Here is a 230,686-nt window from a genome sequence, read left to right as displayed (position 1 = left end):
CACGCACGATGATCATCAGGCTGTAGAGCAGCAGGCTCCAGTGGGTCTCTTCCCCCTCCCCGAGCAACGCGACCGCTTTCTGCAGATCCTGCTCCAGCGCGGCGGCCTGTTCCGTCAGCTTCTCCTGCGGCTGGCCGGCCTTCATCAGGCTGACCATGCGGGTGAAATAGGCTTCAAGGGTGGTTTTGAACGCCGCGTCGCGGGAGCCGATTTTGTTCTCCATGCCGCTGGCTTCGAAGCGATCGAAGTAGCTATCCTGGATATCCTGAATGGCGCCTTCCGCTTCACCGCGCTGATAGCGCGCCAGTGCCGCATCCATGCTGCGGTTAATTCCCGCCGCGACGCTGGCCCAGTCGGCATTCGGCACGGAGGCGTCCGCCGCCGTCGGATTGACCTGCGGCCCGTCGTCGCGGGTGCCCGGCAGGCCGGGTAGAAGGTCTTCCAGATCCTGCAGCAGCGCGGTGACCTGATAAGAGACGTCGTTCAGCTGCCCCGGCTGCGCCGTCAGCGCGATCAGGGCGGTGAACTGCTGGTTAATCGCCGCGGCCTCCTTCGCCGAGCGATTCTTACGCACCGCGATTTCCATTTCCGAGTTTTTGAAACCCTGATAGTGCGCCTGCTGGATCTGCTGGCTGGCGAGATCGTAGCGGCCGGCCTGATACTCGCTCACCGCCTGCGCCAGCCGATCGTCGATAGTGCGGAAGCTCTCCTGCCACTGCGGCGCGATATCGTCCCGCGATAAGGCGGTATGCTGCTCCTCCGCCACCAGCCGATGCCCGCCGTCAAGCACCGGTTCGACTTCGCGCAGCGCCTGCTTCAGGCCATCGATGCGCGCCTGAACCGCGTCCAGCGGTTTCCCCTCGGCAATCATCCGCCGGATGTCGCCGAAGGTACTCTCCATTTCGTAGCTTTTGCGCGCCGAAATATTAATGCGAATCGGCCCTTCGAGGTTTTCAAACACTTCAAAGTAGGCGCTCTGAACTTCCCGGCGCGCCTCGTCGTTCCTGTGCTGCTGGTACAGCTGCGCCGTTTTGTCCAGCCGCTGCTCGATATCCTCGATGTAGGGGGCATAGTGGGTCTGAGCCAGCGCGGCGGCGCTAAACAGGAGGCTAAAAAGCATCGCCAGAAAGAGAAAACGTGGAGCTGCCATTGCGCCTTCCATCGAAATTTAATGATAATAATTATCATTGCCATTTTTACTTTCGCTGTACATGACGCAGATCATGAAAATGTCAAAGCGTGAAAATTTATGTCAAATATTGCAAAGCGCGCGGCGCTAATAGCGCGTAGCGTCCGTAGTTAATCGTGCCGGGTCCTGCTGCAGGCGCTGGAGAAATTTGCCGTAGCCCTGCGACCCCATCCAGTAATTAATACTCTTCTCAACGCCGTTCGAGGTTAAGGTCGCCCCGCTAATACCGTCGACCGTATAATCGTCGTGCTGTCCGGCGTTATTCTGCGTCACCTTCAGCGCCGGCTGGCCGTTATTATCGCGTATTTTTTTGCCCGCCCACTGCCTGAGCCACTGCGGGTCTTCCACCCTCGCGCCGAGCAGCGGCGTCTCATTTTGCCGGTAGTACAGCAGGTCTTTCACCGTGCGGCCGTCGGTGTCGATGGCCACCAGCGCATACATCATCGATTTCGCCCCTTTGCCGGAAACAGGCAGAATAATCTGTTGAATCGTATTGTTATTATCGTGAACGAGGTAGATATCCACCAGGGAGCAGCGCTGCCTGATTTGCGCCGGATCGCCGGCCGCCGGCAGGCTGACGCAGCGTTTTTGCGCCGCGCTACCCTTGCCCGCCGCCAGCAGCTCGCCGCTATCGAGATTAAGCTGACGAACGGTAACCCGGCGCTGAAACAGCGCCCTTTGCGCCTGCGGATCGCGCTGGCCGCTTTCATCAAGCCCGGCAACTTTGAGAACGGCAGCGGCGGTTTCATCACCGTCGGGTTCGGCAAAATTGTCTTTGAGCAGTAAAAAATAGCCGCCCGCCGCGGCAAAAAATAAAATACAAAAAAACATCAAAGATAAAACAATAATTTTACGTTTAGCCATGAGCTTATTATCCCCGTTACCCGATACGTATCGATCGCTACCTGCGATATAGCTTGCAATTATTTTTGTCCCTCTGTCCAGCACCACGTTACCTGGCCCGTAGCGGCTAAATAAATCATTTACCACTGGATAAATTAGCCAACGGCGCGCTTAGTAAATATATTTCACCCCCGTAAAAACATTTATTAATAACGCCAAAATAATATTAAACGCGCTGCCGATCTATTTTTCGGTCAAAAGATGAGGCTTATCATCCAGCCGGAACGAGGCGCCCGGAAGCGGGCGGCTGAAATGAGTAAAAAAACCCTCCCGGCGCTGGTTTTTCTTAGGATTAATCTTATAATCGAAGGATAAAAATTCACCTGCCAGCATCATCTTGAGAAAGGCAACAAACATGCCCAGACCTACTGCGCTGTACGTTCCTCATGTTTTGAGCGCGGCGGATATCGCGCCGGAAGAGCGCTTCCAGCAAATATCGCAAAACCTCGGCTGCTATGGGATAGAAGTGGCGAACAACCGCCGCCCGGCAGAGATTATTGCCACGCATAAGACTATATCCGCTATTTCCGGCGACTATTGTAGTGCGATGGGTTCTAAAAATCAGACCACCTTTGACCCTCATCGGGTCGAAGAGCAATCGATCTATATTTCGCTGCTGGTGCAGGGACATCAGGTTATTAGCGGCAGAAAGAAATCCGTCGCCGCGCAGGTGAATCCGGGAATGCTGATTGTTCATCAGCGCAATGACTATTATCAGTATCAGTGCGACGATGTGAAGCAGCTCTATATCATTCCCCGCAGCGAGAAAATCAAAGAAGTTTTTAACGGCAGGCTCAATAGCCCGATAGTTTCCTTGGAGAATCATCATCTGGCGATGTTCCTGAAATCGCATATGCTGCTGCTCGATACGCATTCAGCCAGCTTGTCGCCGAAAGAGACGGCGACCATTGTGGATGGTCTGCATAATATGGCGCTATTAGTGCTGAGCGATATCGCGAAACAGCAGGGATTAATGTCGTCAGGAAAGCTGGGGCATCTGGTGAATAGCGCGAAGTCGTTTATCGCCCTGCACTATCAACAGCACGATCTCTCCCCGGATCTGCTGTCGAAAGCGCTCCACTGCTCGCGCTCCAGTCTTGACCGCGCTTTCAACGAGCAGGGAACCTCGGTCATGACGGTGCTCAAAGAGCGGCGTTTAGAGGCCGCGCGCGAGCTGCTGGAAAATGCGCCTCAGCTGCGGGTCGAGCAAATTTCGTGGCTCTGCGGGTTTATCAGTCATCCGCTATTCAGCAAAAGCTTTCGCGAAAAATATCACGCATCGCCGAAGGCCTGGCGCGAAAATTATCATAAAGCAGGTTAATACCCTGCGGGCTTATTGGTCAGCGCTGGCGAAACGATTTAAAGCGCATAGCCCGGCGCTCTTTAATATAGCTAAGCAGGCTATAGACGGAAATGCCCAGCAGGGCAATAGCGACGATCGCTAAAATGACTGAGCTGATGTTCATTATGGTTTTCTCCATATCATTTAGAATAAGATTTTTATCATAATGATTCTCACCCCGGCGACCAGTCCCGCCAGCCTCAACTCTGTTCTCTGCCCCTCATGGCGCTGCTCACGACAAGCGCTTGATCTTCTTCGGCATGGGGAGCAGCATGGATCGGCAAACATAACAAAATAACAACACTATCCGCCCACCACAGGAGAAACTCAGTGCCAACCGGACATCGCTTGCAAGCTACGGATCTGCATCAGTTTGTCGTCACCCTCTTCAGCCACCTCGGCAGCACCGCCACCGAAGCGACCCTGGTCGCCGACCATCTGATTGCCGCCAACCTCGCCGGCCACGACTCGCACGGCGTCGGGATGATCCCGAGCTACGTGCGCTCCCTGGCCGGGGGGCACCTACAGCTTAACCGTCATGCCAGCATTATGAAGGACGCCGGTGCCGTCGTGACCCTCGACGGCAACGCCGGGTTTGGTCAGGTGGTCGCCCATGAGGCGATGCAGATCGGTATCGAAAAGGCAAAACAGCACGGCATGGCCGCCGTTGCCCTGCGCAACGCCCACCATATTGGCCGCATCGGCTACTGGGCCGAGCAGTGCGCCGCGGCGGGCATGATCTCCATCCACTTCGTCAGCGTCGTCGGCGACCCGATGGTTGCGCCGTTTCGCGGGAAGGACAGCCGCTTCGGCACCAACCCGCTGTGCGTGGTGTTTCCGCGCAAAGGCCAGCCGCCGCTGCTGCTGGACTACGCCACCAGCGCCATCGCCTTCGGCAAGACCCGGGTTGCCTGGCATAAGGGTGAAGCGGTGCCGGCAGGCTCGCTGATCGATGCCCAGGGCGAGCCGACCAATGACCCGGCGGTGATGCAGACCTTGCCCCTCGGCGCGCTGCTGACCTTTGCCCAGCATAAAGGCTACGCGCTGGCGACGCTGTGCGAAATCCTCGGCGGCGCGGTATCCGGCGGCCAGACAACCCACCAGGAGAGCCTGCAAACCTGCGTCGACGCTATTTTTAACTGCATGACGACCATTATTCTGGACCCGGAAACCTTCGATGCCCCGGAGATGCAGAGCCAGACCGAGGCCTTTATCGACTGGTGTAAGCAATCGCCGCACGATCCGGACGCACCGATTCTGGTCCCTGGCGAGTGGGAACAGGCCAACCGTCAGGAGCGGCTGGCGCTGGGTATTCCGCTGGACGAGGGCAGCTGGCAGGCCATCTGCAGCGCGGCGCAGGAAGCCGGTTTAGCGCCGCAGACTCTGGCCCACTTCCGGCAAAAAATGGCCTGATCCCCCGCCCTGCATCCCTTCCTTCGCGCCGCCAGCCGGCGCGAGCCCGCAATAGCCGGTGCGTCGGGCCCGGCGATTCGTCATCGTCATTAGTGACGACATCGCGACGACCCGGCGCACCGTGATTTAATTTATCAGCAAAATCAATATTTTATTTTTTGGCACGGTTCCTGCTTAACAGCCTCACCTGACGTCAGCATCGTGACGAAGGGACTCAATGACGATGGCAGGCCGGGCCCGGCCTGACCGCCGATCTTCATTCACTGTTAACAGGTCTGTTACTGATGAAAAAAATCACGAGCGTTTGCCCTTACTGTGGGGCGGGTTGCAAACTCAAGCTGGTTGTCGAGAACGATAAAATTATCCGCGCGGAAGCCGCTGACGGGGTAACTAACCAAAACCAGCTGTGCCTCAAAGGCTACTACGGATGGGATTTCCTCAACGATACCCAGCTGCTCACCCCGCGCCTGAAGCAGCCGATGATTCGCTACCAAAAAGGCGGCAAGCTCACCCCGGTCAGCTGGGATGAGGCGATCCGCTACACGGCGAAAAAGCTGCAGGCCATTAAACAGCAGTACGGCCCGCGCGCCATTATGACTACCGGATCATCCCGCGGTACGGGGAATGAAACCAACTATGTGATGCAGAAATTTGCGCGCGCGGTACTCAACACCAACAACGTCGACTGCTGCGCCCGCGTGTGTCACGGGCCGTCGGTGGCAGGCCTTCAGCAGGCGCTGGGCAACGGCGCGATGAGCAACTCGATAAGCGATATTGAAAACTCAAAATGCCTGCTGGTATTTGGCTACAACTGCGCGGATTCCCACCCTATCGTGGCCCGCAGGGTGATCAAAGCCCGCGAGAACGGGGCGAAGATCATCGTCTGCGACCCGCGCCGCATTGAGACCGCGCGCATTGCCGATCGTCACCTGCAGCTTAATAACGGCAGCAATATGGCGCTGGTCAACGCCTTCGCGCACGTCCTGCTCGAAGAAGACCTCTACAACCATGATTACGTCGATCGCTTTACCGAAGGTCTTGAGGCCTACCGGGAAGCGGTGCGGGACTACTCTCCCGAGGCGGTCGAACCGCTGACCGGGGTTCCGGCGCAGGAAGTGCGCCAGGCGATGAGAATGTTTGCCGCCGCGCCTTCGGCCACCATTATGTGGGGAATGGGCGTAACCCAGTTCGGCCAGGCGGTGGACGTGGTCAAAGGGCTGGCCAGCCTCGCGCTGCTCACCGGCAACCTCGGGCGGGAGCACGTCGGCGTGGGCCCGGTACGCGGACAAAACAACGTGCAGGGCGCCTGCGATATGGGAGTCCTGCCGAACCTCTTCCCCGGCTATCAGGAGGTCACCGACCCGCAGGTACGGGCTAAGTTTGCCGCGGCCTGGGGCATCGATCCGGCGCTGATGGATGACAAGGTCGGCACCCGTATCACCGAAGTGCCTCATAAGGCGCTGACCGGGGAGATCAAAGCCTACTACATTATGGGGGAAGATCCGCTGCAGACGGAAGCCGACCTCGGACTGGTGCGCAAGGGCATCGAAGCGCTGGATTTTGTGGTGGTGCAGGATATCTTTATGACCAAAACCGCCGAGATAGCCGACGTGCTGCTCCCGGCGACCTCCTGGGGCGAACACGGCGGCGTGTTCACCTGCGCCGATCGCGGTTTCCAGCGCTTTGAGAAGGCGATCCCGACGGCGGGCAACGTCAAGCGCGACTGGGAGATCATCAGCCTGCTGGCCAGCGAAATGGGCTATCCGATGCGCTACGCGGATAACCAGCAAATCTGGGACGAAATGCGCGAGCTGTGCCCGCTGTTCTACGGCGTAACCTATGAAAAAATGGGCGAGATGAACCACGTGCAGTGGCCCTGCCCGACGCTGGATCACCCGGGCACGCCGTGGCTTTATAAGGACAATCAGTTTGATACCCCGACGGGTAAAGGTCAGCTGTTCGCCGCGCCGTGGCGAGCTCCGGCCGAAACGCCGGATGCCGACTTTCCGCTGGTGCTCTGCACGGTGCGCGAAGTCGGCCACTATTCCTGCCGCTCGATGACCGGCAACTGTGCGGCGCTGCAGTCGCTGGCCGACGAACCGGGCCGGGTGCAGATTAGCCGCGCCGATGCGCAGCAGATGGGGATCGTCGACCGACAGCTGGTGTGGGTCAGCTCGCGGCGCGGAAAGGTTATCACCCGCGCCGATATCAGCGATCGCATCAACAGCGGCGCCGTCTATATGACCTATCAGTGGTGGGTGGGGGCCTGCAATGAGTTGACCCAGGATAACCTCGACCCGATCTCCAAAACGCCGGAAACCAAATACTGCGCGGTGAAGGTTGAAGCCATTGCCGATCAGCGCTGGGCGGAGCAGTTTGCGCTCACCTCCTACAACGAGATGAAAGCGCGTCTCAAAGAGGCGGCTAACGCCTAAAAAACTCAGGGGAGGCGCGCCTCCCCTTGCGTGACGTTGTCACTCACCTCCATCAGGCGTCGCCGGCAGCAGTTTTTCCACCAGCGCCGTCCACATCAGCACTCCGGGTCCGATCAGGTCGTCATTAAAATCATAGCCGGCGTTATGCAGCGGTTTCGACGGCGTCTCGCCATCGGTACCGATCCAGAAATAGGCGCCAGGACACGCTTCCAGCATGCAGGCAAAATCTTCCGAGGCCATAGACGGGCTGACCTGGGCATTCACCGCCGACTCGCCCAGCGCGGCAATCGCCGCGTCGCGGACGCTCAGCGCCTGCGCCGGGTGGTTGCGGGTGACCGGATAGCCGGGATACCAGAATATCTCCCCCTTGACGTCAGATACCTGCGGCTGCGTCGCCACGTAGCTCTCAATTAGCCCTTTGACCCGCTCGCGAACCGGGTTGCTCAGGCAGCGGAAGGTACCGCGCAGCACCACTTTGTCCGGCAGGACGTTGATCGCCTCGCCGCCGTTAATCTGCGTAATGCTGACCACCGCCGACTCCTGCGGCGACAGGCGGCGCGACGGAATCGTCTGCAGCGCCATGATAAGCTGCGCGGCGGCGACGATCGGATCGGCCCCGCTCTCCGGCATCGCCGCATGGCAGCTTTTGCCGGTCAGGGTGATTTCGAACGCATCGAGGGAGGCCATCATCGCGCCGCTGTTGATCGCCACCTGCCCCAGCGGAAGCCCCGGCCAGTTGTGCAGCGCGTAGATTGCGTCCATCGGAAACAGGGTAAACAGCCCCTCTTCGACCATTTTTCGCGCGCCGCCGAGGTTCTCTTCCGCCGGCTGAAAAACGAAATGCACCGTGCCGCGAAAACGGCGGGTCCGCGCCAGATGCGACGCCGCCGCCAGCAGCATCGCGGTATGACCATCGTGGCCGCAGGCGTGCATCACGCCGGGATTGCGGGATTTGTAGCTGACCTCGCCGAGTTCGGTAATCGGCAGGGCGTCCATATCGGCGCGCAGGCCAATAACCGGGCCAGGGCCATTCTCCAGGGTCGCCACCACCCCCGTTCCCGCCAGCCCCGTATGCACCTGCAGGCCAAACGAGGCCAGCAGTTCGGCGACGCGACGGGAGGTTTTCTGTTCCTGGTAGCCCAGCTCAGGGTAAGCATGAAAATCGCGTCGCCAGCGAATAGCTTCTGCGATGGATGAAGGCGATACTGCCATGTCGTACTCCTTTCCTGCACAGCATCAACGCTGAACGAGTGTTGTTATCGGTATGCATTTTATCCATGCGCCCCGCGAGCGCCGGGCTGCTCTATGAGTTATATCCTTTCGCCAGCGCGCTGACAACTCTCGCTAACCGTCCCCCGGCGGGCTTTGGCGAGCGCTCGCGGCGCCCTTCTCATTAATGGTAGCCATTTCAACGGTGACAGACGGCATATGATTAACTAATATGCAGGGCTGTTGGCGATTCGCCAGATTATCCACCTGTTGACTTCCGTTATCGGGAATAAAATGTTTAACCCAGACCACAATCGCTTAGCGCCCACGCTGGCGATGATCATGGCCGCCTCGCTGGTAGGCTTTATCACCGGCTACACGGTGCCGCTTATCAGTCTTGAGCTTGCGCAGCAGCAAATTGACACCGTCTACGTTGGCCTGCTGGCCGCGCTGCCGCCGGCGGGAATGATGCTCTCTTCCTTCCTTTCTCCCGCGCTGTGCCGCCGTTTTGAGATGGGCGTACTGCTCAGCGCGAGCCTGATCCTGCTGGCCCTGGCGACGGTAGCCTCCTGCCTGACCGTCGATCTGACGCAGCTCCTGCTGCCGCGCTTTCTCACCGGCCTCGCCTCGGGGGTGATTATCGTGCTGGGGGAAAGCTGGATCACCGGCGGGGCGGCGGGGAAAAATCGCGCCACGCTGACCGGGATTTACGCCTCGGCGTTTACCGGCTGCCAGCTGGCCGGGCCGCTGCTGATTTCCGCCGGCCCCGACTATCAGTCATGGGCGCTGCTGGCGATCTGCGGCCTGACCGCCGTGTGCCTGTTTATGCTGCGCCACCTGCCGGGCGGCAGCCGCGAGAGCCTCGCCGGACGCGCCAGCTGGCGCAGCCTCGGCGTATTTTTGCCGGTTCTGGCTTCCGGCGTATTCTGCTTCTCCTTCTTTGATGCCAGCATCCTGGCGCTGCTGCCGCTGTACGGCATGGATAAGGGGCTAAACGAGTCGATGGCGGTGCTGCTGGTGACGGTGGTACTCACCGGCGATGCGCTGTTCCAGGCGCCGCTTGGCTGGATTGCCGACAGGTTTGGCATTCGCCGCGTGCACCTCAGCTGCGCGCTGGTGTTCTGCCTCGCCCTGCTGGCGCTGCCCTTCCTGCTCGGCTCGCGCATTCAGCTGATTGCCGGCTGCCTGGTTCTCGGGGCGGCGGCGGGCGCGCTCTATACCCTGTCGCTGGTGCGCGCCGGTAAAACCTTCTCCGGGCAGAAGCTGATCATGATAAACGCGCTGCTAGGGTTCTTCTGGTCGGCGGGGAGCGTTGCCGGGCCGGTGATCAGCAGCCTGGCGATCGGCGTCTCGGGATATGATGGTCTGATCGTCACCCTCTTCGCCAGCGGCCTGCTGTTCCTGCTGATTCAGAGCGTCGGGCAGAGCGAGAAAACGCTGCTGGCTAACGAGCGTGAAGCTTCAGTCGATGAGGTTAGCGAAGCGGCGCAGTAGCGCGCAGCTTCGCCTGCAGCAATATGATAAAGCGGCCCTGGCGGCCGCTTTTGCTTACAGCACCTTGCTGAGAAACGCGGCGGTGCGCGGGTTGCTCGGGGCGCTAAAGATCTGCTCCGGTCGGCCCTGCTCCTGAATGATCCCGCCGTCGATAAAGATAACCCTGTCGGCGACTTCGCGGGCAAAGCCCATTTCATGGGTCACGATCACCATCGTCATCCCTTCGCTGGCGAGATTTTTCATCACCGCCAGCACGTCGCCGACCAGCTCGGGATCGAGCGCCGAAGTCGGTTCATCGAACAGCATGATCGACGGCTTCATCGCCAGCGCGCGGGCAATCGCCACCCGCTGCTGCTGGCCTCCGGAGAGGCTGGAAGGCCAGGCGTCGCGCTTATCGCTCAGCCCCACCTTCGCCAGCAGCTCTTCCGCCAGCGCAATCGCCGCCTGGCGGGCCATGCCGCGCAGGTTCATCGGCGCCATGATCAGGTTTTCCAGCACCGTCATATGCGGGAACAGGTTAAAGCGCTGAAAGACCATGCCGACGCTTTCACGCATCTTATTCAGATCGGTGGCGCGATCGTGGACGGCAAAGCCGTTGACCGCAACTTCGCCTTCGCTGACGGTTTCCAGCGCGTTCATGCAGCGCAGAAAAGTGCTTTTCCCGGAGCCCGACGGGCCGATGATGCACACCACTTCCTGCGGTTGAATATCGCAGCTGATGCCGCGCAGGACGTGGCTGTCACCGAAGCGTTTGTGCAGATTGTTAATGTGAATCACTTTTGCCAAACCTCTTTTCCAGACGGTTAACCAGCTGTGCCAGCAGGAAGGTAATCACCCAGTAGACCAGAGAGATCGTCAGATAGGGTTCCCAGTAGGTGGCGTAGGCGCCGGAGACGGTGCGCGCGGCGTAGGCCAGGTCGGCAAGGCCGATCGCCGACGCCAGCGAGGAGTCCTTAACGATAGCGATGGCGTTGTTGCCCAGCGGCGGCAGAATGCGGCGAAACGCCTGCGGCAGGATCACCTGGCGCATGGTTTTCCACCACGGCATCCCCAGCGCGCGGGAGGCCTCCATCTGCCCTTTGTCGATCGACTGAATGCCGGCGCGGAAAATTTCCGAGACGTAGGCCCCGGCGTTCAGCGTTATCGCCACCACGCAGGAGAGAAACGCGCCGTAGTTAGAGCGCAGCTCGCGAGCAAAGTCGGCGCTCATCATGCCGCCGGTGACCAGCAGGCCGTCGCGCGGGTTGATAAACAGCGGCACCAGCGCGAAGTGAACCACCATGATCTGCACAAACAGCGGCGTGCCGCGAAATGCGCTGACGTAGAAGCGCACCGGGAACTGGACCAGGTAGCGCAGGACGTATTTCCATACCCCGTGCTCGGCCTTCGCCATCCGCCCAAGCCCGAGGGTCAGACCCCACAGGGTGCCGAGGATCACGCAAATAATGGTGCATTTAATGGTCATCAAGGCGCCGTCCATAAACAGCGGGCCGTACTCCTCGATGATCTCCCAACGGAATCCCGTCATAACCCTTCCCTAAAAAATACGGCTATCGTCAGAGCCGATAGCCGTGATTAAGACAAAAAAAACAGATCTTATTGCGCAGGCAGCGTCGGGACGTTGTCGTCGAACCAGGTTTTGTAGATTTTGGCGTAGGTGCCGTCAGCAACAATTTTCTGCAGGCCGGCGTTGATTTTCGCCTGCAGCTCGCTGTTGCCTTTGGCCACCGCAATACCGAAATACTGGCGCTCAAACTTCGCGTCCGGCACCAGCCTGAACTGCTTCTCCGGGTGCTGCTTGATGTAGTATTTCACCACCCCAACGTCCCCTACCGCCGCGCTGACGCCGTCTTCAAACAGCTCCTGCAGCATCAGCGGCGTATTGTCGAAGCGCTTAATGGCGGTGCTGTTTTTACCCAGCACGTCAGAGACCACGATATCGCCGGTGCTGGAGTTCACCACCCCGACCTTCTCGCTTTTCAGCGCCGCCAGCGAGGTCACTTTCGAATCCGCCGGCACCACGATCGACTGCTCGGCCGGGAAATAAGGCGCGGAGAAATCCACCATCTGCTTACGCTTATCGGTAATGGTGATCCCGGAGATGATAATGTCGCGGTCGCCGGTGTTGAGGGTGGCGAAGATCCCCTCCCACGGCGTATTGACCAGCTTGATATCAAAGTTTTCCGCTTTGGCGATCGCTTTGATGATGTCGATATCAAAACCTTCCAGCTGTTTCTGGCTATTTTCATATTCAAACGGGCGATAGGTGCCGCCCGAACCGACAACGTAGGTTTGCTGTGCCGCCTGCGCGGTACCCATCATTGCCGCCATCAGGCAGCACGCTTTCATCCACTTCTTAACCATGATGATTCCTTTTTATGCATTTATTTTGCATAAAAATACACATACTCAGCATGGCATGCAACCACAAACCTTAGCTGCGGTGATTTATCTGGCTCTTAGCTACGCTTACCGCCAGATTTACCGATCGCTTTGTGCAGCTCGTTGATGCGCTTCATCGATTTCATGGTTTTTTGCGGAGCGGTAGAGGCGACCGACAGCACCATCATTTCCAGGCATACCAGCACCGTTCCGTGCAGCGGTACCCGCCCGTTATCGCCGCCGCGCGGCACCTCGATAACCACCTGCGCCTCCTGGCTGAAGCGGGAATCGACCGCCTGGGTCAGCAGAATCGTCGGAATACCGAGCCGCCGGGCCTCCCGCAGGGTGGTCATGCCCTCCCGGTGGGGGGATTTTTGCCCCATCATAATCAGCACGTCGCCGCGCTGCAGGCCGATCAGCTGTTCGGCGAGGCTAAAACCGGTGCGGTTCAGGACGTAGGAAGGCAGGCCGATGCGGCTGAACAGCCTGCCGGTATACTCCGCCAGAATCCCCGACGCCCCGATGCCGAAAATCGCCACCTGGCGCGCGTCGGTCAGCAGGGCCACCGCCTGCGCGACCGCCGCGCGGTTGTCAGGACGGGAGAGCACCTCACAGGCGCGCTGGTGGCCCTCCAGCACGAAATCGATGCTCGAATTGACGTCGGTAGAGAGCGCATTGACGGTCGAGAGCATTTTCTCCGAGGAGGTAATCGACGGGCCAAACCAGCGCTCCATCGTCTGCTTCAGCTCACGCAGCCCGGCGAAGCCCAGCGCCTGGATGGCCCTGACCACCGTGGCGTCGGAGGTGTGGGTGGCGGTGGCAATCTCCATCGCCGTGCGCTCCAGCACCACCTCGCGGTTGTCGTTGATATAGCTGACCACCGCCAGCAGGCGCGGCGACAACTGATGCGCCCGGGCGCGAAAGCGGTCGCCAAACAGGTCAACCCGCCCCTTCTCGCGTTTTAGCGGCGTTTTCATTTCAGCCCCGCCGGCAGCGGACGTCCGGCAATATGCGACTGCACTTCGGCCGCCATCAGGCTCAGGGCGGCGAAGGAGTTGGAGATCACGTCCTCGCGCGGCAGCAGGATATAGCGTCCGCTGCGGCAGGCGCGCATAAAGTCGCACCAGCCCGGCATCACGGCCTCCATCGCCTGCAGCTCGTCCTGCGGTTTACCGCCGGTGTCGGAGCGCCAGGTCGCAAAGACGAAATCGGCATCCAGCTCCGGCAGCTGCTCGGCGCTGACGTCGATGCGCTGGCCGTCGGGAATACCTTCAATCAGCGGCGGGAAGCGGAAGCCGGCATCGCGCAGCACCCGCCCCAGCGCGTGATAGGCGTGATGGACGGTCACTTTACCGCCGTTGGCCTGAATCACCGAGACGGTAATCTTCTGCGTATCTACCGCGGCCTTCAGCTGCTTAATCTGCTCCTGATAGCGTCGTTCAAGCACCGCCAGCCGCGCCTCGGAGCCGGTAAGCTGCGCCAGCTTAGCGTAAATGCGCGGCGCGCTGCCCTGCAGATGGTCGATGCTCACCGTCGGGGCGATCTTCTCCAGCTGTTCAACGGAGACGTGGCGGCTGGGCTCGGTAATGATCAGGTCCGGCCTGGCCGCGGCCACGGCTTCAAGATCGATATCCGCAGTACCGATAAACTGAATATCGCTGTTATCAAAATCGACGCCGGTAAGCTGGGCGCTGGAGCGCAGATAGTGGCTACCGTCCGGGCGCGTACGCCCGTGGCTGGCGACCGGCGGCACGCCGAGCTCAATCAGCGGGATCGTAATATCCAGATCGTGCATCGAGACAATCCGCTGCGGATGCAGCGGCACGTTCACCACCCGACCTAAATCATCGGTAAATTTTTGCGTCTGACTCGCGGCGGCACCTGCGGTGCCGGCCACGCAAAGCAGCAGAGGAACTAACCAACGCATAGCAATCCTTCAGATTTACAGGGCATCACGACGACGCCACAGCAGCAGAATAAAAAACGGACACCCCACCAGGGCGATCACAATCCCGGCCGGGATTTGCAGCGGCGCAAAGGCCACCCGCCCGATGGTGTCGGTCACCAATACCAGCAGAGCGCCAACCAGCGCGCTGCCGCACAGCAGCGCGACCTGGCCGCCGCGCAGCAGAAAGCGCGCCATATGCGGCGCCATCAGGCCAACGAAGCCGAGGCTGCCCACGCAGGAGACGCTGGCTGAGGTCAGCAGAACCGGAGCAAAAAAGCGCAGCAGCGTCAGCTGCTGCAGCCGGACGCCGAGGCCGATCGCCGTTCGGTCGCCGAGCAGCGCCACGTCCGCCGCCCGGGCGGTAAGAAACAGGATCAGCGCCCCGGGCAACGCCCAGCAGAAAGCGACCGCCAGCAGCGGCCAGGTCGCCGCATGCAGGCTTCCCGCCAGCCAGATCATCGCCGTCTGCACGTCGCGGACGTCGGCGGTGGTCATAAAAATGCCGACCGCCGCGGCCAGCGTCCAGGAGACGCCGATACCGATCAAAATGAAGCGCGGCCGCGAACAGTCGCGCGCCAGCGCCAGCACCAGCAGCGCCACCAGCACGCCGCCGACCATTCCTGCCAGCGGTTGCCACGCCAGCGCGATCGCCGGGAAGAACAGAATCAGCGTCAGCACCACCACGCTGGCCCCCTCCTTGACGCCGATAAGCCCCGGATCCGCCAGTCCGTTACGGGTGATGCTCTGCATCGCCGCGCCGGCCATCCCCAGCATCGCTCCGCACAGCAGCGCCATAAACATCCGCGGCAGGCGGATATCGAACAGAATAAAACGCTGCTGCCCGGTGACGCTATCCGCGGCCAGCAGCGCCCGGAGCAAGGTTCCGGAAGGCAGCGGAAAACTGCCGCGCGTCAGGCCAAACGCGCCGAGGATCGCCACCACGACGAACAGCCCGGCGGCCATCTTCAGCGCCGCCGGGCGCAGCAGAATATGACGACTCCCGACAATCAGCGGGCGGAATCCGGCACGACGTGCGGCGCTTTTCATTTAAAGAATCTCGCGGCAATAAAGATAAACAGCGGCGCCCCCACCAGGGCGGTCATCGCCCCGGTCGCCAGCTCCTGAGGCGCCACCAGGGTACGCGCCGCAATATCCGCCAGCACCAGCACCAGGGCGCCCACCGGCGCCGCTAGCGGTAGCGCCAGGCGAATATCCTCGGTAATCAGCCGCCGCACCACGTGCGGGACCACCAGGCCAACAAAGCCGATCGGCCCGGCAACGGCTACCGCCGAACCGCACAGTAGCGCGATCGCGGTCAGCCCCAGCAGCCGGGTTTGGCCGATCTTCACGCCCAGCCCCAGCGCGACTTTATCCCCCAGCGCCAGCACGTTAAGCCGCGGGGCGATGGTGAGCGCAATCAGCAGCCCGCCCAGCGCCGGGATCAGCGCCGCACGCAGCGTCTGCCACTTCAGTCCGGCAAGATCGCCGGCCAGCCACGTACGCATCGCCAGCAGCGTTTGCTCATCCAGAATCAGGATCGCCGCGGTCACCGCCGACGCAAAGGCCGAGAGCGCCACCCCGCACAGGGTGATGCGCAGCGGCGTCATGCCGCCGCGTCCGGAGGAGGCCAGCAGCATCACGGCGCCAAACAGCAGCCCCGCGCCGCAGGCGGCGGTCAGCGGGCGGCCGAACGTCACTTCGCCGAGGCCCAGCGCCGAGGTCGCCACCACCGCCAGCGACGCGCCGGCATTAAGCCCAAGAATGTGCGGTTCGCCGAGCGGATTACGGATCACCGTCTGCAGCAGCATGCCCGCGATACCGAGCGCGGCGCCGGTCAGCAGCGCGGCGGCCAGGCGCACAAGGCGTAAATCGACAATAATCCGTTGGTCAAAATCGCGCGGATCGTAATGGAGCAGCGCCTGCAGTATCGTCTGCGGCGCAATCCAGCGCGCCCCCAGCCCCAGGTGCACCAGCGAGCCGCCGACCAGCAGCAGGGTCAGTAGCGCAAGGGCCAGCCGCGGCCGGGCGCGTCGGCGCTGGAGCATCAGCGCGCTGGCGCTCATTGTCCGGCCGCCTGGCGGGCGCGAAAGGGCATAAAGAACGGTTTACCGGTTTGCGGGTTCAGCGACATCTGCACGTCAACGTCAAACACCGTTTTAATCAGCTCCGGCGTGCAGGTTTCATTTTCGTCAATGACCCCGGCAATGCGCCCCTGCTTGAGAAAGACCAGCGTATCGGCATAGTTCACCGCAAAGTTCAGGTCATGCAGGACGGTGACCACCGTGCGCCCGTGTTCGCGGGTCAGGGTCTGCAGCAGTTCGAGAATATCGACCTGATAGCGCAGATCGAGCCAGGTGGTCGGCTCATCGAGCAAAATGGTGGCGGTTTGCTGGGCCAGCGCCATCGCGATCCAGCAGCGCTGGCGCTGGCCGCCGGAGAGGCTGTCCACCGGCAGATGGGCGAATTCGGCGGTGCCGGTGAGCGCCAGCGCCTCTTCCACCGCCCGCTCGTCGGCGTCCGACCACTGGCGCATCAGCCCTTGCCAGGGATAGCGCCCGCGGGAGACCAGCTCGAAGACCGTCAATCCTTCCGGGGTGAGCGGCGACTGGGGCAATATTCCCAACTGGCGCGATACCGCCCGGGTGGGCAGCTCATGAATAACCTGACCGTCGAGGCGCACGCAGCCGCCGAGCGGTTTGAGCATTCGGGCGATAGTCGATAGCAGCGTGGATTTACCGGAGCCGTTGGCCCCGGCCAGTACCGTCATTTTGCCGTGGGGGATCGTCAGATTAATATCGTTGACGATAAGGGTCTGGCCGTATCCGGCCGACAGGGAATCCAGCACAATTCCCTGCTCTGCAGGTATCACCCGCTGTGGCATAACTCGCTCCCGCACCGCAGCGGCGTGGCATCAGGCCCGCACGTACTGCACTCAAACAAAAATACATCTCATTCTCTTTTGATCATGATGTGAATGAATGTAGTAGTCAATACTCTGTTTCGCCCGTAGCGAAAAGGCGCGCCCTACGGCATGACGCGGCAGCAGCCTCTTAATAAAAATAATAATAAACATAAAGATACATACCATTTCCATCACTAAAACCAGCGCCAGAGCGTTGTTTTCAGCAGCGGCATTTTTTTATCTTACATAACGTTTACTACTACATTGCTACGTGATTGAATGATTCTCAATTACATATCTGGGCGCGAATTATAGCGGATAACAGATAGATAATATTTTTAAGGGCAATGATTTAATTGGCTTTATCTGTCCGCAAAGGACAGATTCGTTCATGAGAAACAGACAAATGACGCAATCAACTGTCCCTTTCACGACATTGAAAGGGCGTGCACTTTTTTCACTGATTTTTTTGGGTTCCTTTACTTCTCCGGGGATTATCGCAGCGGAAACCGCAGCGGAAAAAGATAAAAAGGCGAGCGACGAAACCATTACGGTGGTGGCGGACGGCACGCAGCAAAACGCCACCAGCGGCTATCAGCCCCTCAGCAGCTCGACCGCGACGCTGACCTCAATGCCGATGCTGGATATCCCGCAGGTGGTTAACACCGTCAGCGACCAGGTGCTGCAAGATCAGCACGTCACTACGCTCGACGAGGCGCTGTATAACGTCGCTAACGTCGTGCAGACCAATACCCTCGGCGGCACCCAGGACGCCTTTACCCGCCGCGGTTTCGGCGCCAACCGCGACGGTTCCATTATGACCAACGGGCTGCGCACCGTCCTGCCGCGCAGCTTCAACGCCGCCGCCGAGCGCGTGGAGGTGCTGAAAGGCCCGGCCTCGACGCTGTACGGCATTCTCGACCCCGGCGGGCTGATTAACGTGGTGACAAAACGCCCGGAAAAAACCTTCGGCGGATCGATTTCTGCCACCTCCACCAGCTTTGGCGGCGGCAGCGGCCAGTTTGACGTCACCGGGCCCATCGAAGGGACGCGGCTGGCGTACCGGGTCATCGGCGAATATCAGAATGAAGACTACTGGCGCAACTTTGGCAAAGAGAAGAGCAGCTTTATCGCCCCTTCCCTGACCTGGTTTGGCGACCGCGCCACGGTGAACGTGTCGTACTCGCATCGCGACTACAATACGCCGTTCGATCGCGGGACGATTTTCGATCTCACGACCAAAAAGGCCGTTAACGTCGATCGTAAAACGCGTTTTGACGAACCGTTTAACGTTACCGACGGCTATTCCGACCTGGCGCAGCTTAACGCCGAATACCGGCTCAACGAGGCCTGGACCGCCCGCTTCGACTACAGCTACAGCCAGGATCACTACAACGATAACCAGGCTCGGGTCATGGCCTATGATTCGGCCACCGGCGACCTGACCCGGCGCGTTGACGCCACCCACGGCTCAACCCAGAAGATGCACTCGACCCGCGCCGATCTGCAGGGCGACGTGGTGATTGGCGGCTTCTACAACGAGATCCTCAGCGGTATCGCCTACGAGAACTACGATCTGCTGCGCACCGGCATGATCCGCTGTAAAAACGTGAAGGGATTCAATATCTACAACCCGGTCTACGGTACCGTCGATAAATGCACCAGCGTGTCGGCCTCCGACAGCGATCAGCGCATCCAGCAGGAGAGCTACGCCGCCTACGTGCAGGATGCGCTCTACCTGAACGACCGCTGGATCGCCGTCGCCGGCGTGCGCTACCAGTATTACACCCAGTATGCCGGAAAGGGACGCCCGTTTAACGTCAATACCGACAGCAGCGACCAGAAGTGGACGCCGAAATTTGGCCTGGTCTATAAGCTGACGCCGACCATCTCGCTGTTCGGTAACGTGGCGCAGTCGTTTATGCCGCAATCGTCCATCGCCAGCTATATCGGCAACCTGCCGCCGGAAGAGTCCACCTCCTATGAGCTGGGCGCCAAGTTTGAACTGTTCAACGGCGTGACCGCCAATATCGCCCTGTTCGATATTGATAAGCGTAACGTGCTGTACAGCGAAACGGTCGGGGATGAAACCATTGCCAAAACGGCGGGTAAAGTGCGCTCACGCGGCGTAGAGATGGATGTCGCCGGGTCGTTAACCGACAACCTGAGCATCATCGCCAGCTACGGCTATACCGACGCCAAGGTACTCGACGATCCGGACTACGCCGGCAAGCCGATGCCAAACGTGCCAAAGCATACCGGTTCCCTGTATATGACCTATGACGTGCATAACGTCTATGCCAGCAACACCCTGACGCTCGGCGCCGGGGGGCACGCGGTCAGCAAGCGTTCCGCCACCAACGGCGCGGACTATTATCTGCCGGGGTACGGCGTCGCGGACGTGTTCGCCGCCTATAAGATGAAGCTGCAGTATCCGGTCACCCTGCAGGTTAACGTTAAGAACCTGTTTGATAAGACCTACTACACCTCGTCAATCGGTACCAATAACCTGGGCAACCAGATTGGCGACCCGCGCGAAGTGCAGTTTACGGTGAAGATGGATTTTTAAGCGCCTGACGCTCTCCCGGCGCAGCGCAACGTTGCCGCCGGGAGACGCTCCCCATCGCCAATCTTACCAGTCCTCCGCCTGGCCCAGGATGCGCAAAATGTCCTGCCGATGACCAACCAGCTGCGGATTATCGCGGTGGCGCGGAAAGGGCAGCGGCAGCGTAAATTCGGCAATAATTCGCCCCGGACGCGGCGACATCACCAGCACCCTTTCGCACAGTAGCAGCGCCTCTTCAATATCGTGCGTCACCAGCAGGCTGGTATAGCCCTGCTGCTGCCAGAGCGAGATAAGCTCGCGCTGCATGCTGATGCGCGTCAGGGAATCCAGCTTGCCTAAGGGTTCATCGAGCAGCAGCAGCCGAGGCTCGTTAAGCAGCGCCCGCGCCAGCGCCGCCCGCTGGGCCATTCCGCCGGAGAGCTGACGCGGCCAGGCGGCGCTAAACGCCTCGAGCCCCATCCGCGCAATCAGCGCGTCGGCCTTTGGCTCCAGCCCTTTTCTCCCCTGCGCCTGCGGCCCGAGCAGCACATTTTGCCGCACCGTCAGCCACGGATAGAGGGTCGGGTCCTGAAACACCAGGATCCGCTCCGGCCCCGGAGCCCCCATGCGGCGGTCATCGATCTGCACCTGGCCGCTTTGCAGCGCCTCCAGCCCCGCCAGCAGCCGCAGCAGGGTGGATTTACCGCAGCCCGACGGCCCAAGCAGCGCCACGCTCTCTCCGGGTCGCAGCTGCAGGCTGATATTCTCCAGCACCGGCACCGTCTGCCTGCCCAGCGCGAAGGCGTGGCTCAGATGGGCGATGTCGATGGCCGCACCGGCCGGCGTTGCCGTGGTCGTTACCATGTCATGCCTCCTCGCTGCCAGCTCAGCAGCCGGTCGCGCAAAATAAACAGTCCGCTAATCAGGCCGGAACAGAGAAAGGCCATCACCAGCAGCGCGGCGTACATGTTGGGGTAGGCCGCCCAGCCCTGCGCCCACTGCAGATAAAAGCCGATCCCGGATTTGACGCCCACCATCTCAGCGACGATCAGCACCGAAAACGAGGCGCCTAACCCCATAAACAGCCCGACGAAGACGTTCGGCAGCGCGGCGGGAATGGCCACCCGCAGGATCAGAAAGCGCTGGCTGGCTCCCAGCGTGCGCGCCACGTCGTACCAGGCTTTGTCGATACTCATCACCCCGGACCACGTCAAAACGGTGACCGGAAACCAGGTGCTGAGGGCAATTAAAAAGACGCTGGCCCCGAAGCTGGAAGGGAAGATAAACAGGCACAGCGGCAGCAGCGCCGTTGACGGCACCGGCCCGAGCAGGCGCAGCACCGGATGCAGCCAGTAGCCAATGCGCTGCGACCAGCCAATGGCCAGTCCGCTGATAAAGCCGCTGGATGTCCCGAGCAGCACCCCAAGGCTCAGCAGGCCCAGCGAGTGCAGCAGGCTATCCAGCAGGCGCGGCCAGTCGTCATACAGCACTTCGATCAGCGCCTGCGGCGGGGCAAAAAACGGTACCGGCAGGAGCGCGGATTTCGCCGTCAGCCACTCCCACAGGCCGAACAGCACCGGCAGCAGCGCCAGCCATTTCCCGGCATGCTGCAGACGCCCGCCCCGCTGGCGCCAGTAGCGGTAGCTCAGCGCCAGCAGCAGCAGCCCGCCGGCTATCGCGAACTGCGCCATCGCCCAGCCTTCGCTGTAGGGCCAGCGTCGCCCGGCATCCGGCCACCTGAGGGTAAAAAGCCCGCCCGCCAGCCACAGCGCGGCGGCCAGCAGGCCTTCAGCCCACAGCGGACCGCCCGCCCGCGGCCGCGACAGCGCCTGCTCAGGCGAATACGTTGGCATAAATACTCTCCGCAAACTGATGGGGATCGGTCCCGGGCTTGATCACCTGCACGCGCTGCAGGTCAATAACGTACTGGGTCAGCTCTTTCACGAACGCCTCGCCGACGGCGTGGTGGCCGTGGCCCTGGCCGTGGAGGATCCCCGAGACCTCGGTTTCATTGGTATTTAGCGCGTGGGCCATAAACGCCTGCGCCACGCTTTCCGGATGGGCCGAAGCGTAGCTATGCGCCTCCAGAATGGCCTGGGTCAGCGCGGCGGCCGCCGGCTTGTGGTCCCGCGCCAGCGATCCGCTAACCCCCAGCACGCAGCAGCTGAGGTCGGCATAATCCCCGCTCATATTGCTGGCGATCAGCTGATACTTTCCGGTAGCCAGCAGGCGGTAGCTGAAGGGTTCGCTGCCGCTGATGGCGGCAATCTCGCGTTTATCGAGCGCCACGCTCAGCAAATCGGCGGGATAGACCTTCCACTGCACGTCGCTTAGCGGATCGATCCCGTGACGTTTGAGCAAAATGGCGAAGAAGTTTTTATCCGGGCCGGCCATATCGGTCACCCCGATAGTCTGCCCTTTCAGGCTCTCCAGGCCGCCAAACGGCGAGTTTTTTGCCGTCAGCAGATTCAGGCAGCCGCCGTGCGTCCCGGCGGTGAGCTTGACGTCAAAACCCTGCTCCAGCGCCTTCAGCCAGCGCAGCGCCATCCCGACGCCGGCGTCCGCCTTGCCGGTGGCTATCGCCTCCAGCAGAACGTCGGTCGAATTACCAAAATTGACGAACTCGACGTCGAGGTTGTACTTACTGAAAAACTTCTGCTGCTCGGCCACCGCGACCGGGGCAAGGCACACCGCGCTTTTGTTGATCGCCAGCTTGATTTTGTACGGTTCGGCCAGGCGCAGCGCCAGATTTTCGCCCTCTGCGGGCATCGCCGCCATATCATGCGCCCACAGCGGCCAGGCCGTTGCCGCCAGCGCCGTGCCGGCGCTCAGCTGTAGAAAGCGACGGCGTGAAAAAGCGTGCTGGATCATGGCGTGGTCTCCTGCTGAGCGGCTGGCGCAGGCACGGTAAAGCCGTCATCAAACGTCGGCGTGACGTCCAGCCTGGCGCGAATCAGCCCGTTGGCCTGATAAAAATCGGCGGTGGCCTGCTGCTGGGCGACGATGCGCGAGTCCAGGCGCTGCCACTGCGATTGCCGGTTAGCGAACTGCGCCCGGGCGATATCCGCTGGAAAACGGATAATCTCGCCGAGGGTTTTGCCGTAGCTGTCCAGATTGGCATAGGCCCAGCGCTCCGCTCCCGCCAGGCGATGCAGATAATCCTGCAGCGCCGCCCGTTTAGCCGGGTCCTTGAGGCTGGCGTCGGTGGCAGCAAGGAAGGTATTGCCGGGCAGCAGTCCCTTGCCGCTGACCAGAATTTGCCCCTCGGCGGTTTTCACCAGCTGGGTGGTGTAGGGCTCCCAGGTCGCCCAGGCATCCACCGACCCGTTGAGCAATGCCACTTTGGCATCAACCGGGCCGAGGAAGACCCACTGCACGTCCCTGGGCGATATCCCCGCCTGCTCCAGCGCTTTGAGGGCGACAAAATGGCCGATGGACCCCTTACCGGTAGCGATGCGTTTGCCCTTTAAGTCCGCCGCGCTTTTCAGCGGGCTGTCCGGAGAGACCAGCACCGCGGTGCCGGCGGGGTTGCTCTTATCGACGGCGATCGCTTTTACCGGCGCGCCGTTGGCGAGGGCGAACAGCAGCGGCGCATCGCCGATAATCCCGGCATCAACCGCACCGGCGTTCAGCGCTTCGGCCAGCGGCGCGGCGGCGGGAAACTCCGCCCACTTAATGTCGTAATTCAGGTTCTGCAGCGCATTCGCGGCTTCAAGCTGCGAGCGCATGCCGCCTTTTTGATCGGCAATGCGCAGCGTGACGCGCTCCTGCGCCGCCGCATAGCCGCTCAGCGCCAGCAGCATTAGCGCCGCGGCTAAAGGTGTTCTCTTTCGTTCGCGCATGGTGATTATCCTTATAATTGAAAAGCCTGTTTACCCGCCGCCTGCCAGGCGCTGTCGCTCTGCGGCGTGTGCACCCTTCCGCACAGCACGTTGCGGTAGTGGCGCTCCAGAGGATGCTGGCGGCTGAGCCCGTGATTGCCGGTGAGCTCCAGCGCCAGGCCTACCGCCAGAATGGCGTTGTCGGTGATGGTCACCTTCGCCAGATTGGCTTCAGCGGCGGTAAACCCCAGCGCGGCCGCCCGCTGCAGCAGGCAGCGGTTGGTTAGCAACGCGCTCTCGATCTGCCCTACTTTTTCCTGCACCCGCGGCAGCTGGCTTAGCGGCTGCCCAAGGCTTCCAGGGATACGTGAACGCAGCCAGCCCAGCAGCCAGTCGCGCGCGGCGCGGGCGACGCTGTCGTAAATTGCCGCCAGCAGCGCCGCGTGGCGGTTGGCAAACAGCCGCGTCTGTTCGGCATTCGGCCCCGGCGGCGTCGCCGCAGGCCAGGTCTCCACCGCGCTCTCCGGCGCCAGCAGCACGTTGCTGAAGATCGCTTCATGGCTGCCGGTGGCGCGCATTCCCGCGTGATCCCAGCTCCTGACGATAGTGACGCCGTCACTTTTAGCCGGCACCAGCCAGGTCCCCACCAGCGGGTCGGGGTCATCGCTCCGCGCCCAGACGGCCAGCCAGCTCAGCCCCTCAACGCCGGTGGTATAGAGCTTGTGGCCGTTAAGCCGCCAGCCTTGCGCGGTACGGGTGGCGATCGTTTGCGGCAGGCCGCCGCGCGCCGGGGAACCGAGCTCTGGTTCAACCCGCAGGCTGTTGATGAGGCCGCCGCGCTCGACGGCATCGCGAAAGACCCGTTCGCGCAGCGGCTCCGTCCAGCCATCGCTCTCCGCCAGCCGCAGATGGTGCAGATACTGCATACAGACGATCAGCGCCGTCGCCGGTTCCCCCCACGCGATGGCGGAAATCGCCTCCTGCAGCTGCAGCAGGTCCGCCTGCGCGCCGCCGTAGCGCCGCGGCGTCGCCAGGCTCAGAAAGCCTTCCTGTCGCAGCAGGTCGAGGTTGTGCCGGGGGAATTCGCCGCTGCGGTCAAGTTCTGCCGCCCGTTCCGCCATCTGCCGGCGGATATCCGTCAGCCGCTGCGGCCAGCTGGCCGCCGGCCGAGGCGGAGCCTGGGGAGGATAGCTCACGATACCCGCGCCTTAGCCGCCCGCAGCGCCGCCTTTTCGCGGGCGATCGGCAGCAGCGCTTTGCCATATTCCTGCGCATCGTTGAGCGGATCGAAGCCGCGGATCAGGAAGTTGTGGACCCCGAGGTCGTAGTAATCGAGCAGCGCGTCGGCAACCTGTTCCGGCGTCCCCACCAGCGAGGTAGAGTTATGCCCGCCGCCCACCAGCTTCGCAATGCCGGTCCACAGGCGCTTATCCACCACGTTCCCCTGCTCCGCCGTCGCCCGCAGGCGCTGGGCGCCGACGCTTTCCGGTTTAGCTTTAAATCCACCGTCACTCTGCGCCGCGCGCTCGGAGGCCACGTGTAAAATATGTTCGGCTTTTTCCCAGGCCTGCGCTTCGCTGTCGGCGATAATCGGCCGGAAGGAGACGCTGAAATCAATTTCGCGCTGATGTTTTGCCGCTTCAGCCCGCACCCGCTTAACCGTCTCCTGGGTTTGCCCCAGCGACTCTCCCCACAGGGCAAAGACGTCGGCGTGCTTACCGGCCACCCGAATGGCAGCTTCTGAAGAGCCGCCAAAATAGAGCGGAATATGCGGCTTTTGCAGCGGACGAATGGCCGACCATGCCTGCTCGGCCTGGTAGAACTCATTGGCGATATCGACCGGCTGCTCCGCGGTCCAGATTTTTCGTACCGTTTCAAGGAAGGCGTCGGTGCGCGCATAGCGCTGGTCGTGATTGAGATAGTCGCCGTCGCGGCGCTGTTCGGCATCGTTGCCGCCGCTGATAATATGCACCGCGAGGCGGCCGCCGAGCAGATGCTCAAGGGTGGCGAATTTTCGCGCGGCGAGGGTTGGCGAAACAAAACCCGGGCGGTGGGCGAGCAGGAAGCTGATTTTTTGCGTCGACAGCCCGGCCAGGGCGGTTACCAGAAAGCCATCGGGCTGATCGGACCAATGCCCCACCAGCAGACGGTCAAACCCGGCGGCCTCGTGAGTCTGGGCAAAACGAACGATATAGTCGCGGTCAAAAATCGGCCCTGCCGGGGCGATAGTTTCGGACGCAAGACGGTGGCCGATCATGCCGAGAAACTGAATGCTCATACAAACTCCTTGGGTCAGGGTAACGGGCTGGCCGCGGCGGCGGCGCGATATCGTTACCCTATACACGGGAGCTTAATGAACAAAATGCATTTTTATCATATCTTAATATGCTAAATCAGCATTTAGATAAATTACGCATGTTTTTCAGTCAGATGACGCCAGCTGTTGCACGATTTTTGCGGCAAAAAAAGTGAGCGGCTGCTGAAGATTAGCCAGATTCTGCGCGCTGATTTGCCATAAGCAGACCGCGGGCTGGAAATCGGCCAGCGCCAGGATGCTAATCTCATCGCGCCACGGGCTGGCGGTCAGCGCCGCGCGGGGCACGATGCCCAGCCCCAGCCCCTGCGCCACCAGGCCAATCTGCAGCTGAGCCCCCGCGGTCTCGGTATTAAGCTGTAGCCGCAGCCCCTGGGCCTGCAGCTCGCGAATCAATCCCGCCCGCAGCCCGCAGCCGTCGGGGTTGAGCACCCAGCCGTGCGCCGCGTAGTCCCGGAGCGCCCCGGCGGAGAGGCGCAGGCTCTTGCCGGCAATCACCACGATATCCAGCGGACACAGCAGCCGCCCGCTGTAGCCCTCCGCGAAGGCCTGCTGCGCCGGGCCCATCGCCAGCACGCCGTCAAGCTCGACGCTTTCCAGACGCTTCTGCAGCTGGCCGCTCCAGCCGCAGGTGACCTGCGGCTGGAGGTGCGGGAACTGCTGACGCAGCGCCGTCAGCGCCGGCTGGAGGGCGATTTCAGCCACGCTCTGCGGTAGGCCAAGGCGCAGAACGCCGCGCGGCTCCGCCTCCGGGTCCAGCAGCCCGTAGAGCTTTTTGGTTTCCCGCTTGATGGTCAGGCACTGCTCATATACGCGATGCCCGGCGACGGTCAGGGTCAACGGCCTGGTCTGACGCTCCAGCAGGGTCACGTTCAGCGTCTGTTCCAGCCGCTGCAGCCGGCGGGTGATCGCCGACTGGGTAATGCCCAGATATTCCGCCGCCTGATTCAGCGAGGAGAACTGTACGGTGGCTAACAGGGCGTCGATGTCGTCAATGCGCATAGGTTCCTTAGAGTCAGTCTCGCCAAACTCTTAATGTTTATTTTGCATATTAATATATGCGGAAATTGCATTTAAATAATATTAACGCCTTTGTTAGCGTATTGACCAGCCCCTCTGACAGGAACCGATGATGAGCACTCCACGACTGGAAAAATTACGCCATTTTATTCAAGACGTTGACGTCCTGCATCGCCAGGTCAGCCAGCCGTCGTCGCTGCTGGATGCGGTTGCCCTGCGGCTGGCGGCGCTGGTGAAGCAGGATGACTGGCTGCCGGACGAGTACGCCCTGCCGCATCCCCATCACTATCAGCAGTATCTGCTGCACGCCGACTCCGGGCAGCGTTTTTCGATAGTCAGCTTTGTCTGGGGGCCAGGACAGTCTACGCCGATCCACGACCACCGGGTGTGGGGCGCGATCGGCATGCTGCGCGGGGCGGAAGAGAATCAGCGCTACCGCCTCGACGACGCCGGAACGCCGGTGGCTGACGGTATCGCGCAGCGGCTCTCCCCCGGCGAGGTGGAGAAAGTCTCCGCCCGCGACGGCGATATTCACCGGGTCAGCAACGCGCTGGCGGATCGCGTGTCGATCAGCATCCACATCTACGGCGGCAATATCGGCGCCGTCAAACGTGCCGTGTACACCCCGGAAGGCGTTAGCAAACCGTTTATCTCCGGCTACTCCAACCGCCATTTACCCAATATCTGGGATCTCTCTAAGGATAATTAATATGCCCGTTCACTCCTTACGCCAGGCCGCACAGATCCGCCAGGCGCTGCTCGACGGCGCTGAGCTGGCGCTGATCGACGTACGTGAAGAAGCGCACTTCGCCACCGCGCATCCGCTGTTCGCCGCAAACCTGCCGCTCAGCAAGCTGGAGCTGGAAATAAGCCGCCGGGTGCCGCGCCTGACGACGCCGATAACCGTTTACGATAGCGGTGAAGGCCTTGCAATAGTCGCTCTCGAACGCCTGCGCGGCTGGGGCTACCGCGACGTTGCCCTGCTCGACGGGGGGCTGGCGGGCTGGCAGCGCAGCGGCGGAGAGCTGTTTCAGGACGTCAACTCCCCGAGCAAAGCGTTTGGTGAACTGGTCGAGAGCCAGCGTCATACGCCTTCGCTGAGCGCGCAGGAGGTTCAGGCGCTGATTGACGGCCCGCAGCCGGTGGTGGTGCTGGACGCCCGACGCTTCGATGAGTATCAGACCATGAGTATTCCCGGCAGCATCAGCGTTCCCGGCGGCGAGCTGGCGCTGCGGGTTGACGGCCTCGTGACCTCGGAGCAGACGCCGATCGTGGTTAACTGCGCGGGACGCACCCGCAGCATTATCGGCGCCCAGTCGCTGCTCAACGCTGGAGTGCGTAATCCGGTCTACGCCCTGCGTAACGGAACCATCGGCTGGACGCTGGCCGGATTAGCGCTGGAGCACGGCCAGCAGCGGCGCTATGACCCTGAGCGGCAGGCGTCGACGGCGCGCCTCCAGCAGGTGCGCGCGCTGGCCGAAAGCGCCGGGGTGGCGTTTATTGACGACGCGACTCTGCAGCGCTGGCGGCGCCAGGAGGATCGGACCACCTATCTGTTCGATGTTCGCAGCCCGGAGGAGTATGCCGCCGGCCACCTGCCCGGCAGCCTCAGCGCTCCTGGGGGACAGCTGGTGCAGGAGACGGACCACCATGCCAGCGTGCGCGGGGCGCGGATCGTCGCGCTGGATGATGACGGCGTTCGCGCGGCCATCACCGCCTCCTGGCTGGCGCAGATGGGCTGGGAGGTGGCGGTGCTGCGCGAAGCGAATCCGGCAGGTTTTAGCGAGCGCGGCGTACCGGCAGCCAGCGTACCGCCGGCCCCGGAGGCGGAAGAGATCGCGCCCCGCCAGCTGGCGGAGCTGCTGAATGAACCAGGCACCGCGGTGCTGGATTTCACCACCAGCGCCAACTACGCGGCGCGGCATATTCCCGGCGCCTGGTGGCTGGTGCGCTCCCAGCTCAAGCAGGCGCTGGCGGTTCTCCCGCCCGCCGAGCGCTATGTGCTCACCTGCGGCAGCAGCCTGCTTGCACGTTACGCCGTCACCGAAGTCGCGGCGCTTACCGGTAAGCCGGTGCAGCTGCTGCGCGGCGGCACGCAGGCGTGGATAGCGGCCGATCTGCCGCTGGAGCGGGGCGATACGCACCTGGCGAGCGAACGTAGCGACCGCTATCGTCGCCCGTATGAGGGAACGGATAACTCTCCCCAGGCGATGCAGGCCTATCTTGACTGGGAGTTCGGACTCGTCGAGCAGCTGGCGCGCGACGCCACCCACGGCTTTAGGGTGCGCTAGCCGGCGCCGTCGTTCTCGCGGTCAGGCGCACGCATAATCCACGAGAACTGAAAGGTTTTCGCTGCCGGGAAATGGGTGCGCCGCCGGAACGAGCCCAGCGTCTGCGGCGTGCAGTAGGTGCAGCTTCCCAGCCACTCGACGTTTTCATCCGCCACGCCGGCGCGCTGCAGCAGCAGCCGGGCAAAAGCCCGCAGATCGAACCACAAATTATCCGCCTCCGTCCCCCGGGCCTGCTCCGCTCTGGCAGGCTGCGCGGGGCGCTGATGGAACAGGAGGTCACGATGCCGCCGCGCCAGCTCGCCCGCCGGCATCGTCAGCAGAGAGCGATAAAAGTCGGCGGAGACTTCATAGCAGCAGGCGTGGATATGCGGCCCAATCGCCACTATCACCTCCTCCGGCGCCACCCGATGCTCGCGGAACAGCGCCAGGCTGTTTTCGACGATCCCGCTCGCCGCGCCGCGCCATCCGGCGTGGACGCTGCAGACGTAGCGCCCGTCGCGGGAGGCCATCAGCATCGGCAGGCAGTCCGCAGTCACCACCCCCACCTTTTGCCCGCTTCGGGCGGTGAACACCGCGTCGGCGTGCGGCCGTTCCGCCAAAGGCGGCCTGATAGTGATGGACAACGTTGCCGTGAACCAGCTTAACCGGCGCCATTTCGCCGTAGGGAAAGGCGGCGGTCTCATGCACGTCAAGGAAGGCATGGCGGATGCCGGGAATATCGCTTAATAACCGGGATTGAAAGGACATGATGGCAGCGAAAATAAATTAATGATGATTTACCGTATGCCAAAGTCGGCGGATGCGCAAGGCGGCCGGACGGCAGGCGAAAGAGTGGAATCACCTTGATCTTAAGGGGTATACGCGACGTTTAGCGTTGCTTCCGACAACGCTATATATTTTAATACACAACGATTCTTTCCCATCTAACCGAGCCGCCTATGTCAACACTACCTCGTTTCCTGCTCAGCCTGACGCTGATCGGCAGCACTCTGTTCGCCGGTAACGCCTTTGCCGATCGCACCATCATCGACCAGACGGGGCGCCAGGTCACCCTGCCGGATCGCGTTAACCGCGTCGTCGTGCTTCAGCATCAGACCCTGAACCTGCTGGTGCAGCTTAACGCCGCCGACGACGTTGTCGGCGTCATGAGCAGCTGGAAAAAGCAGCTCGGCCCGGCCTTTGCGCGCTTTATGCCCGCCATCGAAGGGCTGCCAACGCCGGGGGATTTAACCCAGGTCAACATCGAAAGCCTGCTGGCGCTGCATCCGCAGGTGGTGTTCGTCGCCAACTACGCTCCCCAGGCGATGATTCAGCAGATTCAGAATGCCGGAGTCCCGGTCGTCGCCGTGTCACTGCGCCAGGACGCCGAGGGGGAGCAGAACAAAATGAACCCGTCGATGGCCGACGAAGAGCAGGCCTATAACGAAGGGCTGAAACAGGGTATTCGCCTGATTGGCGAGGTGGTCGATCGTAAGGCCCAGGCGGAAGAGCTGATTCGCTACACCTTTAGCGCCCGGGCGCAGGCCAACGCGCCGGTTGCCGACATTCCCGACGGCCGGCGGGTCCGCGTCTATATGGCTAATCCCGATCTTAATACCTACGGCTCCGGGAAGTATACCGGCCTGATGATGAAGCACGCGGGCGCGCTGAACGTGGCGGCCGCCTCGGTGAAGGGCGCGCGTCAGGTCTCGCTGGAGCAGGTGCTGCAGTGGAACCCGGAGGTGATCTTTGTCCAGGACCGCTATCCGGAAGTGGTGAAACAGATTATCGCCGATCCGCAGTGGCAGAGAATCGACGCGGTCAAAAACCATCGCGTCTGGCTGATGCCGGAATACGCCAAAGCCTGGGGCTACCCGATGCCGGAAGCGCTGGCGATCGGCGAACTGTGGATGGCGAAAAAGCTCTATCCGTCCCGCTATAACGCCGTCGACGTCGACGCCAGGGCGGAGGATTATTACCAGCGCTTTTACCGCGTAAAATGGACGCCCGATGCTCAGTAATCGTCACCCGGCCCTGCTGCAGGGAGGCCTGGCGCTGGCAACGCTGATGATCGCCGTGACTTCACTCTGTTTGGGTCAGTATCCGCTGGGCCTCGGCGAGGTCTTTCGCCAGCTTGGCCATCTGTCGCCCGCCGACGGCGTGGCCGGGCAGATCGTCTGGTCGGTGCGTCTGCCGCGGGTGGTGATGGCGCTGCTGGCCGGCGGCGCGCTGGGCCTGTGCGGGGCCACCCTGCAGGGGGTATTTCAAAACCCGCTGGTTGATCCGCATATCATTGGCGTGACCTCCGGCTCCGCTTTCGGCGGGACGCTGGCGATCCTCTTAGGCCTGGACACGCTGCTGATGATGGCCTCAACGTTCGGTTTTGGCCTGCTGGCGCTGATGCTGGTGTACCTGATTGCGGCGCTGCAGGGGCGGGAAAACACCCTCGTGCTGATCCTCTCGGGCATTATCCTCAGCGGCTTTTTCGCCGCGCTGGTCAGCCTGATGCAGTATCTGGCCGATAGCGAAGAGACGCTGCCGAATATCGTCTTCTGGCTGCTGGGCAGCTTCGCCACCGCTAACTGGCATAAGGTGCTGCTGATGGCGCTGCCGGTTATCGCCGCCGCAACCACTCTCTATCGGCTGCGCTGGCGGATTAACCTGCTGGCGCTGGAGGATAAGGACGCCCGCGGGCTGGGGGTATCGGTCACCGCGCTGCGGCGTTGCGTGCTGGTCTGCTGCGCCGTGCTGGTGGCCGCGCAGGTGGCGGTCAGCGGCAGCATCGCCTGGGTCGGTCTGGTTATTCCGCACCTTGCCCGCCTGCTGGTCGGCGCCGACCATCGACGCCTGCTGCCCACCGCCTTCTGGCTCGGCGGCGGCTTTATGGTGGTGGTGGACAGTCTGGCCCGCACCTTAACCCAGGCGGAGATCCCGATTGGGATTATCACCGCCCTGCTCGGCGCGCCGCTGTTTAGCTGGCTGCTTTTCCATTCCCGTCGTCGAGGAACCGTCTGATGGAGGCCTCCCTTAGCCTGACGCAGCTGCTTTATGGCCACCGTCAGCCGCTGTTTGCTCCCCTTAGCCTGCGCTGTCGCGCCGGCGAGATCTGGGCGATCCTGGGCGCTAACGGGCGCGGAAAAAGCACGCTGCTTGATACGCTGACCGGCGTGCTGCCGCCGCTCGGCGGCCGGTTTGAGTCCGTCGACGGCACCGCCATCGTGCCGCAATCTTTTCGCCCGGCATTCAGCTGGCAGGTGCAGGAGGTGGTGCTGATGGGCCGCGCTCGCCATGTCAATCTGTTCGCCCAGCCCGGAGCTGAAGATAGACGGCAGGTTCAGGAGGCGCTGCGCCAGCTGGGGATTGCGCATCTGGCCGCCGCATCCTTTCGCGCGCTCTCCGGCGGCCAGCAGCAGCTGGTCCTGATTGCCCGCGCGCTGGTGGGCGCCAGCCAGAATATCCTGCTCGACGAGCCCTGCTCGGCGCTGGATCTCGCTAATCAGCAGGTGGTGCTGCAGCTGATTAGCGATCTGGCGCATCGCCAGACGCGCACGGTGCTGTTCACCACCCACGATCCTACCCACGCCCTGCAGATAGCCAGCCATACTTTACTCCTGCTGCCTGACGGCGAGTGGCTGGCGGGACGCTCCGCCGAGGTGCTGAGCGAAGCCAATCTGCAGCGGGCCTACGGTTTGCCGGTCCACAAAATCGATCACCCCGGCTCGGCCGTACCGCTGCTGGCGCCGCAGTTTACGATCCGCCGCTGACCGGCAAAAAGCCCGCCGCGCGCAGGTAGCCCTGCCCCTCGTCGCCAAGAATAAAGCGGCTGAGCCGCTGCGCCCCGGCGCTCTCTTCGGTTTGTGTCAGGTAGTAGTCGGCGCGAACGTTCCACGGCGGCGGAATGGCGACGGTACGCAGCGCGTCGCCGGCCGCCATTTGGCCGGCGTAGTGGGCGTAGCCGATAAACAGATCGGCTAACCCTTCGCCAATCAGCCAGGCCCCTGCCGTGCTGCCCGGCGGGACCTGTAGCGAGCCCCTTCCCCCCACCAGCTGCCGCGCGCGGGCCATCATCCGCCGCCCGGCCCCCGGATAGCCGGCTTCAATCCGTTCGAATAGTTGCCAGGTATAGTCGCCGGAAGGATCGCAGCCCGGCGTTGAGGTCGCCAGGCGTAGCTGCGGGTCGCAGAGCAGCGTCAGCCAGTCGGCCTCATCGCTAGCGGCCGTTCGTCGCACGGTGAGCATCAGCTGGTTAGCGGCAAACGGCCAGCACTCGCCCGCCAGCCCCGCCTGCTGCAGCGCCTGCGGATGCTGGCTATTGGCGGAGGCGAAAACCGAGCAGCGCTCCCCGGCCTCAATCCGCTCGCGCAGCAGGCCCGCGGGAGCAAAATGCGCCTCGACCGCAATGCCGGTAAGCTGATGAAAACGCGCCAGCAGCGGGACAAAGGCGCCCTTCAGGCTCCCCGCCGCCAGCAGAACGATGCAAGGTGTCATAGATCTCTCGCTGAAGCCCGGAAATGCTGGCTATGGTAACCGGACTGAGCGCGTTTCAGTAGCGAATTTCCGCCAGCTCCCGCAGCCGTTCCGGGGTCGCCACCGGCAAATTGAAAAAGCGCAGGTAGGCGGGGATCATTTCAAACAGCATGTCGGTGCCGCGCTGGATCGCGCAGCCCCGCTCCTGCGCCGCCCGCAGCAGCGGCGTCATTTCGTGGGTCATCACCACTTCGCCCACCCAGCAGGCGGGCGACAGCCGCTGCGGGTCCAGCGGCAGCGGGTCGTCGGCCTTCATGCCCAGCGGCGTAGCGTTGACCACCAGGTCATGCCCCTGCGGATCGCGCTGCATCAGGCTGAGATCCAGCACCGGATAGTGCCGCAGCAGACGCCCGGCCAGCGCCTGCACCGCCTGCGGACGGCTATCGTAGAGCGTCAGGGCGCGGACCCCCGCCGCCGCCAGCGAAGCGGCGATCGCCGAGCCAACGCCGCCGCAGCCGATGACCAGCGCCCGCGCGCCCTGGGGCTGAAAACCCTTGCGACGGATGCCAAGGACGAAGCCTTCGCCATCAAACATATCCCCGCTCAGGCTGCCGTCGGCCTCGCGGCGAATGGCGTTACACGCGCCGGCAATTGCCGCCGTGGGGCTGAGATGCTGCACCAGGCCGCAGGTGGCAATCTTGTGCGGCATGGTAACCAGCGCGCCGACGATATTGGTCATCGAGAACAGCGGCGCGATAAAGGCGGCATAGTCCTCAGGTCTGACCCCCATCGGCACCACTTTGACATCCACCTGCTGGTTTACAAACCACGGGTTATAAATCATCGGCGCCTTAAAACTGACGGTAGGATAGCCAAGGTGCGCTATCAGCCGCGTGTTGCCACTAATCACCATCTCCTGCCCCTCTCTCTATTTCGCCAGCTCGATGCGCTTGACGTCGCCAAGAATAAACAGATATGCCACCACGCCGAGCAGCGCCGCGCCGCCGATATAGATCAGCGCATAGAAGAAGCTGCCGAAGGCCGCGACGATAAAGCCGACGATCAGCGGCGTGAGGATCCCGGCAAGGTTGGCGCAGAAGTTGAACAAACCGCCGGTCAGCCCGCCCAGCCCCCGTGGAGCGATATCGGAAATCAGCGTCCAGCCGAGGCCGACCATGCCCTGACCAAAGAAGGCGAACGACATCACGAGGATCACCGCCAGATCGCTGGTCAGCCAGTTGGCGGAGATAATGGTGCTGGCCATCAGCAGGCCGGCAACGATAGGCAGCTTGCGCCCAAGGTTCGCCGAGCCGGTGGCCTTCAGCAGCCTGTCGGATACCCAGCCGCCGAACATCACCCCGCCGGCGGCGGCGAGGAACGGCAGAATGGCGAAGAAGCCCACTTTTAGCCACGGCATGTGGCGCTCGGTCGCCAGGTAGGTCGGAAACCAGGTCAGGAAGAAGACCAGTACCGTATTGCCGGCAAACTGGCCGATGCTGGCGCCGAGGATCTGCCGCTTGCCGAGCAGCTGGCGGACCAGCGGCCAGCTGAAGAGCGTCCGCTGCTGCATCGCGGTAGTCATGCCGCCGCCGCTGGCGATATGGTCACGCTCCTGCGGGCTAAGCTGCTTATCCTCGTGCGGCTCGCGGTAGCAGCGCCACCACACCAGCGCGAACAGCACGCCGACCGCGCCGACGCTGATAAACAGCGTCCGCCAGCCAAAGCTGCCCATGATCCAGAACAGCAGCGGAGAGAAGCAGGCCAGCCCAAGATATTCGCCCACCGTATATACCGCAGTGGCTTTGGCCCGCTCCTGCTGGGGGAACCAGGCGCTGACGACCCGGCTGTTGACCGGAAAGCACGGCGCTTCGCTGACCCCGAGGCCAAATCGGCAAAGCAGCAGCGTTTTGAGGCCAAGCGCCATGCCGTGAAACAGGGTAAACAGCGACCACAGGGTCAACGACAGGAAATAGGTCACCTTGTTGCCGAAACGGTCGAGGAACAGGCCGCCGGGGATCTGCGCCAGCGCGTAGGTCCACGCGAAGGCGGAAAACACGATCCCCATCACCGCGGCATCGATGCCGAGCTCGGAGGTTAAGCTGGGGGCCGCAATGCCTAATACCGTTCGGTCAAGGTAGTTAATCATCGTACCGACGGCCAGCAGCGAAAGGATCCCGATACGCCGCCGGGAGCGGCGCGCGGTGGTCACGGTCGCCGCCGTCGCCGCGTGGTTATGGCTATAAGAACTCATAGTCGTTTCCTGTCATAGACACGTTATCACCCGGGCCGCTGTTGTACGGGCGGCAGGAACGTTGCCGCCTTAACGCAGCGCGAGTGATGTGGTGCGTTGGGTGCAGATGAATGTTGTTATTGTATGGGCGACACGTATCAGATGAACCATTTGATACAAATTAGCCGTACTGCATCGCCGAAAGACGCACCGCCGCGTTCGCCGCGCCGTAGAGCGCGTAGCCGTCACGTCTTTCGGTCAACTCAAAGAAAAAGCGCCCTGCGGAAAAGGGTCGGGTGTAGAGATGCAGGAATTCACCGCCCTGGCCATCGCGGTCGTAGAGGAGCTGCAGACGTTTGAACAGCGCCACGCTCTCACCTGCGCCAAAGCGCGCCGCTAAATCCTCATAGTAGTTTGCCGGGATCGGCAGCGCGTTAAGGGAGACCTCAGGCAGGCAATCGAGGGTGGCCGGCAGATCCCGGCAGGCGAAGGCCGCATGCTGCAGGCCTGCGCCCTGATAGCAGGCAACGGAGCGGGCAATCTGCGTCGCGCGGCTTTGAGAAATATTCAGCGCCAGGCGGATGTTGCCCTGCGGGCTATGTACCGCAAGGCTTCGCACCAGACCGTACGGGTCCGGCAGCGTCTGTTCATGTTCGAGCGTAAAGCCGAACACCGTGCGGAAGAACATAATCCAGTTGTCGCGGCTGTCCGCCTCCATCCCGAGCGCCAGGTGATCGATGCCGCTGTAATCATCGCGCACAGCCGCAGGCGGCTGCAGGTGGAAATCGCGGGCATAGATATCGTCCCCGCGCTCAATCAAATAAATCAGGCTGCCATCCGGGGCGCAAACCGCCGGAATCGGGCTTTCATTCGGCCCGGCGTCGCCCTGCCAGGTGGCGTAACCGTAGGCGCGAGCGCGCGCAATAATCGGCGCGCTGCGGCTGACGCCAAGGGCCATCGCGCACAGCGAGATCCCGTGGCGCTGGTAGAAATGGTCGGCCCAGCTGTGCGGCTGAAAGTTGACGACGGCTCTTGCCGCCCCGTTACGCCACAGCGCCACCTGTTTCGAACGATGCTGGCCCTCCTGCTGAAAACCCAGCTGCGCCAGGCGCTGGCCGAGGGTTTTGGCCTCGGAGGGGCTGGCGGCAAACTCAATAAACTCCAGCCCCGTGTAGGGGGCTAACTCCGGCGCGTCAAACAGCGCCGCATCGCTGCTCGCCAGCTGGCGCCGGGTCTGCTCTTCCAGCCACAGCAGCGAACGGTAGCCGTCTTTCGCCGTCGCGCCGTTCGGCGAGGCGCGAAAACCATCATTAAAGATCTCCAGCGACCACGGGCCGCGATAGCCGCAGCGGGTCAGCTCGCAGGCAAAATCCACCAGCGGCAGCTGCCCCTGGCCGGGGAAGCAGCGGAAATGGCGGCTCCATTCGAGGACATCCATCTTCATCAGCGGCGCGTCGGCAAGCTGCAGGAAGGTGACTTTATCCACCGGCACCTCGTGGAGGCGCGCCAGATCGTCGCCGCGCGCCAGGATATGGAAGCTGTCGAGTACGATGCCCATTGCCGGGCTGTTCACCGCTTTTACCCGCTCCCAGGCCTGATGCCAGAGGTTAACGTGAGTCCCCCAGGCCAGCGCCTCATAGCCCACGATAATGCCCTCCTGCTCCGCCAGATCCGCCAGGGCGCGTAAATCCGCCACCTGCAGGGAGATATCGGCGGAGCAGTCCGGCTGCACGTTGCTGCAAAGCAGCATGGTGTCGCAGCCAAGCTCATGCATCAGCGCGAATTTGCGCCTCGCCCGCGCCAGATTGGCCGCAAACTGCGCGCGGCTGGCGCCTTCAAAATCGCGAAAGGGTTGAAAAAGCGTGATTTTTAGCCCTAAATCAGCCGCCAGATTACGAATATCCGCCGGCGTGCCCGTATAATAGAGCAGATCGTTTTCGAAGATTTCGACGCCCTGATAACCCGCAGCGGCAATGGCGTGAAGCTTTTCAGATAAGGTACCGGAAATCGAGACGGTGGCGATTGAGCGCAGCATAGATCCTCGTGTCATCAGCGGACGTGAGCCCTGAATATGTATCATTTGGTTCATTCGCGCCACACAAGGTTGCTAAATTGTGATCGTTATGTGTATTTTTTGTCTCTCAGAAAAAAGGAGTGGTTATGTCCGTGGTTGCTCATGATGAAGCGCAATCCCTGAAAGAGCGGATCTTCACCGCCGCGATTGCCGTATTTGCCGAACACGGGCTTTCGGGGGCGCGGATGGAACAGATCGCCGTCGAAGCGCAGACGACCAAGCGGATGGTGGTCTACTACTTCAAAAGCAAAGAGCTGCTGTATCAGGCCGTGCTGCAGCACGTCTACGCCCGTATTCGCGAAACGGAACAGCAGCTCGGGCTGGAGCAGCTTCCTCCGGTGGAGGCGTTGGTTCAACTGGTGAGGTGGAGCGTGCGCTATCACGCGACCCACGCGGACTTTATGCGCGTGATCTGTATGGAGAATATGCAGCGCGGGAAGTGGCTGCAGTCATCCGGGCAGCTGAAACCGCTGAACCGAACCGCCCTTTCCATCCTCGAGGATATTCTCCAGCGCGGGCAGCAGCAGGGGATTTTTCAGGCCGGGATTGAGCCGCGGGACGTCCACCGGCTGATCAGCAGCTTCAGCTTTTATCAGGTCTCGAATTTTTACACCTTCAACAGCCTCTATCTCGACGATCCGCTGCCGGAAATCGACGATGAGGCGATGGTCGCCCACCACTGCGATATCGCGGTAAAGGCGGTGGTTCGCTTCGTTATATCCTGAAGCCTGAGGCGCTGCCGTCGGCGTTATTCATGTCCTGATAAGGCGTGAATAACCCGGGTCATCGCTTCATGAGTGAGCTCCGAACGGGCGATTTTGGGATTCGCCAGCGCGGTGCGAACGACGCCGGCAATCACGATATGTTTCGGTTCCTGACCAAGATCGCGCATTTCGAGCACGACTTTCCCCACCACGCGGCACATTTCCTGGTACAACTCATCGTCTTTTGCTCGGTTTCCCATCAAATCACGCTCGCAAATTATCATTATCAATCAATTCATTATTGATATCTTTTCCGCATAAATCAAACCAGCGCACCGTTTCTTCGCTAATGGCGAATTTCCATGACCAAACCGCGGCTAAAACGGCACGCAGCGGCCAGTTTATCTTAGCGACTGGCGAAAATTTGTGTTGCAGATAAGATTGTTATTGGTGTGAGTTTTGTTGCGTTTGTATAACGGAAAATGAAACGTTGTTTTCATTTTCCTTTTTTGTTTCATCGTCGTATAATGCACACCGATTCTTTCTTGAATGGTTTCAGCACATTGGACTGCATGATTAAAAGCATAAAAAATTGCCTCTTTTCATGGGCTGAACCGCCAGCACACATTCTTCTGCACGCTCTATTGTTGTCACCTATCCTTAGAGCGTGGCATAGCAGCTTTCGCAATACAGGTTTGCCTCCACGGCAGTGCGCCCACGGAGCGAGATTCCCCTATCCTTCACAACTTAAAGACTAATACCTTCATGAAAAAGACCAAAATTGTTTGCACCATCGGTCCGAAAACCGAATCCGAAGAGATGTTAACCAAGATGCTGGACGCGGGCATGAACGTCATGCGTCTGAACTTCTCTCACGGCGACTATGCTGAACACGGTCAGCGCATCCAGAACCTGCGCAATGTGGTGAGCAAAACCGGTAAAACCGCCGCTATCCTGCTGGATACCAAAGGTCCGGAAATTCGCACCATCAAACTGGAAGGCGGCAACGACGTCTCCCTGAAAGCGGGTCAGACCTTCACCTTCACAACCGACAAATCCGTAGTCGGCAACAACGAAATCGTAGCCGTCACCTATGAAGGTTTTACCTCTGACCTCTCCGTTGGCAACACCGTACTGGTTGACGATGGTCTGATCGGTATGGAAGTTACCGCCATCGAAGGTAAAAACGTTATCTGTAAAGTGCTGAATAACGGCGACCTCGGCGAGAACAAAGGCGTTAACCTGCCGGGCGTATCTATCGCTCTGCCGGCGCTGGCTGAGAAAGACAAACAGGACCTGATCTTCGGCTGCGAACAGGGCGTTGACTTTGTTGCCGCATCCTTTATCCGTAAGCGTTCTGACGTAGTAGAAATTCGCGAACACCTGAAGGCTAACGGTGGCGACAACATTCAGATCATCTCCAAGATCGAAAACCAGGAAGGCCTGAACAACTTCGACGAAATCCTTGAAGCCTCCGACGGCATCATGGTTGCTCGTGGCGACATGGGCGTTGAAATCCCGGTTGAAGAAGTTATCTTCGCCCAGAAAATGATCATCGAAAAATGTATCCGCGCGCGTAAAGTGGTTATCACCGCTACCCAGATGCTGGACTCAATGATCAAGAACCCGCGTCCGACCCGCGCGGAAGCCGGCGACGTCGCTAACGCCATCCTCGACGGCACCGATGCCGTGATGCTGTCCGGCGAATCGGCAAAAGGTAAATACCCGCTGGAAGCGGTTACCATCATGGCGACCATCTGCGAACGTACCGACCGCGTCATGACCAGCCGTCTGGAGTTCAACAACGACAACCGCAAGCTGCGCATCACCGAAGCCGTTTGCCGTGGTGCTGTAGAAACCGCTGAAAAACTGGAAGCGCCGCTGATCGTCGTCGCCACCCAGGGCGGTAAATCCGCTCGCGCAGTGCGTAAATACTTCCCGGATGCCACTATCCTGGCGCTGACCACCAACGAAACCACCGCCCGCCAGCTGGTGCTGACCAAAGGCGTTGTACCGCAGTTGGTTGAGCAGCTGGCCTCTACCGACGACTTCTACATGCTGGGCAAAGAGCTGGCTCTGCAGAGCGGTCTGGCGCGTAAAGGCGACGTCGTCGTGATGGTGTCCGGAGCGCTGGTTCCAAGCGGAACAACCAATACCGCATCCGTGCACGTGCTGTAATAATTTACAGGCTAATTCGTTTTTTTAAAGGCGCCTCCGTGAGGCGCTTTTTTTTTATTCAATCACTAGCTACTCTTAATAAAAATGCAAATCGGAATTTACTATTTAATAAGAGATTATCTAAGATGAATCCGATGGAAGCGTGCTGTTTTCACACAGCTTTTTAAACTAATCCTCCAAATTCGTTGGTTCTTTGAGCGAACGATCAAAAATAAGCGTATTACCGTAAAAAAATATTCTCATCCCAAAAAAGTTTGTGTAATACTTGTAACGCTACATGGAGATTAACTCAATCTAGAGGGTATTAATAATGAATCGTACTAAACTGGTACTGGGCGCGGTAATCCTGGGTTCTACTCTGCTGGCTGGTTGCTCCAGCAATGCTAAAATCGATCAGCTGTCTTCTGACGTTCAGACTCTGAACGCTAAAGTTGACCAGCTGAGCAACGACGTGAACGCAATCCGTTCCGACGTTCAGGCTGCTAAAGATGACGCAGCACGCGCTAACCAGCGTCTGGACAACCAGGCTACTAAATACCGTAAGTAATAGTGCCTGTGTAATAGAAATGGCGCACATTGTGCGCCATTTTTTTTGTCCTGCTCTCCCCGATTTACTGCACTCTTGTACTCTCATCCACCGGCGCATTCTGCACCGACAAATTCGATACCGCCCCTCCGGCACTGCTCTGCTCACCGCCAGAAACCACCACCGGGTAGCCCGCTCTTCTCGACAGCGCGCGCTTCAGCAGCGCCTCGTCGACGGACTTATCGCCGGAAAACTGATGGAATTCCGCCGGGAGCGTATAGGCAATGGTTCGGGTATCGCCGCTTTCATCCTGCGACAGCGGCCGGTGTACCTCAACGTAGCGCCTGCCGTCGGGCTCAACCGCAAACTTCACCGGCTGATTGATGATGCGCACCGGCGTTCCGGTCTTCACCTGGCTAAAGAGTGCCTGAATGTCGGCGGCGTTCATGCGCATACAGCCGGAGCTGACCCGCAGCCCCACGCTATCCGGCGCGTTGGTGCCATGAATGAGGTATTCGCCGTTACCGTACGCCAGGCGCAGCGCATAGCGTCCCAGAGGGTTGTTCGGCCCCGCCGGAATAACGGGCGGCAGCTTAATCCCTTTCTCCAGCGAGCGGGCGCGGATGCCCGCCGTCGGGGTCCAGGTCGGATTGGGGATCTTCTGCCCGACGCGGGTGGTCATCTCCGGCGTTTCCAGCCCAAGCTGGCCAATGCCGAGAGGATAGACCTGCACCTGATTTTGCCCCGGCGGGAAGTAGTAGAGCCGCAGCTCCGCCAGGTTCACGACAATTCCCTCGCGAGGCGTGTCGGGCAGCAGCATCTGCGAAGGGATCAGCACCTGGGTGCCCGGTTCAGGCTCTACCGGCGCCAGCGTATCGTTAGCTTCGAGGATCAGCATTGCCGCGGTATCAAAATGACGAGCAATCGCCTGCAGGTTGCGATCCCCCTCCTGCACCGTCCAGAATTGATTTTGACCAATGATCCTGCTGTTAGCAGGAGGAAGTGGGTAATCTACCGCCCAGGCGCCATGCTGCACGCTGAGGGCCGCCAGAAGGGATAAAGTGAGGAGAGACGCGCGTTTCATACTGAGATTCCTTCTTTCGCTAATAAAACGCCAGGATCTGTACATCGGCGGGAAACGCGTTCCCACCGAACGTAACAGAATGAAATCTACCTGTTTATTCTAGCTAAGATTTGCGGCTTTCGCGCGAATTGCGCGAATCATGGCTTCCAGCCCCTGCGACCGCGATGGCGTAAGATGCTGAGTCAGCGCCATCTTTTCAAACCACGGGCGAACGTCAAAAGCGGTGATATCCTTGGCCGTCATCTGGTCATAGAGAATAAACACCACGGCGATGAGCCCTTTGACGATAGCCGCGTCGCTATCGCCGCGCAGCACGAGCGCGCCCGTCTCGTTCTGCTCCACGACAATCCATACCTGGCTCTGGCAGCCCTGGATAATGTTTTGCGCCGTATGCTCCTCGGCGCTCAGCGGCGCCAGCCGCTGGCCAAGCTCAATAATATAGAGGTACTTCTCTTCCCAGTTTGCGCAACGGCTGAAGTTGCGCAGCAGTTTATCTTTATCCGGTAACGCCGCCATGATTGCTTCCTTTAGCCTAATAGCTTGTGAATGCGCTGTAGTCCTGCGACCAGCCGATCCACATCTTCCGTGGTATTGTATATCGCCAGCGATGCCCGACACATCGCCGGAACGCTAAAGAAGTCCATCAGCGGCATCGCGCAGTGATGGCCGGTTCGAATCGCGATGCCATAGTTATCGAGGAAGCTGCCGACGTCGTAGGCGTGGTGCGCGCCGAGATTAAAGGCAATCACCCCGAGCCGCTGCGGCGGGCCGTAGATGATCAGGTCCGGCACTTTTGTCAGCTCCTGCAGCGCGTAGCGCATCAGCGTCTGTTCATATTCGCCGATATGCGCCAGCCCCAGCGCGCTGACGTACTCCAGCGCCGCGCCAAGCCCGATAATTCCGCCGGTGTTCGGCGTCCCCGCCTCAAAGCGCCACGGCGCTTTTGCCCAGGTGGTCCCCTGGGTCAGGCTGACGGTGGCGATCATCGATCCGCCCCCTTCCCACGGCGGCATCTCGTCCAGCAGAGCCGCTTTACCATAGAGGATGCCGATCCCGGTCGGGCCATACAGCTTGTGTCCGGAGAAGACGTAGAAGTCGCAGTCCAGCGCCTGGACGTCCACGGCGTGATGCATCACCGCCTGAGCGCCGTCCACCAGCACCCTGGCGCCGTGCTGATGCGCCAGCGCAATCAGCGCCGCTACCGGATTTTCAATGCCCAGCACGTTGGAGACCTGGGTGATGGCCAGCAGGCGGGTGCGCGCGTCGAACAGGCCCGCTATCGCCTCCAGCTGCAGGGTTCCGTCCGGATTGAGCGGGATCACCCGCAGCTCGGCGCCCACCCGGGCGCAGAGCAGCTGCCACGGAACGATATTGGCGTGGTGCTCCATCGCGCTGACGATGATGTTATCCCCGGCCCCCACGTTGGCGTTGCCCCAGCTATTCGCCACCAGGTTAATCCCTTCGGTGGTCCCGCGGACAAACACCAGCTCTTCCGCAGAGCGCGCGTTGAGGAAGGTTGCCGCCCGCTGGCGAACCTGCTCCATTCGCGTCGTCGCTTCCGCGCTCAGGGTGTGAATGCCGCGATGCACGGCGGCATAGCCGTGCCGGTAAAACTCCGCCTCGGCGTGAATGACCGCCTCCGGCTTTTGCGCGCTGGCGGCGCTGTCCAGATAGACCAGCGGCTGGCCGTTGACCTCCCGGCCGAGCAGCGGAAAATCTGCGCGGACTCGTTCAACAGAAAATGTCATGCTGCCTCTCCCGGTAGACGCTGGCCGATGCGCGCGAGGATTTGCTGCCTCAGCGCCACATCGCCGATGGCTTCCGTCAGCTCCGCGGCGAAAGCGTACAGAATCATGTGCTGCGCCGCCTGCTGGGTGATGCCGCGCGAGCGCAGGTAAAACAGCTGTTCATCGTCGATACGCCCGATGGTGGCGCCGTGGCTACATTTGACGTCATCGGCGTAAATCTCCAGCTGCGGTTTGGTATCCACCTCCGACAGCCGGCCTAACAGCAGATTATTATTGGTCATCTGGCCGTCGGTTTTAATCGCGTTCGGCGCAACGTTGATCAGGCCGTTAAATACCGCCCGACCTTTGTCGCTGACGATGGTCTTATGCAGCTGGCGGCTGTTGCAGTAGCCGACGTCATGGTTCAGCCAGGTGCGGCTGTCGCAGACCTCATTTTTTACCGGCATCGCCAGAGAGTTGATCCGCAGGTTGCTGTTCTCACCCCGCAGCCGCACGCTGGTATGCTGGCGCAGCACCACGCCGCCGAGCAGGAAGCTGCTGCTAAAGGCCGATGCATCGCGCCCCAGAGAGAGGTCGTTGTGGGCAAAGTGGAAGCTCTGCGCGTTTTCAAACGCCAGCTTGATATGCTGCAGATGCGCGTTGTCCGCCACCGCGGCGGTCAGCCGTCCGCCGGTAAAATGACGCTGCTCATTAAGGCTGACATAGTGCTCAAGGATCGTCGCCTCCGCGCCGCTCTCCAGCTCCAGATGATGCCGGTAGTGCGCGGTATTCATCTCTTCCCCCTCCAGCCCGCGCGTCACGTGCATAATCAGTAACGGCCTCGCGGGGCGCTGGTTGCGCTTCACGCGAATGCGCGTCACCGTCGGCGCAAGGCTTTCGGTCAGGTGCAGAAACAGCTCCGGCTGCAGCGCGTCGGGCAGCGTCTGCCGCTGGTTATCGATGCTGACTTCGTAGCCGCTGTCGGCCAGCGCATCGCTCAACGCTTCGCTGTAGCGGCCATCGATGAACACCAGCCGCCAGGCATCGACGGAGAGCGCCAGCGCGTCCCGCTGCGCCGTGGTTAACGCCTCGGGCTGCGGTGCGACGAAGGTGCCGCTGAGCAGCGCATCCAGCGGCGTATATTTCCAGTGCTCATGCTTACGCGTCGGCAGCCCCAGGCGCAGCGCCTGCTGCAGGTGCTGGTGCGCTTCTGGGGTTCTCTGCTCCGCCTGCGCTTCAAACAGGTGGTGCCACTGCTGCAGCGCGTTACTGCTGTTCGGTAAGCCAGCCATAGCCCTGCTCCTCCAGTTGTTTGACCAGGGTGAAGTCGCCGGATTTGACGATCCGCCCCTGATACAGCACGTGGACGTAATCAGGCTTGATATAGTCGAGAATACGCTGGTAGTGGGTGACAATAATAAACGCGCGCTTGCCGTCGCGCAGCGCGTTGACGCCGTCAGAAACGATCTTCAGGGCGTCGATATCCAGCCCCGAGTCAGACTCATCGAGAATGCACAGCTCCGGCTCCAGCACCGCCATCTGCAGGATGTCGTTGCGCTTTTTCTCGCCACCGGAGAAGCCGACGTTGACCGAGCGGGTCAGCAGGTCTTCCGGCATCTTCAGCAGCTTAATTTTTTCTTCCATCAGATCCTGAAAATCAAAGCGATCTAACTGCTCCTGCCCGCGATAGCGACGTACCGCATTCAGCGCCGTTTGCAGGAAAAACTGATTGCTGACGCCCGGAATTTCAACCGGATACTGGAAGGCCATAAAGATCCCCTCGCCCGCGCGATCCTCCGGCGCAAGCTCAAGCAGATCCTTGCCCTTAAACTCAACGCTGCCGCCGGTCACTTCATAATCTTCCCGCCCGGCGAGCGTTGCGGAGAGCGTACTTTTCCCGGAGCCGTTGGGCCCCATAATGGCGTGAACTTCGCCAGGTCGGATATCCAGGTTCAATCCGCGCAGGATCTCTTTCTCGTCAACGGAAACCTGCAAATCTTTAATACTTAACATGTATATTCCTTAATTCGGCAGTCTGATTCAGGCGGCGTCAGCGCGCAGCCGGTGTGGGTCAGACTGTTAACCGACGCTGTGTTCAAGGCTTATCGCCAGCAGTTTTTGCGCTTCCACGGCAAATTCCAGCGGCAGCTCTGAGAAAACATCCTTACAGAAACCGTTAACGATCATTGAGATCGCATCATCTTCACTGATCCCGCGCTGCAGGCAGTAGAACAGCTGATCTTCACCGATTCGCGAGGTGGTGGCTTCGTGCTCCAGCTGGGCGCTATTGTTGCGGCACTCGACGTACGGGAAGGTATGCGCCCCGCAGTCTGGCCCAATCAGCATCGAGTCACACTGGGTAAAGTTTCGCGCGTTGGTCGCGGTCGGCATAATTTTTACCAGCCCGCGGTAGCTGTTCTGGCTTTTACCGGCGGAAATCCCTTTGGAGATAATCGTCGAGCGGGTATTTTTACCGATATGAATCATTTTGGTGCCGGTATCCGCCTGCTGGTGACCGCTGGTCAGCGCCACCGAGAAGAACTCGCCGATGGAGTTGTCGCCGCGCAGAATGCAGCTCGGATACTTCCACGTTATCGCCGAGCCGGTCTCCGACTGGGTCCACGACATTTTGCTGTTTTCACCTTCACAGAGCGCCCGTTTGGTGACGAAGTTCAGGATCCCGCCGGTGTTGTTATCGCCGGGGAACCAGTTCTGCACCGTGGAATATTTTACTTCGGCATCTTTGTGGATGATGACCTCAACGACCGCCGCGTGCAGCTGGTAGCTGTCGCGAACCGGCGCCGAGCAGCCTTCGATATAGCTGACGTAGCTGCCCTCATCGGCGACGAGGATCGTGCGTTCAAACTGGCCGGTTTTTTCCGCATTGATGCGAAAATAGGTCGATAGTTCCATCGGGCAGCGCACGCCTTTCGGCACGTAGATAAAGGTGCCGTCGGAGGCAACCGCGGCGTTCAGCGCGGCGAAGAAGTTGTCATTGCCGGGCACCACGGTGCCGAGATATTTTTTCACCAGCTCCGGATGATCGTGAATCGCTTCGCCGAAGGAACAGAATATGATGCCCTGCTCTCCCAGCTTTTCCCGGTAGGTGGTGGCGACCGAAACCGAGTCAAATATGGCGTCTACCGCCACTTCGCGACCTTCACGTACCGGCACGCCCAGCAGATTAAAGGCCTCTTCGACTTCGCTGGTCAGATAGTCGCCGGGGCCGGTTTGCTGCACCGCTCCCGGCTCGGAGGCGCAGGTGTCGTCGCAGTTGCCGCAGGACGGCGCGGAATAGTAGCTGTAGTCCTGATAGTCCAGCTTATCGTAGTGCGCCTTCAGCCAGTGCGGCTCTTCCATCTCCAGCCACGCCTTAAATGCGTTCAACCTGAACTCAAGCATCCACTCCGGCTCGTTGCGACGGGCGGATATTGCCCGCACCACCTCTTCGTTGATGCCCTTGGCCAGCTCATCGGTCTGTAACCGGGTAAAAAAGCCTTCTTTATAATTCAGCGGCCCGCCGGTCCAGGTTTTGACATCGTCAGTTGTTTCAGTATTACGAGACATAATTACTCCGCCTGAACCCCAAAGCTTTCACCGCAGCCGCACTCGTGCTGCGCTTTCGGGTTATGAAACTTAAAGATTTCATTTAATCCTTCCCGAACGTAATCCAGCTCCGTACCATCAATAAACGGCATTGCCTGCAGCGGCGCCCACAGCTTCGCGCCATCAAACTCAAACAGCAGATCGTCCTGCGCGGGCTCAGCGATAAGCTCCATGACGTAGGCAAATCCAGCGCAGCCGCTGGTTTTCACGCCCAGACGCAGCCCCTGCATCGGCGGCTGCTTGCTCACCAGGTCACGGATATGGGCGGCGGCGGCGGGCGTCATTATCAGACCTCGCCAGCTAAAATCGTCGGGATTAAAGGTTCCTGCTTGTAATTCCATAGCTCTACCTCATTGGTTGGCGCCATCAGGGCATCTCACCATGTTAGTGATAACGATTATCACTTCAACCCATCTGGAGAAGGGGTATTCGCCCCTGCGACCCTTTTACGGCCCTTTTTATAAGCATAGACCCTGCTTTACTGCTTATCAGGTCTCATTTTTTCTATTTAATAGATTGAAAAATAATAAGTTATTTGATGCGAATTGGCAGAAGGTGCGGCAATGGAAAAGATGTATCGAAAATACCGATTTTTGAGATAGGAGATGAAAAAATCCTGCTTTCAGCGACTTATCGGATATTCAACAGGTTACACTATTACACCGGCGGACAATCCGGGGCATAAAAGGAGATTCCGCTGTCCCCAAAAGCGCCCTCCATCAGCTCCGCTGTCCCCGTTATGGCCCGCCAAATAGCCGGGCTCAAGCCAGGAGAAGAGATTGTAGCCGACGGTGGCGCTGCTGCCGATCTTTTCACCTGGAATGGATACAGGAACTCACCTGAACGCCGGCGTCACGTATCCAGGATAATTGACCGCTATGCGCTGGAAAAACGCAGCGCGAAATTGATGCACGCCGCCACGTCTGCTGATTATTGATTAGCCCGGCGAAAAAAGGCCTCAAGTTCTGAAAAACCGATGGCCTGTTTTGCATAGGTAAAAGTGCCATCACGGCTGACCTCCCGCGCTGCCTGAACAAACGCGCCATAAGCGAATCGGGCCATTGAGGCTCCCACGCTTATACGCCGGACTCCGGCTTGCGAGAGTTCTTCGACGCTGTAAACATTTCCGGGCAATCCCATGACAACATTCACCGGTTTTGTAACAGAGCTGCAGAGGGTTTGAATCATAGAGAGATCGTCGATCCCCGGGGCATAGAGAACATCTGCGCCCGCCTTTTCGAAAGCCTGAAGCCTCAGGATTGTTTCATCAAGATCCCGATTGCCCCACATGAAATTTTCAGCTCGCGCAGTAATAACAAAATCAGGATCACAAATAGCGCGTGATTCAGCCGCCGCCGCAATTCTCTCAACCGCAAGACTCAAATCGAAGATAGGAACTTCCGGCCGGCCGCTGTAATCCTCAAGGGAACAGCCCGCAAGACCGGCGTCCACTGCGATCTCAATGGTTTCAGCGGCGCTATCCGGACTGTTGCCCGCTCCTTTCTCCAGATCGGCTGACACCGGCAGAGCGGTCGCTGCGGCGAGGTTCCGGCAGTGATGAATGGTCTGTTGCCAGGAGACCTGGCCTTCCGCCAACCCCAGAGAAAAGGCGAGCCCAGCGCTGGTTGTGGCGAGGGCCATAAAGCCCATTTGCTCAAGTATTCTGGCGGTGCCGATGTCCCAGGGATTAGGAATGACAAAGGTATTCCCGGATTCGTGAAGAAGACGAAAAGCTCTGCTTTTGTCGCTCATAGATCTCCCCTGAATGCTATTTTTTCATTCAGCTGTTATAACCTGCGCAGGCAGCGGTATGCCATAAATTCTGCATTCGCGTTGGCGAAGATGTGCCGGGTTTTAGGGGCGAGGTATAGATTATGCCCCTATGACGGCATTCCTACCATTGACTGTCACGCCTTCTAAGCAGAGCAGTTGCAAATAGCTCACTCTGTCGCAGCGTATTGCCTTATCAGATGAGGTAAATCTTAAAACGTTTCCCGGGAGAGGTTTTTAATATTTCGGCCATATTCTGGATGGTAAAATCCGTGCCGGTTGTAGACCCCCTATAGCCAAGGCCCGCCCTCGTGCTTTTGCATAGGGATCCCGGGCGGGCCACCTCATAGCGATAGCGCCGGGAAATATCTTCGCATTAGCCCCGCAGGCGCCGTTTTCCGGCGGCCGCACTCGACAATCTCCGACGTCATAGCAGTCGAGCAGCGGACACGCTCTGCCGCCCTTCGGCCATTTGACCGACAGGTATTAATCAGGTTGAAATTTCGTCTTACCTCGCTCCAGGATGCGCCGACCCAAATATGCCCCACTCCCCATAGCATGGGCCGATCCTACGAATATCACGGCCAATCTATAAGCATTATCTGAAAACCGGGGTTGTTGTGTGGCTATGTGTAGACATTTTGGTTATAAAGTCGACCGTCCTTCGGGGATTAAGTTTTAATCACCATGATCAAGCTGGTGTACAATCTCCGTCTATATTTTCTACAGTTTTCGGCATGATGCCGGAGCCGCTGATAACCTGGAGCTTTTGTCGTAACGGATGATAGATATCAGTATTATGTCGATGTGCATGGTAGTCCTTCTGGTGATGAGCGTACTGCTGGACTGAAAGCGTGTTGTGCCACAAATCTTTGTCGCCGCTGTTTCAATTCTTGCCTTTTATCGGCTGGCCGCAGCCATCTCCTGATGAGACCGGCCCTCGGTTTCACCGTGCCGCACGCTTCCCTGCAGACCCTCCACATTCGTTAATAAATAAGGAGATTTGTAGGATTCGCCCCTGGTGGGATTGTCGGCCAGAAACGTAACCTCTAAGATTTTAGCCACACTCTTAAGAGGTAACAAAGATGAAAAGAACAATCATTGCCCTGTTAGCAACCGTTTCTATTGCCGCCGCCGGCGCCTTCGCCGCGGATAAAAACGAAACGCCAGCCCCAGCGCGGAATAACGCCGGGCAGCCGCCGTTTGAGATGAATCAGGAACGTGGCCCCATGCCAATGCCCATGCCGCCATTGCCGCCGAGAAAGCCGGTGCTCTTCTCCGCGACCGTTGCCAGCGATAATCCGACTGAAACCATTAATAAGCTCACCGCGTTAATCCCGGCCAGCAAAGCCCGGCATTATGAAGTTCATGTCGAAGTTGTCGCCGTACCCGATATGTCAGAGGCCGGTCCCTGGTGATTATGGCGGGTTAATTAAACCCTGCGGGCGTAGGGAAATAGGTTAGCGGCCCCTTCGGCCGGTACGATGTACGGGTTGTCTAATAGATTTGCCCGCCGGTTTGTTGTGGTTTTTATTATCATCCGATCCGCCAGCATCGCTATTATGTGACGAAAAAAAAGCTGCCAATAATAGTGGCAGCTTTTATCGCTTATGACTCAGTTGATACTGAAGGGCTATTAGCTCTTAATTTTTCTGTAGATAAACAGCACGACCAGCGCGCCAATTACCGCAACGACAAAGCTCCCGAAATTAAATCCGTCAACCTTGCCAAAACCAAAGAAGGTGCTGATCCAGCCGCCCACTACCGCACCGATGACCCCCAGAATGATGGTGACGAAAAAGCCGCCGCCGTCTTTGCCCGGCATGATCCACTTAGCTAAAATACCGGCAATAAGACCAAAAATGATCCAGGAAATGATACCCATGGTTAACTCCGTCCTCTTTGTTGCTCTGCAAGTGTATAGTGACTAAATAATAGCATACACAGAACCAATGAATCATGAATTATATATTTATTAGATGATTACTTGCCGCACAAGCCGTCATGGTCTACATATCATGGGGAGCTGTTAACGTGAAAAGGGGTAAAAGATGGGGTATTACGTCATTAAGAAGTCAGAGAAGAGCGTGTCCCAACCTTGGTATTTCTTACTGAAGGCCGATAACCACGAAACCATTGCCACCAGTGAAATGTATTCCTCGAAGGATGCGGCGAAAAAAGGAATTGCCTCGGTGCAGAAGAATGGCCCGAGTGAAATAATTAAGGATGAAACGCTATAAACAATATGGGGGAAAAATTTCCCCCATATATCACTTCAGGCAACGATCGCGGTCTTAAACCACCGCCGTAGTGAGCCGCGATGAGCAGCACAGACGCCCCTGCTCATCGGATATTTCAATCTGCCACACCTGATGGCGCGAGCCGACGTGCAGGGCCCTGCAGACGCCACGAACCCGACCGCCGCGAACCGAGCGGATATGGTTAGCGTTAACCTCAAGCCCCACCACCTTTTGTTCGCCTTCGCTGCATAAGTAGCCGGCAACCGAACCCAGCGTTTCGGCCAGCACCACCGACGCGCCGCCGTGCAGCAGGCCAAACGGCTGATGGGTTCGGCTGTCTACCGGCATCGTGGCTTCAAGGGTGTCATCGGTAAACACATCGAAGCGGATATCCAGCAGACCAACCATATTGCCCTCGCCCATAGCGTTGAGCTGTTCCAGCGTTGTCTGACGTTTCCAAATCATCCAATAATCTCCAGCAGCGCCTGCAGCGGGTGACGTACGCCGCTGCCTTCAATACGCTTAACCTGGCTACGACAGGAATAGCCGGTCACCAGGCAGCGGTTGCGCGGCAAACGCTGCATCGCCTGTTGCCAGGAAAGCGCGTAAATCGCCAACGAGTTGGCATGGTTTTTAACCTCATGGCCGTAGGTTCCGGCCATGCCGCAGCAGCCCACGCTGACGTTTTCCAGCTTCGCGCCAAAGCGCGCAAAGATTTCAGCCCACTGCTTCGGCGCGGCCGGGAGCGCCGTGACCTCAGTGCAGTGACCAAACAGATACCACGCCTCGCCACCGTTATCCTGCACCGCGCTTTCAGGCAGCGCCTGCGGCAGCCATTCATGTACCAGCATCACGCGGAAGTCGCCGCGCTTGTCGCCCAGCGTCTGGTTGTATTCATCGCGGTAGCACAGCACCAGGGCCGGATCGACGCCGACCATCGGGATCCCGAGCTGCGCCATCCGGTTGAGGAAGTCCGCCGTTTTCTGTGCCGTACGGGCGAAACGCGACAGGAAGCCTTTAATATGCTGCGCCTTACCGTTTGGCGAAAACGGCAGCAGCACCGGCTGATAGCCGACCTTTTCCACCAGACGGATGAAATCAGCCACCACCTGCGCATCGTAGTAGCTGGTGAACGGATCCTGCACCACCAGCACCATTTTCGCCTTTTGCTCGGCGCTCAGCGTTTCAAGCTGTTCCAGCGTCATATTCGCCGAACGGTGGCCGACCATTTGCTGCTTCAGCGACGGCGTGGAGAGCAGCGGTAAATCCACCATCCCGATGTGCTTCTCCGACAGCTTGCGCATCCACGGCTGGTTAATAAAGAAGTTAAAGGTTTTCGGCGCCTGCGCCATCAGCGGCGCGTAGGACTCCACCGTCGCCACCAGATGGTCGCGAACCGGGCGCAGATAGCGGCTGTGGTAAAGCTGCAGGAAGCGTGAACGGAACTCCGGAACGTCAATCTTAATCGGACACTGGGTGGAGCAGGCTTTACAGGCCAGACAGCCGGACATCGCCTCTTTGACCTCATGCGAGAAGTCATACTCGCCCTTGCGCGCGTGCCAGCTGTTGCGGGTACGCTCGATCAGTTCGCGCAGGCTGGCGCGTTTTTCCGCCAGCTGGCTCTCCAGCTGATTGGGATCGATACCGCGATCGGCCAGCAGACGCAGCCACTCGCGCACCAGCGTTGCCCGGCCTTTCGGCGAATGGATGCGATGATTGCTCACCTTCATCGACGGGCACATGGGGCTCTTAACATCAAAGTTAAAGCACAGGCCGTTACCGTTACACTCCATCGCCCCGCGCCATGAGCTGCGTACGGCGATAGGGATCTGACGGTCGTAGGTGCCGCGCTTCACCGCGTCCACTTTCATCATCGGCGCATCGACGCCTTCCGGCGGGCAAATTTTCCCGGGGTTAAGGCGGTTATCCGGGTCAAATGCCGCCTTCACTTTCCGCAGCTCGCGGTACAGCTCATCGCCAAAGAACGCCGGGCTGTACTCGGCGCGGAACCCCTTCCCATGCTCCCCCCACAGCAGGCCGCCGTATTTGGCCGTCAGCGCGACCACTTCATCGGAGATCCGCTTCATCAGCACTTCCTGCTGAGGATCGCACATATCCAGCGCCGGGCGCACGTGCAGCACCCCGGCATCGACGTGGCCAAACATGCCGTAGCTCAGGCCGTGGGCGTCCAGCAGCGCGCGAAACTCAACGATGTAATCCGCCAGATGTTCCGGCGGCACGCAGGTATCTTCGGCAAAAGGAATCGGTTTAGCCGCCCCCTTCGCGTTACCCAGCAGCCCTACCGCCTTTTTACGCATCGCGTAGATACGCTCAACGCCGTCCAGCTCGCCGCACACCTGCCAGCCGATGACGCCGGCTTCACCCTGGGCGATCAGCCGATCCAGCCGCTGGCACAGGGAAGCCACCTGGCCGTCAATCAGCTCGACGTCATCGCCGGAAAACTCGACGATGTTCAGCCCGAGCATCTCTTTATCCGGCACGTCGGCGATCAGTTCGCTGACGGAGTGCCAGACGATATCTTCGCGCGCGAGGTTAAGCACCTTCGAGTCGACGGTTTCCACCGACAGCGCATTTGCCGCCACCATAAACGGCGCATTGCGCAGCGCGGAATCAAACGAATCATACTTAACGTTCACCAGCCGACGCACCTTCGGCAGCCGGGTAATATCGAGACGCGCTTCGGTAATAAACGCCAGCGTGCCTTCGGAACCGGTTAATATCCGGGTCAGATCGAATTCGCTCAGATCGTCATTAAAGACGTGGCGCAGATCGTAGCCGGTCAGGAAGCGGTTAAGCTTAGGGAATTTATCGATAATCAGCTGGCGCTGCTCTTTGCAGCGCTGGTAGACGGTGCGGTAAATGCGCCCGATTGCCGACTGCTCGTTTGCCAGAGTTTCTGCCAGGGCCGCGGGAATGGCCTGGGTGTCCAGAATATCGCCCCCCATCAGGACCGAGCGCACGCCCAGCACATGATCGGAGGTTTTACCGTACACCAGCGACCCCTGGCCGGAGGCATCGGTATTGATCATTCCGCCGAGCGTAGCGCGGTTGCTGGTTGACAGCTCCGGCGCGAAAAAGTAGCCGTACGGCTTAAGATATTGGTTGAGCTGATCTTTAATGACCCCGGCTTCGACCCGCACCCAGCCTTCTTCCGGGTTAATTTCGATAATGCGGTTCATATAGCGGGACATATCAACAACAATCCCCGCGTTCAACGACTGGCCGTTGGTGCCGGTGCCGCCGCCGCGTGGCGTAAAGACCAGCGTTTTGAAACGCTCATCCGCCGCCACTCTTGCCAGCAGCGCGACGTCCGCCGTGGAACGGGGGAATAAAATCGCGTCCGGCAATAGCTGATAGATGCTGTTGTCCGTCGCCATCGTTAGCCTGTCGGCATAGCTGGTGGCGGTATCGCCGGTAAAACCTTGTTGCTCCAGTACCTGCAAAAAATTCAATACCAGCTGAACGACGCCTGGTGCTTGAGAAATTTGTGGGATCATAACGCTTGACCCTGCCTGACTATGTTGTGTTGTAAAAACTTCATCCTTCGGAGCGCTTTCCGTCAGCCGCTTCCGCTGCGCCGATCGCTGACTTAGGCAAACGCCGCGAGCTTTCACCTGCCGGTTCGAGGTATCCTGGATGATTTTGTGTATAGGTAACTAAACGATTGCGTAGTGCAGTCAACTTTTTATCACATTTTTTTCATATGCGCCCACCAGATTTATGTGCAGAATCAGGCGGGTTAAATTATTGGTATTATTATCCGTATATGGAATTACGCTGCGTCAGCCTTTTGGCGCCACTGGAAAGGTAAATTTTCTCTATGATTAACGAGCGTCAGCCCCGGGATATACCGCAGGTTCTGCTATCGGTGCTGTTTTTGTCCCTGATTATTGTTTCCTGCCTGTGGATCGTACAGCCCTTTATCCTGTCTTTTGCCTGGGCAGGCACCGTGGTCATTGCAACCTGGCCGGTACTACTGCGCCTGCAGCGGCTGCTGTTTGGCAAACGCGCCCTCGCGGTGCTGGTAATGACCCTGCTGTTATTCTTACTGTTCGTTATCCCGATCGCGCTGCTGGTCAACAGCCTGGTCGATAACAGCGCGCCGCTGATTAAAATGTTCACCACCGGTAGCGTGAGCCTGCCGGATTTCGCCTGGCTCAACAGCATCCCGCTGATTGGCGACAAGCTCTACTCCGCGTGGCATGGCCTGCTGGATATGGGGGGCGCGGCGATCATGGCCAAAATCCGGCCCTATATCGGCACCACCACCACCTGGTTTGTCGGGCAGGCGGCGCACATTGGCAAACTGCTGGTCTACTGCGGGCTGATGCTGCTGTTCAGCGCCCTGCTGTACTGGCAGGGTGAAAAGGTAGCCTATGGTTTCCGCTATTTCGCCACCCGGCTGGCGGCAAAACGCGGCGATGCCGCGGTGCTGCTGGCAGGCCAGGCGATTCGCGCCGTGGCGCTGGGCGTCGTGGTTACCGCGCTGACTCAGGCGGTGCTGGGCGGCATCGGCCTGGCGGTAACCGGCGTGCCTTACGCCGCGCTGCTGACCGTGGTAATGATCTTCACCTGCCTCGTTCAGCTGGGGCCATTGATTGTGCTCATCCCCTCCATTATCTGGCTGTACTACAGCGGCGATACCACCTGGGGTACCGTGCTGCTGGTGTGGAGCTGCGTGGTGGGGACAATGGATAACGTCATCCGTCCGGTGCTCATCCGCATGGGCGCCGATCTGCCGATGATCCTGATCCTCTCCGGCGTTATCGGCGGCCTGATTGCCTTTGGCATGATTGGCCTGTTTATCGGCCCGGTCCTGCTCGCCGTGTCATGGCGACTGTACGACGCCTGGGTGCATGAAGTTCCGCCGCCGCCGAAAGATCCCGATCAGGTGCTGGCCGAGCTCACCGAGCTTAATGCCGGCAATATCAAAAGCGGCGAGTAACGCCGGCAGCACAAAAATTAAGGCGGGGAAACCCGCCTTAATCATAAATAAACCTTATGCATTGGTGCCTGTCAGGCGCTTCAACCACAGCTTTCGCTACATATCCCACGCATATTCTTCACCTCAATTTAACTATTGAGAGGAATCCGATCGACGCAAAAAATCCCTGTGGCTACTATATGAGCACGGTTATAAATCAACACATTGATTTATAAGCATGGAAATCCCCTGAGTGAAACAACGAATTGCTGTGTGTAGTCTTTGCCCATCTCCCACGATGGGCATTTTTTTATCAACTCACCTCGCAGCGGCTCATCATTCGCCACCTCTGCGCCAGCTCACGAACCTCGCCTTTTACCGTCACGGTTGCCGTCCCGCGGATATCAGCAGAAGATGCGCCGACCTGAAGCACAAACTCACCGGGTTCAACGATGCGCTGCCCGTCACGGCGGGTAAAGTTAAGCATATCGACCGGCAGATAGTAGGTCAGCGTCGCCGTTTCTCCCGGATCCAGCGTCACCCGCCGGAAGGCTTTAAGCTCCTGAACCGGACGCACCATCGAGGCGACCTTATCGCGCACGTAGAGCTGCACCACCTCGCTGCCGCGACGCTCGCCGTCGTTGCGGATCGTCACCTGGAGGGCAATCTCCCCCTCCATTGCCACCTGTGACGCCAGCAGCTGCGGTTCGCCATACCTGAAGGTCGTCCAGCTTTGCCCGTAGCCGAACGGGTAGCGGGAGCCAAAGTGGAAGGCGAACGGCGTACCGCCGCTTTTCAGCTTGTGGTTGTAATAATAGGGCATCGCGCCCGCGCTTTTCGGCACGCTGACCACCAGCCGCCCCTGCGGCTCCTCTCGCCCCGTCAGCACGTCGGCGATCGCCCAACCGCCCTCCTGCCCCGGCGCCCATGCCATCAGCAGGGCCGCAACTTTCTCTTCCAGCCCCTGCAGGTTATAGGGCCGCCCACCGGTCATCACCACAATAACCGGCTTCCCGGTTGCCACCAGCGCCTCCAGCAGCCGCTGCTGCACGCCAGGCAGATTCAGGCTGTCGGTATCGGAGCCTTCGCCCACGGTGCCGCTCTGGAACAAGCCGGCAAGATCGCCCACGCAGGCCACCACCACATCGCTCTCCTCGGCCGCTCTTACCGCAGCCGGAATCAGGCTGGTGTCGAACGAGACCGGCGATTGCTGCATCGGCTTACCGCCGCTGTCGCCGGGGAATACCGGCGCGCCCGCCATGCGCTGTTCAATAATGTGGCACCCTTTGGCATAGCTGACGCGCCGGTCTCCAAGATAGTGGCGCAGCGCCGCCAGCGGGGTCGTCACCTGCGAGACCTCTTCCAGCATATCGCTGATAATCAGATGCACCGGGAAGCTGTAGCCGCTGAGCAGCGCCAGCGGATCGTCAGCTGTAGGCCCGACCACCGCGACCTTTGGTTCTCCCTGCAGCGGCAGGCAGGCGCGATTTTCCAGCAGGGTCAGCGAGCGCGTCGCCACCTCGCGCGCGGCCTGGCGGGCGCTGGCCGACTGCAGCGTGATCCCCGCTACGTCGGTATAGGGCCGCTCGAACAGCCCAAGACGGAATTTCTCGGTCAGCGTGCGGGCCACGATCTCGTCAATCTTCTCGACGGCGATCAGCCCGCGATCGAGGGCTTCATCCAGGTGACGCGCGCAGTCATCTTTTGGCAGCTCCACGTCAAGCCCCGCATTAAACGCCAGCGCGGCCGACTCCGCCGCATCGTGCGAGATGCCGTGATGCTGATGCAGCAGGCTAACGCCGCCGTAGTCGGCGACGATAATGCCGTCGAATCCCCAGCGTTGCCGCAGCAGCGTGGTGAGCAGGAAGCCGTCGCTGTGCCCCGGCTGGTTATCGATATCGTGATACGCCGGCATCACCGATCCGGCATTGGACAGCTTCACCGCCATCTCGAACGGCAGCAGGAAGGTGTCGTTAAGTTCGCAAAAGCCGAGATGAACCGGAGCATGGTTGCGCGCGCCTTCGCTAAAAGAGTGGCCGACGTAATGTTTTAGCGTTTCCAGCACGTCGCGCTTTTCGCCCTGCAGCCCGTCAACGTAGGCGCAGGCCATGACGCCGACCAGCCACGGGTCCTCGCCGAAGGTCTCTTCCGTACGCCCCCAGCGCACGTCGCGAGAGACGTCCAGCACCGGGGCAAGCCCCTGCTTGCAGCCGGTCGAACGCGCTTCGGCGCCGATTTCCCGCGCCGCCCGCGCCACCAGCTCAGGATCCCACGTCGAGCCATAGTTTAGCGACGAGGGGAACAGGGTCGCCTCTTTGCACAGTAGCCCCACCAGGCACTCTTCGTGGAACAGCGCCGGGATCCCTAGCCGCGTCTCTTCCATCAGCATCTTCTGCAGCCGGTTGGCGGCGCGCACGCCGCTGTCCGCCGCCACGATGTGGGTGCCCAGCGGACGGGTGATTTGCCCGACGCCCAGCTTCAGCCTCTCCGCGAGGGAGGTCTGCTCGCTGACGCCGGCAAACTCATCGCTCATATCGCTGCGTTCACGGTGCTCGCCGTTTTCGTCAAGCACCAGCCAGTACCCGTGCATCTGGGCAAACTTCTCTTCCAGCGTCATGCGCGACAGTAAATCCGCAACGCGCTCCTCTACCGGGCGGCTGGCATCCTGATAAATTACGGTCATGTTATTACTCCTGTAGGGCTGAATCTGGCGCCGACACGGGGGCTTCGGGGGTCCGCATTTCGCGCTTGCGGGTCAGTTCTCTGGCGATACTGTCCGCCGTACGGCTATTCAGTTTGTAGAGCATCAGCAGCAGCGCCATCGCGATAAACAGCGCGCTGGGGACGATGGAAAACAGCGCATTGATCGTGCCGAGCACCGCCGCCGACTGGGTTGCCGCATTCGGGATATAGTCGACAAATCCAAGCACCCATCCCACCACGGCGCCGCCCAGCGCAAGGCCAAACTTGATGGCGAAGAGCGCGGTGGAGAACACCAGGCCATCGAGGCGGCGTCCGCTGCGGTGCTCTTCATAGTCCACGACGTCGGAAAACATGGTCCACTGCAGCGGGGTTGTCAGGTTCTGAATAAAGCTGAAGACCACGTTCAGGCCAAATATCAGCCAGATCTGATTGGCCGGAATAAAGAAAATGGCGCAGGCGAAGAGTACGAAGGTAATAATTGTCCACTGATACGCCCGCACCCGATCGAATTTCCCGAGCAACCGTTCCGATAATAATGCCCCCAGCAGGGCGGCAATCATTCCGGAAACAATAAACGTAAACACCATTTCGGGGCGCTGCATGACATACTTAACGTAATACATCGTCGCCGACCCGCGGGTAACCACGGCGGTTAATAATAAAATATTAAAGATGAACACAATGCGCCATTGGCTATTTGCGGCCAGCAGCTTGAGGTCTTTTATTAGCGACCCGGAGGCGTCGTTCTGCGGCGTATAGCGTTCGCGGGTCAGGAAAAAGCAGCTGAAAAAAAGCACAATTCCGAGCAGGCCCATCAGACTCATCGCATAGAAGTAGCCTTTCTGCGCGTTACCATCGCCAAGATGAGCCACCAGCGGCAGCGCAATCACGGTGACGATCAGTCCGCCGACAAACGACAGCGCAAAGCGCCATGATTGCAGCGAGTGGCGTTCGTGCGGGTCCATCGTCAGGGCGCCCGGCATCGCACAGTAGGGGACGTTAATCGCCGAGTAGATAAAGCTGAGAAGAGTGTAAGTCAAGCAGGCATAAATGATTTTTGCCGTCTCGCCGACATCAGGAACGTAGAAGGTGATGATGCAGCTCACGCCGAAGGGAATGGCAAACCACAGCAGCCAGGGACGAAACCGGCCGTGTCGGGTTTGGGTGCGATCCACCAGCGCGCCGATGCACGGATCGACCACCGCGTCGACTACCCGCACGACTAAAAACATGGTGCCCATAATGGCGGCAGGCAGGCCAAATACATCGGTATAAAAATAAGCCAGAAACAGCGTTGCGGTTTGCCACACCAGCGCGCTGGCCATATCACCGAGGCCGTAACCTATTTTATCTTTTGTAGTCAGTACAGACGACAAGGTCATTATTATTATCCTTTACGCGAGAACAAACGATTCTCACTTAATAACTAGTATGAGAGCCTGATGACGCGATGTAAGTATTAGAAATGACCGTCTAAACGACAATTGTAGAAATTAACTGATGGCTTACGATATTTTGTTTTTTTTCGCTTTATGTGACTGACCGCAAAATATGTGATCGGGACGCTATAAAAAATAAAAAACTCCGCCATTGCTGACGGAGTTTACCTGTGCACAGAACGCGTTATTTGTTGAGTTCAGCCAGACCAAGCCAGGTTTGCACCACGGTATCCGGGTTCAGGGACAGGCTATCAATCCCCTCGTCCATCAGCCAGGCGGCAAAGTCCTCATGGTCGGACGGGCCCTGCCCGCAAATACCGACATATTTACCCTGTTTCTTCGCCGCGCGAATCGCCATCGACAGCAGCGCTTTCACCGCGTCGTTACGTTCGTCAAACAGCTCAGAGACGACGCCGGAGTCACGGTCAAGGCCCAGCGCCAGCTGCGTCATATCGTTCGAACCGATAGAGAAGCCGTCAAAGTACTCAAGGAACTGCTCCGCCAGCAGGGCATTGGATGGAATTTCACACATCATGATAATTTTGAGGCCATTTTCGCCGCGCTTCAGGCCCTGACGCTCCAGCTCTTCCACCACCGCTTTCGCCTGGGCGACGGTGCGGACGAACGGCACCATGATCTCGACGTTGCTCAGCCCCATGTCGTTACGCACGCGCTTAACCGCATCACACTCCAGCGCAAAGCAGTCGCGGAAGCTGTCGGAAACGTAGCGGCCGGCGCCGCGGAAGCCGAGCATTGGGTTCTCTTCTTCCGGCTCATAACGCTCGCCGCCCACCAGGTTGGCGTATTCGTTAGATTTAAAGTCGGACAGACGCACGATAACGCGTTTTGGATAGAATGCCGCACCCAGCGTGGCGATCCCTTCCGTCAGGCGACCGACGTAGAACTCTTTCGGTGAATCGTAACCCTTCATCAGCTCGCGGATTTCGTTCTGCAGGCCAGGCTCCTGGTCATCAAACTCCAGCAGCGCGCGCGGGTGAACGCCAATCATGCGGTTGATGATGAACTCCAGACGCGCCAGGCCCACGCCCTCATTCGGCAGGCAGGCGAAGTCAAAGGCCCGGTCCGGGTTACCGACGTTCATCATAATTTTCAGCGGCAGGTCGGGCATTTCGCCGACGCTGGAGCTCTTGATGCTGAAATCCAGCAGCTCAGCATAAACGTAGCCGGTATCGCCTTCCGCACAGGAGACAGTCACGTTCTGGTTTTCCTGAATGCGGTCGGTCGCGTCGCCGCAGCCTACCACCGCCGGGATCCCCAGCTCACGGGCGATAATCGCCGCATGGCAGGTACGTCCGCCGCGGTTGGTCACGATGGCCGACGCTTTCTTCATGATCGGTTCCCAGTCCGGGTCGGTCATGTCGGTGACCAGCACGTCGCCCGGCTCGATGCGGTTCATCTCGCTGATATCGTGGATAACCTTCACCGGGCCCGCGCCAATGCGGTGACCGATTGCGCGACCTTCGGCGACAATCTGCCCCTGGGCATGCAGCGTATAGCGCTCCATGACCTGGCCGCGCGAGCGTACGGTTTCCGGGCGCGCCTGAACGATAAACAGCTCGCCGGTATGGCCATCTTTCGCCCACTCGATATCCATCGGACGTCCGTAGTGCTTCTCAATCTGCACCGCCTGCTTCGCCAGCTCCTGCACTTCCTCGTCAGCTAACGAGAAAATATCGCGCTGCGCCTGCGGCACATCCTCGATGCGCACCTGCTTGCCGTGCTCCTGGGTCGGCGCGTAAATCATGCGGATCTTTTTCGATCCCATGGTGCGGCGCACGATAGAGGGGCGACCAGCGGCCAGCGTTGGCTTGTGGACGTAGAACTCATCCGGGTTTACCGCGCCCTGCACCACCATTTCACCCAGGCCCCAGGCAGAGGTGATAAACACCACCTGGTCGAAACCGGATTCGGTATCGATGGAGAACATGACGCCGGACGAGGCGAGGTCGGAGCGGACCATACGCTGCACCCCGGCGGATAGCGCCACGCCGCGGTGATCGTAGCCCTGATGCACGCGATAGGAGATCGCGCGATCGTTAAACAGCGAAGCAAACACGTGCTTCACTGCGACGAGCACGGCATCAAAGCCCTGCACGTTGAGGAATGTCTCTTGCTGCCCGGCGAAGGAGGCATCGGGCATATCCTCTGCCGTTGCGGAGGAGCGCACGGCAAAAGAGGCCTCAGCGTTGTCGGCGGACAGCTGCTTATAAGCATCGCGAATCGCGTCTTCCAGTTCGCTCTGGAACGGGGTATCGATGATCCACTGACGGATCTGTCCCCCCGCTTTCGCTAATGCGGAAACGTCGTCAATGTCGGTTTTATCCAGCAGTTCATAAATGCGCTGGTTTACACCGCTTTGGTCCAGGAACTGATTGAAGGCATCAGCGGTGGTGGCAAATCCGTTCGGTACGCTAACGCCCATACCGGACAGATTAGTGATCATTTCACCAAGGGAGGCATTTTTGCCCCCAACTCTGTCTACATCATTCATGCCGAGTTGGTTATACCAAAGCACCAGCGGTGACGAGCCATTGTTGGACATCGAGACAATCCTTTTGTGATTTAATACCAGTGATAAAAAACTCACGATCAACTACGGGATTTATCCTGACATATTTATGCGGCTGAAAAAAACGGTGAATCGTTCAAGCAAATTATTTTTTCTTTTTTAGGACAGTTCACCTGATATAGCTAACTCAATGATTCTTCTTAAATCTGCTGCAATAAGAGACAAAAAATAACCAGCCGGCAAAAATGAACCTACCTTTTCATTAAAAATAAAAATAGCGTTTCATTTTTAAAGTGAGACAAAACATAAACGGATATGCTTAAATTTAATAACTGCTTTCAGGTAATTAAACTCATTATACCGGATGGTCAAAATGGAAAGTGCTGTAGATCGCCACGTGTTTTATATTTCCGACGGGACGGCCATTACCGCCGAGGTGCTGGGGCACGCGGTGATGTCGCAGTTTCCGGTCGCTATCAGCAGCGTTACCCTGCCGTTCGTGGAAAATATCAGCCGGGCGCGGGCGGTGAAGGAGCAAATTGACGCCATCTATGAGCAAAGCGGCATCCGTCCGCTGGTCTTTTACTCCATCGTGATTCCGGAAATTCGCGACATCATCATGCAAAGTAAAGGATTCTGTCAGGATATCGTGCAGGCGCTGGTGGCACCCCTGCAGCAGGAGCTGCGCCTCGACCCCACGCCGATCGCTCATCGTACCCACGGCCTCACGCCGGGTAACCTGAACAAGTACGATGCGCGTATTGCCGCCATTGATTACACCCTTGCCCACGACGACGGCATCTCGCTGCGCAACCTCGATCAGGCGCAGGTGATTCTGCTGGGCGTCTCGCGCTGCGGCAAAACGCCAACCAGCCTGTATCTGGCCATGCAGTACGGCATTCGCGCCGCCAACTATCCGTTTATCGCCGACGATATGGACAATTTAATCCTGCCCGCTTCGCTCAAGCCTCTACAGCACAAGCTGTTCGGCCTGACCATTAGTCCGGAACGCCTGGCGGCGATCCGCGAAGAGCGCCGGGAAAACAGCCGCTATGCCTCGATGCGTCAGTGTCGAATGGAAGTCACCGAGGTGGAGGCGCTGTACCGCAAGAATAAAATTCCCTGCCTGAATAGTACCAACTATTCAGTGGAGGAGATCGCGACCAAAATCATGGACATCATGGGGCTGAGCCGAAGGATGTACTAACACACTAGTACGTTATTGAAAATTTGTTTATGCTATCACCCGTGGCCTATACAGGATCATCCCCCGCTCTTGCAATAAGCGGGGATTGGTTTATCGTGATGCGCATCACTTCCCGGCATTTTCGTCGCGGAAGAAACAGATTTTTGAGACCCCAATGAATAAAACAGACGAACTGCGTACCGCGCGCATTGAAAGCCTGGTAACGCCTGCGGAACTGGCCCAGCGGCATCCCGTATCTGCCGATGTCGCGGCACACGTCTCCGCTTCCCGCCGCCGAATTGAAAAGATCCTTAACGGCGAAGATCGCCGCCTGCTGGTGATTATTGGCCCCTGCTCCATTCACGATACCCAGGCCGCGCTGGAGTATGCGCACCGCCTTCAGGCTATGCGCGAGCGCTACCAGCCTCAGCTGGAAATCGTGATGCGCACCTATTTTGAAAAACCGCGTACCGTTGTCGGCTGGAAGGGATTGATCTCCGATCCTGACCTTAACGGCAGCTATCGAGTCAATCACGGTATCGAACTGGCGCGGCGCCTGCTGCTGCAGATCAATGAGCTGGGCGTGCCGACCGCCACCGAATTCCTCGATATGGTGACCGGGCAGTTTATCGCCGATCTTATCAGCTGGGGCGCCATTGGCGCGCGCACCACCGAGAGCCAAATCCACCGCGAGATGGCCTCTGCGCTCTCCTGCCCGGTAGGATTCAAAAACGGGACCGACGGCAACACGCGTATCGCCGTTGATGCGATTCGCGCCTCCCGCGCCAGCCATATGTTCCTCTCTCCGGACAAGCAGGGTCAGATGACCATCTATCAGACCAGCGGCAACCCCTACGGGCATATCATTATGCGCGGCGGGAAACGGCCAAATTATCACGCTGCGGATATTAGCGCGGCCTGCGATGCGCTGCGTGAGTTTGATCTGCCGGAGCAGCTGGTTGTCGATTTCAGCCACGGCAACTGCCAGAAACAGCATCGTCGTCAGCTGGAAGTGTGCGAGAACGTTTGCCAGCAGATCCGCAACGGTTCGACGGCCATCGCCGGCATCATGGCGGAAAGCTTCCTGCAGGAAGGGACGCAGAAAGTGGTTGCCGGGCAACCGCTGACCTGGGGTCAATCGATTACCGACCCGTGCCTGAGCTGGGAAGACAGCGAGCGTCTGCTGGCTGAACTGGCTGCGGCAACCGCCGCTCGCCTGTAGCCGCTCTCTCCCACCGCGCATGCGGTGGGAATTCTCCCCCCACGCGGCGGAATATCCCCACCGTCAGCCTGCCAAATATAGTACTTTGATAAAAAACGCTTGCCGTGAAAATTAACATTACTGATAATGATTATCATTGTTGCTTTTATTTTTATTTTGGTGCTATGACGCGAATGGATAACACTGCCACAGCTGAAAAAACAAAAGACAATGCCCCTTACCCTGTCGCCACGGATCGTCAGATTTGCAGCCGGGTGCTGCTAGGTACTGAAGGTCGGGTGGTGATCGAACATGACGGTCAGCGCTATTTGCTGCGTCAGACCCACGCAGGCAAGCTGATCCTGACAAAATAGCTCTCCCCGCCGGTTAGCGCGAGGAGAGTACGGTGCCCGGGCGCACCGGCGTATCAGCTGGAGCAGCTGACTTCCAGCCCTTTTCCCCAGTCCGGCGGACGGCTGATGTAATCATCTTCCCGGTCGATAAACGGCTGGGCCAACGCCTCGTGCAGACGCTCCAGCTCGCCGGTGTTACCCTGCTCTGCCTGCTCAATTGCCCGCTGTGCCAGCCAGTTACGCAGCACCATCGCCGGGTTGACGGCACGCATATGCTGCTGGCGCCGCGCATCATCAATCTGCTCATCGCGCAAGCGCGCGCGATAGCCGTCAAACCAGCTATCAAAGGCGGCGCGATCGATAAACTCATCGCGCAGCGGCGACGCGGCGCTTAGCTGCTCGCTGGCGCTCAGCATCCTGAAGGTGCGGGTGTAATCGCTGCCTTCCCGTATCATCAGCGCAAACAGACCGTCCAGCAGATCGTTATCGCCCTGCTGCTGGGTGAACAGGCCAAGCTTGTCGCGCATGCGGCGGCCGTAGGCGCTCAGCAGGGCGTGCTGATAGCCATCCAGCGCCGCGTTTAGCGCATCGGCGCTGATGAACGGCGACAGCGACTGCGCCAGGCGCTGCAGATTCCACAGGCCTACCGCCGGCTGATTCTCAAAGCTGTAACGCCCCTGGTAATCCGAATGATTGCAGATGAAGTCGGGCTTGAAGTCATCGAGGAATCCGTACGGGCCGTAGTCCATCGTCAGGCCGAGAATGGACATGTTATCGGTATTCATTACCCCATGCGCAAAGCCGACCGTTTGCCAGCTGGCGATAAGCGTCGCGGTTCTGGTGACAACGTCACGGAACCAGAGGATGTACTTATCCGCCTGCCCGTCGAGCTCAGGCCAGTGATGACGAATCACGTAGTCGGCCAGCTGCTGTACCTTTTCCGCTTCCCGACGATAGTAGAAGTGCTCGAAGTGGCCAAAGCGCACGTGGCTTTCGGCGATACGCATCAGCATCGCTCCGTGCTCGGCGGTTTCACGATATACCGGCGTGTCGCTGGTCACTATCGCCAGCGCGCGGGTGGTTGGTATGCCCAGAGCGTGCATCGCTTCCGATGCAAGGCCTTCACGGATCGTCGAGCGCAGCACGGCGCGCCCGTCGCCCATTCGCGAATAAGGCGTGAGTCCGGCGCCCTTCAGATGCCAGTCCATTCGTCGGCCATCGGGCAGCTGCTGCTCGCCCAGCAGGATCCCCCGGCCATCGCCCAACTGCCCGGCCCAGGAGCCAAACTGATGGCCGCTATAGACCTGCGCCAGCGGCGACATACCGGGCAGCAGCGCTTCGCCGCCCCATACGCCGGCGCCCGTTGACGGCTGAAACAGCGCCTCAGGCACGCCCAACGTCTGCGCCAGCGGCGCGTTATGCCAGATCGGCCGCGCGTTGCTCAGCGGTGTCGGCATTAAGGCCGTATAGAAATCTGGCAGTTCATCACGCCAGTGGGTGGTAAAAGACAGGGTCATGAGTTCCTCCGACCTTCAGTGTAGTGCCTTCAACAAGGTATTAACACGGGCGAATGGCAGGGTTATCAACATAAAAGTGGGGAAGCCGAAGGTCCTGCGCTTGCCAGCCAGGCGATTTTTGTCTCATCCATCGCTACGCTCCCGCCGAACACGACCGCAATGATGGGCTCCAGTGACGGAAAGGCGTGCAGCGGGGCCCTGGCTCCCCGCTGAAATCGGCGAACAGAAGGCCGGAAGACAAGGGCTGGCCGCCAGGGATGGCGTCAAGAGGCGAATCGAGACAGGAGCGAGCCCCGGAACGGGCGAGCAGGTCGAGTTGAGCCGACCGCAGGCTGCAGGCCGGGAGGTGAGCGTAGTGCGCAGCAGCGATTTCCGTGCGGGACCGCGGGGATTGTTAAGGGGAAGACGGTTATCTTCCCCTTAACCCGGTCACCTGGCATCAAGGCCGCATGTTCTGCAAAGCGTCCGGTGAACGGAACACCTCACAGCCGACCGACGTGAACCCGGCAAGTCGCGCAGAGCGCTATATTCTTCGTGCCTGCCAGAATTTTTTATTCCAGTACACGTTATTCAGCGATGAGCGCGTAACGCCATTGCTGGTCGAAGCATGGATAAACTGGTTATCGGTATCGTAGATCCCTACGTGCAGACCGCTCTCGCCGGAGCCCGTCTTGAAGAACACCAGATCCCCAGGCAGCAGCTCGCTTTTATCGATGCGGGTGCCGATCTCTGCCTGCTCGCGGGTTTCACGCGGTAGCTGCATGGAAAACTTATCGCGGAAGGTCCTCACCACAAAGCCGGAGCAGTCCACCCCGCGCGGCGTCATCCCACCGTAGCGATACGGCGCGCCCCGCCAGTTCCGCAGCTGATCGTTAAGATTAGCGATGACGGTAATAGAATCCGCAAGCCGAGGATTAGGCGGCGGCGCCCGATGGCTGCTGCAGCCTGCCAGAAATAGTGCCGTCAAAAGAACGAACCACAAACGCATCTCAGACGATTCCTCTGTTCCTTATCTTATTGTCAGAATAATTTAGCTGGTTTATCAATGAACTGGCAAGCGTGCTTCGCGCTACTGTGACGCGATGAGCATAAAATGACCGCCAAACGCCACCCGCTGGAAAGAAATCGCATAGGCCGCGGTTAAATTCTCTTCGGTCAATACCTCCGAGGTATAGCCGCAGGCTATAGTTTTTCCCCGGCAGATGAGCCACGCCCGCTGCGCATGCCGTAGCGTGTGATTGAGATCGTGGCTGCTCATGACCACCGAGATCCCCGCCGCGCACAGTTCGCTCAGAACGCCGTCGAGCGCCGCCTGCTGCGCCACGTCGAGGCTGTTCATCGGCTCATCGAGCAGCAGCAGCTGTCCCGCAGGGTTGGCCAGCGGGTCGATTTGCAGAATGACCGCCGCCAGCCGCACGCGCTGCCACTCGCCGCCAGAAATCTGATTGACCTGGCGGCCAAGCTTATCGCTCAGCCCTAGCCTCTCGGCCACCGCGCCGAGCAGATCGCTCCGCGCGTTATTTTGTAGATGCAGCGACAGATAGTGCCAGACCGGCATCGCGAAGGGCGGCATCTGGTGCTGGTTCAGGTAAGCACGATGCCGCGCCAGCTCGGAAGCCGGCCACATTTTTAGCGGCCGTTCGTTGAGACTGATGCGCCCGGGCCCCGTCGTCAGGCCGGCCATGCGCATGAGCAGCGTGCTCTTCCCGGCACCGTTTGGCCCGACGATATGGATCATTTCTCCCGGTCGAACCTCGGCGCTAAACGGTGCCAGCCGCCCCGGCTCCTCTACATCCTGTAGCTGCATCAAAAACGGCATTATTTCGCTAAAGCTCCTTTAATCGCCGCCACCAGCAGCGGATCGTTCGGCGCCATATCTGGCGAGAAGCGTTGGATAGTCTGGCCGTCGGCGCTCAGCAGGAACTTTTCGAAATTCCATAAAATATCGCTGTCGTTCAGCGGCGCGCGGCCTTTGCTTGCCATCCGCTCGTAAAAACCGCTGCCTTCCGGCGCTACGGCCTGCGGTGCGGCATCCACCAGCTTCTGATATAGCGGATGACGATCTTCGCCGTTGACGTCAATTTTACTGAACAGCGGGAAGGTCACGCCATAGGTGGTGCTGCAGAAGGTTTTGATCTCCTCCTCGCTGCCCGGCTCCTGTCCAAGAAACTGGTTACATGGGAACCCAAGCACCGTGAAGCCGTCATTCTCAAACTCTTGCTGCAGCGCTTCCAGCTGTTCATATTGCGGCGTCAGGCCGCATTTTGACGCCACGTTTACGATTAACAACGCTTTGCCCGCATAGGCGTTGAGCGTGGTTTTCTCGCCATCGATAGTGGTAACTTCGGTATCAAGAATAGTGTGTTGCATAGCCTTCCCTCTGTGAATAAAAGCGATTTCTGGTTCAGGTGATCCCTATCTACTGTAGCGGATTGAGGCGCGGTCATTGTACTTTGAATCCTCTGACGGGCATACCGTACCGTGCCTCTGCAGCGACATGAATTCCTCTCAATAGGGGCATCGTGCAATTCAGTGTACAGTGTTAAACGGATGTAATAGCATTTCGTTACTGATTAATTTAAGAGAGTTTTATAGATGAAGAAGCTGTTGAGTTCGGTGTTAATTGCCTCATCGGTTGTGTTGTTATCGGCCTGCTCCCCTGACGATAGTAATAAGGTCAAAGTCGCAATCAATACGGGTCCGGATGAAGCTATCTGGAAAGTGGTTGAGCAGGTTGCGAAGGACAAATATAACCTCGACGTTGAGGTGATCTCCTTTAATGATTACGTCCTGCCGAATGAAGCGTTAAATAATAAAGACGTTGATGCTAACGCTTTCCAGACGCTGCCCTACCTCGAAGCGCAGTCGAAAGAGCGAGGCTACAAATTTGCCATCGTCGGCAAAACGTTCGTTTTCCCTATCGCCGCCTACTCTCGCAAAATAAAAAATATCAGCGAGTTACCTGATGGAGCAACGGTATCTATTTCCAACGAGACCACGACGCTGGGACGCAGCCTGCTGCTGATGCAGGCGCAGGGCCTCATCAAGCTGAAAGATGGCGTCGGCTACCTGCCAACGGCGCTGGATATTATCGACAATCCTAAGCATTTGAAAATTGTCGAAGTGGACAGCCCGCAGCTGCCTCGTACCCTGGACGATCCTGACGTTAGCCTGTCGATTATTAACACCAACTTCTCGGCGCAGGTTGGCCTGTCCGCCGCGCGGGATGGCCTGTTTATGGAAGGCCAGGACTCGCCGTACGTGAACGCCATTGTTTCTCGCGAAGATAATAAAGACAGCAAAAAGATTCAGGAGCTGAAAGAGGCGTTCCAGACCAAAGAGGTCGCCGATAAAGCGCTGGAAGTTTATAAAGGTGATGCCATCAAAGGGTGGTAATACCGGTTAATCTCCGCATCGGCAGGCGATACACGTCCTGCCGATGCGGTTAAGTTCGGCGCTTACTGCGCGTGCACGGATTTCAGCAGCAGCCAGATAAACACCGGCGCCCCCAGCGTCGCGGTGACCACGCCGATCGGCAGTTCCGCTGCCGACAGCGCCAGACGGGCGATAATATCGGCGCCTAACAGCGCGCTGGCGCCGGCAAGCATACAGGCCGGCAGCAGAACGCGATGATCGCTTAATCCGCATAGCCGCAGGATATGCGGGATCACCAGGCCAATAAAGCCGATAGCCCCGGCCAGCGCCACGCTCACCCCAACCAGCCAACCGGTCGCGACCACCAGCAGCTTACGCCACAGCCAGAGCGGTAAACCCAGCTGGCGAGCCGATACCTCTCCCAGAGCCAGTATATTCAGCGGCTGGGACTGTAGTCCCACCCAGGCCAGCACCGGCAGAAGCGCCAGCATCAGCCACAGCTGCTGCCAGTCTACGCCGCCAAAGCCGCCCATCATCCAGTACATCAGCTGACGTAAATCAAATGAGGTGGAGAAATAGACGGCCCAGGTCATCAGCGCGCTGCAGATAATCCCTAGCGCAACACCCGCCAGCAGCAGACGGCTGGTTGACAGATGCCGGCGGGCAAAACGCAGCAAAATAAAGGTGATGAGCAGCGCTCCGGCAATGGCGCACAGCCCCAGCGCCCAGCCCGGCAGGAATCCTTTACCCAGCAGGACGGCGGCGATGAGCCCAACCCCCGCGCCGTTGGAGACGCCAAGCAGCCCCGGCTCCGCCAGCGGGTTTTCGAACAACGCCTGCATTATCGCCCCGGAGAGCGCTAAAGCGGCGCCCACCAGCAGCACCGCCAGGGTGCGCGGCAGGCGAATTTGCCAGATGAACAGCTGCCCTTTGGCGCTAAGCCACTCCTGCGGCGGGATCCAGAGATCTCCCGCGCAGAGGCTGGCGGCGATCATCGCCAGCAGCAGCAGCAGGAGAGCAACGAGCCAACGCCGGCTGCGGCGCTGTTGAATTTGAGCAAAAGTCTGCATAGATACCGGGATGCAAGAAAGAGATGTATTTGATTTTACGGTGGGTATTGCGGGGAGAAAAGCAAAACATCGGCGCACGGCGCATATCGGCAGGCTATCCAACGGGCGATAGCGGGCTCATTCTTTCTGCGCAGGTATGGCTTAAAAATATGCCCCGGTATTTTGCCGGTTTTAACAAGGCCTGGATCGCCCGGCTGCCGGAAGGCCACAGCCCAGCGCGAGCAGCCGTCCAGGCAGAGATGGCGCGCCCGGATATTCTCGTCGAAGTGATGATCGCCGCCGTAACAGCCTGATCCTGAAAATGAAAAGAAAAAAGGCCGCATAAGCGGCCTTTTTAGTTAGTTCAGATTATTTGTCTCTGGGCGAAGCGTTTTCGACACGGCTTTTAAGTTTCTGGCCGGGTCTGAAGGTCACCACACGCCGGGCTGTAATCGGAATATCTTCCCCCGTTTTCGGGTTACGACCCGGGCGCTGGTTTTTATCACGCAAATCGAAGTTGCCGAACCCGGAGAGTTTTACCTGTTCTCCGTTTTCCAAAGCACGACGAACCTCTTCGAAAAACAACTCTACCAGTTCTTTGGCATCCCGCTTGCTAAGCCCAAGCTTATCAAACAGATATTCTGACATTTCAGCTTTTGTAAGCGCCATAGGTTCAATCCCTCAATGAGGCCTGGAATCGCTCTTTTAATGCCTCTACACATTTGGCGACGGTAGCGGCAATCTCCTCTTCTTCGAGTGTACGGCTGGTATCCTGAAGGATTAGGCTAATTGCAAGACTCTTGCTGCCTTCTGCAACGCCTTTACCGCGGTACACGTCAAATAAGTTTACGCCAACTACCTGATTTACGCCAACTTTCTTACACTCGGTTAAAACATCAGCTGCGGGTACGTTTTCAGCGACGACGACCGCGATGTCGCGACGGTTAGCCGGGAAACGGGAAATCTCGCGCGCCTGAGGCACCACGCGGTCTGCAAGCTTGTTCCACTCCAGCTCAAACGCCAAAGTGCGACCGTTCAGATCCAGTTTACGTTCCAGTTCAGGATGAACAACCCCAATGAAACCAATGCGTTCACCTTTCAGATAAATCGCTGCCGACTGTCCCGGATGCAGCGCGGCGTTCGCTTCTGCGCGGAATTCAATAGCGGATAATTTACCGGTCAGGTCCAGAACGGATTCCAGATCGCCTTTTAAATCATAGAAATCGACGGACTCTTTTGCCAGGTTCCAGTGCTCTTCGTAACGATTGCCGCAAATCACGCCAGCCAGCATCACGTCCTGACGAATCCCCAGCGGAGCCTGGGTATCAGGAACAAAGCGCAAACCGCTCTCGAAGATGCGCACGCGACTCTGCTGACGGTTCTGGTTGTACACCACGGTGCCCAGCAGGCCGGTCAGCAGCGACAGGCGCATCGCCGACATTTCGCTGGAGATTGGGCTTGGCAGGATCAGCGCCTCTTCACCCGGGTGAATCAGCTGCTGTACTTTCGGGTCAACGAAGCTATAGGTGATAACTTCCTGATAGCCTTTATCGATGAGCAGCGTTTTCACGCGCTTAAGCGACAGGTTCGCCTCACGATGGCTGCCCATAATCAGGCCAGCCTGGACCGGCTCGTCAGGGATGTTGTTATAGCCGTATACGCGGGCAACTTCTTCAACCAGGTCTTCTTCGATCGCAATATCAAAACGCCAGCTCGGCGCAACGGCCTGCCACTGGCCTTCGCCTGCGGTCACTTCACAACCCAGGCGGCTAAGAATATCGCTAACCTGGGCATCATCAATGTGATGCCCAATCAGGCGATCCAGCTTGCTGCGGCGCAGGGTAATGGTTGCCGCCTTCGGCAGGGTCGCTTCGTTGGTCACGTCGATCACCGGGCCGGCTTCGCCGCCGCAGATATCGATCAGCAGGCGGGTGGCACGTTCCAGAGCCTTATGCTGCAGCGCCGGATCGACCCCACGCTCGTAGCGATGGGATGCATCGGTGTGCAGGCCGTGACGGCGCGCGCGACCGGTGATAGACAGCGGGCTGAAGAATGCGCACTCCAGCAGCACGTTCTGCGTTTCATCGTTAACGCCGGAGTGCTCGCCGCCAAAGATGCCGCCCATCGCCAGGGCCTTCTGATGGTCTGCGATAACCAAAGTGTCAGCGTCGAGCCTGGCTTCAGAACCATCCAGCAGAACCAGCGTCTCGCCCTCTTTCGCCATGCGCACCACGATGCCGCCTTCGATGCGGTCGCGGTCAAAGGCGTGCATCGGCTGGCCGAGCTCGAGAAGAACGTAGTTGGTGACATCAACTACCGCGTCGATGGAGCGAATGCCGCAGCGGCGCAGCTTTTCTTTCATCCACAGCGGGGTTGGCGCTTTAACATTGATGCCTTTAACAACGCGTCCCAAATAGCGCGGGCACGCGTCCGGCGCCTCGACGGTGATTGGCAGCGTATCGGCAATCGTTGCCGCGACCGGGGTAATTTCCGGCGCGTTCAGCGGCTCTTTATTCAACACCGCTACGTCGCGGGCTACGCCGATAATGCCTAAACAGTCGGCACGGTTCGGCGTCACGCTGATTTCGATGGTGTTGTCGTCAAACTGCAGATATTCACGGATATCGGTACCAATCGGCGCATCTGCCGGCAGTTCGATAATTCCGCTATGATCGTCGGAAACGCCCAGTTCGGAAAACGAACACAGCATCCCTTCAGAAGGCTCGCCGCGCAGTTTTGCCGCTTTAATTTTGAAGTCGCCGGGCAGTACGGCGCCGATAGTGGCGACCGCGACCTTCAGACCCTGGCGGCAGTTCGGAGCGCCGCACACGATATCCAGCAGGCGCTCGCCGCCGACGTTAATTTTGGTCACCCGCAGCTTGTCGGCATTCGGGTGCTGGCCGCATTCGACGACTTCACCAACCACGACGCCGTTGAAGCTGCCGGCAACCGGCTCAACGCCGTCAACTTCGAGGCCGGCCATCGTAATCTGATTCGCCAATGCTTCGCTGTCGATCGCCGGATTAACCCATTCGCGTAACCACAGTTCACTGAATTTCATTGTTCTGTCCTGCCCTTATTTAAACTGTTTGAGGAAACGCAGATCGTTTTCGAAGAACGCGCGTAAGTCGGTAACGCCATAGCGCAGCATGGTCAGACGCTCCATTCCCATACCAAAGGCGAAGCCGGAATAGACTTCCGGGTCGATACCGACATTGCGCAGTACGTTCGGGTGCACCATGCCGCAGCCGAGCACTTCCAGCCACTTGCCGTTTTTACCCATTACGTCAACTTCAGCAGACGGTTCGGTAAACGGGAAGTAGGACGGGCGGAAACGAATTTGCAGATCTTCTTCAAAGAAGTTGCGCAGGAAGTCGTGCAGCGTCCCTTTCAGGTTGGTGAAGTTAATATTCTTATCAACAATCAGGCCTTCCATCTGATGGAACATCGGAGTATGGGTCTGATCGTAATCGTTACGATAAACGCGGCCAGGCGCGATAATACGAATCGGCGGCTGCTGGTGTTCCATAGTACGAATCTGAACGCCGGAAGTCTGGGTACGCAGCAGGCGAGTGGCGTCAAACCAGAAGGTATCGTGGTCAGCGCGTGCCGGGTGATGGCCCGGAATATTCAGCGCATCGAAGTTATGGTAGTCATCTTCAATCTCCGGACCGGTCGCTACCGTAAAGCCGAGTTCACCGAAGAAATTCTCGATGCGGTCGATAGTCCGGGTCACCGGATGCAGACCGCCGTTTTCGACCCGACGCCCCGGCAGCGAGACATCAATCGTCTCAGCGGCCAGACGCGCATTCAGCGCCGCGCCTTCCAGATCGGCTTTACGCGCGTTTAGCGCCTGCTGGACCTGCTCTTTGGCTTCGTTGATAACCGCGCCTGCAGCCGGGCGCTCTTCTGGCGGCAGCTCACGCAGGGTCGTCATCTGAAGGGTCAGATGCCCTTTTTTACCCAGGTATTCCACGCGGACGTTGTCCAGCGCGGCAACATCTGATGCCTCATTAATGGCTGCCTTCGCACTGGCAACCAGCTCTGCGAGATGTGACATGGTTTTCCTCATTATGTCGGTGCAGACACCGGTTATGGTCATTATTTTGCTCTGACTATTTCGAGTCGCAGGCAGCGGGTCAATCCGTCATCCAGCCCGGATGGCTCCGGCGGAGTGACGCGAGTTAAGCAACGCACCTGCAGCTTGAAATAGAACGAGCCAGTTCATATACGAAAAAAGCCTCCACGGTGGGAGGCTTTCTGGCGCTGTTTTTCGTTTCTTTTCTCACGCGCTAGCCTCCTGAGTTCAGGTGCTAAAGTAAAAAAAGAAGCGGAAAATAGCAGCATTCATGCTTGCATTACCTTGTCTGGCACGGAACGTAAGACCTGTATTGAAAAGCTTACGACAATAAAAGTCAATGTATTGATAGTGTTGAAACAAAAAGAGGGAGACAAGCTCCCTCTTTCAACTGGCTTATGCCAGAGCTGCTTTCGCTTTTTCGACCAGAGCGGTGAACGCTAATTTGTCGAATACTGCGATATCAGCCAGGATCTTACGGTCAATTTCAACAGAGGCTTTTTTCAGGCCGTTGATGAATTTGCTGTAAGAAATACCGTTCTGACGTGCTGCTGCGTTGATACGCGCAATCCACAGTTGACGGAACTGACGCTTTTTCTGACGACGGTCACGATAAGCGTACTGACCTGCTTTGATAACAGCCTGGAAGGCAACGCGGTATACGCGAGAACGCGCACCGTAGTAGCCTTTAGCTTGTTTCAAAATTTTCTTGTGACGTGCACGGGCAACTACACCACGTTTTACGCGAGCCATATGTGCTCTCCTGTATCTATTCTAATTAAAAAGTTAAAAGGGTTAACGACTTATGCGTACGGCAGGCACGCGATTACCAGGCCCAGATCGCCTTTGGAAACCATGGCTTTCGGACGCAGGTGACGTTTACGCTTGGTAGCTTTTTTGGTCAGAATGTGACGCAGGTTAGCGTGCTTGTGCTTAAAACCACCTTTACCGGTTTTTTTGAAGCGCTTAGCAGCACCGCGTACGGTCTTAATTTTTGGCATTTTAATAACTTCCACTTCGCATTGTTAATAAACGAAACGTAGGCGAACAGTCCCTGCGAAGCCCAAGGGCTCCACAGGAATTGTTACTTGAAGGCCTTACTGTTTCTTCTTCGGAGCGAGCACCATGATCATCTGGCGGCCTTCGATCTTCGATGGGAAGGATTCGACAACTGCCAGTTCACTCAGATCGTCACGGACGCGGTTAAGCACTTCCATACCGATCTGCTGGTGAGCCATCTCACGACCGCGGAAACGCAGCGTGATCTTAGCTTTATCACCCTCTTCCAGAAAGCGAACCAGGCTGCGGAGTTTTACCTGGTAGTCGCCATCATCGGTGCCAGGTCGGAATTTGATTTCCTTAACCTGGATAACTTTTTGTTTTTTCTTCTGTTCCTTAGAAGACTTGCTCTTTTCATAGAGGAATTTGCCGTAATCCATAATACGACAAACCGGCGGCTCGGCGTTAGGGCTGATTTCGACTAAGTCTACTCCGGCTTCTTCAGCTTTTTCCAGAGCTTCTCTCAGACTCACAATACCAAGCTGCTCGCCTTCCAGACCTGTTAAGCGAACTTCTTGCGCGCGAATTTCGCCATTAATACGATTCGGACGCGCCGTTTGAACTCGTTTTCCGCCTTTAATACCTTATTCCTCCAGTTGTTGAAGACTGCGGCTGCGAATCTCTTGTTGCAGCTTTTCGATCACTTCATTTACGTCCATGCTGCCGAGGTCTTTCCCGCGACGGGTACGCACGGCTACTTTACCGGCTTCGACTTCTTTGTCGCCACAGACCAACATGTACGGGACACGACGTAAAGTGTGCTCGCGGATTTTAAAGCCAATCTTCTCATTTCTCAAGTCCGCTTTTACACGAATTCCCGCATTTTGTAGTTTACGCGTCAATTCGTTAACGTAATCGGCCTGAGAATCAGTAATATTCATGACGACTACCTGCACTGGCGCAAGCCAGGTTGGGAAGAAGCCGGCGAACTCTTCGGTCAGGATGCCGATAAAGCGCTCCAGAGAACCAAGAATAGCGCGGTGAATCATTACCGGTACCTGTCGCTCGTTGCTTTCGCCTACATAAGAGGCGCTTAAACGCTGCGGCAGAGAGAAGTCAAGCTGTACTGTTCCGCACTGCCATGCACGATCGAGGCAGTCATACAAAGTAAATTCAATTTTTGGACCGTAGAACGCGCCTTCACCCAGCTGATATTCAAATGGGATATTGTTTTCTTCCAGCGCGACTGCCAGATCCGCCTCAGCACGATCCCACGCCTCGTCGCTTCCGATACGTTTTTCCGGACGAGTAGAGAGCTTGACGACGATTTTTTCGAAGCCAAAGGTGCTGTACATATCGTAGACCATACGAATACAGGCGTTAACTTCATCACGCACCTGCTCTTCAGTACAGAAAATATGCGCGTCATCCTGGGTAAAGCCACGAACGCGCATCAGACCATGCAGCGCGCCCGACGGCTCGTTACGATGGCAGCTACCGAACTCCGCCATACGCAGCGGCAGATCGCGGTAGGATTTCAGGCCTTGATTAAAGATTTGCACGTGACCTGGGCAGTTCATCGGCTTGATGCAGTATTCACGGTTCTCAGAAGAGGTGGTGAACATCGCATCTTTGTAGTTGTCCCAGTGGCCGGTTTTTTCCCACAGCACGCGGTCCATCATAAACGGACCTTTAACTTCCTGATACTGGTACTCTTTCAGCTTAGAGCGGACGAACGTTTCCAGTTCACGGAAGATAGTCCAACCGTCGTTGTGCCAGAATACCATACCCGGCGCTTCTTCCTGCATGTGATACAGGTCAAGCTGCTTGCCGATCTTACGGTGGTCACGCTTAGACGCTTCTTCCAGACGCAGCAGATGGGCATTGAGCGCCTTTTTATCCGCCCACGCGGTGCCATAAATACGCTGCAGCATCTTATTGTTGCTATCGCCACGCCAGTAGGCGCCAGCGGTTTTCATCAGTTTGAAATGATGACAGAAACGCATGTTCGGCACGTGCGGCCCGCGGCACATGTCGACGTACTCTTCATGATGATACAAGCCAGGCTTGTCATCATGAGCAATATTCTCATCAAGGATCGACACTTTATAGGTCTCACCACGCTGCACGAAGGTTTCACGCGCTTCATGCCAGCTGACTTTTTTCTTGATGACGTCGTAGTTTTTCTCGGCAAGCTCGTGCATACGTTTTTCGAGCGCGTCGATGTCTTCCTGGGTCAGCGTACGATCGATATCAACATCATAATAGAAGCCGTTATCGATAACCGGGCCGATAGCCATTTTGGTGTTCGGCCACAGCTGCTTAATCGCATGACCTAACAGATGCGCGCAGGAGTGACGAATAATCTCCAGGCCGTCTTCATCTTTAGCGGTGATGATAGAGAGCGTTGCATCGTTTTCGATGGGATCGCAGGCATCAACCAGCTCGCCGTTCACACGGCCAGCGATGGTGGCTTTCGCCAGGCCAGGGCCGATGTCGAGAGCAACGTCCAGCGGGCTAACCGCGTGGTCAAAATGGCGTTGGCTGCCATCAGGAAGCGTAATTACAGGCATTTCATGTCCTTATTTGCAGTGGTGCCCCGCACGAAAGAGCACATACAAAACAATATAATCATAATTATCAACAAGTTCAGACCGAGCTCCCGCTTCACTCTGCGAAAATATGAGCACGAGGTTAACCACTCCGTTCCCACCTGCGGCCGCCTGCTGATAACACCGGGCTTTAGTTTACACATCATTAGTGCGTGATAAAAGTCACAACCCACTAAATGGCTGCTATTAATGATAAAACAAGGAGGAAGAGGCCAAAAATCGCGAGGCAAGACTTTTTTAGATAACAAAGGACAAAAATAAACCCCGCGACGTATTGCTTACGTGCGGTAGCCATCAGGGGACAAAATCAAAACGCGGAGCCAAACATATGTCTGTCAAACCGGTACATCGTTACCCGGCTTTATATTTCTCAAAATATAAGAGACAGCCCGACGGACGAATGAAATATCAGGACCATTCACCGGCGACAAGTTTATGAACATTAAAAGCATCGCCCATAGTCTGACCCGTTGACTGCGATCCCGGGGCAATATTAGATCCCGCTTCAACGTCGGTTGCTTTCGCGATGCCTACCTGAGTATGGTCCTTGCTGCCTGACTGCGGGACGGGGCTAGCGGCTAAGGCGCCGAACGAGAGCGCGCACAGCATCACGGCCGCAGTTGCGATTTTGCTATTTTTCATAGTGATGATTCTCTTATTTACTTAAGGATTTCGAGCAAAGACATCATCTCTGCCCGTGACAGACAGTATAGATCCAGATCACATTTATGTCCGACTGAATATTTAGCTTTTCGTGTCAAAAAAGTTAAATATTTATCAAGATAATCAATTGTGAGGAAATTATGGAGGTTATTTTCTTTTTATAAAAAACAAAACAAAAGACCAAAAATAATAATGTCACTTATTGCTAAATTTAAAACAATCAGGCCGGAATATCCGGCCTGAAAATATTACATCTTATAGCCAAGCGACAGCGTGGTACGACGATCGGTATGCTCCGGCGCCGATGACGGCGGCTGGGAGTTCCAGGTCACGTTATAGGCAACACGCAGCGCAAAGTGGGCGTTGATAGCGACGTTGAGCGCGCTTTCTGAGTTCAGCGTGGTATCTTCGGAACCAAACACGGAAACACCTTGCGTGAATTTGGTGTTATCAGTCATCTGCCATGCCCAGGTACCTGAAGCGTAACCCAGCGGCTGGGTCTCATTATCGCCATCGGTATATTCGTCATAGCGCACGCCAGGACCAAATTCAAAACGCAGGCTGTGCACCGGCCCGTTGAGAATCTGACGACCGTAACCGGCGGTCAGCACATCGCGCTGCTGGTAGCCGTTATAGCGGTCAGTAAGCCAGCTGGCCTGGCCGAACAGGTAGTTGCTGTCGGTCATGTTATAACGGCTACGGCCGCCGACCGCGTATTTCTCCGAAGAGCGCTGATCGTTGGACGAGGTGTTGCTGGCATTACCCCACAGCGACCATGCGGTCGTATCGCCATACCAGGTCAGCGTAGAATCCGCGGTCATTGAGGAACTTTTCGTATTTCCGGACTGCGCCAGATAGCCGGCGTTAACAGTACCTTCGAAAGGTTTTTTGGCAGTGGAAGGGTCATCCATAACAGTAAAAACGGAATCGTCGGCCATTGCGCACGCAGACGCAAATAGCCCCCCCGCCAGCATAGCCGCTGCGGGTACTGTCTTCAAAAGCTTCATTTAATTTAGAGTCCGTACAACAAAAAGAGAGACCCAGATGGTCCCGGAAACTTTCGCGAGGATCGCTGCTGCTGGTCCAATGAAAGGCGATAAATTATAAAAAAGCACGATTAACATAGCAATCAATTACTCTTTCATTTTTTGAATAAGACCGCCCTCAGAACTATCTTTATTTTATAATGAACATGTCTTCTTCCCGACAAATCCCCGCCTCGTATGCTTTCCCTTCGCAATAAGAAGTGCCATGCTTAAAAAAAGAACAGCCTGACTCGTATCATGGAGGAAATTTGATGACCAAAATTTATACGCTTACGCTGGCTCCTTCGCTCGACAGCGCCACCCAGACCCCGCAAATCTATCCGGAAGGTAAACTACGCTGCAGCGCGCCGGTTTTCGAGCCCGGGGGCGGCGGCATTAACGTCGCCCGCGCGATCACCTTTCTCGGCGGCGAGGCGACGGCGATTTACCCCGCCGGCGGCGCAACCGGCGAACATCTCACCGCCCTGCTTGCCGATGAACAGGTCCCCGTAGAAACCGTCGAGACCGGCGACTGGACGCGGCAAAATTTGCACGTGCACGTTGATTCCAGCGGCGAACAATACCGCTTCGTGATGCCCGGCGCGGCGTTAACCCAGCAGGAGTTCCGCCGTCTCGAAGAAAAGGTGCTGGCCATTGAGCCCGGCTCTCTGCTGGTGATCAGCGGCAGCCTGCCGCCGGGGATCGACATTGAAAACCTGACCCAGCTGGTAAAAAGCGCGCAGCAGCACCAGCTTCGCTGCATTATCGACAGCTCAGGAGAGGCGCTCGCGGCCGCGCTTGAGGTGGGCAACATTGAGCTTGTTAAACCTAACCAGAAAGAGCTGAGCGCGCTCGTCCAGCGCGACCTGAGCCAGCCGAACGATGTTCGACAAGCGGCGCAGGAGCTGATTCGCTCGGGCAAGGCCCGAAGGGTTGTCGTCTCCCTTGGCCCGCAGGGCGCGCTTGGCGTCGATAGCAGCGGCAGCGTGCAGGTTGTCCCCCCGCCGATGAAGAGCCAAAGCACCGTCGGCGCAGGCGACAGCATGGTAGGCGCGATGACCCTGCGCCTTGCCGAAAATGCCGGTCTTGAAGATATGGTGCGCTTTGGCGTCGCCGCAGGCAGCGCCGCTACCGTCAATCAGGGCACCCGGCTCTGCTCGCAGGAGAACACGCATAAAATCTACTCCTACTTATGCGATCGTTAATCCTTTCCCTCTGCCCAGGCAGAGGGAGTCGCCAAATGTCCAGCATGGTCTATGCTGAAAATTCCATGGATAACAACGGGGTGAAAAATGAGCGCCGAAATTCAAACCTTTGTCGTGACGATCCGTTTTCACGAAGAGACGCTTACCGAGATAAACGAGCTAAGCAATCACCTTACCCGCGCGGGTTTCACCCTGGTACTCAATGACGACGAGGGAAAACCTCACGAGCTGGGAACCAACACCTTTGGTCTGATTTCCCCGCAAAGTGCGCAGGAGGTGCAGGCCCTGAGCGCAGGATTAGCGGAAACGGCGCTGGGGCGGCCTGCCGAAGTCACGATAACCACATTTTCTCAGTGGCTGGAAGCTCAATAAGTGCGATTGGCGCTGCGGAAAGCGTCAGTTGTGCGTCAGTTCGAATTTTACGCCGAGGTTATGCGCTAACCTTATGAAATGGTGGAAAACATGGGGAGAGACGGCATGTGGCAGGCTATCAGCAATTTGTTAAGCGAGTGGCATACTGAAGCAGCTGAAATCGAACTGCGAAACGAACTGCCCGGCGGAGAAATCCACGCGGCATGGCACCTGCGCTTCGGTGGAAAGGATTACTTCGTAAAATGTGACGAACGTGAGCTATTGCCTATCTTTACCGCCGAGGCGGATCAGCTCGAGCTTCTGTCGCGGAGTAAAACCGTTCAGGTACCGCAGGTGTTTGCCGTCGGCAGCGATCGCGATTACAGCTTCATGGTGATGGAGTATTTGCCCCCTCGCCCGCTCGACGCGCACAACGCTTTTCTGCTCGGTCAGCAAATCGCGCATCTGCATCAGTGGAGCGATCAGCCGCAGTTTGGGCTCGATTTTGATAATGACCTTTCCACGACTCCCCAGCCTAATGCCTGGCAACGCCGCTGGTCGACATTCTTTGCCGAACAGCGCATCGGCTGGCAGCTTGAGCTGGCGGCAGAAAAAGGGCTACACTTCGGCGATATCGATACCATTGTTGACTACGTGCAGCAGCGCCTCAGCAACCATCAGCCTCAGGCCTCCTTACTGCACGGCGACCTCTGGTCCGGCAACTGCGCGCTGGGGCCGAACGGACCCTATATTTTCGACCCGGCCTGCTACTGGGGAGACAGGGAATGCGACCTCGCCATGCTGCCGCTGCATCCTGAGCAGCCGCCGCAAATATACGACGGCTATCAGTCGGTCTCGCCTTTGCCGTCCGGGTTCCTCGATCGTCAGCCCATTTATCAACTCTATACGCTATTCAACCGGGCGATCTTGTTCGGTGGCCAGCACCTTGTGACGGCGCAAAAAGCGCTCGACGATGTCTTCGCAGAGCAGGCCCCGTAAGGGGCCTTATTGACGGCGGTTAGTTGATCTCAACGCCTTTAAAACGGAACTTAATGGTCATCGTCACGCCGGTACCCGGTTTGCCGGGCTCGTAGCGCCACTTACGCATGGCGTTTTTCACTTCACGCTCAAACATATTGGCCGGCTGCGCGGAAAGGATCACGACGTTGTCCAGACGGCCGTCCGGGGTGACGTCAAACTTCACGCGCACCACGCCTTCAATACGCAGCGCCTGGGCGCGAGTCGGGTAGACCGGCTGGTTGCGGCTGAGCGCCCGCGGGCCGCTTGACTCGGTAACCGTTGGCTTCGCGGCGGCCGTGGAAGTGGATGGCGGCGTACGCGCTGGCGCAGTGTTGGTATTTTCAAACGGCGATGCCGGACGCGTTTCCGCAGGCTTAACCTCACGCTTCGGCTGCTCGACCTTTTTCTCCGGCTTGGGTTTTGGCTTCGGCTTTGGCTTGGGTTTCGGCTCAGGCTTGTGAATAACAACCGGCGCTTCTTTCGGCGGCTCAGGCACGATTTCTGGTTCTGGCTCCGGTTCAACAACCGGTTCAACCACCGGCTGTGCCGCCTGAGGAGGCTCGAGATCCGCAGGAGCCACCATGGTTATCTCAATCGGTTGAGAAGGAGATGGCCGTTCAATAACCTGATGTACCGAGGTATAAAGCAACCCCGCCACAACGGCACCGTGGATAGTCACGGACAGCAGCGTCGGCCACGGAAAGCGGCGAGGTAAATCAATGGTCATTGCGCTCATAGTCGTTTCAGTTGAAAAATGATGCCCCGATTTTAAATGCAAATAGCAATCATATTCAATAAGCCTTGTTACCTTGTATCAAAATTTGCCTCCTTTCCGTTAAAAAAAAGCCCGGCATCGGGCATTTTAACCCGTTGAGCATCTTTGCATTGCAGTCAACGCCGGATTCACTTAACGTGATTCGCCTATTTATTGATAAGGAGCCTTGCCGTGCTTTACGTAATTTACGCTGAAGACATCGCCGATTCTCTGGAAAAGCGGTCGTCGGTCCGTCCCGCCCACCTGGCGCGTTTACAACTGTTGCATGATGAAGGTCGCCTGCTGACCGCCGGGCCAATGCCTGCCGTCGACAGCAACGAACCTGGCGCTGCGGGCTTCACCGGTTCAACGGTTATCGCCGAGTTTGAATCACTGGAAGCGGCGCAGTCATGGGCGAACGACGACCCTTATATTGCCGCCGGGGTTTACCAGAACGTCGCGGTGAAGCCCTACAAAAAGGTATTTTAGGGCCAGCCGCCGACAAAAACACAGAGGCACCGCATGCGGTGCCTTTTATTTCAGTACTCAGTGAAGACGAACAACAGGGAATGACGCTGTCGTTTCACCAGCTCCTTGCGGATGGCAAGGATGCGCATATTGCGACGCGATTGGGCTTCCAGCCAGCGCGATTTACGGCGACTCACCTGTCTTAGCATGCGCCAGCGCCCTACTTCCGTTCTACTACGCTTCATTGCTACTACTCTACAAGTGAAAAACAGCCTGCATTATAGGCCTATGAATCCGGCTGACCAACGCTTTCGCTGCGTTTTTATTTGCCAGATGGATGTTGATGCGTAAACTCATAAAATAGAGTTATTCAAAAGGATTTTTCATCTATGACAACCTTTTACACGGTGGTGAACTGGCTAGTCATCCTCGGTTACTGGTTACTGATCGCCGGTGTAACATTACGCATATTGATGAAACGGCGCGCCGTCCCTTCAGCAATGGCGTGGTTGCTGGTTATTTATATTCTTCCTCTGGTCGGAATTATCGCCTACCTCTCGTTTGGTGAACTCCATCTCGGCAAGCGCCGGGCCGAACGGGCGCGGGCAATGTGGCCCTCAACCGCGAAGTGGCTCAACGATCTCAAGGCCTGCAAGCATATTTTTGCCAACGAGAATAGTCCGGTCGCCGAATCGCTGTTTCAGCTCTGCGAACGTCGCCAGGGGATCGCCGGCGTCAAGGGCAATCAGCTGCAGCTGCTGACCGAGTCAGACGACGTGATGCAGGCGCTGATTCGCGATATTCAGCTGGCTCGCCACAATATCGAGATGGTGTTTTATATCTGGCAGCCCGGAGGGATGGCCGATAAGGTCGCAGAATCGCTAATGGCCGCCGCCCGGCGCGGCGTGCACTGCCGCTTAATGCTGGACTCCGCCGGCAGCGTCGCCTTCTTCCGCAGCCCGTGGGCAGCGATGATGCGCAACGCCGGCATCGAGGTGGTCGAAGCGCTGAAGGTTAATTTGATGCGCGTGTTTTTACGCCGGATGGATCTGCGCCAGCACCGTAAAATGGTGATGATTGATAACTATATTGCCTACACCGGCAGTATGAATATGGTCGACCCGCGCTTCTTTAAGCAGGATTCCGGCGTCGGCCAGTGGATCGATCTGATGGCGCGTATGGAAGGCCCGGTCGCTACGGCGATGGGCATCGTTTACTCCTGTGACTGGGAAATCGAAACCGGTAAACGGATCCTGCCGCCGCCGCCGGATCTCAATATTATGCCGTTTGAGGAGGCCAGCGGACACACCATCCATACCATCGCCTCTGGCCCAGGCTTCCCGGAAGACTTGATTCACCAGGCGCTGCTGACCGCCGCCTATTCCGCCAAAGAACATCTGATCATGACCACTCCCTACTTCGTGCCAAGCGACGATTTGCTGCACGCAATCTGCACCGCCGCCCAGCGCGGTGTTGACGTCAGCATCATTTTGCCGCGCAAGAATGACTCGCTGCTCGTCGGCTGGGCCAGCCGGGCCTTCTTCACCGAGCTGCTGGCAGCCGGGGTGAAAATTTATCAGTTTGAAGGCGGGCTGCTGCACACCAAAAGCGTGCTGGTCGACGGCGAGCTGAGCCTGGTGGGTACCGTCAATCTCGATATGCGCAGCCTGTGGCTCAATTTCGAAATTACGCTGGTTATTGATGACGCCGGTTTTGGCGGCGATCTGGCGGCGGTACAGGATGATTATATTTCCCGCTCGCGCCTGCTCGACGCCCGCTTATGGTTAAAACGTCCGCTCTGGCAGCGGATAGCGGAGCGACTGTTTTACTTCTTCAGTCCGTTGCTGTAAAACGTGCCAATCAGATGTTAAACGGGTAGCAATCATGGATATGGATTTAAACAATCGCCTGACCGAAGATGAAACGCTTGAGCAGGCTTACGATATCTTTCTCGAGCTGGCGGTCGACAACCTCGACCCGGCGGATGTCATTCTGTTTAACCTGCAGTTTGAAGAGCGCGGCGGTGCCGAACTCTTTGATCCGGCAGAAGACTGGCAAGAGCACGTCGATTACGATCTCAACCCGGACTTCTTCGCCGAGGTGGTGATTGGCCTGGCTGACACCGACGGCGGCGAAATCAACGATATCTTCGCCCGCGTCCTGCTGTGCCGCGAGAAAGATCACAAGCTGTGCCATATTTTGTGGCGTGAATAAGATTTCATTCCGGCGTCTGCCGGAATGAAAAATGCCTGCCCGTTCAACGACCGGCAGGCATTTTTATTTATTCAGCCGCCGGTTCCGCCAGCTCGCTCCCGCAGGAGTGGCAATAACGCGCGTTTTTATCATGAGCTCCCTGCTGGCAATTCGGGCAGATCCGCTGAGTGCGGCGATTCTGAAAGGCCGTGGTCATATGGGTGGTAATCAGGCCGGTTGGGATCGCAATAATTGAATACCCAATTAATATCAGCACCGATGCCAGAATTCTTCCCAGCGGCGTATGCGGCGTAATATCGCCATAGCCAACCGTTGTTATCGTCACGATAGCCCAGTACACCGAAGCATTGAGCGTGGTGAAACCATACTGCGGCCCCTCAATCAGATACATCAGCGAACCAAAGATAACCATCACAATGGCAATAAATGAATAAAACAGTATCAGCTGATGGCGGGCGCTGACGATAGCAGCCCAGAAAATATTCAGCGACGGCATAAACCGCAGCAGCTTGAGAATACGCAAGGCGCGAATTGCGCGCATCGCGCGCCAGGCAAAGACGTAGTTAAGGCTTATTTCCGGCCACAGCCACATCACGTACAGCGGTAAAATCGTCGCTAAATCAATCAGCCCCCAGAAGCTGAAAATATACCTTAGCGGATTGGGCCAGCTGACAATGCGCAGGATATATTCGAGGGTAAAAACGGCGGTAACAAAAAGCTCCAGCCAGACGAAAATATGCCATTCGTCAACGGACAGGTGGTACTGGGTTCCCACGCCCGACTCGATAAAAATAACCACCACGCTGAGGAGCGCAAAAACCCCGCACAGCCCCTCAAAGCGCCGCCCGGATCGCCGATGCTGATCGAAGAGCAAATGAAATAGCCGCTGACGGGCGGCGTGAATATTGACAGCCACGTTAACCTCGCAAAAAAAAGGGCTGACCAACGTCAGCCCCGGAGATTATAACGGGTCTACCTTCAGGCAGGAAACCGCATGTCGGAAACTCCCCTCCAGCACCGGCCGCGTTTTAGCGCATTCCGGCCCGGCAATGGGACAGCGCGTACGGAAAACGCATCCCGACGGCGGGTTTATCGGCGAGGGTAGCTCCCCCTCCAGCAGCTGGATGGTTTTATTCTTTTCCAGATCCGGATCGGGAACCGGCACCGCAGACATCAGCGCTTTGGTATAAGGGTGCAGCGGGTTGTGGTACACCTCATCGTAGGTGCCCAGCTCCACCGCGTGGCCCAGGTACATGACCAGCACACGATCGGATATATGCTTAACCACCGCCAGGTCGTGAGCGATGAAGATCAGCGACAGCCCCATTTCGCGCTGCAGCTGCTGCAGCAGGTTTACCACCTGGGCCTGAATCGACACATCCAGCGCCGACACCGGCTCATCGCAGATAATCAGCTTAGGCTCAAGGATCAGCGCACGGGCAATACCGATACGCTGGCACTGGCCGCCGGAAAACTCGTGCGGATAACGGTTGATCAGATTCGGCAGCAGGCCGACTTTCATCATCATCGCTTTCACCCGATCGCGAGCTTCCTGGCGCGACATTTTCGGATGATAGGTGCGCAGCGGCTCGGCAATAATCTCCCCGATGGTCATACGCGGGTTCAGCGACGCCAGCGGGTCCTGGAAAATCATCTGAATATCGCTGCGCACGTCGCGCCACTCGTCCGGCTTCATGCCCAGCAAATCTTTGCCAAGCCACGCAACCCGACCCTCGGTCGCTTTCACCAGACCAATAATCGCGCGGGCAAAGGTGGATTTACCGCAGCCGGATTCGCCCACCACGCCCAGCGTTTCGCCTTCATACAGACGCAGGGTTACGCCATCAACCGCTTTCAGCGTTTTAGCCGGCTGCCAAAACCACTGCTTACCATCTTTAATATCAAAGTGGACTTTGAGATCGGCGATTTCGAGCAGGACTTTTCTTTGTTCAGTCACGGCGTTCATAGCAGATCTCCCACCGGTTGAAAGCAGGCACGCAGGCGGCCAGGGGCAAACTCCTCCAGAGGCGGAGCGCTAGTACAAATCTCCATCGAATGCGGACAGCGCGGCTGGAACGGACAACCCTTAGGCAGGCGCAGCAGGTTCGGCGGATTGCCAGGGATGGTTAACAGCGCATCGCCTTCAGCATCCAGGCGCGGAACCGCATTCAGCAGACCGATAGAGTACGGATGCGACGGATGATAAAAGACATCCCGCGCGTGGCCGTACTCCATGGTGCGACCGGCATACATCACCAGAACTTTGTCACAGATCCCGGCGACCACGCCCAGATCGTGAGTAATCATAATGATCGCCGTATTGAATTCGCGTTTAAGTTCATTCAGCAGGGTCATAATCTGCGCCTGAACCGTCACGTCCAGCGCCGTCGTCGGTTCATCGGCGATCAGCAGCTTTGGCCGGCACAGCAGCGCCATGGCGATCATCACGCGCTGGCGCATACCGCCAGAAAACTCATGCGGATACATTTTCATCCGCTTGCGCGCTTCGGGCATCTTAACCGCATCCAGCATCTTCACCGATTCTTCAAAGGCTTCGGCTTTCCCCAGCCCTTTGTGCAGCATCAGAACCTCCATCAGCTGCTCGCCGACCCGCATATACGGGTTCAGGGAGGTCATCGGGTCCTGAAAAATCATCGAAATCTGCTCGGCGCGCAGCTTATTCAGCTCGCGCTCCGGCAGGTTAAGGATCTGCCGGCCGTTAAACGTCGCCGAGCCGCCGATATAGCCGTTGGCCGCCAGCAGTCCCATCAGCGCAAAGGCGGTCTGCGACTTGCCGGACCCCGACTCTCCTACGATTCCTAACGTCTCCCCGGCCCGCAGGTTAAAGTTAAGGTCGTTAACCGCGGTGACATCGCCATCCGGCGTCTTAAAGGTCACGCGGAGATCTTTAACATCCAGTAGCAGCCCGGATTGCTGCTGCGCCTGCGGCGCTTTTGCCGTTTCAATTATGCTCATGACGGCGCTCCTTAGCGGTCTTTCGGGTCGAGGGCATCACGCAGGCCATCGCCGATAAAGTTAAAACAGAACAGCGTTACCACCAGGAACCCCGCAGGAAACAGCAGCAGCCACGGCGACACTTCCATTGAGTTCGCGCCATCGCTCAGCAGCGCTCCCCAGCTGCTGAGCGGCTCCTGAGTGCCCAGTCCCAGGAAGCTGAGGAAGGATTCGAACAGGATCATGCTCGGTACCAGCAGCGAGGCATACACCACCACCACGCCCAGTACGTTAGGCACAATGTGACGAACCACGATACTGAACGTCGAGACGCCCCCGACCTGGGCTGCTTCGATAAACTCTTTGCGCTTCAGGCTCAGCGTCTGGCCGCGCACAATACGCGCCATATCCAGCCAGGAAACCATCCCGATGGCGACGAATATCAGCAGTATGTTCTGGCCAAAGAAGGTCACCAGCAGGATAACGAAGAACATGAACGGGAAGGAGTTGAGGATCTCCAGCAGACGCATCATGACCGAGTCGATCTTGCCGCCGAGATAGCCGGAAAGCGAGCCGTAGAGCGTACCGAGGATCACCGCCACCAGCGCGGCGGCGACGCCAACCATCAGCGAGATACGCCCGCCGATAGCGACGCGAACCAGCAGGTCACGACCGGATGAGTCGGTACCAAAGTAGTGGCCGGACGCCGCATCAGGCGCGCTGGACATCATGCCCCAGTCGGTGTCGAAATAGGAAAACTGCGACACCACCGGCGCAATGGTCACGAACAGCGCGATGACGATCAGCACCGCCAGGCTGGCCACGGCCGCGCGGTTATGCATAAAGCGGCGGCGGGCGTCCTGCCATAGGCTACGCCCTTCGACTTCCAGCTTTTCACTGAAGTTCTCCAGCGCCTCGTTGTTTTTCTTACTTAACATCATGGCGAACCCCAGCCTCAATAGCGAATCTTCGGATCGATAACGGCATACAGCACATCAACAATCGCGTTAAACAGAATAGTCAGCGCACCGACCAGAATCGTCAGGCTGAGTACCAGGGAATAGTCGCGGTTAAGCGCGCCGTTGACGAACAGCTGGCCGATCCCCGGGAGACCGTAGATAGTCTCGATAACCATTGAACCGGTGATAATCCCAACGAACGCCGGCCCCATATAGGAGAGGACGGGCAGCAGCGCAGGCTTCAGCGCATGACGCAGGATGATACGATGCATCGGCAGCCCCTTCGCCCGCGCGGTGCGGATAAAGTTAGAGTGCAGAACTTCAATCATCGAACCGCGGGTGATACGCGCGATGCTGGCGATATAGGCGAGTGACAAAGCCACCATCGGCAGGATCATAAACTTCAGCGCCCCACCGTTCCAGCCGCCGCCGGGTAGCCAGTGCAGGGTGATGGCAAAAATCATCACCAGCAGCGGCGCGACCACGAAGCTGGGTATGACGACGCCGGTCATTGCCACCCCCATGACCGCATAATCCCACCTGGTATTTTGCTTGAGGGCCGCAACTACGCCGGCGCTCACGCCGAGAACCACCGCCAGCAGGAAGGCGGCAAAGCCTAATTTGGCGGAAACCGGGAAGCTTGAGGCCACCAGGTCGTTCACCGAATAGTCTTTATATTTAAAAGAAGGACCGAAATCACCGTGCGCCAGCTGCTTCAGATAATTGAAGTACTGGGTCATGATGGGGTCATTTAAATGGTATTTTGCTTCAATATTCGCCAGCACTTCTGGCGGCAGCGTACGTTCGCCGGTAAATGGACTTCCCGGCGCAAGGCGCATCATGAAGAAAGAGATAGTTATAAGAATAAACAGCGTCGGAATCGCTTCCAGACAGCGACGAAAAATAAATTTTAACATTGCCCGTACCTTCTGGCGTGTGCCTATCGTATGCGATGAATTCAGACACGGTGGGGCAAGCGATGCCTGCCCCACGTCTTGCCATTAATGTTTGATAATATACAGGTTTTTAACGTAGATATTATCTAACGGGTCTTTACCGGTATAGCCGCCTACCCACGGTTTAACCAGGCGGGCGTTGACGTAATAGAAGACCGGTACAATTACAGAGTCTTTATCCAGCTGCTGCTCTGACTGTGCATACAGCTCCGCACGTTTGGCGTCATCATTGGTTTGCAGCGTTGCAGAGATAATTTTATCGAACGCCGGGCTCTTATAGTGCGAGGTGTTGTTTGAGCTGTCGCTCAGCATGGTATTCAGGAATGAGGTTGGTTCGTTGTAGTCAGCACACCAACCCGCACGCGCCACGTCGAAGGTGCCCTGATGGCGGTTATCAAGGAAGGTTTTCCATTCCTGATTTTCCAGCTTCACGTTGGCGCCAAGGTTTTTCTTCCAGATGGATGCCACGGCGATGGCCAGCTTTTTATGCAGATCGGACGTGTTGTACAGCAGGTTAAAGGTCAGCGGTTTATCAGCGGTATACCCGGCTTCAGCCAGCAGTTTTTTCGCTTCTTCGTTACGCTTATCCTGAGTCCAGGTAAACCATTCTGGTTTAACAACCTTCATGCCGTCGGTATATGGCGGGGTATAGCTATATGCCGGCAGATCGCCCTGATTCTTCACTTTATTAACGATAATGTCGCGATCCAGCGCCATTTTCAGCGCGGTACGCACGCGAACGTCAGTAAACGGCGCTTTCTGGTTGTTAATTTCGTAGTAATAGGTGCAGAGATACGGATCAACGTGAACTTCTTTCGGGATCTCTTTTTTCAGCTTCTGGAACAGTTCAATCGGCATGTTGTTATAGGTCATGTCGATTTCGCCGCTGCGGTAGCGGTTAACGTCGGTGACTTCTGAAGAAATAGGCAGATAGGTCACCTGATTAATAACGGTTTTAGCGTTATCCCAGTACTGAGTATTACGCTCAAGCACAATACGTTCGTTAACGACCCAGTCCTTCAGTTTATAGGCGCCGTTGGTGACAATATTTGCCGGCTGAGTCCATTTCTCACCATATTTTTCGATCGCCGCTTTTGGCACCGGTGAAACGGACGGGTGAACCAGCAGTTTATAGAAATAAGGAACCGGCTCGCTCAGGGTAACCTGGAAGGTTTTATCATCGAGCGCCTTAACGCCCAGATCGGTAATTGGCTTTTTGCCGGCGATAATTTCATCAACGTTCGCAACGTGGCCATACTGCAGATAGCTCGCGTACGGTGAGGCGGTTTTCGGATCGGACAGACGCTGCCAGCTATAAACGAAATCTTGTGCGGTTACCGGCGTGCCGTCGGACCATTTTGCATCTTTACGCAGATGGAAGGTCCAGACTTTAAAATCTTTATTATCCCAGGATTCGGCAACTCCAGGAATCGGGTGGCCCTGAATATCGCCAATCACTAAACCTTCGAACAGATCGCGGTTAATGTTGGATTCCGGCACACCTTCAATTTTATGCGGATCCAGAGACTGAACCTCTGCTCCGTTATTACGTACCAGCGATTGTGAATCCGCCAGCTGCACCCCTGCAGGCACATCTGCTGCCATAGCAACGTTCGCGGTAAATAGCGCGGAGAAAATTCCCGCTGCTACCAGATTTTTTTTGGTGATGATGGTCATTGTGTTGTTACTCCACTCATTATAATTACTGGCTATTTAACCAGCCTCTTTTTTTCCCTTATTCGGGATTCTGTACAGTGCAGGAGTTTTTGCTGCTGTCAGACTTTACTGCTTGCTATCACCGACTTATTTATTACGACCGCTCAAACGGCAGCCTTGACGTCGATTCTTTCCCCCCCTGTCCAGGGGCGCTTTATGCGCAATGAGTTATTTAATAATAATTCTCATTTACGGGTGTTATTCAGTTAGCGATCACGCCGGAAAGTACCAAAAGGCTTTCTCATCCGCCAATGCAATTTGCAAATATGTTACCGGATTCTCTTTTATTGCTCTTGCCGCGGCAGGCTCCTGCCATTCTTTTCCACGAAAAGAGCATTAAAGTGTTTATTTATCATTCAGATACAAAAAACAGGTCGCTACACATGCTGCGGAACGCTGCAAAGGCGCTTTTTTGTACGAAAATTTAACAATCGGTTATTATTTAGCACATTCATCTGCCGCTGTTATGAAATTACTAATATCATTTCAATTATCTGACGGCAAGCACCAGAGAATGATGTGAAGAAAATAACAGTGGTTGCGGTGAGGAAAAGGGAAACAGAAACGCGGAATTATTAAGTAATTCGTTGATATTAAAAAGAATAAACAGACATCATAGAAAGTTATCTTTCTCGCCTTTATCAGCTTTATTGATATGTTTTGCTAATAATAAAGCAAGCGCGGAGCCTCAAGCCCCGCACAGCGCGGTCGTTCAGACCAGAAGACCCGGGAAAAGCGTCTTCAGGCCGGTAACGATAAACTCAATTCCGAGCGCCATCAGCAGCAGACCCATAATACGCGTGATGACGTTAATGCCGGTTTGCCCAAGCAGGCGAACCAACCACGGCGCCATGCGGAAAATCCCCCAACAGCACAGGGCAAACAGCGCGATCGCCACCGAGAAGCCGAAGAGGTGGGCTACCGTGTGGTAACGCGTTCCCCAGACAATGGTTGAGCTAATCGCCCCTGGCCCGGCCATCAGCGGTAATGCCAGCGGCACCACGCCAATGCTTTCGCGGATAGCCGTCTCTGACTTTTCCTGCTTATTCTGTTTGTCTTCCCCGAGCTTGCCGCTAATCATCGACATCGCGATGGTAACGACGAGGATCCCGCCGGCAATACGGAATGAATCGATGGAAATACCGAAGATTTGCAAAATACCGTCCCCAAGGAACAGCGAGGTCAGCAGGATGATGGCAACGGAAAGGTTCGCCGTCAGATTGGTCTTATTACGGATCGCTGCGCTCTGGTAGCTGGTCATACTAATGAAGACCGGAATGATGCCAACCGGGTTAACCAGCGCAAATAACCCTATGAAAAACTTGAAATAAGCTGAAAAATCAAACAACGATAGAGTCACAGTGCGCTCCGCGGCATCATTAAATATGGCTATTGACAGTAGGTGTCATAAAATATTCGCGCAGAAGATACGCTTTTTAACAGCATAATTCATCTCAAAAATGCATACCGTAATGATAAACTGCGTATGTTGTATATTTGTTTCTTTTACCTGTTTTATTCATTTATTTTGCATACCTTTTCATTACACTTGATCTAAGTGGTCAAAAAATAGCCTGCTGAAAGGTGTCAGCTTGACATAAAATTGATCTAAATCACATAAATCGTACTCAGAAGTGAGTAATCTTGTTTACACCAAAGAGTGGAAGCCGGCAGTACCTGAGGATAGAGAAATAAAGCTTCGTTAGTAAATCAGTGAAGTCAGCAAAGCAAAATTCGATACGTTAACATTTAGATGCAAGCTATTAACCGCCTGTCTATACTGTCGAATCGAGCTACTGATTTACTAAAAAAGTTTAACATTATCAGGAGAGCATTATGGCTGTTACTAATGTCGCTGAACTTAACGCACTTGTAGAGCGCGTAAAAAAAGCCCAGCGTGAATATGCCAGTTTCACTCAAGAACAAGTTGATAAGATCTTCCGTGCAGCCGCTCTGGCCGCCGCAGACGCTCGAATCCCTCTCGCAAAAATGGCCGTTGCCGAATCCGGCATGGGCATTATCGAAGACAAAGTGATCAAAAACCACTTCGCTTCTGAATACATCTATAACGCTTATAAAGATGAAAAGACCTGCGGTATTCTCTCCGAAGACGACACCTTTGGTACTATCACCATCGCAGAACCTATCGGTATTATTTGCGGTATCGTCCCAACGACGAACCCAACTTCTACAGCAATCTTTAAATCACTGATCAGCCTGAAAACCCGTAACGCGATTATCTTCTCCCCGCATCCGCGTGCTAAAGATGCCACCAACAAAGCGGCCGATATCGTACTGCAGGCTGCCATTGCTGCCGGCGCGCCGAAAGACCTGATCGGTTGGATCGACCAGCCTTCCGTTGAGCTGTCCAACGCGCTGATGCACCACCCTGACATTAACCTGATCCTTGCGACCGGCGGTCCAGGTATGGTTAAAGCAGCCTATAGCTCCGGTAAACCCGCTATCGGCGTTGGTGCAGGCAACACGCCGGTTGTTATCGACGAAACCGCTGACATTAAACGTGCCGTTGCATCAGTGCTGATGTCCAAAACCTTCGATAACGGCGTTATCTGTGCGTCTGAACAGTCAGTAGTCGTTGTTGACTCCGTCTACGACGCCGTTCGCGAACGTTTCTCCAGCCACGGCGGCTACCTGCTGCAGGGTAAAGAGCTGAAAGCGGTTCAGGACATCATCCTGAAAAACGGCGCGCTGAACGCCGCTATCGTTGGTCAACCGGCGTATAAAATCGCCGAACTGGCAGGCTTCACCGTCCCGAACACCACCAAAATTCTGATTGGTGAAGTGACCGACGTTGATGAAAGCGAGCCGTTTGCTCACGAAAAACTGTCTCCGACTCTGGCAATGTATCGCGCCAAAAACTTCGAAGACGCCGTTGAGAAAGCTGAAAAACTGGTGGCGATGGGCGGTATCGGTCATACCTCCTGCCTGTACACCGACCAGGATAACCAGCCTGCTCGCGTGGCCTTCTTCGGCCAGATGATGAAAACCGCACGTATTCTGATTAACACCCCGGCTTCTCAGGGTGGTATCGGTGACCTGTATAACTTTAAACTCGCGCCTTCCCTGACTCTGGGTTGTGGTTCCTGGGGTGGTAACTCCATCTCTGAAAACGTTGGTCCGAAACACCTGATCAACAAGAAAACCGTTGCTAAGCGAGCTGAAAACATGTTGTGGCACAAACTTCCGAAATCTATCTACTTCCGTCGTGGCTCTCTGCCAATCGCGCTGGATGAAGTGATTACTGATGGTCACAAACGCGCGCTGATCGTGACCGACCGCTTCCTGTTCAACAACGGCTATGCCGACCAGATCACCTCCGTACTGAAGGCATCCGGCGTTGAAACCGAAGTGTTCTTTGAAGTTGAAGCTGACCCGACGCTGACCGTTGTACGTAAAGGTGCAGAACTGGCCAACTCCTTCAAGCCGGACGTCATCATCGCCCTCGGCGGTGGTTCCCCGATGGACGCCGCGAAAATCATGTGGGTGATGTACGAACATCCGGAAACCCACTTCGAAGACCTGGCGCTGCGCTTTATGGATATCCGTAAACGTATCTACAAGTTCCCGAAAATGGGCGTGAAAGCGAAAATGATCGCCGTCACTACCACTTCCGGTACCGGTTCTGAAGTGACCCCGTTTGCGGTAGTTACCGACGATGCGACCGGTCAGAAATATCCGCTGGCAGACTACGCGCTGACTCCGGATGTGGCGATTGTCGATGCGAACCTCGTCATGGATATGCCGAAGTCCCTGTGTGCTTTCGGTGGTCTGGATGCCGTAACTCACGCCCTGGAAGCCTACGTTTCCGTACTGGCGTCTGAGTTCTCCGACGGCCAGGCTCTGCAGGCGCTGAAGCTGCTGAAAGAGTATCTGCCGGCGTCCTACCATGAAGGTTCTAAGAACCCGGTAGCGCGTGAACGCGTGCACAGTGCAGCGACTATTGCCGGTATCGCGTTTGCTAACGCCTTCCTCGGCGTATGTCACTCGATGGCACACAAACTGGGCTCCCAGTTCCATATCCCGCACGGCCTGGCGAACGCCCTGCTGATTTGTAACGTTATCCGCTACAACGCGAACGATAACCCAACCAAACAGACCGCATTCAGCCAGTACGACCGTCCGCAGGCTCGTCGCCGCTACGCAGAAATTGCTGACCACCTGGGCCTGAGCGCACCTGGTGACCGCACCGCAGCGAAAATCGAGAAACTGCTGGCATGGCTGGAAAGCATCAAGGCTGAACTGGGTATTCCTAAGTCTATCCGTGAAGCTGGCGTGCAGGAAGCTGACTTCCTGGCCCACGTTGACAAGCTGTCTGAAGATGCATTCGATGACCAGTGCACCGGCGCTAACCCGCGCTACCCGCTGATCGCCGAGCTGAAACAGATTCTGCTGGATACCTTCTACGGTAACGAATTCAGCGAAGGCGAAGCTGCCGCGAAGAAAGAGACTGTCGCAGCACCGAAAGCCGATAAAAAAGCGAAAAAATCCGCTTAATTTACGCTGGTAATAAATATGAGGCCTCATCTTTGGATGAGGCCTTTTTTTATCGTCACGATTTTGGCTACAGTCGCAAAACCGACGCAGAGCGACGCTAAAGCGTCGGGCCATCATAGACAGCGGGAATTACAGCAGGAGGTCATCAGGCGCCTGATGTGCGCCTGAGCGAGATCGACGAGGGGAGATTAGCAGGGGCGATGTTTGCTTTGCACAAGCGTTAAAGAGCCCTCTTTTAAGGCTTCTTTATAATGTTTACGGCAGACCGATACATAGCGTTCATTGCCGCCAATAACCACCTGCTCGCCCTCATTGTACGGCCGCCCTTCCCGATCGAGGCGCAGCACCATACTCGCCTTACGGCCACAAAAACAGATTGTTTTTAATTCAACCAGCTTATCTGACCAGGCTAATAAATACTGACTGCCGATAAACAGCTCCCCGCGAAAATCAGTACGCAGGCCGTAGCACAACACCGGGATATCCAGCCCATCAACAACCTCGGATAGCTCATGCACCTGCTCACGCGTCAGGAACTGGCTTTCATCAACTAATACACAATGAACCGGCTGCTTTGCATGCTCAGCGCTAATCTCGGCAAATAATGAAGTCTGCGGGTTAAACAGTCGGGCCGGCGATGAGAGGCCAATTCTTGAGCTGACCTTACCGGAACCAAAGCGGTCATCAATCTCAGCCGTATAAACTAAGGCACGCATGCCTCGTTCCTGATAATTGTATGAGGACTGCAGTAGCGCAGTCGACTTACCTGCATTCATTGCAGAATAGTAAAAATAAAGTTGTGCCATCGGCTGCGTAACCCCAATCAATGTGTTTTATCGCGGCGGGATTGTAGCATATTTTCTGCCGCTGCCAGCCCCTTCAGGGAAGCGCTGGAGGTTTATGTTGCGCGCGCCGACTTCTGAAAGATTAAGCTTTTTAATACAATCAGGCCATCAGCTATTTGCCCAAACCGCGGGGTGCAGCGAGCTGCGGCAGTTGTCCTTTCGTGCGAATCGGTGCATTTTGCAGGCGGTTATAAGGGATTTTGTTCAGCGTTTTATATTAAACATCATCGTAACTAATGCGCTAATACTGAAGGTGGATATTTATCCCTGCAAAGTATAATTTTACTCCCTGGCTGCCGGGAAAAGCATACTATCTCAGGGTTTTAGCTTACGACTCCGGTTAGGCTATAAGCTAGAAAGATGTGAACTCGCGCGAAAAATTTAACTTAAATTAATTAATTACCGGGACAAATAACAAGTAATTTTGAATTCCTTACATTCTACCCTATTGCACATCTGATTATATCGCTCTATTATTAGTTCAACAAACCACCCCACAATATAAGTTTGAGATTACTACAATGAGCGAAGCACTTAAAATTTTGAACAACATCCGTACTCTTCGTGCGCAGGCGAGAGAATGCACCCTTGAAACGCTAGAAGAAATGCTGGAAAAATTAGAAGTTGTCGTTAACGAACGTCGCGAAGAAGAAAGCGCTGCGGCTGCAGAAATTGAAGAGCGTACTCGTAAACTGCAACAATACCGTGAAATGCTGATCGCTGATGGTATTGATCCGAATGAACTGCTGAGCACCATGGCTGCAGTTAAAGCGGGCACCAAAGCCAAACGCGCGGCACGTCCGGCGAAATATAGCTACGTTGATGAAAACGGCGAAACCAAAACCTGGACTGGTCAGGGCCGCACCCCGGCAGTGATCAAAAAAGCGATGGATGAGCAAGGCAAATCTCTGGACGATTTCCTGCTTTAATAAGTCGTCATATTTGAAAAATCCCGCCGCGGCGGGATTTTTTTTATCTTTACTCACTGAGATAAAAAAGCCGGGGAACAATACCTGTGCCCCCGGCTCTCATATCTAAAGATAACGATTACTTAGCGATGGCTTTTTCCAGCCAGTCTTTAAAATCTGCACCCAGCGTTTTATGGCGCACGCCATATTCAACGAAAGCCTGCATGTAACCCAGTTTATTACCACAGTCATGGCTCTTGCCTTTCATATGGTAGGCTTCAACCGTTTCCTTCTCGATCAGCATATCGATGGCATCGGTCAGCTGGATTTCATCGCCTGCGCCCGGAGGCGTTTTAGCCAGCAGCGGCCAAATATCCGCGCTCAGCACGTAGCGTCCCACGACGGCCAGGTTAGAAGGCGCAACGTCTGCTTTCGGCTTTTCTACCACGCCAACCATCGGCACGCTTTCACCCGGCTGCAGGGACTGGCCCTTGCAATCAACGACGCCATATGCGGTCACGTCAGCAACAGGCTCAACCATAATCTGGCTGGATCCGGTTTCGTCGAAACGAGCGATCATTTCTGCCAGGTTATCGCGGGTAAGATCGGATTCAAATTCATCCAGAATAACGTCCGGCAGAATAACAGCTACCGGCTCATCGCCTACTACCGGGTGCGCGCACAGCACGGCATGGCCGAGGCCTTTAGCGAGACCCTGACGGACCTGCATAATGGTGACGTGCGGCGGACAAATAGATTGGACTTCTTCAAGAAGCTGACGTTTTACACGTTTTTCGAGCATCGCTTCCAGTTCAAAACTGGTATCGAAATGGTTTTCGATAGAATTTTTGGAAGAGTGCGTCACCAGAACAATTTCAGTAATCCCGGCCGCAATACATTCGTTAACAACATACTGAATTAAAGGCTTATCTACCAGTGGCAGCATTTCTTTCGGAATAGCCTTGGTAGCGGGCAGCATCCTGGTGCCTAATCCCGCAACCGGGATAACAGCTTTTCTTACTTTAGAATTAAGGGCAGCCATTGAAATCTCCTGGACTGTGTGTTTTTTAAACTAGTCATAATATAACGCACCGAGTATATCAGCCCATCCCGGTAAGCCTGGTCTGAAAGGTGCGGATTTTCTCGAATTAGGACTTATACGTATAAAACCCATCGATAGTATCACCGCCAAAGGCAGCGCGGTAATCCTACCAGCGTGAAAATAAACTTAACTGTTCATTCCGCAGACAACATCAAGCGTAAACGGCCTCCAGCCCCCCAAATTTGGCACTGCCATGAGGAGCAGCGCTGGCTAATTTGGTTGAGATAAGCATTACCTAATGTGCCAAGCGGCACACCATTACTAATCTGTATTTGATGTTCTCCGGTATTCAGCGTGCCGTTTAACCCCGCCGATACCAAAATCAAATTTTTCAACCCGCTGTGGTAATAACCCACCAGCAGAGGAAATTGCCCCGGTAAATTCGCCTGACGAAGTAGCTGGTTGACCTGCTTTAACAACCCGGTCATTTCCGGCAAGCGCTGGCCTTGATGGGCCAGCTGCTCCTGAAGCAAACCGTTAAACAGCGCGCGCAGCAGAAGCGCCGCGAGAACGCCATTATCGCCTGCTCGTGTTACATCCAGACAGTAAAATGCCAAATCTTTTTCCGATAATGGCGCAATATCGAGAACCAGACCGGGCTTATCGGCGGTTACCAGCTGACGATAGTGAATGCGGCAGCGCGATATTTCCTGCTGCACCGGGGGCTGTAACTCCTGCAGCAGCCTGGACGCCGCGTTCGGGTCGCTGACCAGCGCATCCCAGTCCTCAAACAGCCGCTCCTCCTCTTCCACACGCGAACTGAACATGTGGGGATACAGGCAGGCATACACCGTCTCACGCAGGCGGTCAAAATCTTTTACCGGTTTAAGCAGAACATCCTGAACGCCAAGACGCAGCGCCCTGGCAATATCTGCCATATTCTCCGTCGCCGAAATCATCAGAATCGGCAGCTGCTCGCCCTGGTTACGCAGATACTCCACCAGTTCGAGGCCATTCATGCGCGGCATCGAGATATCGCAAATCATCAGGTCGGGCTTCGACTCGGCCATTTTCTGTAGTGCCTCAACGCCATCCTCTGCCTGCGCGGTAGTTGCGCCTAGCGAGGTTAACCAGGAGTGCAAAAGAGTGCGGAAAACGGGCTCGTCTTCAACGATCAGAATTTGTTTTCCCGCCAATGGCTGCGTCATGATCTCTCCTCTGGCTGACGATAATTAAATATTGGCATGCAATTCACACTATCGCCTGTCAGAATTTACTGAAGTCTAAGTCAAGGGCGTCACGCCGAAGCGCGCACCAAAGGTAATAGTTCATCCATCTTTTTTTCCACCGCCAGGTGACCGGCAGCAATCGCTTCGCCGGCGCGATGGAAATCAAGGGTCGATATTTGTGGGCAAAAGGGCTGTAGCAGAATATCCGGTGGGTCACCCGCCATACGGTTACGCTTCAGGCGATTTTCCAGCACCTGAATAGAGGTGGACATAATCTCCATTGCCGTCGGCGTAGCGGTAGTCGTTTGCCGGGAGGTCATTCCCGTCAGCCGCGCGCGCAGACGCGAATGCCAGGAAAATTCTTTCTCATCTTCTACACGCGGTTTCTCGATAGACCATAAATCCTGCTGCATCAGATGCGCATCGTGCTGTAGGTCAACGGCGATGACAATATCTGCCCCCAGCGCTCGGGTCAAAGAGACCGGGACGGGGTTCACGACTGCGCCGTCGACCAACCAGTAGCCATTGTGCATAACGGGCGACATCAGGCCAGGCATGCTGCAGGAAGCGCGGACCGCCAGATGCAAATCGCCTTCGGTAAACCACAGTTCGCGGCCGGTGCTGAGGTTGGTCGCCACCGCCGCAAACCGGCGATCGCAGCGTTCAATTTCGGAGGTAGGCAAGACTTGTCGATATTGATTGAATACGCGCTCCCCGCGCAGCAGGCCTCCGCGACGCCAGGAGAGATCCATCAACCGCAGTACGTCCCAGTTGCTAAAAGAGCAGACCCATTTTTCCAGAACCGGAAGACGGTTGCACGCGTAGGCCGCGCCAACCAGCGATCCGATAGAGCACCCTGCAACAACGTCAATTTCAATACCTGCTCGCTGTAGCGCTTTAATCACACCGATATGCGACCACCCTCGGGCAGCTCCCGCCCCTAAGGCCAGACCAATCTTAAGCTTTCTCATTATTACCGATATACTTCCTTCCACCGCGAACATGGCATCATCGCCACAGCTCAGTTAACATAAAACACTTTGGCGTCGATACGCCGTAATTCTTTTTCCATGGAGGCCGCTTTGTCGCCATTATGTCCCTGTGGCAGCGCTCTGGAGTATAGCTCATGTTGCCAGCGTTATCTGTCCGGCGCGCTGCCAGCGCCAGGCCCGTCACAGCTGATGCGATCCCGCTACAGTGCGTTTGTTATGAAAGATGCCGATTATCTGATTAAAACCTGGCACTCCTCTTGCCAGGCGCAGCGGTTCCGCGCGGATCTGGAGAGCGGTTTTACCAAAACGCACTGGCTGGGGCTGACCGTCTTTGCCGCCGATGAGGGGCGAAATCCCGATGAAGGATTCGTCAGCTTTATTGCACGATTTAACGACGATAGCCGTTCCGGCGTAATTATTGAACGTTCCAGATTCTTAAAAGAAAATGGACAGTGGTACTATATCGACGGCACGCGACCGCTGGTTGGTCGTAATGACCCCTGCCCTTGTGGCTCAGGTAAAAAATTTAAAAAATGCTGCGGCCAATAAACCGGCGTCAGCAATAGCAAACACTACAGGATTTCCCCCGCGATGCATTCATTACAACGTAAAGTACTACGCACTATTTGCCCTGATCAGAAAGGACTCATCGCGCGTATCACCAACATTTGCTACAAGCACGAGCTGAACATCGTGCAGAACAACGAGTTTGTCGATCACCGAACCGGCCGCTTCTTTATGCGTACCGAGCTGGAAGGTATTTTCAATGACGCCATTCTGCTGGCCGATTTGGATAGCGCGCTGCCGGAAGGTTCAATTCGTGAACTGACGCCTGCGGGCCGTCGCCGCGTGGTCATCCTGGTCACCAAAGAAGCGCACTGCCTTGGCGATCTGCTGATGAAAGCTAACTATGGCGGTCTGGATGTGGAGATTGCCGCGGTTATCGGTAATCACGAGACGCTGCGCACGCTGGTTGAGCGTTTTGATATTCCTTTCCAGCTGGTCAGCCATGAAGGCCTGACGCGTGAAGAGCACGATAAGCAGATGGGCGATGCTATCGAAGCGTTGGCACCAGACTATGTGGTGCTGGCGAAATATATGCGCGTGCTGACGCCAGAGTTCGTTTCCCGCTTCCCGAACCAGATTATCAATATTCACCACTCATTCCTGCCAGCCTTTATTGGCGCCCGTCCGTATCATCAGGCTTACGAGCGCGGCGTCAAAATCATCGGCGCCACCGCGCACTATGTGAACGATAATTTAGATGAAGGCCCGATCATTATGCAGGACGTGATTCATGTCGATCACACCTATACGGCAGAAGATATGATGCGCGCCGGCCGTGATGTTGAGAAGAACGTGCTGAGCCGTGCGCTGTATCAGGTGCTGGCGCAGCGCGTGTTCGTCTACGGCAACCGAACGATTATTCTTTAATCGATAGATAAATTAGCTGGTTAGCTTTGCGTCTTTGCGCGCAAAAAGCAGGCAACCAGTTTATTTTTATCAACGGAATGCTTTACAGGGGCGCATCATTTGGTATGATGCGCCCCGCTTCCCCAGAAGGAAGCAGGACAGTATTAGCATTACCCCGTGGTGGGGTTCCCGAGCGGCCAAAGGGAGCAGACTGTAAATCTGCCGTCATCGACTTCGAAGGTTCGAATCCTTCCCCCACCACCATTATTCACTACAGCAATGTGGTAACCCCGGTAGGCCTTAGCGAGGTTTGCACTTATCGGGAAGGGTGAGAATCTTCGACCGAGGTTCGACTCGAGCGCAAGCGAGAGAACGTTGCTACAGGCAACGGCCCGAAGGGTGAGGAGCAAAGCGACGAATAATCCTTCCCCCACCACCATTATTCACTGTGCTGAATAACCTACAATTTGATTTACCCCTGGTGGGGTTCCCGAGCGGCCAAAGGGAGCAGACTGTAAATCTGCCGTCATCGACTTCGAAGGTTCGAATCCTTCCCCCACCACCATCACTGCCAGATATCTCATCACTCTCAAATAAACGCCAGCGTTGCACATTCTGCCCATGCGGGAAGGATGAGAAGCTTCGACCAAGGTTCGACCCGAGCGTCAGCGAGAGAACGTTGCCGCAGGCAACGGCCCGAAGGGTGAGCAGCTTCAGCTGCGAATAATCCTTCCCCCACCACCATCACTGCCAGATATCTCATCACTCCCAAATAAACGCCAGCGTTGCATATCCTACCCATGCGGGAAGGATGGGAAGCTTCGACCAAGGTTCGACCCGAGCGTCAGCGAGAGAACGTTGCCGCAGGCAACGGCCCGAAGGGTGAGCAGCTTCAGCTGCGAATAATCCTTCCCCCACCACCATCACTGCCAGACATCTCATCACTCCCAAATAAACGCCAGCGTTGCACATTCTACCCATGCGGGAAGGATGAGAAGCTTCGACCAAGGTTCGACCCGAGCGCCAGCGAGAGAACGTTGCCGCAGGCAACGGCCCGAAGGGTGAGCAGCTTCAGCTGCGAATAATCCTTCCCCCACCACCATCGCTTCCGGATATCTCGTCGCGCTAAAAGCTACATCGGCGGCAAACGGCGCGTCACCGGCGAGCTTTTTACTATTGAGGTGTTGCACTGGGCATGTTCTGCCAGGCCGTCCAGCAGGGTATCAAGCTGCGCAATATCCCGCACCGTCAGGCGCATGACGAAGCAATCTTCCCCCGTGACCTTGTCACATTCGATACATTCCGGCATCGCCTGAATATATTTATTAACCTTCTGCAGTAGCCCCGGCAAGGGCCTGACGCGGACCAGCGCCTGTAGGCCATATCCCAGCGCTGCCAGATTAATCCGGGCGCCATATCCCTGAATCACCCCGCGCTCTTCCAGGCGCTTTACCCGTTCGGCGGTACCTGGCGAGCTCAGCCCCACCCGGGCGCTCAGCACCTTTAGCGATATGCGCGCATCTTCCGCCAGGCAGGCCAGAATGGCGCGGTCGATATTATCAATTAAGTTTTCCACCGTTTTTACCTTATAAATAAAAGCAATACTCGTTTTTCACCTTATATCATGCATATCAACCTGTCATCTGATGAACGACAATAGCGATATGAAAACGGAGGTAGAAAAATGACACATACAGTGACGGGCGTCTGGCAAATGAGCCTGGCGATGATAATTTCGGGTTCGATTGGCGCATTCGTTTTACTCTCCGGTTTGCCGGTTATCGACGTTGTCTTCTGGCGTTGCCTGATTGGCGCGCTGACCCTGGCGGGCTTTATCTACCTCAGCCATCAGCCGTTCAGCCAGCTCACGCGCCTGACGCTGCTGCTGGCGATCCTCGGAGGCGTAGCCCTGGTCATTAACTGGCTGCTGCTTTTTGCCGCTTACGCCCGAATTTCTATTGGCATGGCCACCGTCGTTTATAACACCCAGCCGTTTATGCTGGTATTAATGGGGATGCTGGCAGGTGAGCGGGTTACGCTGATTAAATGGGGATGGCTGACGCTGGCCTTTTTCGGCGTGGTGATCCTGCTGTCCAGCGAGCTGATGCAGGCGCACGGCGGTCAGTTGGCTGCGGGCGTTGCACTGGCCCTTGGCGCCGCCTTTTTCTATGCGTTAACGGCGATAATCGCCCGTAAGCTGCGCCCGCTCCCGCCCCAGCACATTGCCTTTATTCAGGTCATCGTCGGGACAATTATGCTGCTGCCGCTGGTTCACGCCCCCGCTTTTATCGCGGCGCTCCCCTGGCGACATCTGCTAATTCTGGGCATCGTGCATACCGGCATCATGTACCAGCTGCTCTACAGTGCGATTCAGAAACTGCCGACGCCCGCGATCGGTTCGCTCTCCTTTATCTATCCGATTGTGGCGATCGTGGTCGATTATCTGGTCTTTAATCATGCGCTGGCGCCGGTGCAGCTGGCCGGAGGCGTGCTGATTCTGCTTGCGGCGGCGGGAAATAATCTGGGCTGGGGAGATGGGCTGGCGCTGGGCGACAAAAAACCCCGCCGAAGCGGGGTTTGATACGACCGATAGCGTCATTAGCGACGGGCGCGAACAATCTGATATTTGCGCGTCAGGTACTCTACCGGCGCGCTCCAGATATGCACCAGGCGGGAGAACGGGAACAGCAGGAACATCGTCATCCCCAGCACCAGGTGCAGGCGGAACACAAACGCCACGCCGTCCAGATGCTGTGAAGCGCCGCCGTGGAAGGTCACCACCGACTGCGCCCAGCCGACCAGCTTGAGCATTTCGCTCCCGTCCATATGCTGCGCCGAGAAAGGAATCGTCAGCAGGCCCAGCGCGCACTGAACCAGCAGCAGCGAGAGGATCAGGATATCTGCGCTAGTGGTGGTTGCGCGCACGCGCGGGCTGAACAGACGGCGCTTGAGCAGCAGCACGCCGCCGACCAGACACATCACGCCGCTGGCGCCGCCGGCAATCATCGCCATCTTCTGCTTCACGTCCATCGGCAGGAAGGACTCATACATCCAGTGCGGCGTCAGCATCCCGAGGAAGTGGCCGGCGAAAATACCGAGGATCCCGATATGGAACAGGTTAGACGCCAGGTTCATCCCCTTGCGATCCAGCATCTGGCTGGAAGAGGCCCGCCAGGTGTACTGACCATAGTCGTAACGCAGCCAGCTACCGATCAGAAATACCGAACCGGCAATGTACGGGTAGATGTCAAAGAAGAACATATTCAGGAAGTGCATTATTGCTGTCCTCCGTTAGAGATATCCAAATATTGCGGGGCCACAGCTCCGGCAAAACGACGCTGGTGAGCGGCAATTTCTGATTCGCCGCAGCCTTTATCGGCAAAGAATTTCACCTGCTCTTCTTCCCATACCGCGTCCAGCGCCTGCGGCGTATCGTCGCGGGCTTCATCGGCGATTTTTTCCGCGACTTTCTGGCTATCAACCCGGGTATCCGCCAGCTTCAGCAGCAGTTCGAACAGTACCGCATAACGGCTTTCGCGCTGCTGCAGGCGGGCGCTAAGCAGACCCAGAATCGGCGCCACGTCCTTCAGCCCGGCGATAGCTTCATCTTCCGGCAGCTGCGCCAGATACTCCAGGTACAGCGGCAGGTGGTCAGGAAGCTCACGGCTGTCGAGCTCCAGGCCATGACGCTCATATTGCGCCATCAGATCGACCATCGCCTGACCACGATCGCGGGACTCACCGTGAACATGTTCGAACAGCAGCAGCGACGTCGCCCGTCCGCGGTCAAATAGTTCGCTGTAATCAGACTGGGTATCCAGCACGTCCCGGGCGGTCAAATGGCGCAGGAAGTCGCCCAGCCTGCGGGCATCCTCCGCGGCGAATCTTTCCGATGACGCCAGCGCCTCCAGCATCTCCTGCTGATGCTGCCACAGGGCAGCGTCAGGATACTCAAGCAGGCGCGACACGATCACGAGTTCAATCATGGGTGCGGCTCCGTTTTGCTGGTCACGTCGATAGTGTCGATGCGGCGGCTATTGAACAGATTGAACTGGCTGTCCGAACCGTGGCAACCGTCGCCGAAGGTGAAGCCGCAGCCGCTTTTTTCCGGGAAGGCGTCGCGCGCCTGCTCGCGGTGGCTGCTCGGTACCACGAAACGGTCTTCGTAGTTGGCAATCGCCAGGTAGCGATACATCTCCTGCGCCTGGGCTTCGCTCAGACCCACTTCTTCCAGCGCGCGGGTATCCACTACGCCATCAACGCTTTCAGCGCGTTTAAAGTGACGCATCGCCAGCATGCGCTTCAGCGCCAGCAGCACCGGCTGGGTATCGCCTGCGGTCAGCAGGTTTGCCAGGTACTGAACCGGAATACGCAGGCTTTCCACGTCCGGCAGAATACCGTTGCTCCCCAGCTCGCCGGCATCCGCCGCGGACTGAATCGGTGACAGAGGCGGCACGTACCAGACCATCGGCAGCGTGCGGTATTCCGGATGCAGCGGCAGCGCCAGCTTCCAGTCCATCGCCATCTTGTAGACCGGCGACCTCTGGGCGGCGTCGATAACCCCCTGCGGTACGCCGTCTTTCAGCGCCTGCTCGATGACTTTCGGGTCATTCGGATCGAGGAAGACGTCCAGCTGACGCTGGTACAGATCTTTCTCGTTTTCGGTGCTCGCCGCGGTTTCAATCGCATCCGCGTCATACAGCAGTACGCCAAGGTAGCGGATACGGCCGACGCAGGTTTCTGAACACACGGTCGGCTGGCCCGCTTCGATGCGCGGGTAGCAGAAGATGCATTTCTCAGATTTACCGCTCTTCCAGTTGAAGTAGATCTTCTTGTACGGGCAGCCGGTGATACACATCCGCCAGCCGCGGCACTTGTCCTGGTCGATCAGCACGATGCCGTCTTCTTCACGCTTGTAGATAGCGCCGCTCGGACAGGTCGCCACGCACGCCGGGTTGAGGCAGTGCTCGCACAGACGCGGCAGATACATCATGAAGGTATTTTCGAACTGGCCGTACATCGCCTTCTGCATGTTCTCGAAGTTCTTATCTTTCGCCAGCTTCTCGAACTCACCGCCCAGATCGTCTTCCCAGTTCGGACCCTTGGTGATTTTAGCCATGCGCTGGCCGGTGATCAGCGAACGCGGACGAGCAATCGGCTGCGCTTTGCTATCAGCCGGCGCGTTATGCAGCGTCTGGTAGTCAAAATCAAACGGCTCGTAGTAGTCGTCGATACCCGGCAGATGCGGGTTAGCGAAGATTTTACCCAGCAGCATCGCGCGGTTGCCCATACGCGGCTGCAGTTTGCCGTTGATCTTACGAACCCAACCGCCCTTCCATTTTTCCTGGTTTTCCCAGTCGGTCGGGAAACCGACGCCCGGCTTGGTTTCAACGTTGTTGAACCACGCGTACTCGGTCCCTTCACGGCTGGTCCAGACGTTTTTACAGGTGACTGAGCAGGTATGACAGCCGATGCATTTATCGAGATTCAGCACCATGCCGACTTGTGAACGAATTTTCATTTTACGCTCTCCTGTACCTGGTCATTGCCTTCGCCATCCAGCCAGTTAATGTTCTTCATCTTACGTACAACCACAAACTCATCGCGGTTCGATCCGACGGTGCCATAGTAGTTAAAGCCGTATGCCAGGTGCGCATAGCCGCCGATCATATGCGTCGGTTTTGGCGTAATACGGGTCACCGAGTTGTGGATCCCGCCTCGCTGACCGGTAATTTCAGAACCCGGCAGGTTCATGATTCGTTCCTGCGCGTGGTACATCATGGTCATCCCGGCCGGCACGCGCTGGCTCACTACCGCACGCGCGGTCAGGGCGCCGTTGTTGTTGAAGACTTCAATCCAGTCGTTATCTTCAATGCCCATATCTTTGGCATCCGCTTCGCTCATCCACACGATGGGCCCGCCGCGACCGAGGGTCAGCATCAGCAGGTTGTCGCTGTAGGTCGAGTGAATGCCCCATTTCTGGTGCGGCGTCAGGAAGTTGAGCGCTTTCTCCGGGTTGCCGTTTGATTTCTTACCCATCACCGCTTTCACCGAGCGGGTATCGATCGGCGGACGGTACACCAGCAGGCTTTCACCAAAGTCACGCATCCACTGGTGGTCCTGATAGAGGGACTGACGACCCGAGAGCGTACGCCACGGGATCAGCTCATGAACGTTGGTGTAGCCGGCGTTATAGGAGACGTGCTCATCTTCCAGTCCTGACCAGGTCGGGCTGGAGATAATCTTGCGCGGCTGCGCCTGGATATCGCGGAAGCGAATTTTCTCGTCTTCTTTATTCAGCGCCAGGTGCGCGTGATCGCGACCGGTAAACTCGCTCAGCGCCGCCCAGGCTTTCACCGCCACCTGGCCGTTGGTTTCCGGCGCGAGGGTGAGGATCATCTCAGCCGCGTCAATCGCCGTATCCAGCATCGGCTGGCCTTTCGCCGGGCCATCGGCCTTGGTGTAGTTGAGCTTGCGCAGCAGATCCATCTCGCTCTGGGTGTTCCAGGCAATCCCCTTACCGCCGTTGCCGATTTTCTCCATCAGCGGGCCGATGGAGGTGAAGCGTTCCCAGGTTGCCGGATAGTCGCGCTCAACCGGAATGATGTGCGGCGCGGTTTTCCCTGGGATCAGGTCGCATTCGCCCTTTTTCCAGTCCTTCACGTCGAGCGGCTGCGCCAGTTCGGCGGCCGAATCGTGCTGGATTGGCAGGGTCACAATGTCGGTCTCTTTTCCGAGGTGCCCGACGCAGACTTCGGAGAATTTCTTCGCGATGCCTTTGTAGATCTCCCAGTCGCTTTTCGATTCCCAGGCCGGGTCGACGGCGGCAGAGAGCGGGTGAATAAACGGATGCATATCCGAAGTATTCATGTCATCTTTTTCGTACCAGGTCGCGGTCGGCAGCACGATGTCGGAGTACAGGCAGGTGCTCGACAGGCGGAAGTCCAGCGTTACCACCAGGTCCAGCTTGCCGTCGAGGCCGTTATCCTGCCATTCCACTTCTTCCGGCTTCACGCCGCCCTGTTTGCCCAGATCCATCCCCTGAATACCGTGCTCGGTACCGAGCAGGTACTTCAGCATATATTCATGACCTTTACCGGAAGAGCCCAGCAGGTTAGAACGCCAGATGAACAGGTTACGCGGGTGGTTTTTACCGTTTTCCGGCTGCTCCGCGGCAAAGCGGATGGAGCCCTCTTTCAGCGCCTTCACGGTGTAGTCAACCGGCGTCATACCGGCTTTCTTCGCCTCTTCGGCGATGCGCAGCGGGTTAGTTCCAAGCTGCGGCGCGGACGGCAGCCAGCCCATACGTTCGGCGCGCACGTTGAAGTCCAGCAGATGGCCGGTGTAGCGGGATTTATCCGCCAGCGGCGACAGCAGCTCCTGCGCGGTGACCGACTCGTAGCGCCACTGGCTGGAGTGGTTATAGAAGTAAGAGGTGCTGTTCATGTGACGTGCCGGACGCTGCCAGTCAAGGGCAAACGCCAGCGGCTGCCAGCCGGTCTGCGGACGCAGCTTTTCCTGACCCACGTAGTGCGCCCAGCCGCCGCCGCTCTGGCCGACGCAGCCGCAGAACACCAGCATGTTGATCAGGCCGCGATAGTTCATATCGAGGTGATACCAGTGGTTCAGACCCGCTCCGACGATGATCATCGAGCGGCCGTGCGTCTTATCGGCGTTATCGGCGAATTCACGGGCGGTACGAATAATGTTTGCCCGGGCAACGCCGGTAATTTTTTCAGCCCACGCCGGCGTGTACGCCTTGACGTCATCATAGCTTTTGGCGCAGTTTTCATCGTCCAGACCGCGCTCCAGGCCGTAGTTGGCCATAGTCAGGTCATAAACGGTGGTCACCAGAGCGGTCGTCCCATCCGCCAGCTGCAGGCGTTTTACCGGCAGCTTATGCAGCAGGATGTTTTCCAGCTCAACGCTGGTGAAGTGTTCGGTGCCTTCGCCGCCAAAGTACGGGAAGCCGACCTGCGCGATCTCATCCTGGCTGCCCAGCAGGCTCAGCTGCAGTTCAGTTTCTTCGCCGGATGTGCCATCGCGCTGTTCAAGGTTCCATTTGCCTTTTTCACCCCAGCGGAAGCCGATTGAACCGTTCGGCGCCACCATCTCACCGTTGGCGTTAATCGCCACGGTTTTCCATTGCGGGTTGTTTTCCTGGCCGAGAGAATCGACCAGATCGGCCGCGCGCAGCATACGGCCCGCCGCGTAGTAGCCGTCGCGCTCTTCCAGCATCACCAGCAGCGGCATGTCGGTGTAGCGACGGACGTAGTCGGTGAAGTACTGGCTCGGCTTGTCGAGATGGAACTCGCGCAGCATAACGTGGCCCATCGCCAGCGCCATCGCCGCATCGGTACCCTGCTTCGGCGCCAGCCACAGGTCGCACAGCTTGGCGATTTCGGCGTAGTCAGGCGTGATGGCAACGGTTTTGGTGCCTTTATAGCGGACTTCGGTAAAGAAGTGGGCGTCCGGGGTACGGGTCTGCGGAACGTTAGAACCCCAGGCAATAATGTAGCTCGAGTTGTACCAGTCGGCGGACTCCGGTACGTCGGTCTGCTCGCCCCAGGTCTGCGGAGACGCCGGCGGAAGGTCGCAGTACCAGTCGTAGAAGCTCAGGCAGGTGCCGCCAATTAGCGACAGGTAGCGCGCGCCGGAAGCGTAGGAGACCATCGACATCGCCGGGATCGGCGAGAAGCCCGCGACGCGGTCCGGGCCGTAGGTTTTGACGGTATAAACGTTGGACGCGGCAATCAGCTCATTCACTTCCTGCCAGGAGGAGCGTACGAAGCCGCCGCGGCCGCGCGCCTGCTTGAAGCTTTTGGCTTTATCAGCATCTTCAATAATCGAAGCCCAGGCCGCAACCGGATCGCTGTGCTGAACCTTAGCCTCACGCCACATTTTCATCAGGCGCTTACGCATCAGCGGATATTTCAGGCGGTTAGCGCTGTACAGGTACCAGGAGTAGCTGGCGCCGCGCGGGCAGCCGCGGGGCTCATGATTGGGCAAATCCGGGCGGGTACGCGGATAGTCCGTCTGCTGGGTTTCCCAGGTGACGAGGCCATTTTTGACATAAATTTTCCAGCTGCATGAGCCGGTGCAGTTTACACCGTGGGTGGAACGCACGATTTTGTCATGCTGCCAACGCTGGCGGTATCCATCCTCCCAGTCCCGGTTGGTGTGTAGAAGCTGGCCGTGCCCATCGGCAAAGGTCTCGCCCTTCTGTTTGAAGTAGCGAAACCGGTCCAGGAATTTACTCATGGGTTTCTCCTGTTTGGAGCCTGACGGCTCTCTGATAAATCGACATTGCTGGATTTGCAGCGAAGGTAACGCTATGAAAGAGGGAGAGAATTGATAACGATCAATGCGAAATGCCTTATAAACATCGCCCAAATCGCCAGCTACCACTTTGGTATTAGCTTTTTCTATTTTTTATCTAACTGTTTTATAAGGTTTTTAGTGGAAAAGTACGCCATTCGAAGCACGAGCATTATCCATATAGGTATTAAGGGGTAGACCGGACGACCGGAGACGGTTTTGCTGAATTTCTGCGCGCCGCCGCGCGACGGCAGCGGCAACGATTTGCGGGGTAAAAAAAGGCGCAAATCAGATTGCGCCTTTTGCCGGTAAACCGCGTCGCTTAGGACTTCTGCTTACGTCCGTAAACCAGCCAGGTAATGATTACGCAGGCCACGTAGAACACGAGGAAGACTTTCATCGCCCCCGCCGGAGAGCCGGTCAGATCCAAAGAGATACCGAACGCTTTCGGGATAAAGAAGCCGCCAATCGCACCGATCGCTGAGATAAAGCCCAGCGCCGCCGCCGTATCAGTCGCCGCTTCACGCATCGCCTGCGCTTCGCTACCGCCCTGCGCCTTCACCCGATCGGTGGTCATTTTACGGAAAATAACCGAAATCATCTGGAAGGTAGATGCACTCCCCAGCCCGGCGGTCAGGAACAGCACCATAAACACGCCGAAGAACGCGATAAAGCTACCGCCTTCACCGTGAGTCGGCAGCGTCAGGAACAGCAGGCCGCAGAAGATAGCCATCACCACGAAGTTGACCAGCGTGACGCGGGTCCCGCCCAGACGGTCAGAGATAGCCCCGCCGGTAGAGCGCGCCAGGGCGCCAATAAACGGCCCGAAGAAGGCGTAGTGCAGGATCTGCACGTCCGGGAACTGCGTTTTAGACAGCATCGCAAAACCGGCGGAGAAGCCGATAAACGAGCCGAAGGTCGCCAGGTACAGCAGCGCCATGATCCACAGATGCGCACGCTTGAGCACCGGCAGCTGCTCGCGCAGCGAGGCTTTCGAGGCCGACAGGTCGTTCATAAAGAACCATGCCGCCAGAGTCAGGACGACAAGGAACGGAACCCAAATCCAGGCCGCGTTTTCGAGATACAGAATTGAACCATCCGGCTGCTCGGTGCCGGTCCCGCCGAAGACGGCGAAAATAGACACAGACACCACCAGCGGCGCAACCAGCTGCATGACGCTGACGCCCATGTTGCCGAGACCGCCGTTAATACCCAGCGCCCCGCCCTGCTTCTGTTTCGGGAAGAAGAAGCTGATGTTCGCCATGCTGGAAGCAAAGTTTGCCCCGGCAAAACCGCACAGCAGGGAGATGATAACGAAGACGCTGAACGGCGTAGAGGTATCCTGCACCGCGAAGCCCAGCCAGACGCAAGGTACGATCATGATCCCGGTACTGAATGCCGTCCAACGGCGGCCGCCGAACAGCGGTACCATGAACGCATAAGGCACGCGCAGCAGCGCGCCAGACAGCGCCGGCAGCGCGGTCAGCATAAATAACTGATCGGTCCTAAACTGAAAGCCGACCTTATTCAGGTTAACGGCCACGGCACTGAACAACATCCAAACGCAAAACGCCAGCAAAAGACACGGCACGGAGATCCACAGGTTGCGGCTGGCGACACGGTGACCGCGCTGCTGCCAAAACTCAGGATCTTCCGGACGCCAGTCGGTGATGACCGAAGTGGTAGTCTTCTCCGGGAGGGAAGATTGACTCATATATACCTCTGATTATTCATATATCCCGCAGATACATTAGGGGTTACAGGCGGCAGTAAGTTGATATAAATCAAAGGAAAAGTTGTCACCAATTGGCTTAAAAAAAAATCATCCTCCGAAGGGGGTAGTTATTTTCGCTTAAAAAAGTGTGGTTTTTCACAAGGCTGCCAGCTTTGACCGATCCCCTCCTGGCAGACCACCTACCACCGACAATTAAGGGGTAATCCTTTATAGGTATGGGTATACTCCATCGGATATCCGAGAATAGGTCCCACTCCCGGATGGTTTGCCGGTCAGGAGCCACTCATTCTATGTTAAAACGTCTTTTTACCCCGCTCACGCTGGTGAATCAACTGGCGCTGATTGTCCTGCTTTCGACGGCCATTGGCGTCACCGGGATCGGCATATCCGCGCGGCTGGTGCACGGCGTCCAGGGCAGCGCGCACGCGATTAACAAAGCGGGCTCGCTGAGAATGCAGAGCTATCGCCTGCTGGCCGCGGTGCCGCTCAACGCGAGCGACAGCAGGCTGATCGACGAAATGACCGCCACCGTATTTAGCAAAGAGCTGCAGGACGCCGCCCTGCGTGACGGCCAGCAAAACCAGCTTAAAGCGCTACAGCACTACTGGCAGCAGGAGCTGGCGCCGGGGATGCGGCATGCGCAAAATCAGGCGACCGTCGCCACCGATGTCGCCAGCTTTGTCGACCGGATAGACCATCTGGTCACCGCCTTTGACCATACGACCGAACAGCGCATCAGGCACGTTGTCTGGATCCAGCGGATCTTAGGCTGCGGCATGGCGCTGCTGTTTTTGTTCACCATCGTCTGGCTGCGGGCGAGGCTGCTACGCCCGTGGAAACAGCTGCTGGAGATGGCCCGCGCGATCAGCCATCGCGACTTTACCCAGCGCGTGCACATCCGCGGACGCGATGAAATGGCCACCCTCGGGATGGCGCTGAACAACATGTCGGAAGAGCTGGCGGAAAGCTATTCCGTGCTCGAGCGGCGGGTGCAGGAAAAAACCGCGGGTCTGGAGCAGAAAAACGAAATCCTCGCTTTTTTGTGGCAGGCCAACCGCCGCCTGCACTCCAGCGCCCCGCTCTGCGAGCGAATCTCGCCGGTGCTCAACGGCCTGCAGGGGCTGACGCTGCTGCGCGATATTGAAGTCAGGGTCTATGACTTCGAAGATGAAGACAACCATCAGGAATTCGCCTGTCATTCAGATTTTCACTGCGATGATAAAGGCTGTTATTTATGTCCGCGCGATCTGCCGCCCCTGCCCGACGGCGGCGCAACGCTGAAGTGGCGGCTGTCTGATGCCCATAACCAGTACGGCATTCTGCTGGCCACCCTGCCGGTGGGCCGCCATCTGAGCCACGATCAGCAGCAGCTGGTGGATACCCTGGTCGAGCAGCTGACCTCGACGCTGGCGCTGGACAGGCATCAGGAGCATCAGCAGCAGCTGATCGTCATGGAGGAGCGCGCCACTATCGCTCGCGAACTGCATGACTCGATTGCCCAGTCGCTCTCCTGCATGAAGATGCAGGTCAGCTGTCTGCAGATGCAGGGAGAAAATTTACCGGAAGAGAGTCGCCAGCTGCTGGGCCAGATTCGTAATGAGCTGAATACCTCCTGGGCGCAGCTGCGCGAGCTGCTGACCACCTTCCGGCTACAGTTAACCGAACCGGGACTGCGTCCGGCGCTGGAAGCGAGCTGCCTGGAATATAGCGCCCATTTCGGCTTTACGGTAAGGCTGGACTACCAGCTGCCGCCGCGTTTCGTCCCCTCGCACCAGGCGATCCATGTGCTGCAAATCGCCCGCGAGGCGCTCAGTAATGCGTTGAAGCACGCCAAAGCGACGGAAGTCACCGTAACCGTGTCGCTGCGGGATAATCAGGTCAGGCTGGCGGTCGCGGATAATGGCCGCGGCGTACCCGACCATGCCGAACGTAGTAACCATTACGGTTTAATTATTATGCGGGATCGCGCCCAGAGTTTGCGCGGAGACTGCCAGGTACGCCGTCGCGAGACGGGCGGTACCGAAGTGGTCGTCACTTTTATCCCGGAAAAATCGTTTTCAATCCAATAGGAGAACCCCATGAGTCAACAGGAACGGGCAACCATCCTTCTCATTGACGATCACCCGATGCTGCGCACCGGCGTTAAACAGCTGGTTAGCATGGCATCCGACATCCAGGTGATCGGCGAAGCCAGTAACGGCGAACAAGGTATTGCGCTGGCGGAGTCGCTGGATCCAGACCTGATCCTGCTGGATCTCAACATGCCGGGCATGAACGGCCTGGAAACCCTCGATAAGCTGCGCGAGAAATCGCTCTCCGGCCGGGTGGTGGTATTCAGCGTCTCCAACCATGAAGAGGACGTGGTCACCGCCTTAAAACGCGGCGCTGACGGCTATCTGCTCAAGGACATGGAGCCGGAAGATCTGCTGAAAGCCCTGCAGCAGGCGGCTGCCGGCGAGATGGTGCTGAGCGAGGCGTTAACGCCGGTGCTGGCGGCCAGCCTGCGCGCCAACCGCGCCACCTCGGACCGCGATATCAGCCAGCTGACCCCGCGCGAGCGCGATATTCTCAAGCTTATCGCCCAGGGCCTGCCGAACAAAATGATCGCGCGCCGTCTGGAGATCACCGAAAGTACCGTCAAGGTACACGTTAAGCATATGCTGAAGAAAATGAAGCTGAAATCGCGCGTCGAAGCCGCGGTCTGGGTACACCAGGAGCGAGTTTTCTAGGGCAGTTCCCGCCAGGATACGCCTTGGGCCGAGAATTTTACCAGCGGCTCGGTCAGCGCCAGTGCGATCTCATTGGAAGAGACGCGCTGACCCGTTTTATCTTCTACCACCACCGACAGATGCCACAGGTTGGTCGCGCCCGGCTCACCGCTCCAGGCCGGCAAAATCACGCTCCAGCCGTCAGGGCTGCTAGCATCCACGGGCGATGTCAAACTCAGCAGCTGCGTATCCCCCTGCCATTTCAGCGATTTAATCCCATGCAGGCTACGAACCTGCAGCTTAAGCTGTACCGTTTCCCCGGACTGCAGATCCCACGGCGGCGTAGCCAGATAGGCCGACAGCGATTTGCGCTGACGATACTCAACCACCGGCAGATTATCGCGCTCCGGGCTGTCGTAGCGGCTGCCGCGCAGGGAGCGGCTGATCGCCACCTCGTCGGCCGCCAGCTGCTGTTTTAACGGCACGCCGAAGCGATAGTTCAGATTCAGCCCGACGTTGTTCTGACTGAGTCCGCTTTCGCCCTGCTTATGCTTTGCCGTAACCGTCACCAGCGGAACCGGGGTGTAGTTGAGCCCCACCGAGACCGCCACCGGATTATGGTAGCCGGTGCCCGAATGGAACAGATCAACGCTGTCGCCGAAATACTGCTCGACGCTGACGCTGGTATTAATATGCTGGTAAAAGGGCAGCCGCGCCTGGGCCGTAACGTCGTAGCCGCTTGCCATGCGCTGCTCCTGGGCCAGGCTCTCACCCTGCTGCCAGCCGCCCAGCGGATGGTAGTAATTAGCCGACAGGCGTATCGACTCTCCCCACGCCTCGGCCCCGATGCTGCCGCGCGCCAGGCTTTCATCCAGCACCTTATCGTAAAATGAGTTATAGCCCAGCAGCCATGTTCCGACCCGCCAGCGCTGCCCCAGGCCGATATTGCCCACCAGGCCGCTATCGCGCTGGGTCACCGCATACTGGTTCCAGGTGAGGAAGTCGCCGTTATCCTGCAGCGGCACAAACCAGCTGCCCTTGCTGCCGGTAAAGCGGCCCTCCTTATCCACCAGCAAATCAACGTTGGCGTTGCCCCACGGCGATAGCCAGCTTTCCAGCTGCTGGCTGACCTCGGTGCCAATCTTGCCGATCGCAAACATCCGCGCCTGCTCGCCGGTAGTAAGACCATTATCGCTCATGCTGGCCTCGCCGAACTTTTTCGCCATTTCGGCAAAATGCTGCGCATCTTCATCAAGCTGGGGAGCGATGCCAAGATCGGGCAGCGTCGTCTGTTTCTCGCTAAAAGCGTTGCTTCCCTGCAGGGCACAAACCGGTGCGCCGGCCAGCAGCAGGAGTACGGGGAGGAGTGGCGTAAGGCGGAATGGCAAAGGCATTAAACGGATGACATAGGCTCGCGAAGGATGGCAACAGAACCTAAGTTTACCGTTTTTTGCCATCGCCCGCAGCCCTTTGGCCAATTTCAGGAATATGCTGAATCTTATGCCTGGGCCTTATTTTCCATTAACAGCGCTTTCAGTTCCGGGATACAGGAGCCGCAGTTGGTGCCGCATTTTAACTTCTCTCCCAGCTCGGCCGGCGTGCGGCAGCCCCCGGCGATAGCGTCGCTAATCGCCCGTTCGCCGACGCTAAAGCAGCTGCAGATGATCCGCCCGCGCGGCGCGACTTCGCCCCCTTTTCTGCCGCCCAGCAGCGCGTGGCGAAGCTCGGCCGTCGTCGGCGGGGAACTAAAGGCCGCGATAATCCATTCGCTTTCCACGACGGGTTCGCGCGCGTCGCTCCACCAGCCCAGCATCAGGGCGCCCTCATGCCACGCCAGCAGATTCCACAGCGCCCCGGCCTGAGCGACTTGTACCTGCCAGCCCTGGCGCTGGCACCAGTCGGTAAGCCAGGCGCGCGGGCTTTTATCCCCGGCCAGCGAAAGGTGCGTTACCCCCACCGCCGCCCGCCGCCGCCAGTGGAGCCATTCCGGTAGCGGAACCGGCTGACGACAGAACAGCTCGCCGTGCCATGCCGGAAGCCAGGCGGCGATCGCCACCGCCACCTGCTTGCTTTCCGGCTGGCCGGAGTGCGGGTCGGTCACCGCGGCCAGCAGATTATTCACCCGTCCCTGGCGGGCAAACTGATTATTCCAGTGCATCGGCACAAACAGCGAGCCGCAGCGCTGCCCGTCGCTGATAAGCACTTTGGCGACCATGACGCCATTGCGCGACCAGATCCGCGCCAGCTCGCCGTTCTGCAGCTGCCAGCGCCGGGCATCCGCCGGAGCCACCTCCACCACCGGTTCGGCAATATGCTGCATCAGACGCGGCACGGTTCCGGTGCGGGTCATGGTGTGCCACTGATCGCGGATACGCCCGCTGTTGAGGATCAGCGGATAGAAGGCATCGGTTTCGGCGCGGGTGCCCTGCGGCGTCACCGGCACCATGCGCAGCTTGCCATCGCGGTGCCAGCCCTGGTGCAGGTTCAGCGCGGCTCCGCTGCGGCTGACCGGCCAGCATACCGGCGCCAGGCCGTCCCACTCCTCGCGGCTAAGGCTGGCCAGCCCGCCGATATCAAACGCCCGCTGGCCGTCATTCTCGAACCCTGAAAGCGCGGCGTGTTCGCTGAAGACGTCGTGCGCATGCTGCCAGCAAAAGGCTTCGCCAAAGCCCAGCTCAGCCGCGACGCGGGAGATGATCCACCAGTCGGCCCTCGCCTCGCCCGGCGGCGGCAGAAAGCTGCGCTGGCGGGAGATACGGCGCTCCGAGTTGGTGACGGTGCCGTTCTTTTCGCCCCACGCCAGCGCCGGAAAACGGATATGGGCAAAGCGGCCGGTATCGGTGTCAGCGGCAACGTCGGAAACGATAACCAGCGGACAGGCGGCCAGCGCCTGGCTCACCGCGTGGCTATCCGGCAGCGAAACCACCGGGTTTGTGCCCATGATCCATACCGCTTTCACCTCCCCGCGCCCGATGGCGGCAAACAGATCGACCGCCGTCAGCCCCGGCGTCTGCGCCAGCCGTTCGGTACCCCAGAAGCGCGAGAGGCGATGTAAATCCTGCGCTTCGAAGTTCATATGCGCCGCCAGCATGGTTGCCAGCCCGCCCACTTCGCGACCGCCCATCGCATTTGGCTGTCCGGTCAGCGAAAACGGCCCGCATCCGCAGCGGCCATATTTACCGCTCGCCAGGTGAACATTAATGATGGCGTTGCACTTATCGCTGCCGCTGGCCGACTGGTTAATCCCCATGGTGTAGAGGGTGACGGCGCGCGGCGCGGCGATAAAGTCACGATAGAAATCGGCAACCTGCTGCGGCTCAAGGCCGCAGAATTCGGCGACGGTTGCCACATCCCACTCCTGCGCCGCCGCCAGCGCCTGCTGCTGATCGCTAAAATGGCCGGCCAGCGGCCCGGCGCCGGCAATGGCGTTCAGCAGGCCGACAAACAGACCGCCGTCGCTGCCGGGCGCCAGCGCCAGGTGCACATCGGCGATATCGCAGGTGGCGGTGCGTCGAGGATCGATAACCACCACCCGCAGCTGCGGGTTGTCGCGCTTTGCCTGCGCCAGACGTTGATAAAGCACCGGATGCGCCCAGGCGGCATTCGAGCCCACCAGCACCACCAGATCGCTGTTCTCAACGTCTTCGTAGCTGCACGGAACCACGTCGGCGCCAAAGGCCCGCTTGTAGCCCGTCACCGCTGAGGACATACACAGCCGCGAGTTGGTATCGATATTGGCCGCGCCGATAAAGCCCTTCATCAGCTTGTTGGCGGCGTAATAGTCCTCGGTCAGCAGCTGGCCTGAGGCATAGAACGCCACCGCCTGCGGACCGTAGCGGTCGATGATCTCCCGCAGCCGTGAACCCGCGGCGGCCAGCGCCTGCGGCCACCCGACGGGTTTATCATCCAGCTCCGGCGTCAGCAGCCGTCCGGCCAGGGCGGTGGTTTCCCCGAGCGCCGCGCCCTTTACGCACAGGCGTCCGAGGTTAGCCGGATGTTCGGCATCGCCCCGCACGCTGACCTGGCCCCCGGCATCGACTTCAGCCAGCACGCCGCAGCCCACTCCGCAATAGGGGCAGGTAGTTCGCGTCTCCGCCATCAGGAAGCCTCCGCCCGCGCCAGCAGAACCTGGTTGCCCACCCACACTTTACCGTTCTCAACTTTTACCGGCCAGGCGCGTACCGCCTGCTCGCCGCCATCGCAGGCGCGGCCGTCGCGCAGGCGAATACGCTGTTTGTAAAGCGGGGAGATAACGATCGGCTCTCCTCCGGCGTCGCCGAGGATCCCCCGCGACAGCACGTTGGCGTCGCTGCCCGGCTCAAGGTTATCGAGCGCGTAAATCTGCTCGCCAAAGCGGAACAGCGCGATCTGCCGCTCGCCGAGCCGCGCGCCGATCCCGGCCTCGGCGGGGATCGCTTCGAGATCGCAAATCGCCTGCCACGGGCGGGCCGAAGGAGCGCCTTCGTGCAACACGGGCGCCGTCACCGGCTGCGGCTGGCCGCGGAGCGACCGGCGCTGCACCGCGTCATCCGGCTGCTCGCTGTTGACGTAAGAGCGGAACAGCTCCAGGCGCTGCGGATCGTTAAGGGTGGTTTGCCACTCGCACTGATAGCTCTCCACCACCCGCGCCATCTCCTGCTCCAGCTCATCGCCGATCCCGAGGCTATCCTCGAGGATCACCTCGCGCAGATAGCCGATGCCGCCCTCAAGGTTATCCAGCCAGGTGCTGGTGCGCTGCAGGCGATCGGCGGTGCGGATATAGAACATCAGCAGGCGGTCGACGGTGCGGATCAGCATCGCGTCGTCGATATCGCTGGCAAACAGATCCGCATGGCGCGGCTTCATGCCGCCGTTGCCGCAGACGTAAAGATTCCAGCCCTTCTCGGTAGCGATCACCCCAATATCTTTGCCCTGCGCCTCGGCGCACTCCCGCGTACAGCCGGAGACCGCCATTTTGATCTTATGCGGCGCGCGCAGGCCCTTGTAGCGATGCTCCAGCGTCACCGCCAGGCCGGTCGAATCCTGCACGCCGTAGCGACACCAGGTGGAGCCGACGCAGGACTTCACCGTGCGCAAGGATTTCCCGTAGGCGTGGCCGGTTTCAAACCCGGCCTCCGCCAGTTCGCGCCAGATAGCCGGCAGCTCCTCCAGGCGGGCGCCGAAGAGATCGATACGCTGGCCGCCGGTAATTTTGCTGTACAGCTGATAGCGTTTGGCAATCTGCCCAATGGCAATCAGGCCATCCGGCGTCACCTCTCCGGCCGCCATCCGCGGAACCACCGAATAGGTGCCGTCCTTCTGGATGTTGGCGAAGTAGCGGTCGTTGGTATCCTGCAGCGGCAAATGCGCCGGCTTCAGCAGATATTCGTTCCAGCAGGAAGCCAGCACCGAGGCCACCAGCGGTTTACAGATTTCGCAGCCGTGCCCCTGGCCGTAGCGGGCAATCAGCTGTTCAAAGGTGCGAATGTGGTTCACGCGCACCAGGTGATAAATCTCCTGCCGCGACCACGGGAAGTGCTCGCAGATATCTTTTTTGACCTCGACGCCCTGGGCGGAGAGCTGATACTCCATCACCTGCTTGACCAGCGCGCTACAGCCGCCGCAGCCGGTAGCGGCTTTGGTACAGCTTTTGATCGCCGCCATGTCGCCCGCGCCGCCGCTGACCGCCTGGCAAATATCGCCTTTGCTGACGTTGTGGCAGGAGCAGATTTGCGCGCTATCCGGCAGCGCCGCTACGCCGAGCGCTTTCGGTGCGCTCCCTTCGAGAGCGGGCAGGATCAGGCTTTCCGGGCGCGCCGGCAGCGCCATGTCGTTGAGCATCATCTGCAGCAGCGTGGAGTAATCGCTGGCGTCGCCGACCAGCACGCCGCCAAGCAGCGTTTTGCCATCTTTGCTGACGACGATTTTTTTATAGATCTGCTCCGGCCCGTGGGTCCACTGATAGCTCTGGCTACCGGGCGTGCGCCCCTGAGCGTCGCCGAAGGAGGCGACGTCGATGCCCAGCAGCTTGAGCTTAGTGCTCATGTCCGCCCCGCTGAAGCGCGCCTCCTCTCCGGCGAGGTTCGCCGCCGCCGTTCTCGCCATCTGATAGCCCGGCGCCACCAGGCCGTAAATTTTATTCTCCCACAGGGCGCACTCGCCGATAGCCAGCACGTCAGGGTCGGAGGTACGGCAGCGATCGTCGATGCAGATACCTCCCCGCTCGCCTACCGCCAGCCCGCCGCTGCGCGCCAGCGCATCCTGCGGGCGGATGCCGGCGGAGAACACCACCATATCGGTACCGAGCGAGCCGCCGTCGGCAAAATTAAGCGTCAGCCCCTCGGCATCGCGCACGATGGCCTGGGTCGCCTTGCTGGTATGCACCCCGACGCCAATATCGCTAATTTTCTCCCGCAGCATCGCCGCCCCCGGGCCGTCCAGCTGCACCGCCATCAGGTTCGGCGCAAACTCCACCACGTGGGTTTCCAGCCCCAGCTGCTTGAGCGCATTGGCGGCCTCCAGCCCCAGCAGGCCGCCGCCAATCACCACCCCGCGCTTCGCCCCGCTGGCGCTGGCGGCGATCCGGTCGAGATCGTCCAGCGTGCGGTAGACGAAGCAGCCGTCAAGATCGTGGCCCGGCACCGGCGGGACGAAGGGGTAAGAGCCGGTAGCCAGCACCAGCTTGTCCCAGTGGGTTTCGTGGCCGCGGGCATCGCGAACCACCCGCGCCTCGCGGTCAATGGCGGCAACCGGCTCACTCAGGCGCAGCTCGATCCCGTGATCGGTAAAGAAGTCCCCCGACACCAGCGACAGCGATTCCGCGCTGCGGCCGGCGAAATATTCCGACAGATGCACCCGGTCATAGGCGGCGTAGCGCTCTTCGCAAAACACCACGATACGATACTGTTGATGCAGGTTCCGGCTGACGCATTGCTCAAGAAAGTGGTGGCCGACCATGCCGTGTCCGATCAGCACCAAAACAGGTTTTGTCATAGTGATTTGTCCTGCAGCGCGCGGCTGCGTTGAAGAAGGATCAAAAAGCCATTCCGGCGGCGCGCTGGTTCCCAGCTGTGCCGTCAGCGGCGCCGCGTTCGCGCAGTCGCCGAGCAATAAAACGCCGCGCAGCTTGCCGTCTCGCAGCAGCAGCCGGCGGTAGTGTTGGGCCAGCGGATCCCAACTGGTCCACTGCTCATCCCGCTCCTCGGCCCGCAGCTCGCCGGCGCTGAACAGCTCAATACCGGTCACCTTCAGGCGGGTCCCGCTGTCCTGCCAGCTAAAGTCCGCCTCCGGCGTTGCGCACAGCTTCGCGGCCAGCACTTCGGCCTGGCGCAGGCAGGGCGCCACCAGCCCCCAGGTGCGGCCGTCTATTTCACAACATTCGCCAATCGCGCTGACGCCCGGCAGCGCGGTAGCCATCTGGCGATCGACGACAATTCCGCGCCGGCAGTCGAGGCCGCTGCTCTGCGCCAGCTGAATATTGGGACGGACGCCGGTTGCCAGCACCACGCGGCTGGCGGCAAAGGTTCTGCCGTCCTCCAGCACCACGTCGCGCTCGCGAATAGCCGCGATACGACACGCCGTCACGCAGCCAATTCCCCGCGCCTCCAGCTGGCTCTGCAGCTGCTGGCCGGCAAACCGATCGGTTTGCTGCTCCATCAGCCACTCGCCGCGGTGCAGTAAAGTGACCTCATCACCAGAACGACGCAGGGCGGCGGCGGCCTCAACGCCCAGCACGCCGCCGCCAATCACCACCGCCGGGCCGCCGGTCGCCAGAATGCCCTCGACGTCGGCAAGGGTGCGAAAGGCGTAAACGTGCGGCAGCCCGGCGCCCGCCAGCGGCGGAATCACTGCCTGCGAGCCGGTGGCGAAAATCAGCTCATCCCAGCGCAGCTCGCCCCGGGTGGTGCGCAGGGTTTGCGCCCGCACGTCGACGGCCTCAACCGTCTCCCCGGTCCGTACCGTCACGTCGTGCTGCTGATACCACTGCGCGGGCAGCAGCAGCGTCTGGGCCAGCGTTTTCTCCCCCCCGAGCACCGGCGACAGCTGGATGCGGTTATAGGCCTGGCAAGGTTCATCCCCGATAATCGTGATGTGAAACGCGCCGTCCGCCCGCGCCGCCAGCGTTTCCGCTAATCGGGTGGCCGCCATCCCGTTGCCGATAATCACCAGTCGCCGCTTCATCGCCGCCCCCTACGCCGCTTTCGGCTGTTTTTCGTAGAGGAAATGCAGGATCTGCTGGCGCAGGTGGTGATAGCGGCTATCGTCCGCCAGCTGCACGCGATTGCGCGGCCGGGGCAGATTGATATCGAGGATTTCACCGACCGTCGCCGCCGGGCCGTTGGTCATCATCATTACCCGATCCGACAGCAGCACCGCCTCATCAACGTCGTGGGTAATCATCACGATGGTGGTGTTCAGCGCCTGCTGAATTTGCATGACCGCGTCCTGCAGATGGGCGCGGGTCAAGGCGTCGAGCGCGCCGAACGGTTCATCCAGCAGCAGCACCTTTGGCTTCATCGCCAGCGCCCTGGCGATCCCCACGCGCTGCTTCATTCCCCCGGAAATCTCCCCCGGGCGCTTGTGCAGCGCATGGCCCATCTGCACCCGATCGAGGTTGTGCTCAATCCACTCCCTGCGCTCGGCCTTGTTCATGGTGCGGCGAAAGACCCGATCCACCGCCAGCGCCACGTTGTCAAAGCAGGTCAGCCACGGCAGCAGGGAGTGGTTTTGAAACACCACCGCCCGCTCCGGTCCTGGCCCGGCGATTTCGCGGTTATCACACAGCAGGCCCCCTTCCGTCGGCAGCGCGATCCCGGCAATCAGATTCAGCAGCGTCGATTTGCCGCAGCCGGAGTGGCCAATCAGGCTGACGGTTTCCCCTTCGTAGATATCGAAGGAGACGTTTTGCAGAGCCAGAAACTCGCCGCTGGCAGTATTGAAACGCTGGCTGACGGCCTGCACCTGAATTAATGGTTTCATAACGACTCCCTATTTTTCCTGCCAGCTGAAGCGGCGGGCGATAAGCATGAGGCCCTGCTCAAGCAGCAGGCCGACGACGCCGATAATGACGATGGCGATAATGATGTTTTCCACGTTGAGGTTGTTCCATTCGTTCCAGATCCAGAACCCAATCCCCAGACCGCCGGTGAGCATCTCGGCGGCGACAATCACCAGCCAGGCAATGCCTATCGACAGGCGCACCCCGGTCAGCACCGCGGGCAGCACCGCCGGGAAGAGAATGCGGCGCATCACCGTCCATTCGGAGAGCTGCAAAACGCGCGCTACGTTGAGGTAGTCCTGCGGGATTCGTCGTACGCCTTCGGCGGTATTTATCACCATCGGCCAGATGGAGCAGATAAAAATGGTCCAGCTCGACGCGGGTTCGGCTTTCTGGAACAGCAGCAGGCCGATTGGCAGCCAGGCCAGCGGGCTGACCGGACGCAGCAGCGCGATCAGCGGATTAAACATGCGGGCAAAGAACAGCGAACGGCCAATCAGGAAGCCGAGCGGAATACCGACCAGCGCCGCGAGACCGAAGCCAACCGCCACGCGCTGCAGCGATGCCAGCACGTTCCAGCCGATGCCCATATCGTTAGGACCATCCTGATAAAACGGATCGGCAAACAGCGTCAGCGCCGAATCAAGCGTGCTGAGCGGCGTTGGAAAACCTTTGCCGTTGATCGCCGCCAGCTGCCAGCAGAGCAGGAGCAGCCCTAGCCCCAGCAGCGGCGGCAGCACCCGCTGGACGCTTTCGCGCAGCCAGCGCCTGACGGCGGGCGTTGGGCGCCGGACCTGCACCGGAGGCAGGATAATCACTTCGCCCGGCGCGTTTTCAGCGCGGGCTACTGCCGGTTGGGTACTATTTTTTTGCGCGTGTTTCATCTCATGCCCCCTTACGTTGAATCGCAAAGCCGCGGGCGTAGCCTTCAGGATCGGCCCCCGTCCAGACCGTTCCGTCCATCAATGTGCTGCTACGCATCACCTGACCCGGCGCGCTGATGCCGCCAACGGCCTGCGCCGCCTCTTTCCAGACGTCAATCCGGTTAATACGCTGCGCCACCGCCTGATAATCCGGCGCCGCTTTGAGCAGCCCCCAGCGTCGGAACTGGGTCATAAACCACATGCCATCCGACAGCCACGGGAAGCTGACTTCGCCGCGATCGTAGAAACGAATCGGGTGCGCGTCCTGCCAGCGGCGACCCAGCCCGTTGTCGTATTCACCCAGCATCCGCCCGGTGAGGTACTGCTCTTTGGTATTCAGCCACGCGCGCTTCGCCAGGATGCGCGCCGTCTCGCGGGTGTTGTCTGGCGAAGCCTCTATCCAGCGCGAAGCCTCCAGCACCGCCGCAACCAGCGCCCGGGCGGTGTTCGGGTTACGCTCCACCCACTCGCTGCGGGTGCCGAGAATTTTTTCCGGATGATCCGGCCAGATCTCCTGCGACGTCGCGGCGGTAAAACCGATGCGATCGTTGATGGCCCGCGCGTTCCACGGCTCACCGACGCAGAAGCCCACCATGTTGCCGATCCGCATGTTCATCACCATCTGCGGCGGCGGCACGACGACGGTGCGCACATCATCAAACGGATTGATGCCGCCGCTGGCCAGCCAGTAATAGAGCCACATCGCGTGGGTGCCGGTAGGAAAGGTATGGGCAAAGGTGTAGCTGCCCGGCGCGCTCTGGCTAACCAGCCGCTTCAGTGCGGCAAGATCGGTGACGCCTTTGTCCTGCAGATCGCGCGACAAGGTGATGGCCTGCCCGTTGCGGTTGAGGGTCATCAGGTTGGCCATTGACTGCGGTTTGCTGGCAATACCCAGCTCGAGGCCGTACAGCAGGCCGTAGAGGATATGCGCCGCATCCAGCTCGCCGGAGATCAGCTTGTCGCGCACCGCCGCCCAGCTGGCCTCTTTGGTCGGCACAAGAGTAATGCCGTATTTTTTATCAAAGCCTTTCAGCGATGCGATCGCCAAAGGCGCGCAGTCGGTTAGCGGAATAAAGCCCACCCGCACGGTGGTTTGCTCCGGCTTATCGGAGCCTGCCGCCCACGCTGACTGCATCACCCCAGGCAGCAGCATCGCGCCGCCAAGCGCGGCCCCTGCCTGTAGAAAACGCCGCCGTGTTATCGAAATCTTATCGCCCATACCCGCTCCAGAACGCGCAAAAAAAAAGCGCCCGACAGTGCTTACGCACTGCAGGACGCCTTTATCCATGGACCCGCATGCCGCCGTTGGCCTGCTGCCCAAAAATGATGAACTAACTCAATTTATCTAATGCAAACGGGATGCCAGTTTTCCATATGGCCGTTTTTGCCGGTTTTCCCCCTGCGGCGGCGGCGGTCAGGGCCAAAATTGCACCGTCTACAGGCAGAGAATGCCCACTCATTGTGCACCTACTCCTTTGGGGTTAGCGGCCATAATGACTTCACCATCAGCAGGGCGCGGGCGATTTCCACCATCCGCTGATTCTTATCCATCGCCATCTTGCGCAGCGCCTGCCAGGCCTGCTCTTCGTTCATTCCCTGATGGGACATCAGGACGCTTTTGGCCTTCTCAATGACCTTGCGCTCTTCGAGGCTATCTTTTAGCGACGCCAGCTGGCCGGAGAGCTGCTGCAGCTCATACGCCTGCCGGCGCACCAGCGGCAGCAGCTGCCTGTCCAGCCGTCGCGCAACGTCATCGCCGCCCTCTTCTTCCGGCCACCGGTCGGGGGGCATCTCCGGTCCGCTCCCCTGCAGCAGCCGATCGGCGGCATCGAGCAGATCGCTAATCAGCCGCTCTTCCAGACCGCGCATCAGCTCCAGCCGCTGCGTCTGGGCGCAGAACCAGCGCAGCGCCGTCTCGCCGCTATCCGCCGAGGGCAGACGGGTGCAGGCGATGCGCCGAAGCTGCTCTATTTCGAGGCCGGCCTGGCACTGCTCATTAAACAGCGCGGTCTGCGCGGCGTCGGCCAGGGCCAGAAAGCTGTCAAAGCACGGCTGCTGCCCGTCGATTCGGTCCACCAGCAGCTGGCGCAGCTCGTCGCTGAACTGACCGCGGGCAAAGCCTGACGCCCCCAGCGCGCGCTCCTGCCCCACCAGCTCCTTGCCCTGCATAAAGCTGTAGAGCGCCACCATCCCTCCGGCTATCTGCGGATCGTCGATGCTGTCATTCAGCTGCGGGACGATATTCAGCAGATGCCGGATAATGCGGCTGAACTGGCCGGTCGCCTCTTCGGCGGCAATGGTGCGAAGACCTACGGATTCGCGCAGGGCGGGAAGCTGCCCGAGATACCACACCGCGCTGGCGATACGCCAGCACAGGGCGCTGCTGGCGCTGCTGCGCGCCGGCTCCAGCGCCAGACGAAAGGCGACCAGCTGCTCATTCACCAGCGCCCCGCCGGCGCGACACTCCGCGGCGTAGAGCCGGCCGCCGGAGCACAGCCAGATATTGGACGCCCCGCGCTCGCACTGCAGCATATGCACCAGGGCGCTGATCTGATTGGCCAGCGCTCCCTGCTGCGCCAGCTGACGCAGCTGCTGCTTCTGGAGCTGACGCGCATGTTGGAACCAGTCGTTTGCTTCAGGCACAGTGCCAGCCGTATTATTCATACCCCCTCCCGGGTTAACGCTTTATACTTCAGCTAAGCAATAACCGTGCCTTATACAAAGGAGTCCTTATGCAAAGTATTGTGCTTATCGCCAACGGCGCTGCCTACGGTAGCGAATCCCTGTTCAACAGCCTGCGCCTGGCGATTGCCCTGCGTGAACAGCAGTCCGAACTGGTGCTGAAGGTGTTTTTAATGTCCGATGCGGTCACCGCGGGGCTGCGCGGTCAAAAACCGGCGGAAGGCTATAACATTCAGCAGATGCTGGAGATCCTCACCGCGCAGAATGTGCCGGTGAAGCTGTGCAAAACCTGCACCGACGGCCGCGGGATAACCTCCCTGCCGCTGATTGAGGGCGTCGAGATCGGTACGCTGGTTGAGCTGGCGCAGTGGACGCTGGCGGCGGATAAAGTCCTGACCTTCTGAGTTAACCCTCTTTAGCAGGATTAAATGTCAGGCTGGCAGCGTTTATTGCGTTAAAAAATATGCCAGCTGAATGCTTTCAGGAACAACATCATTTTTGTTTAATCTTTATCCTTTTTTTTGATCAAAATCATCATCCGTACCTTCCCCATTTGGTGTTATGCCATGAGCAAAGTGTGAACAATATCACGCACAGGATTGAACGGGCAGGATGCTGTGGACTGACAAATACGGGGTAGGAAAATGGCAATGGTAAAAGCAAGTTTGACGTTGTTTGGCGGTGATACGCTGGTGGTTCGTTGTTCAGAGCGCTGCCATATTCACCTGATGAGCGCTAAGGTTCCAGGCGACAGCCACGCAGATGTGCTGAGCGTGCAGGACCGGGACAGCGCGTATATGACCGTGCCCTACAGCGGAACCTGGAACGTGCTTATCGACAGCCACAGCCAGTCGCTGGAGCACTCAATCAGCTACGTTCCCGCCTGAGGCATCCGCTGAGCTCGTTCTGACTACAGATTCAAACGCGTCTTCATGCCCGGGTTTCCCGGGCATTTCTCAGGCCAGCCCCGGCTGGCTGCTATCACCCAGCAGGTTTCGCACCTTGCCGACCAGCTCGTCGAGGCAATCATCGTGCATGCCGAGCTTGCGCAGCTCCTGCTCCAGCGAGAAAAGGTACTGAGCGTTAGTGCCTAGCGGACCGCTGGCTTTGGCGATCAGCGGCGCGATCACCTGGGCGCTGGTATCGGCTTCGAACAGCGGATGGCGCGGATCCATAATAAAGACCAGCGCGTTGACCGTCCTGCCGTCGTCAAGCTCCAGCTTGCACCAGGTTGGCAGATAACAGCCGGTGATCATCTCCCGCTTCCAGAGCAGGGTTAGCTCTTCTTCCAGCGTGCAGTCAGGCAGGCGATAGGCGACGCCGGTGGTGCGACCGCCCTCTTTCAACGCCAGCATGCGTCCGGGCTGATGCGCGCTTCCGCGCCCGGCGGTGAGCCGCAGACAAAAGGCGCGGTGCCAGCCCGGCAGCGTACCGGTACAGGACTCGCGATACTCCAGAGCCGGGTTCCACATCAGCGAACCGTAGCCAAAAATCCAGACCGATCCCGCATCCGGACGACAGGCTAACGTGGCCGCCAGCGAGGCCGCCCGTTGCTCTGCCGACCAGAGTAGCGATTCCTCAATAGCGCCAAACGCCGTTTTACAATCCGCATTGATTAAGAAATCACGTGTTAACACTTCTACTACCTCCGCCACTGCCCGCTTCCCGGCGTTTATCTGATGCCATCCCTGTGAAACATTCTTGTGAAACATTGCTGAATTATTATCCAGCTTTATTTGGCAATTAGCAATTAACGCCGCTCAGGCGCCGCGCGGGTAGCAGGATCGGCTATGACTTCCTGTGCCAGCGGTCATCGTCTCCCTTTTGATAGTCATGTTTTACCGCCGCCCAGGCCACTTTATGCGCCGTCTCTTCGCGGCTGGCGTCGCCCCGACGGTCCTCGCTATGCTTGTACTGGTCCCAGGCGCTATTAAAGGCTTCTTTATAAATCTCCTGGGCATGTTCAGGCAGGACGTGGCGGACGCTGTCGGGTAGGTCTTTTTTACTGTGATAAGGCATAGTGTTCTCCAGAAAGGGGCTGGAATTTAAGTCTGGAACGCAATATTGCGCTACGCAAGGCGCGAGGGAGTGAGAAGTGGACTTTAGTAATTATCTGAATAGTAAATATAAAAGCATAATAACAGCAGGTTATAGCAATCTAACACCATTAGTGGTTGATAGCGGTAAATTTAAGTAAAAAAACAAATCAATTTCCGTAATGTCTGTTATTTTATCAACTTACAGTATCTATAATTATAACACCTGCACAATATGGAGATGGTTCATGACCCATGCACATGAGGCGGTAAAAACCCGCCACAAGGAGACGTCCCTCGTATTTCCGCTGCTGGCACTGGCGGTGCTTTTCTTCTTCGGAAGTAGCCAGTCACTGCCAGTGGTTATTGCGATTAATATTCTGGCGTTAGTCGGTATTCTCAGTAGCGCATTCAGCGTAGTACGCCACGCGGACGTGCTGGCCCACCGCCTGGGCGAGCCGTACGGATCGTTAATTTTAAGCCTGTCGGTGGTTATTCTTGAAGTCAGCCTGATTTCCGCGCTGATGGCTACCGGCGACGCGGCGCCGACGCTGATGCGTGATACCCTGTATTCCATCATCATGATCGTTACCGGCGGCCTGGTCGGCTTCTCGCTGCTGCTGGGCGGGCGTAAATTCGCCACGCAGTATATGAATCTGTTCGGTATTAAGCAGTATTTAATCGCCCTGTTCCCGCTGGCGATTATCGTGCTGGTGTTTCCAATGGCCCTGCCCGGCGCCAATTTCTCGACCGGCCAGGCGCTGCTGGTGGCGCTTATTTCTGCGGCCATGTACGGCGTGTTCCTGTTGATTCAGACCAAAACGCACCAGAGCCTGTTTATTTATGAGCATGAAGATGACGGCGACGACGATGACCCGCATCACGGTAAGCCGTCGGCGCACAGCAGCGGCTGGCACACCGTCTGGCTGCTCATTCACCTGATTGCCGTGATTGCGGTAACTAAGATGAACGCCAACCCGCTGGAGACGCTCCTGACCAGCATGAACGCGCCGGTGGCCTTTACCGGTTTCCTGGTGGCGCTGCTGATCCTCTCGCCGGAAGGCCTGGGCGCCCTGAAGGCGGTGTTAAACAATCAGGTGCAGCGCGCGATGAATCTGTTCTTCGGTTCGGTGCTGGCCACCATTTCTCTGACCGTACCGGTAGTGACCCTGATTGCCTTTTTAACCGGCAATGAGCTGCACTTTGGCCTCGGCGCGCCGGAAATGGTGGTGATGGTCGCCTCGCTGCTGCTGTGCCAGATATCTTTCTCGACCGGACGAACGAACGTGCTGAACGGCGCGGCGCACCTGGCGCTATTCGCCGCCTATCTGATGACCATTTTTGCCTGATTCACCGCCCCCCGGCCGGGGGAGATTCGCTGCGGTCTGCCGCATAAAAAAGCCTGCCGGTTTTGCAACCGACAGGCTTTTGTCTTATCAGGGGCCGTTACTTGCTGGTATCCAGCTCGTCAAAGCCTTTAACCAGATCGTCGATAGCCTTCATTTGCTTCAGGAACGGCTCCAGCTTATCCAGCGGCAGCGCGGACGGGCCGTCGCATTTCGCATGATCCGGGTCCGGGTGCGCTTCAATAAACAGACCCGCGATACCAACCGCCATACCCGCACGCGCCAGTTCAGCAACCTGCGCCCGACGGCCGCCGGAAGCGGCGCCAAACGGGTCACGGCACTGCAGCGCGTGGGTAACGTCAAAGATAACCGGCGAGTTGTTGGAGGCTTTTTTCATCACCCCAAAGCCCAGCATATCAACAACCAGGTTGTCGTAGCCGAAGTTAGCGCCGCGGTCGCACAGAATCACCTGGTCGTTGCCGCCTTCAATGAACTTGTCGACGATATTGCCCATCTGGCCCGGGCTCACGAACTGCGGTTTCTTAACGTTGATCACCGCCCCGGTTTTCGCCATCGCTTCAACCAGGTCAGTCTGACGAGCGAGGAACGCCGGCAGCTGAATCACATCGACAACATCGGCCACGGCCTGCGCCTGGCTTGCTTCATGAACGTCAGTGATGATTTTCACGCCGAAAGCCTGCTTCAGCTCCTGGAAAATCTTCATCCCTTCTTCCAGACCCGGACCGCGATAGGAGTGGATGGAAGAACGGTTGGCTTTATCAAAAGAGGCTTTGAACACATAAGGAATGCCCAGCTTCTGCGTCACCGTCACGTAGTGTTCGCAGATACGCATCGCGAGATCGCGGGATTCCAGCACGTTCATCCCGCCGAACAGGACGAAAGGCAGGTCGTTTGCTACGTTGATATCACCAATGCTAACCACTTTTTGTTTCATAAGATCGCCTTATCAGGGTGTAACCGGAATCATTCCAGATAAATACGCGTCATACGTAAACGCCGCCTCAGCGCGGCGTATTCGCGTATATCGACTAATGCAATGTAATTTGTTTGTGCGAAATCGTGTTGATTTGCGCGCGGATCATTTCGCTGATCGGGTCTTCAGGGCACTGTTCGACGAAATAGTTCAGATCCAGCAGCGCAACGTGGTCGCACTCGAGCTGGGCGTAAATCAGCCCGCGGTCGCGGATCTCGTACGGGTCTTCCGGATTGAACTGCAGCAGCGCTTCGCTGGCGCGCAGGGCCAGCTCCATCTGCCGCTCTTCCATTAGCGCCGATTTTAAGGTGTCGAGCAGCTTGTGGATCACTTCCGCGTTATCCGCTTCATCAAGATCCTCATTGAACAGCTCGGCCACCGGGCTAATATTGCCCTTCAGCCACACTTCCAGCGTGTGCTCGTTCAGCGTTTCCCCGTTGAACGGGTTAATCAGCCACATCTCTTCGCTGGTTTCAGGGTCTGCGCGCAGCAGCATCTGCGTCGGGAAAATCACCGGCACCACCGGCAGAGACATGCGCTGGGCAATCCACAGCACGATCGCCCCCAGCGACGCGGCGCTCCCCTGACGGTTAATCAATACCTTATCAATCCACAGGGCATCGGACAGCCGGTAGACGCCGTGGGAGTCTCTGAAGCCCCATTCATGATAGAAAAGCTCCAGCAGCCGCTCCAGCTGACGCTCCTGATCCCACGAGGTCGCGATCTCTTCCTGCGCCAGGCTCAGCAGCCGCTCCAGCTCGTCCTGCACGTAACCTGTTGGAAAGTCGTCGCGGATCAATTCAGAAATGAGGACCATTCCATCGCACAGTGGCGCTTTATTAAATTCGAAATCAGCTAGTGACCTCATGACTTACCCCAGTAACGGTGTTCTTGTGATGGCGAGTTGTATGATGATGAACAACACCACCAAAGCCAGCAGGAAAGCGATAAACCTGCTCTGCTGGCTGCGCGGACGCCGACGGCCCAGCGCGATAAAACCCAATGCAATGTAAATAATAACGCCAAACAGCTTCTCAGTCAGCCATGTGCCGTCTTCAGTAAACGGCAGATAGTGCGTTATTGCCATTAATCCGGCGCCGCTAAGAAATAGTAGCGTGTCGCTACAGTGCGGGACGATACGTACCCAGCGCCGATTAAGCCACGGGCTGCCGCTGTAGCTCCACCAGTAGCGTAACGCGAACAGGCTGACCGACACGACCACCGCCGCGATATGCAGATACAGCACCGCGTTAAACAGATTCATACGTCAACCTTCTTATCCGTAGCCGGGAAACGTCCTAACGTCAGGCGGTCGTTATCGCCGTAATCGCGGCAGGTCACAACATCAATATATCCCGCGTCGTGGAACAGCCCGCGCACCGCGGCGCCCTGCGTCCAGCCATGCTCCAGCAGCATTATGCCATCAGGCGTCAGGAAATGACGCCCCTGGCGAACGATGTGCGCCAGATCGGCCAGACCGTTATCGGCGGCGACAAGCGCCGTTTTCGGCTCGAAGCGAACGTCGCCTTGCGCAAGATGCGGGTCGGTTTCGTCGATATAGGGCGGGTTGCTGACGATGGCTTCAAACTGCTGGCCCGCCAGCGCGCTGAACCAGTTGCTCTGCAGCACCGTCACGTTGGTGATGCCGAGCTGAGCCACGTTGCGCGCGGCTAACGCGGCGGCGTCGGGCATAAAATCGACCGCCGTCACCCGGCAGTCCGGACGCTCGCTGGCTAACGCCAGCGCAATCGCGCCGGTGCCGGTACCTAAATCGAGGATCCGACACGGCGTCGCCGGCAGCCGCGCCAGCGCCTGCTCGACGAGACACTCGGTGTCCGGACGCGGGATCAGGGTCGCCGGTGACACCAGCAGCGGCAGCGACCAGAATTCGCGCTGCCCCACCAGATGCGCGATCGGCTCGCCGCGCTGACGGCGGCTCAGCAGCGCCTCCAGCTCGGCCAGCTGGTCGTCAGTGAGCGCCGTTTCGCCAAAGGCGAGGAGCCAGGTCCGCGCCCTGCCGGTCACGTGTCCCAGCAGGATCTCCGCGTCGCGGCGCGGGCTTTCGCTGTCGCTCAGTCGGGCAATCGCCTGCGCCAGCCACTGTTGAAAAATCATCATTCCTGCTCGGAAAGCGCTGCCAGCTGATCGGCCTGGTACTCCTGGACAATCGGCTCAATGAGCATATCCAGCTTACCTTCCATCGTTTCATCCAGGCGGTAGAGCGTCAGGTTGATGCGGTGGTCGGTCACGCGGCCCTGCGGGAAGTTATAGGTGCGGTTACGATCGCTACGATCGCCGCTGCCCAGCAGGTTACGTCGGGTAGACGCTTCCGCCTGCTGACGCTTGGCCACTTCCGCGGCGCGAATGCGCGAACCCAGCACCGACAGCGCTTTCGCTTTGTTCTTGTGCTGGGAGCGTTCGTCCTGGCACTCAACGACGATACCGGTCGGTAAGTGGGTAATACGAATAGCGGAATCGGTGGTGTTAACGTGCTGCCCGCCCGCCCCGGAGGAGCGGAAGGTGTCGATACGCAGATCGGCCGGGTTGATGTCCGGCATTTCGGCTTCCGGCAGCTCCGGCATCACCGCGACGGTACAGGCGGAAGTATGGATACGCCCCTGGGATTCGGTCGCCGGCACGCGCTGTACGCGGTGGCCGCCGGACTCGAACTTCAGCCGGCCGTAGACGCCGTCGCCGCTGATTTTAGCAATCACTTCTTTATAGCCGCCGTGCTCGCCTTCGTTGGCGCTGAGGATCTCCACGCGCCAGCGGCGGGCTTCCGCATAGCGGCTGTACATGCGGAACAGATCCCCGGCAAACAGCGCCGCTTCGTCCCCGCCGGTACCGGCGCGGACTTCGACAAAGGCGTTACGCTCATCGTCCGGATCTTTCGGCAGCAGCAGAACCTGCAGCTGCTGCTCCATCTCTTCGCTCTTATCTTTGGCGTCGCGCAGCTCTTCCTGCGCCATTTCGCGCATCTCCGGATCGTCAAGCATCATCTGCGCGGTTTCAATATCATCCTGCACCTGGCGCCATTCGGTGTAACAGCGTGCAACGTCGCTCAGCTGCGCGTACTCGCGCGACAGCGCGCGGAACCGATCCTGATCGGCGATGGTCGCAGCATCCCCCAGCAGCGCCTGAACTTCCTCATGGCGTTCGTACAGAGCTTCCAGTTTGGCAACAATAGAAGGCTTCATAGGTGTGAATTAACCCTGTCCTGAAAAAAGAGAGAAATGGCGCTATTCCAGCCCGAGGCTGTTGCGCAGAATATGCAGACGTTCATCGTCCCCGTCACGGGCAGCCTGCTGAAGAGATTTGGTTGGCGCGTGGATCAGGCGGTTAGTCAGCTTACGCGCCAGGTCCTGCATGATTTCCTGGGCATCGCCGCCCTGCTCCAGCGCCGCCAGCGCTTTTAGCGTCAGCTCCTCGCGGACCTGTTCGGACTGGGAGCGATATTCGCGGATAGTCTCGCTCGCGCTCTGGGCGCGCAGCCAGGCCATAAATTCGCTGGTTTCCTGCTCGACGATCGATTCCGCCTGTACCGCGGCGGCTTTACGCTGCGCCAGGTTGTGCTGAATGATGTTTTGCAGGTCGTCCACGCTGTAGAGATAGGCGTTCGCCAGCTTGCCGACTTCGGGCTCGACGTCGCGGGGCACCGCGATATCGACCAGCAGCATCGGCTGATTGCGGCGCGCCTTCAGCGCACGTTCCACCATCCCTTTGCCAATTATCGGCAGCGGGCTGGCGGTGGAAGTGATAATAATATCGGCGTCTTTCAGCCGTTCATCGATGTCGCTCAAGGCGATAACCTCAGCGCCGACTTCATCAGCCAGCACCTGGGCGCGTTCACGGGTGCGGTTGGCAATGACCATTTTGCGTACGTGGTGTTCGCGTAGGTGGCGGGCCACCAGTTCGATGGTCTCCCCGGCGCCAACCAGCAGTACGGTAACGCTCGACAGCGATTCAAAGATTTGTCGCGCCAGCGTACAGGCGGCGAATGCGACGGAGACCGCGCTGGCGCCGATGTCCGTCTCGGTCCGCACGCGCTTAGCAACGGAGAACGACTTCTGGAACATGCGCTCCAGCTCGCTGACGTTGAGATGCCCGCGGCTGGAATCAGCAAAGGCTTTTTTAACCTGGCCGAGGATCTGCGGCTCGCCGAGCACCAGCGAATCCAGGCCGCTGGCGACGCGCATCAGATGGCTGACCGCATCGTTATCCTGGTGCCAGTAGAGGCTGTTTCGCAGATCGTCTTCATTAAGATGGTGGTAATCACACAGCCAGCGGATGAGCACTTCCTGCAGATTATCCTGCTCCTCAACGCTGAGATAGAGCTCCGTGCGGTTACAGGTCGACAGCACCACACCTCCCTGCACCATTGGCTGAGCCAGCAAGCTCTCCAGCGCCTCATCGAGCGTGTCCGGCGAAAACGTTACGCGTTCTCGCAGCGCTATCGGGGCTGTTTTGTGATTAATGCCAAGAGCTAAAAGGGTCATTGTGAGGGAGTAGTACCAGCGTTGCTAAGGTTAGTCTGAGCGCATCATACAGGATGCGCGGAATCAATAAAAGAGACGCTCCCCTTTTGGAGTAATAGCCAATGCGTAACAGCCACTAACGGTAATTTTTTGATTTCAGACAATTTGAACGTAGACGCTACCGCCGGGCAACGCTAGCATTAAAGGTTATTATTGTAACCCGCTACACAAATCGTGTGCGTATTCACTCTTCGCCGGATTTCACTGTAGACATCAAGGATTTGTCATCATTATGAATCGACTGCTCCGCCTGTTGCCCCTGGCAAGCCTGGTCCTGACCGCCTGTACGCTCAACGCCCCGAAAGGCCCCGGTAAAAGCCCGGACTCGCCGCAGTGGCGTCAGCACCAGCAGGATGTCCGCAATCTTAGCCAGTTCCAGACCCGCGGCGCCTTTGCTTATCTTTCAGACGAGCAAAAGGTTTACGCCCGTTTCTTCTGGCAGCAGACCGGTCAGGATCGCTACCGCCTGCTGCTGACCAACCCGCTGGGCAGCACCGAGCTGTCGCTGACCGCGCAGCCGGGTAGCGTGACGCTGATCGATAACAAGGGTCAGACCTACACCGCAACCGACGCGGAAGAGATGATTGGCCGTCTGACCGGAATGCCGATCCCGCTGAACAGCCTGCGTCAGTGGATCGTCGGCCTGCCGGGGGATGCGACCGACTACACCCTCGATCAGCAGTATCGTTTGAGCACCCTGAACTATACGCAAAACGGCAAAACCTGGCGCGTCACCTACGGCGGATATACCAGCGATACCACGCCATCGCTGCCGGCCAATATGGAGCTCAACAACGGCAGTCAGCGCATCAAGCTGAAAATGGATAACTGGATTGTGAAATGATGACCCGCTGGCCCTCTCCCGCGAAGCTGAACCTGTTTTTATATATTACCGGGCAGCGCGCCGACGGTTATCACCAGCTGCAGACGCTGTTCCAGTTTCTCGATTATGGCGATACGTTAACCATAGAAGCGCGCGATGACGGCGAACTGCGCCTGCTGACGCCGGTGGACGGCGTGCCGAATGAAGAGAATTTAATTATTCGCGCCGCCAGGCTGCTGATGCAGGCGGCGGCAGAACGCGGGCGGCTGGCAGACGGCAGCGGCGCCGATATCAGCATCGAGAAGCGCCTGCCGATGGGCGGCGGGCTGGGCGGCGGTTCGTCCAACGCCGCCACGGTGCTGGTGGCGCTGAATCAGCTTTGGGGCTGCGGGCTGTCTGAAGACCAGCTGGCAACGCTCGGGCTGCAGCTCGGCGCCGATGTGCCGGTTTTCGTCCGCGGTCATGCGGCCTTTGCCGAAGGCATCGGCGAAATTCTGACCCCGGTCGAACCGCAGGAAAAGTGGTACCTCGTCGCCCACCCTGGCGTCAGCATTCCTACTCCGATCATCTTTCGCGACCCCGAGCTACCACGAGATACCCCAATCAGGTCAATAAATACGTTGCTAAAATGTGAATTTCGCAACGATTGCGAGGTTATCGCAAGAAAACGTTTTCGCGAGGTTGATGCGGCGCTTTCCTGGCTGTTAGAATATGCGCCGTCGCGCCTGACTGGCACAGGAGCGTGTGTCTTTGCTGAATTTGACACCGAATCTGCCGCTCGTCAGGTGCTGGAGAAAGCCCCGGAATGGCTACAAGGCTTTGTTGCGCGAGGAGTTAACATCTCGCCGCTCAGGCTAGCCCTACTCTAAGTTGCTCCGTTTTAGCGTGAGCAACGATAAGTACGCCGGGCAAATTGAGTTACGGTGACAACGTCACCCTGTTCCAGACGTTGCATCGCTCTCTTTAAATACACCGCCTGGATGGAATGGCGCCGCCGCACAGTTTTTGGCCCTTTTCATCCACCACTGGACGCATGCCTGAGGTTCTTCTCGTGCCTGATATGAAGCTTTTTGCTGGTAACGCCACCCCGGAACTAGCACAACGTATTGCCAACCGCCTGTACACTTCTCTTGGCGACGCCGCTGTAGGTCGTTTTAGCGACGGCGAAGTCAGCGTACAAATCAATGAAAACGTACGCGGTGGTGATATTTTCATCATCCAGTCCACTTGTGCTCCCACCAACGACAACCTGATGGAACTGGTTGTTATGGTTGATGCCCTGCGTCGCGCTTCGGCGGGTCGTATCACCGCTGTTATTCCTTACTTCGGCTATGCTCGTCAGGACCGCCGCGTTCGTTCCGCCCGTGTGCCAATCACTGCTAAAGTGGTTGCGGACTTCCTGTCCAGCGTTGGCGTTGACCGCGTGCTGACCGTTGACCTGCACGCTGAACAGATCCAAGGCTTCTTCGACGTTCCGGTTGATAACGTATTCGGCAGCCCAATCCTGCTGGAAGATATGCTGCAGCTGAATCTGGATAACCCGATCGTGGTTTCTCCGGACATCGGCGGCGTCGTGCGCGCCCGCGCTATCGCCAAACTGCTGAACGATACCGATATGGCAATCATCGACAAACGTCGTCCGCGCGCTAACGTCTCCCAGGTGATGCATATCATCGGCGACGTGGCGGGCCGCGACTGCGTCATGGTTGACGACATGATCGATACCGGCGGCACGCTGTGCAAAGCGGCTGAAGCGCTGAAAGAACGTGGTGCTAAACGCGTCTTTGCTTACGCTACTCACCCGATTTTCTCCGGCAACGCTATCCAGAACATTAAAAACTCTGTGATTGATGAATTCGTCGTCTGCGATACCATCCCGCTGGCGCCAGAAATCAAAGCGCTGGAAAAAGTCCGCACCCTGACGCTTTCCGGTATGCTGGCAGAAGCGATTCGTCGTATCAGCAACGAAGAATCTATCTCTGCAATGTTCGAGCATTAATCGAGCACGGCCCAAAGAAACCCGCTGAGGCGGGTTTTTTTGTCTCTCAAACCAATTTGTATGACTATTGCCTCCTTCACCTGCCATTTAGTTGACAGATGATGCGCCCATGCCCATGGATGAAACATTATCGTGAACAGATTATTCTCCTCACACGTGATGCCTTTCCGCGCTCTCATCGACGCCTGCTGGAAAGAAAAATATACCGCTTCGCGCTTCACCCGCGACCTGATTGCCGGGATAACGGTGGGGATTATTGCCATTCCGCTGGCAATGGCTCTGGCAATTGGCAGCGGCGTAGCGCCGCAGTACGGACTCTATACCTCCGCCGTCGCCGGGATCATCATTGCGCTGACCGGCGGCTCGCGCTTTAGCGTTTCCGGCCCGACCGCCGCCTTTGTGGTGATCCTCTACCCGGTATCGCAGCAGTTTGGCCTCGCCGGGCTGCTGGTCGCGACGCTGATGTCCGGTATTTTTTTAATTCTCTTCGGCCTGGCACGCTTCGGGCGGCTGATTGAATATATCCCGCTCTCGGTGACCCTCGGGTTTACCTCAGGTATCGGGATTACTATCGGTACCATGCAGATTAAGGACTTCCTTGGCCTGCAGATGGCGCACGTGCCGGAGCACTATTTGCAGAAAGTCTCCGCACTGATTATGGCGCTGCCGACGATCAACGTTGGCGACGCCGCGATTGGCATCGTGACGCTTGCAATCCTCATCATCTGGCCGCGCCTTGGGATCCGCCTGCCGGGTCATCTTCCCGCGCTGCTGGCGGGCTGTGCGGTGATGGCGGTTGTCACCCTGTTGGGCGGCCACGTCGCTACCATCGGCTCCCAGTTCCACTACACGCTCGCCGACGGCAGCCAGGGAAGCGGCATTCCACAGCTGCTGCCGCAGCTGGTGCTGCCCTGGGATATGCCGGGCTCTGATTTCACCCTCAGCTGGGCTTCGCTGCAGGCGCTGCTGCCGGCGGCATTCTCAATGGCGATGCTCGGCGCCATTGAATCGCTGCTGTGCGCGGTGGTGCTGGATGGTATGACCGGCACCAAGCATAAGGCTAACAGCGAGCTGATTGGTCAGGGTCTGGGCAATATCGTCGCGCCTTTCTTCGGCGGCATTACCGCGACCGCGGCGATTGCCCGCTCGGCGGCAAACGTGCGCGCCGGGGCGACCTCACCGATCTCCGCGGTGATCCATGCGCTGCTGGTGATCATGGCGCTGCTGATCCTCGCCCCGCTGCTCTCCTGGCTGCCGCTTTCGGCGATGGCGGCGCTGCTGCTGATGGTGGCGTGGAATATGAGCGAAGCGCACAAGGTGGTGAATTTGCTGCGCTACGCGCCAAAAGACGACATCGTGGTCATGCTGATGTGCATGTCGCTGACGGTGCTGTTTGATATGGTCATCGCGATTAGCGTCGGTATCGTGCTGGCTTCGCTGCTGTTTATGCGCCGTATCGCCCGCATGACGCGCCTGGCCCCGGTCAACGTAGACGTGCCCGACGACGTGCTGGTGCTGCGGGTTATCGGCCCGCTGTTCTTCGCCGCCGCCGAGGGGCTGTTTAACGATCTGGAAACGCGGATTGAGGGTAAGCGGATCGTGGTGCTGAAATGGGATGCGGTGCCGGTGCTGGACGCCGGCGGCCTGGATGCCTTCCAGCGCTTCGTGAAAAAGCTGCCGGAAGGCTGCGAGCTGCGGGTGTCTAATCTGGAGTTTCAGCCGCTGCGTACCCTGGCGCGCGCCGGAGTCCAGCCCATTGCCGGACGCCTGAGCTTCTACCCCGACCGCAACGCCGCGCTGGCGGATATTTAACTAGCGGGATGCGGGCGTTCGCGCCTGCATCATCACGCCTATCGCCTGCTGGAGCCAGCCGAGCACCGGCGGCGTCATCCACGTCCCCTTCATCAGATGCGGTTCGCGCTCCATCGCGTGGCGAAACTTTTGCTGGGTCTGCGGGCTGGTGCCGGCATACGACTGGAACAGCGCCAGCCACTGCCGCGCAAGATTTTGCCCCGCCTCGGATGCCGGATCGGTCTGCTCAGCGCAGGCCTGATGCAGCGCCGATACCAGCCCCGGCCACTCCATCAGCCGATCGAAGTAGTGCTCACGGGTAAACGCCAGCTCGTCGGCGTTCAGATAGCGCGCCCAAATCGCCAGCTTACTTTGCGCAAAGGCGTGGGTAATGTAGTCCACGACCTCGGGCGTGATACCGGTTTGCGCGCGCATTTGCGGTTCCGCAGCGTGCATCTCATTGAGGCGGGTGAGAAATTCCGGCCGCCCGGCGGTGTCAAGCTCCAGGCGCTCCATCCAGCGGGTAGCCAGCGCCATCGCCGACGGCGAATCAGGCGGGCAGTTCTCCTGCATCAGCTGCCGCGCTTCAATGACCAGCGCCTGCCAGATTTGATTGCGCTGTTCATCCTGTTCTGCGAACGGCAGCGTCTGTAGCTCCTGTGGACTAAACCAACGATCGTACATTTTCATAAGCTCCAGGGTTTGTAGCCAGGACTCCAGATCGGGTTCATGCCCGCTACCCAGCTCATCGCGGAGCAGCGCCAGCCTTTCGCGCAGCGTTGAAATAGTGCGCAGCTGCGTATCAAGGGTGGCAATTTGCCGCACCAGCAAATCGGATAACGAAAGCGAACCGCGATCGAGATGCTCCTTAATAGCGGCGAGTTCCAGCCCGGCCTGTGCCAGCGCCTTAATCATATGCAGCCGCTGAACGGCCGCCAGATCGTACAGCCGATAACCCGCCGCGCTTCTGGCCGAAGGCGTCAGCAGCCCGGTTTGTTCATAGTGATGTAGCGTACGGACGGTCATTCCGGCGCGTTTCGCCAGTTCCCCCACCTGAATTAACATGACTGCTCCTTGTGTCTGCCAGTGGCGCTACTCTGCAGCCTGACGTTACGTCAGGGTCAAGCGCATATTTATCAACTGGGGCAACAATATCAGCGGGACGGGCGTTGCGGGAGTAAAATAAGCAGGCGTAACATAGTCAGCCAGCCGGTTAGATCGCGGCTGGCGGCAGTGCGGATAAGTTCACAAAATTGCACCCGCCTGGCGACAGGTGCAGGCAACGGACTGACTTAGCTGTGGCGATGCTGGTCGCGACGGCAGCGTTTGTCGTAGTGACGCACCCACCAGTATCTGTCGCCGACCTGTTCATGACCGCCGACGCGCGCGCCGGCAAGCCAAAGAACGGCACCGACGAAGATGCTTAGAATTGCGCCGTGCGCGAAAAACTGCGGCAGGTCAAGCTGCGGAAGCTGGTTTAAAATGGAGTAGCCGACGCCAACAACCATGACGACCAACCCTAAACCCATCAGTATATTACCGAGTAACGAAGCGTTTCTGCGTTTCATATGTCACCTCCGGAACCTTGGGTTATCTGAGAGTACCCTCAGAACTTATAGGTCTAGTATAGACAACGGGCAGAAGAGTGATTGCGTTGGCGATCACATTAGCGAACATCAAACCAACAAAAGTTTACAAATAACTTACTGAACAACATCAAATTCTAATGGTTCACCGGCGAAATTATCGTGGCAATAGCGCTGCGCTGGCAGAATTTTGTCAAGCGCGCTCGCAGACAGTACACTACGCGCCAGAGAACGACCCATGCAGGATATAAAAGTGACGATAAAACTGATTGTCGGCCTGGCTAACCCCGGTGCGGAATACGCGGCAACACGCCATAACGCGGGCGCCTGGTATGTAGACCTCCTGGCCGACCGCCACCGCGCGCCGCTGCGCGAAGAGAGCAAATTCTACGGCTACACCTCGCGGATTAACTTTGCCGGCGAGGATGTCCGTCTGCTGGTGCCGACCACCTTTATGAACCTCAGCGGTAAAGCCGTGGCGGCGATGGCCACCTTTTACCGGATTAATCCCGATGAGATCCTGGTCGCGCATGATGAGCTGGATTTACCGCCCGGCGTGGCGAAATTTAAGCTCGGCGGCGGCCACGGCGGGCATAACGGCCTGAAGGATATCATCAGCAAACTGGGCAATAACCCGAACTTTCATCGCTTACGCGTCGGAATCGGCCATCCGGGCGATAAAAACAAAGTTGTCGGCTTTGTATTAGGTAAACCGCCGCTTAGCGAGCAGAAACTGATTGATGAGGCCGTTGATGAAGCCGCGCGCTGCACGGAAGTCTGGCTGAAAGAAGGCCTGACCAAAGCGACCAACCGTTTACACGCATTTAAAGCGCAATAACCGGCCGACGTGCGGAATTTTTGCCGCACACCGTGTATAATAGGCGAAGCTATTTACTTTTCTACAATCTGTTCAATGTAACAGGTTGATTATCCAAAGATTAAGGTGATTTAAATCATGGGATTCAAATGCGGTATCGTCGGTTTGCCCAACGTCGGCAAATCCACCCTGTTCAATGCGCTCACCAAAGCGGGTATTGAAGCGGCCAACTTCCCCTTCTGTACTATTGAGCCGAACACCGGTGTCGTACCGATGCCCGATCCGCGTCTGGATAAGCTGGCCGAAATCGTTAAACCACAGCGCATCCTGCCGACTACCATGGAATTCGTCGACATCGCGGGCCTGGTAAAAGGCGCATCCAAGGGCGAAGGCCTGGGTAACCAGTTCCTGACCAACATTCGCGAAACCGAAGCTATCGGCCACGTTGTTCGCTGCTTTGAAAACGACAACATCATCCACGTGAACAACAAAGTGGACCCGGCTGACGATATCGACGTTATCAACACCGAGCTGGCGCTGTCCGATCTTGATACCTGCGAACGCGCAATTCATCGCGTACAGAAGAAGGCAAAAGGCGGCGATAAAGACGCGAAAGCTGAACTGGTCGCGCTGGAAAAATGTCTGCCGCAGCTCGAAAACGCCGGCATGCTGCGCGCGCTGGCGCTGACGGACGAAGATAAAGCCGCCATCAAATACCTGAGCTTCCTGACCCTGAAGCCAACCATGTACATCGCTAACGTCAACGAAGACGGCTTCGAGAACAACCCGTATCTCGATAAAGTCCGCGAAATCGCTGCCGCCGAAGGCTCAGTGGTGGTTGCCGTCTGCGCCGCCGTTGAATCCGATATTGCGGAACTTGACGACGCTGACCGCGATGAGTTTATGGCCGAACTGGGCCTGGAAGAGCCGGGCCTGAACCGAGTTATCCGCGCAGGCTACGAGCTGCTGAACCTGCAAACCTACTTCACCGCCGGCGTTAAAGAAGTCCGCGCGTGGACGATCCCTGTCGGCGCGACCGCGCCGCAGGCGGCGGGTAAAATTCACACCGATTTCGAAAAAGGCTTTATCCGCGCTCAGACTATCGCCTATGAAGACTTTATCGCTTACAAAGGCGAACAAGGCGCGAAAGAAGCCGGTAAGATGCGCGCCGAAGGCAAAGACTACATCGTTAAAGATGGCGACGTAATGAACTTCCTGTTCAACGTCTAAATAAAATTTGTTGTCTCATGAGGTTTCACTGAATCTCATAAAAACGGTAAAACTCTATAAAATCCACGCAATTGCGTGGATTTTTCATTTCATAACGTCTCAACTCATCTCGTAAAAACGCTGTCAAAAATGAGTACATTGATGAGTACAACATTCTTCCATCTTCATTTTAAGTGAGTACAATAGCGGTATAAGAAATAGACAAGGACTCGCTATGCTCACTGATACGCAATGCCGCACTGCTAAGCCGAAAGAAAAACTCTATCGACTCAATGACTTCAATGGTCTCTACCTTGAAGTGAAACCCAACGGCAAAAAGGCATGGCGCTATCGGTTTAAACTCAACGGCAAATCCAGCATGTTCGCGTTGGGTGAGTACCCAACGGTCAAACTTGCCGAAGCTCGCGAAAAATGTGAGCAAGCGCGTAAACAAGTCGCGGATGGAGTTAGCCCGACACAGGCTCGCCAGTTAGATAAGATCCGCAAGGTCAACGACGCATCCAACACCTTTGAGCTGATCGCTAAAGAGTGGCTGCAGATGAAAGACTGGGCCGAAATCACCAAAACGCGGCGACTGGATATGCTTGAACGTGTGGTTTTTCCCGCCATCGGTAAGCTCCCTGTCAGAGAGATCACTCCACACCATATACTTAAAATTCTTCAGGAAACAGCTAAACGAGGAGCACCAACAGTTGCCGCTGAAGCCCGTCGCACCATTTCATCAGTTTTCGAGTTGGCAGTAGCGACACTTAGAGCTGATAGTGATCCTGTCTGGCCTGTGCGCAAGGCCCTTCCGACCAATAAGACACAGCACAAACAAGCACTGAATCCTCAGCAAATCGGAAAGTTATTAAACTGTTTTGACAATAGTCGTGGCTCGTACCAGGTTAACTACTGCATGTGGCTCATGTGGTGGACATTGGCGCGTCCTGCAGAAGCCACCGAAGCTGAATGGACAGAATTCGATCTTGATAACGCCCTGTGGACCATTCCGGCAGCGCGGATGAAAGCCCGCAGAGAACATGTTATTCCCCTCCCCTCCCAAGCCGTCAACATGCTCAGAACGCTACAGGGATTAACCGGGCATCGACAGCACCTTTTTCCGGGCAGGGATAATCCGCTAGGTCCAATGACATCACACTCTCTGCGTCAACTACTTAAAAGCCTCGGCTGGAGCGGTACTTATAGCCCACATGCAACCAGAACCACAGGAAGTACCCGCTTAAACGAGATGGGCTATCGACCTGATGCTATTGAGGCCCAACTTGCGCACGCTGATACCAACAATGTTCGTCGCACATACAACCATGCAACTTATCTTGATGAGCGTAAAGTGATGATGCAGGAATGGGCTGATATGTTGGACAAATGGATAACAGAATTCGAGTAGAACTTACAGCACTTAGTGAACCACGAGGATAGAACTCATTCTTCAGGGTCCACTTTGTACCAATAACCGCCATTAACGAAAGCTTGTTCTCCACAATGCTGCCATTTATATTCGGCGATTTACCTTCGGTTTGCTCATGGCAGAAGGTAGATCGTTGACCCTTGGGAAAATATCAATCTGGCATGCAGTTCGTTAGTGGCCGAAACCAATGGTAGATTTTCAAGATTTGCAAAATAACCTCAGGAACTCTTATGAGTTCGCTTGATAATATAGTCCTGCAATGCAGAACCCTGAATCTTTTTTTTCGAGCCATTTAACCTAACCCAAGTTTCTCCAGATGAGTTAAAGTAAAGCAGTTCTGATTGAGAGCTTGGTACGTTCACTTCCAGCACGTAGCCACTATCAGTGTTTGATACTTTGTGAAAAAACACACCTATCTGCGTGGGATCTATAGGCGGCTCAATCACGTTAATTTTATCGCTAACAGACTTCCTGATATCATCCTTCATTTTAGATGTCAATTTCAAGCTTGTGACTATGCCATCATCATTTACCCCCCAAAAAACGCTACCACCTTGGCTATTAAAAAATGCTAGAATATATTCATCTACTAAGTTCTGAATTGACTTTACTGGATTATTCCCCTTGACCTCCTTGAACTCCACTGTCAAGTCTTCTTCCAAGCAAAATTTTTCTCCCTCAACAAAATTCAACTCTCGGGCCAGATATGTATAATTTGATAAGGTTTGATTGTATAGCATTCTCTCAGCTTCACGCTGTGCGCGAGCGAAGCTCTCCAAACGACTTGAAATAGCATCTAACAGATCTCCGTTTCCAATTGAAAAAACCACTCCCAATACGGTGTAATTAATAAGTGTTACATCGTCATGCTGATAATATTTTTTTATTGGCGGGAGAATATCACTCATTAGTGACTGTATTTTAAAAAGATATTCATCAAAAGAAAACGGCTTAACCCAAGCGCCGATATTCATATATTTCGTCTGCATAGTTATCGTCATCCCTCTTTCTGAGTTATCAAGAGAGAGAGCTGACAAGGAAGGATAAACTTCTTGAACCCCTCCTATATAAAAACTAATGCCAGGCGGAATATCTTCAACTCTTGTCCCGTTCAGTTTTGACAGGAAATCAGTCCCGCTTACTTGTAGCTTACTATATTGTGGACTATCCATCAGGTAAGTACCGCTATAAAATAGCTCAACCTTTCCAGCTGAGCATTTAAAATCTATAGTCAAAAAGAACTCCTTATTTGGTGTTGCTTGCGACAAGTAAAACAGGCAATCTGACGCTGTTCCATTCGAAGCAAATTCTATTATGGTTCGAGAGCAGTGTCCACCACACACCGAACTACCAAGGGTTGTTAATAGTTGTCCTAAGCTATGCGTGAATCTTTGCGATGATCTGCAAAATTCTTTGGCAGTGGCCGCGTGTGGCTCTAATTCGTGTGTACCGCCACTCGGCAGGTTCGGGCTCGCAGCAGTCCCCCAGTAGCGACCAATCGGCGGCCTCGGGCCAGCAGCGGCAGCTAGATTGCCAGAGGCTCTCTATAAGTGAATAGCATGTTTTGCAGGAATGCTTACATACTTACACAACTACGGTCTGGTGTTTCAGGAGGCTACATCACCCAGTAAGCTTGTCCATTCTGTGCCAGATATAGTCATTCACACCCTGAGAGTTACACTTTTAAGTGATTCAGGGTATGCGCTTATTGGTTACGAATATTGTGCCAGAATCATGTGATTTGATGATTGCCGCTTTGCTTTCGAGCCAGTAAGTGCTCCACGTTCGCTAACGAATACTCAGGGCATGCAGAAAAACTGCTGACTATATTTCTTTCGAAGAGCGTGGAATGCGTACCAATCCCCGATAAAAAGGAGTTGGTGATGACTGCGAAAGATCAGTTTGCTGCTCATGTTGGTCTGGACTGGGCGGATAAAAAACACGATGTCTGCGTTCAGTTTAAAAACGGTGATCGCATATTCCATGTGATTGAACATACGCCTGAGGCACTTGATATCTGGCTTAATGAGTTACACCAGAGGGTGAAAGGCAGGATTGCTATTGCCGTTGAGCTGAAGAAAGGCCCGGTGGTGTATGCACTCCAGAAGTACCCATGTGTCACTGTTTTTCCAGTACACGCGTTGTCACTGGCCCGCTACCGACAGGCTTTCTGGCCCAGCGGTGCGAAGGATGATCCGCAGGATGCTGAGCTGGCATTAGACCTGATGCTACGTTATCCCCACAAGATAAAAGCCATTGAAGCCGACAATCCGGATATCCGATTACTCCAGCAATTAGTTGAGCAGCGCCGACTGCTGGTCGAAGACAAGCGTCGTTTTGTTAATCGGCTCATCAACACGCTTAAGCAGTATTACCCCCAGCCCCTGGAATGGTTCTCCCATCGGGACAGCTCACTGTTCTGCGAGCTAATCATTCGCTGGCCAAGCCTGCAACAACTCAAACGGGCTCGCAGCGATACTGTCCGTCATTTTATGAACGCTAAAGGTGGTCCTGCTGTTGCATATACCGAACAGCGGGTTGCAAGTATTGCCAGCGCTATTCCCCTGACCACAGATAAAACGGTCATCGAGGCAAATGCATTGATGGCAACAGCACTTGCATCCCAAATCAACCTGGCAGGCAACCTAATCAGAACCTACGACGAACGTATTGAATCCTTATTCGATACGCTTCCGGATGCAGAACTGTTCAAATCACACCCTGGGATGGGCCCGTGTATGGGCCCACGAATGCTTGCCGCACTGGGTGATAACCGCGACCGCTTCAACAGCGCAGAAGAAATTCAAAACTACGCTGGCATCGCACCAGTAACCGAGCGAAGTGGTCAAAAACCCTGGGTACACTGGCGTTGGCAGTGCGCAAAGTTCGTCCGACAGACATTCGTGGAATGGACTGCGAAGACGGTTAACTCATCGTACTGGGCCAGACTTTATTACCAGGGCCAGCGACAAAAAGGGAAATCGCATCAATCAGCTATCCGGGCTCTGGCGTTTAAATGGATAAGGATCATTTACCGCTGCTGGAAGACCAGAACCCGGTACGACGAAGCGAAATACTTGCTGGCACTGGAAGCGCGAAAGTCGCCCTTACTGAAGCCATAAAAAGCTTGTCGAATGTCTCAGGGCGTGAAGCGGACATTATGGATGTAACGATGAATTAATCTGCATGTAACACGTGTCGTCTCAGAATGCCTAGCGCTTAGGTCACACGAACTTCAAACTGTATTGTTTGTTTTCGTGGCTAAGCCTCTTTTTGTTGATGATACCGATACAACATCATCCGGAGCTTCAACAGGGTTGTACTGTCATCATCCTCAGAACAAAAATTGTACCTCCCGTTTGAATATTCATTTAACGCGTCCAAGTAATAACCACCCATTGGGTCATACCTATCAGAGTGGAGCCAGGTAAACATTTTCTGAAGAACGTAATGCAGGGCATTTTTCGGAAGCGTTGAAATCATCACTCCATGCGTAGTTGTTAAATCCTCAATATTCATTTCCTGAAGATTATATCTAATCTCTACAGCAATAGGGTGTAGTTTACTTAAAAACACGTCAACTTCATCCTTGAGATGTGCCTCTTTAACATTCCCCTCAAACAAATTTATTAACTCCTCCACTTTCATTCGGTAATAATCATTATCACCTCGCACCGTAACTTCTGAAAGAAGCAATTTTAACTCGGCATGAATGTTATTAGTATACGGTATAATCTGTTTGGATAGAGTGCTGTAATGTTTTATACGGATTGCTATTACTGAACCCTTTAGGCTTGTTAGGTATTTATACCTGTCTTCAATATATGCAATAAGCTCATCAAACTTAATGCCAAAAATAACATCATCTTTCCCTGGCGTGTTGTTGTAAAGGCTTATAGTGAAATCATTTCCATTGAAAGCATGAAAATGAGGCCAGCTTGCAAACAGTCGCTCACCATCACTATTTTTAAGATTTGTAGGGTGAGCACCAAAGATAGCACGAATACTTTTAAAGTATGCGTCATCATCCTCATGTGAAAGATAGGGTGTTTTATTCTTAAAGACATTCGTAGATTTTTTGAAAGGCCACCTCGCCAACTTATGATCACTCTCAATGATGCGGTGAAGCTGCTGCAACGCCTCCACAGCAATATCAATAGATGAAATAAGGGAGTAAACCTGCATGGCCTTGACATCAATATCTTCAGACAGCTCAGGGAAGTTCATCAGATTGCGAACAGTAACGCTTATCCAATCCATGCACGAACAGATAGGGCTGAACTGGTTTTTACCATTTCTGTTTATGAAGTAGCTGTAAGCAAACTCCCCTTCATTAACCACATCGCGAAAATCCATTATTAAAGTGTCGTCAATTGTTACGCCAAAATCAGCCTTTGTTTTCTTCATGGTAATCACTTTCAAATCCACACACTTTGAGGTTGATTGTGACCGTTATCATAGGCAAAAACAACTCAGTGGGTTGACCAGCTCCCCATAACTCAAAATTGCTCAATTTAAGTATGCATTCCGACTTCCGCTCTTCGCTGTTCGCTCAAACCGGACATGGCTCACTTGCTGGATATGCACATATCCCATTATGACTGGCAATGTAATACGCCCGTATAACAGGGCGCATATAATTATATTCAATAATGTAAGCTAGTCCTTCACTTTCATCGTGAAACCACGCCAGTCTGGTAGTGAAAGCGCGCCCGTTGCCACTACCCCATCATGATCCAGCATGCAAACTCGCCCGGGATTCATCCTCACCACTTCGCGTATATACGCCTGCTCAACACCACAAATCATGAACGCCAACAGTGCCTTATTCCGCGCATATTGCTGATGGTGAGTTTTTTCACGTTGATAATCCTCACTATTCAGGTCCAGTATTAATCCGACTTCATTGGCATACCTGTGATAGTTACGCGGTGATGAACAATTTTTGCGGTGTGCGTCATGCACACGTTCCAGCAATGACTCAAGCGCGCATCTCAACGGGTTGACATACTGGTTCCACCAACGCAGGATCTTCAGCGCCTTTTTCCTCCTGTTACCGCACCATCCATACACTTTTGCTCCAAGGCCATCATTAATACCAATAGTCACACGCCCAATTCTGTAGGTGGTGGTATGGACCATCTGTTTGCACTGTTTACGGGTCAGCCCGGTATGTTCCATCATCTCCCCATAGATAGAAGCATCCACGCAGTAATCGACTTTATACTCCCTGAACAGATGGTTCAGGCAGGCCAGATTGCAGGCTTCGATGTCATAGTTGAGTAACCCGGCCCGAAACTTAGCTTTCAACTCATTGGGCAGGTTCTGAAAGGCGGCATCGTAGTACCGTCCTCCAAACGTCAGACGATAATAATGGTCGTAAGTAACATATTGTCCCTCAATCCTGCCATTGTAGAGATGGTTTAGGCTGCGTGTACCTGCGCGGTAATAGGCATCAGGCTCCCGGCTACGTAATGCCCTCACCAAGCTGATGTGCATTCGCCCCCGCGCAATCCTTCCCAGGAACGCCGTTTCCCTTCGCTTTAGGTCAGTCTGGCGTTTTTCAACATCTATTACATGCCTAGGAGCTTTCCCGTTCGCCTTAAGCAGATCTCGAAAATTGACAGACTCACCAGTCTCAAGGTCAACCAGATTTAACTTGCCAAAAGCAGACACTGATTGCTGCGGATTGAACCGCCATACACTAGCTTTACGCTTTTTAACATCCACGCACGCTTTCCCTGCACGAAATTCGATATCCGGCAGTGTCGGCAGGAAATCGACCAGCATAGATATGGAGGCCCTGCCTTGGTAATTGATCTCACATTCACTTAGAAGGCTGGCGTAACAGCTACGGATATCCCGGACAGTGCATATAGTCCATCCATCATCGTCTGCCTCCAGCCATATGTGGGCTAAGAACCGGCGCAATGTCCGTCGTCGGGTGACAGCCCATTGCGTATCCCCTACCAAACAGTCCGTTATTTCGGTAATACGGTCATAAACCCACTTCGGGATCTTCACTGGATAATCCTTTTCAGTACTCACGGTCCCCTCTCAGCATCCTCGTCTCACTACATTAACCAAACTCAACGCTGGGCAATTCGAAAGTCAAAACCCCAGTCGCGAGGATGGGCTCCGCCCATGATTTGCTCCACTCCGGTCGCAAATCTTTCCCCCTGTTCAGGCTGACGCCTTCCCTCACTCACTGCGCTCGTTCGCCGTATTGTTTAATGACATGAGAAGGGGATGAAGCCTCCGTAGTGCTGCATGCCCCTAGGCTCTCCGTTGCGCTCAATGGCAATGGTGCTCGCTGACCGCTCCCCCCATTGTGTGTAGAATATTCACTGGCAGAAACGCAGAAAGCCCTCGCAGATGCGCTAACTCGTCAGTTGATGACAAGGATCGGGTGCGCAGAGGCATCCGTAAGACCCTGCAGAAAACAGACGGTTACGTTAAAACCGGAGCAGTTGGAATTTTAAAGTGCATCAACGCAATCAAAATCACTGGCCAGCGCTGCAGTTTTACAACTACAAAATTGCAGTGGTCGCCGGTGTTATTCGTCGTTCCACTGCAATTTAATCACCAGCAAAAGTGCATTGCGGTTGCTGCATTACCGATAAATCAGTGCACCTTCCCTGGGAGTTGCCCAAACGAAAAAGAAACGACACCTGTTCCGAGTGAGTCCAGGGTAAGCAGGCTTTTTAACAGTGTCCGGCCTTTCAGTGGCTCTATTCTTGACTTAACAAGGGCGTCTTTATCAGTCAGTGTGTAATCTGCTGTGTGCCAGACTGTATTTAGGGCGCATGAAAGCAGCCTCGCGGGGTCTTTATACCTGAGCACGATTACCGGCGTGTTGACAGTCGACGAATCAATGAATGCCCCACCACTTCGCGACATATGCGCTTTTAGCCCCTTAATCAACGTACTGTCATTGGGCAGGAATAAACACAACTGTGGAACCCAGAAAATACGCTCTTCTGGGCCATCAGGCATATGTCGCATCATGCTAAAAGTTCCTGTGGCCGGTCCGGCGTATCCCAGACGGTTAAGAACCCGGCTTATCCTCTGCTTATAACGACCGATTTGCGCCCTGAGCGCCCCAGTGTTCTTCCATGGCGGCGGAGTTTGCGTCTCCTTGTTGTAAAACAGGACCACTCCCACGTATTCTGCTGAATTCCCCGGCAGGACATGCCACATTGCCAGTTGCTTCAGAATGCGTTCCCGCTGGCAATGCGGACAGACAATACTTTTGCACGGAGCTTCATTTCTGCACTGCCCGAGTTTTTGGGCAATGACGTTATAGCAGCGATTGCTCCCTTTCAGTTTATTCAGCAGATGGATAAGATGCTGCAGTTCATGCTCACTTTCCTGCTGCGTAATAAGTGTGGGGAATGCCTGACTTAAAATCTCAAGCGTTGAGGGGGCGTGGCGAATGTAATCCGGGTTGGATGTTCTGAAGTAATAAGATTCGTTCATCTTTGATTATTCCTGATTGAATTGATTACCCTGCCACCAGAGTAGAGTAACAGGGTAAGGTTCATTTATTGACTAAACAGAAATGGCAGTCCACCGGTTACTTCAGCATGCCATCCCCATGCATTTCGACTAACTTATTTTCATCCCAGTGACAGGATGAATTCGGATCGTCCAGGTTAAAAAAATCTATACGCACTGCAGGCCCCTGATATAACTTATGCTTCCCGGTAACATCCCACCCCTGATAATGCAATTGCTGAGCTGCTGTACAATATGCACAGGCCCTGCTCCCGCAGGGAATGTATTTGCAACGCTCAAGAATTAGCGCCAGTTTGCCGTAGACATTCCACAGGCCGTCGCGTCCCCTAATATCCTGCGTGAGGGCGATGGAAACCCAGTAAGCAGATACATAGTTAAGCTTATCTATCCGAACCTTCTGCTCCTTTAACACAGCAGCTATCTGATATTGTGGTAAACCAATTTGTTTCCCCATGGTTTTAAACCAGGGAACTAACTTTTTGTTCGTTGCACTGGTGTTCGAATTTATCTCTTTCATTTTACTCTCCCGCCTGCATACGACCGTTAACCCAGTTTTGAATTTCATTTAATCCCCAGCCCACTGCCCGGCCACTATCACCAGTCAGTTTTTTAGATTCTGGAAAGGCTCCTTTCGAGATGAGTCGGTACAACGTCGCTGACGAGATCCCCGTCAGATGAAGAACCTCTTTTTTACGCAAAATACGGTTAGTGTTCATGCTTGTGCTCCTTTGAGCTGTTTCAGGAGCGGGGTTATTTACAACCACCAAAAAACGCAAGGATTCGCCCAACGCTGCCTTCGTTGAGCACATTGAAGGCATCGTTCATGTTTATGTCATTCGGAAGTACTTTTTATGTCTCTGAAACGGTCACATAAAGAGCCCTTTTCTACTGAGGCTCAATGATGATATTTTAAACAAAACATTTTCATGGAGGTGACCAGTGATTGGTAACCAAAGCAACAAGGCTGACGCTAAATGCCACCGGGAACGGAAAAGCAGTAACGAGGTCTTTGAATTTCTGGAGAAGAAACTCTATCTGGGGCGGGATACCCGGCAAAAGCTGGCGCTGATTGCCCGGAAATTGACGGGAACGGGTTTTAGCCCGGATAAAATCGACGCAAAGAAAGCGGCGGATGTGCTGAGTGCCTGCGTAAATCACATGTTTAACGATCTGTTCAGTGAAGGGGAGCATAACGGGGTTTATAGGCTTGAAGAACACCCCATGATTGTTCCGGTCAGATCCCCAAATTCATTAAAAATCTACACTGCTTACCAGGTCGTTAAAGGCCGCTTTGATAAACTCCACACGGGGGAGTCAGATCGTGAGAAATATGCATCGGTAGCAGAAAAACTTAATGAGTATGGAAAGTGGAAACCCCCGTTTAAACAACTATCTGACGGAAAAAAATGGACGCGTGAGGATGTTGCATGGATGCTTCAGCCTGAAAATATCAATGCACAAATTAACGTCCAGAATCAAAAGTACGCGCGGTTGAGTGCTGAAGATAAAACTTAAGTCGCTACTGAATCTCCTCAGCAGCTAAAAACACCTGATACGTTTGCTGGCGCTGATTTTCATGCTCTCACCACGGCAGTCATAGCGTGTAGTCGTGGATATGTCGCTGTGTCCTGCCAACTGGCGGACGGTGTTGATATCCACACCCTGCTCCAGCAAGCGGGTGATGAAGGTACGCCGCATGTCATGTGGAGTAAAACGTGCAATACCTGACGTATGCTGTAACTCCACCAGGATACCCGTTAACCCGGTTGTTGTCAGAGGCTGGCTGGCGGTCTTCCCGTTGCGCTGGATACGGCTGAACAGTGCGTTTTCAGCTTCGTTTACGCTGACCTTCAGCCAAGCGCGGATAGCTTTATCAACTGCATCCGCCACGTGAATTTCACGGTATTTACGCCCCTTCCCTTGCCTCACCGTCAGGATGCCGTTGTCATAGTCCCGGCGCTCAAGTTTAACCAGTTCCCCGGCCCGCAAGCCTGTTCCGCAAAGCGTCAGCACAATGGCGGTATCACGACAGCGCCGTACCGGTTGCGGATGCTGTTTTGCGGCATGCATCAACGCGCGGATTTCCTGCCTGTCCAGCGCCCTTCCCTTGCGCTGGATATCGCCGCTCACACGCTTAACAGACCGGATACGAGCCAGCGTTTCGGCATTCATACAATTAAGATTAAAGGCTGTCTGCGCCACTCCCCGGAGCGCTGACAGCGCCATGTTGACCGACGACACGGCGTAACCGTCATCCAGCAGTGCCGCACGTACTTTAGCGACGGCGGCGTAGTTAAGTTGCTCCCACGGATAGACTGCTGCATTAGTACCGCGTTTAAGTATGCTGGCGCTGCGGCTTAACAGGCTGGTGATGCCCCGCCGCCCCGAGGGTGCCAGACCGCCAATATACGCATCTAACACGGTGGTTTGCGCCACCGGCACAACCTGACGTAACGCAGCCCTGTTCATGTGCCTAACCCGCAATAACGTACATTAAACCAGGTAACTTTCAGCATCACACCAGCCCCCGTTCAGCCATCGACACCGTTTCAGTCCCGGCGACGATAAAGTGGTCAAGCAACCGCACATCCAGCATTTCCAGCAGCTCCTGAAGCTTTTTAGTCAACTTGATATCGCAACGGCTGGGCTCAGGCTCGCCGCTGGGATGGTTGTGGACAAGGATGACTGCGGCGGCATTATGTTTCAGCACGCGTTTGATAACTTCGCGGGGGTGAACGCTGACCGAGTTTAGCGTACCCCTGAACAGGATTTCTCGGTGCAGCAGCTGATTCTGATTATCGAGTAGGATGATGCCAAACTCTTCATGTTCAAGCGGTGCCAGCTCAACCATCACGCACCGTTGGACATCATCAGGGGAACAAAGCTGAACCCCACGCTGGTAGTACCGGCTGATGATGTCACGCGCCTGGTCAAGAATACGGGTTTCACGCTGGGTAAACATGGTCATATCAGAACTCCCGTTCAATGAAGTAAATGGCGTCGGGAAACAACTGGCGGCGGGTTACGCCAGTACGCAGGGAGAAAGCTTTACGGGGCATGGTGGTTCGCCCGTTGCTGTCGAAGAAGCAGAGCGTTTCTTCATCTATTTTGACCAGAAGGGACCAGTGAAACTGGTCGCTGAGCATAATCAGACGGGAGTGATCAGTGACGTCAAGAAACCGCTGCATTTCCCTGAAAAGCCGCCCGTCTGATAATCCCCGCCTCCCTGCGAAGGGTTTGGTGATTTGAACCGGGAATTGCCGGCTGTGATGCCCTTTCTGCAAAACCTGAGCCATCAGCCAGTCTAAGCGGTCTTCTTCAATTCCTTCAGTCAGCCATTCATGCAAAGGCCAGCGCTGCTGATAAGTCTGAATAAGCCGATTCATTAACGGGCGTCGTTTCACTCTGCCGTCATACAGCCAGCTCAGCATATTGACCACGCAATAAGCACCGCAAAGACAGTCCAGTTCTCCCTGTTGAGACGCACGTATCCCTCTGTTATCAGTCACAGATAATTCCCCATAAGGTAGTGATGATTAGTGCGGCGGGATTAGCTTTCCCACAGGACGGTAATGGTGTAGACGTTCATGGCGTGATACTGAATAAAGTTGTATTGCCAGAGTTCAAATAACTCCCTTCCGGCGTTAACAGGCAGGTCACCAACATGAGCAAGAAAGACATATTGCTGACTCCAGCTAATATCAATTTCCTTTTCCAGTTCGGGGTAAACCACTCCCATATAACTGAAGTCGGTGATGTAATCGAAATACCATTCATCATTGCATGAAATAAGCCGTATTTCGACGGGATGGAAACCGCCCTTTTCAGCGCTGTAACTCAGGTCTTTAAATAACAGACTGACGGCTGTAATTTGGGCTTTATGCGGCGGTGGATTTCCCGCTTCATTTAATATGATATTTATTAATTCCTGATCGACGGGCATAGCCAGCCCTTCCTGATGGATAACACTCATCGTTTTCATTCCGAAAAATATGCATTTGGATTGATGATACAAACCAATAATTGACCATTTCCCATACTGACTGTTTAGACGATAGACGTCCTCCCATCAGAATGGGATAATAAAATGAAATGCTAAGTTGGCAATTAATTTGTATCAGCCACTGGACAATATGACACTATCCAGCAATGTTATTTTACCAGGGCTATGCTTTTAATGCAAATAGTTTCACTCAGGAACTAATTTGGTTGTTATTTTATAAACTCATCTAAAAACATAATCAAGCTTTTTCTCTTAGTGTTATCTAGCTTATTCCAGACTTGCTCGAGACGTTGTTTTAATTCAACGTCAAGCCCAGTGGCATAGTTAATCGGGATATCAGAAACATTTAAATCCTCCATACAATCAATAAAGAACCAGCTGATTGGAGTTTTTAAAGCAACGGCAATTTTGACTAAATGAGCAATATTGATCTTATTCGTTCCGCGTTCATAGCGGGAAAGTTGTTGTTGAGAGATATCGATAGTCTCTGCAAGATCGGCAGCAGTTAGCCCTGCTTCTTTACGTCTGGCCTGAATACGCTGTCCTACCAGCTTATCAGCTGAATCTGCCATCAGTTTAACCATCATTTTATCTCCAGAACGTCCATAAGAGGAATTCTGGGGCCTTTTTACTCTTGCATGAACATCCCTAATGGACATAAAATTGATATTTACGTCTTTTATAGACAAAAACGGCTGCAGCCGATCAACCAGGCTGGATTGAAAGCCCCATCTGTTGAGCAGCAGAGCAAAGGTGGACAAAAAGGAGAATATTGTGGCAACCACCATTACTGAGATAACGGATTGCTTTGAGTACTTTTTCAGCTCTCTTTACCGGCGAGAATTTGTCAAAACACTGCGTCTGAACGAATGTAGCGAGCGGGAATTACTGCCTTTGGTACGTTGCTATTTGCTGGGTTGGTTTGCAGACAACGTCTCGCCTGAAGTCAAAAGCAGGCTACCAGGAACGGTATCCGGGCATGGTTTCATTGATTTTGTGATTGACGATGTGGCCGTTGAGTTTGCAGTCCGTAAGCCAACAGCTGCTCGTTCCAATGTCTCCGCAACCGTCAACAGCACGGAGGTAAAGAAGCTGATGAAGCACGACGGCAAAGCCCTGCTTGTGCTATTTGACTTCTCTGACACACCCTATTCAGAAGAACAGATCGAATCTTTCCGTAACTGGCCCTCCCTGGGTCGGGGGAATCACCGTAAATCAGCTTTCAACGTTGTGTATTTCTTTGTGGAAAAACGCAGACCTCTGGCACTGGGGAAAATCACCAAAAACATTCGTATCAACTAACAAGGAATTTAATGATGGAAAGAATATTTGTTGCGTTATTACTGGCAGGCGTTGCCCTTCCGACAATCGCTGCTCAGTACTCCAAACCCGGCGCTGTTTTAGCCTTGAAACCAAGTAATAGTAATGCGGAGTTCAGTATAAGTGCATCAGTCAGGGATGGCTCAGGGACCTGCAATATGGAGGGGACAGCACAACAAATAGCTGCTGGCGAGAATCAGAAGCACCGTTGGGTTTGGAATGATAGTTCCAGCCAGTGCGTTGCAGTGTTCAGTGAAATGAATAATGGGAAAGCCGGTGTTATGACGCGTGGTTGTGAAGGATACTGCGGTGCTTCTGCGTCGGGTTTAATGGATGGCCAATACAACAAAAAATAACAAGACAACAACTTTGAATTGAAGGAAAACAATAAATGAAAGTAAACATGCTTCTGGTGTTGATTGCAGCGAGTTTAATGGTCGGTTGCGGTGATAAGATGCCCAAATGCAACAGTGATGATGCCAAGAATCTGGTCGTTGATATAGCGAGGAAAACGATAGAGAAAGGAATGACGTTTGATAAGGATGTCCGAATTTCTGTCGATAATGTCAGGACTTTAAGTCATGAGCCAGGTCTTGAAGTTTATCAGTGTGCTGCTGATCTAACTTTCGCCAAACCAAACATGAAAGACTCGTTGCCAATTTCGTATCGGATACAGAAAACAGAGGATGGCAAGGGACAATTTTATATAAATGTGTATGGTTTATGATAGTTAAACGGCAAAGGATGCCAGTCGACAAGAAGAGGATTTTTTTTAGAATTTGACCGGTGGATGGGATTGATTCAGATTAGCACAACAACCGAAGACATTCATGCTACACATTAGTATTGTTAGGGACTGTGACCAATCAATGACCGACGCCGTTGTTCCGACGCGCTAACTTAATTGACTCTATATGTGCGCTCCGTGCCATATGCAGACATTAAAAAGAAACGCATGTATTAATCAAAAGGGAGCAGGTCACAGGCTGAGCTCACAGGCAGCGGCAGCGATACCAATACGCTCAGCCAGTTTCAGGGCTTCATCGAGGAATTAGGGTGTGTACTGCTTACGGGCCATTTTGCTGGTCGATGCTGGTTTTATCATGAGTAATCACCGCTGGCTGAGCGTCAATATATTACGGGTAAGATCATCGAGCGTTGTTTAAGGTAAGCGTTTTCTCCAGGTCTAATTCTCTCCTTCACTCTGCCAGTGAAACTGAAACGCCGATCTTCTTGTATCCTGCATATTGATGACGTAGAAGTTGCGGGGAAAATACTCTGTTGGTGTCTCACTGAAGGTGTTTAATCCGTACAATGCAATTTGTTTTCCTGTTATTTCCGTTGGGTCTGGGATGGTGCAGGAAGGCACACGAAAGACCTTAACAACTGAATTATCGGGTAGCAGGATCTTCAGCGTAAGAAGATGATCGTCACTTTCCGCATCAAGTAATTTTCCACTGATATCGATTCCGCCATGCTGATACTCAGAAAGAGACGGTTGCATCTGCTTGCGTAGCTTTTCTGTCCAGGCCGGGCACGAGCAACGGCAGGAACAATGGGAGCAGTACGTGCCTGGACAAGCCAACTCATATACTGAAAGTGGGATATTCCGTGGCAAAAGTCGATTAATATTTTTGATAATCGTAGTGACCCGTTCAATCAGGTCTGTATTCAGTACCCCTTCCCAACTATCACGGCTCCCCGTCAGAACTAACCCAATGTTCATATCAGGTGCTCGCTCTCTTACCATTATGCCATAGGCCGCAATCTGTAACAGGTTAGTTTCTTTCGGCTGGTTTAGTTCGTCTGTTACCTTTCCGGTTTTCAAATCAACTACGTTTAACCGATCGGGTCGCTCCTGATATATGAGGTCGGCCCGCCCATGCATATCGAAATCATTGCTGGTCAGCATAACCTCCCGGCCAACGGGTAATGTTTTTTCGTGTGCAGGGCCCCCTTTTACGAAAACAGGTGGCATAAGCGATCTGACGTAGCGGATCTGGGTAACAAGCATTTGGCGTGACACCAGCCCGGCAACGCCGTGACGGTCATATATCCAGTTTGCTACCGGCCCGGCACGTCTATTGGCTGTCAGCTCGATCGAAAAATCATTTTCCAGTTGCCTGAGGGTATAATTCCCAAAAGCGGCCTCCCTGCGTATCACTGAATTGACCCGTTGATGTATTACCTGGCCCAGAATCACTCCCGGGTGCAGCGGTAAACGAGCGTAAGAATGAGCTTCACTTTCCAGCAGGTATTTCGCCGGGCAAACGGCGAAATAACCCAACAAGGAAGGAAGCACCGGACGAGTACGCGATAGCGTCATTTCATTCATTGCATTATCACTCCTGAGATGAGGACGCCTGAGTCCGTAATTTCGCCATTTCAGTCCCCATGCGGCGGGACAACGCAAAAGTATTCGTCGCGTCTACGTCCACCTCATATGAAAATGCCTCAAGTTCGGGGTTTGCAGCAAATGCAGCATCGGGATCCCAGAATGGATGTAGTACGGCGGCCCACCGCCCGTCACCGGTGCGAATCACGGGTATATTCCCCATCACTTTTACGTCACTGTCGCTGTATAGCGAAGCGGCCTCTTTAGCTAATCGTAGGGCATTTTCCGGCCAGTCAGACACGCCCGGAGATGTAAAATCACCGTTCAGCCCGGCGTTATAGGTTTGATCCAGAAGAAGTTGAATAACATCCAGTCCCAGACGCCAGTCCAGCAACCCGTGATACGGCTGGTTTCCGTATCGGTGCAGGCAGTGATAACATCCTTGAAAGCATCGTTCGCGATGATCGGATTGCAGGAACTCAGCCAGCGGGTAAGCCGATTTGTTATTTAAAATCTTCTTCATGACCTCAAGTATAATGAGAGAACCGGATGCGTCCTTCTGCTGCAGCCGTTCACATAACCCTGAACCATTAACCAGACGATCGGCCATTTGCAGAACTGGTACCGACTTACCGTTTTTCAGCATTTGAACGCGGGGTTCCAGAATTTCAATTTCTTCAGGATCAATATCCAATAGCTCTTTTGATGCATAGTTAACAATGATAAAAGACGCCGAGAGCGCAGCAGCTCTGAATGCCGGAGTTAGAGTGGAAAACTGTAGCCGGAGACCCGGCGGGGTTTGGGCAACCATCAGCGCAAGTAGATCAGTCACTTTAGGCGCGGCAAGATAAAATGTGTTTCGGGTTTCTCCCCGATCGTTAAAGCGGTTTTTAACTAACAGGTCGGCCTCAATAATTTGACTATCCATCCAAACCCGGTTAGCCCAAAGCGGCTGGTAGGTCCCCTGCTTTCTGAAAGGGACCGTTAGGCTCCCCTGTGTTGCGCTGAAACCACGCCATGTTTTATCGGTATAAATTCCCCGATTCAGGCGGTGCAGACATGTCTGCGGCTGAAGCTGTATCGCCACATTAACGTCAGGCTCTGGCGTGGCAGAAAAAGTGTAGGCTTCTGCAATTGATACACGACTGGCCGTGGTCAGGATCTGATCAAAATCCTCTTTGGCCGATTTTGGCTCCAGCGTGGTGATAAATCCATAAGGAACATAGCATTGATAGCGCTCTGCCTTATCCATAACGGCACCGCAGATAGTACATTCGGTGGCCAGAGAGTTTGCCTGAGCCCAGATGTTGCACACCGGACAGGCGGTCATTGTTCTGAGTTCACCCGGTTCGCAGGCATTTGAATAAAATGATCGTGGATTTTTTCTGCTCTGTTTAAGCAGTCCACTATAACCTGCTGTAAAGTAGCGTCGTTTATCCTGAACCAGAATTTTTCCGGGGGCAAATTCCTGTATCGCAATATCCAGATCGCGGTCCATGCTGGCGAATTCGATTTCTTTTTCACCTGTGCTGACTGGCCTTGTCAGCAAAAGGCGTGATCGGGTCGGCATGCCATACATTGGGAATTTACCGTGTTCCGCCAACGCTTCTGCCAGTCCTTTCGCCTCCATCGCGCTGTCGTTCAGTACGGCGTTGATATCCTGAATCAGCTGTTCCGGCGTCAAAGGCTGAATAATTTTCTGGAACAAATAGGGGTTTTGCTGTGTGCTGGTCCGGGCAAATTCATCGCGCGCCAGGATGGTTGCTTCGATAGCCTGCCGGATTTTTGGCAGCCAGTCCGTTTGGTTTTCTTTCAGCCAGTGCACCGGGAAAAACTCACCATGGTTATCAGGGACGTGTGCGTAGTCGTCAACCGGCCATGGGTGATCGGCTTTTTCCGTTTGCTGCCTTAACCACTTGAATGCCGACACCAGCCAGATTTTTCGTACCAGTCTCTGGCAGATCATTTCCAGCTTTGTGGTCAGAAACGGTGGCGGAGGGAGATCGCCAGTAATTTTTTCCGGGTGGCGGAAGTAGAACAGATCGTGGCTCTTGCTGCGACACGCGGTTAAGACGAATGAAAACGCCTGTCCACGTCGTCCGGCACGTCCGACACGCTGTTGATAATTAAAGCGCTGTGGTGGCATGTTGGCCTGAAAGACCGCGCGTAAATCACCGATATCAACGCCCACTTCCATGGTGGTGGTTACGGAAAGCACATCGACCACGCGAGCTGCCCGGTCAAGGTCTCTATCGGGCGCAAAATCTTTCATTCCTTCCGGTAAAATATCATCGTCGTCGGCAATCAGAATACCTTTAAACCGGCGTAGCCTTGCCGCCGGATTTTCGGTCATTCCAGTCAGTTCCTCTGAGCGCATCCTGTGAATACCAGAAGAATGTGAGAGACGTTTGCCGAGATAGTGTTGCATCTGGAGCGTTTTTGCCTCACTGCACGGCGTTTCTGGTAAAGGAGAGTAGCAGCGAGTACAGATTCCCGCGCCGGTGTGCATGTGTATACGCCCACAGCGGGAGCAGCGCCAGACGCGATCTGTAGGTTCCGCCAGGCGAAAATGCATTTTACCAATATCAATAATACCGCCCTGATGACCCGCCAGCTCTAGTCGCCGGAGAAAACTATCAATTAAAGATAAAGGCTCGCCTCCTGAACACTGGCATATCTCCTGTGTAAAACGGTACAGGCGGTTTCTACGATTGACATCGCGCGCTGAACTCCATGGAGTTTCTGGCTTTGTATATTGTGACGGGGTAACCCGGTATGCGTCCGCCAACACACGAAACATTGCGTCATAAATCGCGAGATGTTCCCGTGAGTCGTTTCCGGTAATGGGAAGGCAGGGATAACCCCAACCGGACTCTTCCAGCGCGAAGTAGGTTTTACTGAATACGCTTTCCCCCACCAGCCGTTTCAGATCGCGTGAAATCTCCTGTCGTGCCACAAGCAGGTTGTCTTCATAGGATGGAAGCGCCTTCCAGCACCACTCCCCCTGCGTGTTCTTTTCAAAGAGTTGTTGCCATGCAAAGGTCAGCGTGCCTTCTTCATGTTTTTCTGGATCGGGAACAGGCGCGATGCCAGTACGATCGGAAGGGTGAATACCTGCATCTACCTGCGCCCTTAACAGCGGGCCAAGCGGTTGACCTGCATCCGGTGATTCAGGTTCGAGGATTTCACGCAGAGGTATGCTGTCAGATTCAGGCTTTGATAATAACCCTCTGATTTTCTTTCGTTCATCAGCAAGTTGATCCAATTCATCCTCTTCCTCATCCGACCTTACGCTGAGGTTAACTAGTGTTTTGTTCCGGTTCTCTATCTCTGCCTGGCGTATTTTTAGTTGGTTATGGGACGGTTTATCAGCCGCAATAGTCTGTAGCGAATGGACAACAATTTCTCGTCTGACGTCGTCATGGTGACCCGATTCCAGATCGAGCGCCGCCCTTGCGGCATCTTGACGACTGTCTGAAAACGTTACCAGTTGCTCACGGCTACCCGATCGCTGTAGTTCCGCCATTAGCGAGCTGGCCAGTAGTTGTGTCGTTTTCGAAAAACCGACGCGAAAGCTACGGATTGGGGAGAGCTTACCTTTGCCGTATTTATAGGACGTACCACACGCCGGACACTGAAAAGGTAGCGCCGTTCCCGGTGACTGGCTGGATGACTGGCCTCTTTCCGAGGAGGCAAATTCACCGGGTTTGACGTAATAGAACCAGCCCGCTATATGGTTTTCCGGTAGCGGTTTTAAGAGCGATACTGGGTGTTGAATAGTGGCGGTAAATGGATCGTAACTGGCTTTTACCCAAGTACCAAAAGTATTGTCATTATCGCTGTTTAGCTCCTCATTTCCTTTCGGCCAGAAACGTTCGACAACGGGCATAAATAGCGCATATTCTTCAGCAGATCGGCGTTCTACCATGACTGATTTTGCGTGTTCGGGCAGTTGTTCCGTATCAGGGTCGTTGGGTAAAAGTTCAATTCGACTTTCTGAACCGGAAAAGACCGAAGGTTTACCCCCCCAAAAGAGATTACCGCAACATTCACAATAGAGTAATTCGACACGCCGCGATTTTTTATCTTTGCCGTAACGTAAGCCGGACTCCACGGTAAGATCGCCAAAATATCTTTGATTAATTTCTTGCGCAGATGCAGCGCTAGGGACGGGCAATGGCGCGACATATAACCCCTCAAGAGCGCGCAAAAAAGCATGAGCGCGGAAACGTGGCGCACCGATATCATCAGGAAAGGCATGTGAAAACCATTGCGGCCAATCTCCCTCAGTCGAACGTAACCAGATTAATGCCTGGAGCGCTTTGTCACTATGGGGTTGGGCGTTAAAAAGGCGTGAACTAAGCATTTTGATTGACGTAGCTCTCGGAGAATGATCGTCCGTATAGCAGCCACTTTCAAGCAGGTTGCTCGCCTGTAAAACGACACGTTGCGCTAGTTGTTCTGTAGAGGCTTCACTGGCTGTCATTTCCATGCTACGGGCGACATTCTGCCAGTGTTGTAATGAGGTAAGTGGTGCTTGCTGTAACTGAAGCACTGCGTGATAAAACGCCTCCAGATCCCCCTGGAAAAGAGACATATTGCCCGGGGGAAGGGGGTCACCTTTAATAATACATTCTCTCCAGTCGCTGGAAGAGGCACCTGCGGGTAATCCCCGCTGACCGAACATCCCCCATAAATATTCGACGCTTTGATCACCTTCAGCACCTTCAACGGGTAAAGAGGCGCTGGAGGCCAGAATGCGCAATTTGTGTCGGTGTTTTTCCTGATCCAGCCCCAGCCGGCTGATCAAATGTTTAAGCAAGTAGCTGACTTCAGTACCAGCGGTTCCTCGCTGTAGATGAAGTTCGTCAAGAATAAGATAAAAATAGGCATCAGGATCGCGCTCAATCCACTGTCGGGTTTGCTCAAAAATAGGATCGTCCACCTCGCGAACCAGCATCGTTGAGAGCATGCTGGTGTTGGTGATCAGAATATCGGGCGGTGTCTTTTGCATTTCCCAGCGGCTGAGAACCTCTCCGCCAGCGGTTCGGGGGAAATTAAACGATAATTCGTTATCCTTGTCCTGCTGCGCTTGTCGTACCGCCTCCTGATGGGTCTCTTCCGTTAATTGCATATATTCACGCAGCTCGGTGATTTTTTTAGCCACGCGCTTTTTCTCATTTTTTTCTTCACTGAGTCGGGGATGTTTAAGCCAGCCAGTTACTTTAGTTGCGCTGGTATAACGGCCAAAGAAGATCCGGTTGCCGCCGAAATGCGTATCCATGACATCATGAGCTTCGCTGGAATCCAGCGCCCGTCGCATACGTACCAGTTGGTCCTCTACCAAGGCATTCATCGGGTAGAGGATCAGCGCGCGTACCGCTTTCGGACGAGCAGCGGCTTCATGCTCGCGCATGAAGCTGGGCTGTTTATCCGCTACCTTATGCCACCACGGTTGCCAGCGCTTCAACGCCGGGCTTTGCGGCCAGCCGGTAGCTTCTTTTGCGATCTGTGCCAGAACAGGCAGTAAAAATGATTCGGTTTTACCGGAACCGGTCCCGGAGGTGACAATGCCCGGTTTCCCTGGCTGTACCCCTCTTTTCAGCATGTCCAGTTGATGGGTATAAAGATTAAAACGTCCCTTAGTTGAATCCGTTTTATTGCGGGGCAGAAGTCCACCTAAACAGAGGTCGATGAATGCCGCCCTTTGTTGCGCATTAAACCCTGGCAACCATGTCTGACCATGAGCATCATTTCGTAATTCACTGATAGTTAAGCCATAGTTCTCATATCGGGACATCGGCTCAAGAAATAGATCGGCGCATAATGTCCCTTGCTGTTCCAGTAACGCTCGCCGTTCGGTCTGTATGTCTGATGAACCAATACGGAAGGCCGTTTCAAGGTACGAAATATAAAAATCTCTTATTGATTCAAATGTTTCCAGTGGGTTATTCATTATTAATCCTTTGCTTATAACTGGAAAAGGGTCTCAAGTACGCTTGCAGATTCACCGGTAGTCATTTCCTGAACATATGGCCCTAACTCCGGGGCAAGAGCGTCAATCGTGGTCGCAATATCTTGTGCCGTACTACGGCCTAGGCTATAAGCCAGACGGGCAACAGCTTGTGCTTGTTCATCAGGAAGTAAAGAGAGTAGCGCTGCTTCTAGCACTTCCCTTGGGGCACAAGCTTGGTACTCTGGCTGGGGGTTGTCCACATAGATTGTCTGCCATAGTTCAAGGGTAATACGAGAAGGCGTGATGTCAGTATTTTGCTCAAGTGGCCGCTCATCCGACCATATATTTTCTGCAAGAAACAGGGGTAACTGGTAAGCAAGAGGTGCCTGTAATGGAAACGTGCTTTTCCCGGTGGTGAATGTGAGTAAAAAAAGTATCGGGTGTCGGATGGGCAAATGTCGTAGAGCCTGCCGCCGATCCGTCCAACTGCATGCAGCAGGATGGCGAGTTCTGAATAAGCACTCTTGGAGTTCAGGGAGCAGCGTTTCTGGAGGAGTGCGGTTAAAACCACGCAATTCAACGATGCTCGCCAGCCCTGCCTCTTGTTGATGGGTCAAAAAATCGCCTAGCGTCATGGTATTAGTATCGCCGGATAAACGGATCAATGTGGGGGAGTTCATTAAATCACTGAAGCTAAAATGATCGCTATGTACCGATACTTCACCCCAAACATTCCCGGCTAAGAGGTTCGCTAGTGAGGCGATAGTCTCTTTCGTCTCTTTTCCCATCAATCCGACTGCGGGTGTAACACTCGCAGCGGCAATCAGGCTGGATAATAAAGATTCACTTAGTCCCGTCGCCAAAGCCTGTTTTTCGATAGCCAATGATAGTTGATGTTTGCGAGTCAGGGCATTCGTCTCTGCCAATGGAAAATTAGAATTTACTGATTCGGCTACAGATTCTGGTGCTATTCGTCGTTGGGCAGGTTGTTCCTGCACTGTTTCATTTTTAATTACCGCCCTCAGTAACGCTGTCTGGGCCAGCGTTTCAATTCCCGCTTGAGATGCAGCTTCGAAGGTCTTTTTAATCCGTTGTTCAAGTTCATTTTCTTGCTGACGTAGCGCTTTATTAATACGATCGGTCTCTTTTTTCAGTTTTTTCTTCTGGTCGTCAATTTCATTTTCAAGCTGTATTTTCTTTTCAGATAATACCTTTATTGATTGTTTAATCTGGTACTGTTCTTCTTCATAACGAGTCAGTATTTCTTGTTTCTCAATATTAATTTGCGCTTCAACCTCAGGTAAAGCCAATAACTGTTGAGTCGTATCGTTAAGAAAGGATCTTGTATCTGCTATCTGTTCCAGGTGAGATACTGCACGAAGATAGGATGCCTCATTATCAGACTCATGTTCAGCAATAAAATGGGTTAAATTTTGTAGCTGTCCTTTACTGAACTGAGGGAAATCTTTTGCTGAATCAGTGCGTTTAAGCAGGCGTTTGATCCACGTGCTGGCTTCAGCGCAATCATATTTTTTACTCACCTGAGGGAGTTCAGTGATCACCCTGAGGGCATGAGAACCAAGTAGTGTCTGAGAAACCTGACGATAACTCTCTAGCGGCATATCAAAGTCATATTTTTTAGGATCAGACAAGTCACCCGGTAATCTTAGGGATACGCCATCACTTAGGTGAAAAATGACCGCCGTATCGTTTTGCGGCTGGTAGCGGGTCAGTAACCACTCTCTGACAGCATCAGGCTCATCAGAGGCATGAGGCAGCGCAACGACAGGATAAACGCGCGACAGGTAGTCAGTAATAACATACTGCGCGGGTTTATCAGACGGCTGATATCGGGCTTTCCATATTGCTATTTCATCCCGAGTAAATTTTTTGCTGAAATAGTTTTCAAAACCAATGGCTTCACCTCCATGGGGGAAAAAATCTTTTACCAGTTCCTCCGGGAGGTCTCGTAGGTTGCCATTAATTAACAGACTAATCGGCATAACAAAAAAAGCGCCGGACGCGGTTAACGCTAACACTTTTCCAATGAACATAACTTCGTCCATCGAACTGTCGATTTCTTTGGAAACAACGGGAGGAGCCTGTATTACACTGGTACCATCCATTTTTTTAAGGTCGTGACTGGCTTCAAACTGATCGATAAGTTCACCCAATTTTCGCGCCAGCGGTAAAGAATGTTCTGATAGCTTTGTCCGCCATCGATTATCGGCTGTACGCGTTCCCCTAAGTGCGTCAACCAATCCCCCAACAAACAGTGGAATAGTGCGCTCTGGCATAGAAATTTCTTTACCCTGACTAATTAAGGCACATTGTTCAATGTCTTCGTCAGTGAAATTAATTGTCGAAGAGTCAGAAACACCATGTTGGGATAAATCTATTTCTTCACCATTCAGAAATTTCGTTATAATTTCAGGGCAGTCAGAAGAAATATAGAATCCCAGAATAGTGCGCCATAACGGTTTACAGAGTTCAATATCTTCCGCATTACTTTCTGCTTCTAACAGATCTCTAAGAACATTTTCTGGGTCATTTTGTTCAGAAAACGTTAAATTTTCACGAAGCCAATCAGACACAACAAGTTTGGCCTTAGGTGGTAACGTACGGAGAAAATGTAACCTTTTCTCTGGTGCTTTCGGTAAATTATCTGCTTTAGCGCCATTTCTGGTGAGCCTTTGCTTGCACTCTTGCAAGCATCTGATCAATTCATGAGATTCTGTACCGAAGCTGTACATTTGGCCCAGCCGGTCGCTGATAATACTTTTCTTTTTAGCCATGTTAAACGTTCTCCTTACCACCTGATTCTGTAAAATTACTGTAAGGTTCTACGCAGTTTGCGTGTTGTTAGCGCTCTGTTACGTCGTTCCAACGCGCGTTGGCACGAAGGGGAAACCATTACATTGTCCCAGAGTGGAAATTTCCCCCCTGCAAATAAGTAACCACCATTATCTGTTATCGACAAGCATCCATGGGCAACATGGATCCACCACTGTAAAACGGAGAGCGGTAACGCAAAGATTTTCTTTGACCAGCACCAGTCAGTATCGCCTTTTTGCACGCCAACCGTTTCTCCTGTACATATCATCTGAGCCATTAATGCCCAGGAGAAGCTATCAGTTTGCCAGTATCCGGTGTTCTGCCGAATAAAATAACGATAACGCTGCTTTTCCTGACACCGTATCAATAGATTATTAGCCGTTTGAGTTAGCCGCTGTTCTTCTGACCATTGGTATTTTTCAGCTTGCCATAGCGACACATAGAGTTCCGGGGGTAAAGCCGGGATAAACTGCATTTGAGACAGTGGTAGCAATACTCCGCTCAAAGCATTTACGGGGAAATCGTCGTGACTAACCAAACGTAACCCAAACTGTTCAATGAAAGCATGAATACGCTCTCTGGCTGATAGATGCAATTCAATACAACCCATTGAACAACCTTTATCCTCAACCAACCGACGCCCTATTCGCTCACCGTTATTAAGTGCTTCTTGGAGAAGATTACTTTCACTTCTTGTAAACATCCCCAGAATTCGGGCAACAACTCCCTGCTCAGTGACATCAACGGAAATGGTTCTTTCAGCTAATGAGACTAACGAATATGGCGCATGACGTCGTTGTACTACACAAAGCCAGCCAGCAGCAAAGAGCATGCGACGCAATTGCCACTCGGGTATCCTCGTTACCTGTGATACGGGGTCAATATGTTGTTTTAATTCACCAAAAGGCAATGTGCTACGACGTTGAAAACGCAATGCCAGCGCCTCAGCGAGCCAGTCAAATGCTGCGGGTATATTATGTAACTCGGTATATTGGCATGTTACAGGAAGGCAATTTTCATACTGCCATAACATCTGAGCACCACTCAATGGTGTTATTTTTTCGCGTTTTAGTGGGCGGAGCACTGCCGTATCCCCTAACGCCATTAATACTCCCGATGGTCCATCAATAAGCCAATCATGTGGCTCTGTGATTTTACAATAAGTGGCGTAAGGCGCATGATCTAACACGTGTACATCAAAATTTACTGGGATATCTGAATGCGCTAACGTAAGTTCGTAGCGACAAAATGCCTGACCAGATATTTCCATCAACTCCTCTGGTGGGATGAATAATCCTTCAGCTCCCTGAGATAGCGAGCCATGAGTTAATTCTTCTCCGTCTTTATTGCTGATGACATAGCATCCTCTTAGTACTTCAGGCATATGAATTATCGGTGTACTGGCAGGGTTAAGTAGTATAGCCTGTCCAAATCGCGCTGCACCTGACATACGAGGTCGAGCAGGCTGCCATCCCTGTATTAGAAAACGACGGGCTTCTTCTGGTAACAAACGGGCAATCTTATCCAGCGTTTGCCTGCCAACTTTATCGGAAGAAACTATCGACCATTTGGTAGATTTAATATCCCGACGTTGTACTCTTTCGCCAACCTTCTTCAAGACAGTGAAAACACTGTCTGCATATGTATGATGAAGTATTAAATAGGTTGGAGAATCTTCATAATATTCTCCTTCTGAACTAATATGACAAAAATCATCACGAAAAAGCGGCAAACACCCAGACCGCAGTGCGACTCCCACTCGTGATTTATAGAAATAACCCTTCCGTTTTTTTAATAATAAATCCAAGGAATTTAATGTGGTGCCTATGTCTCGTTCGTAATATATATTATTATAGTTCTCTATTTCATTAGGCAAGGAGCAATAATGCTGGATTTCTGAGGCTGTAGCAGCAGCGTCATCCATAAGAAGATAAATCTCCGGATTACCTGAATCATTAAACTCCATGTGAATACAATACTTACCATTCTCTTTGAGTTGTTCTCTCTCCGTATGTACAGTGATATCACGAACAGCGCCCCAAAAAGGAGAGTCATAAGCCTGCTGCATGGCAGCCTTTGAAAGTAATGTTCTGAACTCAATAAACTCTTGGTTAAAAACCTCGCTAAAATAAGATATATATTGATGTACTACCTTATTAACTGATTCAAAAGTTGAATAGTTATCTAGTTTATTATCGATGAGAATATTCCGTAAAAAGACCTCATCTTTGTAGCAAGGAAAAGCAATTCTCTTGGAATACCCAATCAATCTTTCATGCTTTGATGGCCTTGGCAAGATTAAACGGGTACAGTTTTGTCTTTTACTACTCCATCTTTCTAACCTTTCCCATAAGTTGGGTAATTCAGTAAAAACAAATTTTTTATTTTTATCAAAGCCAAGCAGCACAGAAAATCGAACCCGGAAATCTCCTTCGTCATGTGTTTCATCATCAGCACTGGCAGCAAGTAATGTTAAATATAAAACGGCAAAATAAGTAGGGTATCCTTTTATTTGCGCTAAAATGTCTAATCGCGACTCATCTCTGAGAGCATCCTGGATTTTAGACGCTTTTTTTCCAAACGAAATCAGGAAACTTCGCTTAGCATCCTCTTTGCTACGTGGACCTGCAAGTTGCTCAAAAATGCGGCCCGTAGTATCAATTCGGCTTAAAGTCGAGCCCGTATGCGAAGACTCAAGAAAGACTATCTTTACTAGTTCAGCATTCCATTCTTCTAAAGTAACAGGGAAAGAATCATCCATACTCACCGCCTAATTACCGTTCGCTGTCATCTTTTTCAAACCAGCACCAGAAAATAAATGCCGAAAAAGTACCTCAGCCAGCAGTGGAGGAACAGCATTACCAATTTGGGTAAATTTTGACTCGACGTCTCCTACAGGCTCAAAACCCTGTGGAAAAGTTTGTATTCGTGCACATTCCCGCCATGATAACCGCCTTGCCTGTTCCAGTTTGGGACGAGAAGTATCAACAATTAGATGCTCATATTCATCAGAAAAGTCCCAGCGCTGCTTCCAGCCATCCTCCAGGTTTGACCATGTTAACTTCATCACCGGGCTGGCAGGATGTAATGTAACATGACGCCAGTTAGCTACGACGGTGTAAGCAGGGCTGTCCCATAGAGCTTTACGATTTCGGGACATGAAATACCATGAGAAATGCCCATCAGGATCATGTGGTCGTTCGTAAAACTCACCTTCAGGCCATAGTGGTAAATCCCTAATAGCCTCACCATGTGAAACATAGGGTTTTAAATGAGGATTCTTTTTTGTCGCTTTGCCATGTGTTTCAGCAGGAAATTCAAAGTATTGCCCCAGATCGTTTCTGACGCCAATAATAAACAAACGCTTGCGCGACTGAGGCACGCCGTAAGCCCTCGCGTTTACCATATGATAGCTGACTTGGTACCCGGCAGCTTTATATGCCGTGAGCTGTTGTTCCAGAAAGCTACCTGCCCCTAAATGTTTCAAGCCAGAAACATTTTCAGCAACAAAATACTTCGGCTGAACAGTCTCTAATACCCGTAGAAAGTGTTTATAAAGGTTTGTTCTGTCGTCATTGTTAGGTTTTCTGTTACCTGCCATTGAAAATGACTGGCAGGGATAGCCTCCAACAACAATATCAACATCCGGAAAAGACAGAATTTGAGAGATATCACTATGCCTGATATCACTATCGGGGAAATAGTTCCCTAATGTTTTGCAGGCATTCTCTGCAACATCGTTGGCAAAGACGATGTCTCCACCAGCTGAGGTAATTCCAAAATCCATACCACCACAACCGGAGAAAAGTGAAAGTACCCGAATATTATCGTTCTCTCTCTCAAAAACACTGCTCATACGCCCATACCAAATATCTTCTTCTAACAAACCGTAACTGGTTGTTAATTTGCCTTAAAATCATAGAGAAAGATTATACCTCTCTGTAAAGAATCTTACATCAATATACTTAGCTTTTGAGGGGGGAGTGGTGTTTTTGTTGTTAAGGTATTACTAAATGGCCGTTCTTAAGATAGTGCTTCCCACCAAATCCCCCATCAGCAAAATCGGATCCATCGGCAACGGCTCAAACCCCACCCGCAGATAAAATTCCCGCGCTTCGTCAGATAACGCATCAACCAGCGTCCCGCGAATACCGATGGTTTCCGCCACCTGTATTACCCGCAACTCGGCGTCACGTATCAGTGCCAGCCCCAAACCTTGGCTATGTAGCGATTTATCCACCTCTAGGCATCCCAGCACTAGAAGGGGATCGTGTAAGACATATTGCGACAAAAGCGCACGGGGGCAGTATTTGTTGTTACAGCGCTGGAAGCCTGCGAGTAGGAAGCACCTTAGCATCGTCGAAGCAGACCAACGTGCGGGATGCGACGGAAAGCTGGTTCATCATCGCCCACGGTTTTAGCCAGTTATCCATAGAATCCATTCCACAACAGAACGAGGTAAGAATATGTCCTGTATGAAGGGGAAAATGTATTTATTGAAAGCCTCCAGAATGTCAGAGGCATATCCTTCAGACCGTCGACCAGCTCTTGTCGCATGCCACTCAAGCGCCACGGTCTGGAACGTGTTGTTGAGTTGTACATCGCAAACCAGTTTCTCTTCTTTCTTTGTTGTTGATGGATCGATCCCTTCGGCCAACTTTTTCTTGGCTTCATCACGCAATGCCCTCGCCTGCGCGAGAGTCACGGTAGGGTACACGCCATAGGCCATGCGCTTCTCTTTCCCGTTGAAGCGATAGTTCATGCTGAAGTGCTCAACAAAAACTGGCCACCGCTTTAGAGTTTTTTCAGTATCGGTTTTCCGATTCGTTTGGGGGCAACCCACCGTTATAGTCATGCGGCCTTAGCGAGCTGTAATACTCGACGATATAGTCTGTGATCGCATGAGCAGCTTCGCTAAAGTTTATATAACCTGTCACTGGCACCCACTCGTTTTTAAGACTTCTGAAGAAGCGTTCCATCGGGCTGTTGTCCCAACAGTTTCCGCGTCGACTCATACTCTGCCAGATCCGGCAACGCCACAGTAACTGCCGGAACTGCCTGCTTGTATAGTGGCTACCCTGGTCACTGTGGAACATCACTCCGGCTGGTTTACCGCGAGCTTCCCACGCCATTTCCAGCGCTCTGATGGTCAGCTTGCTATCCGGCGAGAATGACATTGCCCAGCCCACAGGCTTTCTTTCGAACAGATCTAGAACAACAGCAAGGTAAGCCCAACGCTTGCCTGTCCAGATATACGTCACATCGCCGCACCATACTTGGTTAGGTTCTGTCACTGCGAACTGTCGCTCAAGGCGATTCGGGATGGCGATGTGTTCATGGGCACCACGTTTATACCGGTGGGTAGGTTGCTGACAACTCACCAGCCCCAGTTCTTTCATGAGCCTGCCGGCAAGCCAGCGTCCATTCTGAAGCCTCTCAGGGTTGCCATAATGGCGATACTTCTTGCACCAGCAGAGCCATGGCTGATGTTATGCAACTCCCGAACCTGACTGCGTAACACAGCTCGCCAGCCGTCTGGCTTTTCGCCGCTTTTCTCCCAGTATTTGTAGCTACTGCGATGAACCCCGAACACGTGGCAGAGTGTGACCACAGGATACAGCGCTCTGAGTTTCCCAATTAACGAGAACTGTTCAGGGAGTCTGACATCAAGAGCGCGGTAGCTTTTTTTAATATATCGTTTTCCATTTCAATGCGTTGCAGCTTTTTCTTCAGCTCACGTATTTCAATCTGTTCCGGGGTTATAGGGGAGGCTTTAGGTATTTTGCCCTGTCGTTCATCCCGCAACTGCTTTACCAATCGCGTCATGGTAGAAAGCCCCACGTCCATAGCACTGGCCGCAGCTGCAACGGTGTAGTTCTGATCAAGGACCAGTTGAGCGGATTCGCGTTTAAACTCTGCGCTGAAATTTCTTTTTTTCATTGAGGCACCTGTAATGTTCTGAGGTGAGCATATCACCTCTGTTCAGGTGGCCAAATTCAGTGTGCCACTACATTATGAGCACCAACCAAAGTGAGTACCAGCATGAGTACAAAGCAAACAACAAAAAATTAAAACATTGAAAGTCAATAAAATAAGAATAAAAAGAGCATTAACTTTAAAAAATTATCTTATGAGGTTCCACTGAACTTTGAATTTAAAGGGGAATATAACGTAATGTATTCCCCGTTATTTATCAAAAAGTTAACTCATTCAAGTCCTCCTGCTTTTCCTCTAGGGTATTTGGGGGGCATAACCCATTCAAATACATAATTAATTTTTCGTCTCGTAGCGAGGCATAAAATGCAACCTCCCAATTATCATAAACATTCAAAGGATGAGTATATCTTGACAATTTTGCATCTATATAATCTCTGATATCATTTTTTTTATTTTTCTGCTCCTTAGTTATTGTTTTAATTTTTCGTCGACAATAATCCTTAACTCTATTACTAATATTAAGATTGTTTAGATGAAGTATTATTCTTTCAAGTTCATCTTTTTGAATGCTAGGATCATATTTGCATGTGACTTTAAAATTAAATTTCTCCTTCCCTATTATTTCAGTTGTTATGCTAATACCTATTTTTGAAAGCATATCATTATATAAAGGATGAATGAACAAGCATGATTTTGATGTTTTACAATAATAAAAGTCGCTTTTTATTGGTGCACAATCCACACATTGAGGAACTAGATTATTAGGATACATTGAATACTCCGCCCAAAGATCCTTGGGCATAAAGTGATCAAGTGTCGTTGGTGTAACAGGATTCCCACAGTATGGACAGCTTGTGAGCTCATGCTCTTTTCTTCGGCTCGTCAATAACTCACGAAGCTTTTTAGGTGGATTATTGTAATAATCCATAAACATTTTTTTACTTGACCATTTATTTTTATCTCTTCCACTATCCTCTTCAATAGATCTATAGTTACTATTTGTTGGAATTAAATTGAACGCAACTATAATAGCATCATAATTTTTATAGATTTTTTGTAAATTCTCCTTTTCTAACTCTAACTTATCTTTATCTTGCCTTTTTGAATCTAGTGCTTGAGTAAGCCAGTCAATTTCATCTTCCATTTTTAAATTTTGAACATATTTCATTTTATTGGCTCCACTTCAATATCATTCTCTCCATCTAAATGTGAGGTCAGGTAAAATAATGCTTCATCTCCAACATTTTCTGAAAGGCTATTCACTAAATCCTGGCTGATACCTTTCTTTTCAATCAAATTATCAATATCCTTTTGATAAGATTTTGTAGTTCTAAAATCATCAAAAACTTCGCCAATAATTTGATCTAAAGCTCCTCCATAAGTTTCAACTGAAGGCCTGTTAATGATTGTCATTTCATTTTGTTTTTTTAATACATTGACACATACACTATTTATCTCCCTCGCTAATACAGCTGAATGAGTAGCAATGATTGAATATGAAAAGAATTTCTTCAAAATATTTTTCAACATTGTTATCAATTCAATTTCTAACGTTGGATGAAGATATAATTCAGGCTCATCGATAACAAGTAGCGTTTCATCTGTTATTTCTGACAGAATAGATGGAATCATATAAGAGAAAATAATTTGCCCTGCACTCAATTCAATTATTTCTTCATCATTAATAAAAACGATACCTTTTTTAAAATCAAAATCCTCATTTTTAATTTCAATGATTTGGCTATTCAAATCGGAAACATCAATGAAAACATTATCTTTCGTGTAAACACCCATTTGTGTAAAGTTGATAGCGGTCAATAATGTTTCGCGAAGAATCTGAAATCTTTTAGTATTTTTCCACCAATCTTCCTGATCTAACTTGATAATGTTTTTTAGAGCTTCAATTGAATATTTTTTTGGATGCTCGATATCAAAAACGCTATCTTCATTTTTAAATCCAATATATTCATAATCATTCACAGTCAGGAGTTTTTCGTCATCAGTCACATCTCCTAAATAACTAGAGTATTTATTTTTTAGCTCCTTTATAATGTCTTTTTTGGTTTTGAAATTTTCGAACGGCGAATACGCAATTACCAAAATTTTATTGATGTAAGGTCTTTTTTCAAAATCGGAAACACCAGCTAATATATCGATTAAATGCCGAAGTATGTAAGTTTTACCCAGTCCATTTTTTCCTATCATAAGATTTATATTATTATTCTCTATAAGAGCATCACCATTTTTGAAAAAATCAAACTTAATAGATTCAAATGTGTCCGGCAGGTCATTGACAAGTATGGATAGTTCATTATTTATTTTATACTGCCCTAATGCTATCGAAACACCTCTCGTCAAGATTGTTTCATTGCTAGAGCTATCTCGAAATAGCGCACCAGTATATCCATCCCATGTTTCATGTGTAGCTTTGAGATTTACTAAATAACTCGCATCGCATATTCCTCTGAGATAAGAACGGATTTTATCATCAGTCAAAAAAGCTTTATTTACGGCCTGATAAAATTCAATTTTCTCTGGTAAAGACACTATACTATTTTTATTTAAAACACTAGTGACATCAAAAAGACCATTACCTTTATCATTCCCATGTTTTTTGAAATAGCTTGATGTATTCGAATCATCCCGACATAATACTCTCACATACCCAAGTCTGATTTTCTCCATTCCAGAAGGAATATAATAAATAGCGAATAACATTACATGCCCAAAGTCATCCCATGGATTTCCCCATTGCTTTTCAACATTGTCTTGGATGAGATATACACCTTCGTCTTTAGGCAAGTTTTTGGATGTACTAAAGTAAAATTGCATGACACCTCCTTCATATTTATATGATTAATTCTTACATAAAAAATCCAAGGTTTCTCTTTTACCGCTTCAAACTGATCTTCAGGACTCACAGCAAGTTTGATCTACATCGGACAATGTTGAAAGAGCATCCCGTATAACCGAGTCATTCACATTTAGAGAGAATGTATGGAAGGCATAGAACATTTTACCGTCGATCGGCACAATTTTTGGTACATTCATTGCGGTTCACCTATTGTTAGCCATCAGATAAATAGAGATCACATTCTGACAAAAGGCCTACTAAACAGACGATTGCCATCCAATGTACCACAAGTCAAAGTATGTAAGGAATGTAATACCGGCTTCTCATTGGATGAAGAGTACCTCATTACTTTTCTAAGTTGTGAACAGGCAGGAAGCACAGCCCCTTCAGCACAGGGAAATCTAAACGTAACCCATCCCTGGCAGCTCCACTACAGGCAGCTAAGCAGATGACAGTGACTGAATATGGCAGACAGCAGACTCTTTGGCTATCTGAGATAGAACGTATACATTGGGTTATTTTGAAAAATGCCACAGGCCATGCTTTCTACGAGTACGGAGAGCCAATGTTAGATGATCTAGTCTCTGATAGTGCCGTTCCACTGATATCAATCGATCAAAACCAACGTAACGCCTTCGAAGAAGCCGGTGGACCCTTTGCTGTCTGACCAGAAGTTGGAAGCAGAATGATGACTCACGTCATGACAGGTCAAGGCTTAGATGATGGTTGAGTTAGTATTCAAGATGACATCTATCGATATTTGGTATTTTAACAAGCCATACTGACAGTTCGCTCAGTCATACATAACTATCTCGCCACGGAGGTGGTTGGAAATGAAGGTGTTATGCACACCATTTGATTACCAAAGCACTGGTTCTTTGTTTATCCATGGTTAAAAAATGAATAACATATTTTCTGAACCACTGCTTTTTCGAAAGTGAGTACAAAAATGAGTTCAAATCAAGAAAATAAAAATTAAAAACATTATAATCAACATGATAAGTAACAAATCACGGTTCAACGTCTAAGAGTTGCCGTTGGCTCATGGGGCTTCACGGAATCTCATGACAGCCGGAAGACAGCATAAAAAAACCACGCAACTGCGTGGTTTTTTGTATCTGACGCTGCCGCAGCGCGAAAAAATGCCCTTAGGCGCTTTTTCACATGACTATTCAGCGCGGTTGCAGTGCAAACAAACTGCCCGGCCAGGAGTGCTATTCCCGGTTGGTTAGCGCCGAGTATCGGGTGATGAGCTGCTGTAAGTGCTGCTCCACCTGAAGCTTCTGCGCCTGCGGGATCATCCCTGGCTCTTGCCGCTCAGACATCTGACGGAGCTGCTCCTCCACCGGCACGGATTTATTAAATGCCTGAATGGCGGCAAACACCTGTGATTTCAGCTCGCTGACGGTCATGTATTTCCCCTTCTGTCCATCCAGGGCGTTGAGCTGTTCGCTCAGGCTCTGGAGCTTGCGCATGCCCTGATGCCAGCCTGCGAGCGAATCATCCGGAGTCCCGTTCAGGGCAAGCTTTTGCTGCCACTGAGTGCCCAGCTGTTCAGCCCCGGAAAGCCCCGGCCACAGCGCGTGAGCCTGGTTTATCAGATCCTGGCCGGCGCGAAGATTCCAGTCCGGCGGCAGCGCAGAAAGCTCCTCCAGCCTCAGTGAGGCGTTCTTCAGCCAGCTGGCTGCTGAGCCAAACCCGGACGCTTCGCCTGCCGTCGCGCCGGGCATCCGGGGCAGCGGTTGCAGGCTACGCTCAGGCTGCTGGCCGATTTGCTCCGGGCGAGCCAGGTAGTGCCCGCCGGTAAAAACGGCGGTACTCAACACAAAAGCCGTCAGCATCCCGCAGGCGAATATGCCGGCACGCTTTGGGGCCGGCGTCGTTTCTTGCCCCCTGACAACGGGTGCGGCGGAGCCCGGTTGGATCGCATGCAGACGCTGAGGCTCAGGTGCTGATTCCTTACATTCGTTCTGCGGGGCCTGCGCGGCCGGAAGAGTAATGGCTGCTGCGGATAATTGTGGCTCTGGTATATTCGCCACGCGCGTCACCGCGCTGCATACCTGCTGTAGCAGAGGCTCTATCTGGCTTACCTGCAGCAATTCCTGGCGGGCAAGGATGCGGCTCAGGAAATCAAGCGTCGATTCCAGCTGCTGGAGCTGATGATAATCCTCATGGCTCAGGGTAAAGGTGCGGAACACTTTCTGCAGCCGCCGAAACAAACCAGAAAGAATTTCTGCCCGTGGATGGCTTGCCCGCGGCCAGTACTGTGCCCACTGATGGCTCAGCATAGTCGCAATGATGTTCAGCCCTTCGTTCATCCCCCCCACCCGCGCCAGATGGCTGCGCGCCAGGGTATACCAGGCCCCAGTCTGCAGCTCGATTCCGTTTTTATCAAACAGCGCCAGCGACAATTGTTCCACCCGCTCCCAGTGAATATCAGGCCTGGCCGGATGTGCCTGCTTGCTCATTTCATCGCGCAGGGCGATAAAGTCGGGGAACGGGCGCGGATCGCCGCCCGTCCGGATATTTCGGGGTTCTGTGTTTTTCATGATGGATTCATCCGTGGATTTGCAGGCAGAGATTTGTAACTTGCTCCGGGAGCTGGAGGTTGTGCATCGCGATGAAGGTATCGTTGTCCGCAGACCTGCCGGCCTGTCCGGTATCCCTACATGCGGGTATTTCGGTCGAAGTAATGCTGTTGCTTTAAGTGGCGAATTAATATCCGGCCCTCGGGCATAAACTCGGTGCCATAGCGCACCAGGCCCACCCCTTTCAGCTCAGCATCGATCGCATAACGCAGCTCGCCGGGGACCTCCTGCTCAAGGAGAATAACGCTAATGCTTTTCAGCCGCGGTTCATATTTGAGCAGAACGGCCGACAGCGTCCCCATAAGCTCATGGGCGGAGCCAGGCATACCCTGCAGGATTTTAGTCATATCCGGCAGACCGTAGTCCGGCAAATGCGCCAGCGTGCCGGCGCGGCAGTTAAGAATGCGCTGCATGTTGTCCAGCACTGACAGAATCGCCTGGTTCTGCTCGCTGACGTGGTTGAGATCGAGGCCGCCGGCGAAGTTGCCGTAGAGAATTTCATACAGCGAGGGGGTATTGTGTCCCTGTGACATTAATCATCCTTAACGGGCTGTAGCGTCAGATGATTATTTCCGGCTTCCAGAATTCGCGGTTTGTCGGAATCGAGGTCTTCACGTTCGATGACCAGCTTCCAGGTGTTATTCACCATATCCGGATGACGGAACAGCCCGGCAACGGCCACAAACTGCGCATCGGCTTCCATTGGCATATCGAGATTCGCATCGCCGCCCGGCTTCACAACTACATCACGCGTGGCCAGCAAATCAGCGTTCAGCTGGGTATCGTCATCTCTCAGCAGCTGCTGATATACCGTCTTGTCGAAGGTTTTGCGTTCTTTCAGCTGATACACTCTGACTACCACTGGCTCGGATAGCGAATTGCTCTCACGTGCATCGGTATTCAGCGCCTCGCGCGCCACAAAATCGAGATGCAGGACTTTAATTTTCTTGTAAAAAAAGGCGCTAAAGACCGATTTAGTACCATCAGTGACGCTCTGCGTCACCCCACATCCCATCAGGCTAAACGCCAGCAGCGGCAGCAGCCGGCATGCGATTTTAGTCGAACTTATACGTAACACATCGGTTTCCTTGTTGTGGTGTGGCGGGGTGCATGCCGCTGTAATTACCCAGTTCCGTCGTAAAGGTCTGCGGGATATGGTCCAGAAACACTTCATCTTCAGCTCCCAGCACGCCATTCATGCCGAGCCAGAAATTGCCTTCACCGAGCGGCGGGACGACCAACAAGCGAGTCAGCGTGGTTAGGGTGATTTTTGCCTTAAAGCGCCAGCCCAGATAGACCCGCAGCATCACCAGAAAATCCTGATACAGCAGGCCATCCGGCTTCCAGCCCTGCGCTTCATGCAGGTTGTCCGTTGAAAGCGCAATCAGCAGCTGGCTGCTGGCATCCATCACTTCATCACCAAGCGGCGTGTTGCCATCCAGCAAAAAATCCTTCTCGCCGTAAAAGCCCATAGGCTGACTGACTTCCACCGGCCGCAGACAGTACGGTCTAAGCAGCACCGTTGTCTCAGGTGCCAGCAGACTCACCAGCGCCTGCATCCCCTCCTGGGTTTTCCCAGGCTGACGCAACACGCCGAGCAGAGCCAAAAAGCGCGACACGGGGGTAGCAATATGCTCTGCGGTACCGGGGATACCCAGTCCCACCAGACCCAGCAGCGACTGTGAAATGTTGTCGCTCCCACCGGGCTCGAACGTGACCGGCCAGGAGTACTTCCGCCAGATGCGGTAAAACTGCGTCAGGATGCGGTGGCTGAAGATATCCAGAAAGCCCTGCAGCGCGTCATGCCCCTCCCGGCGCTGGGCGATGTCATCGAGATAAGCGGTCGGCAGCGGTGAGTCGACGCCGTACATCCCCATAAAGTTGGTACGGATCACCGGTGGTTTACTGTCATCGTCTTCGTCGTATTCGACGGCTTTCAGTTCGCTGACCGGAAACCCCATCCCCGGGTGAGGGGCAAAGCGCACCGGATCGTCAGCGGGATGACTGGTTGAGCCCATCAGCGGTTTACCCGGATGAAGCTTTTCCAGCAGCTGGCAGAAACGGTAAAAGTTAATGCGCTGAAGGTCGGCCTCCAGCCGTGGGGTCAGCCGGGAATACGGCGGTTGTGCTTCTCTTCCCATTCCAGGCGTTCTCCGGTCGGTTGCAGAATGATAATCAGGCGGTTAAACAGATAGATGTCGGTATAAAGCGCGAAGAAGCGGCTCAACATCTCGCCAAACAGGCAAATATCCCCTCTTCCGGCAAAGCCGTGAGCGTCGAGCGTCACTTCTATCTGCACACCGCGCACCAGGTAGCCCTGTTCAAAGCGCTCGGTTTCGCTGTGTTTCACGTCGATAATCGCTTCCAGACGGCGGCGGTTCATCTCGCTGTCTGTCCACTCATACAGCGCCAGGGTACCGCGCAGCACTTCGGCATTATCCATCATTGAGAGGAAACCGCTGCCGAGGTGGCTTAGCACGCGCCAGTGAAAGCGATCCCTGTTCGGTGGATAGCAAGGCAGCGTCGGCGCACAGAGATTGCGTACGGCGATACTGACCGAGGTGGTTTTCATCACCGTATCGAGCACGGTGCTTTGCAGAGCCCGACGAGGCAGCTGACCGTTGGTGCCGGTGAGCGTCAGAGACAGGCTTTCATCTACAGGCACGGTGTGATTATCAAACGCTTCGCCACCGAGTATCAGCCAGGTGTTATGTAGCCCGGACGGCCCCCGACGCACGCGGGTGTGATAGTAATATTCCGGGGCCTCATGACGCATCATCCCGCCCTTGTGGCGAAAGCTTGAGAACGGCACATAAGTATGCTGGCTTGATGACATGACCGAATCCACGGCGTAAATCTCGGTATGACCATCCTGTACCCGCATCGGGCGCAGCATGTATTCCATCTGCAGCGAGTTGAGCGTCAGCGGATCGGATTCCAGCGGAAACAGATTAATCACCGGCACGCAGTTCAGGCGCAGATGCTTTTCGGTAAAACTGAAGTCATGCTCCCAGCGTTCCGCCAGCACCACGTCGATTTCAAACCAGGGGAACTCAGGCGGAAATGCCACGGTATCCAGCCCGCGCAGGTCGGTGAACATGAATTTCTCGCGGAAGGTAAAGTACTCCAGCAGCAGCTGGTAACCGCTGAAACTGCTGCTGCCCTTCGGCCACAGGGTATCGCTATCGCCAAACCCAAGCGCGGTGAAATACCCGTCCAGCGGTTTTCTCTCCACATCACCGGGCATCCGCAGCCACATCCGGGCTACATTCATGGTGAAGACTTCATGCATGGCGCAGGCCAGCGGAGCGTCGGCATTGAAATAGAACGGAATATGGTGCAGGTCGATACGGCTCCAGTCCGCCAGCTTGCTGCAGCTAAAGCGTAGTGTGACAACCGAGCGGCCATCAGAATCGGTCGCCAGGCTGGCGCGATCCAGCGACAAGGGCTGAAGGTCTATCGCTTTCGTAGTGGAATAACGACAGCGCGTCCCCTTCTCACCGATCGGCCGGGAATGCACCTCAAAGCCTTTGTCGATACGCATCTGCTCCTTCATTTCGCGCCAGTCCGGCGTGAACTCCACCACCGACATCGATGGGATGGTACGCAGATAGTGCGGCCACAGCAGGCTGACCAGCCCTTCGGTCAATTCTGGCAGGTCGTCATCGAGCTTCTCGCGCAATCGGCCCATCAGGAAGGCAAAGCCTTCAAACAGGCGCTCCACGAACGGATCGCGCGCGCCCGCTTTATCCAGATTGAGCATTGCCGCCTGCTCCGGATGAGCACGGGCAAACTCTTCCCCGGCTTCCAGCAGATAGCGCATTTCGGCGTCATAATAACGCAGGGTTAAGTCGTCCATAGATTCGTCTTAATTAATGTTTATTTACTGGGGAGCGGAGAATAATTCCTGAATCGGCACCTGGAATCTAATAACTTCGTATTTACCGATTCATTGAAATTATTTCCAACACTACATTGATATAAAATAATATTGATACCTGAATAATTTCACCCTCTTTAAACGCAACCCACCGGGTGCATTTTCAACGACCTTACCATTCAACACTTCATGTATTTAAACCGACACGAAACATGCACTATGCGTTGAAGAAAGGAGGGAGGAAGTTCTGCCATGTTAGTCCGTTCCTTCTGGTAAGAGGGTCAGTTGCAAAGCACCGCAGCCCGTGCAGGATCCAGAGAGATCAGCCCGGACAACAGAGCGTCCATTTCAGGCTGCAGCCGCGTTTTGTCGGCTTCACTGCGTCCGGCCTTACTTCGCAACAGTTTTAGCCTCCGGGCTTTAACTTCAAACGCCAACTCAGGCGCCCACTGTTCAAGAGTGAGCCCCCTGGCGCTGCCGTCGAGCTCACCCAACAGATGCAGGGCCATTTCGTTTTTCCCATACTGTTCACTTACCCGGGCCATCAACAGGCGCATCAGCCACTGGTTCCGGGAGGTGGTATAGCCCGGCTGAGCCTGCAGCCAGTTGAGCGCGGCTTCAATTCCGTCCTCGTCTGCTTTCGCCAGCACTTCTGGCTCCAGAGTCAGCACATCATGGCTGCCAGCGGTAACGGCTGATAGCGGTTCATCTTTCCATCCGGGTATGTCATCCAGTACGCTTTCGTTTATCCAGCTCAGGGTCACTTCATCAGCGAAAGATGTGCCGTCGCTGAAAGCCAGAACTTCCAGCCCCGGGAGACGGGTCAGCAAACCCTTAAGGTCACGGCAGATAATGTCTGCGCGCACGCTGTCGTTATCCAGCTTCATCAGCGCCTGACAGGTATACCACTGCACATCCAGCCACAGGTGATTGACGCCCTGCGCCAGTAAAGTGTCCGTATGCTCGAGCAGTTCAACCCAGCTTTTCTGAAGATACAGGCGTTTGAGGTGCGCTTTATTATCTGGCTTCGGTGGTTCCAGACGGGTGCGCCCGGAAGCATCCAGAGGCGGGAGCTCCATCAGCGTATCCCAACGCACACTTTTTAGCAGATGGTGTCCGGCCAGCCAGCCTCCCGGCCGATCGCGAAGATATTTCGCCAGCACTTTGGTCTGATCGAGCAAATCTCGTCCCGACGTGACGGCGTTCATCACCGGCGCTGACGGGGCAATCGCGCCCTCTTCCCGGCTGGTTTGTGGCACCAGACTATTGGCACCGCCGTTCTGTACCAGTCGGTTATCCAGGGCCTGATACAGCCTCCCAAGATCCGGGCGGGCATCTTCATCAAACTTCTGCAAAGACCGTTCAGACAGCAACAGAGCCGCGCCAATGCGCTGCATGATAGCCATATCAACCTCAGGATACAGCGACAGGCTATTTGTCACGCGACTGCTGCCCAGCCATTCCAGGGCAGCTTTACGGCTGCGATCGCGAAGAGGATGCAGCCGGCGGCCAAACCGCTCCAGCATCGAGGCCATCAGCTCAAGTCCCTGCGAAAACCCAGGCTCACCATCCTGATGCAGGCGCGCCCAAACGTAAAAGGTGATAACGCGTAAATCCTTACTGACGCCGGTCAGCAGCCTTTCCGCCAGTTGGCAAATCAGGCCGGTATCAACGCCGGAAAGCTTGTTGACCTCTTCGCGGATGCGCTGAAAATCATCGTCGTATCCAGGATCCTCTCCGGTTGGCTCATTGTCGCTAATCGGCTTCAGCCAGCGCTCCCAGTCAGCACTGCGCGACCGGGCAAGGCTCAGGAGCGTCTTTTCATCAACGTGAAGTACATTTTGTAATGTCGTCATTATTCCATTCCATCCATGGCTGCATTATTCGAATCAGCCAGAACCAGAGAGGTTGCAGAGGCATCCACGCTGAATATCTGCTCTGGCAGGCTGAAGTTGCGTAACGCCAGCAGCGCCAGCGGGCCATTACCCAGCTGGGAGCGCAGTACCCATTGCAGGGTGCGTCCGTCCGGGGCGGTAAAACTCATCATCCACTGACTGCCGTCGAGCCGCTGACGTTTGCCCTGATCCAGCCAGCGAATAAAGCCCCAGCTGCCGCTATAATCACCGAACAGACGCGCTCCGGCGCTGGTAGAGGTCCACGTCAGCATGGTTCCGGGTTTGAAGGTGTCCCCGGGCCAGCGGAAAGAGTGCCAGTCGGCCATCTGGTTGAAGTAGTGCAATTTCTGCCCGTCAATGGTCAGCCGGGTTTCCACCACCTGAGATGCGGGTCGTGCCTGCAGTTCAAAACTTATTCCCTGGCTACCGTCGGTAAACAGAATGTCTGACAGCTGGCTAAGCTGGTTGACCGCCCGCAGAAACGCCGGGTTGAACGTCAACCCCTGGCCGTTTACCGTATCCGGCACCCACCGGCTGCCCTCTTTATGCAGTACGCCGTTAAGTTCGGTGGTCAGAAACCGGTCAATACGTCCGCTGTCCTTGCGGATAAATTCAGCCAGCATCGGCAGCGAGGCATCGCTTTTGCTGACCGCAAACGGGAAGCGACCATCAAAGGCCGTATGCCAGTTCGCCACAACAGAGCGGCTCCAGCGGTCGTTAAGGCTGGCGGCTGAGGGCTGCAGGACCGTTTCCCATGCCTGGGTCAGCGGTTGTACAAACATCGTGCTGCCAAATCCGCTCCACTCCTCGCCGAGGCTTGCGGAAATCAGGCTGCCGTACTGCTGGGTGTCAGTCAGGTCCACGCTTTTGCCCTGGAAAACCGTCTGCGCCAGGGTCTGCATCATCTCCTGCGGATCGGTAGCGCTCGCCACCTGTTGCAGGCGTAAACGCACTCGGGTAATTCGCGTGAGATAAGTTTGCAGGCTCAGGGTGCTGTCGGCAGACATCACATTGCCGCCCTTGCTTTTGCCCATCAGCGTCAGCAGCGGGCCAAAGGTTTCATCCAGTGGCCCCTGTGGGCCTGACGCTGACTGGTCAATTATGGGCTTGTCTTTCCCGCTCATCAGGTCTTTCGCGGATTTGATGATAGAGTCCGAAAGGCCTTCGCTCCGTTCTCCGGTTTGCCCCTGCCAGGCGATTGTGTTCATCAGGGCAATCAGCGGTGACTGGCGCACATCACTCATCAGCGTCAGCTGGTCGGTGACGTCGGCAATGCTGTTGGCAGGATTCCAGTGGAGACTGTTGAAGAAGTTCAGCCAGCTGCTGGCAAAGTCGGTGAAATAGCGCCGGGTCAGACGCGCTTTCAGCGCTTCCGGCGACAGGTCGGCCGAGACTGTCTTGCGGGAATCGCTCAGCACCCAGTCGATTTCATCGCGACGGGAACTGGCCGCCCTCTCGATGGCCTGCTGAATGCCCCCTTCCCATGCCTGACGGGTGAACATCCCCGGCACCACTTCATCAGTGGTAAACAGGCGACGGGCATCGGTACCGCTGGTCATCTCTTCCAGAGAAACATCGGCAAAATTACGACGCACCGATTTGAGCATGTTTTCATACAGCGTGCTTTCGGCGTTGCGCCGTCCAATCCGCTGCAACAGCACCTGACGGCTCTGGCCGATCAGCTGCGCATTCGGCGTTATTTTCCACTGTGGCTGCTGTGGCAGTTCAGTTATGTAGAATGCCCACAGATCCGGAGACAGGCTCTGCCACAGGCCGGTGGAGATGCCTGTCCGGGTCGGCTGCACGGCTTTCATGGTCTGCGCGTAGAACGCGCCATCGGCTTTATCCGGGCGGGCCATCATCAGCCAGGCTTTAAGCTGGTTATAGCCCGGTTTCGCCAACTGGGCACGCTGGTCGCTGCCAGGCGACGAGTTCACCAACGCGCTGAGTTTCTGCGTCAGGGCAGCATTAGCCGGATCGCGTATCAGGCGATTATTTACCACGCCATACCACGGCAGCATCGCGTCGAGAAGCGGCTGGTTATGGTCCAGACCAAAGCGCTGATACCAGGGCGCTCCCTCCCGGACATGATGCAGCAGGCGACCGGTGTCATTACGCAAAGTATGCAGAGCCGTCAGCTGATAATCCGATATGGAGGGGTGTTCCACCAGGGCGTGCGCTTTATCGGCCACAGAAGAAATCTGTTGCCAGTTAAGCGCAAAGGAGAGCAGCAGCCCGATTCCCCACACGCCAATGACAGCCATGACGGCCCAGGCCAGCGTCCGCTCCCATGCCATACCGACACGACGGCCACGCACGCGGGTACAGTCATCCACAATGCCCTGCCAGGTTAACGGCAGGGTCAGCGCATGGCGCTGTGACTCAGGGATAAATGTCTCAGCACCGGCTGTTTCCTCTGACGTATCGACAGGTTTATACCCTGGCAGACTGAACATCAGGCCACGCAGCGGAACGCGTTGCTGGGAGGCGGCCAGCCATGGCAGCAGTTGCTGAGCCCAGCTAGCGATGCCACCATCTTTAAGGTACTGGCCCAGGCGCAGCAGGAAGTCGTGACTGTTGTTTTCCGCGATCTGGCTCACTCCCTGCGTTCGCAGGGACGACAGCATCAGCTTGAGCTGACGGGCAATATCATCAGCTTTTGCACGCAGCGGGAACATTGCCCCGACCGCCTGCTCAGTGCGCGTTGTCTGCGCCCATTTGCTGTCACACAACTGCCACAGCCAGACAGGTGCTGAGTAATGCAGCAATTCACTGATTTTTTCCAGCCCGCGAAGGTCGCTGTCACTGATTTGCGGGGTCAGGTTAAGCAACTGAGGCATGACCCGGACAATCCCGTCCAGAGGACGACCCCGGCGCAGTTTACGCAGCGCGGTGTATTTTTCCTTATCGGGCTCAGCAGTCAGACTGCCACCGTAAATAAGAACGGTACGGTTGCCTTCAAGCCACTGGTTTTCCTGCAGGCCTGGAACCAGCAGTTCGATTGCCGCCTCATCGCCGGTGACCAGCAGCAGACGAACCTTGCGCCGCCAGAACGACGAGTAACGTCTTCTGAGATATTTGCTTAGTGCAGTAAAATCATAATGATCCGGCGATTTTTCTTGAGCGTGATTATTTTCGCCATCAGGCGTAACGGGAGAAGGATTTTGCTGCCTGAACAACGTAAAAAAGACCATGGTGCACAGCGCGGCAGTGAGAGTGATAAAACCAGACAGCACATACCAGAAATTATCGTCACTATTGTCAGAGGGCAACTGCGTTGTCTGTGCAAGAACAAAGAGCACCATCAGCAGAACTGCCACAATGAGTAATCCAGCTCCCAGGGGCTTTGAAACCTTTTTCATACCGGTTATTCCTTTCCGGAGTGTCGTGCAACCCTGATAAATCCTGGGCGCTGAAGACGGGCTGTAATTCGTTTCAGCAAAATGGCCAGCCCAGGCAATGTCACTATCAGTGACAGCAGAAGAAGAGTTACCCCCAACCAGGAGAATGCAGTTGATGGGAAGTAATGGATCATCAGGCTGTACAGCCCGACATTCAGCAGCAATGCCATCAGAACAGAGCCCCCGGGAAAGGGTGGCTGAATAACGAAATGATCGTGCCCGACTGCGGGGGCGGCGTTTCCGAGCGTCACTGCCCAGGCATCAGTCTCACCTTCAAGAAAAAGCCACTGGCAGGCAGGGTCGTAAGCAGCCATCTCAGCCGCAGCCCCAATCATTGCCCAGCCAGCAAGACCGCCATACCGAACGCATGCACTGTCATAATCAATGACACCGCCAGTACCAATGCCATCGTACAGAGCAACCGACAGGTCATTCAGTGCCCTGCCCACTGACTGCCGTGGCGCATCTGACAGTCCGCTGTGCCAAACAAGGTGCTTCTTGCTGGCAGGTGTGAGGGCCATATCCCGTAATTCACTGAGTTCAGTTACAAGCACACGGGTGTCGAGCGGCATCGCCCGGAAAAGGCGTAACGCATTTTTTTGTTCGCCCGGATTTAACATCGACGGAGGCATCAAAAATAATGCGCTGGCAAATTCAGGCAGAACATCATCGGGTAGCCGATAGTGCATCGCCAGCACCAGTACGGCTCTCTTTGTGGACCCGAAAAACTGATTCCAGTCATCAAAGGATGAGTCACCGTCCTGAAAATGAATCTCGACTTTCCAGGGGGGAGATCCTGCTGTCCAGATACGATGGAATGACTGAGATTCACGGTCTTTGTCGCTACCGTTGGTCTGAACAATAATCTGGAGTGTGCCGGAAGGATATCGCCGCCGAATCGAAGGCATTATCTGAGCAGTGAGATGGCGAAGTAGCTGCTCAAAACGTGAAATTCCGGGCGTAAAGGGGTCGTCCGGCAACAGCGTTAAAGGCAGTGTATCCGCACTATCCCCTTCCTGTGTATGTGCAAGACGAGACAGCAATCCCGGATCTGCAGCAATGAAAGCATGGCTGAGAATGACAAGATGTTGATGCGCGCGCCTGCGCCACATCAGACGCATGCTCCGGCACCACTCATTCCAGTTCCAGACACGGATTGCCAGCGTTTCCCACCAGAAGCTGTAAACCGCGATGGTTGCCGAAATGCCCGCAAATGTCCAGGCCGTCAGTGGTAGCCAGGCCCCACTGCTCAATGAAGGTAACCCTGTCGTCGGTGATTTCAGTACAGCAACAAGTAACCCAATGAAAAGCCCGAGAAAAATAATCAACAGGCAAACCCACGATGACCAGGATGGTGCCTGCTCTTTTTCAGGCACCTCCGGAAGAGACCAACCCATCAACCAACCTCCATATCCTGCATGCTTGCGATAATGCTCGCACCGCACTGCGTCTTGCAGCCATGTAATACAATACCTCGGCTATTTTCTTCATACGCAGAAACATCGCACTCAATGATTTTACTTGTGCCATGCTCGGGGCAGGACACTGTGTCATTTAAAAGCGCAGCATACTTCCCTGAGATATCGAAACTGGATGAGGCTGATGTGACTTTACCGCCATGCGTAGTGGCATCTCCTAAAACGACGACATATTTACCCATTTGTTATCTCTTTATGTTGAAGTGTTACTTTAAATAAAATCAATAGAAATAACTTACCCCAAAAAGGCTTTATGGCAGGCTAGTCATAATAAAATACCCGCCCACTATCGCAAGAGAAACAACAATACAAAACTGACCTTTATTAGTTTTATAATTAACAAGCCCATACACAGCACAACCAATGCAGACGAGCCCTAACACTAACATTATAGCTATAACAAAATAAAGCATCCCAATATTAATTGGTGCAAACATCAGCATCTCCATATAAATAAAATTCAATATCCATTACGAATAATGGCCAAAACCCATTAACTAACGCCACCAGACATAAATATCAGAAAAAACCTTGTAAACCACTCAGAATCAAAAATCACTCTTCAACAATTAAACTTGTAGGTTAATGATTGCATAGACATTCCCTGCATCATTTTTTGGCATTGATACTGGTCATTTCATCAGACTTTCTATCAATTACATATTTTGCAATATCTGTTCCGATTATTGTGAGCATTGTAAGAATAGCCAGTCAGCACCTTCAAACGCCAGTACATCCAGCTCTGATTCACACCCTTTCACCGCCAGCAGGTGGTGGTTATGGCTGAATCTTATCGGAGGGTTGTTGCTCATGCCTTCTCTCCTGGTGCACAATCAAACTCTGATGTAATTCCATCTTTAATTCATCCCTTGTTAATCCCTTCTCCTAAATCAGAATGTATAAGCACATTGATATTATTATCTGATATCGAGTCGCGATAGCTCACTGGCCCTTTTTTCAACCGCGTCACTGGCAATATTTCTTCTGATAACGTTTGGCATTGCCGGAATATCTAATTTGCCTGACCAGTAATAGTCATCACTTTCCAGCCAGTCAGCCTGGTAGCGTAATTCAGCAAGACTTTCTCTGTCCCAGGAATGCCAGCAATAGCCAACTGGCACGTCATAAGCAACGACCCTACTCATGAAACGTTCATCCATCGGTAACGTACTGTGATCTGTCGGTCGCTGAACATAAGTACGAATATCTTCCAGCATTTCAGCTCTCGATTCTTTTTCATATCTGTTACGATCCTCTTTTGAACCGGGCCCCGGCAATTGAATTCCTGAAGGTTCTTTAAGTTTCATTTTCTGATCAAAATAGCCGTAGAGCGATATGTAATAGCGATAATCGACATCAATGGGGGCATTCCTGTCGGCATCAGTTTGTCCGTAGCCAAAGCCTGTCGAACCGGATTGCTTATCCCTGCTGCGATAATCCTGGTCAAAATCCTTTAATTCTTCAGCAGACAAGGGGTCAGGCACAAGAGGCGCATTAATCGTCAGCTTTTGCTCTTTTACCGGCGCGGGCCAGGTCATCTTCTGCATTAGGGTTGTGGTGCTGTCCCAGAATGGTTTCCCATCATCAAGATCGCTAAAGTGGGTCTGCGTGCTGGGTTCAACGCCGCATGGCGTGTTCCGCCCGAGCATACGCACGTACAGCGTGTCTCCCGCTGCCTTAAACAGGGGATGGGGTTCTGTAAAACGGCTGGTTTCCGTATTGGGCAGGCCCTGCCATCCAATACTGCGTAAAGGGGCAGAGCCCATTACCCGGTCGTGAGGGTTGCAGTAAATCCAGGTTGTTCCATGGTTATCACGCTCTGGCACACCACCGTGCGTTTTCCCGGCCGGTGACCAACTTTCACCATCACTGCTGGCTCCTGCAAGTAATCTTTCACACCCTTGCTTTTGTAAACGTGTTTTATTTTCAGCCACTTTTTTTACAATATCGGCAAATGTCGCTTCTCTGGCCTCTTTGCTGATGATTTCATTCATGGGATACGAAATATAGGTTGTCATTTCATTATCCAGCGCATAGGGCGAATTCATCACAAACAGTGCATCCGGCGCTTCGATTGCAGCAGCGGCTAAGGCAACCATCGTTCCCTGACTGTGGGACAGCACCGTCACTGTATCCTCGGGATGTTTATCACGAATGGTTTTAATGAGCTTTGCCAGACGGCCTGCTGCATGAGCATAATAATGACGTGGAGGTGCGGCTGTCAGAAGCCTGTCACGTTCTCCGTTCAATAGCTGAGTGCTGAATGGCACCGGAATGTCCAGCGCTGACGGCCAGTTATCAAACCCTTTTTCGCTCCAAAGACTGACTAACTGATTACAACCGTTCTGGAAAGGGCCACCTCCCCAGTAAAAAGGGCCTTTGCTTTTTCGTTGTTCAGGCGTCAGGTCGTAATAATTATCTCCCTGCTTATTTTTAAGCGGAATGGCATATTTATCGGTTTCATTATCAGCGGCACGATAGCCCCAGTAAAACCGAATGACGGGAGAACGGCCTTCTTCTTTGATTTCCCTGGGCGGAGGAACCCATTTCTGTTTCTTCTCATCATACATATCACTATAACATCCTCTCCATTCAGGACTATTTTTATCACAGGGTTCCCAGTAGCCTTCGGCATATTGATTTTCTACAAGAACATGCTCACCATTAAGGCCCAACCGCTGATTTAATCCCTCACATAATGATTTTTCAGCGTCATTATACCACTCACCTTCCGAGTTAACTCCATGTACAAAGATAACTAATCCAGGCAATTGTAATGGCGGCTGAACTTCAGCATTCACATGAATATTTTTATGCGAGGTTATTGAATGAGCAAACGGCGTCCCGTTATCTGTCATCTGAACATCGACTTTCCGTGTGGGAGATGTTTGATTATTCATCTGAAATCCTTCCTGTGGGTTGTACTGGTTCCAACTGCCGATCACACTGCATTTCACCCTCTCCTTTTTTTGGGTAAAACTTTGACATATCTATTTTAAAAAAGCCCCCAACAGGTTTTTCTTCTCCAGGCCTGAGTAAACTATATTCATCCTCAGATTTAACCACACCCAGCCAGTTTTCTTTATCAAGATCCCATCTATCTACAACAGGGTATACTCTTCCCTTTCCCCGATAATAAATCAGATAAAAACTGTCATTAGTCACCAGCATATCGTAGTCTTTTGTGTCACCATTAGGATCCTGTGTATTTGATCCGTAAGTCACTGAGTGCACGGTTTTCCCACCATCGGTTGTCACCGAAACAACATTCAGGCACCCTTTATCCGATCCCTTACATGCTGCCTTATTATCATTTGCTGTGATTGGAAAGGCTAAATAGTCATCCCGGTTTGATAGCCAGAACAGCCGTCCTTTAAATAAATAACCTGATGAGGGTGCTATCTGTGTATGAATTCCTTTAGCCTTGTTGTTATAAAACGTTTTCCCGTTTTCGCAGCGGGTATACTCTTCCAGCGTAAAGTAACGTTCTTTATCAATGCGATAAATTATCTGCGGCGGACCATAAACCTCAGGCTGCTGTTTTTTCTTTTCCGGCTCTTTCTGCGTATTATTCATTGCAGAAAAAGGATTCACAAAGGCAACACCTCCACCATAAGGTCCGGCCACACAACCACTCAGAACAAACACACCAGATATAAAGCACATCCGCATAATCAGATTAATCATGGCCCTATTCCTTTCTTTATTTTTTCAACACTATTTTTAGTCCATCAACTGCCTGTGAGGTAATCGATGACGAATTTCCTGAAGCATCAGTTATACCTGAAAGGATTTTTCCATCTGGCATATGAATGTCATAGTTCTGATTTGCGAGAGGCTTTCCTGATACGGGATGAGTAATAACAAATTTCTCATCAAACGTTGATGGCTCAAACGACTTCATCACACCCTGCATACTGCCGGAGCCGGCCTTCTTTATTCCCGCATTCTTTATAAGCAGTTTGCCAGGCCCACCAATCTCAACATTCCCGCCTTTGATTTTGATATAACCACCGCCGCATATCAGCGTCAGTTCATCCTGGGCTGTAACGACCAGATTCTTGCCACTCGAAATATGTGTGTCCTGTGTGGACCAGGTGGTGATATCTCCGCCCTGAGCCTGAATATCAATATCATTTTGAGAGCTGAACAGTTTTGCCCCTTCACGGCTGTACAGGCTGAGTTGCTTACCCGCGGCCAGAGTGAAGTCTTTCTGCGCTCCCACATCAAGCTGTTTTCCTGCTGTCAGCGTCAGATTATCGCTGGCCGATAGCTGCATATCTTCACCACTCACCAGCGCCATGCCTTTTGGCGCACTGCCTAAGATAACCTCTTCATGCAGTTGTTCTATTTTCTGCTTCAGGAGTTTTTGCTGACGACCGACATCCGCCGCCAGCGCATGAGCCTGCTGCGCGCTGGCCGCCAGAGACTGCATTTCCACTAAGGCGACGGAAAGCCTTGCCAGCGCCGCCCCCATCTCCAGCACCTGCCCTTGCGCCTTCGCCTGCCCGTCGGCGCTGATAAATATCCCTTTCTGCGCCCGGATGGCGCCCCAGCTGTCTGTCCTCAGCTCAAATCCCTCGCCGCGCTTCTGCTTTTCGCTGTCGACAAGATGGCCGAGATTCAGCTGGCTCTTGCCGCCGTACTCCGTCGAGACCTTGATATGTTCTTTTCCGCGCTCATCGTCGAGGCGGATTTTATTATTCGCAGACGTCCGCAGGACGTTGCGTTTGTAGTTGCGAATGGTGACGTGGTCGCCGTGGGTCGAGTCGTGCAGCACGCCGGAGATATACGGCCGGTCCGGGTTGCCGTCCTCAAATCCAATTGCCACTTCGGTGCCCGCCAGCAGCGGCAGGTGCAGGCCGTAAGTGTCGCCTGCATACGGGCGGGACTGACGCACCCACAGGCTTTCAAACCCGGTCTCCCAGCTATCGCGGTCGAACAGCATATTCACCCGATAGCGGCCATCTTTATCGATATGGCCGTAGATATCATTTTCACTGGTGCTGGTTACGCGTGCGGGCAGCGTGCCCGCCATCACCGGCCGCGTGCCGGGCTCCGGGCGAAAACCAAAATCACTGCTGTCCGGGATACCGCTGAAGTGCAGCTCAAAATCCCGATCGCGACGGGCGAAGCTGGCGATCGCGGTTATCACCACGCCCTGGCTGAACGTCTCCGCCACTTCATAGCCACCGGTGACCTTCAGCACCTGACCCGGAGAGAGCGTCGGGCAGCTGGTAATAGCCAAGGCCTGCGTCTGGCCGTTCAGATAGCGTTCATGGCGGATACGGGCGTAAAACGCCCCGGACTCCGGGTCCGGGCTGCGGTCGAACGTACTACCTTGCGTCAGGTAGTTATCAGCATAGTGATACGCATCGCCGTAGGTGGTCGTATCCCCGCTGGTGGCATCCACCTGCGCATTCATATCCTCATTAGCCTGACGGTAGTTGTAGTCGCGGGTGCTGACCTGCTGCTGCACCACGTTGTGATGACATTCCATCCCCCAGACCGAGTCCACCCCTTTCGAATGCTGGCCCGACAGCGGTACCGATGGCAACGTCAGGCCTTTCTCGTAGCCCTGCTGGCTGTCGTAAAACGCCACCACGTCGATGTTCAGGCGCGTGTCGGCGGTAAAGCGAAACCAGATCCCCACCTCCCCCAGCAGGCGGGTGATAAAGTGCAGGTCATCTTCGCCGTACTGCATCACCTGCTCCCGGCGCGGGTACTCTTTACTCAGTGAAAACAGAAAGTCCTGGCCTTTGAAGTTATGCCGTTCACGCAGGATTTTCTCCACGATCTGTGGGACCGACATGTCCTGATAAATAGCGTTCTGGCGTGAACGAGAGAGCAGCGCCAGACGCGGCTGGAGCGTCAGCGCATAGTGGGTTTCATCCGCCGAGGTACCGAGCCGCTCGAGTCCGCTGACCACGCCCTGAATCACCCGCACCGGCTGCTGCAGCTTAATACCAAAACCCTGATCCACCGGGGCCTGCAGCGTCAGAGAACCGGCCTTCATCAGCATCATCTCTTTGCTGATGGCATGCTCGGCGCTGGTGAACTCAATGCGATAGCTGAACGGTCTGCTCAGGGCTTCCTCGCCTTCAAAGGCCAGCACGTCCAGCGCGGGCTTACATCCTTTAATCGCCAGCTGGTGGTGGTTATGGCTGAATCTGATTTTTGGATTTGTACTCATGATGCCTCTCCTCTGGCTCCGCTGAACTCCAGTGCAATACCGCCATCCTCACTCCAGCCTAACGTCAGCGATGTTGGCTTCTGCTTCGCCGCCATATGAGCCAGCAGTTGCTGGCTCAGCACCGGCAAAATCTGCTGATTGAGCAGGCTGTCAATGTTGCGCGCACCGGTATCCGGCAGCAGGCAGGCCGCGGTAAGCGCGTCATACAGGCTCTCGCCGATATGAGTTTCCAGGCCGTAGTGGCGCTGCAACCGCTGGCTTACCTGCTTAAGCTTCAATTCCACAATGGTGCGCATTGCAGGCTCGCTCAGAGGGCGATAAATCACCGTCTGAAAGCAGGCCAGCAGCGCTGGCTGGAAATGGTCGCGCAAAATGGGGCGCAGCAGTTCATGTAAATCGACTTCGGTAGCTTCCGGCCGTTCGTCCAGCAGCTGCATGATAGGGTCGCCGCCGAGGTTAGATGTCATCAGAATCACGGTGTTGCGAAAGTCGATTTCGCGCCCTTCGCCGTCGCGCATAAAGCCGCGGTCGAACACCTGATAGAACAGATTCATCACGTCGCGGTGGGCTTTCTCCACCTCATCGAGCAGCACCACGCTGTACGGGCGCTTGCGTACCGCTTCGGTCAGAATGCCGCCCTGGCCGTAGCCCACGTATCCCGGGGGCGACCCCTTCAGTTGGGAAACGGTGTGCGGCTCCTGGTATTCGGACAAATTGAGAGTGATAAGGGATTTTTCGCCGCCGTACAGCGCGTCCGCCAGCGCTAGCGCGGTCTCGGTTTTGCCAACGCCGCTGGGGCCCACCAGCAGGTATACGCCCTGCGGACCGTTTTCAGACGTCAGCCCGGTTTTGGCGGCCCGCAGGCGTCGGGCGATGGCGTTGAGGGCCGCACTCTGCCCCACCACGCGTTTACCGATTTCGCCTTCAAGATTCAGCAGTTCGGTCTGCTCGTCCTTCATCAGCGAGGAGAGCGGGACGCCGGTCCAGTCGGCAATCACGTTAGCGACGGTGCGAACATCCACATCAACCGAAAGCAGCGGACTGCTTTGCTGAATGTCCTGCAGCCGCTGCTGCAGTTCGCGTGTCTCACCCTGACGGGAGATATCCTGACGGCTCTCCAGCAGTTGCTCCGTAAGCATGAGCTCCTGGCCGTACCGGGTTTCCCGCTCATCAAGTTCGACAATCAGGCGCACCTCTTCCTGCTCAATCATGATCAGGCGTTCACCATCAGCGAGATTCCCGACGGCTATATCCTCCAGCAGCGCCTGTTTTTCCATCTCCAGCGCGGTGAGCTTCATGCGGATACGGGTAAATTGCTCCGGTAGGATATCGAGGCTCATACGCACGCGGGCGCTCGCGGTATCCAGCAGATCGACCGCTTTGTCCGGCAGCTGGCGGCCGGTCAGATAGCGCCGCGACAGGGTGACCGCAGCGCGTACCGCGTCATCGGTAATGTGGACGTTGTGATGTTCGGCATAGCGGGATTTCAGGCCGCGCAGCATCAGGCAGGCGGTTTCGTCATCCGGTTCATCGACTTTCACCATCTGGAAACGGCGCTCGAGCGCGGCATCGCGCTCAAAATACTGTTTGTATTCGCTCCATGTCGTGGCGGCGATGGTGCGCAGCTCCCCCCTCGCCAGCGCGGGCTTGAGCAGATTGGCCGCATCGGCGCCGCCTGCCTGATTGCCGGCGCCGATAATAGTGTGCGCTTCGTCGATAAACAGTAGAACGGGCGTCGGCGACTGCTGCACCGCATCGATAACGTTTTTCAGCCGCTGTTCGAATTCACCTTTGACGCCCGCCCCCGCCTGCAGCAGGCCGAGGTCGAGAGTGTGCAGGCTGACGGCTTTCAGCGACTCCGGTACATTACCTTCGGCGATGCGCAGCCCCAGGCCTTCCACCAGGGCCGTTTTGCCGACGCCCGGTTCGCCGACCAGGATCGGGTTATTCTTGCGGCGTCTGGAGAGAATATCCACCATCTGGCGGATTTCCGTATCGCGACCAAATACCGGATCGATGCCGCCTTCGCGCGCTTTGGCGGTGACGTCGAGGGTATATTTATCCAACGCATTTTGTAGCGCCGGATTAAGCTCACCTTCTTTTATCCCGGCACCGACCGGGCGACCAACAAACTGCACCTCCCTGCCGTTCTGCGCCAGCTCCGCGTCCTGCTGGGCTTCCGGGCGTTCGTCGGACTGCGTATCGAGCAGCGGGCGCAGGCGCTGCAGCTGGCTCTGTCCCAGCGTCAGCAGCGGCCACAGGCCGTCGCAGCGTGCCATCTTAGGCTTATCGACCAGCGCCATCAGCAGATGCACGCCGCGAATGCGTTCTTCACCGGCCAGCGAGGCCCGCATCCAGGCTTCGCGCATCAGGGTCTGGGTGCTCTCTGCCAGCTGTGGGCGGCTGCGTACCGAGCGCGGCTGCGCATCCAGCCAGCCGAGCAAATCCTGCCACAGAGCGTCCATATCCCATTCATAGCGACGCGCCAGTACGATGAGGTCACCCTCGCCCTGCTCCAGCAGCTTCAGCAGCCAGTGCTCCGGCAGAATTTCAGCATGCGCTCGCGTGAGGCACAGGGAGGCGGCCCCTTCCAGCGCACGGGCGCAGTAGGGGTTGAGACGTCGCAGGAGGATTGCCGGATTTTCCATGTTCTTGAACTCGCTGTCTGGGGACCTTCGGGCACGCTACCGCCCATCGCTTTTCCTTGTCGTAAGGAACCTAAAGCGCATCAGGTCAGATTTCTCGTTTACGGGATGTTTTACTCAGTACCCGTCGGGCAGATACTCAGGAAAACTGCGGACAGGTTGCCCCGTCCGCATCAGGCTTACGCGGTGGCGCGTTCGTTCCAGGAGTCGGAATGAATGATGTTGCCGTCTTTGTAGGTCCAGGTGATTTTTTCGTAACGCAGCTCAATCTGCTCGAGGTGGTTATGCTTTTCGTAGGCAGGATCCTTGATGTCGTGCATTTTCGGCGCGACCTTCACCAGCTTGACGTTTTCCAGTTTGGTGTTGAAATACTCCACCTCCTGACCCGCATCGTTGATTTTGTACCACCTGAATTCGGCGGACTTCAGGGTCTGGCCGGTAGTCACCGCCTTGTACAGATACGGGCTGGAGGAGTCGATCTCCTTGGTGAACAGGAACGGCGTGTGAATGCGGGTGCCGGTCAGCTTGCCGGTATTATTGTCGGTCGGGATGTACAGGTTGTGCTCCTGCGCCACCACCTCGATGCTGCCTTCACGATCTTTCACGTCGACGGAACCTTTAATATCCGCACCGCCGTCGTCTTTCAGCCAAAGATAAACAGGAATTGCCATGAATTACTCTCCATTGTGTTGTGATGCGCCATCATCCGGCGATGGCGCCTGGGGGGTGCCCGGTATCTGGCAGGCGTTCGCCTGCGGTACCAGACTGATTTCGACACGGCGGTTCAGCGCGCGGCCTTCCGGCGTGTCGTTGGTCGCTATTGGGCGGCTTGCGCCGTAGCCCTGCACCGCAAAACAGCTTTCCGACACGTCGCCGGTATCCCGCATCCAGTTCCGCACCGCTTCGGCACGTTTCAGGGACAGCGTCTGATTGAGTTGTGGATTGCCGGTGTTATCGGTGTGCCCTGCGACCACGATCAGCCAGCCCGGCTTGGCCTTGACGCCAACCAGCGAATTGACCAGCATTTTGGTGGAGCCGGCTTTCAGTGCGAAACTGCCGGAATCGAACAGCGACATGCTGTCGAGACGGATAATTTTCGGTATTGGCGCCGACTTTGCCTTCGGTTTTGGCGGCGATGGCGGCGGCACATAAGAGCGGATCGCATTCAGCACCGGCACGCGTAATCTTTCTCCCTGATACAGGCCAAGCCTCATCCGTAGCGGTTCGCCGTTACGCGCCCAGCCGTCCAGCTGAGCGGCATCCTGGCGTAAGATCTTGACCGCATCGGCTTTCGGCCCGTAGTCGTCCATGGAAAGTCGGTAATAATGGGCTATATCGAAACTCAGACGGTGCAACAGCTCACGATTGTTCCAGCCGCTGCTGAGCAGAGCCGCAGCGGACGCCAGGGTGAAAAGTCCGAGCGCACAGCGCCAGGCGCGGCCGCGGGGCGTGAGGCCCTGGCTTTCCGGTAAGTGCGGAAGGACAAAGTCCGGGAACGGAGACGCGCCCCTGGGGCCATCCTCCACGGGTAGCCAGCCCGCGACGTGCCGCATGGCGGTGTGTCGTGTCAGCCAGGCGCTCCAGAGGGAAGAACTGAGACCGCCAGAGAGGGTCGGCCCAATCCCCCATAACATTGCGGCGGGCGCAATTTGCGGGATATCCGGATTCTTATCCGTAAACACCGCGTTGACGTGGCTTTGGGACCAGGTCATCAGGCTGTTCATCAGCACCTGCTGCTGCATGACCACCGTGCCACCGGTCGTGACCCATGCAGAAACGGGACCGGGTGCTGAGGACTCCCGCCAGACGCGGCTCCCTTCCCCTGGAATAGCAGCCTGCCAGAGCATGTCATTCATCATCGAGCTGCCGGCCCGGACGCACAAAACCAGCGGTACGGTATGTCCGGTATCGCGACGCAGCTGGCTGATAAACCAGCGCAGGGCCAGCAGACGGCTGGTCAGGGCTTCGCTGTCCGCATGCTTCTGCGGACAGATGCTAACCATCACCGAAAGCTGACGCCCCCAGTTCGGACGCAGCCATAACAGCTGCCGGGCCACCTGCTCCAGATTCTGACTCTCGTCGACCCTGATCCAGCATCCCTGTGTGACGGTAAGCACCTGAGACTGCTCAGGCCAAACCTGCGGCAGATCGCCGCAGACCAGCACTACCGGCTGGCGATACGTGGCCTCAGGAAGATTATCCAGCCGTAGGGGCACTTCCTGCTCACAGCGCCGCCTTGTGGTATATCCAGTTGCAGCAATTAGCCCCAGCCCAGCCAGCAGCATGAGAATGGAAACCAGTCGGGATGCCGGCAGAAACCCCAGACACACGACAGCGGTCAGCAGAGCCGCCCACAGCGCAAGCCCACGCCGCTGCGCCGGACTCATTTCACGGTCCCAGGCAGCAGGGCTGCCAGCATCTGATCGAGCCAGTAGCTCAGTACCCACCACAGGCCAGCGAGCGCCAGAATGCTGATGCCGATGCGTACGGACCATGAGGACAGCCAGCCGCCCATAAACCGCCCTGCCCGGCTTTCAGCCATTACCATATGGGTCTGTGGATAGCCGAAGGGGGAGGTATGGTCATTCAGTGCCAGTATCAGTTTCTGTCGTTCGGGATCGTTCAACGAACGAAAATCACCGAGGAACCCCAGCATCATGACGCGCTGAAAGCAGGTGAGCACCGCATCGTCAGGTGCAGGCTCACGCAGCACGTCGCGCATACGGTCACACAGTGTATCGCCGGCATCCATAGTGCCGAGGAAGTGCCCCTGCAGAGGAATGTCATACCACTGTACGCAGGCGTCATCCTCTATGCCGCGCCCTTTAACCGCCTCATCAAGCAGGGCACATTGTGCTGTGAGAATATGCTGGCAGCTGGCGTCATCCAGTTCGCTCTCCTTCAGCGCGCGCTGTACGCGCTCCACGTCAGCGGCACAGCGCTCCCAGAGTAATCGTCCTTCCCCTTCCTGAAACTGTGGGCCATAACGCAGGCTGATAACCTGCAGCCAGGTATCCTGCAACAGCGCATCAATATCGATGGACGCGGCAACGCCGCGTTTATGCTCACTCATGTTCTCAGTACCGCAAAGAGCTCAAGTTCAGGCTCGCCGAGCATTCCCGGGACATAAAACATGCAGCAGCCGCCTTCGAGCATGTCGATTGCCAGGGGATGGGATACATCAAGGCTGAAATACTGATTCTCCAGACGCAACGGAATAGCGGCCGGTACATGACGTAGCGGTGTCAACGGCACCCCTACCCGCGAGGAATTGACGATACCCCGGACGTGATCCGGGCTGCCCACCTTGCACTGGCGCGGGAACTGTTCCTGCAACTGCGCCACCGGGATGCGGGAACGCACAGATAAGTAGTAGTCGGCACTTTCGCGCAGACGGGGATCGTGCAGACGCGCCTGCCAGAAATGCAGGCGCTTATCGTACTCAAGTTCAACGGACACCACCCGTGACGGCAGGCTTGCTTCCAGCAGGTCGCTCAATAAGTCAAACAACGGCGGAAAAACGGCGCTCAGCCGTTCGTGATGCCAGAGCGGAATAGCGCTGACCTGATGCTCAAGGGAGAATGTAAGCAGGCTGCCGGCAAGCCTCGCCAGTTCTGGATACAGACGCTCAGCCGGGCTCTGCGGATAACGCAGAAACTGGCCGAGTACCGGTTCTGCACTGTTCAGGGCATTTAGCAGCCAGAAAAGAGACACGTCGGCCACCGCAAAATCTGCCATCCGCGCATTGCTTTCCCGGCGCATGGCCATCAGACGGCTCAGGCGGGCTCGCAGCTGGATCATCAGCTGTTCGAGCTGGGTCATCAGCCAGCGGCTGCTCTGTACGGATAGCAGCGGCGGGAGGAAACAGCCATCAAGCTCCCAGATACCCTGCGAATCCTGTTGCAGACGGGCCACCGGGCAGGTCAGATAATCACTGTTGTTCTGATGAGCAAAGCGTAGCGTCAGTTCGGGCTGCAGCACCGCAATCTGGCGGGTGTCCACATCATACTGGTTGCGTACGTCCCGCCAGCACTGGCGGTAACGTACCGGACGTTCGGCCACTTCATCGGATTTAAGGCAGTTACCGCCATTAGCCCGTAGCAAGGGCAGTGCCAGCACCACCACGATGTCATGTGATTCGCCGTCCAGTGACAGAACCGGCGGCAGCGCATCGGCATTATCCGTATCAATAAGCGTACCGTCCTGAAAACGGACATGCAGCTTACGGGCCTGAAGACGACCGAGTTTCAGTATGTCCGGTTCAAAGGTCGACTCAATCACCCCCCAAGGATGATTGAGTCCCAGTCGGGCAATGCATTCCACAGACCAGGCCGCATACGCAGCCTGTTGCTGGAAGTGCTGGGGAGAGACCATGATGCCCCTGCCCCACAACGGTTGTTCCGTTTTCATCGGCTTCCTGCCTTACGTTACGCTTTCGCTTTCGGCATCTGGGAAACCAGCGACAGATTGACGTCCATGCCTTCGACCTGGAAGTGCGGCACGGCAAACAGCTTCACGCGGAAGAAGCCCGGATTGTCCTCTATATCCTCAACTACCACTTTTGCATCGCGCAGCGGGTGTGAAGCCTGAAGTTCATCGCCCGGATCGGTCATTTCGGTCACCAGGCTACGCACCCAGGTGTTGAGCTCCAGCTCAAGCAGGCGACGATCCTTGGTGGTGCCGATGTTTTCACGCTGAATAAGCTTCAGGTAATGCGCGATACGCGACAGCAGGAAGATGTAGGGCAGGCGCGAGTTAATCCGGCTGTTTGCGGTAGCTTCCGCAGTGTCGTACAGCGCCGGTTTCTGGGCCGAGTTGGCCGAGAAGAAGCAGGCGTAATCGCGGTTCTTGTAATAGGAAAGCGGAATAAAGCCGAGACTGGCGAACTCAAATTCGCGGGTTTCCGGCAGCATCACCTCTGACGGAATTTTCACCTGATTGCCGGTGCCGAGGTCATACAGATGAATGGGCAGATCCTGCACAGCGCCACCGGCCTGCGGCCCTCGGATCTGCACGCACCAGCCGTTGTTGATGAAGCTTTTCACCATATTTGCGGCAAAGGCGAAGGAGGCGTTGGTCCACAGGTATTTATCGTGTTGCGGCCCCTTCACCTCTTCGACGTAGTTGAAGCTGCGCACCGGCACGGTATCCGGACCATACGGCAGGCGGCCCAGCACGCGCGGCATCACCAGACCGATGTAGCGAGAGTCGTCGGTGTCGCGGAAGTTTTTCCATTTGATATACTCGGCGCGATCGAAGTAGTTGCCGATATCTTTGATGGCCGCAACCTGCTCCATGCTGTCCTTTAAAAAGAACTTCGGTCCCGCAGATCCAATAAACGGCATGTGCGCGGCGGCGGCGACTTTTGATATATTACGCATCAGCGCCACATCCTGAGCGGATGCATCGAACTCATACGCGGAGATAACCGCGGCAACAGGTTCACCGCCCGGGGTGTCGTATTCCGCGATATACGTCTGCTTATACAGCCCGCTCTGAATAATTTCCGGAAAGTCCTCGAAGTCCTGGCGCAGCTCCTCTTTAGACAAATCGAGTAATTCCAGCTTTACGTTCTGGCGAAAATCGGTTTTATCAACCAGCGATTTAAGCCCGCGCCAGACGCCCTCAGTGCGCTGAAAATCCGGGTGATGCATGACTTCATCAAGCTGACGGCCGATCTGAAAATCCAGCTCCGCAATATGCTGGTCGAGGATCGTCTTATCCAGCTTCTCCACTTTGTGCCCGGATTTTTGCAGACACTGCATAAATACTTTCACCGCGGCGGTCACGCGGGCATCAACGGAGGTTTCCGCCATCACGGTAGTATCATCAAAACCGTTTAAATCACCGAGTTCAGCCACCGGCGTTAAATTAATTTTGTCAAACAGGGAGGCATATACTCCACCCTGAGGCAGGTATTTTTCGACAGTGGCGCCACCCGCCAGATTCTGGGATTCGTTATTGACTGACATTAGCATTTACTCGTCATTATTCCGTGAAAAGAACTTCCAGTAATTAATCCTGGGCCGGGGCAAGCGCATTCAGCTCATTGCGCAACTCTTCGGAAAGCGCGGGATCTTTTAATATGGTTTCCAGCTCTTTCCGGAAAGTCATATTATCAAGAAGATTTGATTTCAAATCGCGCAGCAGATTGCGCATAGAGAGCATTGCCCGAAGCTGCGGTATTTGACGTGCCACCGCCTCCGGCTCAAAATCCTTCATATTCTGAAAATACAGCTTCACATCTTCTTCAGAACCATCGTTGGCGAGGGTGTTTTTAACGGTGAGATTTACTTCGGGATTAAGATTAGCCAGGACGCTGTTAAAATTGTTCTTGTTGATGTCGATCTTATCGCGCTCAGAAAGCATGCCCTCTGCCTTGCCGTTACTGAAGTCACCCACGCTCAGGAGCTTTAACGGTAGCTCTACTTTCTTCTGGACTCCCCCGGTCAAAAGATCCAGTTTTATATTTACACGCGCACGAGGTATTTCGTTCTGAAATGATTCAGACATATATACTTATCTCCTGAATAAATTAATCACTTAATCTGAAATATTGTCACCATAGCGGATGTGGCTTTTTTGTTTTTACTCTAAATTTATCGCCACGTAAAGCATCAATAATTAAAATAACCCTTAACAGCAACCGCTAATTAAAACTCACCCGCGCCATAAGCCCGACATAACAGGCCTGGAACGACGCCGACCGTCAATGTTTATTTGCAATAAAACCACGCAGCATAAAACAAATAACATTCACATCAGCAATAATGGCAATTCGATTAATAACTGAAATAATAAAACATTATTTTTCAAGTCCAATACTGGACATTTAAAAAATCACAAGCGGCATAGATCGTTTAATTTACTGCTGATATATGAAAATAATCGGCTGGATTGAAGGCGGGCAAGCTGCCAGCAGGATGCCCCTGATCATTAAGGCTAACGGATCGCGTCAACGGGCAAGCGAAAGCTGAGGTGGCCGACATTTACCGCTAAAACGCGGTCAGTCGGCCCTCAAAAAAGAAAAAACCCGGACGGCAATCGCTTTGCCATCCGGGTTTAGAGCGGGCTACGCTATTTACAGCGCCAATTAGTTCGCCGTAGCGGCGGACGGTTCAAGTTTTGGGCCCGCCAGGGCCAGGCGCGCGCCGGCCTCGGTATCGCTATATTGGCTGAAGTTATCGATAAACAGCCGGGCCAGACTTTCGGCTTTCTCCTGCCAGCCGTCGGCAGAGCTCCAGCCGCTGCGCGGATCGAGCAGCGCGCCGTCAACGCCCGGGATATTCTCAGGAATTGCCAGGCCAAAGACCGGGATCGTCTCGGGGCGCAGAGGGCCGGTGGTATCATTTAAGATAGCGCTGATAATGCTGCGGGTATCGCGTAACGACAGGCGTTTCCCTTCTCCGTTCCAGCCGGTATTAACCAGCCAGGCTTCCGCGCCGGCTTCCGCCATTTTTGCGGCCAGCACGCTGGCGTACTGCGTTGGGTGCAGCAGCAGGAACGCCGCGCCGTAGCAGGCGGAGAAAGTTGGCGTCGGCTGGGTGATACCGCGCTCGGTCCCGGCCAGCTTCGAGGTGAAGCCCGACAGGAAGTGGTACTGCATCTGTTCGGTCGTCAGACGTGACACCGGCGGCAGCACGCCGAAAGCGTCGGCGGCGAGGAAAATCACCCGCGCCGGATGGCCGGCACGAGATACCGGTTTGACGATATTTTCGATATGCGACAGCGGATATGAAACGCGGGTATTTTCGGTCTTACTGCCGTCGGCATAATCCACCGTGCCGTCAGCTCTGACTACCACATTTTCCAGCAGCGCATTGCGGCGAATCGCCTGATAAATTTCCGGTTCCGCCTGCGGATCAAGATTGATGGTTTTGGCGTAGCAGCCGCCTTCAAAATTGAATACGCCATCGTCATCCCAGCCGTGCTCATCGTCGCCGATAAGCTGGCGCAGCGGATCGGTGGAAAGGGTCGTTTTGCCGGTACCGGAAAGGCCAAAGAACAGGGCCACGTCGCCCTCTTCACCGCGGTTAGCCGAGCAGTGCATTGAGGCAATGCCCTGCTGCGGCAGCAGATAGTTCATTACCGAGAAGAGCCCTTTTTTCATCTCTCCGCCGTACCAGGTGCCGCCAATGAGCTGAATTTTCTCGCTCAGGTTAAATGCGACAAAGTTTTCAGAGTTAAGGCCCTGCTCCTGCCACTGGTCGTTGGTGCAGCCCGCGCCGTTGAGGACGACAAAGTCCGGCGTGAACTGCTCCAGCTCCTCAGCCTCGGGAACGATAAACATGTTTTTGACGAAATGAGCCTGCCACGCCACCTCGGTGACAAAGCGCACGCCGAGGCGCGTATCAGGGCTTGCCCCGCACCAGGCATCAACCACATACAGCTTTTTGCCGCTCAGCTGTCCGGCAACCCGCGTTTTGAGGCTGGTCCAAATCTCCGGCGTTAACGGTTTATTGTCGTTGCGGCCAAGCCCGGCATCGGACCACCAGACGGTGTCGCGGGTCAGGTCATCCCTGACGATATATTTGTCGCGCGGCGAACGTCCGGTAAATATCCCGGTATCAACGGCTACGGCGCCGGATGCGGTCATCACGCCGCGCGCTGCGCCGGTGAGTTCCGGGCTGGTTTCATGGGCAATCAGCAGGTCGTAATCGGGGTTATAAAATAACTCGCTGCTATCCTTAATGCCAAGCTCCAGCAGAGCCTGTTTTACTAATTCAATACGTGGCATGGAACTCCTGACAAACAACTGGCTAGTAAGATGTATTCATTATTTCAGCCCGCTATTGCGTTCTTCTGTAAATTCCCTTCTGGAAAAAATCCACAGCAAAATGAAATAACAGGATGAGCCGCCTGGAGCAGCGATTTTATAACGGTGCTCGTAGGGTATCGCCTGTACTTTACTAATACTCGTATTTACAACTAAGGAATACGCTAAATCTGAGAAAAATGTTAACACCTGTGATTGGTTATGTTAATTGCATAGTTTCTATGCGTTATGCTAAAATTGCATAGCATTAAATACAGCGTAAGGAACGGGTCCGTGCTGGCGAATCTTGAAGTGAAGTGGCTGTACGATGTCATTGCTCTGGAGGAGTCCAGAAGCTTTACTCTTGCGGCTAAAACCAGAAATATATCGCAGTCCTCCTTCAGCCGCAGGATTCAGGCGCTTGAAGCGTCGCTGGGCTTCAGCATTTTCGACCGCGGGGTTAACCCGCTGCAGCTCACCACCCGCGGAAAGATCTTCGTCGGCTATGCGCGAAATATGCTGGACGACATGGATTTTCAGATTAGCCGCATTAAGGGGCTAAATAATACCACCCAGAAAATAAGAATCGATGCCGCTCCGTCGCTCTCAGTTTTGGTACTTCCGGAATTAATTGCCGGCTACACCGACATAAAAAATAAAACCTTCCATGTAGAATCGATTAACGTTAACGAGGCCGTATTTAACCTCAAGGAAGGCAAAAGCGACTTTATTCTGTCGTTTTATAATGAGGAGTTAATGAACTATCCGTTTATTAACCACAAAATATTTGACTCCTCGGTACATCTTGTTTCGCCCTGCGATGATAGCGGCAGGCCGCTCTTTCATCTGCACCGCGGCGTCTTGCCGCTGATGAGGTATGCCAACGATAGCTATATGGGGCGCCAGGTCAATCAGGTTATCGACCGCACGCCGGGGATCACCTTCTCGCTAACCTTCGTCTCTTCGATGAGTGAACTGCTTAAACGCATGATCCTCAACGGCGACGGCGTGGGCTGGCTGCCGCAATACTCTATCCAGCGCGAGCTCGATGAGGGCCGCCTGGCTATTATGGACGCCACCCTCTCGCTGCCGATCGGGGCATATATGTATCGTTCCGGCTCGCGGCTGAACCAATCGGCCGAGCGCTTCTGGCAGCATATTAAATCCCGAAACGCCCCGCACGCCTGAGGTGCAGAATCGGCGATTTGCGCAAATTGCCGGTTAAATAACGAATTCGCCAGCTGACTGAAAATTCGCTATCATCCGCATCCCTTTTCCAGGCGTGCCGCCCGATGTCCACGATCGTTGATACCTTTATTGCCCCGCCGTGCCATGCAGAGATTGAGATCCTCTATCAGGACGATCATCTGCTGCTGATCGCTAAACCCGCCGGCCTGCTCAGCCTCTCGGGCAAAAACCCGCGCAATCTCGACTCGGTGCACCATCGGTTAGTCCAGACCTTTCCCGGCTGTACCCTGGTTCATCGTCTCGATTTCGGGACTTCCGGAGTGATGGTGATCGCCCGCAGCAGGGCCATCAACGCTGCCCTTTGCCAGCAGTTTAGCCAGCGCGCGGTGAGCAAGGTCTACAGCGCGCTGCTGTGCGGGCACCTGGCCGATGATGAAGGCGTGATAGACGCCCCCATCGCGAAAGACCCGGCGCTGTTTCCGCTGATGACCATTTGCGCCACCCGCGGCAAGCCGGCCCGCTCCCGCTATCGGGTGCTTGAGCGCCTGTATCGCCCGCAGGAAGACGGGACTCAGCTGCCGCTGACCCGGGTGCAGCTGACCCCGGAAACCGGGCGCACCCATCAGCTGCGTATTCACTGTCAGCTTGCAGGTCACCCTATTCTAGGCTGCGATCTCTACGGCGGCCTGCTGCTGCCGGGCACCGAGAGCACGCCGCGCCTGATGCTGCACGCCAGCGAGCTGCGCTTTACTCACCCGGTCAGCGGAGAGTTTATCAACGCCAGCAGCGCCAGCCCGTTCTGAAACCTGCCCGGTCGGCAGCGATTAAGACAGGGGCGCGTCCCAGATATCAACCAGCAGCAGCGTACCGAAACTCCCGGTCGGTACGTGGTGCACGGCGCCCTTCGGCACAAAGCAGTAATCGCCGGCAGCGAGGTTGAACCGCCTGCCGTCAATAACCAGCGGAAGCTCCCCTTCCAGCACCAGCAGCAGTTCGTCGAAATCAGCATGCGCTTCGGGGGCGATACCCTCGCCGCCCATTTTTATGACCTTTATTGCGCTATTGCCTACCGTTCCCAATACCCGCGAGCGCCAGACCTGCTCCAGTCCGGCGGCGATCCGGTAAACAGAGTTAATCTCCATCAATGCCTCCTGCAGGGAATGCCAGCCGCAATAAATAACCGATCGGCGCCGTCGCGCAAATGCGGATATGTTAGTTGCATACGCAAAATCATTCGCTTTGCCGGGGAGAGTCTGACAGGTGGCCTATATCGATGAGGTCGCAAAGGCGCCGGGCGTGATGCCGAAATGCAGGCGGAAGTATTTAATCAGGTGGCTTTGATCGTAAAATCCGACGTCCGTCGCCACCTGCGCGGCGCCGAAGCCTTTCGCCAGCAGCCCTTTGGCTCTGACCAGGCGCAGCTGCGTCAGGTACTGGTGGACCGATAGCCCGGTCTGCGCCTGGAAGGTGCGCATAAAATGGAACTCGCTCAGCCCGGCAACCCCGGCAATCTCCTTAACCGCCAGCGGCTGCTGATAAGCACAGTGTAAAAACTCGATGGCGCGCCGAATATCGGCGCGGATCGCGTCCCGTCGGCCGCCGCGGGCGCTACGTCCGGCATAGCGCCCCACCAGCATATTCAGCACCTGGTACATCAGGCACTCTTTTTCCAGCGGGTCGCGGCTGGCGCCAAGCACGGCGGAGGCCTGCAGCATGCTGCGGGCCATCAGCGGATCGTGCCGCATCCCTTCGCCGCCAAAATGGACCTCGCCGGTGCCGGTGAGTACCGTTGCGGCCACCTCATCAATCAGCTGCGCCGAAGGATAAAATGCGCAGTAATCCCAGCCTTCATCGCGCTGTACCGCTTCGCCGGTGTGCACTTCGCCGGGCATGATCACCATCACCGTCCCCGCCGCCGCGATACCGCGCTCCCGGCAGATGCGCGTGCGCTGGGCCCCGCGGGCGAAAGCGGCGATCACATATTCATTATGAAAGTGCGGCGGATAGCTGTGCTCGTAGCAGGAGGCGCGGAGGATCTCCATCCCGCCGTGAAGCTCGCTGTCCCGCCAGAGCTTGATATCATCCCGCATCTCTTTCACCATGCCGGTACCCTTTTTATTGCGCAATATTGCTATTTCAATCAATGAGCAGGATTTTACTATAGCGATCCTCGGGATTTCTTAAGATTATCATTCAGTGATGCACAATTCGGGACTATTTGATGTTGATGAACAAGAAGACCTCGCCCAGGGATGAGGCAGCGGCGGAGTTTCGCGCGGGCATTATCGCCTGCCTGCCCACAATTCCCGGCTACTGGAGCATTGGGTTTGCCGCCGGAGCGATCGGCACATTATCCGGGTTCACCACCGCGCAGACGGCTTTACTGGCGAGCGCGCTGTACGCGGGCTCCGCCCAGTTCCTGTTTTATTCGCTGTGGGCCACGGGCGCCGAAGTCGCCTCGGTGGTGCTGAGCGTGCTGCTGGTGAACCTCCGCTACCTGCTGATGAGCTCCGCCATGAGCGTATTCTTTCGGGAATACAGCACCGGGCAAAAAATTATCAGCGGGCTGCTGCTGACCGACGAAACCTTCGGCGTCGCGGTCCAGCGCGGCAGCGCGCACAACAAAGTGCCCTACGCGTGGATGCTCGGGCTTAACGTCGCCGCGTGGCTGAACTGGATCCTCGCCTGCGTGGTGGGCGCAGGATTAGCCTCCGCCCTTCCGCCGTCGCTGATGGAGGGGCTGAGCTTCAGCCTGGTGTCGATGTTTATCGGGCTGGTGCTGATGATCTGGTTTGCCAGCCGACGCAAGGCGCTGGAGGCCTTCAGCATTGCGACGGCGGTGGTCATCACGCTGTTCACCGCCGGGCACACCGATATGAGCGTGGTGGTCATCGTGGCGGCATCGGTCGCGGCAACGCTGGCGACGGTCGGGCTGCGCCTGTCGTCTAAAGGGGAAAAATAAGATGGAACGAAATATCATCCTTGCCATTCTCGCCTCCGCGCTGGTCACCGCGCTGATGCGCACGGTACCTGTGTTACTGCTTTCGCGATTTCGCCTGGCGCCGGTTCTCCAGCAGTGGCTGAGCTTTATTCCGTCAGCCATTATGGCGGCAATTATCGCCGCGGAGCTGCTCGGCAAGCCGGCGCTGAGCGGTTCGGGCATCAGTATTTCGCTGCTGGCCGCCGCCGCCGCGACGGTGGCCGGTGTACTCACCCGTAGTCTGTTTGCCACGGTGATTGCGGGGATGGTCGCTTTTTCCGCACTGAGCTACCTGCTGCTTTAATTCTGCTCCTCGGCCACGCTCCGCGTGGCCTTTTCATTATCAGTTTTACCCAACGCGTTAAATTCAAATAGCGGCATTGCAAATGCAAATATCATATTTGCTCGTTAATCACCGCCTCTGTAGCTTGTAGTTTATTCATGCTTTCCATGAAATAAACTTCAGGGCGCGACGGCGGCACATGATTAAACTCGAAAATATCCATAAGACCTACCCCGGCAGCGCGCATGCGGCAATTAGCAATCTTAACCTGACGATTAATAGCGGCGAACTGTGCACCTTTGTTGGCCCCAGCGGATGCGGTAAAACCACCCTATTACGGATGATTAATCAGCTCGATAAACCGGACTCCGGTCACGTCTACGTTCAGGGAGTAAAAATAGCCGATAGCGATATTATCCAGCTGCGCCGCAAAATTGGCTTTGTGATGCAGAGCGCGGCGTTATTTCCGCACCGCACGGTGGCGCAAAATATCGCTACGGTGCCGCGTCTGCTCGGCTGGAGCAAAACGCAGATCCGCGCGCGCATTGCCGAGCTGGTCGATTTAATGTCGCTGGACCGCCTGCTCCTTGAGCGCTATCCGCACCAGCTTTCCGGCGGGCAGCAGGGACGCGTCGCCATCGCCCGGGCGCTGGCGGCCGACCCGCCGGTGCTGCTGATGGATGAGCCCTTTGCCGCTATCGACCCGCTGGTGCGCGAGCGCCTCCAGGACGAGCTTCTGCTGCTCCAGCAGCGCCTGCATAAAACGATCGTGCTGGTGACGCACGATATTAACGAGGCCATCCGCCTGGGCGACAGAATTGCCATTTTCGAGGAGGGCGGCGTGCTGGCGCAGTTTGCCTCCCCTGACCATATTTTATCGCACCCGGCCAGCGAGTTTGTCCGCCGCTTTATTGGCCCCGAGCCCAACCTCAAGCGGCTGGGCATGATTCAGGTAGGCCAGCTTCCGCGCCATGACGTGGCGCTGGTCGATGAGCAATATACGCCTATCGCCAGCAGCCACCCGACGCTCAGCAGCTCGCTGCAGCTGATCCTCGATAAGCACCAGCGCCCGCTGCAGTGGTTCGACCCGCACAGGCGAATCTCGCTGCCTGTCACCCAGCCGCTGGCCGCGCTGCATAGCCTGCGTTTTGCCTACAGCGCCCTGCTGGATGCGCCGGGCGGCGTGCTGGTGCATGTCGACAGCAGCGGAAAATATCAGGGCGCCATTTCGCACTCGTTGCTCCAGCACGTGCTGGATGGTCTGGTGGAAATTCGTCGTTATGGTTGACTGGCAGTGGATCGTCGACAACCGGATGATGATTGGTGCGCTGCTGTGGCAGCATACGCAGCTGGTGGTTATCTCGCTGTTTTTTGGCACCCTGCTGACGGGATTACTGATTATCCTGACCCTGCGCTGGCCGAAGGCCGCACAGCCACTGCTCTATCTCTGCGGGGTCCTGTTTACGATCCCCTCGCTGGCGCTGTTCATTTTACTGCTGCCGTTTACCGGCCTGTCGCTGACCACCTCAGTCATCGGCCTGACGCTCTATTCCCTGCTGATCCTGCTGCGCAACACCCTTGCCGGCATCGAGAAGCTGCCGGCGGCGGTGCTGGAGTCGGCCCGCGCGCTGGGCTACACCCGCGGCTATCGTTTTTTCGATATCGAGCTGCATCTGCTGGCGCCGTCGCTTTTTGCCGGTCTGCGCATTGCCTCAGTTACCCTCGTTGGTCTGGTGACGGTGACCGCGCTCATTGGCCAGGGCGGGCTGGGGCAGCTGCTGCTGGCGGGGTTTAACCAGGATTTTATCACTCCTGTCATTGTCAGCCTGGCGTTGAGCCTCGCGCTGTCGCTGTTATTTGACTCTCTGATAGCCCGCGTAGGCTATTGGATTACGCCCTGGGCACGCTGATGGACATCATACAGGCAACGCTGGGCTGGTTTTTACAGCCCGAACACTGGCTCACCGACAGCGGTATCCTGGTGCGCCTGCGGGAGCATATTTATTACGTTACGCTGAGCATGCTGATCGCCTCGGCCATTGCCCTGCCCACGGGGATCGCTCTTGGCTACTGGCGAAAAGGCGCCTTTATAATCATTAACTTATTTAATATCGGCAGGGCTATTCCGGCGCTAGGATTAATTTTACTGTGCATTCTTTTATTTGGCTTTAACGATATTCCGCTATTCGCCGCGCTGGTCGCCATGTCCGTTCCGCCGATTCTCACCAACGCCTGGGTCGGGATCTATCATGCCGACCGCCAGCTATGCGATGCGGCGAAAGCGCTGGGCATGACGCCGCTGCAAAGCCTTTGGCAGCTGCGGATCCCGCTGGCCGCGCCGCTTATTTTCGCCGGGATGCGCACGGCGCTGGTACAGCTGATCGCCACCGCCGTCGTCGCGGCCTATGCCGGGCTCGGCGGCCTCGGCCGGTTTCTGATCGACGGACTCGGCCAGCGCGATATTCCCCAGGTGATCGCCGGCTCGCTGGTGGTATCGCTGCTGGCCATCGGCAGCGAGCTGCTCTTTTCATTCATTGACCGGCGCTTCACCCATACCGTCAGCACCCCGGAGTATTAATTTTTTATCACCCGTAGCGGCGTCCCGAATATTTCAACCGGGCCGCAGCGTACCCGTGGCTTAACGCATCACGGATATTTATACACTTAGCGAGGCACTATGCAGAATATATTAGCTTTCCCTTTTCATCATCGCCGTTTTCGCCTGTCCCTGTTAGCCGTCGGTTTACTCAGCTTAAGCTTTAGCTCATTAGCGGAAAGCGTCACGATTGGCGGCGCTAATTTCACCGAGAGCTCTATTCTCGCTAATATTTATGCCAGCGCGCTGAAGAAAAATAATATTGAGGTCAGCACTCGGCTTAATCTCGGCAACCGCGAGATTATTATTCCGGCATTAAAGAGCGGCGAAATTGATATTGTGCCGGAATATCTTGGCGCCCTGCTTAACTATTACGACGGTAAAACCCTGGCCACCAGCCAGAGCGATGTCAGCGCCGAGCTTGCTAAAGCCCTGCCCGCCGACTTCGCGCTGCTGACGCCTTCGCCGGCAACCTCGATTACCGCGTGGGCCGTTCGCGCCGACACGGCGAAAAAATACGGTTTGAGTAAGCTTTCCGATCTGCAGCCCATCGCTCATGAGCTGACGATCGGCGGGCCGCCGGAGCTGGCGGTACGCGCGCTCGGCCTGCCGGGTCTTAAGCGCGTCTATGGAATCGAATTTAAGGCGGTAAAGTCTCTTGATATGGGCGGGCCGCTGACCCGCCTGGCGCTCAACTCCGGCAAAATCGACGTCGCGACGGTTATCTCCACCCAGGGCAACCTGGCGAAAGAGGATTGGGTGGTGCTGGCCGACGATAAGCACGAGCAGCCGAGCCAGAACGTGGTGCCGCTGGTGCGTAAAGCCAGCCTCACGCCGACGGTGAGCAAGGTGCTGAACGAGGTATCCGGCAAGCTGAATAACGCCGCTCTGATTGAGCTCAATCAGCAGGTCGATCTGCAGCATAAAGACCCGGCAGCGGTTGCCGAACAGTGGGTCAATACCCATCTGGCAAGCCACTAATCTCTCCATGCCAGGGATCGGCAATGACAGGAAACGAGCCGCAAAATGTCTGAAAATCATATGATTCTGAACCTGTTTTTCTTTAATCCGCAGGGGGATTACCGCTTCTCATGGCGCCATCCGCAGGCGCCGGGCAAAGAAATTTTCACCCTCGGCTACTACGCGGAGCTGGCGAAGAAGGCCGAGGCCGCCACCCTCGACGCCATTTTCATCGCCGATCACATCGCCATCTGGGATACGGTACCCAGCGGCTTAACCCACTACGCGAACGCGCGCCTGGAGCCCATCACCCTGCTCGCCGCCCTCGCCGCCGTGACCGAACATATTGGCCTGATGGGCACCGCCTCCACCTCCTACAACGAGCCTTACAACCTTGCCCGCTATTTCGCCTCGCTGGACTTCCTCAGCAACGGCCGGGCGAGCTGGAACGTGGTCACCTCGTGGCTGGAAGAGGAAGCGGCGAACTTCGGCCTCGACCAGCTTCCGCAGCACGGCAACCGCTACCAGCGCGCCGGGGAGTTTATCGATGTCGTCACCCGGCTTTGGGACTCCTGGGAGGACGATGCCGTGCTGTATGACAAAACGAGCGGCCTGTTTGCCGATTCGCATAAGGTGCACCACCTCAACCATCGCGGTGAGTTCTTTAACGTTCGCGGGCCGCTCAACGTCCCGCGTCCGCCGCAGGGCCATCCGGTGCTGGTCCAGGCGGGATCTTCCGAGGCGGGGAAAAACCTCGCCGCGGCGTGGTCAGATATGCACTTCGTGTTCATTAAATCCATTGCAGAGGGCCTGGCCTATCGTCAGGAGATGAATCAGCGGCTGCGGGGCTACGGGCGCGATCCGGCGCACTTTAAAATCATCGCCGGCGTTCTGCCCGTGGTGGTCAATTCCGACGCCGAGAAGGAGGAGCGGCAGCGGCTTAACGAGCGTTTGATGAGCGACCAGATGGCGATAGATCTGCTCTCATCCTATCTGCGGATGGATTTAAGCGCCCATTCGCCGGACCAGCCCCTGCCGCCGCTGCCGGACGAGGAGACGTTTGACGGCATCCGCACCGCGCTGCGGCTTATCCGCCACTACGATCCCAGCCTGACCGTTCTGCAGCTGGGTCGCCTGCTGCTGCAAAGCTCCGACAGCTGGCTGCTGATCGGCAGCGCGGAGGAGGTCGCCGAAGCGCTGACCGCCACCTGGCGCGCCGGCGCGGCGGACGGATTTAACCTGATGTTCCCGCTGCTGCCGGGGGATTTCGATCGCTTCGTCGACCAGGTGGTGCCGATTCTGCAGCGTAACGGCGCGATGCGCACCAGCTACCCGCCGGGCACGCTGCGGGAGAAGCTCGGGCTACCGGCGGCGGAAAACCGCTTTGCTGCGGCCGATCCGCGCTAGCCCGCGCCGAAGGAGGCCCGGCCTCCTTCACAAACTTACAGCCGGGTCACGCCCCTTGTCGCCGCCTCAGCGCGCCACGCCAGCAGCTGCGCATACGGCTGGCGCGTCACGACGCTAAAATCGTCGATCAGCTGCGCCTCGCAAATATCCCGATACTGCGCCCCGCTAACCAGCTGATGCAGCGCCTCGCGTAAGAGCGCAATCGTCGCCGGCGGCGTATCCTTGCTGCTTATCAGCGGCAGCCCCGGCGCCGACGGGCTGCGTCCGATAACGCACAGACCGGCAAGCAGCGCCGGTTCGTGGCGCTGCAGCAGCGCCCAGCTGACGCAGTCAATCGCCGCAATATCGGCGGTTCCCTGCTGTAATTCAATCAGCGACTGGCGGTGGCTGCCGCTCCAGCGCACGGCGGAAAAAAACCGGCCGCTCTCGGCCAGCGGAGCCACCATGTTCCGCAGCGCATTGTAGCCGGACTGCGAATCTGGCGAATTACACACCGCCCGCCGCTGGCGAAAATCCGCCAGCGTCCGATGCTGATTCACTGCCTGGCTCACCAGCAGGCTGCGGTAGTTCACGCCTTCACACCCCGCCGCCGCGTAGTGAAAACAGCCGACGATCTGCACCTCCGGGAGCAGGGTCACCAGCGGATAGCCGCAGGTCTGGCTCAGCAGCAGCTGCGGATCGCGCCAGTGGTTCAGCAGCTCATCCCGGGGCCATCGCGTCGGCAGGTCCTCCACCGCCACCCCGCGGGCCGCGAGGATCTCGCGCAACGCCAGCCACAGCGCCCGCGTCTCTTCATGATTAACCGCATACATGGGAAAATCGACAACGTTACTCATGGTTCTCCCCCGCGCCGCTCTGCTTTTTAACGCCGGGATGGGCGTTCACCTCTACCGCACGGAACAAAAAGCGCCGCAGCCATTCGCCATAGCCGCGCACCAGAAATCCGTGGTTACGCTGCCGGTAGTTCTCCCGTTCGAGCAGATAAAGTTTACGCAATCCGTACCAGGGAACCCCCGGCAGGTCGTGATGGACTGAATGATAGTTCAGGTTAAGAAACAGCACGCGCCACGGCAGCCCCGCTTCATTAATCACCGAGCGCGCCAGCGGATCGTCGGCGGCCCGATGCTCAAGGAAGGAGCGAACCTTGGTGAGCGCCAGCGCCGGATAGCTGACGACGGCGACAAAATAGAGTGGCGAAAAATCAACGCGCGCCATCAGCGCAAACAGGCCGGCCAGCAGCAGGCCGTGCGTAGTCCACATCGCCATCGCCGCCTTCTGACGCAGGCGAAAAGCGCGCCATGCGCTGACGAGCGTTTGCGCAATATCCAGCAGCGGCGCCAGCAGCAGCCGTCCGATAAAGGTGTTGCGCAGATGAATCACCTTGCGCTGCCAGGGCGCGAAACGCCGCCAGCTCTCGGCGGTAAAATAGTAGGATTCGGGATCATCGACCGGTATCGTGAGATGGTGATTATCGTGGTGCGCGAGATGCGAATCCCGGTACAGGCCGTAGGGATACCACACCGCCAGCGGCAGGATGCCCAGCAGCTGGTTCAGCCGCGGCCAGCGCGTCGGATGGCCGTGTATCAGCTCATGCTGTAAAGACATATACCAGGCGCTAAACCAGATCAGCAGCAGCGTCGCCGGCAACAGCCCCAGGGTTTGCCAGTACGCGAGGGTGGCGAACCAGCCGCCGTAGATGGTGATAATCAGGAGCCAGGTCGGAAGTTCACTGCGCCATAGGCGGCTGCGTGAAAGCTGGTGAATCAGGTCGCGCTGCTGGGGGTGCAAATAGACAGACGTTTTTTTTGCCATTACTGCAAATACCGTTTCCGCGTTATCTTTTATCCTTCGAAGATGTGAGATAACACGGAGAATAACAAAGTATTTAAATCACTTAGCTTTGCCAGAACCGCGAGTTTGGCGAAGCGCTTGCAGGGCGCTGCCGATGCGGATGATGGCGGATATTGACCGCGGAGACGTCACCTCCCCGACCCGCGCGACTATGACCCCTATGCCTGGGCCGAAACCGTCCCCCGCGACTCGCCGATTATCCATATTAAACAAAGCATGTTGGATAAAGGCGGGCATCGACCGTTTACATTACAGTATAATGTTAACGGACGGATCCAACCCGAACCGCTGCCCGGCGCGCTCATACGCGGCGGCGCCGAGGATAACGAGATCTGCCTTGAGCTCAGTTTTAAAGAACGCGAACCGACCGATAGCCAGGTTGTCGCCGATATCGCTGAAAGCGTGGCCTTTTCGGCCCCGACATCGATAGCGGAGTCGAGGATCTGCAGGTCTAAATGATTGGGTCCGCATCGCCTGATGCCGACCGTTTAACAGGAGTGTGTCATGCCATCGTTAAGAGTCGCCTTTATCAAAGCCAACTGGCACGCGGAAATCGTCAGCCAGGCCGAGACCGGTTTCCGCCAGGAGCTGGATCGTCAGCAGGCGGAATACGCTGTCGATAGCTGGGATGTCCCCGGGGCGTTTGAAATGCCGCTGCTGGCCCAGCGGCTGGCGAAAAGCGGCAACTATGATGCCATCGTCTGCGCCGCGCTGGTGGTTGACGGCGGGATCTATCGCCATGACTTCGTGGCCCAGGCCGTGGTCAGCGGTCTGATGCAGGCGCAGCTGGCGACGGAAGTGCCGATGTTCTCGGTCTCTCTGACGCCGCACAACTTCCAGCCCGCCGCCGAATTTATCGATTTTTATCGCGAGCACTTCGTGAAAAAGGGCCAGGAAGCGGCGAAGGCGGTACTGCAGATCCATCGTCTGCCGCTGTCAAAAGCCTGAGAAGATGAAATTAAGCTCTCCTCCCGACGGCGACGAGTCCCTGAGCCTGCGGGCAGCCGGGCTCCACTAGTCACCGACGAGCTGACGGCGCAGGCCCTGCTCAATCCCCTGCTTTAGTCCCGACGGCCACGACAGCGGCCGCCGGGCTACTTCATCAGCGCCTGGAACTGCGGGTTAAACTCATCGAAAATAGGCAACGCGGCGGCGCCGAGCGCGGCGGTATCGGTGCCGGTCATCCCCATTTTCACCCGCATCCCCGTCAGGTAGCGCCCGCGCACCGACTGATACAGCGGCGGCAGGCGCGCCAGCACTTTTTCCAGCAGCGGCGCCGGCATCGTCCCACCCACCACCACCGTTTCGGCATCAAAGACGCACTCCAGCAGGTTGATCGCCTGGCGCAGCGGCGGCAGCGCGCTGTCAATCCAGCGGTCGAACAGCGCTTCATCCACCGCCAGCAGGTCTTCTGGCAGCGCCCGATAGGGGTCAAGACCGCAAAACTCGTAGGCCGCCTGCAGCGAAACATAGCGCTCAAGGCAGCCCTGATTGCCGCAGTAGCACGTCCGGCCGCCCGGCTGGACGACGATATGCCCGACCTCCCCGGCGTTGTGCGCATGTCCGGTATAAATATGTCCGTCGGTAAAAATACCGGCGCCCAGCCCGGTACCGATATAGAGATAGACAAAGGAGTTCAGATGGCGGGCAACGCCGTGAAAACGCTCGCCGATGGCCGCCACCGTCGCGTCGTTTTCGAGGGTGACCGGCAGGCCGCTAAGCCGCGCCAGTTCAGATTCGACGTCCACGCCTTCCCAGCCGTTCAGAGTCGTCGGCCCGGTGGAGGAGATCCCCTCTACGCCAAAGGGCCCGGGCATCACCACGCCAATTCCCAGCACCCGGCCCCAGTCGAGCCCCGGCAGCATACGCAGCTGCTGTATAACTTCGCCAATGCGGGCAAAGGTGGCACCAGGCTGGGGCTTTTGCACCAAAATGAGCCGGCGAAAATGGATCTCGCCGGTGAGATCCACCAGCACCACGATCAGCGTTTGATGATCGAGATGAATGCCGATTGACCACGCGCTGGAAGGGTTGAGGCTCACCGGCACCGCGGGCTGGCCGCGCCCCGCCGCCCGCCGCGGCGCGTGGCTGGTGAGGATCTCCATCTGCTGCAGCTCGGCGACAATGTTAGAGACCGTTTGCGGGGTCAGCGCGGTTAAGCGCGCCAGCTCCGCGCGGGTTAATTTGCCGTGCAGACGCACGGCTTCAATCACCACCCGCCGGTTGTGCACCCGCGCGTGCTCAAGGTTTGTTCCCGATGTTTTCATCCTTTCCCTTCCTTGCCTTTCCCAGGCGCCTGATGCTGCAATTCTAGCCCTCGTCACAAATCCCGCAATCACATTCTCGGGCGGACTTTCGCCTGGCACAAGCTTTGCTACGCTTATGCCAAGGGCCACGAATGACCTTGCGGCTGTATTGTCGCCCCGATTAAATCAATCAAATTGATTTAATAAATCATATCCCTTTTTTCTCAGTACAGCGGAGAGCAACATGAAATACCACAGCACACTTCGGGTGAAGGCCGGTCTGTTGGCTATGCTCGTCATCAGCGGCAGCGCGGCCGCGGCCGCCACCCAGGTCAACGCCCTGTTTATGACCCAGGCGGCGTACAGCGAAAACGATATTCGTGCGATGACCGCCGACTTCGAAAAGCAAAATCCGGATATTAAAATCAACCTTGAGTTCGTCCCCTATGAAGCGCTGCATGACAAGATCGTCGCGGCGCGCGGTGCCGGCGGTAACGGCTATGACGTGGTGCTCTTCGATGCCATCTGGCCGGCGGAGTTTAGCCGCTTCGATCTGCTGCAGGACGTCTCGGCGCGGATCCCCGCCGACGAGCGGGAAAAGGTGTTCCCTGGCGCAATGAATACCGTGGTCTACAAAGGCAAAACCCTCGGGATGCCGTGGATCCTCGACACCAAGTATCTCTACTACAACAAAGCCATGCTCGAAAAAGCCGGCATCAAGCAGGTGCCGACCACCTGGCAGCAGGTGCTGGACGACGCCAAAATTCTTAAAGATAAAGGCGTGGTGAAATACCCGCTGGTGTGGAGCTGGTCCCAGGCGGAAGCGCTGGTCTGCGACTACACCACCCTCGTCTCCGGCTTCGGCGGTAAGTTCTACCAGGACGGCAAGCTCGACTTCTCCACGCCGGCTTCGCTGAAAGCGGTTACGCTGATGAAGAAATCGCTGGACGACGGCCTGACCAACCCCGCCTCGCGCGAATATCTCGAAGAGGATGTCCGTAAAGCCTTCTCCAACGGCGATGCGGCGTTCGCGCTGAACTGGACCTATATGTACAACATGGCCAACGACCCGAAACAGAGTAAAGTCGCCGGCGACGTCGGCATTATTCCCGCCCCCGGCGATACCCCGGATAAAGCAGGAGCCGTCAACGGCTCGATGGGCTTAGGCATTGCTAAAGCCAGCCAGCACCCGGAGCAGGCGTGGCAGTATATCCACTACCTGACCTCGCAGCCGGTGCAGGATAAATACGCCAAACTCAGCCTGCCGGTGTGGAAATCCTCCTACCACGACCCGGCGGTCGCTCAGGGCCAGGAGAGCCTGATCGTCGCCGCGGACAAATCGCTGAACGTCATGCTGTCGCGCCCGGAAACCGCCGACTATTCGCGGCTCTCCAACACCCTGCAGCAGCAGCTTCAGGCGGTGCTTCAGGGTAAAGAAACCCCGGAAGTCGCCATGCAGACCGTGGATAAAAGCGCGGCCCGCCTGCGTTAAGGACTTTTGATGCTGAGTTTGCAACAACGCGAGCGTCGTCAGGCATGGGTGCTGCTGGCGCCCATGCTGGTGGCGATGTTCCTGCTGACGGCCTGGCCGCTGGCGCGCACCCTGTGGCTAAGTTTTACCGATACCGCGCTGGTGGGAAACGGTGAGGCGACGAACTACGTCTGGCTGGAGAACTATCTCTATGCCCTGACCGACCCGGATTTTCGCGCCGCCTTTGCCCGTACGCTCTATTTTACCGTGGTCTCCGTCGCCATTGAAGGCGTTATCGGCGTGCTGGTCGCGCTGTTGCTCAATCAGCGCTTTGTCGGACGCAATATCCTGCGGGTGCTGGTGATACTGCCCTGGGCGCTGCCGACCATCGTCAACGCGATGATGTGGCGGCTTAACTTTAACCCGGACTACGGCAGCATTAACGCGCTGCTCAGCCAGCTGGGGATTATCGACGGCTACCGCAGCTGGCTGGGGTCGCCGGACTCAGCGCTGAATGCGGTGATGCTGGCGGATATCTGGAAAAACTATCCGCTGGTCACGCTGCTGGTGCTGGCGGCGCTGCAGTCCATTCCTGAGGATCTGTACGAGGCGGCGCGCCTCGACGGAGCCGGATCGTGGCGGCGCTTTCGCGCCATCACCTTCCCGGCCATCGCCGCCCCGCTGGGCGTGGCGCTGGTGCTGCGGACCATCGACGCCTTCAAGGTGTTCGATATCATCTACGTGATGACCCGCGGCGGCCCGCTCGACAGCACCAAAACCCTCAGCTTTTTCGTCTATCAGGAGTCCTTCAGCTATCTGCGGGCGGGCAGCGGCGCGGCCTACGCCATTCTGATGACCCTGATGTGCGCTCTGCTGATCGCCCTGTATCTGTTTATGCTGCTGCGCCAGCGCCGCCGGAGCACTGAATATGAAGCGTAAAGTCCGTACTCTCCTGCGCTATCTGGCGGCGGCGCTGGTCGCCCTGTCGATTCTGGCGCCGATGCTGTGGCTATTTTTGATGAGCGTCAGCACCCCCGCCGATCTGACCCGCGTCCCGCTGGAGTGGCTACCGCGGCAGTGGGACTTTAGCCGCTACGGCCGCCTGCTCTCCCTGCAGCCCGGCGAGCCGGGGGCGCTATTTTTACCCGCGCTGCGCAACAGCCTGCTGGTCGCCGCCGGGGCGACGCTGGTCTCGCTGGCGCTGGCGGTGCCCGCCGCCTTTAGCTTCTCGCGCTATCCGGGCCGCGACGGCTGGCTGTACGCCGGTCTGGGTATTTATATGGTGCCGCCGGTGGCCTTCGTCCTGCCGCTGTATTTTATTCTCGAACATTTCGGCCTGCTCAATACCCGCAGCGGGCTGGTGCTGGTCTACTGCTCGCTGATTATGCCGTTCCTCACCTGGATGGTGAAAAACCAGTTTGACGCGCTGCCGCAGGATATTGAGCAGGCCGCGCGCCTCGACGGGCTGCGGGTGTGGCAGGTGCTGCTGCGCATCACTATACCGCTGGCGAAACCGATGCTCGGCGCTTCGGCGCTGTTTGGCTGGCTGCTGGCATGGGATGAGTTTTTCTATTCGCTGCTGTTTACCAGCAATATCGCGGCCCAGACGCTGCCGGTCACCATCGCCGGGTTTACCGCCGGTCGCGCCACCGACGATGGTCTGGTGGCCGCCGTCGGTATTCTCGCCTCGGTCCCGCCTCTGTTTATCGCTATCTGGTTACAAAAAACGCTGGTCAGCGGCCTCACTAACGGTGGAAGTAAAGGATAACTATGCACAAGCTCGCCGCGCCCGTGCTCTATATCGCGGGCAATTACAATATTGATTTGATTATGGGCACCCTCGCGCAGTGGCCTCTGCCGGGGACGGAGGTGATGCTGGAGCATAGCGCCCTGCGCCCCGGCGGCTCGGCGGGCAACTGCGCCCTGGCGCTGGCCGCCATGCAGATCCCGCATCGCACCATCGGCTGCCAGGGCGATGACGCCTTTACCGCCTGGCTGGCGGCCCAGTTTCCGGGCAGCGCCGAGCGCTGGCCGCAGTACGCCTGCGAAACCTCGCTGACGGTGGCGGTAACGCATCCCGATAAAGAGCGCTCTTTCCTCAGCAACTACGGGCATATTACCCGCCTCTCCGCCGACGACGTTCTCGCCCAGCTTCCCGACCAGGCGACGGCCGGCGATATCGTGCTGCTC

General features: G+C 55.9%; 195 protein-coding genes, 2 tRNA genes, 5 other RNA genes, 9 pseudogenes and 1 other annotated feature (2 of these 212 running past the window's edge). Of the genes and pseudogenes, 72 read left to right on the top strand and 139 right to left on the bottom strand.

The features are described from left to right. The 3 genes from QFI97_RS13365 to QFI97_RS13355 all read right to left on the bottom strand — a co-directional run. Positions 1 to 1,150: the 5' portion of an FTR1 family iron permease gene (locus QFI97_RS13365; RefSeq protein WP_375214729.1), read on the bottom strand. 773 nt of this gene lie to the left of the window's left edge; 1,150 of the gene's 1,923 nt are visible here — the first part of the coding sequence; its start codon is at positions 1,148 to 1,150; the stop codon falls past the left edge of the window. Between the two features lie 126 nt (positions 1,151 to 1,276). Then, positions 1,277 to 2,053: an NADH:ubiquinone reductase (Na(+)-transporting) subunit C gene (gene nqrC, locus QFI97_RS13360; protein WP_331833840.1), complete on the bottom strand. Its 777-nt coding sequence runs from the start codon at positions 2,051 to 2,053 to the stop codon at positions 1,277 to 1,279. 222 nt (positions 2,054 to 2,275) lie between these two features. Beyond that, complete coding sequence (locus tag QFI97_RS13355) at positions 2,276 to 2,449, bottom strand: hypothetical protein (RefSeq protein ID WP_346431348.1); 174 nt, start codon at positions 2,447 to 2,449, stop codon at positions 2,276 to 2,278. Here QFI97_RS13355 and QFI97_RS13350 point away from each other — a divergent pair. Beyond that, on the top strand, positions 2,448 to 3,413 hold the full coding sequence (locus QFI97_RS13350; RefSeq protein ID WP_346431347.1) for a helix-turn-helix domain-containing protein: 966 nt from the start codon (positions 2,448 to 2,450) through the stop codon (positions 3,411 to 3,413). The two genes, QFI97_RS13355 and QFI97_RS13350, sit on opposite strands and share 2 nt — an antisense overlap. A gap of 19 nt (positions 3,414 to 3,432) precedes the next feature. On the opposite strand, the gene QFI97_RS13345 is transcribed toward QFI97_RS13350, so the two are convergent. Beyond that, a complete protein-coding gene (locus tag QFI97_RS13345) occupies positions 3,433 to 3,558 on the bottom strand; it encodes a small membrane protein (protein WP_157349257.1) in 126 nt (41 codons plus the stop codon). Between the two features lie 206 nt (positions 3,559 to 3,764). Between QFI97_RS13345 and QFI97_RS13340 the strand changes: the two genes are divergently transcribed. Further along, positions 3,765 to 4,847: a malate/lactate/ureidoglycolate dehydrogenase gene (locus QFI97_RS13340; protein WP_346431346.1), complete on the top strand. Its 1,083-nt coding sequence runs from the start codon at positions 3,765 to 3,767 to the stop codon at positions 4,845 to 4,847. 284 nt (positions 4,848 to 5,131) lie between these two features. Then, positions 5,132 to 7,282 (top strand): formate dehydrogenase subunit alpha, encoded by a 2,151-nt coding sequence (fdhF, locus tag QFI97_RS13335; protein ID WP_346431345.1) that lies wholly within the window; start codon positions 5,132 to 5,134, stop codon positions 7,280 to 7,282. Between the two features lie 39 nt (positions 7,283 to 7,321). Here fdhF and QFI97_RS13330 read toward each other — a convergent pair whose 3' ends face one another. Next, entirely contained in the window at positions 7,322 to 8,494 is a 1,173-nt protein-coding gene (locus tag QFI97_RS13330) for a M20 aminoacylase family protein (protein WP_331833844.1), read from the bottom strand. Positions 8,495 to 8,785: 291 nt separating this feature from the next. Between QFI97_RS13330 and QFI97_RS13325 the strand changes: the two genes are divergently transcribed. Continuing rightward, positions 8,786 to 9,985: an MFS transporter gene (locus tag QFI97_RS13325; protein ID WP_346431344.1), complete on the top strand. Its 1,200-nt coding sequence runs from the start codon at positions 8,786 to 8,788 to the stop codon at positions 9,983 to 9,985. Between the two features lie 54 nt (positions 9,986 to 10,039). On the opposite strand, the gene QFI97_RS13320 is transcribed toward QFI97_RS13325, so the two are convergent. The 8 genes and pseudogenes from QFI97_RS13320 to QFI97_RS13285 form a co-directional block, all read right to left on the bottom strand. Next, positions 10,040 to 10,762: an amino acid ABC transporter ATP-binding protein gene (locus QFI97_RS13320; protein ID WP_095102298.1), complete on the bottom strand. Its 723-nt coding sequence runs from the start codon at positions 10,760 to 10,762 to the stop codon at positions 10,040 to 10,042. After that, positions 10,749 to 11,513 (bottom strand): amino acid ABC transporter permease, encoded by a 765-nt coding sequence (locus QFI97_RS13315; protein WP_095102149.1) that lies wholly within the window; start codon positions 11,511 to 11,513, stop codon positions 10,749 to 10,751. Before QFI97_RS13315 ends, QFI97_RS13320 begins: the two co-directional genes overlap by 14 nt. 68 nt (positions 11,514 to 11,581) lie before the next feature. Beyond that, on the bottom strand, positions 11,582 to 12,349 hold the full coding sequence (locus tag QFI97_RS13310) for a basic amino acid ABC transporter substrate-binding protein (RefSeq protein ID WP_095102147.1): 768 nt from the start codon (positions 12,347 to 12,349) through the stop codon (positions 11,582 to 11,584). A gap of 95 nt (positions 12,350 to 12,444) precedes the next feature. Beyond that, positions 12,445 to 13,344: a MurR/RpiR family transcriptional regulator gene (locus QFI97_RS13305; RefSeq protein WP_095102145.1), complete on the bottom strand. Its 900-nt coding sequence runs from the start codon at positions 13,342 to 13,344 to the stop codon at positions 12,445 to 12,447. Further along, positions 13,341 to 14,320, bottom strand: a pseudogene (locus QFI97_RS13300) (iron-siderophore ABC transporter substrate-binding protein). Before QFI97_RS13300 ends, QFI97_RS13305 begins: the two are co-directional and overlap by 4 nt. Then, complete coding sequence (locus tag QFI97_RS13295) at positions 14,310 to 15,362, bottom strand: FecCD family ABC transporter permease (protein ID WP_346431343.1); 1,053 nt, start codon at positions 15,360 to 15,362, stop codon at positions 14,310 to 14,312. Before QFI97_RS13295 ends, QFI97_RS13300 begins: the two are co-directional and overlap by 11 nt. Beyond that, positions 15,359 to 16,378, bottom strand: coding sequence for a FecCD family ABC transporter permease (locus QFI97_RS13290; protein WP_346431342.1), 1,020 nt, complete (start codon positions 16,376 to 16,378; stop codon positions 15,359 to 15,361). Before QFI97_RS13290 ends, QFI97_RS13295 begins: the two co-directional genes overlap by 4 nt. Further along, complete coding sequence (locus QFI97_RS13285) at positions 16,375 to 17,196, bottom strand: ABC transporter ATP-binding protein (RefSeq protein ID WP_095102137.1); 822 nt, start codon at positions 17,194 to 17,196, stop codon at positions 16,375 to 16,377. The genes QFI97_RS13290 and QFI97_RS13285 overlap by 4 nt, the downstream gene beginning before the upstream one ends. Positions 17,197 to 17,623: 427 nt before the next feature. Between QFI97_RS13285 and QFI97_RS13280 the strand changes: the two genes are divergently transcribed. After that, positions 17,624 to 19,786, top strand: a complete 2,163-nt coding sequence (locus tag QFI97_RS13280; RefSeq protein ID WP_157349255.1) for a TonB-dependent siderophore receptor — start codon at positions 17,624 to 17,626, stop codon at positions 19,784 to 19,786. 63 nt (positions 19,787 to 19,849) lie between these two features. Here QFI97_RS13280 and QFI97_RS13275 read toward each other — a convergent pair whose 3' ends face one another. The 7 genes from QFI97_RS13275 to QFI97_RS13245 form a co-directional block, all read right to left on the bottom strand. Next, positions 19,850 to 20,626, bottom strand: coding sequence for an ABC transporter ATP-binding protein (locus QFI97_RS13275; protein WP_095102135.1), 777 nt, complete (start codon positions 20,624 to 20,626; stop codon positions 19,850 to 19,852). Further along, positions 20,620 to 21,615, bottom strand: a complete 996-nt coding sequence (locus QFI97_RS13270) for an ABC transporter permease (protein ID WP_095102133.1) — start codon at positions 21,613 to 21,615, stop codon at positions 20,620 to 20,622. The genes QFI97_RS13275 and QFI97_RS13270 overlap by 7 nt, the downstream gene beginning before the upstream one ends. Continuing rightward, the gene (locus tag QFI97_RS13265; RefSeq protein ID WP_346431341.1) at positions 21,596 to 22,633 is read right to left on the bottom strand and encodes an ABC transporter substrate-binding protein; all 1,038 of its coding nucleotides are present in this window, start codon (positions 22,631 to 22,633) and stop codon (positions 21,596 to 21,598) included. The genes QFI97_RS13270 and QFI97_RS13265 overlap by 20 nt, the downstream gene beginning before the upstream one ends. Continuing rightward, the gene (locus QFI97_RS13260) at positions 22,630 to 23,604 is read right to left on the bottom strand and encodes an ABC transporter substrate-binding protein (RefSeq protein ID WP_346431340.1); all 975 of its coding nucleotides are present in this window, start codon (positions 23,602 to 23,604) and stop codon (positions 22,630 to 22,632) included. Before QFI97_RS13260 ends, QFI97_RS13265 begins: the two co-directional genes overlap by 4 nt. An 11-nt stretch (positions 23,605 to 23,615) precedes the next feature. Further along, a complete protein-coding gene (locus QFI97_RS13255; RefSeq protein WP_095102294.1) occupies positions 23,616 to 24,704 on the bottom strand; it encodes an acyl-CoA dehydrogenase family protein in 1,089 nt (362 codons plus the stop codon). A 71-nt stretch (positions 24,705 to 24,775) separates the two neighbouring features. Continuing rightward, positions 24,776 to 25,861 carry an LLM class flavin-dependent oxidoreductase gene (locus QFI97_RS13250; protein ID WP_346431339.1) on the bottom strand — a complete coding sequence of 362 codons (1,086 nt, stop codon included), beginning with the start codon at positions 25,859 to 25,861 and terminating at the stop codon, positions 24,776 to 24,778. A 144-nt stretch (positions 25,862 to 26,005) separates the two neighbouring features. Next, positions 26,006 to 26,899, bottom strand: coding sequence for a LysR family transcriptional regulator (locus QFI97_RS13245; RefSeq protein WP_346431338.1), 894 nt, complete (start codon positions 26,897 to 26,899; stop codon positions 26,006 to 26,008). 130 nt (positions 26,900 to 27,029) lie between these two features. Between QFI97_RS13245 and QFI97_RS13240 the strand changes: the two genes are divergently transcribed. Then, positions 27,030 to 27,626 carry a cysteine dioxygenase family protein gene (locus QFI97_RS13240; RefSeq protein WP_095102123.1) on the top strand — a complete coding sequence of 199 codons (597 nt, stop codon included), beginning with the start codon at positions 27,030 to 27,032 and terminating at the stop codon, positions 27,624 to 27,626. A gap of 1 nt (position 27,627) precedes the next feature. Beyond that, the gene (locus QFI97_RS13235) at positions 27,628 to 29,208 is read left to right on the top strand and encodes a rhodanese homology domain-containing protein (RefSeq protein ID WP_346431337.1); all 1,581 of its coding nucleotides are present in this window, start codon (positions 27,628 to 27,630) and stop codon (positions 29,206 to 29,208) included. Here the strand turns inward: QFI97_RS13235 and QFI97_RS13230 are convergent. Beyond that, positions 29,205 to 29,955: pseudogene (locus QFI97_RS13230) on the bottom strand (purine nucleoside phosphorylase YfiH/LACC1 family protein). The gene QFI97_RS13235 and the pseudogene QFI97_RS13230 overlap by 4 nt on opposite strands. A gap of 191 nt (positions 29,956 to 30,146) precedes the next feature. Between QFI97_RS13230 and QFI97_RS13225 the strand changes: the two are divergent. The 3 genes from QFI97_RS13225 to QFI97_RS13215 are packed head-to-tail and all read left to right on the top strand — an operon-like array spanning position 30,147 to position 32,951. Continuing rightward, positions 30,147 to 31,208 carry an ABC transporter substrate-binding protein gene (locus QFI97_RS13225; RefSeq protein ID WP_346431336.1) on the top strand — a complete coding sequence of 354 codons (1,062 nt, stop codon included), beginning with the start codon at positions 30,147 to 30,149 and terminating at the stop codon, positions 31,206 to 31,208. Continuing rightward, positions 31,198 to 32,202 (top strand): FecCD family ABC transporter permease, encoded by a 1,005-nt coding sequence (locus QFI97_RS13220; protein ID WP_346431335.1) that lies wholly within the window; start codon positions 31,198 to 31,200, stop codon positions 32,200 to 32,202. The genes QFI97_RS13225 and QFI97_RS13220 overlap by 11 nt, the downstream gene beginning before the upstream one ends. Continuing rightward, positions 32,202 to 32,951: an ABC transporter ATP-binding protein gene (locus tag QFI97_RS13215; RefSeq protein ID WP_346431334.1), complete on the top strand. Its 750-nt coding sequence runs from the start codon at positions 32,202 to 32,204 to the stop codon at positions 32,949 to 32,951. The genes QFI97_RS13220 and QFI97_RS13215 overlap by 1 nt, the downstream gene beginning before the upstream one ends. Here QFI97_RS13215 and QFI97_RS13210 read toward each other — a convergent pair. The 4 genes from QFI97_RS13210 to QFI97_RS13195 form a co-directional block, all read right to left on the bottom strand. Continuing rightward, positions 32,935 to 33,675, bottom strand: a complete 741-nt coding sequence (locus QFI97_RS13210) for a substrate-binding domain-containing protein (RefSeq protein WP_346431333.1) — start codon at positions 33,673 to 33,675, stop codon at positions 32,935 to 32,937. The genes QFI97_RS13215 and QFI97_RS13210 overlap by 17 nt on opposite strands. 55 nt (positions 33,676 to 33,730) lie before the next feature. Continuing rightward, entirely contained in the window at positions 33,731 to 34,567 is an 837-nt protein-coding gene (locus tag QFI97_RS13205; RefSeq protein WP_346431332.1) for a shikimate dehydrogenase family protein, read from the bottom strand. A 15-nt stretch (positions 34,568 to 34,582) separates the two neighbouring features. Further along, positions 34,583 to 35,905: an MFS transporter gene (locus tag QFI97_RS13200; RefSeq protein WP_346431331.1), complete on the bottom strand. Its 1,323-nt coding sequence runs from the start codon at positions 35,903 to 35,905 to the stop codon at positions 34,583 to 34,585. A gap of 160 nt (positions 35,906 to 36,065) precedes the next feature. Beyond that, a complete protein-coding gene (locus tag QFI97_RS13195; protein WP_346431330.1) occupies positions 36,066 to 37,919 on the bottom strand; it encodes a bifunctional sugar phosphate isomerase/epimerase/4-hydroxyphenylpyruvate dioxygenase family protein in 1,854 nt (617 codons plus the stop codon). A 125-nt stretch (positions 37,920 to 38,044) separates the two neighbouring features. Here QFI97_RS13195 and QFI97_RS13190 point away from each other — a divergent pair, with 125 nt between their 5' ends. Next, positions 38,045 to 38,683: a TetR/AcrR family transcriptional regulator gene (locus tag QFI97_RS13190; protein ID WP_095102100.1), complete on the top strand. Its 639-nt coding sequence runs from the start codon at positions 38,045 to 38,047 to the stop codon at positions 38,681 to 38,683. Between the two features lie 23 nt (positions 38,684 to 38,706). On the opposite strand, the gene fumD is transcribed toward QFI97_RS13190, so the two are convergent. Further along, the gene (gene fumD, locus QFI97_RS13185) at positions 38,707 to 38,922 is read right to left on the bottom strand and encodes a fumarate hydratase FumD (protein ID WP_095102098.1); all 216 of its coding nucleotides are present in this window, start codon (positions 38,920 to 38,922) and stop codon (positions 38,707 to 38,709) included. A 222-nt stretch (positions 38,923 to 39,144) separates the two neighbouring features. Here fumD and ynhH point away from each other — a divergent pair, with 222 nt between their 5' ends. The 3 genes from ynhH to lpp all read left to right on the top strand — a co-directional run bounded on the left by ynhH (position 39,145) and on the right by lpp (position 41,387). Beyond that, positions 39,145 to 39,420 (top strand): protein YnhH, encoded by a 276-nt coding sequence (gene ynhH, locus QFI97_RS23515; protein WP_438943431.1) that lies wholly within the window; start codon positions 39,145 to 39,147, stop codon positions 39,418 to 39,420. 7 nt (positions 39,421 to 39,427) lie between these two features. Next, the gene (gene pykF, locus QFI97_RS13175; RefSeq protein ID WP_095102096.1) at positions 39,428 to 40,840 is read left to right on the top strand and encodes a pyruvate kinase PykF; all 1,413 of its coding nucleotides are present in this window, start codon (positions 39,428 to 39,430) and stop codon (positions 40,838 to 40,840) included. 310 nt (positions 40,841 to 41,150) lie between these two features. Next, entirely contained in the window at positions 41,151 to 41,387 is a 237-nt protein-coding gene (gene lpp / locus QFI97_RS13170; protein WP_010430241.1) for a murein lipoprotein Lpp, read from the top strand. Between the two features lie 64 nt (positions 41,388 to 41,451). Here the strand turns inward: lpp and ldtE are convergent, their stop codons facing one another. From ldtE to QFI97_RS13130, 8 genes are all read right to left on the bottom strand, one after another. Continuing rightward, positions 41,452 to 42,450 carry a L,D-transpeptidase LdtE gene (gene ldtE, locus QFI97_RS13165; RefSeq protein ID WP_095102094.1) on the bottom strand — a complete coding sequence of 333 codons (999 nt, stop codon included), beginning with the start codon at positions 42,448 to 42,450 and terminating at the stop codon, positions 41,452 to 41,454. A gap of 99 nt (positions 42,451 to 42,549) precedes the next feature. Beyond that, on the bottom strand, positions 42,550 to 42,966 hold the full coding sequence (gene sufE, locus QFI97_RS13160) for a cysteine desulfuration protein SufE (protein ID WP_095102092.1): 417 nt from the start codon (positions 42,964 to 42,966) through the stop codon (positions 42,550 to 42,552). A gap of 11 nt (positions 42,967 to 42,977) precedes the next feature. Then, the gene (gene sufS / locus QFI97_RS13155; RefSeq protein ID WP_346431329.1) at positions 42,978 to 44,198 is read right to left on the bottom strand and encodes a cysteine desulfurase SufS; all 1,221 of its coding nucleotides are present in this window, start codon (positions 44,196 to 44,198) and stop codon (positions 42,978 to 42,980) included. Further along, complete coding sequence (gene sufD, locus QFI97_RS13150; RefSeq protein ID WP_346431328.1) at positions 44,195 to 45,469, bottom strand: Fe-S cluster assembly protein SufD; 1,275 nt, start codon at positions 45,467 to 45,469, stop codon at positions 44,195 to 44,197. Before sufD ends, sufS begins: the two co-directional genes overlap by 4 nt. Then, a complete protein-coding gene (gene sufC, locus QFI97_RS13145) occupies positions 45,444 to 46,190 on the bottom strand; it encodes a Fe-S cluster assembly ATPase SufC (RefSeq protein WP_331833861.1) in 747 nt (248 codons plus the stop codon). Before sufC ends, sufD begins: the two co-directional genes overlap by 26 nt. A gap of 66 nt (positions 46,191 to 46,256) precedes the next feature. Continuing rightward, the gene (sufB, locus tag QFI97_RS13140; protein ID WP_095102084.1) at positions 46,257 to 47,744 is read right to left on the bottom strand and encodes a Fe-S cluster assembly protein SufB; all 1,488 of its coding nucleotides are present in this window, start codon (positions 47,742 to 47,744) and stop codon (positions 46,257 to 46,259) included. Positions 47,745 to 47,746: 2 nt separating this feature from the next. Next, positions 47,747 to 48,124, bottom strand: a complete 378-nt coding sequence (gene sufA, locus QFI97_RS13135) for a Fe-S cluster assembly scaffold SufA (RefSeq protein WP_095102082.1) — start codon at positions 48,122 to 48,124, stop codon at positions 47,747 to 47,749. Positions 48,125 to 48,713: 589 nt separating this feature from the next. Continuing rightward, on the bottom strand, positions 48,714 to 49,535 hold the full coding sequence (locus QFI97_RS13130; protein WP_346431327.1) for an isocitrate lyase/PEP mutase family protein: 822 nt from the start codon (positions 49,533 to 49,535) through the stop codon (positions 48,714 to 48,716). 1,103 nt (positions 49,536 to 50,638) lie between these two features. On the opposite strand from QFI97_RS13130, the gene QFI97_RS13125 reads away from it, so the two are divergent. Beyond that, positions 50,639 to 50,971: a hypothetical protein gene (locus tag QFI97_RS13125; protein WP_095102076.1), complete on the top strand. Its 333-nt coding sequence runs from the start codon at positions 50,639 to 50,641 to the stop codon at positions 50,969 to 50,971. 218 nt (positions 50,972 to 51,189) lie between these two features. Here the strand turns inward: QFI97_RS13125 and QFI97_RS13120 are convergent, their stop codons facing one another. Next, positions 51,190 to 51,438: a GlsB/YeaQ/YmgE family stress response membrane protein gene (locus QFI97_RS13120; RefSeq protein WP_041146033.1), complete on the bottom strand. Its 249-nt coding sequence runs from the start codon at positions 51,436 to 51,438 to the stop codon at positions 51,190 to 51,192. Between the two features lie 166 nt (positions 51,439 to 51,604). Between QFI97_RS13120 and QFI97_RS13115 the strand changes: the two genes are divergently transcribed. Beyond that, positions 51,605 to 51,793, top strand: coding sequence for a YegP family protein (locus tag QFI97_RS13115; RefSeq protein ID WP_095102074.1), 189 nt, complete (start codon positions 51,605 to 51,607; stop codon positions 51,791 to 51,793). Positions 51,794 to 51,847: 54 nt separating this feature from the next. On the opposite strand, the gene menI is transcribed toward QFI97_RS13115, so the two are convergent. Together menI and ydiJ are read right to left on the bottom strand one after the other, a co-directional pair. Next, positions 51,848 to 52,258: a 1,4-dihydroxy-2-naphthoyl-CoA hydrolase gene (gene menI, locus QFI97_RS13110; protein WP_331833863.1), complete on the bottom strand. Its 411-nt coding sequence runs from the start codon at positions 52,256 to 52,258 to the stop codon at positions 51,848 to 51,850. After that, positions 52,255 to 55,311, bottom strand: coding sequence for a D-2-hydroxyglutarate dehydrogenase YdiJ (ydiJ, locus tag QFI97_RS13105; RefSeq protein WP_095102070.1), 3,057 nt, complete (start codon positions 55,309 to 55,311; stop codon positions 52,255 to 52,257). The genes menI and ydiJ overlap by 4 nt, the downstream gene beginning before the upstream one ends. Positions 55,312 to 55,634: 323 nt before the next feature. Here ydiJ and ydiK point away from each other — a divergent pair, with 323 nt between their 5' ends. Both ydiK and rprA read left to right on the top strand, forming a co-directional pair. Then, positions 55,635 to 56,759: an AI-2E family transporter YdiK gene (gene ydiK, locus QFI97_RS13100; RefSeq protein ID WP_095102068.1), complete on the top strand. Its 1,125-nt coding sequence runs from the start codon at positions 55,635 to 55,637 to the stop codon at positions 56,757 to 56,759. Positions 56,760 to 56,944: 185 nt separating this feature from the next. After that, an RNA gene (gene rprA / locus QFI97_RS13095) (antisense sRNA RprA) lies at positions 56,945 to 57,052 on the top strand. Here rprA and QFI97_RS13090 read toward each other — a convergent pair. The 3 genes from QFI97_RS13090 to ppsA all read right to left on the bottom strand — a co-directional run bounded on the left by QFI97_RS13090 (position 57,052) and on the right by ppsA (position 63,443). Then, positions 57,052 to 59,421 carry a glycoside hydrolase family 3 N-terminal domain-containing protein gene (locus QFI97_RS13090; RefSeq protein WP_346431326.1) on the bottom strand — a complete coding sequence of 790 codons (2,370 nt, stop codon included), beginning with the start codon at positions 59,419 to 59,421 and terminating at the stop codon, positions 57,052 to 57,054. The genes rprA and QFI97_RS13090 overlap by 1 nt on opposite strands. A gap of 4 nt (positions 59,422 to 59,425) precedes the next feature. Continuing rightward, positions 59,426 to 60,823 (bottom strand): MFS transporter, encoded by a 1,398-nt coding sequence (locus QFI97_RS13085; protein ID WP_331833866.1) that lies wholly within the window; start codon positions 60,821 to 60,823, stop codon positions 59,426 to 59,428. Between the two features lie 241 nt (positions 60,824 to 61,064). Then, positions 61,065 to 63,443, bottom strand: a complete 2,379-nt coding sequence (ppsA, locus tag QFI97_RS13080; RefSeq protein WP_095102062.1) for a phosphoenolpyruvate synthase — start codon at positions 63,441 to 63,443, stop codon at positions 61,065 to 61,067. Between the two features lie 340 nt (positions 63,444 to 63,783). Between ppsA and ppsR the strand changes: the two genes are divergently transcribed. The 3 genes from ppsR to hemP all read left to right on the top strand — a co-directional run bounded on the left by ppsR (position 63,784) and on the right by hemP (position 66,171). Further along, complete coding sequence (gene ppsR, locus QFI97_RS13075; protein ID WP_095102292.1) at positions 63,784 to 64,617, top strand: posphoenolpyruvate synthetase regulatory kinase/phosphorylase PpsR; 834 nt, start codon at positions 63,784 to 63,786, stop codon at positions 64,615 to 64,617. 154 nt (positions 64,618 to 64,771) lie between these two features. Beyond that, a complete protein-coding gene (aroH, locus tag QFI97_RS13070) occupies positions 64,772 to 65,818 on the top strand; it encodes a 3-deoxy-7-phosphoheptulonate synthase AroH (RefSeq protein ID WP_095102290.1) in 1,047 nt (348 codons plus the stop codon). 173 nt (positions 65,819 to 65,991) lie between these two features. Next, the gene (gene hemP, locus QFI97_RS13065; protein ID WP_189339890.1) at positions 65,992 to 66,171 is read left to right on the top strand and encodes a hemin uptake protein HemP; all 180 of its coding nucleotides are present in this window, start codon (positions 65,992 to 65,994) and stop codon (positions 66,169 to 66,171) included. Between the two features lie 53 nt (positions 66,172 to 66,224). Here hemP and selO read toward each other — a convergent pair whose 3' ends face one another. The 4 genes from selO to QFI97_RS13045 all read right to left on the bottom strand — a co-directional run bounded on the left by selO (position 66,225) and on the right by QFI97_RS13045 (position 70,037). Then, entirely contained in the window at positions 66,225 to 67,667 is a 1,443-nt protein-coding gene (selO, locus tag QFI97_RS13060) for a protein adenylyltransferase SelO (RefSeq protein ID WP_346431325.1), read from the bottom strand. A gap of 523 nt (positions 67,668 to 68,190) precedes the next feature. Next, a complete protein-coding gene (locus tag QFI97_RS13055; protein WP_095102056.1) occupies positions 68,191 to 68,655 on the bottom strand; it encodes an NlpC/P60 family protein in 465 nt (154 codons plus the stop codon). An 81-nt stretch (positions 68,656 to 68,736) separates the two neighbouring features. After that, entirely contained in the window at positions 68,737 to 69,486 is a 750-nt protein-coding gene (btuD, locus tag QFI97_RS13050) for a vitamin B12 ABC transporter ATP-binding protein BtuD (protein ID WP_095102054.1), read from the bottom strand. Further along, complete coding sequence (locus QFI97_RS13045; protein ID WP_095102052.1) at positions 69,486 to 70,037, bottom strand: glutathione peroxidase; 552 nt, start codon at positions 70,035 to 70,037, stop codon at positions 69,486 to 69,488. The genes btuD and QFI97_RS13045 overlap by 1 nt, the downstream gene beginning before the upstream one ends. Before the next feature lie 225 nt (positions 70,038 to 70,262). On the opposite strand from QFI97_RS13045, the gene QFI97_RS13040 reads away from it, so the two are divergent. Then, on the top strand, positions 70,263 to 71,063 hold the full coding sequence (locus QFI97_RS13040) for a MetQ/NlpA family ABC transporter substrate-binding protein (RefSeq protein WP_095102050.1): 801 nt from the start codon (positions 70,263 to 70,265) through the stop codon (positions 71,061 to 71,063). Positions 71,064 to 71,125: 62 nt separating this feature from the next. Here the strand turns inward: QFI97_RS13040 and btuC are convergent, their stop codons facing one another. Continuing rightward, a complete protein-coding gene (btuC, locus tag QFI97_RS13035) occupies positions 71,126 to 72,112 on the bottom strand; it encodes a vitamin B12 ABC transporter permease BtuC (protein ID WP_095102048.1) in 987 nt (328 codons plus the stop codon). A gap of 62 nt (positions 72,113 to 72,174) precedes the next feature. Between btuC and QFI97_RS13030 the strand changes: the two are divergent. Next, positions 72,175 to 72,405, top strand: a pseudogene (locus QFI97_RS13030) (Rid family hydrolase); the annotation flags it as partial. A gap of 55 nt (positions 72,406 to 72,460) precedes the next feature. On the opposite strand, the gene ihfA reads toward QFI97_RS13030, so the two are convergent. The 10 genes from ihfA to QFI97_RS12980 all read right to left on the bottom strand — a co-directional run bounded on the left by ihfA (position 72,461) and on the right by QFI97_RS12980 (position 81,450). Next, a complete protein-coding gene (gene ihfA, locus QFI97_RS13025) occupies positions 72,461 to 72,760 on the bottom strand; it encodes an integration host factor subunit alpha (RefSeq protein ID WP_004102960.1) in 300 nt (99 codons plus the stop codon). A gap of 4 nt (positions 72,761 to 72,764) precedes the next feature. Then, complete coding sequence (pheT, locus tag QFI97_RS13020) at positions 72,765 to 75,152, bottom strand: phenylalanine--tRNA ligase subunit beta (protein ID WP_095102044.1); 2,388 nt, start codon at positions 75,150 to 75,152, stop codon at positions 72,765 to 72,767. A gap of 15 nt (positions 75,153 to 75,167) precedes the next feature. Beyond that, positions 75,168 to 76,151 carry a phenylalanine--tRNA ligase subunit alpha gene (pheS, locus tag QFI97_RS13015; RefSeq protein WP_041146054.1) on the bottom strand — a complete coding sequence of 328 codons (984 nt, stop codon included), beginning with the start codon at positions 76,149 to 76,151 and terminating at the stop codon, positions 75,168 to 75,170. A 170-nt stretch (positions 76,152 to 76,321) separates the two neighbouring features. Further along, positions 76,322 to 76,447, bottom strand: a sequence feature (Phe leader region). Beyond that, positions 76,398 to 76,442 carry a pheST operon leader peptide PheM gene (gene pheM / locus QFI97_RS13010; protein WP_001386830.1) on the bottom strand — a complete coding sequence of 15 codons (45 nt, stop codon included), beginning with the start codon at positions 76,440 to 76,442 and terminating at the stop codon, positions 76,398 to 76,400. It overlaps the preceding feature by 45 nt. A 118-nt stretch (positions 76,448 to 76,565) precedes the next feature. Next, the gene (gene rplT, locus QFI97_RS13005) at positions 76,566 to 76,922 is read right to left on the bottom strand and encodes a 50S ribosomal protein L20 (protein ID WP_004102963.1); all 357 of its coding nucleotides are present in this window, start codon (positions 76,920 to 76,922) and stop codon (positions 76,566 to 76,568) included. A gap of 50 nt (positions 76,923 to 76,972) precedes the next feature. Beyond that, positions 76,973 to 77,170 (bottom strand): 50S ribosomal protein L35, encoded by a 198-nt coding sequence (gene rpmI, locus QFI97_RS13000; RefSeq protein ID WP_001124225.1) that lies wholly within the window; start codon positions 77,168 to 77,170, stop codon positions 76,973 to 76,975. 96 nt (positions 77,171 to 77,266) lie between these two features. After that, a complete protein-coding gene (infC, locus tag QFI97_RS12995) occupies positions 77,267 to 77,809 on the bottom strand; it encodes a translation initiation factor IF-3 (RefSeq protein WP_049267827.1) in 543 nt (180 codons plus the stop codon). Between the two features lie 3 nt (positions 77,810 to 77,812). Next, positions 77,813 to 79,741: a threonine--tRNA ligase gene (gene thrS, locus QFI97_RS12990; RefSeq protein ID WP_346431324.1), complete on the bottom strand. Its 1,929-nt coding sequence runs from the start codon at positions 79,739 to 79,741 to the stop codon at positions 77,813 to 77,815. 447 nt (positions 79,742 to 80,188) lie between these two features. After that, on the bottom strand, positions 80,189 to 80,422 hold the full coding sequence (locus QFI97_RS12985; RefSeq protein WP_095102040.1) for a YdgH/BhsA/McbA family protein: 234 nt from the start codon (positions 80,420 to 80,422) through the stop codon (positions 80,189 to 80,191). Between the two features lie 269 nt (positions 80,423 to 80,691). Continuing rightward, positions 80,692 to 81,450 (bottom strand): DUF481 domain-containing protein, encoded by a 759-nt coding sequence (locus QFI97_RS12980; RefSeq protein WP_095102038.1) that lies wholly within the window; start codon positions 81,448 to 81,450, stop codon positions 80,692 to 80,694. Positions 81,451 to 81,740: 290 nt separating this feature from the next. Between QFI97_RS12980 and pfkB the strand changes: the two genes are divergently transcribed. The 3 genes from pfkB (at position 81,741) to QFI97_RS12965 (ending at position 84,023) form a co-directional block, all read left to right on the top strand. After that, positions 81,741 to 82,673, top strand: a complete 933-nt coding sequence (pfkB, locus tag QFI97_RS12975; protein ID WP_331834358.1) for a 6-phosphofructokinase II — start codon at positions 81,741 to 81,743, stop codon at positions 82,671 to 82,673. 87 nt (positions 82,674 to 82,760) lie between these two features. Continuing rightward, positions 82,761 to 83,045 (top strand): type V toxin-antitoxin system endoribonuclease antitoxin GhoS, encoded by a 285-nt coding sequence (gene ghoS / locus QFI97_RS12970; RefSeq protein ID WP_095102034.1) that lies wholly within the window; start codon positions 82,761 to 82,763, stop codon positions 83,043 to 83,045. A 105-nt stretch (positions 83,046 to 83,150) separates the two neighbouring features. Then, complete coding sequence (locus tag QFI97_RS12965; RefSeq protein ID WP_331834359.1) at positions 83,151 to 84,023, top strand: fructosamine kinase family protein; 873 nt, start codon at positions 83,151 to 83,153, stop codon at positions 84,021 to 84,023. Between the two features lie 19 nt (positions 84,024 to 84,042). Here QFI97_RS12965 and tonB read toward each other — a convergent pair whose 3' ends face one another. Continuing rightward, a complete protein-coding gene (tonB, locus tag QFI97_RS12960; protein WP_346431322.1) occupies positions 84,043 to 84,780 on the bottom strand; it encodes a TonB system transport protein TonB in 738 nt (245 codons plus the stop codon). Positions 84,781 to 84,990: 210 nt separating this feature from the next. Here tonB and QFI97_RS12955 point away from each other — a divergent pair, with 210 nt between their 5' ends. Then, positions 84,991 to 85,287, top strand: a complete 297-nt coding sequence (locus tag QFI97_RS12955; protein ID WP_041146062.1) for a YciI family protein — start codon at positions 84,991 to 84,993, stop codon at positions 85,285 to 85,287. A gap of 50 nt (positions 85,288 to 85,337) precedes the next feature. Here QFI97_RS12955 and QFI97_RS12950 read toward each other — a convergent pair whose 3' ends face one another. Next, positions 85,338 to 85,511 (bottom strand): YciY family protein, encoded by a 174-nt coding sequence (locus tag QFI97_RS12950; RefSeq protein WP_095102028.1) that lies wholly within the window; start codon positions 85,509 to 85,511, stop codon positions 85,338 to 85,340. 144 nt (positions 85,512 to 85,655) lie between these two features. On the opposite strand from QFI97_RS12950, the gene cls reads away from it, so the two are divergent. After that, positions 85,656 to 87,116: a cardiolipin synthase gene (gene cls / locus QFI97_RS12945; protein ID WP_095102025.1), complete on the top strand. Its 1,461-nt coding sequence runs from the start codon at positions 85,656 to 85,658 to the stop codon at positions 87,114 to 87,116. A gap of 34 nt (positions 87,117 to 87,150) precedes the next feature. Then, positions 87,151 to 87,480 carry an HI1450 family dsDNA-mimic protein gene (locus QFI97_RS12940; protein ID WP_095102024.1) on the top strand — a complete coding sequence of 110 codons (330 nt, stop codon included), beginning with the start codon at positions 87,151 to 87,153 and terminating at the stop codon, positions 87,478 to 87,480. A 67-nt stretch (positions 87,481 to 87,547) separates the two neighbouring features. Here the strand turns inward: QFI97_RS12940 and QFI97_RS12935 are convergent, their stop codons facing one another. The 7 genes from QFI97_RS12935 to QFI97_RS12905 form a co-directional block, all read right to left on the bottom strand. Beyond that, positions 87,548 to 88,396: an ion transporter gene (locus QFI97_RS12935; protein WP_346431321.1), complete on the bottom strand. Its 849-nt coding sequence runs from the start codon at positions 88,394 to 88,396 to the stop codon at positions 87,548 to 87,550. A 45-nt stretch (positions 88,397 to 88,441) separates the two neighbouring features. Further along, positions 88,442 to 89,446 carry a murein tripeptide/oligopeptide ABC transporter ATP-binding protein OppF gene (gene oppF, locus QFI97_RS12930; RefSeq protein ID WP_095102022.1) on the bottom strand — a complete coding sequence of 335 codons (1,005 nt, stop codon included), beginning with the start codon at positions 89,444 to 89,446 and terminating at the stop codon, positions 88,442 to 88,444. After that, positions 89,443 to 90,456 carry an ABC transporter ATP-binding protein gene (locus QFI97_RS12925; RefSeq protein ID WP_095102020.1) on the bottom strand — a complete coding sequence of 338 codons (1,014 nt, stop codon included), beginning with the start codon at positions 90,454 to 90,456 and terminating at the stop codon, positions 89,443 to 89,445. Before QFI97_RS12925 ends, oppF begins: the two co-directional genes overlap by 4 nt. Before the next feature lie 11 nt (positions 90,457 to 90,467). Continuing rightward, positions 90,468 to 91,376: an oligopeptide ABC transporter permease OppC gene (oppC, locus tag QFI97_RS12920; RefSeq protein ID WP_095102017.1), complete on the bottom strand. Its 909-nt coding sequence runs from the start codon at positions 91,374 to 91,376 to the stop codon at positions 90,468 to 90,470. 14 nt (positions 91,377 to 91,390) lie between these two features. After that, complete coding sequence (gene oppB, locus QFI97_RS12915) at positions 91,391 to 92,311, bottom strand: oligopeptide ABC transporter permease OppB (RefSeq protein WP_095102015.1); 921 nt, start codon at positions 92,309 to 92,311, stop codon at positions 91,391 to 91,393. Between the two features lie 84 nt (positions 92,312 to 92,395). Beyond that, positions 92,396 to 94,027, bottom strand: coding sequence for an oligopeptide ABC transporter substrate-binding protein OppA (gene oppA, locus QFI97_RS12910; RefSeq protein ID WP_095102013.1), 1,632 nt, complete (start codon positions 94,025 to 94,027; stop codon positions 92,396 to 92,398). A 751-nt stretch (positions 94,028 to 94,778) separates the two neighbouring features. Continuing rightward, positions 94,779 to 95,426 carry a YchE family NAAT transporter gene (locus QFI97_RS12905; protein ID WP_095102012.1) on the bottom strand — a complete coding sequence of 216 codons (648 nt, stop codon included), beginning with the start codon at positions 95,424 to 95,426 and terminating at the stop codon, positions 94,779 to 94,781. A gap of 476 nt (positions 95,427 to 95,902) precedes the next feature. Here QFI97_RS12905 and adhE point away from each other — a divergent pair, with 476 nt between their 5' ends. Further along, a complete protein-coding gene (adhE, locus tag QFI97_RS12900) occupies positions 95,903 to 98,581 on the top strand; it encodes a bifunctional acetaldehyde-CoA/alcohol dehydrogenase (protein ID WP_095102011.1) in 2,679 nt (892 codons plus the stop codon). A 188-nt stretch (positions 98,582 to 98,769) separates the two neighbouring features. On the opposite strand, the gene tdk is transcribed toward adhE, so the two are convergent. Then, complete coding sequence (gene tdk / locus QFI97_RS12895) at positions 98,770 to 99,387, bottom strand: thymidine kinase (RefSeq protein ID WP_095102286.1); 618 nt, start codon at positions 99,385 to 99,387, stop codon at positions 98,770 to 98,772. 560 nt (positions 99,388 to 99,947) lie between these two features. On the opposite strand from tdk, the gene hns reads away from it, so the two are divergent. Continuing rightward, the gene (hns, locus tag QFI97_RS12890; RefSeq protein WP_041146073.1) at positions 99,948 to 100,355 is read left to right on the top strand and encodes a histone-like nucleoid-structuring protein H-NS; all 408 of its coding nucleotides are present in this window, start codon (positions 99,948 to 99,950) and stop codon (positions 100,353 to 100,355) included. Positions 100,356 to 100,473: 118 nt separating this feature from the next. On the opposite strand, the gene galU is transcribed toward hns, so the two are convergent. The 3 genes from galU to rssA all read right to left on the bottom strand — a co-directional run bounded on the left by galU (position 100,474) and on the right by rssA (position 103,576). Beyond that, positions 100,474 to 101,376 (bottom strand): UTP--glucose-1-phosphate uridylyltransferase GalU, encoded by a 903-nt coding sequence (gene galU, locus QFI97_RS12885; RefSeq protein WP_095102010.1) that lies wholly within the window; start codon positions 101,374 to 101,376, stop codon positions 100,474 to 100,476. Between the two features lie 194 nt (positions 101,377 to 101,570). Continuing rightward, entirely contained in the window at positions 101,571 to 102,584 is a 1,014-nt protein-coding gene (gene rssB / locus QFI97_RS12880) for a two-component system response regulator RssB (protein WP_095102009.1), read from the bottom strand. Positions 102,585 to 102,673: 89 nt separating this feature from the next. Further along, positions 102,674 to 103,576, bottom strand: a complete 903-nt coding sequence (gene rssA / locus QFI97_RS12875; protein WP_095102008.1) for a patatin-like phospholipase RssA — start codon at positions 103,574 to 103,576, stop codon at positions 102,674 to 102,676. Between the two features lie 111 nt (positions 103,577 to 103,687). Here rssA and QFI97_RS12870 point away from each other — a divergent pair, with 111 nt between their 5' ends. The 8 genes from QFI97_RS12870 to QFI97_RS12835 all read left to right on the top strand — a co-directional run bounded on the left by QFI97_RS12870 (position 103,688) and on the right by QFI97_RS12835 (position 106,112). Then, on the top strand, positions 103,688 to 104,146 hold the full coding sequence (locus QFI97_RS12870; RefSeq protein WP_143350187.1) for a YchJ family protein: 459 nt from the start codon (positions 103,688 to 103,690) through the stop codon (positions 104,144 to 104,146). A gap of 42 nt (positions 104,147 to 104,188) precedes the next feature. Beyond that, on the top strand, positions 104,189 to 105,031 hold the full coding sequence (gene purU, locus QFI97_RS12865; RefSeq protein WP_041146078.1) for a formyltetrahydrofolate deformylase: 843 nt from the start codon (positions 104,189 to 104,191) through the stop codon (positions 105,029 to 105,031). A 158-nt stretch (positions 105,032 to 105,189) separates the two neighbouring features. Continuing rightward, a tRNA-Tyr gene (locus tag QFI97_RS12860) sits at positions 105,190 to 105,274 on the top strand. A 43-nt stretch (positions 105,275 to 105,317) separates the two neighbouring features. Next, positions 105,318 to 105,449, top strand: a non-coding RNA gene (locus tag QFI97_RS12855) — RtT sRNA. Between the two features lie 41 nt (positions 105,450 to 105,490). Continuing rightward, a tRNA-Tyr gene (locus QFI97_RS12850) sits at positions 105,491 to 105,575 on the top strand. 46 nt (positions 105,576 to 105,621) lie between these two features. Further along, positions 105,622 to 105,754: non-coding RNA, RtT sRNA (locus QFI97_RS12845), on the top strand. 46 nt (positions 105,755 to 105,800) lie between these two features. Next, a non-coding RNA gene (locus QFI97_RS12840) (RtT sRNA) lies at positions 105,801 to 105,933 on the top strand. Between the two features lie 46 nt (positions 105,934 to 105,979). After that, positions 105,980 to 106,112: non-coding RNA, RtT sRNA (locus QFI97_RS12835), on the top strand. Positions 106,113 to 106,142: 30 nt separating this feature from the next. Here the strand turns inward: QFI97_RS12835 and QFI97_RS12830 are convergent. Then, positions 106,143 to 106,586 carry an Lrp/AsnC family transcriptional regulator gene (locus tag QFI97_RS12830; RefSeq protein WP_346431320.1) on the bottom strand — a complete coding sequence of 148 codons (444 nt, stop codon included), beginning with the start codon at positions 106,584 to 106,586 and terminating at the stop codon, positions 106,143 to 106,145. 108 nt (positions 106,587 to 106,694) lie between these two features. On the opposite strand from QFI97_RS12830, the gene QFI97_RS12825 reads away from it, so the two are divergent. Continuing rightward, on the top strand, positions 106,695 to 107,591 hold the full coding sequence (locus QFI97_RS12825; protein WP_346431319.1) for a DMT family transporter: 897 nt from the start codon (positions 106,695 to 106,697) through the stop codon (positions 107,589 to 107,591). A 17-nt stretch (positions 107,592 to 107,608) separates the two neighbouring features. Here QFI97_RS12825 and narI read toward each other — a convergent pair whose 3' ends face one another. From narI to QFI97_RS12800, 5 genes are all read right to left on the bottom strand, one after another. Further along, entirely contained in the window at positions 107,609 to 108,286 is a 678-nt protein-coding gene (narI, locus tag QFI97_RS12820) for a respiratory nitrate reductase subunit gamma (RefSeq protein WP_095102003.1), read from the bottom strand. Beyond that, positions 108,286 to 108,996 (bottom strand): nitrate reductase molybdenum cofactor assembly chaperone, encoded by a 711-nt coding sequence (gene narJ, locus QFI97_RS12815; RefSeq protein ID WP_346431318.1) that lies wholly within the window; start codon positions 108,994 to 108,996, stop codon positions 108,286 to 108,288. The genes narI and narJ overlap by 1 nt, the downstream gene beginning before the upstream one ends. Next, positions 108,993 to 110,531: a nitrate reductase subunit beta gene (gene narH / locus QFI97_RS12810; protein ID WP_095102000.1), complete on the bottom strand. Its 1,539-nt coding sequence runs from the start codon at positions 110,529 to 110,531 to the stop codon at positions 108,993 to 108,995. The genes narJ and narH overlap by 4 nt, the downstream gene beginning before the upstream one ends. Continuing rightward, complete coding sequence (locus tag QFI97_RS12805) at positions 110,528 to 114,271, bottom strand: nitrate reductase subunit alpha (RefSeq protein ID WP_346431317.1); 3,744 nt, start codon at positions 114,269 to 114,271, stop codon at positions 110,528 to 110,530. The genes narH and QFI97_RS12805 overlap by 4 nt, the downstream gene beginning before the upstream one ends. A gap of 379 nt (positions 114,272 to 114,650) precedes the next feature. Continuing rightward, positions 114,651 to 116,042, bottom strand: a complete 1,392-nt coding sequence (locus QFI97_RS12800; RefSeq protein ID WP_095101996.1) for a NarK family nitrate/nitrite MFS transporter — start codon at positions 116,040 to 116,042, stop codon at positions 114,651 to 114,653. 311 nt (positions 116,043 to 116,353) lie between these two features. On the opposite strand from QFI97_RS12800, the gene narX reads away from it, so the two are divergent. Beyond that, complete coding sequence (narX, locus tag QFI97_RS12795) at positions 116,354 to 118,132, top strand: nitrate/nitrite two-component system sensor histidine kinase NarX (RefSeq protein ID WP_331834369.1); 1,779 nt, start codon at positions 116,354 to 116,356, stop codon at positions 118,130 to 118,132. 9 nt (positions 118,133 to 118,141) lie between these two features. Then, positions 118,142 to 118,792 (top strand): two-component system response regulator NarL, encoded by a 651-nt coding sequence (gene narL / locus QFI97_RS12790; RefSeq protein WP_041146087.1) that lies wholly within the window; start codon positions 118,142 to 118,144, stop codon positions 118,790 to 118,792. Here the strand turns inward: narL and QFI97_RS12785 are convergent. The 7 genes from QFI97_RS12785 to nasR all read right to left on the bottom strand — a co-directional run bounded on the left by QFI97_RS12785 (position 118,789) and on the right by nasR (position 131,335). After that, entirely contained in the window at positions 118,789 to 120,165 is a 1,377-nt protein-coding gene (locus tag QFI97_RS12785; protein WP_095101992.1) for a YchO/YchP family invasin, read from the bottom strand. The two genes, narL and QFI97_RS12785, sit on opposite strands and share 4 nt — an antisense overlap. Positions 120,166 to 120,269: 104 nt before the next feature. Beyond that, on the bottom strand, positions 120,270 to 122,870 hold the full coding sequence (locus QFI97_RS12780) for a nitrate reductase (RefSeq protein ID WP_346431316.1): 2,601 nt from the start codon (positions 122,868 to 122,870) through the stop codon (positions 120,270 to 120,272). Next, positions 122,870 to 126,931 carry a nitrite reductase large subunit NirB gene (nirB, locus tag QFI97_RS12775; RefSeq protein WP_346431315.1) on the bottom strand — a complete coding sequence of 1,354 codons (4,062 nt, stop codon included), beginning with the start codon at positions 126,929 to 126,931 and terminating at the stop codon, positions 122,870 to 122,872. The genes QFI97_RS12780 and nirB overlap by 1 nt, the downstream gene beginning before the upstream one ends. A gap of 9 nt (positions 126,932 to 126,940) precedes the next feature. Continuing rightward, positions 126,941 to 127,729 (bottom strand): ABC transporter ATP-binding protein, encoded by a 789-nt coding sequence (locus QFI97_RS12770; RefSeq protein WP_095101986.1) that lies wholly within the window; start codon positions 127,727 to 127,729, stop codon positions 126,941 to 126,943. A 9-nt stretch (positions 127,730 to 127,738) separates the two neighbouring features. After that, positions 127,739 to 128,632, bottom strand: coding sequence for a nitrate ABC transporter permease (gene ntrB / locus QFI97_RS12765; RefSeq protein WP_095101984.1), 894 nt, complete (start codon positions 128,630 to 128,632; stop codon positions 127,739 to 127,741). 1 nt (position 128,633) lies between these two features. Then, complete coding sequence (locus QFI97_RS12760) at positions 128,634 to 129,890, bottom strand: CmpA/NrtA family ABC transporter substrate-binding protein (RefSeq protein WP_095102284.1); 1,257 nt, start codon at positions 129,888 to 129,890, stop codon at positions 128,634 to 128,636. Positions 129,891 to 130,138: 248 nt separating this feature from the next. Next, a complete protein-coding gene (gene nasR, locus QFI97_RS12755; RefSeq protein WP_331834373.1) occupies positions 130,139 to 131,335 on the bottom strand; it encodes a nitrate regulatory protein NasR in 1,197 nt (398 codons plus the stop codon). Between the two features lie 68 nt (positions 131,336 to 131,403). On the opposite strand from nasR, the gene QFI97_RS12750 reads away from it, so the two are divergent. Together QFI97_RS12750 and QFI97_RS12745 are read left to right on the top strand one after the other, a co-directional pair. After that, positions 131,404 to 131,757, top strand: coding sequence for a DsrE/DsrF/TusD sulfur relay family protein (locus QFI97_RS12750; RefSeq protein WP_095101980.1), 354 nt, complete (start codon positions 131,404 to 131,406; stop codon positions 131,755 to 131,757). Between the two features lie 240 nt (positions 131,758 to 131,997). Continuing rightward, a complete protein-coding gene (locus QFI97_RS12745; RefSeq protein ID WP_076947669.1) occupies positions 131,998 to 132,240 on the top strand; it encodes a DUF1883 domain-containing protein in 243 nt (80 codons plus the stop codon). 69 nt (positions 132,241 to 132,309) lie between these two features. Here the strand turns inward: QFI97_RS12745 and QFI97_RS12740 are convergent, their stop codons facing one another. Together QFI97_RS12740 and chaB are read right to left on the bottom strand one after the other, a co-directional pair. Continuing rightward, a complete protein-coding gene (locus tag QFI97_RS12740; RefSeq protein WP_095101978.1) occupies positions 132,310 to 132,990 on the bottom strand; it encodes a gamma-glutamylcyclotransferase in 681 nt (226 codons plus the stop codon). A 151-nt stretch (positions 132,991 to 133,141) separates the two neighbouring features. After that, positions 133,142 to 133,372 (bottom strand): putative cation transport regulator ChaB, encoded by a 231-nt coding sequence (gene chaB / locus QFI97_RS12735; protein ID WP_041146096.1) that lies wholly within the window; start codon positions 133,370 to 133,372, stop codon positions 133,142 to 133,144. Positions 133,373 to 133,637: 265 nt separating this feature from the next. Here chaB and chaA point away from each other — a divergent pair, with 265 nt between their 5' ends. After that, a complete protein-coding gene (gene chaA, locus QFI97_RS12730) occupies positions 133,638 to 134,738 on the top strand; it encodes a sodium-potassium/proton antiporter ChaA (RefSeq protein ID WP_095101976.1) in 1,101 nt (366 codons plus the stop codon). A 97-nt stretch (positions 134,739 to 134,835) separates the two neighbouring features. Here the strand turns inward: chaA and kdsA are convergent, their stop codons facing one another. From kdsA to hemA, 6 genes are all read right to left on the bottom strand, one after another. Further along, on the bottom strand, positions 134,836 to 135,690 hold the full coding sequence (gene kdsA / locus QFI97_RS12725) for a 3-deoxy-8-phosphooctulonate synthase (protein ID WP_095101974.1): 855 nt from the start codon (positions 135,688 to 135,690) through the stop codon (positions 134,836 to 134,838). 94 nt (positions 135,691 to 135,784) lie between these two features. After that, entirely contained in the window at positions 135,785 to 136,597 is an 813-nt protein-coding gene (gene sirB1 / locus QFI97_RS12720) for an invasion regulator SirB1 (RefSeq protein ID WP_045858970.1), read from the bottom strand. Positions 136,598 to 136,600: 3 nt separating this feature from the next. Continuing rightward, a complete protein-coding gene (gene sirB2, locus QFI97_RS12715) occupies positions 136,601 to 136,993 on the bottom strand; it encodes an invasion regulator SirB2 (protein WP_095101972.1) in 393 nt (130 codons plus the stop codon). Then, complete coding sequence (gene prmC, locus QFI97_RS12710) at positions 136,990 to 137,844, bottom strand: peptide chain release factor N(5)-glutamine methyltransferase (RefSeq protein ID WP_095101970.1); 855 nt, start codon at positions 137,842 to 137,844, stop codon at positions 136,990 to 136,992. The genes sirB2 and prmC overlap by 4 nt, the downstream gene beginning before the upstream one ends. Continuing rightward, entirely contained in the window at positions 137,844 to 138,926 is a 1,083-nt protein-coding gene (gene prfA / locus QFI97_RS12705; protein ID WP_045858977.1) for a peptide chain release factor 1, read from the bottom strand. The genes prmC and prfA overlap by 1 nt, the downstream gene beginning before the upstream one ends. Before the next feature lie 42 nt (positions 138,927 to 138,968). After that, positions 138,969 to 140,225, bottom strand: a complete 1,257-nt coding sequence (gene hemA / locus QFI97_RS12700) for a glutamyl-tRNA reductase (protein WP_095101968.1) — start codon at positions 140,223 to 140,225, stop codon at positions 138,969 to 138,971. Between the two features lie 271 nt (positions 140,226 to 140,496). On the opposite strand from hemA, the gene lolB reads away from it, so the two are divergent. From lolB to dauA, 4 genes are all read left to right on the top strand, one after another. Then, a complete protein-coding gene (gene lolB, locus QFI97_RS12695; protein WP_095101965.1) occupies positions 140,497 to 141,108 on the top strand; it encodes a lipoprotein insertase outer membrane protein LolB in 612 nt (203 codons plus the stop codon). Further along, positions 141,108 to 141,956: a 4-(cytidine 5'-diphospho)-2-C-methyl-D-erythritol kinase gene (gene ispE, locus QFI97_RS12690; RefSeq protein ID WP_346432088.1), complete on the top strand. Its 849-nt coding sequence runs from the start codon at positions 141,108 to 141,110 to the stop codon at positions 141,954 to 141,956. The genes lolB and ispE overlap by 1 nt, the downstream gene beginning before the upstream one ends. 182 nt (positions 141,957 to 142,138) lie before the next feature. Continuing rightward, on the top strand, positions 142,139 to 143,086 hold the full coding sequence (prs, locus tag QFI97_RS12685; RefSeq protein ID WP_004863536.1) for a ribose-phosphate diphosphokinase: 948 nt from the start codon (positions 142,139 to 142,141) through the stop codon (positions 143,084 to 143,086). Positions 143,087 to 143,218: 132 nt separating this feature from the next. Then, positions 143,219 to 144,898, top strand: a complete 1,680-nt coding sequence (dauA, locus tag QFI97_RS12680) for a C4-dicarboxylic acid transporter DauA (RefSeq protein WP_095101961.1) — start codon at positions 143,219 to 143,221, stop codon at positions 144,896 to 144,898. Here the strand turns inward: dauA and QFI97_RS12675 are convergent, their stop codons facing one another. Both QFI97_RS12675 and ychH read right to left on the bottom strand, forming a co-directional pair. Beyond that, positions 144,899 to 145,942, bottom strand: coding sequence for a MerR family transcriptional regulator (locus QFI97_RS12675; RefSeq protein WP_346431314.1), 1,044 nt, complete (start codon positions 145,940 to 145,942; stop codon positions 144,899 to 144,901). A 227-nt stretch (positions 145,943 to 146,169) separates the two neighbouring features. Further along, positions 146,170 to 146,445, bottom strand: coding sequence for a stress-induced protein YchH (gene ychH / locus QFI97_RS12670; RefSeq protein WP_346431313.1), 276 nt, complete (start codon positions 146,443 to 146,445; stop codon positions 146,170 to 146,172). 271 nt (positions 146,446 to 146,716) lie between these two features. Here ychH and pth point away from each other — a divergent pair, with 271 nt between their 5' ends. From pth to QFI97_RS12655, 3 genes are all read left to right on the top strand, one after another. Next, complete coding sequence (pth, locus tag QFI97_RS12665) at positions 146,717 to 147,301, top strand: aminoacyl-tRNA hydrolase (protein WP_041147674.1); 585 nt, start codon at positions 146,717 to 146,719, stop codon at positions 147,299 to 147,301. 117 nt (positions 147,302 to 147,418) lie between these two features. After that, positions 147,419 to 148,510 (top strand): redox-regulated ATPase YchF, encoded by a 1,092-nt coding sequence (ychF, locus tag QFI97_RS12660; RefSeq protein WP_095101955.1) that lies wholly within the window; start codon positions 147,419 to 147,421, stop codon positions 148,508 to 148,510. Positions 148,511 to 148,724: 214 nt separating this feature from the next. Continuing rightward, positions 148,725 to 149,900: a tyrosine-type recombinase/integrase gene (locus QFI97_RS12655; protein WP_346431312.1), complete on the top strand. Its 1,176-nt coding sequence runs from the start codon at positions 148,725 to 148,727 to the stop codon at positions 149,898 to 149,900. 239 nt (positions 149,901 to 150,139) lie between these two features. Here the strand turns inward: QFI97_RS12655 and QFI97_RS12650 are convergent, their stop codons facing one another. Next, complete coding sequence (locus QFI97_RS12650) at positions 150,140 to 151,156, bottom strand: ATP-binding protein (protein ID WP_346431311.1); 1,017 nt, start codon at positions 151,154 to 151,156, stop codon at positions 150,140 to 150,142. Between the two features lie 648 nt (positions 151,157 to 151,804). Here QFI97_RS12650 and QFI97_RS12645 point away from each other — a divergent pair. Continuing rightward, a complete protein-coding gene (locus QFI97_RS12645) occupies positions 151,805 to 153,043 on the top strand; it encodes an IS110 family RNA-guided transposase (protein ID WP_346431310.1) in 1,239 nt (412 codons plus the stop codon). Positions 153,044 to 153,182: 139 nt separating this feature from the next. On the opposite strand, the gene QFI97_RS12640 is transcribed toward QFI97_RS12645, so the two are convergent. From QFI97_RS12640 to QFI97_RS12620, 5 genes are all read right to left on the bottom strand, one after another. Continuing rightward, entirely contained in the window at positions 153,183 to 154,328 is a 1,146-nt protein-coding gene (locus tag QFI97_RS12640) for a hypothetical protein (protein ID WP_346431309.1), read from the bottom strand. Positions 154,329 to 154,580: 252 nt separating this feature from the next. Then, positions 154,581 to 155,711 (bottom strand): hypothetical protein, encoded by a 1,131-nt coding sequence (locus QFI97_RS12635; RefSeq protein ID WP_346431308.1) that lies wholly within the window; start codon positions 155,709 to 155,711, stop codon positions 154,581 to 154,583. An 834-nt stretch (positions 155,712 to 156,545) separates the two neighbouring features. Beyond that, on the bottom strand, positions 156,546 to 157,400 hold the full coding sequence (locus tag QFI97_RS12630) for a hypothetical protein (protein WP_346431306.1): 855 nt from the start codon (positions 157,398 to 157,400) through the stop codon (positions 156,546 to 156,548). A 97-nt stretch (positions 157,401 to 157,497) separates the two neighbouring features. After that, a complete protein-coding gene (locus tag QFI97_RS12625; RefSeq protein ID WP_071701107.1) occupies positions 157,498 to 157,956 on the bottom strand; it encodes a hypothetical protein in 459 nt (152 codons plus the stop codon). Between the two features lies 1 nt (position 157,957). Further along, the gene (locus QFI97_RS12620; protein WP_071701106.1) at positions 157,958 to 158,155 is read right to left on the bottom strand and encodes a helix-turn-helix transcriptional regulator; all 198 of its coding nucleotides are present in this window, start codon (positions 158,153 to 158,155) and stop codon (positions 157,958 to 157,960) included. 223 nt (positions 158,156 to 158,378) lie between these two features. On the opposite strand from QFI97_RS12620, the gene QFI97_RS12615 reads away from it, so the two are divergent. Then, positions 158,379 to 158,954, top strand: coding sequence for a hypothetical protein (locus tag QFI97_RS12615; protein WP_071701105.1), 576 nt, complete (start codon positions 158,379 to 158,381; stop codon positions 158,952 to 158,954). A gap of 24 nt (positions 158,955 to 158,978) precedes the next feature. Here QFI97_RS12615 and QFI97_RS12610 read toward each other — a convergent pair whose 3' ends face one another. The 5 genes from QFI97_RS12610 to QFI97_RS12590 form a co-directional block, all read right to left on the bottom strand. Next, positions 158,979 to 159,908 carry a tyrosine-type recombinase/integrase gene (locus QFI97_RS12610; protein WP_346431305.1) on the bottom strand — a complete coding sequence of 310 codons (930 nt, stop codon included), beginning with the start codon at positions 159,906 to 159,908 and terminating at the stop codon, positions 158,979 to 158,981. A gap of 46 nt (positions 159,909 to 159,954) precedes the next feature. Next, positions 159,955 to 160,407 carry a RadC family protein gene (radC, locus tag QFI97_RS12605; RefSeq protein WP_346431304.1) on the bottom strand — a complete coding sequence of 151 codons (453 nt, stop codon included), beginning with the start codon at positions 160,405 to 160,407 and terminating at the stop codon, positions 159,955 to 159,957. A 1-nt stretch (position 160,408) separates the two neighbouring features. After that, entirely contained in the window at positions 160,409 to 160,870 is a 462-nt protein-coding gene (locus tag QFI97_RS12600) for a hypothetical protein (protein WP_346432087.1), read from the bottom strand. A gap of 119 nt (positions 160,871 to 160,989) precedes the next feature. Beyond that, on the bottom strand, positions 160,990 to 161,382 hold the full coding sequence (locus tag QFI97_RS12595; RefSeq protein WP_199981111.1) for a DUF2787 family protein: 393 nt from the start codon (positions 161,380 to 161,382) through the stop codon (positions 160,990 to 160,992). Between the two features lie 269 nt (positions 161,383 to 161,651). Further along, on the bottom strand, positions 161,652 to 162,026 hold the full coding sequence (locus QFI97_RS12590; RefSeq protein WP_039695432.1) for a helix-turn-helix domain-containing protein: 375 nt from the start codon (positions 162,024 to 162,026) through the stop codon (positions 161,652 to 161,654). 190 nt (positions 162,027 to 162,216) lie between these two features. On the opposite strand from QFI97_RS12590, the gene QFI97_RS12585 reads away from it, so the two are divergent. The 3 genes from QFI97_RS12585 to QFI97_RS12575 are packed head-to-tail and all read left to right on the top strand — an operon-like array spanning position 162,217 to position 163,489. Then, a complete protein-coding gene (locus QFI97_RS12585) occupies positions 162,217 to 162,744 on the top strand; it encodes a hypothetical protein (RefSeq protein ID WP_087856095.1) in 528 nt (175 codons plus the stop codon). Positions 162,745 to 162,758: 14 nt separating this feature from the next. Further along, the gene (locus QFI97_RS12580; RefSeq protein WP_346432086.1) at positions 162,759 to 163,118 is read left to right on the top strand and encodes an acyl-CoA dehydrogenase; all 360 of its coding nucleotides are present in this window, start codon (positions 162,759 to 162,761) and stop codon (positions 163,116 to 163,118) included. Positions 163,119 to 163,153: 35 nt separating this feature from the next. Then, the gene (locus QFI97_RS12575; RefSeq protein ID WP_346431303.1) at positions 163,154 to 163,489 is read left to right on the top strand and encodes a hypothetical protein; all 336 of its coding nucleotides are present in this window, start codon (positions 163,154 to 163,156) and stop codon (positions 163,487 to 163,489) included. Positions 163,490 to 163,744: 255 nt separating this feature from the next. Here the strand turns inward: QFI97_RS12575 and QFI97_RS12570 are convergent. The 32 genes and pseudogenes from QFI97_RS12570 to pckA all read right to left on the bottom strand — a co-directional run. Next, positions 163,745 to 163,867: pseudogene (locus QFI97_RS12570) on the bottom strand (IS3 family transposase); the annotation flags it as partial. 81 nt (positions 163,868 to 163,948) lie between these two features. Further along, on the bottom strand, positions 163,949 to 165,097 hold the full coding sequence (locus tag QFI97_RS12565; protein WP_346431302.1) for a PD-(D/E)XK nuclease family protein: 1,149 nt from the start codon (positions 165,095 to 165,097) through the stop codon (positions 163,949 to 163,951). 7 nt (positions 165,098 to 165,104) lie between these two features. Further along, entirely contained in the window at positions 165,105 to 171,053 is a 5,949-nt protein-coding gene (locus QFI97_RS12560; protein ID WP_346431301.1) for a DEAD/DEAH box helicase, read from the bottom strand. Positions 171,054 to 171,067: 14 nt separating this feature from the next. Continuing rightward, positions 171,068 to 173,848, bottom strand: a complete 2,781-nt coding sequence (locus tag QFI97_RS12555) for a kinetochore protein (RefSeq protein ID WP_346431300.1) — start codon at positions 173,846 to 173,848, stop codon at positions 171,068 to 171,070. 35 nt (positions 173,849 to 173,883) lie between these two features. After that, positions 173,884 to 176,649 (bottom strand): hypothetical protein, encoded by a 2,766-nt coding sequence (locus tag QFI97_RS12550; RefSeq protein WP_346431299.1) that lies wholly within the window; start codon positions 176,647 to 176,649, stop codon positions 173,884 to 173,886. A gap of 9 nt (positions 176,650 to 176,658) precedes the next feature. Beyond that, entirely contained in the window at positions 176,659 to 177,774 is a 1,116-nt protein-coding gene (locus tag QFI97_RS12545) for a DNA cytosine methyltransferase (protein WP_346431298.1), read from the bottom strand. Between the two features lie 123 nt (positions 177,775 to 177,897). Beyond that, a pseudogene (locus QFI97_RS12540) lies at positions 177,898 to 178,330 on the bottom strand (GNAT family N-acetyltransferase). Positions 178,331 to 178,362: 32 nt separating this feature from the next. Next, positions 178,363 to 178,659, bottom strand: a pseudogene (locus QFI97_RS12535) (tyrosine-type recombinase/integrase); the annotation flags it as partial. 34 nt (positions 178,660 to 178,693) lie between these two features. Beyond that, positions 178,694 to 179,828, bottom strand: a pseudogene (locus QFI97_RS12530) (IS3 family transposase). Between the two features lie 253 nt (positions 179,829 to 180,081). After that, a complete protein-coding gene (locus QFI97_RS12525; RefSeq protein ID WP_346431297.1) occupies positions 180,082 to 180,993 on the bottom strand; it encodes a hypothetical protein in 912 nt (303 codons plus the stop codon). Then, the gene (locus QFI97_RS12520; RefSeq protein ID WP_346431296.1) at positions 180,990 to 182,657 is read right to left on the bottom strand and encodes an AAA family ATPase; all 1,668 of its coding nucleotides are present in this window, start codon (positions 182,655 to 182,657) and stop codon (positions 180,990 to 180,992) included. Before QFI97_RS12520 ends, QFI97_RS12525 begins: the two co-directional genes overlap by 4 nt. A 1,236-nt stretch (positions 182,658 to 183,893) precedes the next feature. Further along, the gene (locus QFI97_RS12515; protein WP_346431295.1) at positions 183,894 to 185,228 is read right to left on the bottom strand and encodes a VasL domain-containing protein; all 1,335 of its coding nucleotides are present in this window, start codon (positions 185,226 to 185,228) and stop codon (positions 183,894 to 183,896) included. A gap of 116 nt (positions 185,229 to 185,344) precedes the next feature. Beyond that, entirely contained in the window at positions 185,345 to 185,800 is a 456-nt protein-coding gene (gene tssE, locus QFI97_RS12510; RefSeq protein ID WP_346431294.1) for a type VI secretion system baseplate subunit TssE, read from the bottom strand. Continuing rightward, complete coding sequence (gene tssJ, locus QFI97_RS12505; protein WP_346431293.1) at positions 185,800 to 186,345, bottom strand: type VI secretion system lipoprotein TssJ; 546 nt, start codon at positions 186,343 to 186,345, stop codon at positions 185,800 to 185,802. The genes tssE and tssJ overlap by 1 nt, the downstream gene beginning before the upstream one ends. Beyond that, positions 186,323 to 187,408: a type VI secretion system baseplate subunit TssG gene (gene tssG, locus QFI97_RS12500; RefSeq protein ID WP_346431292.1), complete on the bottom strand. Its 1,086-nt coding sequence runs from the start codon at positions 187,406 to 187,408 to the stop codon at positions 186,323 to 186,325. The genes tssJ and tssG overlap by 23 nt, the downstream gene beginning before the upstream one ends. Next, positions 187,372 to 189,126 carry a type VI secretion system baseplate subunit TssF gene (tssF, locus tag QFI97_RS12495; RefSeq protein WP_346431291.1) on the bottom strand — a complete coding sequence of 585 codons (1,755 nt, stop codon included), beginning with the start codon at positions 189,124 to 189,126 and terminating at the stop codon, positions 187,372 to 187,374. Before tssF ends, tssG begins: the two co-directional genes overlap by 37 nt. 302 nt (positions 189,127 to 189,428) lie before the next feature. Then, positions 189,429 to 191,003, bottom strand: a complete 1,575-nt coding sequence (tssA, locus tag QFI97_RS12490; RefSeq protein WP_346431290.1) for a type VI secretion system protein TssA — start codon at positions 191,001 to 191,003, stop codon at positions 189,429 to 189,431. Beyond that, entirely contained in the window at positions 191,003 to 194,404 is a 3,402-nt protein-coding gene (locus tag QFI97_RS12485; protein WP_346431289.1) for an ImcF-related family protein, read from the bottom strand. The genes tssA and QFI97_RS12485 overlap by 1 nt, the downstream gene beginning before the upstream one ends. A 5-nt stretch (positions 194,405 to 194,409) precedes the next feature. Continuing rightward, positions 194,410 to 195,840, bottom strand: coding sequence for a KPHS_23130 family T6SS system protein (locus tag QFI97_RS12480; RefSeq protein ID WP_346431288.1), 1,431 nt, complete (start codon positions 195,838 to 195,840; stop codon positions 194,410 to 194,412). After that, positions 195,840 to 196,103, bottom strand: coding sequence for a PAAR domain-containing protein (locus tag QFI97_RS12475; protein WP_346431287.1), 264 nt, complete (start codon positions 196,101 to 196,103; stop codon positions 195,840 to 195,842). Before QFI97_RS12475 ends, QFI97_RS12480 begins: the two co-directional genes overlap by 1 nt. A 522-nt stretch (positions 196,104 to 196,625) precedes the next feature. Continuing rightward, positions 196,626 to 196,733 (bottom strand): annotated as a pseudogene (locus QFI97_RS12470) (type VI secretion system tip protein VgrG); the annotation flags it as partial. A gap of 105 nt (positions 196,734 to 196,838) precedes the next feature. Then, a complete protein-coding gene (locus QFI97_RS12465) occupies positions 196,839 to 198,821 on the bottom strand; it encodes a T6SS effector phospholipase Tle3 domain-containing protein (protein ID WP_346431285.1) in 1,983 nt (660 codons plus the stop codon). After that, positions 198,814 to 199,608, bottom strand: coding sequence for a T6SS immunity protein Tli3 family protein (locus tag QFI97_RS12460; protein WP_346431284.1), 795 nt, complete (start codon positions 199,606 to 199,608; stop codon positions 198,814 to 198,816). The genes QFI97_RS12465 and QFI97_RS12460 overlap by 8 nt, the downstream gene beginning before the upstream one ends. Before the next feature lie 16 nt (positions 199,609 to 199,624). Further along, positions 199,625 to 202,114 (bottom strand): type VI secretion system Vgr family protein, encoded by a 2,490-nt coding sequence (locus tag QFI97_RS12455; protein ID WP_346431283.1) that lies wholly within the window; start codon positions 202,112 to 202,114, stop codon positions 199,625 to 199,627. Beyond that, complete coding sequence (gene tssH / locus QFI97_RS12450) at positions 202,111 to 204,762, bottom strand: type VI secretion system ATPase TssH (RefSeq protein WP_346431282.1); 2,652 nt, start codon at positions 204,760 to 204,762, stop codon at positions 202,111 to 202,113. The genes QFI97_RS12455 and tssH overlap by 4 nt, the downstream gene beginning before the upstream one ends. A 176-nt stretch (positions 204,763 to 204,938) precedes the next feature. Then, the gene (gene hcp / locus QFI97_RS12445; RefSeq protein WP_095101945.1) at positions 204,939 to 205,430 is read right to left on the bottom strand and encodes a type VI secretion system effector Hcp; all 492 of its coding nucleotides are present in this window, start codon (positions 205,428 to 205,430) and stop codon (positions 204,939 to 204,941) included. A 3-nt stretch (positions 205,431 to 205,433) separates the two neighbouring features. Next, complete coding sequence (locus tag QFI97_RS12440) at positions 205,434 to 207,146, bottom strand: OmpA family protein (protein ID WP_346431281.1); 1,713 nt, start codon at positions 207,144 to 207,146, stop codon at positions 205,434 to 205,436. Next, complete coding sequence (tssL, locus tag QFI97_RS12435; RefSeq protein ID WP_346431280.1) at positions 207,143 to 207,832, bottom strand: type VI secretion system protein TssL, short form; 690 nt, start codon at positions 207,830 to 207,832, stop codon at positions 207,143 to 207,145. Before tssL ends, QFI97_RS12440 begins: the two co-directional genes overlap by 4 nt. Beyond that, positions 207,829 to 209,169, bottom strand: coding sequence for a type VI secretion system baseplate subunit TssK (tssK, locus tag QFI97_RS12430; RefSeq protein ID WP_095101939.1), 1,341 nt, complete (start codon positions 209,167 to 209,169; stop codon positions 207,829 to 207,831). The genes tssL and tssK overlap by 4 nt, the downstream gene beginning before the upstream one ends. 17 nt (positions 209,170 to 209,186) lie before the next feature. Further along, complete coding sequence (gene tssC / locus QFI97_RS12425; protein ID WP_346431279.1) at positions 209,187 to 210,737, bottom strand: type VI secretion system contractile sheath large subunit; 1,551 nt, start codon at positions 210,735 to 210,737, stop codon at positions 209,187 to 209,189. 37 nt (positions 210,738 to 210,774) lie between these two features. Beyond that, positions 210,775 to 211,272: a type VI secretion system contractile sheath small subunit gene (gene tssB, locus QFI97_RS12420; protein ID WP_095101935.1), complete on the bottom strand. Its 498-nt coding sequence runs from the start codon at positions 211,270 to 211,272 to the stop codon at positions 210,775 to 210,777. Between the two features lie 580 nt (positions 211,273 to 211,852). After that, positions 211,853 to 213,496, bottom strand: coding sequence for a phosphoenolpyruvate carboxykinase (ATP) (pckA, locus tag QFI97_RS12415; RefSeq protein ID WP_346431278.1), 1,644 nt, complete (start codon positions 213,494 to 213,496; stop codon positions 211,853 to 211,855). A gap of 312 nt (positions 213,497 to 213,808) precedes the next feature. Between pckA and QFI97_RS12410 the strand changes: the two genes are divergently transcribed. Both QFI97_RS12410 and QFI97_RS12405 read left to right on the top strand, forming a co-directional pair. Continuing rightward, a complete protein-coding gene (locus QFI97_RS12410) occupies positions 213,809 to 214,702 on the top strand; it encodes a LysR substrate-binding domain-containing protein (RefSeq protein WP_095101931.1) in 894 nt (297 codons plus the stop codon). Between the two features lie 104 nt (positions 214,703 to 214,806). Further along, entirely contained in the window at positions 214,807 to 215,505 is a 699-nt protein-coding gene (locus QFI97_RS12405) for an RluA family pseudouridine synthase (protein WP_346431277.1), read from the top strand. Positions 215,506 to 215,526: 21 nt separating this feature from the next. Here the strand turns inward: QFI97_RS12405 and QFI97_RS12400 are convergent, their stop codons facing one another. Continuing rightward, positions 215,527 to 215,844, bottom strand: coding sequence for a cupin domain-containing protein (locus tag QFI97_RS12400; protein ID WP_346431276.1), 318 nt, complete (start codon positions 215,842 to 215,844; stop codon positions 215,527 to 215,529). Between the two features lie 123 nt (positions 215,845 to 215,967). Further along, positions 215,968 to 216,792, bottom strand: a complete 825-nt coding sequence (locus tag QFI97_RS12395) for a helix-turn-helix transcriptional regulator (protein ID WP_346432085.1) — start codon at positions 216,790 to 216,792, stop codon at positions 215,968 to 215,970. A gap of 131 nt (positions 216,793 to 216,923) precedes the next feature. Between QFI97_RS12395 and QFI97_RS12390 the strand changes: the two genes are divergently transcribed. The 7 genes from QFI97_RS12390 (at position 216,924) to QFI97_RS12360 (ending at position 222,928) form a co-directional block, all read left to right on the top strand. Next, on the top strand, positions 216,924 to 217,664 hold the full coding sequence (locus QFI97_RS12390; RefSeq protein ID WP_095101925.1) for an AzlC family ABC transporter permease: 741 nt from the start codon (positions 216,924 to 216,926) through the stop codon (positions 217,662 to 217,664). 1 nt (position 217,665) lies between these two features. Beyond that, positions 217,666 to 217,986 carry an AzlD domain-containing protein gene (locus QFI97_RS12385; RefSeq protein WP_095101923.1) on the top strand — a complete coding sequence of 107 codons (321 nt, stop codon included), beginning with the start codon at positions 217,666 to 217,668 and terminating at the stop codon, positions 217,984 to 217,986. Positions 217,987 to 218,164: 178 nt separating this feature from the next. Beyond that, positions 218,165 to 219,253, top strand: a complete 1,089-nt coding sequence (locus tag QFI97_RS12380) for an ABC transporter ATP-binding protein (protein ID WP_095101921.1) — start codon at positions 218,165 to 218,167, stop codon at positions 219,251 to 219,253. Next, complete coding sequence (locus tag QFI97_RS12375; RefSeq protein WP_095101919.1) at positions 219,246 to 219,875, top strand: ABC transporter permease; 630 nt, start codon at positions 219,246 to 219,248, stop codon at positions 219,873 to 219,875. Before QFI97_RS12380 ends, QFI97_RS12375 begins: the two co-directional genes overlap by 8 nt. Continuing rightward, entirely contained in the window at positions 219,875 to 220,543 is a 669-nt protein-coding gene (locus QFI97_RS12370) for an ABC transporter permease (protein WP_095101917.1), read from the top strand. The genes QFI97_RS12375 and QFI97_RS12370 overlap by 1 nt, the downstream gene beginning before the upstream one ends. Positions 220,544 to 220,642: 99 nt before the next feature. Continuing rightward, positions 220,643 to 221,542 (top strand): ABC transporter substrate-binding protein, encoded by a 900-nt coding sequence (locus QFI97_RS12365; RefSeq protein WP_095101915.1) that lies wholly within the window; start codon positions 220,643 to 220,645, stop codon positions 221,540 to 221,542. A 45-nt stretch (positions 221,543 to 221,587) separates the two neighbouring features. Continuing rightward, positions 221,588 to 222,928, top strand: a complete 1,341-nt coding sequence (locus QFI97_RS12360) for an NtaA/DmoA family FMN-dependent monooxygenase (RefSeq protein WP_346431275.1) — start codon at positions 221,588 to 221,590, stop codon at positions 222,926 to 222,928. A gap of 35 nt (positions 222,929 to 222,963) precedes the next feature. Here the strand turns inward: QFI97_RS12360 and QFI97_RS12355 are convergent, their stop codons facing one another. Together QFI97_RS12355 and QFI97_RS12350 are read right to left on the bottom strand one after the other, a co-directional pair. After that, positions 222,964 to 223,764 (bottom strand): phosphate/phosphite/phosphonate ABC transporter substrate-binding protein, encoded by an 801-nt coding sequence (locus QFI97_RS12355; RefSeq protein WP_095101912.1) that lies wholly within the window; start codon positions 223,762 to 223,764, stop codon positions 222,964 to 222,966. Further along, positions 223,757 to 224,740: a fatty acid desaturase gene (locus QFI97_RS12350; protein ID WP_095101910.1), complete on the bottom strand. Its 984-nt coding sequence runs from the start codon at positions 224,738 to 224,740 to the stop codon at positions 223,757 to 223,759. The genes QFI97_RS12355 and QFI97_RS12350 overlap by 8 nt, the downstream gene beginning before the upstream one ends. Before the next feature lie 124 nt (positions 224,741 to 224,864). Between QFI97_RS12350 and QFI97_RS12345 the strand changes: the two are divergent. Both QFI97_RS12345 and QFI97_RS12340 read left to right on the top strand, forming a co-directional pair. Next, positions 224,865 to 225,234: pseudogene (locus tag QFI97_RS12345) on the top strand (aminotransferase); the annotation flags it as partial. A gap of 49 nt (positions 225,235 to 225,283) precedes the next feature. Next, positions 225,284 to 225,727, top strand: a complete 444-nt coding sequence (locus tag QFI97_RS12340) for a 6,7-dimethyl-8-ribityllumazine synthase (RefSeq protein WP_346431274.1) — start codon at positions 225,284 to 225,286, stop codon at positions 225,725 to 225,727. 146 nt (positions 225,728 to 225,873) lie between these two features. On the opposite strand, the gene QFI97_RS12335 is transcribed toward QFI97_RS12340, so the two are convergent. Then, entirely contained in the window at positions 225,874 to 227,046 is a 1,173-nt protein-coding gene (locus tag QFI97_RS12335) for an ROK family transcriptional regulator (protein ID WP_346431273.1), read from the bottom strand. Between the two features lie 223 nt (positions 227,047 to 227,269). Here QFI97_RS12335 and QFI97_RS12330 point away from each other — a divergent pair, with 223 nt between their 5' ends. The 4 genes in view from QFI97_RS12330 to QFI97_RS12315 are tightly spaced (at most 9 nt apart) and all read left to right on the top strand, a layout consistent with a single transcriptional unit that may run on beyond the window. Continuing rightward, complete coding sequence (locus tag QFI97_RS12330; RefSeq protein WP_095101904.1) at positions 227,270 to 228,517, top strand: extracellular solute-binding protein; 1,248 nt, start codon at positions 227,270 to 227,272, stop codon at positions 228,515 to 228,517. Between the two features lie 9 nt (positions 228,518 to 228,526). Then, on the top strand, positions 228,527 to 229,435 hold the full coding sequence (locus QFI97_RS12325) for a carbohydrate ABC transporter permease (protein WP_095101902.1): 909 nt from the start codon (positions 228,527 to 228,529) through the stop codon (positions 229,433 to 229,435). Next, positions 229,425 to 230,264, top strand: coding sequence for a carbohydrate ABC transporter permease (locus QFI97_RS12320; protein ID WP_095101900.1), 840 nt, complete (start codon positions 229,425 to 229,427; stop codon positions 230,262 to 230,264). The genes QFI97_RS12325 and QFI97_RS12320 overlap by 11 nt, the downstream gene beginning before the upstream one ends. 2 nt (positions 230,265 to 230,266) lie before the next feature. Beyond that, positions 230,267 to 230,686, top strand: partial view of a carbohydrate kinase family protein gene (locus tag QFI97_RS12315; protein WP_346431272.1) — the 5' portion only. 543 nt of this gene lie beyond the right edge of the window; only the first 420 of its 963 coding nucleotides appear in the window; its start codon is at positions 230,267 to 230,269; the stop codon falls past the right edge of the window.

The sequence above is a fragment of the Klebsiella scottii genome, assembly GCF_036561945.1.
Taxonomy (GTDB): Bacteria; Pseudomonadota; Gammaproteobacteria; order Enterobacterales; family Enterobacteriaceae; genus Klebsiella; species Klebsiella scottii.
Note: the sequence above shows the minus strand (reverse complement) of the source record. Positions and strands in the feature narration are given on the sequence as shown.

What these genes read in the sequence shown, in the direction of transcription:
- ydiJ (WP_095102070.1), bottom strand. Translation starts at nt 55,311, where the DNA reads ATGATCCCACAAATTTCTCAAGCACCAGGCGTCGTTCAGCTGGTATTG.
- QFI97_RS13355 (WP_346431348.1), bottom strand. Translation starts at nt 2,449, where the DNA reads ATGTTTGTTGCCTTTCTCAAGATGATGCTGGCAGGTGAATTTTTATCC.
- prfA (WP_045858977.1), bottom strand. Translation starts at nt 138,926, where the DNA reads ATGAAGCCTTCTATTGTTGCCAAACTGGAAGCTCTGTACGAACGCCAT.
- pykF (WP_095102096.1), top strand. Translation starts at nt 39,428, where the DNA reads ATGAAAAAGACCAAAATTGTTTGCACCATCGGTCCGAAAACCGAATCC.
- ppsR (WP_095102292.1), top strand. Translation starts at nt 63,784, where the DNA reads ATGGAAAGTGCTGTAGATCGCCACGTGTTTTATATTTCCGACGGGACG.
- QFI97_RS13310 (WP_095102147.1), bottom strand. Translation starts at nt 12,349, where the DNA reads ATGGTTAAGAAGTGGATGAAAGCGTGCTGCCTGATGGCGGCAATGATG.
- kdsA (WP_095101974.1), bottom strand. Translation starts at nt 135,690, where the DNA reads ATGAAACAAAAAGTGGTTAGCATTGGTGATATCAACGTAGCAAACGAC.
- QFI97_RS12630 (WP_346431306.1), bottom strand. Translation starts at nt 157,400, where the DNA reads ATGAACGAATCTTATTACTTCAGAACATCCAACCCGGATTACATTCGC.
- QFI97_RS13250 (WP_346431339.1), bottom strand. Translation starts at nt 25,861, where the DNA reads ATGAGCATTCAGTTTCTCGGCATGATCGGCCACCGTCTTGCGTCCGAA.
- QFI97_RS12375 (WP_095101919.1), top strand. Translation starts at nt 219,246, where the DNA reads ATGGTTGACTGGCAGTGGATCGTCGACAACCGGATGATGATTGGTGCG.
- QFI97_RS13200 (WP_346431331.1), bottom strand. Translation starts at nt 35,905, where the DNA reads ATGAGTTCTTATAGCCATAACCACGCGGCGACGGCGGCGACCGTGACC.
- QFI97_RS13275 (WP_095102135.1), bottom strand. Translation starts at nt 20,626, where the DNA reads ATGGTAACGACCACGGCAACGCCGGCCGGTGCGGCCATCGACATCGCC.
- QFI97_RS12600 (WP_346432087.1), bottom strand. Translation starts at nt 160,870, where the DNA reads ATGCTGAGCTGGCTGTATGACGGCAGAGTGAAACGACGCCCGTTAATG.
- QFI97_RS12805 (WP_346431317.1), bottom strand. Translation starts at nt 114,271, where the DNA reads ATGAGTAAATTCCTGGACCGGTTTCGCTACTTCAAACAGAAGGGCGAG.
- narH (WP_095102000.1), bottom strand. Translation starts at nt 110,531, where the DNA reads ATGAAAATTCGTTCACAAGTCGGCATGGTGCTGAATCTCGATAAATGC.
- QFI97_RS12645 (WP_346431310.1), top strand. Translation starts at nt 151,805, where the DNA reads ATGACTGCGAAAGATCAGTTTGCTGCTCATGTTGGTCTGGACTGGGCG.
- sufD (WP_346431328.1), bottom strand. Translation starts at nt 45,469, where the DNA reads ATGGCTGGCTTACCGAACAGCAGTAACGCGCTGCAGCAGTGGCACCAC.
- ychH (WP_346431313.1), bottom strand. Translation starts at nt 146,445, where the DNA reads ATGAAACGCAGAAACGCTTCGTTACTCGGTAATATACTGATGGGTTTA.
- QFI97_RS12625 (WP_071701107.1), bottom strand. Translation starts at nt 157,956, where the DNA reads ATGAAAGAGATAAATTCGAACACCAGTGCAACGAACAAAAAGTTAGTT.
- tssF (WP_346431291.1), bottom strand. Translation starts at nt 189,126, where the DNA reads ATGGACGACTTAACCCTGCGTTATTATGACGCCGAAATGCGCTATCTG.
- ldtE (WP_095102094.1), bottom strand. Translation starts at nt 42,450, where the DNA reads ATGAAACGCGCGTCTCTCCTCACTTTATCCCTTCTGGCGGCCCTCAGC.
- QFI97_RS13120 (WP_041146033.1), bottom strand. Translation starts at nt 51,438, where the DNA reads ATGGGTATCATTTCCTGGATCATTTTTGGTCTTATTGCCGGTATTTTA.
- QFI97_RS13205 (WP_346431332.1), bottom strand. Translation starts at nt 34,567, where the DNA reads ATGGTGATTAGTGGCAACACGCGGCTGATAGCGCACCTTGGCTATCCT.
- ispE (WP_346432088.1), top strand. Translation starts at nt 141,108, where the DNA reads ATGACCCGCTGGCCCTCTCCCGCGAAGCTGAACCTGTTTTTATATATT.
- QFI97_RS12985 (WP_095102040.1), bottom strand. Translation starts at nt 80,422, where the DNA reads ATGAAAAATAGCAAAATCGCAACTGCGGCCGTGATGCTGTGCGCGCTC.
- QFI97_RS13315 (WP_095102149.1), bottom strand. Translation starts at nt 11,513, where the DNA reads ATGACGGGATTCCGTTGGGAGATCATCGAGGAGTACGGCCCGCTGTTT.
- QFI97_RS13350 (WP_346431347.1), top strand. Translation starts at nt 2,448, where the DNA reads ATGCCCAGACCTACTGCGCTGTACGTTCCTCATGTTTTGAGCGCGGCG.
- hemP (WP_189339890.1), top strand. Translation starts at nt 65,992, where the DNA reads ATGGATAACACTGCCACAGCTGAAAAAACAAAAGACAATGCCCCTTAC.
- tonB (WP_346431322.1), bottom strand. Translation starts at nt 84,780, where the DNA reads ATGAGCGCAATGACCATTGATTTACCTCGCCGCTTTCCGTGGCCGACG.
- sirB1 (WP_045858970.1), bottom strand. Translation starts at nt 136,597, where the DNA reads ATGAGGTCACTAGCTGATTTCGAATTTAATAAAGCGCCACTGTGCGAT.
- QFI97_RS12965 (WP_331834359.1), top strand. Translation starts at nt 83,151, where the DNA reads ATGTGGCAGGCTATCAGCAATTTGTTAAGCGAGTGGCATACTGAAGCA.
- QFI97_RS12350 (WP_095101910.1), bottom strand. Translation starts at nt 224,740, where the DNA reads ATGGCAAAAAAAACGTCTGTCTATTTGCACCCCCAGCAGCGCGACCTG.
- QFI97_RS12655 (WP_346431312.1), top strand. Translation starts at nt 148,725, where the DNA reads ATGCTCACTGATACGCAATGCCGCACTGCTAAGCCGAAAGAAAAACTC.
- aroH (WP_095102290.1), top strand. Translation starts at nt 64,772, where the DNA reads ATGAATAAAACAGACGAACTGCGTACCGCGCGCATTGAAAGCCTGGTA.
- lpp (WP_010430241.1), top strand. Translation starts at nt 41,151, where the DNA reads ATGAATCGTACTAAACTGGTACTGGGCGCGGTAATCCTGGGTTCTACT.
- QFI97_RS12750 (WP_095101980.1), top strand. Translation starts at nt 131,404, where the DNA reads ATGCAAAGTATTGTGCTTATCGCCAACGGCGCTGCCTACGGTAGCGAA.
- btuC (WP_095102048.1), bottom strand. Translation starts at nt 72,112, where the DNA reads ATGCAGACTTTTGCTCAAATTCAACAGCGCCGCAGCCGGCGTTGGCTC.
- QFI97_RS12400 (WP_346431276.1), bottom strand. Translation starts at nt 215,844, where the DNA reads ATGGAGATTAACTCTGTTTACCGGATCGCCGCCGGACTGGAGCAGGTC.
- QFI97_RS12365 (WP_095101915.1), top strand. Translation starts at nt 220,643, where the DNA reads ATGCAGAATATATTAGCTTTCCCTTTTCATCATCGCCGTTTTCGCCTG.
- QFI97_RS12335 (WP_346431273.1), bottom strand. Translation starts at nt 227,046, where the DNA reads ATGAAAACATCGGGAACAAACCTTGAGCACGCGCGGGTGCACAACCGG.
- adhE (WP_095102011.1), top strand. Translation starts at nt 95,903, where the DNA reads ATGGCTGTTACTAATGTCGCTGAACTTAACGCACTTGTAGAGCGCGTA.
- QFI97_RS13130 (WP_346431327.1), bottom strand. Translation starts at nt 49,535, where the DNA reads ATGAGCGACAAAAGCAGAGCTTTTCGTCTTCTTCACGAATCCGGGAAT.
- QFI97_RS13285 (WP_095102137.1), bottom strand. Translation starts at nt 17,196, where the DNA reads ATGCCACAGCGGGTGATACCTGCAGAGCAGGGAATTGTGCTGGATTCC.
- QFI97_RS12565 (WP_346431302.1), bottom strand. Translation starts at nt 165,097, where the DNA reads ATGAATGAAATGACGCTATCGCGTACTCGTCCGGTGCTTCCTTCCTTG.
- QFI97_RS13245 (WP_346431338.1), bottom strand. Translation starts at nt 26,899, where the DNA reads ATGCGCATTGACGACATCGACGCCCTGTTAGCCACCGTACAGTTCTCC.
- QFI97_RS12640 (WP_346431309.1), bottom strand. Translation starts at nt 154,328, where the DNA reads ATGAAGAAAACAAAGGCTGATTTTGGCGTAACAATTGACGACACTTTA.
- QFI97_RS12940 (WP_095102024.1), top strand. Translation starts at nt 87,151, where the DNA reads ATGGATATGGATTTAAACAATCGCCTGACCGAAGATGAAACGCTTGAG.
- hemA (WP_095101968.1), bottom strand. Translation starts at nt 140,225, where the DNA reads ATGACCCTTTTAGCTCTTGGCATTAATCACAAAACAGCCCCGATAGCG.
- narJ (WP_346431318.1), bottom strand. Translation starts at nt 108,996, where the DNA reads ATGATTGAACTCGTGATCGTGTCGCGCCTGCTTGAGTATCCTGACGCT.
- QFI97_RS12385 (WP_095101923.1), top strand. Translation starts at nt 217,666, where the DNA reads ATGGAACGAAATATCATCCTTGCCATTCTCGCCTCCGCGCTGGTCACC.
- tssA (WP_346431290.1), bottom strand. Translation starts at nt 191,003, where the DNA reads ATGACGACATTACAAAATGTACTTCACGTTGATGAAAAGACGCTCCTG.
- chaA (WP_095101976.1), top strand. Translation starts at nt 133,638, where the DNA reads ATGACCCATGCACATGAGGCGGTAAAAACCCGCCACAAGGAGACGTCC.
- QFI97_RS13270 (WP_095102133.1), bottom strand. Translation starts at nt 21,615, where the DNA reads ATGCCAACGTATTCGCCTGAGCAGGCGCTGTCGCGGCCGCGGGCGGGC.
- QFI97_RS12340 (WP_346431274.1), top strand. Translation starts at nt 225,284, where the DNA reads ATGCCATCGTTAAGAGTCGCCTTTATCAAAGCCAACTGGCACGCGGAA.
- sirB2 (WP_095101972.1), bottom strand. Translation starts at nt 136,993, where the DNA reads ATGAATCTGTTTAACGCGGTGCTGTATCTGCATATCGCGGCGGTGGTC.
- QFI97_RS12800 (WP_095101996.1), bottom strand. Translation starts at nt 116,042, where the DNA reads ATGAGTCAATCTTCCCTCCCGGAGAAGACTACCACTTCGGTCATCACC.
- selO (WP_346431325.1), bottom strand. Translation starts at nt 67,667, where the DNA reads ATGACCCTGTCTTTTACCACCCACTGGCGTGATGAACTGCCAGATTTC.
- galU (WP_095102010.1), bottom strand. Translation starts at nt 101,376, where the DNA reads ATGGCTGCCCTTAATTCTAAAGTAAGAAAAGCTGTTATCCCGGTTGCG.
- ydiK (WP_095102068.1), top strand. Translation starts at nt 55,635, where the DNA reads ATGATTAACGAGCGTCAGCCCCGGGATATACCGCAGGTTCTGCTATCG.
- oppB (WP_095102015.1), bottom strand. Translation starts at nt 92,311, where the DNA reads ATGTTAAAATTTATTTTTCGTCGCTGTCTGGAAGCGATTCCGACGCTG.
- pckA (WP_346431278.1), bottom strand. Translation starts at nt 213,496, where the DNA reads ATGCCACGTATTGAATTAGTAAAACAGGCTCTGCTGGAGCTTGGCATT.
- tdk (WP_095102286.1), bottom strand. Translation starts at nt 99,387, where the DNA reads ATGGCACAACTTTATTTTTACTATTCTGCAATGAATGCAGGTAAGTCG.
- ntrB (WP_095101984.1), bottom strand. Translation starts at nt 128,632, where the DNA reads ATGAAACACGCGCAAAAAAATAGTACCCAACCGGCAGTAGCCCGCGCT.
- QFI97_RS13265 (WP_346431341.1), bottom strand. Translation starts at nt 22,633, where the DNA reads ATGATCCAGCACGCTTTTTCACGCCGTCGCTTTCTACAGCTGAGCGCC.
- pheT (WP_095102044.1), bottom strand. Translation starts at nt 75,152, where the DNA reads ATGAAATTCAGTGAACTGTGGTTACGCGAATGGGTTAATCCGGCGATC.
- QFI97_RS13215 (WP_346431334.1), top strand. Translation starts at nt 32,202, where the DNA reads ATGGAGGCCTCCCTTAGCCTGACGCAGCTGCTTTATGGCCACCGTCAG.
- ihfA (WP_004102960.1), bottom strand. Translation starts at nt 72,760, where the DNA reads ATGGCGCTTACAAAAGCTGAAATGTCAGAATATCTGTTTGATAAGCTT.
- ychF (WP_095101955.1), top strand. Translation starts at nt 147,419, where the DNA reads ATGGGATTCAAATGCGGTATCGTCGGTTTGCCCAACGTCGGCAAATCC.
- tssH (WP_346431282.1), bottom strand. Translation starts at nt 204,762, where the DNA reads ATGGAAAATCCGGCAATCCTCCTGCGACGTCTCAACCCCTACTGCGCC.
- QFI97_RS12525 (WP_346431297.1), bottom strand. Translation starts at nt 180,993, where the DNA reads ATGAAATATGTTCAAAATTTAAAAATGGAAGATGAAATTGACTGGCTT.
- radC (WP_346431304.1), bottom strand. Translation starts at nt 160,407, where the DNA reads ATGACCATGTTTACCCAGCGTGAAACCCGTATTCTTGACCAGGCGCGT.
- tssG (WP_346431292.1), bottom strand. Translation starts at nt 187,408, where the DNA reads ATGGGAAGAGAAGCACAACCGCCGTATTCCCGGCTGACCCCACGGCTG.
- ynhH (WP_438943431.1), top strand. Translation starts at nt 39,145, where the DNA reads ATGAAACGTTGTTTTCATTTTCCTTTTTTGTTTCATCGTCGTATAATG.
- QFI97_RS12950 (WP_095102028.1), bottom strand. Translation starts at nt 85,511, where the DNA reads ATGAAGCGTAGTAGAACGGAAGTAGGGCGCTGGCGCATGCTAAGACAG.
- QFI97_RS12320 (WP_095101900.1), top strand. Translation starts at nt 229,425, where the DNA reads ATGAAGCGTAAAGTCCGTACTCTCCTGCGCTATCTGGCGGCGGCGCTG.
- QFI97_RS13115 (WP_095102074.1), top strand. Translation starts at nt 51,605, where the DNA reads ATGGGGTATTACGTCATTAAGAAGTCAGAGAAGAGCGTGTCCCAACCT.
- QFI97_RS12980 (WP_095102038.1), bottom strand. Translation starts at nt 81,450, where the DNA reads ATGAAGCTTTTGAAGACAGTACCCGCAGCGGCTATGCTGGCGGGGGGG.
- QFI97_RS12595 (WP_199981111.1), bottom strand. Translation starts at nt 161,382, where the DNA reads ATGCCCGTCGATCAGGAATTAATAAATATCATATTAAATGAAGCGGGA.
- chaB (WP_041146096.1), bottom strand. Translation starts at nt 133,372, where the DNA reads ATGCCTTATCACAGTAAAAAAGACCTACCCGACAGCGTCCGCCACGTC.
- hns (WP_041146073.1), top strand. Translation starts at nt 99,948, where the DNA reads ATGAGCGAAGCACTTAAAATTTTGAACAACATCCGTACTCTTCGTGCG.
- QFI97_RS12455 (WP_346431283.1), bottom strand. Translation starts at nt 202,114, where the DNA reads ATGAGTACAAATCCAAAAATCAGATTCAGCCATAACCACCACCAGCTG.
- QFI97_RS12925 (WP_095102020.1), bottom strand. Translation starts at nt 90,456, where the DNA reads ATGAGCATAATTGAAACGGCAAAAGCGCCGCAGGCGCAGCAGCAATCC.
- fdhF (WP_346431345.1), top strand. Translation starts at nt 5,132, where the DNA reads ATGAAAAAAATCACGAGCGTTTGCCCTTACTGTGGGGCGGGTTGCAAA.
- tssL (WP_346431280.1), bottom strand. Translation starts at nt 207,832, where the DNA reads ATGAGTGAGCATAAACGCGGCGTTGCCGCGTCCATCGATATTGATGCG.
- hcp (WP_095101945.1), bottom strand. Translation starts at nt 205,430, where the DNA reads ATGGCAATTCCTGTTTATCTTTGGCTGAAAGACGACGGCGGTGCGGAT.
- QFI97_RS12480 (WP_346431288.1), bottom strand. Translation starts at nt 195,840, where the DNA reads ATGGGTTGGTCTCTTCCGGAGGTGCCTGAAAAAGAGCAGGCACCATCC.
- QFI97_RS13190 (WP_095102100.1), top strand. Translation starts at nt 38,045, where the DNA reads ATGTCCGTGGTTGCTCATGATGAAGCGCAATCCCTGAAAGAGCGGATC.
- rplT (WP_004102963.1), bottom strand. Translation starts at nt 76,922, where the DNA reads ATGGCTCGCGTAAAACGTGGTGTAGTTGCCCGTGCACGTCACAAGAAA.
- tssC (WP_346431279.1), bottom strand. Translation starts at nt 210,737, where the DNA reads ATGCTAATGTCAGTCAATAACGAATCCCAGAATCTGGCGGGTGGCGCC.
- QFI97_RS13290 (WP_346431342.1), bottom strand. Translation starts at nt 16,378, where the DNA reads ATGAGCGCCAGCGCGCTGATGCTCCAGCGCCGACGCGCCCGGCCGCGG.
- tssK (WP_095101939.1), bottom strand. Translation starts at nt 209,169, where the DNA reads ATGAAAACGGAACAACCGTTGTGGGGCAGGGGCATCATGGTCTCTCCC.
- rssB (WP_095102009.1), bottom strand. Translation starts at nt 102,584, where the DNA reads ATGACGCAGCCATTGGCGGGAAAACAAATTCTGATCGTTGAAGACGAG.
- ghoS (WP_095102034.1), top strand. Translation starts at nt 82,761, where the DNA reads ATGAGCGCCGAAATTCAAACCTTTGTCGTGACGATCCGTTTTCACGAA.
- QFI97_RS12675 (WP_346431314.1), bottom strand. Translation starts at nt 145,942, where the DNA reads ATGTTAATTCAGGTGGGGGAACTGGCGAAACGCGCCGGAATGACCGTC.
- nasR (WP_331834373.1), bottom strand. Translation starts at nt 131,335, where the DNA reads ATGAATAATACGGCTGGCACTGTGCCTGAAGCAAACGACTGGTTCCAA.
- QFI97_RS13090 (WP_346431326.1), bottom strand. Translation starts at nt 59,421, where the DNA reads ATGACCGTAATTTATCAGGATGCCAGCCGCCCGGTAGAGGAGCGCGTT.
- QFI97_RS12575 (WP_346431303.1), top strand. Translation starts at nt 163,154, where the DNA reads ATGAAAGTAAACATGCTTCTGGTGTTGATTGCAGCGAGTTTAATGGTC.
- QFI97_RS13295 (WP_346431343.1), bottom strand. Translation starts at nt 15,362, where the DNA reads ATGAAAAGCGCCGCACGTCGTGCCGGATTCCGCCCGCTGATTGTCGGG.
- QFI97_RS12405 (WP_346431277.1), top strand. Translation starts at nt 214,807, where the DNA reads ATGTCCACGATCGTTGATACCTTTATTGCCCCGCCGTGCCATGCAGAG.
- btuD (WP_095102054.1), bottom strand. Translation starts at nt 69,486, where the DNA reads ATGCCGTTTTTGATGCAGCTACAGGATGTAGAGGAGCCGGGGCGGCTG.
- QFI97_RS13045 (WP_095102052.1), bottom strand. Translation starts at nt 70,037, where the DNA reads ATGCAACACACTATTCTTGATACCGAAGTTACCACTATCGATGGCGAG.
- sufB (WP_095102084.1), bottom strand. Translation starts at nt 47,744, where the DNA reads ATGTCTCGTAATACTGAAACAACTGACGATGTCAAAACCTGGACCGGC.
- fumD (WP_095102098.1), bottom strand. Translation starts at nt 38,922, where the DNA reads ATGGGAAACCGAGCAAAAGACGATGAGTTGTACCAGGAAATGTGCCGC.
- QFI97_RS12760 (WP_095102284.1), bottom strand. Translation starts at nt 129,890, where the DNA reads ATGGGCGATAAGATTTCGATAACACGGCGGCGTTTTCTACAGGCAGGG.
- QFI97_RS13210 (WP_346431333.1), bottom strand. Translation starts at nt 33,675, where the DNA reads ATGACACCTTGCATCGTTCTGCTGGCGGCGGGGAGCCTGAAGGGCGCC.
- QFI97_RS13255 (WP_095102294.1), bottom strand. Translation starts at nt 24,704, where the DNA reads ATGGCGGAACGGGCGGCAGAACTTGACCGCAGCGGCGAATTCCCCCGG.
- sufC (WP_331833861.1), bottom strand. Translation starts at nt 46,190, where the DNA reads ATGTTAAGTATTAAAGATTTGCAGGTTTCCGTTGACGAGAAAGAGATC.
- QFI97_RS13195 (WP_346431330.1), bottom strand. Translation starts at nt 37,919, where the DNA reads ATGCTGCGCTCAATCGCCACCGTCTCGATTTCCGGTACCTTATCTGAA.
- pheS (WP_041146054.1), bottom strand. Translation starts at nt 76,151, where the DNA reads ATGTCACATCTCGCAGAGCTGGTTGCCAGTGCGAAGGCAGCCATTAAT.
- nirB (WP_346431315.1), bottom strand. Translation starts at nt 126,931, where the DNA reads ATGAAGCGGCGACTGGTGATTATCGGCAACGGGATGGCGGCCACCCGA.
- QFI97_RS13125 (WP_095102076.1), top strand. Translation starts at nt 50,639, where the DNA reads ATGAAAAGAACAATCATTGCCCTGTTAGCAACCGTTTCTATTGCCGCC.
- sufE (WP_095102092.1), bottom strand. Translation starts at nt 42,966, where the DNA reads ATGGCGGCGTTACCGGATAAAGATAAACTGCTGCGCAACTTCAGCCGT.
- QFI97_RS13235 (WP_346431337.1), top strand. Translation starts at nt 27,628, where the DNA reads ATGCCCGTTCACTCCTTACGCCAGGCCGCACAGATCCGCCAGGCGCTG.
- QFI97_RS13260 (WP_346431340.1), bottom strand. Translation starts at nt 23,604, where the DNA reads ATGCGCGAACGAAAGAGAACACCTTTAGCCGCGGCGCTAATGCTGCTG.
- QFI97_RS12635 (WP_346431308.1), bottom strand. Translation starts at nt 155,711, where the DNA reads ATGCTGGTCGATTTCCTGCCGACACTGCCGGATATCGAATTTCGTGCA.
- menI (WP_331833863.1), bottom strand. Translation starts at nt 52,258, where the DNA reads ATGATTTGGAAACGTCAGACAACGCTGGAACAGCTCAACGCTATGGGC.
- tssB (WP_095101935.1), bottom strand. Translation starts at nt 211,272, where the DNA reads ATGTCTGAATCATTTCAGAACGAAATACCTCGTGCGCGTGTAAATATA.
- nqrC (WP_331833840.1), bottom strand. Translation starts at nt 2,053, where the DNA reads ATGGCTAAACGTAAAATTATTGTTTTATCTTTGATGTTTTTTTGTATT.
- QFI97_RS12580 (WP_346432086.1), top strand. Translation starts at nt 162,759, where the DNA reads ATGGAAAGAATATTTGTTGCGTTATTACTGGCAGGCGTTGCCCTTCCG.
- QFI97_RS13325 (WP_346431344.1), top strand. Translation starts at nt 8,786, where the DNA reads ATGTTTAACCCAGACCACAATCGCTTAGCGCCCACGCTGGCGATGATC.
- QFI97_RS12475 (WP_346431287.1), bottom strand. Translation starts at nt 196,103, where the DNA reads ATGGGTAAATATGTCGTCGTTTTAGGAGATGCCACTACGCATGGCGGT.
- QFI97_RS13040 (WP_095102050.1), top strand. Translation starts at nt 70,263, where the DNA reads ATGAAGAAGCTGTTGAGTTCGGTGTTAATTGCCTCATCGGTTGTGTTG.
- QFI97_RS12745 (WP_076947669.1), top strand. Translation starts at nt 131,998, where the DNA reads ATGGCAATGGTAAAAGCAAGTTTGACGTTGTTTGGCGGTGATACGCTG.
- QFI97_RS12440 (WP_346431281.1), bottom strand. Translation starts at nt 207,146, where the DNA reads ATGAGTCCGGCGCAGCGGCGTGGGCTTGCGCTGTGGGCGGCTCTGCTG.
- cls (WP_095102025.1), top strand. Translation starts at nt 85,656, where the DNA reads ATGACAACCTTTTACACGGTGGTGAACTGGCTAGTCATCCTCGGTTAC.
- sufA (WP_095102082.1), bottom strand. Translation starts at nt 48,124, where the DNA reads ATGGAATTACAAGCAGGAACCTTTAATCCCGACGATTTTAGCTGGCGA.
- QFI97_RS13345 (WP_157349257.1), bottom strand. Translation starts at nt 3,558, where the DNA reads ATGAACATCAGCTCAGTCATTTTAGCGATCGTCGCTATTGCCCTGCTG.
- QFI97_RS12515 (WP_346431295.1), bottom strand. Translation starts at nt 185,228, where the DNA reads ATGAAAAACACAGAACCCCGAAATATCCGGACGGGCGGCGATCCGCGC.
- QFI97_RS12610 (WP_346431305.1), bottom strand. Translation starts at nt 159,908, where the DNA reads ATGAACAGGGCTGCGTTACGTCAGGTTGTGCCGGTGGCGCAAACCACC.
- QFI97_RS13280 (WP_157349255.1), top strand. Translation starts at nt 17,624, where the DNA reads ATGACGCAATCAACTGTCCCTTTCACGACATTGAAAGGGCGTGCACTT.
- oppC (WP_095102017.1), bottom strand. Translation starts at nt 91,376, where the DNA reads ATGATGTTAAGTAAGAAAAACAACGAGGCGCTGGAGAACTTCAGTGAA.
- QFI97_RS12785 (WP_095101992.1), bottom strand. Translation starts at nt 120,165, where the DNA reads ATGCCTTTGCCATTCCGCCTTACGCCACTCCTCCCCGTACTCCTGCTG.
- QFI97_RS12380 (WP_095101921.1), top strand. Translation starts at nt 218,165, where the DNA reads ATGATTAAACTCGAAAATATCCATAAGACCTACCCCGGCAGCGCGCAT.
- QFI97_RS12620 (WP_071701106.1), bottom strand. Translation starts at nt 158,155, where the DNA reads ATGAACACTAACCGTATTTTGCGTAAAAAAGAGGTTCTTCATCTGACG.
- QFI97_RS13225 (WP_346431336.1), top strand. Translation starts at nt 30,147, where the DNA reads ATGTCAACACTACCTCGTTTCCTGCTCAGCCTGACGCTGATCGGCAGC.
- tssE (WP_346431294.1), bottom strand. Translation starts at nt 185,800, where the DNA reads ATGTCACAGGGACACAATACCCCCTCGCTGTATGAAATTCTCTACGGC.
- QFI97_RS12325 (WP_095101902.1), top strand. Translation starts at nt 228,527, where the DNA reads ATGCTGAGTTTGCAACAACGCGAGCGTCGTCAGGCATGGGTGCTGCTG.
- pfkB (WP_331834358.1), top strand. Translation starts at nt 81,741, where the DNA reads ATGACCAAAATTTATACGCTTACGCTGGCTCCTTCGCTCGACAGCGCC.
- QFI97_RS13240 (WP_095102123.1), top strand. Translation starts at nt 27,030, where the DNA reads ATGAGCACTCCACGACTGGAAAAATTACGCCATTTTATTCAAGACGTT.
- QFI97_RS13330 (WP_331833844.1), bottom strand. Translation starts at nt 8,494, where the DNA reads ATGGCAGTATCGCCTTCATCCATCGCAGAAGCTATTCGCTGGCGACGC.
- narL (WP_041146087.1), top strand. Translation starts at nt 118,142, where the DNA reads ATGAGTCAACAGGAACGGGCAACCATCCTTCTCATTGACGATCACCCG.
- QFI97_RS12360 (WP_346431275.1), top strand. Translation starts at nt 221,588, where the DNA reads ATGTCTGAAAATCATATGATTCTGAACCTGTTTTTCTTTAATCCGCAG.
- QFI97_RS13220 (WP_346431335.1), top strand. Translation starts at nt 31,198, where the DNA reads ATGCTCAGTAATCGTCACCCGGCCCTGCTGCAGGGAGGCCTGGCGCTG.
- QFI97_RS13085 (WP_331833866.1), bottom strand. Translation starts at nt 60,823, where the DNA reads ATGACCTTGTCGTCTGTACTGACTACAAAAGATAAAATAGGTTACGGC.
- QFI97_RS12395 (WP_346432085.1), bottom strand. Translation starts at nt 216,792, where the DNA reads ATGCGGGATGATATCAAGCTCTGGCGGGACAGCGAGCTTCACGGCGGG.
- QFI97_RS12560 (WP_346431301.1), bottom strand. Translation starts at nt 171,053, where the DNA reads ATGAATAACCCACTGGAAACATTTGAATCAATAAGAGATTTTTATATT.
- oppA (WP_095102013.1), bottom strand. Translation starts at nt 94,027, where the DNA reads ATGACCATCATCACCAAAAAAAATCTGGTAGCAGCGGGAATTTTCTCC.
- QFI97_RS12555 (WP_346431300.1), bottom strand. Translation starts at nt 173,848, where the DNA reads ATGGCTAAAAAGAAAAGTATTATCAGCGACCGGCTGGGCCAAATGTAC.
- prmC (WP_095101970.1), bottom strand. Translation starts at nt 137,844, where the DNA reads ATGATTTTTCAACAGTGGCTGGCGCAGGCGATTGCCCGACTGAGCGAC.
- QFI97_RS12520 (WP_346431296.1), bottom strand. Translation starts at nt 182,657, where the DNA reads ATGCAATTTTACTTTAGTACATCCAAAAACTTGCCTAAAGACGAAGGT.
- QFI97_RS13055 (WP_095102056.1), bottom strand. Translation starts at nt 68,655, where the DNA reads ATGCGTTTGTGGTTCGTTCTTTTGACGGCACTATTTCTGGCAGGCTGC.
- rpmI (WP_001124225.1), bottom strand. Translation starts at nt 77,170, where the DNA reads ATGCCAAAAATTAAGACCGTACGCGGTGCTGCTAAGCGCTTCAAAAAA.
- QFI97_RS12370 (WP_095101917.1), top strand. Translation starts at nt 219,875, where the DNA reads ATGGACATCATACAGGCAACGCTGGGCTGGTTTTTACAGCCCGAACAC.
- narI (WP_095102003.1), bottom strand. Translation starts at nt 108,286, where the DNA reads ATGCACTTCCTGAATATGTTCTTCTTTGACATCTACCCGTACATTGCC.
- QFI97_RS12355 (WP_095101912.1), bottom strand. Translation starts at nt 223,764, where the DNA reads ATGAGTAACGTTGTCGATTTTCCCATGTATGCGGTTAATCATGAAGAG.
- purU (WP_041146078.1), top strand. Translation starts at nt 104,189, where the DNA reads ATGCATTCATTACAACGTAAAGTACTACGCACTATTTGCCCTGATCAG.
- QFI97_RS12780 (WP_346431316.1), bottom strand. Translation starts at nt 122,870, where the DNA reads ATGGCGGAGACGCGAACTACCTGCCCCTATTGCGGAGTGGGCTGCGGC.
- narX (WP_331834369.1), top strand. Translation starts at nt 116,354, where the DNA reads ATGTTAAAACGTCTTTTTACCCCGCTCACGCTGGTGAATCAACTGGCG.
- oppF (WP_095102022.1), bottom strand. Translation starts at nt 89,446, where the DNA reads ATGAACGCCGTGACTGAACAAAGAAAAGTCCTGCTCGAAATCGCCGAT.
- ppsA (WP_095102062.1), bottom strand. Translation starts at nt 63,443, where the DNA reads ATGTCCAACAATGGCTCGTCACCGCTGGTGCTTTGGTATAACCAACTC.
- QFI97_RS12465 (WP_346431285.1), bottom strand. Translation starts at nt 198,821, where the DNA reads ATGAATAATCAAACATCTCCCACACGGAAAGTCGATGTTCAGATGACA.
- lolB (WP_095101965.1), top strand. Translation starts at nt 140,497, where the DNA reads ATGAATCGACTGCTCCGCCTGTTGCCCCTGGCAAGCCTGGTCCTGACC.
- sufS (WP_346431329.1), bottom strand. Translation starts at nt 44,198, where the DNA reads ATGACATTTTCTGTTGAACGAGTCCGCGCAGATTTTCCGCTGCTCGGC.
- QFI97_RS12390 (WP_095101925.1), top strand. Translation starts at nt 216,924, where the DNA reads ATGTTGATGAACAAGAAGACCTCGCCCAGGGATGAGGCAGCGGCGGAG.
- QFI97_RS12550 (WP_346431299.1), bottom strand. Translation starts at nt 176,649, where the DNA reads ATGGATGATTCTTTCCCTGTTACTTTAGAAGAATGGAATGCTGAACTA.
- rssA (WP_095102008.1), bottom strand. Translation starts at nt 103,576, where the DNA reads ATGAGAAAGCTTAAGATTGGTCTGGCCTTAGGGGCGGGAGCTGCCCGA.
- QFI97_RS13305 (WP_095102145.1), bottom strand. Translation starts at nt 13,344, where the DNA reads ATGAAAACGCCGCTAAAACGCGAGAAGGGGCGGGTTGACCTGTTTGGC.
- QFI97_RS12485 (WP_346431289.1), bottom strand. Translation starts at nt 194,404, where the DNA reads ATGAAAAAGGTTTCAAAGCCCCTGGGAGCTGGATTACTCATTGTGGCA.
- QFI97_RS12770 (WP_095101986.1), bottom strand. Translation starts at nt 127,729, where the DNA reads ATGAAACCATTAATTCAGGTGCAGGCCGTCAGCCAGCGTTTCAATACT.
- QFI97_RS12825 (WP_346431319.1), top strand. Translation starts at nt 106,695, where the DNA reads ATGACACATACAGTGACGGGCGTCTGGCAAATGAGCCTGGCGATGATA.
- QFI97_RS12330 (WP_095101904.1), top strand. Translation starts at nt 227,270, where the DNA reads ATGAAATACCACAGCACACTTCGGGTGAAGGCCGGTCTGTTGGCTATG.
- QFI97_RS12590 (WP_039695432.1), bottom strand. Translation starts at nt 162,026, where the DNA reads ATGGTTAAACTGATGGCAGATTCAGCTGATAAGCTGGTAGGACAGCGT.
- thrS (WP_346431324.1), bottom strand. Translation starts at nt 79,741, where the DNA reads ATGCCTGTAATTACGCTTCCTGATGGCAGCCAACGCCATTTTGACCAC.
- QFI97_RS12460 (WP_346431284.1), bottom strand. Translation starts at nt 199,608, where the DNA reads ATGATTAATCTGATTATGCGGATGTGCTTTATATCTGGTGTGTTTGTT.